At 58.3% G+C, this 230,686-nt stretch carries 187 protein-coding genes, 1 tRNA gene and 4 pseudogenes (2 of these 192 running past the window's edge); 96 read left to right on the forward strand and 96 right to left on the reverse strand.

Annotation, left to right across the window (positions count from 1 at the left end):
* From JFT81_RS01165 to JFT81_RS01180, 4 genes are all read left to right on the forward strand, one after another.
* A protein-coding gene (locus JFT81_RS01165; RefSeq protein WP_201225670.1) for an autotransporter serine protease crosses the window boundary here: on the forward strand, window positions 1-572 show its final stretch. 2,506 nt of this gene lie to the left of the window's left edge; only the last 572 of its 3,078 coding nucleotides appear in the window; its start codon lies off the left edge, out of view; its stop codon occupies window positions 570-572.
* Window positions 573-647: 75 nt separating this feature from the next.
* Window positions 648-2,336: a polyurethanase gene (locus tag JFT81_RS01170; RefSeq protein WP_201225672.1), complete on the forward strand. Its 1,689-nt coding sequence runs from the start codon at window positions 648-650 to the stop codon at window positions 2,334-2,336.
* A gap of 197 nt (window positions 2,337-2,533) precedes the next feature.
* Window positions 2,534-4,387, forward strand: coding sequence for a polyurethanase (locus JFT81_RS01175; RefSeq protein WP_201225674.1), 1,854 nt, complete (start codon window positions 2,534-2,536; stop codon window positions 4,385-4,387).
* Between the two features lie 184 nt (window positions 4,388-4,571).
* Complete coding sequence (locus JFT81_RS01180) at window positions 4,572-4,946, forward strand: hypothetical protein (RefSeq protein WP_201225676.1); 375 nt, start codon at window positions 4,572-4,574, stop codon at window positions 4,944-4,946.
* A gap of 103 nt (window positions 4,947-5,049) precedes the next feature.
* Here the strand turns inward: JFT81_RS01180 and JFT81_RS01185 are convergent, their stop codons facing one another.
* On the reverse strand, window positions 5,050-5,274 hold the full coding sequence (locus JFT81_RS01185) for a YgdI/YgdR family lipoprotein (RefSeq protein WP_008084086.1): 225 nt from the start codon (window positions 5,272-5,274) through the stop codon (window positions 5,050-5,052).
* Between the two features lie 192 nt (window positions 5,275-5,466).
* Between JFT81_RS01185 and JFT81_RS01190 the strand changes: the two genes are divergently transcribed.
* The 5 genes from JFT81_RS01190 to JFT81_RS01210 all read left to right on the forward strand — a co-directional run bounded on the left by JFT81_RS01190 (window position 5,467) and on the right by JFT81_RS01210 (window position 13,064).
* Entirely contained in the window at window positions 5,467-7,119 is a 1,653-nt protein-coding gene (locus JFT81_RS01190) for a VRR-NUC domain-containing protein (protein ID WP_201225678.1), read from the forward strand.
* Window positions 7,116-9,389, forward strand: a complete 2,274-nt coding sequence (locus JFT81_RS01195; RefSeq protein WP_201225680.1) for an ATP-dependent DNA helicase — start codon at window positions 7,116-7,118, stop codon at window positions 9,387-9,389. Before JFT81_RS01190 ends, JFT81_RS01195 begins: the two co-directional genes overlap by 4 nt.
* Window positions 9,390-9,552: 163 nt before the next feature.
* Window positions 9,553-10,467, forward strand: a complete 915-nt coding sequence (locus JFT81_RS01200; RefSeq protein ID WP_201225682.1) for a zeta toxin family protein — start codon at window positions 9,553-9,555, stop codon at window positions 10,465-10,467.
* 65 nt (window positions 10,468-10,532) lie between these two features.
* Window positions 10,533-12,452, forward strand: a complete 1,920-nt coding sequence (locus JFT81_RS01205; protein ID WP_201225684.1) for a PAS domain-containing sensor histidine kinase — start codon at window positions 10,533-10,535, stop codon at window positions 12,450-12,452.
* A gap of 75 nt (window positions 12,453-12,527) precedes the next feature.
* Window positions 12,528-13,064, forward strand: a complete 537-nt coding sequence (locus tag JFT81_RS01210) for a hypothetical protein (protein WP_201225686.1) — start codon at window positions 12,528-12,530, stop codon at window positions 13,062-13,064.
* A gap of 90 nt (window positions 13,065-13,154) precedes the next feature.
* On the opposite strand, the gene JFT81_RS01215 is transcribed toward JFT81_RS01210, so the two are convergent.
* The 4 genes from JFT81_RS01215 to JFT81_RS01230 form a co-directional block, all read right to left on the reverse strand.
* The gene (locus tag JFT81_RS01215; protein WP_201225688.1) at window positions 13,155-13,451 is read right to left on the reverse strand and encodes a hypothetical protein; all 297 of its coding nucleotides are present in this window, start codon (window positions 13,449-13,451) and stop codon (window positions 13,155-13,157) included.
* A 185-nt stretch (window positions 13,452-13,636) separates the two neighbouring features.
* Entirely contained in the window at window positions 13,637-14,971 is a 1,335-nt protein-coding gene (locus JFT81_RS01220; RefSeq protein WP_201225690.1) for a cation:proton antiporter, read from the reverse strand.
* A 158-nt stretch (window positions 14,972-15,129) separates the two neighbouring features.
* Window positions 15,130-15,987, reverse strand: a complete 858-nt coding sequence (locus JFT81_RS01225) for a glucose 1-dehydrogenase (protein ID WP_201225692.1) — start codon at window positions 15,985-15,987, stop codon at window positions 15,130-15,132.
* 146 nt (window positions 15,988-16,133) lie between these two features.
* Entirely contained in the window at window positions 16,134-17,288 is a 1,155-nt protein-coding gene (locus JFT81_RS01230) for a PatB family C-S lyase (RefSeq protein WP_201225701.1), read from the reverse strand.
* A 336-nt stretch (window positions 17,289-17,624) separates the two neighbouring features.
* Here JFT81_RS01230 and fdnG point away from each other — a divergent pair, with 336 nt between their 5' ends.
* The 7 genes from fdnG (at window position 17,625) to JFT81_RS01265 (ending at window position 26,709) form a co-directional block, all read left to right on the forward strand.
* On the forward strand, window positions 17,625-20,690 hold the full coding sequence (gene fdnG, locus JFT81_RS01235) for a formate dehydrogenase-N subunit alpha (protein ID WP_201225703.1): 3,066 nt from the start codon (window positions 17,625-17,627) through the stop codon (window positions 20,688-20,690).
* Between the two features lie 14 nt (window positions 20,691-20,704).
* A complete protein-coding gene (fdxH, locus tag JFT81_RS01240; protein WP_201225705.1) occupies window positions 20,705-21,640 on the forward strand; it encodes a formate dehydrogenase subunit beta in 936 nt (311 codons plus the stop codon).
* Window positions 21,637-22,302, forward strand: coding sequence for a formate dehydrogenase subunit gamma (locus JFT81_RS01245; RefSeq protein ID WP_201225707.1), 666 nt, complete (start codon window positions 21,637-21,639; stop codon window positions 22,300-22,302). Before fdxH ends, JFT81_RS01245 begins: the two co-directional genes overlap by 4 nt.
* A gap of 3 nt (window positions 22,303-22,305) precedes the next feature.
* Complete coding sequence (gene fdhE, locus JFT81_RS01250) at window positions 22,306-23,232, forward strand: formate dehydrogenase accessory protein FdhE (RefSeq protein ID WP_201225709.1); 927 nt, start codon at window positions 22,306-22,308, stop codon at window positions 23,230-23,232.
* 49 nt (window positions 23,233-23,281) lie between these two features.
* Window positions 23,282-24,694, forward strand: a complete 1,413-nt coding sequence (gene selA, locus JFT81_RS01255; protein WP_201225711.1) for an L-seryl-tRNA(Sec) selenium transferase — start codon at window positions 23,282-23,284, stop codon at window positions 24,692-24,694.
* Window positions 24,691-26,607, forward strand: coding sequence for a selenocysteine-specific translation elongation factor (gene selB / locus JFT81_RS01260; protein ID WP_201226646.1), 1,917 nt, complete (start codon window positions 24,691-24,693; stop codon window positions 26,605-26,607). Before selA ends, selB begins: the two co-directional genes overlap by 4 nt.
* Window positions 26,608-26,613: 6 nt before the next feature.
* A tRNA-Sec gene (locus tag JFT81_RS01265) sits at window positions 26,614-26,709 on the forward strand.
* Window positions 26,710-26,809: 100 nt separating this feature from the next.
* On the opposite strand, the gene JFT81_RS01270 is transcribed toward JFT81_RS01265, so the two are convergent.
* From JFT81_RS01270 to JFT81_RS01295, 6 genes are all read right to left on the reverse strand, one after another.
* Complete coding sequence (locus JFT81_RS01270) at window positions 26,810-27,553, reverse strand: glycosyltransferase (protein WP_201225712.1); 744 nt, start codon at window positions 27,551-27,553, stop codon at window positions 26,810-26,812.
* Window positions 27,504-28,670, reverse strand: a complete 1,167-nt coding sequence (locus JFT81_RS01275) for a glycosyltransferase (protein ID WP_201225714.1) — start codon at window positions 28,668-28,670, stop codon at window positions 27,504-27,506. Before JFT81_RS01275 ends, JFT81_RS01270 begins: the two co-directional genes overlap by 50 nt.
* Before the next feature lie 679 nt (window positions 28,671-29,349).
* Window positions 29,350-29,709: a hypothetical protein gene (locus tag JFT81_RS01280; RefSeq protein ID WP_201225716.1), complete on the reverse strand. Its 360-nt coding sequence runs from the start codon at window positions 29,707-29,709 to the stop codon at window positions 29,350-29,352.
* 547 nt (window positions 29,710-30,256) lie between these two features.
* Window positions 30,257-31,552 carry an OprD family porin gene (locus JFT81_RS01285; RefSeq protein WP_201225718.1) on the reverse strand — a complete coding sequence of 432 codons (1,296 nt, stop codon included), beginning with the start codon at window positions 31,550-31,552 and terminating at the stop codon, window positions 30,257-30,259.
* A 201-nt stretch (window positions 31,553-31,753) separates the two neighbouring features.
* Window positions 31,754-33,457, reverse strand: coding sequence for an amidase (locus tag JFT81_RS01290; protein WP_201225721.1), 1,704 nt, complete (start codon window positions 33,455-33,457; stop codon window positions 31,754-31,756).
* Between the two features lie 267 nt (window positions 33,458-33,724).
* Window positions 33,725-35,107 (reverse strand): aspartate aminotransferase family protein, encoded by a 1,383-nt coding sequence (locus tag JFT81_RS01295; RefSeq protein WP_201225723.1) that lies wholly within the window; start codon window positions 35,105-35,107, stop codon window positions 33,725-33,727.
* A 156-nt stretch (window positions 35,108-35,263) separates the two neighbouring features.
* Between JFT81_RS01295 and JFT81_RS01300 the strand changes: the two genes are divergently transcribed.
* On the forward strand, window positions 35,264-35,890 hold the full coding sequence (locus tag JFT81_RS01300; RefSeq protein ID WP_201225725.1) for a TetR/AcrR family transcriptional regulator: 627 nt from the start codon (window positions 35,264-35,266) through the stop codon (window positions 35,888-35,890).
* Window positions 35,891-35,946: 56 nt separating this feature from the next.
* Here JFT81_RS01300 and JFT81_RS01305 read toward each other — a convergent pair whose 3' ends face one another.
* From JFT81_RS01305 to JFT81_RS01330, 6 genes are all read right to left on the reverse strand, one after another.
* A complete protein-coding gene (locus tag JFT81_RS01305) occupies window positions 35,947-36,540 on the reverse strand; it encodes a hypothetical protein (protein WP_201225727.1) in 594 nt (197 codons plus the stop codon).
* 233 nt (window positions 36,541-36,773) lie between these two features.
* Window positions 36,774-38,279 (reverse strand): glycine betaine/L-proline transporter ProP, encoded by a 1,506-nt coding sequence (proP, locus tag JFT81_RS01310; RefSeq protein WP_201225729.1) that lies wholly within the window; start codon window positions 38,277-38,279, stop codon window positions 36,774-36,776.
* 353 nt (window positions 38,280-38,632) lie between these two features.
* Entirely contained in the window at window positions 38,633-38,992 is a 360-nt protein-coding gene (locus tag JFT81_RS01315) for a DUF6124 family protein (protein ID WP_201225731.1), read from the reverse strand.
* Window positions 38,993-39,400: 408 nt separating this feature from the next.
* Entirely contained in the window at window positions 39,401-39,961 is a 561-nt protein-coding gene (locus JFT81_RS01320) for a hypothetical protein (protein WP_201203583.1), read from the reverse strand.
* 63 nt (window positions 39,962-40,024) lie between these two features.
* The gene (locus JFT81_RS01325) at window positions 40,025-40,684 is read right to left on the reverse strand and encodes a DUF3313 domain-containing protein (protein ID WP_201225732.1); all 660 of its coding nucleotides are present in this window, start codon (window positions 40,682-40,684) and stop codon (window positions 40,025-40,027) included.
* Window positions 40,684-40,998, reverse strand: coding sequence for a hypothetical protein (locus tag JFT81_RS01330; protein ID WP_201225734.1), 315 nt, complete (start codon window positions 40,996-40,998; stop codon window positions 40,684-40,686). Before JFT81_RS01330 ends, JFT81_RS01325 begins: the two co-directional genes overlap by 1 nt.
* Before the next feature lie 147 nt (window positions 40,999-41,145).
* On the opposite strand from JFT81_RS01330, the gene JFT81_RS01335 reads away from it, so the two are divergent.
* The 3 genes from JFT81_RS01335 (at window position 41,146) to JFT81_RS01345 (ending at window position 44,474) form a co-directional block, all read left to right on the forward strand.
* Window positions 41,146-41,868, forward strand: coding sequence for a response regulator (locus JFT81_RS01335; RefSeq protein ID WP_201225736.1), 723 nt, complete (start codon window positions 41,146-41,148; stop codon window positions 41,866-41,868).
* Window positions 41,865-43,193 (forward strand): ATP-binding protein, encoded by a 1,329-nt coding sequence (locus JFT81_RS01340; protein ID WP_201225738.1) that lies wholly within the window; start codon window positions 41,865-41,867, stop codon window positions 43,191-43,193. The genes JFT81_RS01335 and JFT81_RS01340 overlap by 4 nt, the downstream gene beginning before the upstream one ends.
* Window positions 43,194-43,289: 96 nt before the next feature.
* Window positions 43,290-44,474: a DUF2252 family protein gene (locus JFT81_RS01345; RefSeq protein ID WP_201225740.1), complete on the forward strand. Its 1,185-nt coding sequence runs from the start codon at window positions 43,290-43,292 to the stop codon at window positions 44,472-44,474.
* On the opposite strand, the gene JFT81_RS01350 is transcribed toward JFT81_RS01345, so the two are convergent.
* Entirely contained in the window at window positions 44,475-45,533 is a 1,059-nt protein-coding gene (locus tag JFT81_RS01350; RefSeq protein WP_242485537.1) for a helix-turn-helix domain-containing protein, read from the reverse strand. It abuts the gene before it with no gap.
* Window positions 45,534-45,616: 83 nt separating this feature from the next.
* On the opposite strand from JFT81_RS01350, the gene JFT81_RS01355 reads away from it, so the two are divergent.
* The 7 genes from JFT81_RS01355 to JFT81_RS01385 all read left to right on the forward strand — a co-directional run bounded on the left by JFT81_RS01355 (window position 45,617) and on the right by JFT81_RS01385 (window position 53,993).
* Window positions 45,617-46,600: an ABC transporter substrate-binding protein gene (locus tag JFT81_RS01355; RefSeq protein WP_201225745.1), complete on the forward strand. Its 984-nt coding sequence runs from the start codon at window positions 45,617-45,619 to the stop codon at window positions 46,598-46,600.
* Between the two features lie 61 nt (window positions 46,601-46,661).
* On the forward strand, window positions 46,662-47,780 hold the full coding sequence (locus JFT81_RS01360; RefSeq protein ID WP_201225747.1) for an aryl-sulfate sulfotransferase: 1,119 nt from the start codon (window positions 46,662-46,664) through the stop codon (window positions 47,778-47,780).
* A 162-nt stretch (window positions 47,781-47,942) separates the two neighbouring features.
* Entirely contained in the window at window positions 47,943-50,183 is a 2,241-nt protein-coding gene (locus JFT81_RS01365; RefSeq protein ID WP_242485563.1) for a TonB-dependent receptor, read from the forward strand.
* 137 nt (window positions 50,184-50,320) lie between these two features.
* Window positions 50,321-51,610 carry an FAD-binding oxidoreductase gene (locus tag JFT81_RS01370; protein WP_201225751.1) on the forward strand — a complete coding sequence of 430 codons (1,290 nt, stop codon included), beginning with the start codon at window positions 50,321-50,323 and terminating at the stop codon, window positions 51,608-51,610.
* A 25-nt stretch (window positions 51,611-51,635) separates the two neighbouring features.
* Window positions 51,636-52,193 carry an XRE family transcriptional regulator gene (locus tag JFT81_RS01375; protein ID WP_201225753.1) on the forward strand — a complete coding sequence of 186 codons (558 nt, stop codon included), beginning with the start codon at window positions 51,636-51,638 and terminating at the stop codon, window positions 52,191-52,193.
* A gap of 21 nt (window positions 52,194-52,214) precedes the next feature.
* On the forward strand, window positions 52,215-53,561 hold the full coding sequence (locus tag JFT81_RS01380; RefSeq protein WP_201225755.1) for a glutamine synthetase family protein: 1,347 nt from the start codon (window positions 52,215-52,217) through the stop codon (window positions 53,559-53,561).
* Between the two features lie 135 nt (window positions 53,562-53,696).
* Complete coding sequence (locus tag JFT81_RS01385; protein ID WP_201203603.1) at window positions 53,697-53,993, forward strand: DUF3144 domain-containing protein; 297 nt, start codon at window positions 53,697-53,699, stop codon at window positions 53,991-53,993.
* A gap of 118 nt (window positions 53,994-54,111) precedes the next feature.
* Here JFT81_RS01385 and JFT81_RS01390 read toward each other — a convergent pair whose 3' ends face one another.
* Entirely contained in the window at window positions 54,112-55,029 is a 918-nt protein-coding gene (locus tag JFT81_RS01390) for a LysR family transcriptional regulator (protein WP_201225757.1), read from the reverse strand.
* A gap of 146 nt (window positions 55,030-55,175) precedes the next feature.
* On the opposite strand from JFT81_RS01390, the gene JFT81_RS01395 reads away from it, so the two are divergent.
* The 6 genes from JFT81_RS01395 to JFT81_RS01420 all read left to right on the forward strand — a co-directional run bounded on the left by JFT81_RS01395 (window position 55,176) and on the right by JFT81_RS01420 (window position 60,162).
* Window positions 55,176-55,427 (forward strand): hypothetical protein, encoded by a 252-nt coding sequence (locus JFT81_RS01395; RefSeq protein ID WP_201225759.1) that lies wholly within the window; start codon window positions 55,176-55,178, stop codon window positions 55,425-55,427.
* A gap of 75 nt (window positions 55,428-55,502) precedes the next feature.
* On the forward strand, window positions 55,503-56,120 hold the full coding sequence (locus JFT81_RS01400; RefSeq protein ID WP_201225761.1) for an NAD(P)H-dependent oxidoreductase: 618 nt from the start codon (window positions 55,503-55,505) through the stop codon (window positions 56,118-56,120).
* Between the two features lie 46 nt (window positions 56,121-56,166).
* A complete protein-coding gene (locus JFT81_RS01405; protein ID WP_201225763.1) occupies window positions 56,167-57,063 on the forward strand; it encodes an NmrA family NAD(P)-binding protein in 897 nt (298 codons plus the stop codon).
* A gap of 477 nt (window positions 57,064-57,540) precedes the next feature.
* Window positions 57,541-57,885: an ASCH domain-containing protein gene (locus JFT81_RS01410; protein ID WP_347340471.1), complete on the forward strand. Its 345-nt coding sequence runs from the start codon at window positions 57,541-57,543 to the stop codon at window positions 57,883-57,885.
* A gap of 126 nt (window positions 57,886-58,011) precedes the next feature.
* A complete protein-coding gene (locus JFT81_RS01415) occupies window positions 58,012-59,871 on the forward strand; it encodes an ABC transporter ATP-binding protein (protein ID WP_201225764.1) in 1,860 nt (619 codons plus the stop codon).
* A 99-nt stretch (window positions 59,872-59,970) separates the two neighbouring features.
* On the forward strand, window positions 59,971-60,162 hold the full coding sequence (locus tag JFT81_RS01420; RefSeq protein WP_201225766.1) for a hypothetical protein: 192 nt from the start codon (window positions 59,971-59,973) through the stop codon (window positions 60,160-60,162).
* 132 nt (window positions 60,163-60,294) lie between these two features.
* On the opposite strand, the gene JFT81_RS01425 is transcribed toward JFT81_RS01420, so the two are convergent.
* Together JFT81_RS01425 and JFT81_RS01430 are read right to left on the reverse strand one after the other, a co-directional pair.
* A complete protein-coding gene (locus JFT81_RS01425) occupies window positions 60,295-61,593 on the reverse strand; it encodes a carbohydrate porin (RefSeq protein ID WP_201225768.1) in 1,299 nt (432 codons plus the stop codon).
* A gap of 104 nt (window positions 61,594-61,697) precedes the next feature.
* Window positions 61,698-64,103 carry a glucose/quinate/shikimate family membrane-bound PQQ-dependent dehydrogenase gene (locus tag JFT81_RS01430; RefSeq protein WP_201225770.1) on the reverse strand — a complete coding sequence of 802 codons (2,406 nt, stop codon included), beginning with the start codon at window positions 64,101-64,103 and terminating at the stop codon, window positions 61,698-61,700.
* Window positions 64,104-64,475: 372 nt separating this feature from the next.
* Between JFT81_RS01430 and solA the strand changes: the two genes are divergently transcribed.
* Together solA and JFT81_RS01440 are read left to right on the forward strand one after the other, a co-directional pair.
* Window positions 64,476-65,654 (forward strand): N-methyl-L-tryptophan oxidase, encoded by a 1,179-nt coding sequence (gene solA / locus JFT81_RS01435; RefSeq protein WP_201225772.1) that lies wholly within the window; start codon window positions 64,476-64,478, stop codon window positions 65,652-65,654.
* Window positions 65,655-65,692: 38 nt separating this feature from the next.
* Window positions 65,693-66,430 (forward strand): MetQ/NlpA family ABC transporter substrate-binding protein, encoded by a 738-nt coding sequence (locus tag JFT81_RS01440; RefSeq protein ID WP_207199798.1) that lies wholly within the window; start codon window positions 65,693-65,695, stop codon window positions 66,428-66,430.
* A 35-nt stretch (window positions 66,431-66,465) separates the two neighbouring features.
* Here JFT81_RS01440 and JFT81_RS01445 read toward each other — a convergent pair whose 3' ends face one another.
* Window positions 66,466-67,368: a bestrophin family ion channel gene (locus JFT81_RS01445; RefSeq protein WP_201225776.1), complete on the reverse strand. Its 903-nt coding sequence runs from the start codon at window positions 67,366-67,368 to the stop codon at window positions 66,466-66,468.
* 119 nt (window positions 67,369-67,487) lie between these two features.
* Window positions 67,488-68,621, reverse strand: coding sequence for an aminotransferase class V-fold PLP-dependent enzyme (locus JFT81_RS01450; RefSeq protein ID WP_201225778.1), 1,134 nt, complete (start codon window positions 68,619-68,621; stop codon window positions 67,488-67,490).
* Between the two features lie 221 nt (window positions 68,622-68,842).
* On the opposite strand from JFT81_RS01450, the gene JFT81_RS01455 reads away from it, so the two are divergent.
* Window positions 68,843-69,454, forward strand: coding sequence for a dTMP kinase (locus JFT81_RS01455; protein ID WP_201225780.1), 612 nt, complete (start codon window positions 68,843-68,845; stop codon window positions 69,452-69,454).
* Window positions 69,455-69,577: 123 nt separating this feature from the next.
* Window positions 69,578-70,204, forward strand: a complete 627-nt coding sequence (locus JFT81_RS01460; protein ID WP_201225782.1) for a glutathione S-transferase family protein — start codon at window positions 69,578-69,580, stop codon at window positions 70,202-70,204.
* Between the two features lie 48 nt (window positions 70,205-70,252).
* On the opposite strand, the gene JFT81_RS01465 is transcribed toward JFT81_RS01460, so the two are convergent.
* The gene (locus JFT81_RS01465; protein ID WP_201225784.1) at window positions 70,253-71,176 is read right to left on the reverse strand and encodes a LysR substrate-binding domain-containing protein; all 924 of its coding nucleotides are present in this window, start codon (window positions 71,174-71,176) and stop codon (window positions 70,253-70,255) included.
* 135 nt (window positions 71,177-71,311) lie between these two features.
* Here JFT81_RS01465 and JFT81_RS01470 point away from each other — a divergent pair, with 135 nt between their 5' ends.
* From JFT81_RS01470 to JFT81_RS01490, 5 genes are all read left to right on the forward strand, one after another.
* Window positions 71,312-72,076: an SDR family oxidoreductase gene (locus tag JFT81_RS01470; RefSeq protein ID WP_201225786.1), complete on the forward strand. Its 765-nt coding sequence runs from the start codon at window positions 71,312-71,314 to the stop codon at window positions 72,074-72,076.
* A gap of 20 nt (window positions 72,077-72,096) precedes the next feature.
* The gene (gene aroE / locus JFT81_RS01475) at window positions 72,097-72,912 is read left to right on the forward strand and encodes a shikimate dehydrogenase (RefSeq protein WP_201225788.1); all 816 of its coding nucleotides are present in this window, start codon (window positions 72,097-72,099) and stop codon (window positions 72,910-72,912) included.
* Window positions 72,913-72,967: 55 nt separating this feature from the next.
* Window positions 72,968-74,419, forward strand: coding sequence for an MFS transporter (locus JFT81_RS01480; protein ID WP_201225790.1), 1,452 nt, complete (start codon window positions 72,968-72,970; stop codon window positions 74,417-74,419).
* A gap of 628 nt (window positions 74,420-75,047) precedes the next feature.
* Window positions 75,048-77,246, forward strand: a complete 2,199-nt coding sequence (locus tag JFT81_RS01485; protein WP_201225792.1) for a hypothetical protein — start codon at window positions 75,048-75,050, stop codon at window positions 77,244-77,246.
* A gap of 3 nt (window positions 77,247-77,249) precedes the next feature.
* Window positions 77,250-78,854 (forward strand): DUF2357 domain-containing protein, encoded by a 1,605-nt coding sequence (locus JFT81_RS01490; RefSeq protein ID WP_201225794.1) that lies wholly within the window; start codon window positions 77,250-77,252, stop codon window positions 78,852-78,854.
* Window positions 78,855-79,971: 1,117 nt separating this feature from the next.
* On the opposite strand, the gene JFT81_RS01495 is transcribed toward JFT81_RS01490, so the two are convergent.
* The gene (locus JFT81_RS01495) at window positions 79,972-80,391 is read right to left on the reverse strand and encodes a hypothetical protein (RefSeq protein WP_201225796.1); all 420 of its coding nucleotides are present in this window, start codon (window positions 80,389-80,391) and stop codon (window positions 79,972-79,974) included.
* 304 nt (window positions 80,392-80,695) lie between these two features.
* On the opposite strand from JFT81_RS01495, the gene JFT81_RS01500 reads away from it, so the two are divergent.
* Together JFT81_RS01500 and JFT81_RS01505 are read left to right on the forward strand one after the other, a co-directional pair.
* The gene (locus JFT81_RS01500; RefSeq protein ID WP_201225798.1) at window positions 80,696-81,325 is read left to right on the forward strand and encodes a hypothetical protein; all 630 of its coding nucleotides are present in this window, start codon (window positions 80,696-80,698) and stop codon (window positions 81,323-81,325) included.
* Window positions 81,316-82,284: a hypothetical protein gene (locus tag JFT81_RS01505; RefSeq protein WP_201225800.1), complete on the forward strand. Its 969-nt coding sequence runs from the start codon at window positions 81,316-81,318 to the stop codon at window positions 82,282-82,284. The genes JFT81_RS01500 and JFT81_RS01505 overlap by 10 nt, the downstream gene beginning before the upstream one ends.
* 216 nt (window positions 82,285-82,500) lie before the next feature.
* Here JFT81_RS01505 and JFT81_RS01510 read toward each other — a convergent pair whose 3' ends face one another.
* The 5 genes from JFT81_RS01510 to JFT81_RS01530 all read right to left on the reverse strand — a co-directional run bounded on the left by JFT81_RS01510 (window position 82,501) and on the right by JFT81_RS01530 (window position 93,708).
* Window positions 82,501-83,781, reverse strand: a complete 1,281-nt coding sequence (locus tag JFT81_RS01510) for a hypothetical protein (RefSeq protein WP_201225802.1) — start codon at window positions 83,779-83,781, stop codon at window positions 82,501-82,503.
* A gap of 1,288 nt (window positions 83,782-85,069) precedes the next feature.
* Entirely contained in the window at window positions 85,070-85,930 is an 861-nt protein-coding gene (locus tag JFT81_RS01515; RefSeq protein ID WP_201225804.1) for a hypothetical protein, read from the reverse strand.
* A 487-nt stretch (window positions 85,931-86,417) separates the two neighbouring features.
* Entirely contained in the window at window positions 86,418-90,740 is a 4,323-nt protein-coding gene (locus JFT81_RS01520) for an ATP-binding protein (protein ID WP_201225806.1), read from the reverse strand.
* Window positions 90,664-92,448: an ATP-binding protein gene (locus tag JFT81_RS01525; RefSeq protein WP_201225817.1), complete on the reverse strand. Its 1,785-nt coding sequence runs from the start codon at window positions 92,446-92,448 to the stop codon at window positions 90,664-90,666. The genes JFT81_RS01520 and JFT81_RS01525 overlap by 77 nt, the downstream gene beginning before the upstream one ends.
* A gap of 81 nt (window positions 92,449-92,529) precedes the next feature.
* Window positions 92,530-93,708, reverse strand: coding sequence for a DUF5710 domain-containing protein (locus tag JFT81_RS01530; RefSeq protein WP_201225819.1), 1,179 nt, complete (start codon window positions 93,706-93,708; stop codon window positions 92,530-92,532).
* 723 nt (window positions 93,709-94,431) lie between these two features.
* Here JFT81_RS01530 and JFT81_RS29345 point away from each other — a divergent pair.
* Window positions 94,432-94,551: pseudogene (locus JFT81_RS29345) on the forward strand (glutathione-dependent disulfide-bond oxidoreductase); the annotation flags it as partial.
* A gap of 260 nt (window positions 94,552-94,811) precedes the next feature.
* Here JFT81_RS29345 and JFT81_RS01535 read toward each other — a convergent pair.
* The 9 genes and pseudogenes from JFT81_RS01535 to JFT81_RS01575 form a co-directional block, all read right to left on the reverse strand.
* Window positions 94,812-95,154: pseudogene (locus JFT81_RS01535) on the reverse strand (transposase); the annotation flags it as partial.
* Between the two features lie 48 nt (window positions 95,155-95,202).
* Window positions 95,203-95,346: pseudogene (gene tnpB, locus JFT81_RS01540) on the reverse strand (IS66 family insertion sequence element accessory protein TnpB); the annotation flags it as partial.
* 176 nt (window positions 95,347-95,522) lie between these two features.
* On the reverse strand, window positions 95,523-97,703 hold the full coding sequence (locus JFT81_RS01545; protein ID WP_201225821.1) for a CHAT domain-containing protein: 2,181 nt from the start codon (window positions 97,701-97,703) through the stop codon (window positions 95,523-95,525).
* Between the two features lie 15 nt (window positions 97,704-97,718).
* A complete protein-coding gene (locus JFT81_RS01550; protein ID WP_201225823.1) occupies window positions 97,719-98,753 on the reverse strand; it encodes an MBL fold metallo-hydrolase in 1,035 nt (344 codons plus the stop codon).
* Window positions 98,753-100,231, reverse strand: coding sequence for a hypothetical protein (locus JFT81_RS01555; RefSeq protein ID WP_201225825.1), 1,479 nt, complete (start codon window positions 100,229-100,231; stop codon window positions 98,753-98,755). Before JFT81_RS01555 ends, JFT81_RS01550 begins: the two co-directional genes overlap by 1 nt.
* Window positions 100,228-101,436 carry a caspase family protein gene (locus JFT81_RS01560; protein WP_201225826.1) on the reverse strand — a complete coding sequence of 403 codons (1,209 nt, stop codon included), beginning with the start codon at window positions 101,434-101,436 and terminating at the stop codon, window positions 100,228-100,230. The genes JFT81_RS01555 and JFT81_RS01560 overlap by 4 nt, the downstream gene beginning before the upstream one ends.
* Window positions 101,437-101,917: 481 nt before the next feature.
* Window positions 101,918-103,669 (reverse strand): hypothetical protein, encoded by a 1,752-nt coding sequence (locus JFT81_RS01565; RefSeq protein WP_201225827.1) that lies wholly within the window; start codon window positions 103,667-103,669, stop codon window positions 101,918-101,920.
* Window positions 103,670-104,050: 381 nt separating this feature from the next.
* A complete protein-coding gene (locus tag JFT81_RS01570; RefSeq protein ID WP_201225828.1) occupies window positions 104,051-106,324 on the reverse strand; it encodes a P-loop NTPase fold protein in 2,274 nt (757 codons plus the stop codon).
* Between the two features lie 67 nt (window positions 106,325-106,391).
* Window positions 106,392-107,354: a DNA-binding protein gene (locus tag JFT81_RS01575; RefSeq protein WP_201225829.1), complete on the reverse strand. Its 963-nt coding sequence runs from the start codon at window positions 107,352-107,354 to the stop codon at window positions 106,392-106,394.
* 78 nt (window positions 107,355-107,432) lie between these two features.
* Here JFT81_RS01575 and JFT81_RS01580 point away from each other — a divergent pair, with 78 nt between their 5' ends.
* On the forward strand, window positions 107,433-108,560 hold the full coding sequence (locus JFT81_RS01580; RefSeq protein WP_201225830.1) for a site-specific integrase: 1,128 nt from the start codon (window positions 107,433-107,435) through the stop codon (window positions 108,558-108,560).
* 134 nt (window positions 108,561-108,694) lie between these two features.
* Here JFT81_RS01580 and JFT81_RS01585 read toward each other — a convergent pair whose 3' ends face one another.
* From JFT81_RS01585 to JFT81_RS01605, 5 genes are all read right to left on the reverse strand, one after another.
* A complete protein-coding gene (locus JFT81_RS01585; protein WP_122545103.1) occupies window positions 108,695-109,249 on the reverse strand; it encodes an AAA family ATPase in 555 nt (184 codons plus the stop codon).
* 5 nt (window positions 109,250-109,254) lie between these two features.
* On the reverse strand, window positions 109,255-109,908 hold the full coding sequence (locus tag JFT81_RS01590) for a hypothetical protein (RefSeq protein ID WP_150742153.1): 654 nt from the start codon (window positions 109,906-109,908) through the stop codon (window positions 109,255-109,257).
* A gap of 12 nt (window positions 109,909-109,920) precedes the next feature.
* Window positions 109,921-111,531 carry an adenylosuccinate synthetase gene (locus JFT81_RS01595; protein ID WP_201225831.1) on the reverse strand — a complete coding sequence of 537 codons (1,611 nt, stop codon included), beginning with the start codon at window positions 111,529-111,531 and terminating at the stop codon, window positions 109,921-109,923.
* 35 nt (window positions 111,532-111,566) lie between these two features.
* Entirely contained in the window at window positions 111,567-112,877 is a 1,311-nt protein-coding gene (locus tag JFT81_RS01600; RefSeq protein WP_163023015.1) for an ImmA/IrrE family metallo-endopeptidase, read from the reverse strand.
* Between the two features lie 664 nt (window positions 112,878-113,541).
* A complete protein-coding gene (locus JFT81_RS01605; RefSeq protein WP_241088120.1) occupies window positions 113,542-113,769 on the reverse strand; it encodes a helix-turn-helix transcriptional regulator in 228 nt (75 codons plus the stop codon).
* 1,072 nt (window positions 113,770-114,841) lie between these two features.
* On the opposite strand from JFT81_RS01605, the gene JFT81_RS01610 reads away from it, so the two are divergent.
* Window positions 114,842-115,519, forward strand: a complete 678-nt coding sequence (locus tag JFT81_RS01610) for a DUF5710 domain-containing protein (protein ID WP_201226675.1) — start codon at window positions 114,842-114,844, stop codon at window positions 115,517-115,519.
* Between the two features lie 91 nt (window positions 115,520-115,610).
* Window positions 115,611-118,223, forward strand: coding sequence for an NERD domain-containing protein/DEAD/DEAH box helicase (locus tag JFT81_RS01615; protein WP_201225832.1), 2,613 nt, complete (start codon window positions 115,611-115,613; stop codon window positions 118,221-118,223).
* A gap of 209 nt (window positions 118,224-118,432) precedes the next feature.
* On the opposite strand, the gene JFT81_RS01620 is transcribed toward JFT81_RS01615, so the two are convergent.
* The 21 genes from JFT81_RS01620 to JFT81_RS01720 form a co-directional block, all read right to left on the reverse strand.
* Complete coding sequence (locus tag JFT81_RS01620; protein WP_201225833.1) at window positions 118,433-118,624, reverse strand: hypothetical protein; 192 nt, start codon at window positions 118,622-118,624, stop codon at window positions 118,433-118,435.
* A gap of 90 nt (window positions 118,625-118,714) precedes the next feature.
* On the reverse strand, window positions 118,715-119,767 hold the full coding sequence (locus tag JFT81_RS01625) for a TniQ family protein (protein WP_201225834.1): 1,053 nt from the start codon (window positions 119,765-119,767) through the stop codon (window positions 118,715-118,717).
* Window positions 119,742-120,635 (reverse strand): TniB family NTP-binding protein, encoded by an 894-nt coding sequence (locus JFT81_RS01630; protein WP_201225835.1) that lies wholly within the window; start codon window positions 120,633-120,635, stop codon window positions 119,742-119,744. Before JFT81_RS01630 ends, JFT81_RS01625 begins: the two co-directional genes overlap by 26 nt.
* Window positions 120,636-120,664: 29 nt before the next feature.
* Window positions 120,665-122,509: a Mu transposase C-terminal domain-containing protein gene (locus JFT81_RS01635; protein ID WP_201225836.1), complete on the reverse strand. Its 1,845-nt coding sequence runs from the start codon at window positions 122,507-122,509 to the stop codon at window positions 120,665-120,667.
* 215 nt (window positions 122,510-122,724) lie between these two features.
* Window positions 122,725-123,240 (reverse strand): cupin domain-containing protein, encoded by a 516-nt coding sequence (locus tag JFT81_RS01640; RefSeq protein WP_201225837.1) that lies wholly within the window; start codon window positions 123,238-123,240, stop codon window positions 122,725-122,727.
* Between the two features lie 432 nt (window positions 123,241-123,672).
* Window positions 123,673-125,025, reverse strand: a complete 1,353-nt coding sequence (locus JFT81_RS01645) for an LLM class flavin-dependent oxidoreductase (RefSeq protein ID WP_201225838.1) — start codon at window positions 125,023-125,025, stop codon at window positions 123,673-123,675.
* Window positions 125,018-126,445, reverse strand: coding sequence for an MFS transporter (locus tag JFT81_RS01650; RefSeq protein WP_201225839.1), 1,428 nt, complete (start codon window positions 126,443-126,445; stop codon window positions 125,018-125,020). Before JFT81_RS01650 ends, JFT81_RS01645 begins: the two co-directional genes overlap by 8 nt.
* Window positions 126,446-126,523: 78 nt before the next feature.
* The gene (locus JFT81_RS01655; protein ID WP_201225840.1) at window positions 126,524-127,273 is read right to left on the reverse strand and encodes a tRNA-dependent cyclodipeptide synthase; all 750 of its coding nucleotides are present in this window, start codon (window positions 127,271-127,273) and stop codon (window positions 126,524-126,526) included.
* A 3-nt stretch (window positions 127,274-127,276) separates the two neighbouring features.
* On the reverse strand, window positions 127,277-128,053 hold the full coding sequence (locus JFT81_RS01660; protein WP_201203648.1) for a 2OG-Fe(II) oxygenase: 777 nt from the start codon (window positions 128,051-128,053) through the stop codon (window positions 127,277-127,279).
* A gap of 271 nt (window positions 128,054-128,324) precedes the next feature.
* Window positions 128,325-129,371 carry an aliphatic sulfonate ABC transporter substrate-binding protein gene (locus tag JFT81_RS01665; RefSeq protein ID WP_201225841.1) on the reverse strand — a complete coding sequence of 349 codons (1,047 nt, stop codon included), beginning with the start codon at window positions 129,369-129,371 and terminating at the stop codon, window positions 128,325-128,327.
* Between the two features lie 3 nt (window positions 129,372-129,374).
* Window positions 129,375-131,843 carry a TonB-dependent receptor gene (locus JFT81_RS01670; RefSeq protein WP_201225842.1) on the reverse strand — a complete coding sequence of 823 codons (2,469 nt, stop codon included), beginning with the start codon at window positions 131,841-131,843 and terminating at the stop codon, window positions 129,375-129,377.
* Window positions 131,844-131,868: 25 nt separating this feature from the next.
* Window positions 131,869-132,366 carry a RidA family protein gene (locus JFT81_RS01675; protein ID WP_201225843.1) on the reverse strand — a complete coding sequence of 166 codons (498 nt, stop codon included), beginning with the start codon at window positions 132,364-132,366 and terminating at the stop codon, window positions 131,869-131,871.
* 91 nt (window positions 132,367-132,457) lie between these two features.
* Window positions 132,458-134,035, reverse strand: coding sequence for an FAD-dependent oxidoreductase (locus tag JFT81_RS01680; protein WP_201225844.1), 1,578 nt, complete (start codon window positions 134,033-134,035; stop codon window positions 132,458-132,460).
* A 211-nt stretch (window positions 134,036-134,246) separates the two neighbouring features.
* Entirely contained in the window at window positions 134,247-135,446 is a 1,200-nt protein-coding gene (locus JFT81_RS01685; protein WP_201225845.1) for a dipeptidase, read from the reverse strand.
* A 41-nt stretch (window positions 135,447-135,487) separates the two neighbouring features.
* The gene (locus tag JFT81_RS01690; protein WP_201203652.1) at window positions 135,488-136,456 is read right to left on the reverse strand and encodes an ABC transporter substrate-binding protein; all 969 of its coding nucleotides are present in this window, start codon (window positions 136,454-136,456) and stop codon (window positions 135,488-135,490) included.
* Between the two features lie 11 nt (window positions 136,457-136,467).
* Window positions 136,468-137,286, reverse strand: coding sequence for a class II aldolase/adducin family protein (locus tag JFT81_RS01695; RefSeq protein WP_201225846.1), 819 nt, complete (start codon window positions 137,284-137,286; stop codon window positions 136,468-136,470).
* A gap of 12 nt (window positions 137,287-137,298) precedes the next feature.
* Entirely contained in the window at window positions 137,299-138,237 is a 939-nt protein-coding gene (locus tag JFT81_RS01700) for a D-isomer specific 2-hydroxyacid dehydrogenase family protein (protein ID WP_201225847.1), read from the reverse strand.
* A complete protein-coding gene (locus JFT81_RS01705; RefSeq protein ID WP_201225848.1) occupies window positions 138,234-139,439 on the reverse strand; it encodes an acyl-CoA dehydrogenase family protein in 1,206 nt (401 codons plus the stop codon). Before JFT81_RS01705 ends, JFT81_RS01700 begins: the two co-directional genes overlap by 4 nt.
* Window positions 139,436-140,215, reverse strand: coding sequence for an ABC transporter ATP-binding protein (locus JFT81_RS01710; RefSeq protein WP_201225849.1), 780 nt, complete (start codon window positions 140,213-140,215; stop codon window positions 139,436-139,438). The genes JFT81_RS01705 and JFT81_RS01710 overlap by 4 nt, the downstream gene beginning before the upstream one ends.
* Before the next feature lie 2 nt (window positions 140,216-140,217).
* Window positions 140,218-141,039 (reverse strand): ABC transporter permease subunit, encoded by an 822-nt coding sequence (locus JFT81_RS01715; RefSeq protein ID WP_242485539.1) that lies wholly within the window; start codon window positions 141,037-141,039, stop codon window positions 140,218-140,220.
* A 138-nt stretch (window positions 141,040-141,177) separates the two neighbouring features.
* Complete coding sequence (locus tag JFT81_RS01720; RefSeq protein WP_201203660.1) at window positions 141,178-142,071, reverse strand: LysR family transcriptional regulator; 894 nt, start codon at window positions 142,069-142,071, stop codon at window positions 141,178-141,180.
* A 104-nt stretch (window positions 142,072-142,175) separates the two neighbouring features.
* On the opposite strand from JFT81_RS01720, the gene JFT81_RS01725 reads away from it, so the two are divergent.
* Together JFT81_RS01725 and JFT81_RS01730 are read left to right on the forward strand one after the other, a co-directional pair.
* On the forward strand, window positions 142,176-142,805 hold the full coding sequence (locus JFT81_RS01725; protein WP_201225850.1) for a cysteine dioxygenase: 630 nt from the start codon (window positions 142,176-142,178) through the stop codon (window positions 142,803-142,805).
* Window positions 142,802-144,383 (forward strand): annotated as a pseudogene (locus JFT81_RS01730) (rhodanese-related sulfurtransferase). The gene JFT81_RS01725 and the pseudogene JFT81_RS01730 overlap by 4 nt, the downstream one beginning before the upstream one ends.
* 76 nt (window positions 144,384-144,459) lie before the next feature.
* On the opposite strand, the gene JFT81_RS01735 reads toward JFT81_RS01730, so the two are convergent.
* Window positions 144,460-145,983, reverse strand: a complete 1,524-nt coding sequence (locus JFT81_RS01735; protein WP_201225851.1) for a diguanylate cyclase — start codon at window positions 145,981-145,983, stop codon at window positions 144,460-144,462.
* Between the two features lie 302 nt (window positions 145,984-146,285).
* Here JFT81_RS01735 and JFT81_RS01740 point away from each other — a divergent pair, with 302 nt between their 5' ends.
* Window positions 146,286-147,407 carry an SMP-30/gluconolactonase/LRE family protein gene (locus JFT81_RS01740; protein ID WP_201225852.1) on the forward strand — a complete coding sequence of 374 codons (1,122 nt, stop codon included), beginning with the start codon at window positions 146,286-146,288 and terminating at the stop codon, window positions 147,405-147,407.
* 224 nt (window positions 147,408-147,631) lie between these two features.
* Here JFT81_RS01740 and JFT81_RS01745 read toward each other — a convergent pair whose 3' ends face one another.
* Entirely contained in the window at window positions 147,632-148,804 is a 1,173-nt protein-coding gene (locus JFT81_RS01745) for an MFS transporter (protein ID WP_201225853.1), read from the reverse strand.
* Between the two features lie 94 nt (window positions 148,805-148,898).
* Between JFT81_RS01745 and JFT81_RS01750 the strand changes: the two genes are divergently transcribed.
* Both JFT81_RS01750 and JFT81_RS01755 read left to right on the forward strand, forming a co-directional pair.
* On the forward strand, window positions 148,899-149,792 hold the full coding sequence (locus JFT81_RS01750) for a LysR family transcriptional regulator (protein WP_201225854.1): 894 nt from the start codon (window positions 148,899-148,901) through the stop codon (window positions 149,790-149,792).
* A gap of 295 nt (window positions 149,793-150,087) precedes the next feature.
* On the forward strand, window positions 150,088-150,759 hold the full coding sequence (locus JFT81_RS01755; RefSeq protein ID WP_201225855.1) for a lipopolysaccharide kinase InaA family protein: 672 nt from the start codon (window positions 150,088-150,090) through the stop codon (window positions 150,757-150,759).
* Window positions 150,760-150,874: 115 nt separating this feature from the next.
* Here JFT81_RS01755 and JFT81_RS01760 read toward each other — a convergent pair whose 3' ends face one another.
* Window positions 150,875-151,123, reverse strand: a complete 249-nt coding sequence (locus JFT81_RS01760; protein WP_201203668.1) for a CsbD family protein — start codon at window positions 151,121-151,123, stop codon at window positions 150,875-150,877.
* A gap of 190 nt (window positions 151,124-151,313) precedes the next feature.
* Here JFT81_RS01760 and JFT81_RS01765 point away from each other — a divergent pair, with 190 nt between their 5' ends.
* A complete protein-coding gene (locus JFT81_RS01765; RefSeq protein WP_201225856.1) occupies window positions 151,314-152,126 on the forward strand; it encodes a DUF1206 domain-containing protein in 813 nt (270 codons plus the stop codon).
* 386 nt (window positions 152,127-152,512) lie between these two features.
* Window positions 152,513-153,856 carry an MFS transporter gene (locus JFT81_RS01770; RefSeq protein ID WP_347340472.1) on the forward strand — a complete coding sequence of 448 codons (1,344 nt, stop codon included), beginning with the start codon at window positions 152,513-152,515 and terminating at the stop codon, window positions 153,854-153,856.
* Between the two features lie 150 nt (window positions 153,857-154,006).
* On the opposite strand, the gene panB is transcribed toward JFT81_RS01770, so the two are convergent.
* Genes panB through JFT81_RS01805 form a run of 7 tightly spaced genes read right to left on the reverse strand, consistent with a single transcriptional unit; the run spans window position 154,007 to window position 161,046 of the window.
* A complete protein-coding gene (gene panB / locus JFT81_RS01775; RefSeq protein WP_201203671.1) occupies window positions 154,007-154,831 on the reverse strand; it encodes a 3-methyl-2-oxobutanoate hydroxymethyltransferase in 825 nt (274 codons plus the stop codon).
* A 40-nt stretch (window positions 154,832-154,871) separates the two neighbouring features.
* Window positions 154,872-155,669, reverse strand: coding sequence for an alpha/beta hydrolase (locus JFT81_RS01780; protein WP_201225858.1), 798 nt, complete (start codon window positions 155,667-155,669; stop codon window positions 154,872-154,874).
* Window positions 155,666-156,874: an MFS transporter gene (locus JFT81_RS01785; RefSeq protein WP_201225859.1), complete on the reverse strand. Its 1,209-nt coding sequence runs from the start codon at window positions 156,872-156,874 to the stop codon at window positions 155,666-155,668. The genes JFT81_RS01780 and JFT81_RS01785 overlap by 4 nt, the downstream gene beginning before the upstream one ends.
* A 6-nt stretch (window positions 156,875-156,880) precedes the next feature.
* Window positions 156,881-158,062 carry an acyl-CoA dehydrogenase family protein gene (locus JFT81_RS01790; RefSeq protein ID WP_201225860.1) on the reverse strand — a complete coding sequence of 394 codons (1,182 nt, stop codon included), beginning with the start codon at window positions 158,060-158,062 and terminating at the stop codon, window positions 156,881-156,883.
* 38 nt (window positions 158,063-158,100) lie between these two features.
* Window positions 158,101-159,228, reverse strand: a complete 1,128-nt coding sequence (locus JFT81_RS01795) for an acyl-CoA dehydrogenase (protein WP_201225861.1) — start codon at window positions 159,226-159,228, stop codon at window positions 158,101-158,103.
* Window positions 159,229-159,257: 29 nt separating this feature from the next.
* Window positions 159,258-159,518, reverse strand: a complete 261-nt coding sequence (locus JFT81_RS01800; protein ID WP_158831430.1) for an acyl carrier protein — start codon at window positions 159,516-159,518, stop codon at window positions 159,258-159,260.
* Entirely contained in the window at window positions 159,511-161,046 is a 1,536-nt protein-coding gene (locus JFT81_RS01805; RefSeq protein WP_201225862.1) for an AMP-binding protein, read from the reverse strand. The genes JFT81_RS01800 and JFT81_RS01805 overlap by 8 nt, the downstream gene beginning before the upstream one ends.
* A gap of 133 nt (window positions 161,047-161,179) precedes the next feature.
* Here JFT81_RS01805 and JFT81_RS01810 point away from each other — a divergent pair, with 133 nt between their 5' ends.
* Window positions 161,180-162,076: a LysR family transcriptional regulator gene (locus JFT81_RS01810; RefSeq protein WP_201225863.1), complete on the forward strand. Its 897-nt coding sequence runs from the start codon at window positions 161,180-161,182 to the stop codon at window positions 162,074-162,076.
* Window positions 162,077-162,229: 153 nt separating this feature from the next.
* On the opposite strand, the gene JFT81_RS01815 is transcribed toward JFT81_RS01810, so the two are convergent.
* The 3 genes from JFT81_RS01815 to JFT81_RS01825 all read right to left on the reverse strand — a co-directional run bounded on the left by JFT81_RS01815 (window position 162,230) and on the right by JFT81_RS01825 (window position 166,156).
* Window positions 162,230-164,632: a TonB-dependent receptor gene (locus tag JFT81_RS01815; RefSeq protein ID WP_201225864.1), complete on the reverse strand. Its 2,403-nt coding sequence runs from the start codon at window positions 164,630-164,632 to the stop codon at window positions 162,230-162,232.
* Window positions 164,633-164,699: 67 nt separating this feature from the next.
* Entirely contained in the window at window positions 164,700-165,647 is a 948-nt protein-coding gene (locus tag JFT81_RS01820; protein WP_201225865.1) for a FecR domain-containing protein, read from the reverse strand.
* On the reverse strand, window positions 165,647-166,156 hold the full coding sequence (locus JFT81_RS01825; RefSeq protein WP_201225866.1) for a sigma-70 family RNA polymerase sigma factor: 510 nt from the start codon (window positions 166,154-166,156) through the stop codon (window positions 165,647-165,649). Before JFT81_RS01825 ends, JFT81_RS01820 begins: the two co-directional genes overlap by 1 nt.
* Before the next feature lie 216 nt (window positions 166,157-166,372).
* On the opposite strand from JFT81_RS01825, the gene JFT81_RS01830 reads away from it, so the two are divergent.
* Window positions 166,373-166,855: a DUF417 family protein gene (locus JFT81_RS01830; RefSeq protein ID WP_201225867.1), complete on the forward strand. Its 483-nt coding sequence runs from the start codon at window positions 166,373-166,375 to the stop codon at window positions 166,853-166,855.
* Between the two features lie 39 nt (window positions 166,856-166,894).
* Here the strand turns inward: JFT81_RS01830 and JFT81_RS01835 are convergent, their stop codons facing one another.
* Window positions 166,895-167,803 (reverse strand): helix-turn-helix domain-containing protein, encoded by a 909-nt coding sequence (locus JFT81_RS01835; RefSeq protein WP_201225868.1) that lies wholly within the window; start codon window positions 167,801-167,803, stop codon window positions 166,895-166,897.
* Window positions 167,804-167,965: 162 nt separating this feature from the next.
* On the opposite strand from JFT81_RS01835, the gene JFT81_RS01840 reads away from it, so the two are divergent.
* From JFT81_RS01840 to JFT81_RS01860, 5 genes are all read left to right on the forward strand, one after another.
* Window positions 167,966-169,324: a glutamine synthetase family protein gene (locus JFT81_RS01840; protein WP_201225869.1), complete on the forward strand. Its 1,359-nt coding sequence runs from the start codon at window positions 167,966-167,968 to the stop codon at window positions 169,322-169,324.
* Window positions 169,325-169,482: 158 nt separating this feature from the next.
* Entirely contained in the window at window positions 169,483-170,571 is a 1,089-nt protein-coding gene (locus tag JFT81_RS01845; RefSeq protein WP_201225870.1) for a polyamine ABC transporter substrate-binding protein, read from the forward strand.
* Window positions 170,568-171,869, forward strand: coding sequence for an FAD-binding oxidoreductase (locus JFT81_RS01850; protein WP_201225871.1), 1,302 nt, complete (start codon window positions 170,568-170,570; stop codon window positions 171,867-171,869). The genes JFT81_RS01845 and JFT81_RS01850 overlap by 4 nt, the downstream gene beginning before the upstream one ends.
* A gap of 172 nt (window positions 171,870-172,041) precedes the next feature.
* Entirely contained in the window at window positions 172,042-173,697 is a 1,656-nt protein-coding gene (locus JFT81_RS01855; RefSeq protein ID WP_201225872.1) for an MlaD family protein, read from the forward strand.
* A 16-nt stretch (window positions 173,698-173,713) separates the two neighbouring features.
* Window positions 173,714-174,265 (forward strand): PqiC family protein, encoded by a 552-nt coding sequence (locus tag JFT81_RS01860; protein WP_201225873.1) that lies wholly within the window; start codon window positions 173,714-173,716, stop codon window positions 174,263-174,265.
* Here JFT81_RS01860 and JFT81_RS01865 read toward each other — a convergent pair.
* Window positions 174,223-175,527 (reverse strand): HAMP domain-containing sensor histidine kinase, encoded by a 1,305-nt coding sequence (locus JFT81_RS01865; RefSeq protein WP_201225874.1) that lies wholly within the window; start codon window positions 175,525-175,527, stop codon window positions 174,223-174,225. The genes JFT81_RS01860 and JFT81_RS01865 overlap by 43 nt on opposite strands.
* 383 nt (window positions 175,528-175,910) lie before the next feature.
* Between JFT81_RS01865 and JFT81_RS01870 the strand changes: the two genes are divergently transcribed.
* From JFT81_RS01870 to JFT81_RS01895, 6 genes are all read left to right on the forward strand, one after another.
* Complete coding sequence (locus JFT81_RS01870; RefSeq protein ID WP_201225875.1) at window positions 175,911-176,522, forward strand: histidine phosphatase family protein; 612 nt, start codon at window positions 175,911-175,913, stop codon at window positions 176,520-176,522.
* Between the two features lie 55 nt (window positions 176,523-176,577).
* On the forward strand, window positions 176,578-178,293 hold the full coding sequence (gene arnT, locus JFT81_RS01875) for a lipid IV(A) 4-amino-4-deoxy-L-arabinosyltransferase (protein WP_201225876.1): 1,716 nt from the start codon (window positions 176,578-176,580) through the stop codon (window positions 178,291-178,293).
* On the forward strand, window positions 178,290-179,807 hold the full coding sequence (locus tag JFT81_RS01880; protein ID WP_201225877.1) for a glycosyltransferase family 39 protein: 1,518 nt from the start codon (window positions 178,290-178,292) through the stop codon (window positions 179,805-179,807). Before arnT (JFT81_RS01875) ends, JFT81_RS01880 begins: the two co-directional genes overlap by 4 nt.
* Window positions 179,808-180,017: 210 nt before the next feature.
* Entirely contained in the window at window positions 180,018-181,031 is a 1,014-nt protein-coding gene (locus tag JFT81_RS01885) for an iron ABC transporter substrate-binding protein (RefSeq protein WP_201225878.1), read from the forward strand.
* Window positions 181,032-182,630 (forward strand): iron ABC transporter permease, encoded by a 1,599-nt coding sequence (locus JFT81_RS01890; protein ID WP_201225879.1) that lies wholly within the window; start codon window positions 181,032-181,034, stop codon window positions 182,628-182,630.
* Window positions 182,627-183,685 (forward strand): ABC transporter ATP-binding protein, encoded by a 1,059-nt coding sequence (locus JFT81_RS01895; RefSeq protein ID WP_201225880.1) that lies wholly within the window; start codon window positions 182,627-182,629, stop codon window positions 183,683-183,685. The genes JFT81_RS01890 and JFT81_RS01895 overlap by 4 nt, the downstream gene beginning before the upstream one ends.
* Here JFT81_RS01895 and JFT81_RS01900 read toward each other — a convergent pair whose 3' ends face one another.
* Window positions 183,686-184,576: a tyrosine-type recombinase/integrase gene (locus JFT81_RS01900; RefSeq protein WP_201226648.1), complete on the reverse strand. Its 891-nt coding sequence runs from the start codon at window positions 184,574-184,576 to the stop codon at window positions 183,686-183,688.
* Window positions 184,577-185,009: 433 nt separating this feature from the next.
* On the opposite strand from JFT81_RS01900, the gene arnB reads away from it, so the two are divergent.
* The 12 genes from arnB (at window position 185,010) to JFT81_RS01960 (ending at window position 198,253) form a co-directional block, all read left to right on the forward strand.
* The gene (arnB, locus tag JFT81_RS01905) at window positions 185,010-186,158 is read left to right on the forward strand and encodes a UDP-4-amino-4-deoxy-L-arabinose aminotransferase (RefSeq protein WP_201225881.1); all 1,149 of its coding nucleotides are present in this window, start codon (window positions 185,010-185,012) and stop codon (window positions 186,156-186,158) included.
* Window positions 186,155-187,177, forward strand: a complete 1,023-nt coding sequence (arnC, locus tag JFT81_RS01910) for an undecaprenyl-phosphate 4-deoxy-4-formamido-L-arabinose transferase (RefSeq protein WP_201225882.1) — start codon at window positions 186,155-186,157, stop codon at window positions 187,175-187,177. The genes arnB and arnC overlap by 4 nt, the downstream gene beginning before the upstream one ends.
* The gene (gene arnA / locus JFT81_RS01915) at window positions 187,174-189,165 is read left to right on the forward strand and encodes a bifunctional UDP-4-amino-4-deoxy-L-arabinose formyltransferase/UDP-glucuronic acid oxidase ArnA (RefSeq protein ID WP_201225883.1); all 1,992 of its coding nucleotides are present in this window, start codon (window positions 187,174-187,176) and stop codon (window positions 189,163-189,165) included. Before arnC ends, arnA begins: the two co-directional genes overlap by 4 nt.
* The gene (arnD, locus tag JFT81_RS01920; RefSeq protein ID WP_201225884.1) at window positions 189,165-190,049 is read left to right on the forward strand and encodes a 4-deoxy-4-formamido-L-arabinose-phosphoundecaprenol deformylase; all 885 of its coding nucleotides are present in this window, start codon (window positions 189,165-189,167) and stop codon (window positions 190,047-190,049) included. Before arnA ends, arnD begins: the two co-directional genes overlap by 1 nt.
* On the forward strand, window positions 190,046-191,698 hold the full coding sequence (gene arnT / locus JFT81_RS01925; protein WP_201225885.1) for a lipid IV(A) 4-amino-4-deoxy-L-arabinosyltransferase: 1,653 nt from the start codon (window positions 190,046-190,048) through the stop codon (window positions 191,696-191,698). The genes arnD and arnT (JFT81_RS01925) overlap by 4 nt, the downstream gene beginning before the upstream one ends.
* A complete protein-coding gene (arnE, locus tag JFT81_RS01930; protein WP_201225886.1) occupies window positions 191,695-192,039 on the forward strand; it encodes a 4-amino-4-deoxy-L-arabinose-phosphoundecaprenol flippase subunit ArnE in 345 nt (114 codons plus the stop codon). Before arnT (JFT81_RS01925) ends, arnE begins: the two co-directional genes overlap by 4 nt.
* Window positions 192,036-192,440, forward strand: coding sequence for a 4-amino-4-deoxy-L-arabinose-phosphoundecaprenol flippase subunit ArnF (arnF, locus tag JFT81_RS01935; protein WP_201225887.1), 405 nt, complete (start codon window positions 192,036-192,038; stop codon window positions 192,438-192,440). The genes arnE and arnF overlap by 4 nt, the downstream gene beginning before the upstream one ends.
* Window positions 192,437-193,816, forward strand: a complete 1,380-nt coding sequence (locus tag JFT81_RS01940; protein ID WP_201225888.1) for a UDP-glucose/GDP-mannose dehydrogenase family protein — start codon at window positions 192,437-192,439, stop codon at window positions 193,814-193,816. Before arnF ends, JFT81_RS01940 begins: the two co-directional genes overlap by 4 nt.
* On the forward strand, window positions 193,789-195,411 hold the full coding sequence (locus JFT81_RS01945) for a glycosyltransferase (protein ID WP_201225889.1): 1,623 nt from the start codon (window positions 193,789-193,791) through the stop codon (window positions 195,409-195,411). The genes JFT81_RS01940 and JFT81_RS01945 overlap by 28 nt, the downstream gene beginning before the upstream one ends.
* A gap of 117 nt (window positions 195,412-195,528) precedes the next feature.
* On the forward strand, window positions 195,529-196,056 hold the full coding sequence (locus JFT81_RS01950; protein WP_201225890.1) for a GNAT family N-acetyltransferase: 528 nt from the start codon (window positions 195,529-195,531) through the stop codon (window positions 196,054-196,056).
* Between the two features lie 175 nt (window positions 196,057-196,231).
* Window positions 196,232-197,410, forward strand: a complete 1,179-nt coding sequence (locus tag JFT81_RS01955) for an MFS transporter (protein ID WP_201225891.1) — start codon at window positions 196,232-196,234, stop codon at window positions 197,408-197,410.
* A 156-nt stretch (window positions 197,411-197,566) separates the two neighbouring features.
* Window positions 197,567-198,253 carry an HPP family protein gene (locus JFT81_RS01960; protein ID WP_201225892.1) on the forward strand — a complete coding sequence of 229 codons (687 nt, stop codon included), beginning with the start codon at window positions 197,567-197,569 and terminating at the stop codon, window positions 198,251-198,253.
* 89 nt (window positions 198,254-198,342) lie between these two features.
* Here JFT81_RS01960 and JFT81_RS01965 read toward each other — a convergent pair whose 3' ends face one another.
* Together JFT81_RS01965 and JFT81_RS01970 are read right to left on the reverse strand one after the other, a co-directional pair.
* On the reverse strand, window positions 198,343-198,702 hold the full coding sequence (locus JFT81_RS01965) for a hypothetical protein (RefSeq protein ID WP_008082559.1): 360 nt from the start codon (window positions 198,700-198,702) through the stop codon (window positions 198,343-198,345).
* Window positions 198,703-198,790: 88 nt separating this feature from the next.
* The gene (locus tag JFT81_RS01970; RefSeq protein WP_201225894.1) at window positions 198,791-199,261 is read right to left on the reverse strand and encodes a hypothetical protein; all 471 of its coding nucleotides are present in this window, start codon (window positions 199,259-199,261) and stop codon (window positions 198,791-198,793) included.
* 740 nt (window positions 199,262-200,001) lie between these two features.
* Here JFT81_RS01970 and JFT81_RS01980 point away from each other — a divergent pair.
* Both JFT81_RS01980 and JFT81_RS01985 read left to right on the forward strand, forming a co-directional pair.
* The gene (locus JFT81_RS01980) at window positions 200,002-201,108 is read left to right on the forward strand and encodes an enoyl-CoA hydratase/isomerase family protein (RefSeq protein WP_201225896.1); all 1,107 of its coding nucleotides are present in this window, start codon (window positions 200,002-200,004) and stop codon (window positions 201,106-201,108) included.
* 3 nt (window positions 201,109-201,111) lie between these two features.
* Window positions 201,112-202,263 carry an acyl-CoA dehydrogenase family protein gene (locus JFT81_RS01985; RefSeq protein WP_201225897.1) on the forward strand — a complete coding sequence of 384 codons (1,152 nt, stop codon included), beginning with the start codon at window positions 201,112-201,114 and terminating at the stop codon, window positions 202,261-202,263.
* Between the two features lie 187 nt (window positions 202,264-202,450).
* Here the strand turns inward: JFT81_RS01985 and JFT81_RS01990 are convergent, their stop codons facing one another.
* The 6 genes from JFT81_RS01990 to JFT81_RS02015 all read right to left on the reverse strand — a co-directional run bounded on the left by JFT81_RS01990 (window position 202,451) and on the right by JFT81_RS02015 (window position 209,516).
* Window positions 202,451-203,224 (reverse strand): enoyl-CoA hydratase, encoded by a 774-nt coding sequence (locus JFT81_RS01990; RefSeq protein WP_201225898.1) that lies wholly within the window; start codon window positions 203,222-203,224, stop codon window positions 202,451-202,453.
* A gap of 119 nt (window positions 203,225-203,343) precedes the next feature.
* Window positions 203,344-204,471, reverse strand: coding sequence for an acyl-CoA dehydrogenase (locus JFT81_RS01995; protein ID WP_201225899.1), 1,128 nt, complete (start codon window positions 204,469-204,471; stop codon window positions 203,344-203,346).
* A gap of 133 nt (window positions 204,472-204,604) precedes the next feature.
* Entirely contained in the window at window positions 204,605-205,798 is a 1,194-nt protein-coding gene (locus JFT81_RS02000; protein ID WP_201225900.1) for an acetyl-CoA C-acyltransferase, read from the reverse strand.
* A 12-nt stretch (window positions 205,799-205,810) separates the two neighbouring features.
* Window positions 205,811-206,572 (reverse strand): SDR family NAD(P)-dependent oxidoreductase, encoded by a 762-nt coding sequence (locus JFT81_RS02005; protein WP_201225901.1) that lies wholly within the window; start codon window positions 206,570-206,572, stop codon window positions 205,811-205,813.
* Window positions 206,573-206,588: 16 nt separating this feature from the next.
* Window positions 206,589-208,253, reverse strand: a complete 1,665-nt coding sequence (locus tag JFT81_RS02010; RefSeq protein WP_201225902.1) for an AMP-binding protein — start codon at window positions 208,251-208,253, stop codon at window positions 206,589-206,591.
* 246 nt (window positions 208,254-208,499) lie between these two features.
* Window positions 208,500-209,516, reverse strand: a complete 1,017-nt coding sequence (locus tag JFT81_RS02015; protein WP_201225903.1) for an AraC family transcriptional regulator — start codon at window positions 209,514-209,516, stop codon at window positions 208,500-208,502.
* A 304-nt stretch (window positions 209,517-209,820) separates the two neighbouring features.
* Between JFT81_RS02015 and efeU the strand changes: the two genes are divergently transcribed.
* The 4 genes from efeU to efeO (JFT81_RS02035) are packed head-to-tail and all read left to right on the forward strand — an operon-like array spanning window position 209,821 to window position 214,051.
* Window positions 209,821-210,675, forward strand: a complete 855-nt coding sequence (gene efeU, locus JFT81_RS02020; protein ID WP_201225904.1) for an iron uptake transporter permease EfeU — start codon at window positions 209,821-209,823, stop codon at window positions 210,673-210,675.
* 8 nt (window positions 210,676-210,683) lie between these two features.
* Complete coding sequence (gene efeO, locus JFT81_RS02025) at window positions 210,684-211,883, forward strand: iron uptake system protein EfeO (RefSeq protein WP_201225905.1); 1,200 nt, start codon at window positions 210,684-210,686, stop codon at window positions 211,881-211,883.
* Between the two features lie 17 nt (window positions 211,884-211,900).
* Entirely contained in the window at window positions 211,901-213,199 is a 1,299-nt protein-coding gene (efeB, locus tag JFT81_RS02030) for an iron uptake transporter deferrochelatase/peroxidase subunit (RefSeq protein WP_201225906.1), read from the forward strand.
* Window positions 213,200-213,226: 27 nt separating this feature from the next.
* Entirely contained in the window at window positions 213,227-214,051 is an 825-nt protein-coding gene (efeO, locus tag JFT81_RS02035) for an iron uptake system protein EfeO (protein WP_016986782.1), read from the forward strand.
* A gap of 122 nt (window positions 214,052-214,173) precedes the next feature.
* On the opposite strand, the gene pssA is transcribed toward efeO (JFT81_RS02035), so the two are convergent.
* Window positions 214,174-215,517: a CDP-diacylglycerol--serine O-phosphatidyltransferase gene (pssA, locus tag JFT81_RS02040; RefSeq protein WP_201225907.1), complete on the reverse strand. Its 1,344-nt coding sequence runs from the start codon at window positions 215,515-215,517 to the stop codon at window positions 214,174-214,176.
* A 205-nt stretch (window positions 215,518-215,722) separates the two neighbouring features.
* On the opposite strand from pssA, the gene JFT81_RS02045 reads away from it, so the two are divergent.
* Complete coding sequence (locus tag JFT81_RS02045) at window positions 215,723-216,286, forward strand: TetR family transcriptional regulator (protein ID WP_201226649.1); 564 nt, start codon at window positions 215,723-215,725, stop codon at window positions 216,284-216,286.
* Between the two features lie 55 nt (window positions 216,287-216,341).
* Window positions 216,342-216,821, forward strand: a complete 480-nt coding sequence (locus JFT81_RS02050) for a nuclear transport factor 2 family protein (RefSeq protein WP_201225908.1) — start codon at window positions 216,342-216,344, stop codon at window positions 216,819-216,821.
* 110 nt (window positions 216,822-216,931) lie between these two features.
* Here JFT81_RS02050 and sfnG read toward each other — a convergent pair whose 3' ends face one another.
* Window positions 216,932-218,014 carry a dimethylsulfone monooxygenase SfnG gene (sfnG, locus tag JFT81_RS02055; RefSeq protein ID WP_201225909.1) on the reverse strand — a complete coding sequence of 361 codons (1,083 nt, stop codon included), beginning with the start codon at window positions 218,012-218,014 and terminating at the stop codon, window positions 216,932-216,934.
* 357 nt (window positions 218,015-218,371) lie between these two features.
* Between sfnG and JFT81_RS02060 the strand changes: the two genes are divergently transcribed.
* Window positions 218,372-219,151 (forward strand): TSUP family transporter, encoded by a 780-nt coding sequence (locus JFT81_RS02060; RefSeq protein WP_201225910.1) that lies wholly within the window; start codon window positions 218,372-218,374, stop codon window positions 219,149-219,151.
* On the opposite strand, the gene nudC is transcribed toward JFT81_RS02060, so the two are convergent.
* From nudC to JFT81_RS02075, 3 genes are all read right to left on the reverse strand, one after another.
* Window positions 219,119-219,949 (reverse strand): NAD(+) diphosphatase, encoded by an 831-nt coding sequence (nudC, locus tag JFT81_RS02065; protein WP_201225911.1) that lies wholly within the window; start codon window positions 219,947-219,949, stop codon window positions 219,119-219,121. The two genes, JFT81_RS02060 and nudC, sit on opposite strands and share 33 nt — an antisense overlap.
* A gap of 6 nt (window positions 219,950-219,955) precedes the next feature.
* Window positions 219,956-220,768 (reverse strand): crotonase/enoyl-CoA hydratase family protein, encoded by an 813-nt coding sequence (locus tag JFT81_RS02070; protein ID WP_201225912.1) that lies wholly within the window; start codon window positions 220,766-220,768, stop codon window positions 219,956-219,958.
* A gap of 175 nt (window positions 220,769-220,943) precedes the next feature.
* Window positions 220,944-221,714, reverse strand: a complete 771-nt coding sequence (locus JFT81_RS02075; protein WP_201225913.1) for a class I SAM-dependent methyltransferase — start codon at window positions 221,712-221,714, stop codon at window positions 220,944-220,946.
* A 153-nt stretch (window positions 221,715-221,867) separates the two neighbouring features.
* Between JFT81_RS02075 and JFT81_RS02080 the strand changes: the two genes are divergently transcribed.
* The 5 genes from JFT81_RS02080 (at window position 221,868) to pncA (ending at window position 224,971) form a co-directional block, all read left to right on the forward strand.
* A complete protein-coding gene (locus JFT81_RS02080; protein ID WP_201225914.1) occupies window positions 221,868-222,428 on the forward strand; it encodes a cytochrome b in 561 nt (186 codons plus the stop codon).
* A 29-nt stretch (window positions 222,429-222,457) separates the two neighbouring features.
* Complete coding sequence (locus JFT81_RS02085; protein ID WP_201225915.1) at window positions 222,458-222,991, forward strand: tetratricopeptide repeat protein; 534 nt, start codon at window positions 222,458-222,460, stop codon at window positions 222,989-222,991.
* A 72-nt stretch (window positions 222,992-223,063) separates the two neighbouring features.
* A complete protein-coding gene (locus JFT81_RS02090; RefSeq protein ID WP_242485541.1) occupies window positions 223,064-223,540 on the forward strand; it encodes a sigma-70 family RNA polymerase sigma factor in 477 nt (158 codons plus the stop codon).
* Window positions 223,537-224,295 (forward strand): transcriptional regulator, encoded by a 759-nt coding sequence (locus tag JFT81_RS02095; protein ID WP_201225916.1) that lies wholly within the window; start codon window positions 223,537-223,539, stop codon window positions 224,293-224,295. The genes JFT81_RS02090 and JFT81_RS02095 overlap by 4 nt, the downstream gene beginning before the upstream one ends.
* 49 nt (window positions 224,296-224,344) lie before the next feature.
* Window positions 224,345-224,971 carry a bifunctional nicotinamidase/pyrazinamidase gene (gene pncA, locus JFT81_RS02100; RefSeq protein WP_201225917.1) on the forward strand — a complete coding sequence of 209 codons (627 nt, stop codon included), beginning with the start codon at window positions 224,345-224,347 and terminating at the stop codon, window positions 224,969-224,971.
* A 90-nt stretch (window positions 224,972-225,061) separates the two neighbouring features.
* Here pncA and JFT81_RS02105 read toward each other — a convergent pair whose 3' ends face one another.
* Complete coding sequence (locus JFT81_RS02105) at window positions 225,062-226,363, reverse strand: ATP-binding protein (RefSeq protein WP_201225918.1); 1,302 nt, start codon at window positions 226,361-226,363, stop codon at window positions 225,062-225,064.
* Between the two features lie 4 nt (window positions 226,364-226,367).
* Window positions 226,368-227,069, reverse strand: coding sequence for a response regulator transcription factor (locus JFT81_RS02110; RefSeq protein WP_187678934.1), 702 nt, complete (start codon window positions 227,067-227,069; stop codon window positions 226,368-226,370).
* A gap of 291 nt (window positions 227,070-227,360) precedes the next feature.
* Between JFT81_RS02110 and JFT81_RS02115 the strand changes: the two genes are divergently transcribed.
* On the forward strand, window positions 227,361-228,518 hold the full coding sequence (locus JFT81_RS02115; RefSeq protein ID WP_201225919.1) for an efflux RND transporter periplasmic adaptor subunit: 1,158 nt from the start codon (window positions 227,361-227,363) through the stop codon (window positions 228,516-228,518).
* A gap of 15 nt (window positions 228,519-228,533) precedes the next feature.
* On the forward strand, window positions 228,534-230,686 hold the 5' portion of the coding sequence (locus JFT81_RS02120; RefSeq protein ID WP_201225920.1) for an efflux RND transporter permease subunit. The gene runs 946 nt beyond the window's last position; the window shows 2,153 of its 3,099 coding nt (coding positions 1-2,153); its start codon is at window positions 228,534-228,536; its stop codon lies off the right edge, out of view.

Below are 230,686 nucleotides of genomic sequence, written 5' to 3' on the forward strand. Positions count from 1 at the left end.
CCGTGGGTGGCGCTTACAGCTGGCACCGCATTGATGCAAAACGTGACCTGCAATTCGGCGACGTCAGCGGCAAACAGAAAACCAAACGCGATGCGACCACAGCGCAATTGTTCACCGAAGCGGCTTATGATCTGGGCTTGCAACCGATGAACCTGGAACCGTTCGCCAATCTGTCTTACGTTCACCTCAACACCGACAGTTTCACCGAGAAGGGTGATGCTGCTGCATTGAAGGGCGGTGAGGACAATCGTGACGTGGTGCTGTCGACGCTTGGTGTGCGTGCCAAGCGCACGTTTGCCCTGTCGGACAAGCATCAGCTGGAACTCGGCGCAAGCCTGGGCTGGCAGCACAACCTGAGCAGCGTCGATGCTGACAGTCATCTGGCCTTTGCCAATGGCAACAGCGCGTTCAATGTGCAGAGTGTGTCGATGGATCGCGATGCCGCTGTGGTCGGTGTACGCGCAGGTCTGGCGCTCAACCGCGATGTGCGGGTGAACCTGGATTACAACGGCCTGATCGGCTCGAACGAGAAGGACCACGGTGTGGGTCTGACCCTCGATTGGCAGTTCTAAACAGCACTGGCAGTGCTAAAGCGTACCGGCAGTTCTGCAGAGAACTGCCGGTTTTGAAGGAAGAGAGAGCACAACATGGGACTGTTCGATTATAAAAATGCCGATGGCAAAGCGTTGTACAGCGACGCCATCGCACTGACGCTGTATGCCTACACGCCGACCGGCCAGGCATTGCCGGCCACCGGCTGGAAACCCGTCGCGGCAACAGCGCTGGGCTATCAGGGCAAAGTCGGCGCGCAGGGCACGTTCTTCGGCGAGAAAGACGGCTTCACCAGCGCCGAAGCCGAAGTGCTCGGCAAATATGATGCTGCCGGCAAGTTGATCGGTATCGGGGTTGCCTTTCGCGGCACCGGCGGGTTGGGTTTCAGCGACACCTTCGGCGACTTGAAAAACAACCTGCTGGCCGCCATCGGGCCGTCGGATTACGCGAGCAACTACGCCAAAAACGCTTTCGACAACCTGCTCAAGTCTGTCGCGGCATTTGCCATCGCCAACGGTATCGCCGCCAAAGACGTGCTGATCAGCGGCCACAGCCTCGGCGGGCTAGGGGTCAACAGCGTCGCCGAGTTGAGTGGCAGCAACTGGGGCGGGTTCTTCAAGGACGCCAACTACATCGCCTTCGCATCGCCGACCCAGAGCAGCACCGGCAGCAACGTGTTGAACATCGGCTACGAGAACGATCCGGTTTTCCGTGTGCTTGACGGCACCACGTTCAGCACGGCATCGATGGGCAAACACGATAAGCCGCATGAGTCGACCACCGACAACATCGTCAACTTCAACGACCATTACGCGTCCACCGCGCAGAACCTGGTGCCGTTCAGCATCATCAATCCGCTGAGCTGGTCGGCGCATGGATCGCTCGGGTATGCCGATGGCTTGAATCGGGTCATCGACTCGAAGTTCTACAACTTCACCAGCAAGGACTCGACGATCATCGTCTCCAACCTGGAAGAGGCATCGCGGGGTAAAACCTGGGTCGAAGACCTCGGCCGCAGCGGCGAACCGCACACCGGCAGCACCTTCATTATCGGCACCGACAGCAACGACTGGCTCAAGGGCGGGGCGGGTAACGACTTCCTTGAAGGGCGCGGCGGCGATGACCGTTTCCGTGATGACGGTGGTTTCAACATTCTGCTCGGCGGCCAGGGCCATAACACTTTCGAACTGCAGAAACCGTTGCAAAACTTCAGCTTCGCCAACGACGGTGACGGCACCTTGTATGTGCGTGACGCCTACGGCGGCATCAGCATGACCCGCGACATTGGCGCGCTGGTGAGCAAGGAATCAGGTTCGTGGTGGAGCAGCAAGGAGATCACCTGGAACGTCACCGCCAAAGGCCTGGCCAATGGCGACGAACTGACCCAGTACAGCCACTCACTCAGTGGTGACGCCTACGGCAACGCGCTGCACGCGACGGCCGACGGTGACTGGCTGTTTGGTCTGGGGGGCGATGACCAACTGATCAGCGACAAGGGCCATGTGACCTTCGTCGGTGGCGCCGGCAACGACGTGATGACGGCAGTGGGTGGCAACAACACCTTCCTGTTCAGCGGCGCGTTCGGCTTCGATGCCATCAACGGCTATCAGGGCAGCGACAAACTGGTGTTCATGGGCGTCGAAGGCGCGGGGCAGGGCTACGACTACAAGCAACATGCGTCGCAGGCCGGCAACGACACCGTGCTGAAGATTGGCGAGTATGCCGTGACCCTGGTCGGGGTTGGCGTGACTAACCTGTCGGATTCAAGTTTCGTCTTCGCCTAGATCCAATGTGGGAGCGAGCCTGCTCGCGAAGAGGGCATGTCAGTCAGCATTTTAGTAGCTGACACACCGCTTTCGCGAGCAGGCTTGCTCCCACAGTTAAAAGCAGCAAGTAGTTTTGAAATGCTCCGGGGCGTCCCCGTGGGGCGCCCTGGCTGTGAGCTATCTCTGACAATTCCAACAAAAGAGAGGCAATAGCAATGGGTGTGTATGACTACAAAAACTTCACTACAGCTGATTCCAAGGCACTGTTCAGTGATGCCATGGCAATCACGCTGTACTCCTACCACAACCTCGATAACGGCTTTGCCGCCGGTTATCAGCACAATGGTTTCGGCATTGGCCTGCCCGCGACACTGGTCACGGCCTTGCTGGGCGGCACCGACTCCCAGGGCGTCATCCCCGGCATTCCGTGGAACCCCGATTCGGAAAAACTCGCGCTCGACGCTGTAAAAAAGGCCGGTTGGACACCCATCACCGCCTCGCAACTGGGCTATGACGGCAAGACTGACGCGCGCGGAACCTTCTTTGGCGAGAAGGCCGGTTACACCACGGCTCAGGTCGAGATTCTCGGCAAGTACGACGCCCAGGGCCACCTCACGGAAATCGGCATTGCCTTTCGCGGCACCAGCGGCCCGCGTGAGAACCTGATCCTCGATTCCATCGGCGACGTGATCAATGACTTGCTCGCCGCGTTCGGCCCCAAGGATTACGCGAAGAACTACGTCGGCGAAGCGTTCGGCAATCTGCTCAATGACGTGGTCGCGTTCGCCAAGGCCAACGGCCTGACCGGCAAGGACGTCCTCGTCAGCGGCCACAGCCTCGGCGGCCTTGCAGTCAATAGCATGGCGGATTTGAGCGGCGGCAAATGGGGCGGTTTCTTTGCCGATTCCAACTACATTGCCTACGCCTCACCGACCCAGAGCAGCACCGACAAAGTGCTCAACGTCGGCTATGAGAACGATCCGGTGTTCCGCGCCCTCGACGGCTCGACCTTCACTGGCGCGTCGGTTGGCGTGCACGACGCGCCGCATGCGTCGACCACCGACAACATCGTCAGTTTCAACGATCACTACGCATCGACCGCGTGGAATCTGCTGCCATATTCGATCCTCAATATCCCGACATGGATTTCGCATTTGCCGACCGCTTACGGTGACGGCATGAATCGGGTCATCGAATCGAAGTTCTACGACCTCACCAGCCGCGATTCGACAATCATCGTGGCCAACCTGTCCGACCCGGCGCGTGCCAACACCTGGGTGCAGGACCTCAACCGCAACGCTGAACCCCACAAGGGCAGCACGTTCATCATTGGCAGCGACGGCAACGATCTGATCCAGGGCGGCAGCGGCAACGACTATCTGGAAGGCCGCGCGGGTAACGACACCTTTCGCGACAGTGGCGGCTACAACGTCATTCTTGGCGGGCAGGGCAGCAACACCCTCGACTTGCAGCAGTCGGTGAACACGTTCGACTTCGCCAACGACGGTGCCGGCAATCTGTACGTCCGCGATGGCAAAGGCGGAATCAGCATCACCCGTGACATCGGCAGTATTGTCACCAAGGAGCCGGGCTTCCTCTGGGGCCTGTTCAAGGACGAGGTCACCCACAGCGTCACGGCCAGCGGCTTGAAGGTGGGCAACAACGTCACCGCCTATGAATCGAGCGTCAAAGGCAGCAGTGGCGCCGACACGCTCAAGGCCCACGCCAGCGGCGACTGGCTGTTCGGCCTCGATGGCAACGATCATTTGATTGGCGGCACGGGCAACGACGTGTTTGTCGGCGGCGCCGGCAATGACCTGATGGAATCCGGCGGGGGAGCCGATACGTTCCTGTTCAACGGCGCGTTCGGGCAGGATCGGGTGGTCGGATTCACCTCCAACGACAAACTGGTGTTCCTTGGCGTGCAGGGTGTTTTGCCCAACGACGACTTCCGCTCCCACGCCTCGACGGTGGGGCAGGACACGGTGCTGACGTTTGGTCATGACTCGGTGACGTTGGTTGGCGTTTCGCTCGGTAGCCTGAACGCTGACGGCATCGTCATCGCCTGATAACAAGGTCGTTACACACAACCCTGTGGCGAGGGCGCTTGCTCCCTCGCCACAATCAGTGTCAAAAGTGACTTAACAGCCACTCCCTGACTCAAAGCCCTGCAAAAACAGGAAATGCGGCCTAAAGCGAGCACGTGCCCACACGTTCTACCGCTAGCCACCATTGATTACAGGAGATTCAAACGTGAAAGGTTTCAAGGGGTATGTCGGGTTTATGGGTTTGGTGCTGTGTTCGGCCAATGCCTGGGCCGACCTGCCTCAAAGCTCGATTCTGAGCCGCTACGGTATTAGCACCGATCAGTTGCCGGCGCCGGCAAAAACCGACGTGAGCGAACCTGCCGAAGAGAAAAGCCGCTTTCAGATCCAGCCCGAACAGCCGTTCGTGACCCTGCGCCTGGGTGACGGCAAGCAGCCACAAACCACCGGCAATCTGAGCATCGACCGCATGGCCCAGCAGGATCTGGAGCGTTGCCAGCGTTTGCAGGGGGAAGTGGTCCGGCGCGGCGGAACCTACATGCCGTGCGACAACAGCCTGCCCGGCATGCCGAACTTCGAGTAATGATGCCAATGTAGGAGCTGCCGCAGGCTGCGATCTTTTGATCTGGTTTTTACAGATCAAAATATAAAGATCGCAGCCTGCGGCAGCTCCTACAGGGGGCTTGTCAGTCTTCTTTGCGTACGGTGGCGACTTCGTCGGCGCGGACTTTCACCTTGGCCCCAGAAATATCTTCGAACTCGTAAAAGCCGTCCTTGGTTTTGGTCTTTGGCATGTCCTTGGTCAAATACTGTGTGCCGTTCTGCAGGGTCACCACGGTCTGGGTCGAGCAACCGCCCAATACCAGCAGGGCCGCTACTGCCAAGGGAATGCCCAGCGTCTTGATTTTCATACCCACCTCTGACTCCTCATGATTTGATACCGCACAATGTCGGTGTTCTAACGCGGTTGGTGCCATTGCGCCGGAAAAAGTTCGATGTGCCGGTTAAAAAATGCCATTGATCTTTTTCCGTTTGCACCGGGCAGTGCAGAACTGTTATCTGTACGCATAACCAGTACTCGCTTGCCATGGCCCTGAATTCCCGTGACTGCCAATCCCCTCGACGATCCGTTTTATTACCTCAACAACTTCCGGCAAGTGCTTGATTGGCTTGAGCTTCGTTATGCCGATGTGATGAGCGAAACGGAGCAACGGTTCATCCGCGACTTCAATGCCTTGCCCCGTGCCTCGCAGGCTTTGCTGGTGCGCATGGTAATGCGCAAGGGCGTGCATTTTCGCGCCAGCAAACTCGGTTATGCCGAGATCGGCGATATCGCCCAAGCCGCGCAACCGTTGTTGCAACACACCTGGCTCGATGAGCACGCGGCGCTGAGCATGGCAGAAGTGTTCGATGTGCTGCTCAAGGGCGAAATCCTCCAGGCTTTCGGTGCTTTCATCGAACAGCCCAAGGGCCGCAAGGATGGCTGGTTGCCGCTGTTGGCCGAGCAGTTCAACGAACCGCGCAGCCTGCGTGACTGGGCGCCGTTGCTTGCCGAGCGTCTGTTCAGCCTGACCATCATGGACCTGTGCGACCGCTTGCGTCTGATGTTCTTTGGCAACCTGTACCAGGACTGGTCCGAGTTCGTCCTCGCTGATCTCGGCATCTTCACTTACGAAAAAGTCGAGTTCTGCGCCGATTCCCGGGGGTTGCGCAGCCGGGAGGACGTTGATGCCTGCCTGTTCCTGCACAACTGCCAATTACGCTTCGAGGCCGGCGAACCGCTGGAAATCATTGCCGATCAGGTCAGCGCACTGCACTTCGACAATCCATGGCTGCAACGTCGGCGCGGCAAGGTGTTGTTCCAGATCGGGCAATATTGCGAGCGCATCGGCGAGTTTGCCCTGGCCCTGAGGATTTACCGCGACTGCGCCTACCCCGGCGCCCGCCTGCGCATGATTCGGGTGCTGGAGCGCAGCGGCGAATATGCGCTGGCGCTGGAACTGGGAACATCGGCCGAGCAGGCCGTGGAAAGCGCCGCCGAACAGCAGGGCCTGCAACGCATTCTGCCGCGATTGCGCCGCAAACTCGGTGGCCCGCCGCGCAAACGCCTCACCGCGAAACCTGTGGAGCGCCTGGATTTGCACTTGCCGCGCAGCGATCCGTCGCTGTCCGTGGAGTTTCACGTGCAGGCGCATCTGCACGACGACGAAGGCCCGGTGCATTACGTCGAAAACAGCCTGATCAACTCGTTGTTCGGTCTGTTGTGCTGGCCGGCCATCTTCGCGCCGCTGCCGGGTGCGTTCTTTCACCCGTTCCAGCGTGGCCCGGTCGACTTGCTCAATGAAGACTTCCAGCAGCGCCGCGCCGAACTGTTTCAGGCTTGCCTCAACGAACTCGATGACGGCCGCTATGCCGACACCATCCGTGAACGTTTCGTCGCCAAGTGGGGCCTGCAATCGCCGTTCGTGTTCTGGGGCGCACTCAACGAGCAACTGCTGGAGCAGGCGCTGGCCTGTCTGCCTGCCGAGCATCTCAAACACTGGTTCAATCGCCTGCTGCTCGACATCAAGGCCAACCGCGCCGGCATGCCTGACCTGATCCAGTTCTGGCCGCAGCACAAAACCTATCGAATGATCGAAGTCAAAGGCCCCGGCGATCGCTTGCAGGACAACCAACTGCGCTGGCTCGAGTTCTGCCATGAGCACCAGATGCCAGTGGCCGTGTGTTACGTGCAATGGGCGGAGCAGAGCGCTTGAGCTACAGCATTGCCGTGCGGGCACTGTGCGAGTTCACCGCCAAGACCGGCGACCTCGACCTGCGCTTCACTCCATCACCGACGGCGCTCGAAGGCATCATCGGGCACCGCACGGTGGCCTCACGGCGCAGCGACCACTATCAAAGCGAAGTGGCCCTCGAAGGCGCGTTTCGGCAGTTGCAAGTCAAGGGCAGGGCGGATGGCTACGACCCGGCGCAGAACTGCCTTGAGGAAGTCAAAACCTACCGCGGCGATCTGAGCAAGCAACCGGCCAATCACCGGCAACTGCACTGGGCGCAGGCGAAAATCTACGGTTGGCTGATGTGCCGCAAACTCGATCTTCAGCAGATCAATCTGGCGCTGGTGTATTTCGACATCGTCAGCGAAAAGGAGACCTGCCTGGTCGAAGCGTTCAGTGCGGTGGCCTTGCAGCAGTTTTTCGAACAGCAATGTGCGCTGTTCCTGTACTGGGCCGAGCAGGAAATGGCCCATCGCGAGGCGCGCAATCTGGCCGCGCAGCAACTGACGTTTCCCCATGCAGACTTTCGTCCCGGTCAGCGGCATCTGGCGGAATCGGTGTTCAAGGCAATCAGCACCGGACGTTGCCTGATGGCTCAGGCGCCGACCGGGATCGGCAAAACCCTTGGCACGCTGTTCCCGATGCTCAAGGCGCTGGCGCCGCAGCAACTGGACAAGGTGTTCTTCCTCACCGCCAAGACGCCGGGGCGCAAACTTGCGCTCGATGCCAGCCAGGTGCTGTTCGAGCAATCCGCAACTTTACCCTTGCGGGTGTTGGAGATGGTTGCCCGCGACAAGGCCTGCGAGCACCCGGACAAAGCCTGTCACGGCGAATCCTGCCCGTTGGCCCAGGGTTTTTACGACCGTTTGCCCGCCGCCCGTGAAGCGGCCAGCCGAATCAATCTGCTTGATCAGGCGGCCATGCGTGAAGTCGCGGCCCAACACACGGTATGTCCGTATTACCTGAGTCAGGAAATGGCCCGCTGGGCGGACGTGGTGGTCGCCGACTACAACTATTACTTCGATTTCAGCGCGATGCTGTTCGGTCTGGCCCAGCTCAACCAATGGAAATTCGCGGTGTTGGCGGATGAAGCGCATAACCTGGTCGAGCGCGGACGGCAGATGTACAGCGCCAGCCTTGATCAATTCACGCTCGGCAATGTGCGTAAAACCGCACCCGAAGCACTGAAAAAGTCTCTGCAACGGCTTAATCGGGAGTGGAACGCGCTGCATGCGCCACAACTGGCGGCGTATCAGGCATACGACAAGGCCCCGGAAAAACTGCTGCAAGCGATATCCCTGTGTTGCGCCGCCATCGGCGATTACCTCAACGACCACCCGCAGGGCCTTGATAGCGGGTTGCAGAACTTCTATTTCGACTTGTTGCAGTTTGGCCGAGTCGCCGAGTTGTTCGACGAGCATTACCTGTTCGACATCAGCAAGCGTGACCTCGACCGCAAACGTCCACTGTCGCAGTTGTGCCTGCGCAACGTGGTGCCGGCAGCGTTCATCGGGCCACGCCTGAAAGCGGCGCGCAGCAGCGTGCTGTTTTCTGCGACGTTGAGCCCGCGAAACTACTACGCCGATCTGCTCGGCACGCCGGTCGAGACAGTCTGGATCGATGTCGAATCGCCGTTCCATGCCGAGCAGTTGCAAGTGCAAATCGTCAGCCGCATCTCGACGCGCTTCAACCATCGCCAGGCGTCGCTGCTGCCCATCGTCGAGCTGATCGCCAAACAGTTCAGCGAGCGCCCGGGCAACTATCTGGCGTTCTTCAGCAGCTTCGATTACCTGCAACAAGTCGCGCAATTGCTTGCCGAGCTACATCCGCACATCACCCTGTGGCAACAATCGCGGGGCATGGCCGAACAGCAGCGACAGGCGTTTCTTGACCAGTTCACCGCTGACAGTCAAGGCGTCGGTTTCGCCGTACTCGGTGGCGCATTCGGTGAAGGCATCGACCTGCCGGGTGCACGGTTGATCGGCGCGTTCATCGCCACCCTTGGCCTGGCGCAGCTCAACCCGGTCAACGAGCAGTTGAAGCGGCGCATGGCGGCGATTTTCGGCGCGGGTTACGACTACACCTACCTTTATCCAGGCATACAGAAAGTCGTGCAGGCGGCGGGGCGGGTGATCCGTACCCGCGAAGATCGCGGCATGGTGATGCTCATCGATGACCGGTTTGCCGAAAGTCGGATCAGGCAGCTATTGCCCAAGTGGTGGACCTTGGAGCATTCAGGCGTAGGTCTTTGAGGACTCTATGAAGAGGGCGTTTCCGAGAGTCTTGTAGGAAATATTTCCTTTAAAAGCAGTGACATATCTCGTATCGATAGGCCGTTTGCGAGATCGGCCAAAGCCGACTTTATTGATAAGACCGCACCACGCGGACCTCATTATCGATAAGGACATCGACCGCATGACTATCCCTGCCACCTACAGCCATACCCCAGAGCAACTCACCGCTGCATTTACTGAAATCAGCGCCACGCTATTTGCAGCGGCGACCGCCGAGGCCAGTCCAAAATTGCTGATCACCGCCGGCGTGCAGAGTTCGGGCAAGACCTGGCTGCTCGAAAAGACCTTGTTACCCACCGGTAAATACAGCAACTACGTACGTCTCTACCTGCCTGAGTACCGCAAAAAGCACCCGCAGTATCAAGACATGCTCAAGCTAGGGGTACTTCACGCTTATGAGCACACCGAAACGTTTATTCGCGAGCTGGGCGGCAAAATCTTCGAAAAGGCTTTCACGCAGAAGCTCAACATCATCATGGAGTGCGCTTTCGACTCCATCGATTTTGCGACGCTGGCGGCAACGGCAGTCAACGCTGGGTACCAGTTCGAAGTACACATCGTTGCGTGCAGTCAGCCGTTTGCATTCATGTCCGGGTTCAAGCGCGCCTTCAAGAGTCTGGAAAAACAAGAGCCTGAGCGTTTTGTCCGGCCGTCCGTCATCAAATCAAGCCTGGCAACCGCTCACGCGGTGGTTTTTGCCCTTGAGGCAGCTGCCCGCCAATCTGACGGCTCACAGATCTTTTTGTACGAGCGCGGCATGGGGGCACTGAAGGAGCGAGCGCAGCGGGCGCACAGCCTTTATGCCAAGGATGAAACGGGGAAACTGACCATCACGTCCACTGCAGGGCTGCCCGCTTATAACTACGCCGCGTACGAACTCATCAGCGGCCGCTCGATCACAGGGCCGAGCGAGCACCACGAGCTCATCAAGGAATGCCATTTGATGCTGCTGCAATGCAGTCAGTATGCCGAGCAGCTCCCGGACTACGTCTACGACGCGCTCTATTCGCGTATCTTCAGATACGCGCAACGTTGAGCTTTCCAATTCATTGGTTTGCCGCATACTTCCATTCATACCCAATGTGCCGTGAGTCGTACCCGATGAGCAAAAACAACAAGAGCGCCGCCATAGAAGAGATGCGCTTCAGGCTGTTGATCGATGCGGTGGTCGACTATGCGATCTACATGATCGACCCGGATGGCGTTATCACCAGTTGGAACTCAGGTGCCAAGCGGTTCAAAGGGTATGAAGAGGCCGAAATCCTCGGCGAGCATTTTTCACGTTTCTATACCGCCGATGATCGCGCTGCCGGCCTGCCACAAAAAGCCCTCGATACCGCCATTCGCGAAGGTCGTTTCGAGGGCGAAGGCTGGCGTGTGCGCAAGGATGGCACCAACTTCTGGTCCCATGTGGTGATCGACCCGATCATCGATCCCCACGGCAAACTGCTCGGTTTCGCCAAGATCACCCGTGATCTCACTGATCGCAAGATGGCCGAAGAAACCCTCAAGCAAAGCGAACAGCAGTTTCGCCTGCTGGTGCAGGGCGTTACCGATTACGCGATTTACATGCTCAGCCCGGAAGGCCGCGTCAGCAACTGGAATCAGGGCGCTCAGCGCATCAAGGGCTATCTGCCGGAAGAAATCATCGGCCAGCATTTTTCGATTTTCTATACCCCGGAAGACCGTGAGCTCGGCGAACCTCAGCGAGCATTGGAGACTGCCACTCGCGAGGGCCGGTTCGAAAACAAGAGCTGGCGCATGCGTAAGGACGGCACACGTTTTCTCGCCCATGTGGTGGTGGATGCCATTCGTGGGGAAACCGGGATATTGCTCGGTTTCGCCAAAATCACCCGCGACGTCACCGAAGCTCACCAGGCGCAGCAGGCTCTGGAAAAAACCCGCGAAGCCCTGTTTCAGGCGCAGAAGATGCAGGCGATCGGGCAACTCAGCGGCGGCATCGCCCATGACTTCAACAATTTGCTGACGGTGATCCTCGGTAATCTGGAAATTCTGCAGAAACGCACGGGCGATGATCCGAAAATCACCCGCCTGCTGGAAAACGCCACCCAAGGCGCGCTGCGCGGGGTGTCGCTGACTCAGCGCATGCTGGCGTTTGCCCGGCGACAGGAGCTGAAAACCGAGCCGGTCAATATTGCGCAATTGGTGCAAGGCATTACCGGCTTGCTGCGTAGCTCATTGGGGCCGGGGATCAAAATCGAAACGGACTTTCCCAAAAACCTCGAACCCGTGCTGGCAGACACCAATCAGCTGGAGCTCGCCGTGCTCAACCTGGCGACCAATGCCCGTGACGCCATGCCCGACGGCGGCCGTGTGGTCATCAGCGCGGAGCCGCAAGTCGTGTTCGAACAGGCCCACTCGGTACTGGCGGCAGGTCGTTACATTTGCCTGAGTGTGATCGATACCGGCGAAGGCATGGATGCCGATACGCTGTCGTCGGCCAAAGATCCTTTTTTCACCACCAAAGGCCTGGGCAAAGGCACAGGTCTGGGGTTGTCGATGGTGCACGGGTTCATCGAGCAGCTCGGTGGCCGTTTCATCCTCAAAAGTGAGAAGGGCGCGGGCACTACGGCTGAATTGTGGATTCCGGTGGCCGGCGAAGGTGTGAAAAGCAGGCCGTTGTACCCACCTGTCGAACCGACGGTGGTGCCACGGCTCAGCGTGCTGGTGGTGGACGATGATTCCCTGGTCTTGACCAGCACCAGCCTGTTGCTCGAAGACCTCGGCCATCGAGTCCTCAATGCCACGTCGGGCGCCAAGGCGTTGGCGTTGCTTGATCAGGGCGAGGTCATTGACCTGATGATCACCGACATGGCGATGCCACAGATGAGCGGCGCACAACTGGCTCATACGGTGCGTTTGCTCAAACCGGATCTGCCGATCATCCTTGCCACCGGTTACGCCGAGCGTCTGGAGGGCTTTGCCGCACAGCTGCCACGTCTGCCCAAACCGTTTACTCAACTGAACCTGGTGGAGATCATTGCCCAATCGATGAAATGACACTCAGTGAATCAGGCTGAACTTGTCTGGAAGGGACGACTTCTAAAGGTTTTCCCACTCCGGAGCGTGCGCCTCTTGTCTCGCATACTGACCCAGCCGAACGCTGAAGAAACCCTGACCGAACATGACGCCAAGATGTTCGGCTCACCCAAGGAACGCCTGGATTTCTATCGCCGGGAAATCCAGTACGAAACCAGCATTCTGGCCAATCGTACGGATGCTTATTTGGCCGCGCAGTCGTTCCTGGTGATTGCTTTTGCCTCGTGCATGGCCAATCTCAACCCGGAATGGGGCAAGTTGTTTACGCTGGTGGTGCCACCGTTTCTGGCCTTGCTCGGGCTACTCAGTTCACTCAACGCCTGGCCAGGGATTCGCGCGGCGTATGACATCATCGATCACTGGCACTTCAAACAGAGTCATTTGCTCCACAGCGAGCCTTTGATGGGGCTGGCCTATGACGAGTCGCCGCTGTTTTGCGAAACGGAATCAAGCCACAAGGGTTATCGCAAGTCGCTGCTGTTCTCGGTGCGCACGCCTTGGATCTTCGCGACCTTTTGGGTGCTGTTGGGCAGCTACTCTGTGTTCATCCAGGTCACCAACCCCGGCGGCTGATCCGCAAATAAATGTGGCGAAGGAGCAGGCTCCTTCGCCACATTTACAGTGCCATCCTGACCGGACAGCAAGGGTTGTTGCTCAGATCACTCATGCAACGGTTTCGAGTTCTCGGCGTAACGCCTGCGAATTGTGCGAAGACACCGGGATCGGCGGAAAATCTTCGTTGAGCACGTACAGATGGTCGATGGCGTCCTCAAACATCGAGTCGGCTTTCTTGCGCAGCGCTCGATAACGCTCGAACTGTTCGATATCCAGATTCTGCGCGTCCAGCAACTCGTTGGCCGCTCGATTCAGGGTATGGGCGTTATCAAACAATTGGCGATTGCGCTCCAGAGCCAACGCTCTGCAAGCCTTGATTTGCGCAGGAGTCGAGCATTCTTTCATGACTGTAACCTTAATTTTCAGGGTTCCATTTCATAAGCTTCGCGCCGCAGGGGAACCGAACCTGCCGGGCCCCGCCTGACATGTTCGGCGAGGGGTTATGCTTGTGACCGGCAGTGATCAGGCGAGGATCCATTTTTTTACAGAAAATAATTCGATGATTTCCGCTACGGAGACATCAATACGGATCAGTTTTTTTGTTTTTGCCGTTGTTCGTAGCGGGCCAGGATGGGTTGAGTGCTGATGCCATGCAGCAAAATGCTCAGCGCCACAACAGACAACGTCAGGTTGGTGCAGACCGCGGCCAACGACCCGGACAGGCCCTGGTTCAGGGCGTAGAACAAATAGAACAGGCTGCCGATCCCTCGAATGCCGAACCAGCCAATCAACAGGCGTTGGCGACCCTCCAGCAATCCACCCCACGGCATAAGGGCAACGCAGGCCGGGCGTATCAGGCAGAACAACACGCCGCCCACCCATAGCGCTCGCCAGTCCCAATGTGCCACCAGCACCACACCGAGCAACGTGACCAGAAACACTTCCATGGCCCGTTCGACCAGACTGCCGAACGACAACATGTCGCCCATCATGATGCCGGCGGCGACCTGGCTGGTTTCCAGTTGTCCGGTATCGCCGTGCAGCGCGTGCTGGGGTTCGATGTTCTGGTGGCCGACTAGCGGTTGCACCAGATGTTCGGCGGGTAATTGGCTGACGCCAGTGGATTTCACTTCGACCTGGCGCAAGCCGAGGCCGGCAGCAAATACGGAGAGAAACCCGTAACCGCCAATGGCTTCGGCGACGACATACGCCAAAGCGATCAGCGACAAAGCCAGATAATCGTTGGGGCTCAAGGTACTGTCATCATTGCGGATGCGTAGTGCCAGGGTGACGCGGCCGATGCCCCGACCCATCCAGTAACCCGTCAGCAGCCCGGCGGGCACGGCCCACAGCAGACTGCGCAAGACCCAACCCTGCCAATCGCTGTCATTCTGGATCAGCAACAGCCCGAGGATTACAAACGGAAAGGCGATGCCGTCGTTCAATCCAGCCTCGCCGGAAAGGCCAAAGCGCACACTGTCGACATCCCGCGCATCATTGACCTGTACCAGTGCCGCCAGCACCGGGTCGGTCGGTGCCAGGATTGCGCCGATCAACAGCGACACTCCCCACGGCAACTGCAAACCCCAATGCAACAACAGACAAACGCCGACGATGGTCAGCACCATCACCGGTCCCGCCAAACCGAAAGCAATCCGCCAACGTTTGTCGCGCAACGGCAATCGCAACTTGAGCCCGCAGACGAACAGTGAAAACAGCACCGCCACTTCCGTCAGGTGCTCCATCCACGCCGCGGCGTTTTCCAGTGACAGTTTCAACAGATCTAGGCCACTGGGGCCGATCCCGATTCCCAGCAGCAGACACACCGCCGATGTGGTCACCGGCATCCAGCGCAGGTACGACGAGGTCAGTGCCAGCGTCAGCAACACAGCACCGAGCACTGCGACCCAAACTATAAAACTCATGATTTGCCGCCTCCTGGTATGACAACTGACGGCAATCGCGCTGTCCCTGATACCTGTGCAGGCGCTGCAGGCTGCGATCATTTGATTTAGATGTTTTAAAAACAGATCAAAAGATCGCAGCCTGCGTCAGTTCCTGCATGACTGTATAAACGCGTGCGTTAGAGCATCGGTTTGCCGCCGGTGACGCCGTAGCGCTGACCGGTGATGTAGCTCGCTTCATCCGAAGCGAGGAGGACGTAGATCGGCGCCACTTCGACAGGCTGACCGGGGCGGCCCAACGGCGTGCTGCCGCCAAAGTTCTGCACTTCTTCGTCGGGCATGGTCGAGACGATCAGCGGCGTCCAGATGGGCCCAGGAGCCACGCAGTTCACACGAATCTCCCTGGGCCCGAGCATTTGCGCCAGGCCGCCGGTGAAGTTGGCAATCGCGCCTTTGGTGGTGGCATAGGCGAGCAGGGTGGGTTTGGGCATGTCCGAGTTGATCGAACTGGTATTGATGATCGACGAGCCCGCGCGCATGTGTTTGATCGCCGCCTGGCTCAACCGGAAGATCGCGGTGATGTTGACGTCGAAGGTCATCAGCCATTCGTCATCGGGAATCTCTTCAAACGTTTCGTGGGTCATCTGGAACGCCGCGTTATTCACCAGCACGTCGATCCGGCCAAAGCGTTCCACGGTCTTGTCCACCAGCGCCTGGCAGTGGGCCTTTTGCGCAATATCGCCCGGTAGCAGAAGGCACTGGCGGCCCGCCTGTTCGACCCAGCGCGCGGTCTCTTTGGCGTCGTCATGCTCATTGAGATAGGCCACGGCGACGTCTGCGCCTTCACGGGCGAAGGCAATCGCCACAGCGCGACCGATGCCGCTGTCGGCGCCGGTGATCAGGGCGATTTTGCCGGCAAGGCGCCCGGAACCGACGTAGCTTTGCTCGCCGCAATCGGGGTAAGGCTGCATTTTGCTTTGCGCGCCGGGAACGGATTGCGCCTGTTTGGCGAAGGGCGGTTTAGGGTAATCGGTCATCGCGGGTCTCCGAGTCTCATGGCAGGTATGGGTGGTTGACCCGGTGCGTTTGCCGTGAGTTCGATCGGATTTGCGAGGGTCTTTCAGACTAAATAGAAACCTGGGGGAGCCAGCCTGCCAGCTCCCGCAGGGATTCAGTGCTGATATCAGCTATTGCGGTTGGTCAGGGCGCGCTCCATGCGGGCGATGCCTTCTTCGAGCAGCGAACGCGGGCAGCCGAAGTTCAGGCGCACGAATTGCTGGTGCTGATCGCCGAAATCCAGGCCGGCGCTGAGGCCAACCTTGCCGTGCTCAAGGAAGAACTGTTGCGGATTGTCCAGATCCAGCGCCGAGCAGTCGAGCCACGCCAGATAAGTCCCTTGCGGCACATTGATAGACACGCCCGGCAAGCGACTGCGCACGGCGTCCACCAGCCAGTCGCGGTTGGCTTGCAGGTAGGTTTTCAGCTCGGTCAGCCACGGCGCGCCTTCGCTGTAGGCCACACGGGTGGCTTCCATGCCCAGCGGATTGACGCTGTCGACCATGCCGCAACGGGCGTGGTTGACGCGTTCGCGCAGGGCGGCGTCCTGGATGATCATGAACGATGTTTTCAGGCCGGCAATGTTGTACGCCTTGCTCGCCGACATCAGGGTGATGGTGCGTTGGGCGATTGCCGGGCTCAGGGAGGCGGTCGGAACATGCACGCGGCCGTCGAAGCATAACTCGGCGTGGATTTCGTCGGAGATGATCCACGCATCCTGTGCGACGCAAATGTCCGCCACCGCTTGCAACTCTTCACGATCGAAGACTTTGCCGAGCGGGTTGTGCGGGTTGCTCAGGAGCAGCGCGCCACCACCGTTCAGCGAGTCACGCAACACGTCCAGCGGCGTCAGGTAAGTGCCGTCAGCCTGCGCGACGAATTCCAGCTCGACCTTGTTCAGGCCCCAATGGCCCGGCGCGTGACGTAGCGGCGGGTAATTCGGCACCTGCACCACGACGTTCTGTTGCGGTTGCACCAGCGCTTTCAAAGCCATGTTGAAGCCCGATTCAACGCCTGGCAGGAAGATCAGCTCTTGCGGTTTGACCTTCCAGGCAAACTTGTTCCAGAGGTCGGCGACGATGGCTTCACGCAGGCTGTCCGGCGCCACGCTGTAACCGACCAGCGGGTGCAGCAGACGCTGTTGCAGCGCCTCGATCACCACCGGTGGCGCGGCGAAATCCATATCAGCGACCCACATCGGCAACACTTCGGCCGAGTAGCGGCTCCATTTGGTGCTGCCCGTGTTGTGGCGGTCGAATACCTGATCAAAATCGAAAGTCATGCGCGGTCTCGTGAAGGCGGGATTGGTCCTGCCGGGCATTCTAAGCCCATGACCCTGTGGGAGCACACAAAACCTGTGGGAGCTGGCTTGCCAGCGATAGCAGTAGATCAATCACCATAGTTGTTGGATGTGCCGACGCCATCGCTGGCAAGCCAGCTCCCACAGGGTTTTGTATCAAGCCATGAAATCGGATCGACAAGAGGCCGACGGTCGGTTTTCACACAGATCGTATGGTCTTTGTCTACAGTGAAAAGGTCGGCAGAGGTTTGCCGCAACCGTGATTGTCCCGATAAAACCCGGCACAAGTACCGGGTTTCACCTGATCAGGAGTGCACGATGGATCTTAGCCGTCGTCAGTTCTTCAAGGTCGCCGGTATCGGCCTTGCAGGCTCGAGCCTGGGCGCGTTGGGCATGGCCCCGACGCTGGCCTTCGCCGAGCAGGTGCGCCACTTCAAGCTTGCCCACACCCATGAAACCCGCAACACCTGCCCGTATTGCTCGGTCGGTTGCGGCTTGATCATGTACAGCCAGGGCGATGGAGCGAAGAACGTAGCGCAAAGCATCATTCACATCGAGGGCGACGCCGACCACCCGGTCAATCGCGGCACCCTCTGTCCGAAGGGCGCAGGCCTGCTGGACTTCATTCACAGCCCGGGCCGCTTGCTCTACCCGCAGACGCGCAAGCCCGGCAGCAGCGAATGGACGCGAATCAGTTGGGACGAGGCGCTTGATCGTGTCGCCGACCTGATGAAAGCCGACCGCGACGCCAACTTCATCGAGAAAAATGCCAACGGGCAAACGGTGAACCGCTGGCTGACCACCGGATTCCTCGCAGCGTCGGCAGCGTCCAACGAAGCCGGTTACATCACTCAGAAGGTGATTCGCAGCCTCGGCATGCTGGGGTTCGATAACCAGGCGCGTGTCTGACACGGCCCGACGGTGGCAAGTCTTGCCCCGACGTACGGCCGTGGTGCCATGACCAATACCTGGACCGATATCGCTAACGCGAATCTGATCCTGGTGATGGGTGGTAACGCTGCAGAAGCGCATCCGTGCGGCTTCAAATGGGTGACCGAAGCCAAAGCGCACAACGCTGCACGGCTGATCGTGGTTGATCCGCGTTTTACTCGGACCGCATCCGTGGCCGACTATTACGCGCCGATCCGCACCGGCACCGACATCGCCTTTATGGGCGGCTTGATCAATTACCTGCTGACCGAGGACAAGATCCAGCACGAATACGTGCGCAATTACACCGACGTGTCGTTCATCGTCAAAGAAGGTTATGGCTTCGAAGACGGCATCTTCAGCGGCTACGACGTGGCCAAGCGCAGCTACACCGACAAGTCCGGTTGGGGATACGAGCTGGGCGAGGACGGCTTCGCCAAAGTCGATCCGACGCTGCAACACCCGCGCTGCGTCTATCAATTGATGAAGCAGCATTACAGCCGCTACAACATCGACCTCGCCAGCCAGATTTGCGGGATGCCGGTCGACGCCATGCAGAAAATCTGGGACGAAATCGCCACCTGCTCGATACCGGGCAAGACCATGACGATTCTCTATGCCCTCGGCTGGACCCAGCATTCCATTGGCGCGCAGATCATTCGCAGCGCGGCGATGGTGCAATTGCTGCTGGGCAACGTCGGCATGCCGGGCGGCGGCGTCAATGCCTTGCGCGGGCACTCGAACATTCAAGGCCTGACTGACCTGGGTTTGCTCTCCAACTCATTGCCGGGTTACCTGACGCTGGCGGGCGATGCCGAGCAGGACTACAACGCCTTCATCAAAAAACGCACGCAAATGCCGCTGCGGCCGGGGCAGTTGTCCTACTGGCAGAACTACAGCAAATTCCACGTCAGCCTGATGAAGTCCTGGTACGGCGCGAACGCCACCGTCGAGAACAATTGGGTCTACGACTACCTGCCGAAACTCGACATCCCCAACTACGACGTCCTGAAGATGTTCGACCTGATGAGCCAGGGCAAGGTCAACGGTTACATGTGCCAAGGCTTCAACCCGATTGCCGCGTTGCCGGACAAAAATCGCGTGATGGGCGCGCTGGCCAAATTGAAATGGCTGGTGGTGATGGATCCGCTGGCCACCGAAACTTCGGAGTTCTGGCACAACGTCGGGCCTTACAACGATGTGAAGAGCGAAGAGATCCAGACCGAAGTCATTCGTCTGCCCACCACTTGTTTTGCCGAAGAGGACGGCTCGCTGGTCAACAGCAGCCGCTGGCTGCAATGGCACTGGAAAGGCGCCGATGGCCCCGGTGAAGCGCAGACTGACATTCGCATCATGAGCGAACTGTTCCTGCGCCTGCGCAAGCGTTACCAGGCTGAGGGTGGCAAATTCCCCGATCCGCTGCTGAAGCTGTCGTGGCCGTACAAAATCACCGACGAGCCTTCGCCGGAGGAACTGGCCAAAGAGATCAACGGCAGCGCCTTGGCAGACTTTACCGACGCTACGGGCGCAGCGATCAAGGCCGGATCGCAACTGGCCGGGTTCGGCTTGCTCAAGGACGACGGCAGCACGGCGTCCGGTTGCTGGATTTTCGCCGGCAGCTGGACCGAGGCTGGCAACCAGATGGCGCGGCGCGACAATGCCGATCCATACGGCATGCATCAACATCTGGGCTGGGCGTGGGCCTGGCCGGCCAACCGGCGGATTCTCTACAACCGCGCTTCGGCAGATGTCTCCGGCAAACCGTGGGACCCGAAAAAACGCCTGGTGTGGTGGAACGGCAAGGCCTGGGGCGGCACCGATGTGCCGGACTTCAAGGCCGACGTGCCACCAGAGGCCGGGATGAATCCGTTCATCATGAACCCCGAAGGCGTGGCGCGGTTCTTCGCCGTCGACAAGATGAACGAAGGGCCATTCCCCGAGCACTACGAGCCGTTCGAAACGCCGATCGGCATCAACCCGCTGCACCCGCAAAACAAGAAAGCCACCAGCAACCCGGCGGCGCGGATCTTCGATTCGGTCTGGGAGACCCTCGGTGAGGCCAAGGACTTCCCGTACGCCGGCACCAGTTACCGGTTGACCGAGCATTTCCACTTCTGGAGCAAGCACTGCAAGTTGAATGCGATTGCCCAACCGGAGCAGTTCGTCGAAATCGGTGAGGTGCTGGCGAAAGAGAAGGGCATTGCCGCTGGTGATCGTGTGCGCGTCAGTTGCAAGCGCGGCTTCATCGAAGCGGTGGCCGTGGTGACAAAAAGAATCCGGCCATTGCAGGTCAACGGCCAGGTCGTGCATCAGATCGGCATTCCGCTGCACTGGGGATTCACCGGCCTGACGCGTCACGGTTACCTGACCAACACCCTGGTGCCGTTCCTCGGCGATGGCAACACTCAGACCCCGGAATCCAAGTCATTCCTGGTCAACGTGGAGAAGCTCTAATGGAGAATCTTTAGATGGCCAGCCAAGACATCATTGCCCGCTCGGCCACTACAACTGTGCCGCCGTCGGTGAGGAATCAGGACGAAGTCGCCAAGCTGATCGACACCACCAAATGCATCGGCTGCAAGGCTTGCCAGGTCGCGTGTTCGGAATGGAACGAGCTGCGCGACGAGGTCGGCCACAACCACGGCACCTACGATAACCCGCAAGACTTGAGCGCAGAAACCTGGACGCTCATGCGCTTTACCGAGCATGAAACCGATGCCGGCAACCTCGAATGGCTGATCCGCAAGGACGGCTGCATGCATTGCGCCGAGCCCGGTTGCCTGGCCGCGTGCCCGAGCCCCGGCGCGATCATCAAGCACGCCAATGGCATCGTCGATTTCGATCAGGATCACTGCATCGGCTGCGGTTACTGCATCACCGGTTGCCCATTCAATATTCCACGGATCTCGCAAAAGGATCACAAGGCTTACAAGTGCACCTTGTGTTCAGATCGGGTGGCGGTAGGGCTGGAACCGGCCTGCGTGAAAACCTGCCCGACCGGCGCCATCGTCTTCGGCACCAAGGAAGACATGAAGGAACACGCCGCCGAACGCATCGTCGACCTGAAAAGTCGTGGTTTTGAAAACGCCGGTCTGTACGACCCGGCAGGGGTTGGTGGCACGCACGTGATGTACGTGTTGCACCACGCCGACACCCCAACCATCTACGCCAACCTGCCGCAGGATCCAGCCATCAGCCCATTGGTGGGCCTGTGGAAAGGCATCAGCAAACCCCTGGGCCTGCTGGCCATGGGCGCGGCGGTGCTCGCCGGGTTCTTCCATTACGTGCGCATTGGCCCGAATCGCGTCGAAGAGGACGAACATCCAACGCCACCCGACACCTCGGTGCATGTCGTCGATCCGGCGGTGCATACCTTCGATCCACGCGGGGAGGACCGGCCATGAGCAACAAGACGATCCTGCGTTATACCGCCAACCAGCGCACCAATCACTGGCTGGTGGCGATCCTGTTTTTCATGGCCGGGTTGTCCGGGCTGGCGTTGTTTCATCCGTCGCTGTTCTGGCTGAGCAACCTGTTCGGCGGCGGGCCGTGGACGCGGATTCTGCATCCGTTCATGGGCGTGGCGATGTTTGTGTTGTTCCTCGGCCTGGTGTTCCGTTTCTGGCGTGCGAACTTCTTTATCGACAACGACTGGAAATGGATGCGCCGCATCGATCGGGTGCTGGTCAACGATGAAGAAAGCGTGCCACCCGTAGGCAAGTACAACGCCGGGCAAAAGCTGCTGTTCTGGACTTTACTGCTGTGCATGCTCGGCTTGCTGTTCACCGGCCTGGTGATCTGGCGCGCCTATTTCAGCGCGTTTTTCGGCATCACCGTGATTCGCTGGGCGATGCTGTTGCACGCATTGGCCGGGTTCATTCTGGTGCTGAGCATCATCATTCACATCTACGCCGGTCTGTGGATCAAGGGCTCGGTCGACGCGATGATGCATGGCTGGGTCAGTCGCGCCTGGGCAAGAAAACACCATGAGCTGTGGTATCGCGACATCACCCGCGATGAACGTCACCCGGATGCGCCGGAACGACCGATCACTAAAAAGGGCTGACCTTTGGCAACCATTCTGGAACCCGGAGAAATCGAAGCGGCGGCGAGTTCGCCGCCGTTTCTGCACTTGCCACCGCACAACCTGTTCACCCTGCGCGCTCAGCGTCTGGAGCAATTGGCCGAAGGGCATCCGTTGGCCGACTATTTGCGTTTGATCGCCGGTTTATGCCGGGCGCAGCAACAAGTGCTGGACGATCCACCCTCGACAGAAACCGTCGATCAGCAACGGCTTGAGCTGTGCCAGCAGCACGGCATGCCGCCGTTCGCTGCCGATACCCTGGTCCGCGAAGATGATTGGCAAGTCTGGCTGGACGCCTTGCTGCAACGCTACACGCCGCCTGCGCAACCCGCCGTGATGGATGCGCTCACCACTCTGCGCAGCGCCAGTCACGGGCAACTGCGCGCCTGGGCTGTGGCGCTGGTCAGCGGCCAATATTCAATGGTGCCGGCGGCATTGGTGCCGTTCCTCGGCGCGGCGCTGCAAGCGGCATGGAGCCATTGGCTGCTCAGCGTGGCCAACCTGCAACTGACACCCGGCAACAGCCTCAGCCAATGCCCGGCCTGTGGTTCACCGGCGATGGCCGGGGTCATTCGCCATCGCGGCAAACACAACGGTTTGCGGTATCTGGTGTGCTCGCTGTGCGCCTGCGAATGGCACGTGGTGAGGGTCAAGTGCGTGTACTGCGAGTCGAGCAAAGGCCTCGATTATTTCAGCCTTGAGGACGACCGCCACGCCGCCAATCAGGCACCGCTGCGCGCGGAAGTCTGTCCGAGTTGCAACAATTATCTGAAATTGCTTTACCTGGAGAACGATGCCGAAGCCGAGGCATTGTCGGCGGATCTCGGCAGTTTGCTGCTGGACATGCGTCTGGCCCAGGACGGCTATCAGCGTCTGGCACCGAATCTGTTGCTCGCACCGGGAGACGAATGACCGCAGCGTCTACACTCGCCGGACAGTCTTTTGTTTTTGGGAGTGGCTGATGTCTGCGAGCGGTGCCCTGCGTTTACCTTCCATTGATGGTTTATTGCGTCATCCCGCCTGTTTGCCGTTGGCCGAGCGTTACGGACGTGAGGCGTTGTTGGCGTGCCTGCGGCAACTGCTTGATGAACTGCGCCCTGGCGTGTTGAACGGGCAGTTGTGCGCAGTGGAAGTCAGCGCCGAAGTGCTCGCCGGCCGCGTCGGTGAGCGCCTTGCCCAGCAACAGCGCAGCCATGTGCGGCGGGTGTTCAACCTGACTGGCACGGTGCTGCACACCAACCTTGGTCGGGCCTTGCTGCCCGAAGAAGCCATCGAAGCGGTGCAAATGGCCGCACGTTATCCGCTCAATCTGGAATTCGATCTGGCCAGCGGCAAGCGCGGTGACCGTGACGACTTGATCGAAGGCCTGATTCGCGAATTGACCGGCGCCGAAGCCGTCACCGTGGTCAACAACAATGCCGCTGCCGTGCTGCTGACCCTCAACAGCCTCGGCGCGCGCAAGGAAGGCATCATTTCGCGCGGTGAGCTGATCGAGATCGGCGGCGCGTTCCGCATCCCCGACATCATGGCCCGTGCCGGCGTGCGTCTGCATGAAGTCGGCACGACCAATCGTACGCATGCTCGCGATTACGAAGCGGCGATCAGCCCACGCAGCGGCTTGATCATGCGTGTGCACGCGAGCAATTACAGCATTGAAGGATTTACCGCGCGGGTGCCGACTGCGGAACTGGCCGAGTTGGCGCATCGGCATGGCTTGCCGTTGCTGGAGGATCTGGGCAGCGGCAGTCTGTTGGATCTGACGCGTTGGGGGCTGCCGGCGGAACCGACGGTGCGCCAGGCACTGCTTGATGGCGCAGACATCGTCACGTTCAGCGGCGACAAGTTGCTCGGCGGGCCGCAGGCAGGATTGATTGTCGGGCGCAAAGAACTCATCGCGAAAATCAAGAAGAACCCGTTGAAACGTGCGCTGCGAGTGGACAAGTTGACCTTGGCGGCGCTGGAGGCGGTGCTGGGTTTGTATCGCGATCCGGATCGACTGGCTGAACGTTTGCCGAGTTTGCGTCTGTTGACTCGCCCGCAGGCTGACATCTTCGCCCAGGCTTTGCGCTTGCAGCCCTTGATGACTGAGTTGTTGGGTGAGCGCTGGCAGGTCAGTGCAGTGGAGGCCTTGGGCATGATCGGCAGCGGCAGCCAACCGGTGGCGCGCCTGCCGAGTGCGGCGCTGTGTTGTCGTCCGCAAGTGTCGAAACGTTTGCGCGGGCGTTGCCTGTTGCATCTGGAAGCGGCGTTGCGCGCCTTGCCGATTCCGGTGCTCGGGCGTATTGATGACGATGCGCTGTGGCTGGATCTGCGCCAACTCGACGACGAGCCGGCATGGCTGGGGCAATTGCCGCAATTGCAGGTCGAGCCGTGATTGTCGGCACGGCGGGGCACATCGACCACGGCAAGACGTCTCTGCTGCAAGCGTTGACCGGTCAAACCGGCGATCGCCGCCCACAGGAGCGCGAGCGCGGAATGACCATCGACCTCGGTTATCTCTATGCCGAACTTGAATCGGGCGCAGGGTTGACCGGGTTTATCGATGTGCCGGGCCACGAGAAATTCACCCACAACATGCTTGCCGGCGCGCAGGGCATCGATCTGGCGTTGCTGGTGATCGCTGCGGATGACGGCGTGATGCCGCAAACCCGTGAGCACCTGGCAATCGTCGAATTACTTGGCATTCCACGTGCGCTGGTGGCGATTACCAAGTGTGATCGGGTTGAGGCGGGCAGGGTGGCGGAAGTTCAGCGCCAGACCCTGGATTTGCTGGCGAGCGGGCCGTTTGCCGAAGCGCCGATTCTAACCGTGTCGAGCGTCACGGCGCAGGGCATCGATGAGCTGCGCAAGGCGTTGTTGCACGCGCAAAGCAACGTGCAGGCGCGCAGCCGCGAAGGCGGTTTTCGGCTGGCCATCGACCGCGCATTCAGCGTTGCCGGCGCCGGGATCGTGGTCACGGGCACCGCGTTGTCGGGCACGGTATCAGTGGGCGACAAACTGGCGCTTGGGCCTTTCGGCAAATCGGTCAGGGTGCGCGGCTTGCATGCGCAGAACCAACCTGCCGAACAGGCCTTCGCCGGACAGAGGGTTGCCCTGAACCTGAGCGGCGAACGCCTCGAACTGACGCAAATCCATCGCGGCCAATGGCTGCTGGCGGAGTGGTTGCTGGCACCCACCCAGCGAATCGACATCGAGTTTCAACTGCTGCCGGGTGAACGCACTTTCGAGCACTTTCACCCAGTACACCTGCACCTTGGCACGCAAGACGTCATCGCTCGAGTTGCATTGCTTGAAGGATCGCGCCTGAGTCCCGGCGAGCGCATGTTCGCGCAACTACTGATCAACGCGCCGGTTCACGCGGTGAAGGGCGATCGGCTGATCCTGCGCGACTCCAGCGCTCAACGCACACTCGGTGGCGGCCGTGTGCTCGACCCGTTTGCCCCGGCCCGACAGCGCCGCAGCCCCGAACGGCTGGCACAACTCAAGGCTTTGGCCCGCAGCGAAAGCTTCGAGCAGGTCTTGCCGGCAATGCTTGATCACAGCGCGGGCGGTCTTGATCCGCAACGGCTGGAACGGCAATTCAATCGCCTGCGCTCAACGTGGTCGCTGCCGGAAAACGTGCGCCTGATCGACACCCGCCAAGGCCCTGTGCTGTTCAACGTGCAGCGTTGGGGGCAGTTGAAATTCACACTGCTGGAACGACTGGCGAGCTTTCATAAGCTGGAACCCGATCAAATGGGGCCGGACCGTGATCGTCTAAGGCGCTTCAGCGCTTTGCCGCTGGAACGTTCGACCTTCGTCAGCTTGCTCGATGAATTGCGCGACGCCGGCGCGATCACCGCCAGTGGCCCGTGGCTGCACCTGCCGGATCATCAAGTGCGCCTGAATGCCGAGGACGAAATCCTCTGGGAACAGCTGCAACCGTTGTTTGAAAACGCTGGTTTCGATCCGCCGTGGGTCCGTGACGCGGCCCAAGTGCTCGGCCAGGACGACGCCGTGGTGCGCCTGCTGCTGCGAAAACGGGCGCGGCTGGGCTTGATGCATCAAGTGGTGCGCGACCTGTTTTTGAGTGACGTGCAGTTGCGCCGAATGGCCGAGGTGCTGCTCAAACTCGCCAGGGAAAATCCGCAGATCGAGGTGACAACCTTCCGCGATGCGCTAGGCTTGGGACGCAAACGCTGTATTCAGTTCCTCGAATACTTTGATCGCCTGGGCCTCACCCGGCGTATGGGCGAGTCACGGCAAATCCGCTACGACAATGCGTTGGCCAGCGCCGACGCGCACTGAGTTAAAGGAAGGCAATCGCGCCCGGTGGCGCGGCCGGGCTTCAAACCCGGTTGGGGACGGCATCCGTTCCCGGGCAGGTTCGACTCCGGCTGCCTTCCGCCAGTTTTTACATGAGTGAAAATTTGGAACTTGGAAAAGTTACTTGCTGAATATTAGTGTTGCATTTCAGAAAAGTGCTTCCTGATTAATCTATAGTAATTTATCAGCACCCTTCTTCAAGTAGTCGTTCTACTTGAGATTTATACCTGTCTTGAATTTCAGCCGCGTGCAACGCGTGTGTGTGTTTGTCGATCCCTGCGGAAAGATTGCTTTCGTGAAAGCGATGTAAATGAGATATAGAATTCAAATAGACGGGCATGGCGCCACTTAGAATAAATCTTACAAATAGATCAAGGTCCTCAGCCATTTTAAGGTGCTCTAGGTAGCCGCCGACCTTTTGAAATAGTTCCTTCTTAAATAGTACGCTGTGTTGGATGTAATGACTTCCCCTGAAGATGGCAGCAAGCAAGTCTAGTTTTGACTTAAATTGCCAGGCGTAATAGTCGTAATTCGACTTGTATCTGAGGTTGCTATCAACGCAAATAAAGCCGGAAACAAACCACTTTGTATCTTTGTGTTCTAATGCAGTCTGCGCGAAATTGTAGATGGTTCTTTGCAAAATTAAATCGTCACCATCTAGCACAAAAATAAAATCCCCGGAAGATCTTTGAATTGCGATATTTCTACCAGCTGAAGGACCTACATTGTATATTCCACCAATGAATGTAATGTCGGGGCGCATTTTGGATTCTATGACTTCCCGAGTACCATCTGTCGATGCGTCATCATAAATGACATGTTCAACTTTAATGGCAAGCGGCTCTAGTCTAAGCATTTGAACGCTATTTATGCAGTCTTCAATATAGTCTTTGCAATTGTATGTCGTTGTGATGATTGAGATTTTCATTTTTTTGAATGATCTCCTTGAAAAGCCTCTCGTATTTTTCAATCATTATCTCTTTGGTGAAGTTGCGTTCAAATCGCTGCCGGCAAGCTAATCTCATTTTCAAGTAATCTTTCTCTGGCATTGCGTTGATCCTCTGAACGGCCTCCTCAAGCCCTTCGACACCCTTTTTTTTGATTGTCCAATTACCTTCTACATTTCCATCTTCGGGACTGACCAGAAAACCGGTGACCCCATCGTCAATGATTTCGGGTAGAGAACCGATTGCGTAGCCTATGATCGGCGTGCCGCATGCTAGCGACTCTGCAAGAACCAGCCCGAATGGTTCGTTCCATCGACACGGGAAGATAAAAAGCTTCGAATCGGCGACCGCTCGCGCAATTGTTTTTTGTGGTACATGGCCGTGCAAACGAATTGTATCGCCTTGGTCCAATATAAAATTCAACAGCGATTGCTCGTCGGTAGTTCCGAAGATATCCAGTTTCATATTAAGTTTTCTGCTGACAATTGCGGCTGTATCAGTTCCTTTTTCGCTGTTGACTCTCCCAACAAATACCATGTTTGGATATTTATTTTTTTCTTGAAAAGGGAATGCTTTTGCGTTAATCCCGTTATAAATCACCTGATCAAATCTGATGAAATCACAGTTTTTCTCTTGGGATTGAGAAATGGCCACATAATGGTTGGGTTTAATTATTTTTTGGGGCCATATCCTCTCAAATTTCCAAGCGCCCGCGCCGTGATAAGCACTTACAATTGGTGTATCTATTAGGTTTGCAAAAAAACCCGAATCAAAGGTATGAAATGAAAAGATGATTTCATATTTCTCAGTTTTGTTTTTTTCAAAGCAGAACGAGGTCAGGATCTCATCATAAGCTTTGTAGTCAAACTGATTGGGCAATAACTCATATTTCATTGAGCATTGATCCCAAATGCTTTCTAATTTGGCGCTAGTTGTTGAGTCGCCACTTGCATACAGCGTCACATTGTGACCTTTTTCAACTAGTCCTTCAGAAATATTACTGATGAGTTCATGTATTGATGTGCTCCAGCCTCGAGGTATTCCTGTGTTTAGTGGTGGCGTGGGCATCGTATTTGAACTAATTATTGCGACCTTCATTGTTGTTTAATTCCATGAAATCTCAGAATTAGCAAGCGTGAGTGTTACATTGCAACCGTTCTATGGTGTGTTGCAGAGCGATATCGCTGTGGCTTTTCACGGAGCTAAAGCGAATATGTTTCATGCTTGTCACCTAGATAAAGTCAAGGCCCGCAATGGACATCAGATAACAAGCGGAAGCGTTTGGCCACTGTCAGATCTGACAGGTGAGGACGTTTGTTCGACGAACGGTAATGTTGAAGAGGGAAGATCTGGCTACTGGCGTCTTACCGAAGACTACGCCTAGGTCAGCAGTTGGCTCAAAGAAGATAATCGCCCTCATTGGAGACGGTATCCGTTCCAGGCAGGCTCGACTCCGGCTGCCTTCCGCCAGTTTGCCAAAAGCAAACGATCGCGGCCTTCCGCGGCTCCTACACCGATTCATGTAGGAGCCGCGGAAGGCTGCGATCGTTTGATGCGCAATGCTGGAAAAACCTAGTCTGGCTCCGTTTAGTCATTTGGAGACACGTGTTGGCTGTGAGGCCGCCTTCGTCCGATCGCCGCTCGGAGCAAGCTCGGCTCCACAGGTTCGGAGTGTAAACACAGGTTTGTGATAGACCCCGATCCCTGTGGGAGCGGGCTTGCCCGCGAAGACGTCAGTAGCCACGGCGACTCATTCGGAATGCGTTATCGAGGCGCGCTACCGCGGCAACTCCAGATTATCCATCACCCGGTTTACCGCCAGTTCGCCCAGCATTATCAGCTGTGCAATCCCCAACAAAGTACGACGCTGCGACGCGGGTATGAGATGGGCGAAGTCATGGGCGATGGTTCTGGCTGAAGCGAGCGTTTCGCTGGCATCGGCCAGCAATTCCTCGTTTTTGAAGTCCGCGTTAACGGCGTACATCCGGCGGGTTTTGGGTGGCGGTGGGGTGGAGCCGGGTGGGCAGAGATAGTGGTCGAGGGCGCGGTCGGCGGCTTCGTGGAGTTTTTTTGAATCGAGGGATTCGTAGGGCGAGGTGAGGTCGGTTTCGGGTGGGTTGGGCGTTGGTTTGATCATGGTGAAGCTCCCAGAGTCTATGAAGCTGCCACATTTCGCTGCGATACGAAAAGGAGGTGGCAGCTATACGCGGGTCGCAGACCGGGACTCTAGAACCGGCAGACCCGAAGGTCTCCCACGTACAGCCGCCATAAACAAGCGGGTGTTGTGCGTCCAGAGATCGACGGGCTGCGAGACCCGATCGCTGATTTGTCAGCGACCGATCCACGATAGAGACCCGGCCCAAGGCGCACAAGCCGGCGGATTCTGGCGTAGCTGTAGGCAAAGGCGCAAGGATGTGTAGCCTTGTAGGTGTATCTAGAGGTGTCTTTTAAACACCGAAGTTTAAAAAGCAAAAAATCGGGCGACTGGCTGGGTGCAAACGTGGTCTGTCCCTGTTACGAACCCGTCAAACGACACGAAACCAGCGAATTTTCCTCATCCCCTGTGGAATGAGCCTGCTCGCGATAACGCTGTGTCAGTCAGCATGAATGTTGCTGAAAAGACGCTATCGCGAGCAGGCTCACGCCTACACGGGATAGCGTTTCAAATCGGGATGGGCGGTGGGTTAGAAACCAACTGGGTACTGGATCACCACGTAAATCCGGTCAATGTCATCGCCGGCCTGCGCTTCATTGGCTCGGTGCGATACTTGCGAGACCTGCACCGACAGATCCTTGGCCGCGCCCGACTGCACGACGTATTTCAAATCGATATCCCGTTCCCAGTGCTTGCCGCCGTCACCTTGCTGCGGCTGGTAACTGCCGCTGTCCGGATCAAACGGGTTGTAGGCGCCGCCCTTGGGCGCGTGGGTGCCGTCGATATGGCTGCCGCTGACGTAGCGGGTCATGAAGCTCAGGCCGGGGATGCCCAAGGCGCCAAGGTCGAGGTCGTAGCGCGCCTGCCAGGAGCGTTCGTTGGCGCCGTTGAAGTCGGCGTATTTGATCGAGTTGGCGAGGTAGATCGAGTCGCCGCCGACGAAATCGAACGGCGTGTCGCCATTGATCTTTTGCCAGCCGAGCATTACCGCATGGGGGCCGAAGGCGTATTTGCCGGACAGGCTGAACGCGGTGTTGTCGATGGAACCTGCCAGCGCCCGGCCGGTGTCGCGGGTGTGATAAAGGTTGGCGTCGAGAAGCACGCCGGACTGCTTGAAGTGCAGGTTGCCGTAGTACTGGTGCCAGGTGTCGCTGAGGTCTGAGGCGTACAGCGCGCCGCCAACGGGGCTGTCGGTGAACAGATCGGCGCCAAGAAAACTGATCCCGCCGGCCTCGGTATTGGCGCCATAGCCATAGAAATCGCCTTTTCCGGATGAGCTGTCCTGATTCTTGAACGCGGTGAAATGCCCGGCCACCAGATTGATGTGGTCTAACTCGGCGCTGTTGAGCAGAAAGCCGGTGGCGTACTCGGGCTGCAGGCGTTTGTCGGAGGTGTCGAATACCGGTGTTTCCACGGTCATTTCACCGAAGACGAGGGTGGTGTGCGAGGCCTTCAACTTAAGCGCAGCGCCCGCGCTGGAGTAGTCGTTTTCGCTGCGGCCATCGCTGTCGACCGGCAGCAAACCCGTCCCCGAATGCCCCTTGCCACCGTCCAGTTTGAGCCCGGCGAAGGCATGCGCATCAATACCGAACCCGACTATGCCGGGTGTGAAACCGGATGAGAAAGTGCCGATAAAGCCTTGAGCCCATTCCTGTTTGTAATTTTTGCCGGACGCCGAGGGCGAGCGGTAATCGTTGCTCAGATAGAAGTTGCGGCTGAGCACTTCGCTTTTTGCATCGTCGAAAAAACCGCTGGCGAGGGCGGTGGTGGTCAGACCGCAGAGCAGCGAGAGGAGGGTGAAGCGCGAGGGGGCGCGGTCGATCATGGTCAGTGGCCAGCGGCAATTAAGATGGCTGGGATGATCAAGCGATTGCAGGAAGTAGGATTGAGCGGATGTGCTCAATGAACGGCATTACACAACCCCCTGTAGGAGTGAGCCTGCTCGCGATAGCGGTGTGTCAGTCTCGATAAATTTAACTGACACACCGCCATCGCGAGCAGGCTCACTCCTACAGTTTTAAAAGCGTTACGCCAGTGGCGGGGTGCGGGGCGGGATTTGGCGTTTGTTGCCGGTTGACTCGAACGCCGCGGCCAGACGCAGCAGGCTCGAATCGTCGTAGGCGCGACCGGCGAAGGTCAGGCCGACCGGCATGCCGATGTCGGCCATGATGCCCATCGGCACGGTGACGGTGGGTACGCCGAGGTGACGGATCGCCAGGTTGCCGTTGGCCACCCAGATACCGTTGCTCCAGGCAATGTCTGCCGAGGCCGGGTTGACGTCCGCATCTGCCGGGCCGACGTCGGCGACGGTCGGGAACAGCACGGCGTCGAGGCCCAGCGAGTCCATCCAGTCCTCGAGGTCGATGCGCCGGGTCTGTTCGAGGCCGCGCAGGCCGTCGGGCACTGTGGAAATTTCATTCCACGGCGTGATGCCGCGCTCGGCCATGCGCACGTATTCATCCATGCCCGCCACCAGATCACCCTCACGGTTAGGCAGCGTACCCGGTTCGTGGGGGAAGATTTTCGCCCCGTCGACGTCGACCAGACGATTGAGTTTCGGGTCGCCGTTGGCTTGCAGGAAATCGTCGAACGCCCATGCGGTCAGGTCCCATAACTCATGGTGAAGGAACTCTTTCGAGACCAGACCACGGGTGAATACAGTCGGCGCGCCGGGACGATCGCCTTCGCAGTTGGAGACCAACGGGAAGTCGGTTTCGATGACTTCGGCACCGGCCGCTTCCAGGGCCTGGCGTGCCTGTTTCCACAAATCAATCACCGAAGCGCGAGTGTTGATACGCTGGCCGGTCGGGCCACCGATGCCCGGGGCTTCGCTGGTGCCGGCTTCAGGGTCGGCATTGATGAACATGCGCGGGACGGCGAAACGCTTGCCGGCCAGCGCTTTGGCGTCAGCGGCCAGATCAGCGTAAGCGGCAGGGCGCACCTCGTTGACGCTCGGGATCGGCACCCACGGTTGCAGGCGCCAGAGGTCGCCACGGGTGTCCGGGTCTTCGGCAACGACGATGTCGAGGACTTCGAGCAGGTCGGCCATGGTGCGTGCGTAAGGCACGACGACGTCCATGGTCGGCGTCAACGGCCAGTTGCCACGTACCGAAATCACGCCGCGCGACGGCGTGTAGGCGCACAAACCATTGTTCGACGCCGGGCCACGCCCGCTTGACCAGGTTTCTTCAGCCAGACCGAACGCGGCGAAACTGGCGGCAGTGGCGGTACCGGCACCGTTCGACGAGCCGGAGGCAAACGGCGCGGTGAGGTAATCGGCGTTGTAAGGGCTTTCGGCGCGACCGTAGACGCCGCGCTGCATACCGCCATTGGCCATCGGCGGCATGTTGGTCTTGCCCAGGCAAATCGCCCCGGCGCCGCGCAGGCGTTCGATGGTGAAGGCATCGCGATAGGCGACCAGATCAACGAAGGCCGGGCTGCCGGATGCAGCGGTCAAGCCCTTGACCAGATAACTGTCCTTGGCGGTGTAGGGAATGCCATCGAGCGCGCTCAGGGTTTCGCCTTTGGCGCGGCGAGCGTCGGCGGCCCGCGCTTCGTTCAGCGCTTCGGGGTTGCGCACGACCACGGCGTTCAGCGCCGTCGGGGTGTCGGCGCCGTCGTAGGCATCGATGCGGGCGAGATACGCCTGCACCAGTTCAACCGACGTGGTCTGACCAGACTCCAGCGCTGCGCGCAGGTCGGCAATGGATACTTCGGTAACTTCGATCATGCGGTCACCGCCGTTGGACGTACGGTGTTTTTCCTGGAATGGGAGTTCATAGCGGTTCTCGTTGCACGGCTTCAAGCGACAAGGTTAAGACTGGCGCCTATTTAACACCAAGCCGAGTGCGGAGTAATCGGCGAGATTGATCTTTGTCCGCCCTGACGCCGCGTGCAGCCCTTTCGCGAGCAGGCTCGCTCCCACAGAGGAACGCATTTCAATTGTGGGAGCGAGCCTGCTCGCGAAGGCGTCCGATCGGACAAACCATCACTCCAGCTAGAGAACGCCGTACTCACGGGCCGTGCGATCCACCGCAATGCGCGTCTTGTCGATCAGCTCATCAAGCTCCGCACGGCTGGCAATCAGGGCAGGGGCCATGATCATCCGGCCCAACGTCGAGCGAATGATCAACCCCTCCTCAAAGCCGATCGTGCGGCAGCGCCAAGCAATATCGTTTTCATTGGCAAAGCGCTTGCGGCTGGCCTTGTCTTCAGCAAACTGCAACGCAGCCACCAAACCAACGCCCTGAATCTCACCCACCAACGGGTGATTGCCAAACACTTCGCGCAAGCAATTCTGCAGATACGGCCCGGTGTCGGTTTTCACCTGAGTGACCACGCCCTCATCACGCAAGGCCTTTAGGTTGGCAATCGCCACGGCAGCCGCCACCGGGTGCCCGGAATAGGTCAGGCCGTGGGCAAACACGCCACCTTTCTCGACCAATGCTTCAGCCATGCGCCGTGACAGAATCAAACCGCCCATGGGGATGTATCCCGAGGTCAGGCCCTTGGCGATCGACAGCGTGTCGGGTTCAAAACCGAATGCCTGATGGGCGAACCATTCACCGGTGCGGCCGAAACCGCCAATCACTTCGTCCGCACACAGCAGCACGTCATATTTGCGGCAGATGCGCTGAATTTCCGGCCAATAAGTCGCCGGCGGAATGATCATCCCTCCCGCACCCTGAAAAGGTTCGGCGACGAACGCGGCGACCTTGTCGGCGCCCAGTTCGAGAATCTTCTCTTCCAGTTGCCGCGCGGCTTGCAGGCCAAATTCTTCCGGGCTGAGATTGCCTTCGTGGGCGAACCAGTACGGCTCATCAATGTGCGCCACATCAGGAATGATGCCGCCCATTTCGTGCATGAATTTCATCCCGCCCAGCGCCGTCGCGGCCAGGGTCGAGCCGTGGTAGCCGTTCCAGCGGCCGATCATGATCTTCTTCTCGGGCTTGCCCATCACTTGCCAGAACTTGCGCACGGTGCGGATCAGCACTTCGTTGGCCTCGGACCCCGAGTTGGTGTAGATCGCGTGGCTGTAGTGCTTCGGCAGCAGGCTGAAGAGCAACTCGGACAGCTCGATCACCTTCGGGTGAGTGGTGTGAAAGAACATGTTGTAGTAGGGCAGTTGCTCCAGCTGCGCCGTCGCGGCGGCGGCCAGGTCCTTGCGCCCGTAGCCGAGGTTGGTGCACCACAGGCCGGACATGCCGTCCAGATACCGATTGCCGTCGTTGTCCCACAACGCGAGGCGATCGCCGCTGACCATCACTCGCGGGCCTTCTTCGTTGAGGGCCTTCTGATCGACGAACGCATGAATGTGGTGGGCGGCGTCGGCGGCCTGGTAATCGTGGGTGCTGCGGGTCTGATCGAATTCGGCGGACATGCTGATCTCCAGATAAACAGGGCGAGTGAGTGCGTTCGTTGCAGCGGTGCACGGCTAATGTTTGTCACTTTAAAATATTTTTGTAAAGAAAATATTTGTCGGTAGAAAAACAAATCCGTAGGCTGATGCGCATTGGCAAGGCACGGCAGGCAAGGTATGAGCGGACTCAGAGAACGGCAGAAGGAACAGCGCAGGGAAGTCATCGCGCAGGCAGCACTGGAGCTGTTTATCAGCAACGGGTTCGGCGCGACCACGCTTGAACAAATTGCCAATGCAGCGGCGGTTTCCGCGCCGACGGTGACCAACTATTTCGGCGGCAAGCAGGAGATTCTGCTGGCACTGCTCAAGCAACCGGACGAGCAGGCCATGCGCGAGGCGCGGGCCAATCTCGATGACGATAGCGATCCGCTGGAGGCGTTGTGCGAGTTCGAAGGCCTGATGACCGATTACCAACTGCAAGCCATGCCGGCCTCACTATGGCGTGAACTGGCGCCGTTTCTGCTTACCGGTGAGCTGGCTCAGGCGTTGAGCCCGTGGAATGCGGCGGTGATCGAAGAAACCAAGGCGTTGCTGGTGCATTTCCAGGCACTGGGCAAAGTCCGCGAGTCCGTCGATATCGATGTGGCTGCGATTTTGTTCAACCAGTACGCGAACATGGCGTTTATTCGACTGGCGACCGAAGCGGCGCCGGATCGAGAAGCGCATGCCGGGCATATGCGCAGTGTGCTGGGGCTGATCTGTCACGGCATTCTGAGCCTGGCGCCGGAGCCGAAGGACAGGTGATCAACCGTGGCGAGGGCGCTTGCTCCCTCGCCACGGGGGTCTTCAACATCGAGAGGTCAGGCTTTCGGCAACCACGGTTGCATCTGCTCCAGCAAACCACGTCCGCCCCGGCGCAATCCTGCCGCCAGGCTCAGCCATGACAGGTCGGTCATGATCACCTCGCAGGCGCGCAGCAGGCGAACTTCCCCAGCCGTGCCGCCGGCAGTCCCGCCATCAGGCATGTACACCGTCATCCAGTCGCCGACACTCTCCACCACCAGACACAGGCGCCAGCCTTGCTCTTCGGCGATCATGCCGACCTTCGTCCCCTCGGCGTGCTCCATGCCGGCAAACCGCGCCGTGGTGTCCTTGAGCAACTGATAACCCGGCAAATTGCTCAGCACTTTGTCTTCGGTGGCTTCAATCGCCCGGGCCGCCGCCGAGGTCTTGGCCAGAAGGCCGGCAAGAAAACACAGCACGATCAGGCCCACCAGCGTGGCTAGCGTCACCACTGTCACACCCGCCACATCATGACCTTCGAACATCGGCAGCAACTTTTGCACCGGCCCGCGCAGCAGATGAATGGCTTTCTCGATCAGGATGAAGATCAGCACCAACGGCAGAATAAACAGCAGTCCGCCGATCACGGTGGTTTTGATGAACTTGAACATGACGGCTCCTTGATGACGATCAGCAATCAAGGCTAGCTGATAAAAATCCCGGGGCAGGGGTGATATTGAACTTGCGTGGGACCATGGCGGCCGGATGTTTGCGAAGACCGACAATGGCTGGCTTGACGTCTGTTTCTACTGTACCCGGCCCCTGAATGGACGCGCAGGCTTGAAGAAACCGAATGATTTTGTGGCGAGGGAGCAAGCTCCCTCGCCACAAGGTGGTGGATTGTTTACTCGTTGATTCGCGGGTGTTGCTGCACCAGATTTTTGCGCTTGGCTTCCAGCTCAGCAATTTCAGCGTCGATGTCTTCGATCTTCTGCTCGATGTTGTCGTGATGCTCTTGCAGCAGCTCTTTGGCTTCCTCGAGGTCAGAAGCCGCTGGCGCCGCGCCTCGCAGTGGTTTGTTCGCGGTTTCTTTCATGGTTACGCCAGTGACCAGCCCGACCACGGCAATGACCATCAGGTAATACGCCGGCATGTACAGGTCGTTGGTGCTTTCCACCAGCCAGGCGACGACAGTCGGGGTCAAACCGGCAATCAGCACCGAAATGTTGAAGGCCGCGGCCAAGGCGCTGTAGCGGATGTGCGTGGGGAACATTGCCGGCAAGGTCGAGGCCATCACGCCGATGAAGAAGTTCAGCAACACGGCCAACATCAGCAAGCCTGCGAAGATCAGGCCGATCTTGCCACTGTTGATCAGCATGAACGCCGGAATGGCCAGGATGAACAGGCCAATACTGCCGACGACGATGAAGGGTTTGCGGCCAATCTTGTCGCTGATAAAGCCAATCGCCGGTTGCACGAACAGCATGCCGACCATGATCGCGATGATGATCAGCACGCCACGGTTTTCGCTGTAATGCAGGTTATGCGAAAGGTAGCTCGGCATGTAAGTGAGCAGCATGTAATAGGTGACGTTGGTCACGGCCACCACGCCGACGCAAGTCATCAGGCTGCGCCAGTGCTTGGTCGCGACTTCCTTGAACGACACTTTCGGGCCGCCGGCGAGGCCTTCGCGATCACCTTGTTCGAGTTTTTCGACGTGTTGCTGGAACGCCGGGGTTTCTTCCAGCGCGTGGCGGAGGTAGAGGCCGATCATGCCCAGCGGCAGGGCGAGGAAAAACGGCAGACGCCAGCCCCATTCTTCGAATTTCGCTTCACCCAGCGTCGTAGAAATCAACACCACCACGCCAGCACCGAGAACGAAACCGGCAATCGAACCGAAGTCCAGCCAACTGCCGAGGAACCCACGCTTGCGGTCCGGCGCGTATTCAGCGACGAAGATCGAAGCACCGGTGTACTCGCCGCCGACCGAGAAACCCTGGGCCATTTTCGCCAGTAACAGCAGGATCGGCGCCCAGATGCCGATCGAGGCATACGACGGAATCAGGCCGATGGCAAACGTGCTGAGCGACATGATCACGATGGTCGCGGCGAGGACTTTCTGCCGCCCGTACTTGTCGCCCAGTGCGCCGAAAAACAGACCGCCCAAAGGTCGAATCAGGAACGGCACCGAGAACGTCGCCAGTGCAGCGATCATTTGCGTGCCCGGATCGGCGCCCGGGAAAAACACCTTGCCGAGCACATAGGCCACAAAGCCATAGACCCCGAAGTCGAACCATTCCATGGCATTGCCGAGCGCCGCCGCCGTAATGGCTTTGCGCATCTTGGCGTCGTCGACGATGGTGATGTCTTTCAGGCCGATCGGTTTGACGCTGTTTTTACGTGATTTCATCCGGGTTTTCTCTTTACTGATCCATCTTGCCGCGTTGATGCCATCTAATTGATGGCGCGTGCTCTTTGGGTCAGATACATGAGGACACGAAATAATTCACCGCTGACTGCTTTTTTTCCGTGTAGGCGCTGCCGAAGGCTGCGATCTTTTGATCTTGCCTCGCGAAAACGACAAAACCCGCCATCCCGATCGAACAGGATGGCGGGGTTCTTCTGCCTGATGGAATTGCGTTACTTACTCGGCAGTCTTCGCGAGCAGGCTCGCTCCCACAGTTGATCGCGTTCCAATGTGGGAGCGAGCCTGCTCGCGAAGGGGCCAGAGGAATAACTCAGCAAGCGTTCACAGTCGCGGCCTCAACCCGGCACCTGCAGATTATCCAGCACCCGATTCACCGCCAGTTCCCCCAGCATAATCAGTTGCGCAATCCCCAGCAGCGTCCGGCGTTGTGAGGCGGGTATGAGATTAGCGAAATCATTGACGATGGTTCTAGCTGAAGCGAGAGTTTCGCAGGCATCGACCAGCAGCTCTTCGTTTTTGAAGTCTGCTGTTACGGCATACATCCTGCGGGTTTTACGGGGCGCTGGCACAGACCCGGGCGGGCAGAGGTAGTGATCTAGGGCGCGGTCGGCGGCTTCGTTGAGCCTTTTCGACTCGATGGATTCGTAAGGGGAGGTGAGGTCTGTTTCGGGCGGATTCGGCGTTGGTTTTATCATGGCAAAAGCCTCTAGAGTAATGAAGCTGCCACCGTTCGCTGCTAACGAAGGAGGTGGCGGCTGTACGCGGGTTAGCAGACCAGGACTCTAGAACCCGGCGCACCGAAGTGCCCCACGCAAAGCCGCCATAACGACAACGGACCTTGTGCGTCTAGAAGATAACCCGGGCTGCTAAACCCGATCACTGACATCTCAGCGACCGCACCACAATAGAACCCGCCCCCTAGGCGCACAAGCCGGCGGATTCTGGCGTAGCTGTAGGCAATTACGCAAGGATGTGTAGCCTTGGGCGCGTGTCTGGAAGTGTCTTTTAAACGTGTCCGTGTAGATCAAAAGATCGCAGCCTTCGGCAGCTCCTACATAGGCCGGTGTAGGCGCTGCCGAAGGCTGCGATTTCTAACGCAACGCCTAATTCGTCAGCGAAACGACGATATCCAGCGCATTGATCGGCAGGTATATCAGGGTGACAGTCGTGTAGGCCTTGCGTGATTTCGCCGCGAAAGCACACAGCGGAAGAATGATCATCAACACATCCAGCACACCCCACAGCGCAATCGGCGAGGCTTGAAACAGGAACACGTTAACGATCAGCCCGAGAAACAGATACGTCGACAACGAGAGCAGGGCGTAGCGGCCGTCCTGTTCGAAATAGACCCGCAAGCCGTTCTGTTCATCTTCGCTTCGACTCGGCAGCAACAGCGCCGAAGAGACGAACAGCGACAGCGCCAACAGCACCAGCAACAAAAACTCCGCGAAGGAAAAGGTCGACTTGATCTGCGGCAGCGAATTGACCGCCCACCAAAAATCCAGCTGCGTGGCGAACAGCGTAACGGCCCAGACCAACGCCACCCAATCCGGCGCCGCCACCCGGCGGATGCGGAACACCGTCAACGCACCGAGCAGCAGCCGAGTGACCGACAGCCCCAGAATCATCGAGAGAATTGTCGCTACGATGGGGAAATTGCTCATCACTGGCCGTGTTCCGTGTGCTGCCAATACATGCATTTCACGTTAGACGAGAAAACGGCCGCACTACCGACGAATCGCTCCATATGATTGCCCCAGATCACTGGCCCAGCCATCCAGCACCCCTTTGACGTCATCCGCCGTCAGCACCTGTTTGTCGTTTTCCAGCGCCACACCGGTGCCTTTGCGCACGACTTCGGCAACCACTTCGCCGGTCGAGCCATCCTCGAACGAGACTTCGGTGGCTATTTCACTGTCCTGATCGCGAATGCCGGCAGCGGTGCTGACCCCGGCAGCCACCAAAGTGACCGGCAACCATTCATAAAAGCGCAACCCCTGAGTGCTCGCGGCGACCCGGGTAATCGCGGGCCTGACGATCAGCGTATCTGGGCCGGGCATGGACACCAGTTGCAGGACTTTGCCCAGTTCGTTTCTCAGGGCCGCGTCGTAATACTCGGTGACGCCAGACAGCGTGCTCAACGGAATACGCCCGGTCGGCTCGAAGCCGGGGTAAAACTGGCTCGGCGCCAGATACACTTTGGTGTAGCGGCCCCTGGCCAAGGCCGGGCTGACCCAACTCAGGGCGTTGTGCCCCGACGGTGATTGGTGCTCCTTCAGAACGCTGTAATCATGCAGAAACCCCGTCTGTTCAACGTTATTGCTGCTGCACCCGGAGAGGCTCAGGGACGCGGTGCACAGCAACGACATCAGGCAATGGCCTCTCATCAACGCGCTTCCTGTTGCTTGGGCGTGGAGTGGTCCGAGCACTCGATGTGCAACTGGCCGTGACGCATGATCCATTCGATAAGGTCGGCGGCGGCGATACTGTGGACATACTCGACCCAGTGCGCACTGGTCGGGCTGAATTGCTCGAAGTAGCGGCGCAGGACGATCCGGCTCTGATCGCTGGACACGCCCAGGCATGATTCCTGAAACACAACCGGCGTGTCGGGGCCGAGCGCGGCGGTACGCTGGCTGAGGATCAAGGGACGATTGCTGTGATGTCCCTCGGTGCTATGGCTGTTGTTCAATACCTTCATGCGAACCCCCTGGATTGGAATGGCTGCAGAGTGCCCGAGGGGTTTTGCCGGACGATGTCCGCTTGATGTCTGTCATGCAGGAATGTTGCTCGATTGAAATAAATGACCCGGGCGGCGAAATGGCTTTAGATAAGCTCTTTTTGGTCCATGGATCCTGTAACCGTGAGCAGACTGCTGATCGTCGACGACGACGTGGAAATCCTCTCGCTGCTGAAGAAGTTTTTCATCCAGCACGCCTATGAAGTCGACGTGGCGCCACACGGCGAAGCCATGTGGGCGGCGATTGCGCAGCAGCGCCCGGACACGATCATTCTTGACCTGATGATGCCCGGCGAAGGCGGCCTGAGCCTGTGCCAGAAGGTGCGGGCGCAGATGGCGATTCCGATTATCATGCTCACCGCCATGGCCGAGCTGAGTGACCGCATTGTCGGTCTGGAACTGGGTGCGGACGACTACCTGACCAAGCCGTTCGCCCCACAGGAATTACTGGCCCGCGTGCGCGCCCTGCAACGCCGCGCCGGCGAACAGCGGAGCCCGGTTGAACCGTCGCGGCCGGTGATCGGCTTTGCCGGTTGGCATCTGGATATCACCTGTCGCGAGCTGCGCTCACCGGACAACGTGATGATTCCGCTGTCCGGTGGCGAATTCGATTTGCTGGTGGTGTTTCTTGATCATCCGCAGCGCATTCTTACCCGCGAGCAGTTGATCGATCTCACCCATGGCCAGGGCCACGACGCTTTCGACCGCAGCATCGATGTGCAGGTCAGCCGCTTGCGGCGCAAGATCGAACCGGACTGCAAACGCCCGGATCTGATCCGCACCGTGCGCAATGGCGGTTATATGTTCACCGCCAAGGTCAGCCGCTCATGATCCGCTCCATCCTGCGTCGCGACACCCTGAGCCGACGGATTGCCCTGACGATCGTGGCGGCGATGCTCACTTCGCTCGCGCTCAATGCACTGTTTGTGCAGGTCGCTGGCATTTGGGCCAAACCGCCAATTGAACGCACTGGCTTGCTGGAGCAGATAGCCGCGACCACCAAAGTAATCGAAGCGGCACCGGCCGGTTTGCGCCCACAACTCGCCGCCGCGGCGACCAGTCTCTTGCTGGAGGTCACGTGGAGTGCACAACGCGCCGGGGTGGGGTTGCCCATCGGCGGCGAGCCGGTCAAAGCGGGCAGGGTGCCGGTGCTGCATCAATTGCTGGGTGATGATCGAAACATTCAGGTATTCAATCCGGCCGACTGGCCCAGTGACAACCCGCGCGCACGCTATGCCGCGCTGGTGCAGTTGAAGGACGGCAGCTGGTTGTCGTTTTCGCCGCCGGAGCGTTCCTGGGGAGTGGACATCGGTACACGGATCGCGGTCATCATCGCCCTGGGTTTGATCGCCACCTTGCTGGTTGCCTGGATTGCCACCCGCCAACTGGCCAAGCCCCTGCAACGTTTCGCCAACGCCGCCAGACGCTTTGGCGGCGATCTGCGCGCGCCGCCCATCAAGATTGAGGGCCCGGACGAGATCCGTCAGGTCATCGTTGCCTTCAACACCATGCAGGCACAGATTCAGCATTTCATTGGCGAGCGCACGCACATGCTCGCGTCGATTTCCCACGACTTGCGCGCGCCGCTGACCCGCATGCGCCTGCGCAGCGAATTCATGGAAGACCTCGATCACCAGGGCAAACTGATTCGCGACATCGAAGAGATGCAATCGATGATCAACGCCGCGCTGGCGTTCTTCCGCGAAGACACCCGGCCGGAGCAACGCACTGCGTTCGACCTGTCGGAGTTGCTGCACACCATCGTCGATGACTATCGCGATCAGCACATCGCCATCGACTACGACGGCCCGGCGCGCCTGGTGTACGAAGGCCGGCCACTCGGCATCAAACGGGTGATCGTCAACTTATTGGAAAACGCCGAGAAATACGCCCAGCACCCGCGTATCGAGTTGAGCGCTGATGAGCGCTTGATCCGCATTGACGTCAGCGACGAGGGCCCGGGCATTCCCGAAGAGTCGTTGCAGCGCGTATTTGATCCGTTCTTTCGCCTCGAAGCCTCACGCAACCGTCATACCGGTGGCGTCGGCCTCGGGCTCTCGGCAGCGCGGGCGATCGTGCGCGAGCAGGGCGGAGAGCTGACTTTGAGTAATCGCAGCGGTGGCGGGCTGTTGGCGCGGGTCGAGTTGCCGCAGTAAAGGGCGGGCGACGATTGTGCGGATAACTCTGTAACACTTTGAAACATTCATGGGGCGCGGGCGGTCAACAGGTCACATTCCTGATAAGAAGCGTCCATGAAAATCCCACGGCCATCCGCACGCCTTGAACCGCTGTCGCAACTGCGCAATCTGAAAATGGCCCGCTCGGCGCACGCTTATGTAAGGGGCAGCACCGTGCAGTTTTACGAGTGGCTGCACAGCCAGCCGGGGCGCAGCCTGCCCAAAGGCCCGGCGGTGTGGATCTGTGGCGATTGCCATGCCGGCAACCTAGGGCCGACCGGGGATTTGAAAGGCAAAATCGACATTCATATCCGCGACCTCGATCAGACCGTCATCGGCAACCCGGCGCATGATCTGGTGCGTTTGGCGCTGTCGCTCGCCACTGCCGCCCGAGGCTCGGATTTGCCCGGTGTGGCCACCGCACGCATGCTTGAAGAAATGATGCGCGGCTACGAGCAAGCCTTTGAAGGTGATCTGGATGAAGAGCCGCCGCGCCCGGCTCAGGTCAAAGCCGGGATGCGCAGCGCGGTGCAGCGCACCTGGAAGCATCTGGCTCAAGAACGCATCGAGAACACCAAGCCGACGATTCCGCTAGGCAAGCAATTCTGGACGCTGTCCCGGCCTGAACGGGCGGCGCTGAAAGCGCTGTGTGCCACACCAGAAATCCACAAACTGGTGACTTCGCTGAAGGGCCGGTCAAAGGACGATCGGGTAAAAATGCTCGACTCGGCGTATTGGGTCAAAGGCTGCAGTTCGCTGGGGTTGCAGCGCTATGCGGTGTTGCTGGGTGTGGGCGAGGAGGACGATCAGGAATATTGCCTGCTGGATGTCAAAGAGGCCGTCGGCGCCGCCGCACCACGGGCAGCACGCGCCTCGATGCCTCGCGACAACGGCAAACGTGTGGTCGAAGGGGCGCGTTTTCTGTCACCGGGGCTGGGCAATCGGATGATTGCGACACGTATGCTTGATCACGGATTCTTCATCCGAGAGTTGCTGCCGCAGGACATGAAGCTTGAACTGGATCAGTTGAGCCAACGCGATGCGATGCTCGCGGCCGGTTATCTGGCGCGGGTCGTGGGGCTGGCCCATGCGCGTCAGATGGATCTGTCGACGAGAGCCTCATGGATAGGCGAGCTGCAAGCCTGCCGTTCGAAAACCCTGGACGCGCCGTCGTGGCTGTGGACGAGTGTGGTGCAGTTGGTCGGTAATCATGAGCGCGGGTATCTGGAGCATTGTCGTCGGTACGCGCTGCAGCACTGATTACTGGGCCAGCCTCTCTAAGGTGATACCTGGGGCAGACGCAGCGGTGGATTTGACCTGATTGCGGTAACTCTGCGCACTGATGCCGAAATGCTTTTGAAAGGCGCGGCGCATGCGTTCTTCGCGACCAAAGCCTACGGTTTCGGCAATCCTTTTGATCGGTTCATCGGTGGTTTTCAGCAGCCGACAGGCCGTTTCCATGCGCAAGTTCTCTACCGCTTGCGCAGGTGTTTCCCCGGTGGCGGCGACATAAGCGCGAGCAAAGTGGCGTGGGCTCATGCCAAATTGCTCGGCAAGCCGCTCGACCCGCAGATCACCGTTCAAATTCCCGGCAATCCAGCCGTGCAGCCGGGCCAGGCGCACGTCCTGATCGGTGCGCAAGGCCTTCGATTGCGCATTGAGCGAGGCGCTGAGCTGCGGCTGCTCGGCGCTGCGCCACAGGAACACGGTGAAATAGCGCGCCAGCGCCAATGCGGCGTGGGCGCCGAGATCCTGTTCGACCAGCCCGAGCGCCAGATCAATACCCGCCGTGGCACCGCCACACGTCCAGAGATTGCCGTCATGCAGGTACAGCGCTTCGGTCTGACAGTGCAGCGCCGGGTAGCGCGCCTGTAATTCATCGGCGAACTTCCAGTGCGTCACCACGTTGCGGCCATCGAGCAGGCCCGCTGCGGCGAGGGCGAAAGTGCCGGTGCCAATCGAGCAGAGGCGGCGGATTTGTGGGGCGCGGCTGCGCAGCCAATCGCAGGCGTGTTCGTCGGCTTCGAGGGCGGCCATGCCTGGCCCACCGGCGACGATCAGCGTATCGATCACGGGCGCCATTTGATCGATCTGCTCCAGCGAGCAGGTGGTGACGGTGATACCGGAGACCGACATCACCTGACCACCCTGCGGCGAGGCCACGAGTAACCGATACGGCGGGTTCGTTGCAAAGTCACCGGCCAACACGCGCGGTATCGCGGCGAACACCTCTAGCGGCCCGGCCGCATTCAGCAGCAACAGATCATCGAACGCCAACACCACCACCGTGCGCGCAGGCAGCGGCGGTATGTCAGGCATGGCAGCAAAGGAGGGGTGTTTGGCATGGAGCGGCACGGCGGGCCTCGACATACTGAAATCAATGCATAAATGAGGGCATGACAATGCCGCTAAAATTTCCTGCTGCCAAGCACCCGCTGCTGACGCGGTTCAAAGCGCTGCTGTGCTGCGCCGCGTTGGTGCTGGCGCATCCGGTGTCTGCTGCCAGCGAGCCATTGAAGATGGGCGACCAAAGCGGTCTGATTCAGGCGCTGCTGCACGCAGCGGGAGAAGACAAGGATCTGCCGTATGCGCTGTCGTGGCATCCCTTTCTGGCCGGAACGACGATGCTTGAGGCGCTGAGTGCCGGAGCGATCGACGCCGGTGTGGTCGGCAATGCGCCGCCGGTGTTTGCTCAGGCGGGCGGTTTCGATGTGCGCATTATCGGCGTGGCCAGCGGCGCGCAAAATAACAATGCGCTGCTGGTTCCCGAGGATTCTCAAGTCCATAACGTGGCGGATCTCAAAGGCCAGCGCATCGCCGTGGCCAAAGGCAGCAGCGGTCATTATTTATTGCTGGCGGCGCTGCAACAGGCAGGCCTGACACCGCGTGATGTGAAGATCGCCTACGTCAGCCCGGTGGATGCACAGAATGCTTTTGCCAGCGGCAAACTCGACGCCTGGGCGGTGTGGTATCCCTTCGTCGGCCAGGCCACTTCCCGTGGCGCGCGGATTCTGCTCGATGGCAGTGGCTGGCCGGAAACCGGTCTGAACTTCACCGTCGCCAGCAAGCGCGCACTGGCAGATGCCGAGCGAGCAGGGCAGGTCGGTGATCTGTTGGCCAGACTGGCCCGCGCCCAAGCCTGGGCCACCGCGCATCCCCAGGACTGGGCCGAAGTGTTCGCCCAGACCACCCGACTGCCTGTCGAACTGGTGCAGGAAATGCTCGCGCATCAAGACCTTCGCTATGTGCCGATCCAGCCGCCAGTGATCACCTCGCAACAACGACTGGCAGACATGTTTGCTGCCGAGCGACTGATTCCCAAACCCCTGCAAGTCGAGCAGATCTTCGACGATCGCTTCAACGCCTTGCTGCCAACACCCCAATAACCCCACGACTTCACCTTGCCGCTTGACTGTCGGCCGGGTTCCACACGCCTGGAGAAAAGCCATGCCCAACCTCGAACGCACCACCCTCAAACGCCGGAAAACCGGGCTGATCGCTGTCGATCATGCCCGCAGTGCCGGCGGCTATACGCTGTTCGCCCCGCAAACGGCCGACGGCAACGTGTTCTTGATCGACCTTGACGGCGAGATCGTCCATCGCTGGAAGCTGCCACAACGCCCCGGCCGCGACGCGGTGATCCTGCGCAACGGCAACCTCGGCTACAACGGCAACCATCCTGATTCACCGGACCTGTTTCCGGGCTGGTCGGTATGGCATGGCGGGGCGTTCAGCGAAGTCACCCCGGAAGGCGAGGTGGTCTGGGAACACACTGATCTGCTCCATCACCACGACGCGCAATGGCTGGACAACGGCAATCTGTTGTACACCACCGCCGAGCCTCTGAGCCCAGAGTTGGCCCGTCGTGTGGTCGGTGGCATTCCCGGCAGCGAGGCGCCGGGCGGTGTGATTTATGCCGACGTGGTCAAGGAAGTCGATCGCCAAGGCAATACGGTCTGGGAATGGCGCAGTTGGGAGCATCTGCGTCCTGAAGAGTATCCGTTGCACGAGTGCTTCGAACGCCATCACTGGCCGATGACCAATGCGGTAACGCCGGGCCGTGACGGCAAGGTGATCCTCAGCCTGCGCAGCGTTTCGTCGGTGATCGCCGTGCAACGCGGCAGCGGCGAAGTGTTGTGGCGTCTGGGCCACGATCTGGTTGCCCAACAGCACTGCCCGAGTGAACTGGATAACGGCAACGTGCTGGTATTCGATAACGGCATCTTCCGCCCACACATCAGCATGCCGCACTCGCGCATCATCGAAATCAACCCGGCAACGCAACGCATCGAATGGCAATACGCCGACACGCCGGGCTATGCCTTTTTCACCCCGTTCATGGGCGGCGCGCAGCGGTTGCACAACGGCAACACACTGGTCACCGAAGCCAACTTCGGCCGTTTATTTGAAGTGACACAAGAAGGCGAGGTGGTCTGGGAATACGTCAATCCGCACTTCGCCAGCTATCCCGATGCGCCGTCGCGACGCTATTTGCCGGGCGACAACAACGCGATCTTCCGCGCGCATCGCTACCAGCGCGAAGACCTGCCATGGCTGCGTGCCTGATCACGCGCCGACCTCCAACCGCAACGATCGCGCTCACGCAAGCCACGCGCAGCGAAGTATCGACTCCTCTCGAAGAGCGGCGTGAAGCCGCTCCAGGAACCACCGATGAATCTTCTTTATTCGCGCAACTTTTCCGCGGGCGCACTGGGCCTTTGTTCACTCATGCCGTTGCTGCCGGCAACGGCCAGTGATCTGCCCGCCGCTACGGATGTTCTGCAAACGGTTACTGTCGAGGCTCGCCGCCGCAGCGAAGATGCCCAACAAGTGCCCACTGCGATGAGCGTGCTGGGCGCGCAAACCCTTGAGGAACAGCGTCTGTATCGCCTGCAGGATTTGCAACAGGCGATGCCCAGTGTGAACGTCGCGTTCATGCACGCGAGGCAATCGAGCCTGTCGATTCGCGGTTTGGGCAACAACCCGGCCAGTGACGGGCTTGAGGGCAGCGCCGGGATCTATCTGGACAATGTCTACCTCGGGCGCCCCGGCATGGCCGTGTTCGACTTGCTCGACGTTGAGCAGATCGAGCTGTTACGCGGCCCGCAGGGCACCTTGTTCGGCAAAAACACAACGGCAGGCGTGTTGAACATCACCACGCGGCGACCTTCTTTTACGCCGCAGGGCAGTTTTTCGACTTCGGTGGGCGAAGATGGCTACACGCAAAATCAGGCGAGTTTTTCCGGCCCACTCAACGACACGCTGGCGGGGCGCATCGCGGTTTATCGAACCCATGAAAATGGCTACGTTAAAAACGACTACGACGGCCACACGCTGGGCGGTGGCGTGCGTCAAGGCGCTCGCGGGCAACTGTTATTCCAGCCCAACGAGGATTTCAATCTGCGCTGGCTGGCCGATTATCACGAAGAAGACTCCAGCGCCGGCACCCGCTCATTGTTCAGTACCGGGCCGACCATCAATGGCGTCAACCGATATGAACAACGCGCAGCGGCGGTGGGCGCGACCTTGGTCAACGGGCGCCACGTCAATCTGGACGCCGATCAAAGCGTAAAGGTGTTCCAGGGCGGCACGTCGCTTGAGGCCAACTGGAATCTGGCCGGCGACTACACGCTGACCTCGATCAGCGCCTACCGCTGGTGGGATTTCACCCCGCGTAACGACGATGAACTGAACGTCGACGTAATGCACAACGTCGGCCAATCGGCACGCGACAAACAGTACTCGCAAGAGCTGCGTCTGGCTTCGCCGGTCGGGGAACACTTCGACTACGTGCTGGGCGCGTATTACTTTCGCCAGGAAATGAGCAACAAGGTCTTCACCGATTACGGACCCTTGGCGGACACCTGGAATGGCACCCCGCAGGGCGCGCTGAACAACGTCACCAGTGTTGGCCAGGGCGATGTCGACACCGACAGCTTTGCCACGTTTGCCCAGGGCACCTGGCACCTGACGCCGCAGCTGGATTTCAGCCTCGGCGTGCGTGGCACTTATGAGCGCAAACTGGCCCAAGTTACGCGCAACGCACCCGTGGGAGGTGTCGGCGTCAGCGGCGCAGCCGCCGCAGCAAGGGCGGGGAGGGTTGGTGCTTACGACTCCGGTGACTTGAGCCTCTACAGTTTCAGCCCTTCGGCGCTGGCCAGCCTGGCCTGGCATGTGAACGATCGGGTGCTGGCGTATGCCTCGCTGTCCCACGGCGAAAAGTCGGGCGGGGTCAACCTCAGCGTGGCCAGTGCGCCGGTCGCGGGTGCCGATTCCTTGTTGATTGGCAGTGAACGGGCCAACGATGCGGAACTGGGGATCAAGACCACGCTGCTCGACCAGCGCCTGTTGCTCAATGCCAACCTGTTCTGGACCGAAGTGCATGGCTACCAGACCAACGCCTACGATGACGTCAACCTCTCCAGCTATTTGACCAACGCCGGTTCGGTACGCAGTCGTGGGCTCGAAGTTGATAGCAGTTGGCGTCCGCTGCGAGGGTTGACCCTCAACCTCAACGGTTCGTGGAATGACGTGCGTTATCTGTCTTACGAAGATGCACCTTGTCCTGCCGAGGTGGCGTTGCGTGCGGGCGCGCCGGCAGCCTGCGACCTCAGTGGGCATGCGGTGGTGGGTGCGTCGAAATGGATCTTCAACAGCAGCGCCAGTTATCAGTGGAATCTGGACGATGGCCTGCAACCGTACGTCAATGGCAACTACGCGTGGCGCTCCCCCGCGGTCGGCACCGTCGATGATTCACGGGACGCGCAGTTGCCGGGTTATGGCTTGGTCAATCTTTCCACCGGTGTGCGCGGCGACTGGGGCAAGGGACAGTGGGATATGTCGCTGTGGCTGAAAAACGCCTTCGACAAAACCTACTACACCACGCTGTGGAATTCGCCGAACGGCGCCTATACAGGGGTGTTGGGCACGCCGCGAACGTTGGGCATGACGGCGCGATATGATTTTTGATCGCCTGGCGCGCGGCGACCTGCAGGTTGCCGACGCAGCCGAGTGCTGGGGTGATTTGAATGTTTCGGGTTGCCGGCGTGAAATTTGTTCTGTAGATTTTCATGAAATTACAAGAACAGAATTTCATGAGGCCGCGAATGTTTCAGCAATCCCGTCAGCATGTCGCCAGTTATTACGCCCACAGTTGCGCCGATATCCTGAGTACCCGACCAGCGCTGGAGGGCGAACATGACACGGAAGTGGTGATCATCGGCGCCGGTTTCAGCGGCCTGCACACGGCGCTGCGCCTGGCGTTGGCCGGCAAACGAGTGACGCTGCTGGAGGCCAGTCGAGTGGCGTGGGCCGCTTCCGGGCGCAACGGCGGGCAAGCGATTCTGGGCTGGTCGTGTGACATGCCGCCGCTGGAAGCTGCGCTGGGCCATGAACGGGCGAAACGGTTGTGGGACGGCATGCGCTGGGCGGCGGAGGAACTGCGTGAACTGCCGGGGCTGCATGGTTTCGACTGCGACTATCGGCCCGGGCATCTGTGGACGTCGGTGATGCCGCGCCGGGTCAGCCTGCTCACCGAATGGCAACACGAGGCCAGCCACAAGTGGGGCCACGATGCCTTGCAGTTCATCCCACGTGAACATCTGCCTGAATGGGTCGCCAGCGAACGTTATCAGGCCGGCCTCTATGACCCGCAAGGCGCGCACCTCAATCCGCTGAAACTCGCGCTGGGGCTGGCCGCCGCCATCGAGCGCGCTGGCGGCCGAATCCATGAGCAAAGCAAGGCGCTGAGTTATCAGGAGGAGGGCACAGGGTTTCGGGTAAATACCGAGCGTGGAACGGTTCGCGCCGATGTGCTGGTGCTGGCGTGCAATGCCTACCTTGATGAACTCGATCCACAACTTGCCCGTTGCATCCTGCCGGTGGGCACTTATCAAGTCGCCACCGCGCCGCTCACGCCGGAGCAAGCCAGCGCACTGTTGCCAAGCAACGTCTGCGTCACCGACAACCAGTTCGTCCTCGATTACTTCCGCCGCACCCCGGATAACCGTTTGCTGTTTGGCGGCGGCTGCACTTACTTGGGCGGCATGCCCAAGGACATCGCGGCGGCAACCCGGCCGTTTCTTGAACGGGTGTTCCCGCAGCTCAAAGGCGTCGATCTGGAGTTTGCCTGGGGCGGGCACATCGATCTGACCCTCAATCGCACGCCGGACGTTGGCGGCGGGGGCAATCGTTACTGGCTGCAAGGCTACTCCGGCCACGGCGTGCTGCCGACGCTGGCCGCCGCCCGTGCTGTGTCTGCTGCAATTCTCGGCGATGCCGACGAATTGGCGTTGTATCAAGGCCTGAGCAATGGCCGTTTCCCCGGCGGCAAATACCTCGCCGCGCCGCTGGAAGCCATCGGCAAAGCCTGGTACCGACTGCGTGACAGCGTCTGATGAAACACTTTTCGGAATCCCGGCCATGAACAAGCAAGAAGAAATCGCCGCGCTGGCGATCCTCATCCACGACCTGCGCAAGCACAAGAAATGGACCCTGAAAGAACTGGCCGACAAGATCGGTCGTTCGGTGGGTTTTCTCTCGCAAGTCGAGCGCGGTTTGTCGCGGCCCACGGTCGCGGATCTCACCGCGATCAGTGAAACCTTCGGCGTGCCGACCACCTATTTCTACAGTTTGCCCAAGCCCAAAGAGCTGCCATGGGTGACCCGCCCGGACGAACGCCGCACGCTGTATTACGCCAATGGCATCACCGATATTCTGGTGTCGCCGCAGATACGCGCGTCGTTCTCGATGCTCGAAAGTCATCTCGAGCCCGGCGCCAGCAGCGGCGACCGCCACTTGACCGACAGCTCGGAGCAGGGCGGCTACGTGCTGGAAGGCGAACTGACGTTATGGCTGGGCGATGACGAAGATCCGGTCACATTGAAGGCCGGCGACAGCTTTCAATTCGACAGCCACACCCGCTGCCGCTACGGCAACCTCACCGAGCAGCTCACCCGCGTGCTCTGGGTCTACACCTGATAACAAAAAAGGATGAACACGATGGACGTTGTCTGCGCTGATCTGTTGGCTGAAGTGCGTGCTTTTCGTCAACGCTACCCTGAGGTGCGTTATGTCGACCTGATTTCCCTGGACATTCCGGGGCACTTCTACGGCAAGCGTTATCCCGTGGACATGCTCGAAAAAGTCGCCGCTGGCAGCGCCCTCAAACTGCCGCAAAACTGCGTGTTGCTGGGTGTGCAGGGCGGTTTGTTCGAGATTGGCGATTACTGCTTCAACGATGGCGACCCGGACGCCGTGCGCCGCTTGGTGCCCGGCACCTTGAAGCCGGTGACCTGGGAAGCGCAGCCGCTGGGGCAGATGCTGATCACCTCGGACGGCACCGAAAAACCGATCGAATTCGAACCGCGTGAAGTCCTCGCGCAGGTACTCAATCGTCTTGCGGGCAAAGGCATTCACCCGGTCGTAGCGTTCGAACTGGAGTTCTACCTGTTCGATAAAAAGCTGCGTGACGGCCTGCCGCAATTCCCTCGTGATGACTTGACCGATGACGCCGACGATCAACCGAACATGCACATCGAACGCCTGTCGCGCTTTGCGCCGGTGCTCGATGAAATGGTCGAGGCCACGCGCGCTCAAGGCATCGACGCCACCGTGATCACCGCAGAACTCGGCCCCGGCCAGTTCGAAATCAACTTCGGCCACTTCGACGACGGGTTGCGCGCCGCCGACTGGGCGGCGCTGTTCTGCCGCAGCACCCGAGGCGTCGCGCTCAAGCATGGTTATCGCGCCAGTTTCATGGCCAAACCGTACTTGCAGCATCCGGGGAGCGGCATGCATGTGCACGTCAGTCTTTACGATTCGGCGGGCAACAATCTGTTGGCCGCGAACGCCCAGCAACCGCTGCGCCACGCCGTCGCCGGGTGCCTGGAATTGCTGCCGCACAGCATGCCAATCTTCGCACCGAACCAGAATGCGATGCGACGTTTGGGCGGCACGGTGAACACCGCGACCAAAGCCAGTTGGGGCTTTGAGGACCGTGATGCGTGCCTGCGCATTCCGGAATCGGACGCGAAAAACCTGCGCGTGGAATATCGCCTCGCGGGCGCGGATGCCAATCCGTATCTGGTGCTGGCGGCGATTCTGGTGGGCCTTGAGCATGGGCTGGCATCGGGCAAAGAACCGATTGCGCCGCTGAATGAAGATCGCAGTAGCGGTATTGAATTTCCCAAGGAGATATTCGAGGCCGTGAGGGCGATGCAGCATCAACCACAGTTGCGTGAGGGGTTGGGCGCTGAGTTTGTCGATGTGTATTGCGAGAACAAACGCCAGGATCATCTGGCGTTCATGCAGGAGATCAGTGCGCGGGAGTATCGCTGGTATTTGTGATGCAGGCGTCGATGCGCGCGGGACCTTGGAAGGCTGTTTTCAGCCAACAGCCTTTTTCCTTTCGTTGCGTAGCGAGCCAATGCGGGAAGTGTTCCAATGGCGCCATTCCCCGACATTGATTGAAGGTAATCCGCAATGAACGATACAACCGATGACGCTTTCTACGATCGCGCAGACGCGCACATAAGCCTGTCGAACGAGCAGCTCAAAGCGTTCGAAAACCTCGGCAAGGTCAGCGCATCGATGATGTTTGGTACCACTCGATTCAACGCCTGGGTAAGCGCGCGCAGCTTCAAGTCGGGCGAAGAAATGGCGCAGGCGCGCGAAGCGATGTTGAAATACTTTTGTGAACAGTACCGGATGATGCTCGAGGACAACCTTGACGACCATATCAACAATTTCAGCCAGTACATGACCGCCAAAGACGCCTGATCGCCAAGGGGCTTGAGCGTTTGAGTTAACTCAATGAAGAAATGTTGCGTGCGTAAACAAACCGATCGGTCGCAACATTGATGCGTTTCGGGAGGCGGTCACCGTTCTCCGTGAGCACTCATTCAGGCTTCCACAATTCATTCCTTTGCATCAAATCACTCACCCAGTCAGTGACTGCCCTGACGCGAGCGGACAAGTGCCGGGTATATGGATAGACCAGTGAAAGGGTAATCGACTCTAGCCTCCAATCCGGGAGAACCTCGGTCAATAACCCCTGCTCAATAAGTGGCTGCGCTTCCGCCCTCGGTACAAAAGCGATTCCCAGTCCGGCAACCGTAGCGGCGGTATGCGCGCTACCGTTGTTGAAGTACATCGATACCGGCACATCCAGGCTGAATGATTTGTCACCACGAAACATAGTGGGCAGGTACCGCCGGTTGTTAGCCGAAAATCTGTAGCCCAAATTACGATGTTGGAATAAATCTTCCGGCACCGAAAGGCTCGGGGCTTCTCGCAAATAGTCAGGAGAGGCACAGAGTGCCAGTTGAACTTGCCCAATGATCTTGCAGACCAGGTTTGGGTCCGTTACGACGCCGCCCCTGATCGCGCAATCAATGCCTTCTTGTACCAAGTCCACTACTCGATCGCTACAGCCTATATCCAGATGGATATTGGGGTACTGCACGGTGAATTCACGCAGTGCCGGGACGACTAGCAGCAAGCCAACCCCCGCTGGCATTTCAATGTGTACCCGGCCACGCGCAGCGCTGCGGCTCAAAGAAACGGAGGCTTCCAGATCGTCGACATCTTCTAGAACGGCTCTGGCACGCAGGTAGTACGCGGCCCCTTCAGTAGTGGGGGAAACCTTTCGGGTGGTGCGGTGCAACAGCTTGATCCCCAGTAGTAACTCCAAGGCCTGGATTTGTCCCGAAACGGTCGTTTTCGCAAGCCCCAATGACTCGGCGGCACCGCCGAAGCTTCCTATCTCGACGATCCTGCAAAAGGCCCGCATTGCTTCCAGTCGATCCAGCGCCATTATCCGAGTTCTCGTATTATAAAACCGATTTTGGCTAGATTATCTCGTGTTTTCGTTCAAGTAAACTTCCCAGCCTTGATAGGTGGTCCTTACATGGCAGGCCTATACATCAACTAGCTATGTTCAATGTTGTCTGGAAAAAGTTTATGAACAGTGTTTTGAAAGTGTTTGCTATTGCGTCTTTGATCGTGGTCCCTGTCGCGAGTTTTGCTGCTGATGGTGCGGAGGCGCTTCAACGGCATCATGAACGTAACAAACAACGGTTTAATGAAGCTGAAAGGCGGGTAGAGAGTAAACAGGCTATTGAAACAGATAAGCCTGATGTTTCTCGGAAGGAGAATAAATCTTCAGCCGACGTGGAAGAAGCTAATACACGCGCGGCTAAAGAGGCAGGCTGATACCGGCTTGGTTAGTCGGCAACTTCTGGCGAAATTACCAATATTGAATTGAATGTATTAGTACATAGGACACTTATGAGTAATCAGGTTCGAAAAGCACTTATCGTTGTCACTCACCCCGTTCCAGGTTCCCTCAGTCATGTTATTGCCGTTCGTATCAGCGAAGACCTTGTCGGGCGGGACATCGAAGTAGAGATCGCGGACCTTCATGCGGAAGGCTTTTCGCCGGCAATGACTGCAGGGGATGTAATGCTCTACCGCGGGGTCGGTGAAGTTGCCCCTGAGACCGCACGTGAACAGGCGAGGGTAGATCAGGCTGACATGCTCGTGTTCGTTTTTCCTGTTTATTGGTGGTCTGTCCCCTCGATGCTCAAGGGATGGTTCGAGCGCGTATTTAACGGAGGATGGGCTTATAGCGTCGATGAGAAGGGGCGGGTTGTTGGCACCATGCGCGACATTCCCGTGCTGCTTGTCGCAACGGCAGCCGGCAATGAAAGTGGCTATGAACGCCATGGCTATGCGAAGGCGATTCAGAATCAGATCGTGGAAGGTATCTTCGGATATGTCGGCATGAAAAATACGCAGGTCGCCTATTTCTATGACGCGGACAACGCCACGAACGAGCGGATTGAACAGTTCGTTGAAGCCGCAACCCCGCAGTTGGAAAAAGCGCAGCTTCTGTCCACGGTGTGACGGTCAAAACCGTCACAAGGCATCGGCTCATCGTAAAGGAGATAGCATGGAAAAAGTACTGATCCTGGGCGCGACCGGCAATATCGGCGCCCTTGCAGCAGACCGGCTCGTTCGTGAAAACGTAAGTCTGCGCCTCGTGTCCAGCCGCGAAAGCGGCGTCAAGTCGCTCCGTGAACGTTTTCCCACTGCTGAGGTTCAGCAGGCGGATTGGTATGACCCCGCGAGCCTGAAAGCGGCGATGCGAGGCGTGGATCGGCTGTTCATCGTCACGCCAGACTTCGTGACGGACGAAACGGTGGTGACACCTAACATCATCGATGCTGTCCGGGAGGCGGGCAGCGTTTCGCAGATCGTGCGCCTGACCGCGATACCACCCGGTTTGAAGGCGACGGATATTTCCAGGGAAGTGCTGGCAACCCGCTGCGGTGCAGCCCAGCATATGGTTGCCAAGCCGCTCCTGGACGCAAGCGGATTGCCGATCACCTATCTTAATGTCGCTTGCTGGATCATGTTCAACTTGTCCTGGTACCTGGCGGAACCGGTCAAGACCCAACAGCAGCTTCTTATGCCGGCTGTGACCGATGCACGCCGCCGTTGGGTGTCCGAGGAAGATATCGCTGATGTTATCGCCAGAATACTCACGGACACACCGGAGGAGCATATTGGGCAGGACTACCTGATGACCGGTGCGGAGCAATTCGATTACCAGGATGTTGCGCAATTACTCAGCGATGTGACCGGCAAGACAATCACTTATGTTGACGATGATTCAATGTTAAAGACTTCGATGGGTGACTATTTCGACGCATTGATGACTTACTACACCCACGAGTCGCGCGATTATCTGTCGGTACCGGCCAGCGATGCGAAGTTGAAGATTTTGGGAGTACGTCAGACGACGCTGGCGGAATACCTGGCTCAGAATATTGCTATGTTTATCTGAAGCGTCTGCGCGCGTATTTGATTGAAGCGGCATAACTTGATTCTGGATTAGTAGCTTTCGGCCGTAAATGGTCCCGAGGTGAATGTCAGCTAATGGCCGATAGCCGCCAGTCAACTATCCCACGACATCGGCTTGTCGCCCCCAGGAGGCAAGCCAAACACCCTCCGTATCCCATTAAGAGACGCCCGATAAGGTCACCCCAAAAACAACATCATCAAAGCCGCGCTCAGCGTGCCACGCACCAGCCCGATTCCGACGCACCGCTGAAGGCAATGATCGCTGCATAGATCGGCACCTGGAAACTGACGACCTGTCATGAGCGTGCAGAAACGTGGTTGTCCCGTGCTGACCTATTGATTCAACATACCCGTAGGTTGCAGCGCTGAACAAATGGCGGCGAATGTCGTTCATGTTTTATCGCAAACAACGCAATAGCGCGGATGACTTCAGGAGCGAACCATCAAGACCTTATCGATTGTGCGGCCCAGTGGAGGGCGAATCGCTTCGGGGGAGAAGACCCTCGAAATTCGCCGTTGGCATCCTGACCTGGATCCTGGTGAAGACCTTTTGATCGTTGAAAACGGGCGCTTTCTGCACACCGAGGGTGACGAAGACGCCGACGGCGTGGCTGTCGCCATCGTGCGGGTAAAAGCTGTTCGCCCGTTTGTCCTCGCTGACATGCAAGCGGCCTGTGCGAATTACTTCGAGGAGGGTTGGCTCGCTTGGGAGTTGAGTCATGTAAGGCCGATCACACACCCTGTGAACGTCCGCGCCGCCCGCGGTATCTACGAGGTGGACTTCGTGCTTGCCGATAAAGCTTGATCATCAAGCGAAACGTGTGGGCTATTGGCCGATAGCCGCCCGGATAAAAACACACTTTTTCACAAAGCCCTCCTCGCCACCATTCAATGGCAGAATCCCCGCAACTTGAAAGTTTTGGAGATCACCATGCTTCGTGTGTTCGAACGAAGACTCGACCCTTTTCCCCCTGACGAGGTCCCGCCACCGCCCAATGGCCTGGCGCGTTTTCTTTGGGCCTGTACGCGGGGCGCTCGCGGTTACATCCTGGTGCTCGCGCTGCTGAGTGCCGCTGTGTCGATCTATGAGGCCTGGCTGTTTTCCTTCCTCGGGAAGGTCGTGGATCTGCTCTCGACCTGGCAGGCCGGTGGTGAAGCCTCGGCGCAGGAAAGTCGGGTGTTGTGGGGCATGGGCATTGTCATGGTGACCAGTGTCGGGCTGGTGGCGTTGCGCACGATGGTGCAGCACCAGATATTGGCGATCAATTTGCCGCTGCGGCTGCGTTGGGACTTCCACCGGCTGATGTTGCGGCAAAGCCTTTCTTTTTTTTCCGATGAGTTTTCCGGTCGCGTCACGACCAAGGTGATGCAGACGGCGCTCGCGGTGCGCGACGTGCTCTTCACCCTTATCGAGATCCTCCCCGGGATTGGCGTGTATTTCATCGCGATCATCGCGCTGGCTGGCGGCTTCGCCTTGAAGCTGATGCTGCCGTTCATTGGCTGGGCGGTGTTGTTCGCGCTGGCCATGTGGTACTTCGTGCCGCGTTTGGGCAAAGTCGGGCAGGAGCAGGCGAATGCGCGGTCGATGATGACCGGGCGTATCTCCGACGCTTACACCAACATCACGACGGTGAAGCTGTTCTCCCATTCCAATCGTGAAGCGCACTTCGCGCGTGCGGCGATGGAAGATTTCAAACTCACCGGTTTTCGCCAGATGCGTCTGGTCAGCCTGTTCGAAATCGTCAATCAGGCATTGGTGGTGGGCTTGATCATGTCGGCGGGTGGTTATGCCCTGTGGCTGTGGCATCAGGGCGACGTTGGCGCCGGTGCCGTGGCGGCGATCACCGCCATGGCGTTGCGCATCAATGGCATGTCGAACTGGATCATGTGGCAGATGACTTCGCTGTTCGAAAGCATCGGCACCGTGCAGGACGGCATGGCGACGCTGACTCAGGGCGCCAAGGTGCAAGACGCACCGGATGCTGGCGTGCTGGTGACCTCCGGCGGTGCGGTGACCTTCGACAAGGTGCGTTTCAATTACAACGGCGAGCGCCAGGTGCTCGATGGCCTGAGCCTGAGCATTCGCCCGGGCGAAAAAATCGGTCTGGTCGGCCGCTCTGGCGCCGGCAAATCCACGCTGATCAACTTGCTGCTGCGCTTCTATGACATCGACAGCGGGGAGATTCGCATTGACGGCCAGAATATCGCGCACGTGACGCAAGACAGTCTGCGCAGTGCTATCGGCATGGTCACGCAGGACACTTCTCTGTTGCACCGTTCCATTCGCGACAACATTGCCTACGGCCGTCCCGACGCGACCGATGCACAGATCCGCAGCGCGGCGGCCAGTGCCCAGGCCGATGAGTTCATCAGCCAGCTCAGCGACCGCCAAGGCCATAGCGGCTATGACACGCTAGTGGGCGAGCGCGGCATCAAACTGTCGGGCGGCCAGCGTCAACGCGTCGCGATCGCCCGGGTCATGCTGAAGAACGCGCCGATCCTGCTGCTGGACGAGGCCACCAGTGCACTCGACTCGGAAGTCGAAGTGGCGATTCAGGAAAGCCTCGACGAAATGATGCAGGGCAAGACCGTGATCGCGATCGCCCATCGGTTGTCGACCATTGCGGCCATGGATCGGCTGATTGTCATGGACGACGGACGCATCGTCGAGCAGGGCACTCACACCGAATTGCTGGAGAAAAACGGCATCTATGCGCGGCTTTGGCAGCATCAGAGCGGTGGGTTTCTGGGTGAGGACAAGGGCGTGGTCGAGGCGATGGATCAGGTGTAAACGGACAGTTGCCATTCGTCCATTGGCAGGCACTTACGGTGACGGATCGTCCTCTCACGATGAAGCGCGGAATTTCCGTGCTTCAGCAGGAGAGCCAGCATGCAAATTGATGAAAAAGCGCCAGGCAACATCTCTCAGCAGGAAGTCACTCGCACAACGGACAATGAAACCGGTCACGACCCATGCCGCGACGAGCCTGAAGGCACACTGCCGGCGGATGACGAAGCGTCCGTTGAAGAAGACATGAGCGACGTCGATGCCAACAATTCGGTATCAAGCGAGCATCCGTAGTCGAGAAAATCGCGTGATTGAAAACCAGGCCTGGCGCTTATCCAGGATGACTCTGTCACTGTGGCGAGGGAGCGCGCTCGCTCGCCACAAATGACTTTTGGTTTTCACTGTTCCTGGCTCAACGGCCCAAGATCAGAGTGCCGCTTTCACCTGCAAACCAAACACCAGCGCATTGTCGATGTCTTGCCCGGAGAACGCGCCCGGCTCGATGATGTATTGCACATTCGGGCGCAACGTCAGCCAAGGCGTGGCTTGATAACCGTAGCCCAGTTCAATCAATTGCTCAGCGCTGTCCAGGTTCGGGAACGCGGTGCCATTGTTCAGCGCAGCGTCTTGCTGCACGTCGCGACTGCGCGGGTTCGGTACTGCACGGCCGTAGCCCAAGGCAACGGTGTCACGCGGGCGTCCTTCGAACGGTTTGTACAGAACCACGCCAGTGCCATACCACTTGCTGAACGGCGAGGCCGCTTCGCTGGCCGCCGAGTATTGGCCGAAGGCGTGCAGGCTGCGACCCTCGGAAGTAGGCGAACTCCACACAGCCTGATCGATCAACAGGTAATGACCGCCGCGACCGGACACTTGCTTATCGCTGCCGATGCGTTTCACGTCGGAGCTGTCGTAGTAGTAGCCGACCTTGTATTCGCCGGGCAGATCACCCGCGTGCTTGTACACCAGCTCGATCGGCACCACGGTGCCTGTCGTGTGTTTCGGGCCAAGATGCCAGGCACGGCTGGAGTTGCCGTTGCTTTCCGGGTCGACGTTGAACGCCGCCACGCGCAGTTGCCAGGACGGCGACAGGTCGTATTTCACCCGCACGCCCAAATGGGCATTGGGGTAGTTGGTCCAGCCACTGCCGCCGGACATGTTCAGCGGATGCCCGCAGAAACCGGCGTTCATGAAGTTGCAGAGGATGCCGCTGTCGAGGCCGCCGAGGTCGTTGCCCATGGCCATGTAACCAAGCTTTACATTCAGCGACGGGGTAAACAGGCTGCGCTCGTAACTCAGTTCGGTCAGGCGCGTGTACAGCCCGCCGTAGTTTTCCTGGATCGGCAGACGGTTGCCGACGAGGTCTTCCGAGGCACTGTTGCCGCGTCGGTCATTGATAGTCAACTGGACCTTGCCGGCATTGTCGAAGCCGTACAATTTGCTCAGATCGAACTGCACCCCGAGCTTGATGTTCTGCGAATAACGCGCCGAGCGATGCAGGCCACCGTCAGCGTTGTAGGCGGTTTCGCCGCTGTAGTCGCCAGTGAACTTGACGCCTTCTTCGTCCATCTGGTGACGCAAGCCACCCCAGTCACCGGTGAGGGTGCTGCGGGTCAACAAATCAGTATCGTTGTCGGCCAGCGCGGGGAGGGTGGTGGTGCAAGCGAAGCCCATCAACAGGCCTTTGAACAGGTCAGAACGCGAAAAACGAACAGCCGATAGCATGTAAATCTTCCTGCAGAAAACTTGAGCAATAGGGGAAAAGCAGCGCGGCACCCGAAGGTGCCGCGCTCAAAGCAAGCGTCCGCGCTTAACGTGGACGCAGTGGCTTACGGCAGGGCATACGCCATCACGTAATCGCCGCGATCCGTCGACTGGCGAGCGCCGCCGGCGGTGATGACGATGTACTGTTTGCCGGTCTTCGGCGAAACGTAGGTCATCGGGCCGCCCTGGCTGCCGACTGGCAGACGCGCCTTCCAGATCTCTTCACCGTTGCCGCTGTTGAACGCGCGCAGGTAGAAGTCCTGGGTGCCGGCGATGAAGATCAAGCCGCCCTGGGTCGACAGGGTGCCGCCGAGGGTTGGCAGGCCGATTTTGATCGGCAAGTGCATACGAATGCCCAGCGGGCCGGTGTCCTCAACAGTCCCCACCGGAACCTGCCAGGCGACTTTCTGAGTCTTCATGTCGATGGCGGTCAGCGTGCCGAACGGTGGTGCCTGGCAAGGAATGCCAGCAACCGACAGGAAGCGGTTTTTGTTCACCGCATAAGGTGTGCCTTTGAGCGGTACAGCGCCCATGCCGGTATTCAGCGCTTCGCCACCAGAAGAGGCTTGAGCTTTGTTTTGCGACGGGATCATCTGAATCCACAGACCCAGGCGCATGTCGTTGACGAAGATGAAACCGTGCACCGGATCAGTCGAGATACTGCCCCAGTTCATGCCACCCAACGAACCCGGGAAACTCAGGGATTTGTCGGTGCCCGGCGCGGTGTACAAGCCGTCGTAGCGCATGCCCTTGAAGTCGATGCGGCAGAGCAATTGATCGTAAGGGGTTGCGCCCCACATGTCGGATTCGGTCAGGTGCTGAGCACCGATTTCGGGCATGCCCACCGATTTCGGCTGAGTAGGGGAGTACGGTTCGTTCGGGATGTTCGCCGCTTTGACCGGGACTTCTTTAACGTCGGTCAGTGGTTTGCCGGTGGCGCGGTCAAGCACGTAGATCTGCCCGGCCTTGGTGCCGATGACCAGCGCAGGGATGCTTTTGCCGTCCTTGGTGAAGTCGATCAGGCTCGGCTGCATCGGCAGGTCGAAGTCCCAGAGGTCGTTGTGCACGGTCTGGAACACCCAGCGCTCTTCACCGCTGGTAGCGTCGAGCGCGAGGATCGAGGCGCCGTAGGTGTGATCGAGCTTGCTGCGTTCGACACCATAGATGTCGGTGGACGAACTGCCCATCGGCAGGAAGACCGTGTTGGTCGCCGGGTCATAAGACATCGGTGCCCAGCTGTTCGGCGTGCTGCGCACATAGGTGCTGCCGTCGGCCGGTGCCTTTTTATCCTGCGGATTGCCCGGGTCGAACGCCCAGCGCATGGCGCCAGTCATCACGTCGAAACCACGGATCACGCCACCTGGCATGTCGGTCTGCACGTTGTCGGCCACGCGACCGCCAACCACCACGGTGGTGCCGGCCATCAGCGGCGCGGAAGACAACTGATAGTAGCTGTCCGGCACATCACCCAGACCGGCCTTCAGATCAACCTGGCCGTTGTTGCCAAAGCCCTGGCAGAACTCGCCGGTGTCGGCATCGACCGCAATCAGGCGAGCGTCGATGGTGTTGGTCAGCAAACGACGCTGGCAATTGGCGGCCGGCGCCGGTTTGGCTTCGATGATGGTCGAGTTGGACGGCTGAGCGATCTCTTTCGTGGCGTCGAAATAGGCCATGCCACGGCAACGCTGCCAGACTTTCGACTGCGCGTTGATCGGGTTCTTCCACAGCTCTTTACCGCTGTCGGCATCGAGGGCGATCAGGTTGTTGTGCGGGGTGCAGATGAACACTTTGTTGCCGATCTGCAGCGGGGTGAGCTGGTCTTCGGCGCCGTTGCCATCGCTTTCTGCGACGTCACCGGTGTGATACGTCCACGCAACTTTCAGCTTGTCGACGTTGCTGCGATTGATCTGGTCCAGCGCGGCGAAGCGGCTGCCACCTTCGGTATTACCATAGTGTGCCCAGTCTTTTTGCGCCGTGGCCGGCTCAACCGGGGTCAAGCCCGGGCCTGTGCCGGTCGCCGCCACGGTAGGGTGGGCGACGAACATATTGCCGGCTGCCACAACCACGCCGACCGCCAGCACCGCAGCCACGGCGTAGGCGCCGCGACCGGCAACGCCACCGTTGGCACGCTTGAGCAGCGGATAGACCAGCGCCACGACCAGGCCAATGACACTGAACATGAACAGGCGCGAGAACACCGGCCAGAACACCAGCCCGGCATCGCTCACCGCCCAGATCGCCGTGCCTACCAGGAAAGCCGCGAACAACCAGGCACCGGCCAGTTTGAAGCGCGCGATCAGCAGACCGGAAGCAGCCATCACCAGACCACCGACCAGGAAGTACCAGGAACCTCCCAGGCTGACCAATTTCACGCCGCCAGCGGCCAGCGCAAGGCCGAGCAGGGCGATGACGACGCCCAGACCGACCAGAATGAATTTTGATATGCCCGAGAGGCGTTGACTCTGCTTCACGTTGAATGTCCCGTTGAAATGAGGCGCGCATTATATAGTTAGGTAACTACCTAGTTAAATCACAAATTTCAACGTGAAGCGTAGTTCGCGCTTTTGACTCGTGCCTGAGAGGGCTCAGATGGTGAAAAGTCTGTCGAAATGGGTTCAAAAATGGCTGTTCTGTAGGGTTTATTGCGATTTTTGACAGATTCAGGATGCCGCGCTCTCAGGCGTAAATCATTTGGGCCAGGTTGTAAATGCGACGAATAACCGCCTGGCATGCCGATCCAGAGCGGTCAGCGGACGCATCGAGCTATATGGATATGCTTTTTTAATCTTTGAATTCGCCCTGGTTTACCGCTCAACTGGCGCTTTTTTGATAGGTGGCTATTTATGTCCGAGCGATGCGAAGTGGTGGTTCTGGGCTTGGGCGCGATGGGCGCCGCCACGGTTTATCAGTTGGCGAAAGCAGGTGTGAAGGTTGTCGGTATTGATCGGCATCACCCGCCGCACAACCTTGGCTCAAGCCACGGCGACACGCGCATCACTCGGCTTTCAGTCGGCGAGGGCGCGCAATATGTGCCCATCGTGCGCAATTCTCATCGCATCTGGCGTGAACTTGAGGCGTTGAGTGGAGAATCGCTGTTCGAGCAGTCGGGGCTGCTGGTTCTGACATCGAGCGCCGATTTCGATCCTCAAGACCAGACCGACTTCACCTTGCGCACCATCAATCTGGCGCAGACCTACGGCATCGAGCACGAAATCTTGTCCGCCGAACAGATTCGCCAACGCTTCCCGCAATTTGCCAACGTGCACGACAGCGCAATCGGTTACTTCGAGCCCGGCGGAGGCTTTGTACGCCCCGAACGCTGCATCGATGTGCAACTCAAACTGGCCGAGCAACACGGCGCGACGCTTTATAAAGGCGAGACCGTCACCGCGATCACTTCCAGCGAGGAGGGTGTCACGGTCACCACCGACCGCCGCACGCTGTTTGCCAACAAACTGGTGATCAGCGCGGGCAACTGGAGTGGTGAATTGCTCGGTGAGCCCTATGAAAATCTGCTCAGTGTCTACCGGCAGAAGCTGTTCTGGTTCGAACTGGAGGAGGGTGCCGGGCTGGTCGGCCACTCCCCGACATTCATCCTCACCCATGGCCGGGGCGACGATAAAGTCAATTACGGCTTTCCTGCGTTACCCGGCGAAGGCAGCCTGAAAATTGCCACCGCGCAGTACCACACCTCATCGTCGCCGCAAACAATCGAGCGAACGGTTTCGGCCGCCGAAGCGCAGGACATGTATGAACATCAGGTGCGCGGCCGCCTCGCCGGCGTGACCTCGAAGGTGCTCAAGTCGGCGGTCTGCGCCTACACCGTCACGCCCGATCGCCACTTCATCATCGACGAGCATCCGTCGCTGCAACACACGCTGTTCGTCTCGGCGTGTTCCGGTCACGGTTTCAAACATTCCGCCGCATTGGGCGAGGCGTTTGCCCAGTGGTGCACGCGCGGCTCGACCGACCTGGATCTCTCGTCTTTCTCCCTGAAACGCTTTGAAGGAAAACTATCGTGAAACGCGTTGCGCTCTCCGTAGCACTGCTGGTGGCCGCCATGGGTAATGCCTCTGCCGAAACCCTGAAAATCGCCGTGGTGCCGGTGCCCCACGCCGAGATCCTCGAATTCTTGAAACCCGAGCTGGCCAAGGAAGGAGTGACGCTGGATGTCAAAGTCTTCTCTGACTACATACAGCCGGACCGACAGACCGATGAAGGCTTGCTCGACGCCAACTACTTCCAGAGCAAACCCTACTATGAGGCCTACAAAAAGGATCGCCCAAGCAGCGATCAAGTGCCGATTGTTGCCGTGCACATCGAACCTTTCGGTGCCTATTCGAAGAAAATCAAATCGATCAGCGAACTGAAGGACGGCGCCACCATCGCCATCCCCAACGACCCGACCAACTCCGGTCGTGCGCTGTTGTTGATCGCCCGGCAAGGTCTGATCACCCTCAAGGATCCCGACAACATCATGGCCACGCGCCTGGACATCGTCAGCAACCCCAAGCATCTGAAGTTTCAGGAACTTGAAGCGGCCATGCTGCCGCGCGTGTTGAATCAGGTCGACATGGCGTTGATCAACGCCAACTACGCGCTGGAAGCGAAGCTTGAACCGCACAAGGATGCTCTGTTCATCGAAAGCTCCGAGTCGCCTTACGCCAATTACCTCTACGTGCGTCGCGACAAAGCCAACGCGCCGGCGGTGCAGAAACTTGGCGCGTTACTTAACTCACCGCAAGTGAAGCAGTTCATTCTTGAGCGTTATCACGGTGATGTGGTGCCAGCGTTCTGATGCACTCGGGAGCCGGCGGAAACCCTGACGGCTGCTTAGGCAATATCTTCAATCCTGCGCACGTCCCCCAATGAATCACGCTGCATCGACTGCAGGTTTTTCTCAATGGTTTCGCACAGCGCCTCCATCTGAATCTGATGCTCGCTGTGGCGAAACGGGCTTTGCAGATCGGTGCCGATGCGTTCGATGGCCAGCAACATGAAACCGACCACGGTGGAGGCCAGCGGGGTGAACCAGCCCAGCGACTCCACCAGCCCCACCGGTACGATCAGGCAGAACAGCGAAATAAACAGTCGCGGGAAATACACATAAGGGTAGGGCAGCGGCGTATTGGCGATCCGCTCCATACCGCCCTGGCTGTTGGACAGATCCACCAGGGTCGACTCCAGCCGTGCCAGGCGGATGCTGTCCAGACGCCCGGCCTTGTATTCGCGCGCGAGCAGCGCAGCGGAACCGGTCAGGATGTCGTTGGCAAAGTTATTGGTGGTGCCACTGCGGGCGAATTCGTCAGCAGGAATGAATGCACGGATCTCATCAGGGCAAGGCTGGCCTTGCAGATGCGCCGCCAGGCAATTGACATACGCAACGTGGCGTCGCAGCAGGGTCGACTTGACCGGGTTCACCTCACTGCCGGGATCATCAAGCAGCGTCAGCACTTGCCGGGCGAAGCTGCGCGAGTTGTTGATCATCGAACCCCACAGCGTCCGCGCTTCCCACCAACGGTTGTACGCGCTGCTGTTTCGAAAACTGATCAGCACGATCAATGCCGAACCCAATAAAGTCAGGGGCATCAGCGGCAAATTCAGCTTGGCGTTGAGAAACAGCATGAAGTCCACAGTGACCGCAATGTCCCAGAGCAACAGCCAGAACAAGGCCCAGCCCACGTAGCCCATGGTCTTGATGATCAAACGGTATTTTTTGACGATGGCAGCTTTCAAACGGAAACCTCGTGGCGAGCGGGAAGCATTGATGCCTTAGCTCGGACGGTGTTTCCGTGGGAAAGGTTCGCTGATCGCTTTACACAATGTGTCCGGGACGCTGAGCGATCTGCGTGAAATCACTCAACCATCACCTCATCCAGCGCCTTCTCAAGCGTACTGACCGTGCGTTCGATATTGTGCAGTTTTTCCAGCCCGAACAGCCCGATACGGAAGGTCTGGAAGTCGGCCGGCTCGTCGCATTGCAACGGCACGCCGGCGGCGATCTGCAGACCGTGATTGGCAAATTTCTTGCCGTTTTTGATATCGGCATCGTCGGTGTAGCTGACCACGACGCCCGGGGCCTGAAAGCCGGCGGCGGCTACGCTTTTAATACCTTTGCCAGTCAACAGGGCGCGCACCCGATCGCCGAGAGCCTGTTGTTCATCGCGAACTTTGTCGAAACCGTAGGCTTGCGTCTCTTTCATCACCTCGTTGAATCGAGCGAGGGAATCGCTGGGCATGGTCGCATGGTAGGCGTGTCCGCCCTGTTCGTAGGCTTGCATGATCTGCAGCCACTTTTTCAGGTCACAGGCGAAGCTGCTGCTTTGCGTTTGCTCGATACGTTCCAGTGCCAAATCACTGAACATCACCAATGCGCAGCAAGGGGAGGCGCTCCAGCCTTTCTGTGGCGCGCTGATCAGCAGGTCGACGGCGCATTTGTGCATATCAACCCAAAGCGTGCCCGAGGCGATGCAGTCCAGCACGAACAGACCACCCACCGCATGCACGGCGTCGCCGACGGCCCGCAGGTAGTCGTCGGGCAGGATGATCCCGGATGAAGTTTCAACGTGGGGCGCGAAGACAATCTTTGGCTTTTGCGCAGCAATGGCTGCCAGCACTTCGTCCAGCGGCGGTGGGGCGTACGCAGCCTGGTGAGCGCTTTCCACCGGCCGGGCTTTCAACACCGTGGTGGCCGCCGGGATGTTGCCCATCTCCAGGATCTGGCTCCAGCGATAACTGAACCAGCCGTTGCGTATCACCAGGCATTGCTGACCGCCGGCAAACTGTCGCGCCACCGCTTCCATGCCAAATGTGCCGCTGCCCGGAACCACCGCAACCGCCTCGGCGTTGTAGACCTGCTTCAGCGTCTTGGAGATATTCTTCATCACCGCTTGAAAGGACTGCGACATGTGGTTCAGCGAGCGGTCGGTGTATACCACGGAGTACTCGACCAACCCCTCGGGATCGATACTGGGATAGAGCTTCGACATGGCGTAATTCCTTTGGCAGAGATGTCAGTGGGTTCGACCCTGCCTCAAGCCATGGCAAATGACAAGTTGGCCGGATTGAATGGCGACTTCAGTCAAGCGGCATTCAAAAGGTCGGGTGAACATCATTGGGACGCAAGTGTAGGCAAAGGGCAGGGAGGTGCTGATGCAATTGCGCAAATGCGGTTAGAGTGCTCGCCAAAGTCCTGATCGTTGTGTGAAGAATGAATCCCTCGCTGTTTATTTCTCTGGATGGGCCCAAAGGCACCGGCAAAACCACACTGCTGGAAGCCGTGACGGCAGCCCTGAGAGCGGACAACCAGAAAGTCATCCGGCTCTGCGAGAGAAAAAGCGATCCCTTCAGGGCTGAAACCATGGCCCTCGTTAACCAGCTCGCCAGAAATCCTTCCCCGGAACTCGAATGGGCTGTGTGTCAGCGTTTTGCCGATAGCCGAAGCTGGATCTCCCAACACGTGCTGCCTAAACAACCGCCGAACAGCATCATCCTGATTGATCGTTGGTATCCGTCGGATGCCGCATTTCGCCACACCGTGCCGTTTGCAGAGATTCTGCAATTGAACATGGAGCGCGACGTGCGAGTACCGGATCTGCATGTCGGCGTTATCACTGCACCGGATATTTCATGGGCGAGGGCGACGGCACGATCGCGAGGACTGGGCGGCACCGTGATCCAGAAACACGCCGAGCATGTTGCGTGTACCGAGATGTTCGAACAGGCGGTTGCGGATCACGGCTGGATGTTGTGCCGTAATGAAGGAACCATCGAAGAGGCGACGATGCAGGTGGTTTCCGAGATCTATAAAGTACTTCGGTGATTATCGACATCAGGGGCGAGGGCGCTATAACGCTTCGTTGCTCAACTCAAGTTGCCGTTGAACCTGCCTTTGTCCTGCGCAGGTCGACTTGGCCGAAACATCCACTGACTACAGAGACCCGAAATGATCACACTTCATCACCTCAACGCTTCTCGCTCCCTGCGCATACTCTGGCTGCTGGAAGAGATCGGTCAGCCCTACACACTGATTCGTTATCAGCGCGACCCTGCCACGCATCTTGCGCCACCCTCGCTCAAAGACATCCACCCACTCGGGAAGTCGCCAGTGATTGAGTTCGAGGGGCATGTGCTGGTTGAATCGGGCGCTATCGTCGAGTACCTGATCCGCCGGTTCGCACCGCAGTTGGAGCCGGCGTTCACTTCGCCGGATTACCTTCAATACCTGCAATGGATTCACTTTGCGGAAAGCTCGGCCATGGTGCCGGTGCTGCTGAAGATATTCACCCAGATCGAGGCGAGTGCCGGTACTGAGCTGAAATTTCTCAACGGTTACACCCAGACCGAGTTCGACAAGGTCTTGGGCTTTCTCGACAACGTACTCGCGGACAAGTCCTTTATCGTCGGTGAGAAATTGTCCGGGGCAGATTTCATGCTGGCTTTCGTCGCTATCACCGTTGTCGAGCAGTTGGGGGCAGGGGCGCAGTATCCGCATCTGGCGGCCTACCTGCAGCGCCTCACCGCGCTGGACAGCTGGAAGCGCGCGCTGAAACTGGAACAAGAGGTCGGCTGAGCAATCAACTTCGGCGTGATGGCTGAATCTGCATTAGCGACGCCAGAGTTATTCGGGATCGCTTTTTGCTGTCGAGTTGGCCTCAGGATTCGACGCTGGATAAAGTTCGTCCAGCACCATCATTAGCGCACGTTTGCGCGGGGTTTCCAGGCCGAGCCAGGCCACGCCGATGCCAGCGCCGCTCATGGGCAACGTGAGTGGTCGAGTCACGACACCGACGGGCAGTGCCGACGCAGCGCCGCTGGGCAAGATGCCGATGCCTAAGCCCGCGGCCACCAACGCCAGTTGGGTCGTGAATTCGCCCATTTCCCGGGCGATTGTCAGGGTCACTTTGCGTCGGTGAAAACCTGCCAGCATCTGGTCATACAAGCCGGGAGCGAACTTGCGCGCCAGCACCAGTACCGGACACCCAAGCAAATCCTGAGGCTTTATACGACGCAAGGTGCACAGCGGATGGTCTTGCGGCAGCGCAACCACCAGTGATTCTTCGAACAGCATGCGCGTGTGCACGCCAGGCACATTCAGTGGAAGACGTACCAGGCCAAAATCCAGGGCATTGTCCATCAAGGCCCGTGCCTGCGGTAACGAGGGCATGTCCTTGAGTTCCAGTTCGATACGCGGGTAGCGCTCTTCCAGCGTACGCACGAGCAATGGCAACAAGTGCGACAACGTTGAAGACACAAATGCCAAGCGCAATATCCCTACCTCTCCGGCCGCCGCTTGCTGCAACACCTCGCGAGCGCGCCCGGCCTGACGCAGGGTCGCCAGGGCCTCGGGCAGAAACAGCATTCCCTCCTCGGTCAACTCGACTCGGTGCCGATCACGCTCGAATAACTGCGCGCCGACATCTTCTTCCAGCGCACGTATCTGCGCACTCAAGGCCGGCTGGACAATGTGCAGGCGCGCCGCCGCACGGCCAAAATGCAGCTCTTCGGCCAAGGTCGAAAAAGCCCGCAGATGCTTGAGTTCCACTATTCACTCCCGATAAGACGCAGGTTTGGTGATCACGATCAGTGATCACGACATCACCATAAACGATTGGCACGCCAGCGCGATAGCGGTCGAAAGTGGGGCCATTGCCAGCTTGCGAAGGGTAGGGAGATGCGCATGATCGACAGTTTTCGTCTGAACGGGCGCAGGGCGCTGATCACCGGCTCGGTGCGCGGTATTGGCCTGGCCCTGGCTCGAGGGTTGGCACAAGCGGGTGCTCAAGTGGTGATTAACGGACGCGATGACAAACGCGCTCAAGGCGCCTGCGCGCTCTTGCGCGATGAAGGCCTGGAGGCGGAGTACTCGGTGTTCGACGTGACCGACCATCAAGCCGTCGCATCGGCGGTTGATGCACTGGAAAACCACTTGGGCCCCATAGACATTCTGATCAACAACGCCGGGTTGCAGCATCGTCAGCCACTCGAGGATGTCAGTGCAGAAGATTGGCACAGGCTGATGGGCACCAACCTTGACGGTGTATTCAATGTGTCCAGGGCTGTGGCCCGTCACATGATCGCGCGCCGGCGCGGCAAGATCATCAACATTGGCTCGGTGCAAAGCGAATTGGCCCGACGCTCCATCGCACCTTACGCCGCCAGCAAGGGCGCCGTGCGCATGCTCACGCGTGGCATGTGTGCTGATTGGGCAGGCCATGGTCTTCAGATCAACGCCCTGGCCCCCGGCTATTTCCAGACCGAACTGAACCAGGCATTGGTCGACGATCCGGCGTTCTCCGAATGGCTGGTACAGCGCACTCCCGCAGGGCGCTGGGGCAGGGTAGAGGAACTGTGCGGCGCGGCCGTTTTCCTCGCCTCATCAGCGTCCGACTTCGTTAACGGTCAGACCCTTTTCGTCGATGGTGGCTTGACCAGCGTCGTCTAACTTTCGCAAAGGACTCCACGATGCCTCAATCCCTGCCAACCCTCTGTGGCTCAATCATGGGCTCGCCGTTTTCACTCTCGGCAAAGATCCACAATGCCGCTTACGCAGCCTTGGGCCTTGACTACACCTTTGTCTGTTTTGGCGTCGAAGATCCGGTTGCCGCTGTGGCGGCCATTCGCGCTTTGGGCGTGCGCGGCATGAACGTTTCCATGCCCTACAAAACTGCAGTAATGCCTTGCCTGGACAAGATCGACGACTCGGCCCAAGTGATTGGTGCGGTCAACACCATCAACAATATTGACGGCGTATTGACCGGCTATAACACCGACTACCTGGGCGCGACACGTGCCTTGGAGGAGGTTACCGAACTACAAGGCAAACGCATTGCTGTGATCGGTGCCGGCGGCGCTGCTCGTGCGGTGGTTTACGGTTGTCTACAGGCGGCGGCCGAGGTCACGGTATTCAATCGCAGTGCCGAACGTGGTGCCATCCTGGCCGAGGATCTGGGTGCCCGCTGGGGCGGCAGCGTCGAGGCGTTCACGGCCGAGACTTTCGATATCGTCATCAATGCCACCTCCGTTGGCTTCAAACAACCAGACAGCAACCCGCTGGACGGCCGACTGGCCCGTCACCTGATCGTCATGGATGTGGCGTTCATGCCGGTGCAGACCGCGTTGCTGTTGCAGGCCAAAACGCTGGGGTGCCGCACCGTGCCCGGCACCCGCATGTTGGTGCACCAGGCCTGTCGGCAAATCGAGTTGTACACCGGCAAAGAAGCGCCCATCGACATCATGGAGCAGGCCATGCTCAAGGAAATACAGCGGTTGAAACTGTAAGTAATCCAACGACCTTTCAATAACAAGATGCCGTAAAGGCACCTGGAGAGACTCCATGACTGACGATCATTCAGTAGCCAACATTGCCTCGCCCGAAGCAGTACAAGTGCATAAGAAAGATCTTCACCGCGCGGCTTGGGCCTGCTCTCTGGGCAGCGCACTTGAATACTACGACTTTGCGCTTTACACCCTGGCGTCGGCGCTGATTTTCGGGCCGCTGTTCTTTCCTGAGCAGACTCGCGCCATGAGCCTGATTGCCAGTTTCGGTACCTACTTTTTGGGTTTCGCGATACGGCCGCTGGGCGGGGTACTGTTCGGCATGATCGGTGATCGCGTCGGGCGCAAGTTCGTGTTGGCGTCGACGGTGCTGTTGATGGGTATTTCCAGCACGCTGATTGGTGCATTGCCAACCTTTCATCAAGTCGGCTACCTGGCACCGGTGCTGCTGGTGATCCTGCGTCTGCTCCAAGGTTTGGGCGCGGGTGCCGAACAGGCCGGTGCCGCCGTGATGATGACCGAATATGCCCCCGAGGGCCGGCGTGGTTTCTATGCGGCGCTGCCATTTCTCGGCATCCAATTGGGCACCATCCTCGCAGCGCTGGTGTATTTCCTGGTGGTCAGCGGCAATGACAACGTGATCGAAAGCGGGCTGTGGCGTGTGCCGTTTTTCAGCAGTGTGGTGATCGTTGCATTGGGCTTGTACATGCGCCTGTCGCTCAAGGAATCACCGACCTTCATCCGCCTCAAGGCGCTCAAGCGCGTCTGCGAAAATCCGCTGAAAAGCGCAATGAAACACTCCAAACCCACCTTGCTGATCGGCATCGGGCTGCGCCTCGGGGAAAACGGTGGTTCATCAATTTACCAGGCACTGGCGGTGAGCTACATCGTTGGCGTGGTGGGTCTGCAAGGGCCGGTGGGTGTGCTGACCCTGATCTGCGCGGCCAGCCTCGGCGCACTGACCGTACCGATTGCGGGCAAGCTCAGCGATCGTTTTGGTCGAGTCGTGGTGTATCGGGCGTTCGCGCTGGTGCAATTGGCGTTGGCGTTCCCGGTGTGGTGGATACTCAGCCTCGGCAATGTCGTGGCGAGCATTATTGCCATCTCGATCGCACTGGGCATCGGCACCTGGGGGATGTTCGGTACCCAGGCGGCGTTGTTGCCTGAGTTGTTCGGCTCACGCCATCGTTACATGGGTGTATCCATCGCTCGGGAAGCGTCGGCAGTGATCGCCGGTGGCATTGCGCCAATGATTGGGGCCGGAATCATTGCTCTGGTGGTGGCGAGCCATGACGGCGACACCAACGCCGGTATCGGCGCCTGGCTGCCGATTGCCTGCTACTTGACGCTACTCACACTGATCACGCTTTACAGCACATTCAAGACTCCAGAAACACTTAATCGCGACCTGGATGAACCGCGTGATGCTTGGGAAATAGACCGTGCCGGAGCGGCGGTACCGGTCGAGCCTGGAAGCAGCATACAGGGCTATAGTCACGAAGCACCGTGAAGGCGTTTCGAAGCTGAGCACGTTCAAGCAACACGCACGCAAGGAGATAACAGCTGGAAGGAGCCAGATATTGGCTGGTTCGGCCAAGCGCTAAAGGTGATGAATCAGCCGCTGGTCCAGCTTCGAACTTGGCAGCAAAAATAAACCTATCTCAATTGAAATCAAAAGGTTGCTGAGAAAAGGGTTCCGGTCAAATTTCAACGCTAACGTTCGCAGATATCAAAGGGCATGTGCACCAATCGCGATTTAAGTGGAAAGCCCCAAAGCCCCGTGTTTCCTAGGCCAAACCGAGCCCTTCGATAAATGAGTGGAATCATTTATGGTTTTTCCGCTGAAGAAACAAAATAAATCGTGATTTTCCACCAATTATTTTCACCAGATTCGTGATTTTCCGCTGATTGATTTAAGCGATTTTTGAACCAATATGTACGTAATTCGCGTGAAGTTTTCAGCTGGACGAGATGGGGTAGAGCGGGTCACTGCCACGCTTTTCCCGGAGCTGGCTTCCATCTCCCAGTGATGACATTATTTCGCCATCTATAAATATCGTTGGTGGAGAATGGACTTGCTGGATCTTAAGGATGACGAACAGCTGAGGACTGGGTGTATTAGCCTCCAAGAGCAGGTAATGTCCTTGGCGGGTAATCAAAGCTGGATCGCCGAATTCCAGAAATGGTTGGTGCGTGTCAGGGATGTGTCTCATGAGGAGTTCCTAAGCAAGGACTTCCAGCTGGCGCTCTGGGACACCGAGGCTGTTTCGGCAACAGGCATGGGGCGCATCAACATTTCTGCGGTCGCCGATAATCCGGCAATCGCAGAGAGCCTCTGGCATTTGAAGCAAAAGTACGCGCAGACAAACGATCCTTCTGAGAATGAGATGCTCATCGCTGACGCCTGGGCTCAAATTGCATCCGCGGTTGCTGGGCTGACCAAAAGAAACCCTCGACTCAAGATGTACCGTGTTTTCGCATTGCTTTGTCCTGGCGCTTTCACGTCGATAGCGCATCATCGAAAACTGCGCGAGCTGGCTCATGCCTTGGGGCTTCCACTGAGCGGTCAGAGGCGTCATCTGCACCGCCTCGTATTGAACCGGTTAGATGACGTGCTGGGGGAGGTGGCTGACGTCTATTCCAGGGAGGGCGTCTCACGTTTGACGCTGCCTTGGCTACTGTTTGTCAACTATGTTCAGAACCCAGAAGGCGAAGCCACCGAAATATCCGACCTGGAGACAGGTGACGAAGTACTCAAGCCCTTGCCTCCTGAGAGAAGGAGGCGCGGTCTGCTGGCGATTGGCGGAGGCACAGCCACCATTCAAAGCATGATCGACTTTGCAACAGATGGATGTACACGTGAAGACTTCATCCAACACTTGCAATCGATCAGCCCTCAATCAAAAACGTCGACTTGCAATACTCAGCTGAACGCTCTGATCGCCGAGTGGGGCGTGTTACGTGCCAACGCAAATAACCTGCAATTAACGCCTCGCGGCGAGGCATTCCTGGAGTCGGGTGATCCAGATGAGATCATTGACTGGATGATCACCCGCATCTTGGGGTTTGACTATTTGCTAGCGGCATTGCGTGACACACCCTTATCTAACCGTGACGCCATCCTCACACTCAGAAAGGCAAACCCAGGATGGACGACTGATTTCGCCCCATCAGCGATTATTGGTTGGTTCAGGTACCTTGATCTGGTCACGATCTCCGAGAAAGTGCTCAGCCTTACCGAAAGGGGTAAGCAGTGGGTTAATCGCATTCACTGGGAGCCTAAGGGGCTTGCGAGCATTCCAGGTCTCAGCCCGTCCTTGGCTCAAGTAGCCCCAGTCCAGCTCGATATCGAAATTGAGAGGCCAAAGCTGGGCGCCGTGATTGCCCGATTTGATCAAGAGTTTCGCTTTCCAGAAGAGCTGATCGGACAGCTTGATGCTGGATTGTGGGGGCACCCGAGGCGTCATTTCGCGGTGCTGACAGGCTTGAGCGGGGCGGGAAAGACGCAACTAGCCCGTAACTATGCGCTGAGTCTGTGGCAGGACGATCACCAGCCAAGTGAAGGGCTGCTGATCGTGCCTGTCCAGCCAGGCTGGCATGACTACACGAGTCTGCTGGGTTACGTTAATCCTCTGGAGTCAGACGCGTATGTGCGTACTGGCGTCCTGGATTTTCTCCTGCAGGCAAGCGCCAACCCGACGAAGCCCTACACACTGGTTCTTGATGAAATGAACCTCTCTCATCCGGAACAATATCTGGCGCCTCTGCTTTCAGCGATGGAAACCGGCGAAACGATCGTCTTTCACGGTCAAGTCGACGAGATCGATGGTGTTCCTCCAGGCATTCCGTATCCGAGCAACCTAGTGATCATCGGCACCGTGAACATGGATGAGACCACTCATGGGTTGAGCGACAAGGTGCTTGATCGAGCGTCTGTGATCGAGTTTTGGGACATTGAGGTCAAAGCATTTCCTGGCTGGCAGAAGAGCTCGCTTGAGGATGAACAGATTTCAATCGTCAGAAATCTCATGTCCTCACTCATGGATGTGCTTCGTCCAGCTCGACTGCATTTCGGGTGGCGCACGCTCAACGACGTGATTGGCTATCTGCAGCAAACACAGGCGGGTGGTGTCATCGAATTCTCACGTGCTCTCGACCATGCCATTTATTCGAAGATACTCCCCAAGTTGCGTGGCGAAGATAGTCCGCGACTTCAGCAGGTGTTCACTTTGCTACATGCCACGCTCAAAGATGCGGGGTTGGGTATGTCGATGCGTAAGGTTAAAGAAATGGCCGACGACCTGGCTCACTCCGGCTCGACCAGATTTTGGCGGTAGACCATGTCGATCATCTTGCAGGTAGAGCAGGGCGATGCTCGATTTGACGTGCACCCAAGTCAGTTGAACCCGGGTTTCATGGAGAAGAAGGCTTATCGTTTTAACGCGCTTGAAGGGTTTTCCTTCTACATCGATGACATCTTGATCGAGACGGTCGACCAAAACGGCGCGTGTGCGTGGTTATGGTCGCCAGGCTTTTATGCAGGAGAGGTCGCGGCAGAGCTTCTGGATGACAAGGGGCGGACTGCCGCCATTTACCGGCTGGACGTTTCAGCAACTGATAATAAGCTCGGCGGCCAGGCATTCGCTGCCATGGTTGACGCTATTCTGGATTTCGACCCGGCTCTCGTTCTGGGCACAGAAGAGGCTCAGTTTGGAGTTGGCCATGATGGAGCACTAACCAACCCGCATCTGCAGTATGCGAGGCTGAGACGCTATGGGGATCGGCTTCACCGCGCACTCAAACAGATATCTCAGCGGCCGTTAACAACCTTGATGAGCGACCGCACCTCGGTGAGTGCGCACACGGTCAAGCGGTTGGACTCCGCATCCGTGCATAAGGCACTCAGAGGGCCGACGGGGCAGGCACTGTTGCATCCTGCTAGTACTCAGCGTCCGGCCTTGAACACTGTACGCTTTGAGGTCAGCAGATCTTACGAGGAAGAGGACAACCCAGCGAATCAGGCCGTTGGACTTGTTCTCTTCGATGTTCTTAGACGTTGCCGGCAGGTGGTGAGGGGACTTCAACATGCCGCTGCAACTGAGGTGGTCAGCGAAACCCGATCAGCGTTAACGCCAAGGCTCGTACGTCGAATTGCGTTCACCGAGTCGCTTGCTCGCAAGCTTGAACGGCTTCAACGCGCGAGACCTTTCTGCATCGTGACTGCCAGACGTCTATCGGCTGCGGGATTGAATGCGATCTCTGCTCACCCTGCATATGCACGAGCTTATCGGTTTGGTTGGTACGCGTTGCGTTCAGGGTGGTTGGGGAAGGATACTGATGAGACTCTGTGGATCAGCCCAACATGGGAGATCTATGAGCGGTGGTGCTTTGTGACGGTTGTCTCACAGCTGCAACGTCAGTTTCCTGAACTCGTATGGAGTCGTGAATATCGATCATTGGGGTTAAAAGAAATCGTATGGCGGGGGAAAGCGGCTGATGTGACCGTTGAGGTGTGTTACCAAGTCCGATGCCCTGCGATTGATCAACCTGCGCATCGCGGTTTCCAAAGCTTATCGCGAGAGCGATATCCGGACATCGTCGTGACGTTGGACTCGCCTTCGGCGAAGCGCTTCGTGGTTTTCGACGCGAAGTATCGCAGCGCCCGCGCCAGCGTCCTGGATGCAATGGAGTCAGCGCACATATATCACGATAGTCTCCGGTGGAAGGGCATCAAGCCTGACGTTTCGTTGCTGCTGATCCCTCGGGCAGACAACGTAACGCTGCTTGCCAGCCCGACCTATCATGCGGACTATGGGGTTGGAGCTTGGCAAATCGGAGCTGAATCAGAAGGGGAGGCGCTGGGGGGCGAGATCAAACGTATTCTGACTGCGGTACCAATCGCGGCCGCTCCGGTGTGTTCGATTGTTACTGGAGCGATGACGTAAGCGATCGCGCGCGCCCAGCCTGAGTGCAAATTCCTACCGGCTCCTGTGAGAGCTCAAAATACGTCTTCGCGCGGACGACACTGGGCAACGGCTTGATGCGGTAGCGGGTGCACCGGATACCGATCTGCTCTGTCCATCGTCTTCTCTGCCATCAAAATCGGGCAGGATGTTCAGTGTAACGGCAGCAGATCAGATCTGCGCCAATGACAGGGATTAGTGCTCTTCATGCACGGGGCTCTTGAGGATCTCGGCGCTTCCAGCCGCCGGGATATCTCATTCTCGTCCAGTGACAGACCAGGCTGAATACGGTTGCGCCTCAGTCGCCCTGCCAAGGAATTGCTGTCGCTGAACCCATTTGATTTCGGAGAGTTGAACGATGGCTGCATCAGTAATCTGCTCCCGGGTAGTTCTTCAGGATTTGAAATGCATGATGGGTTGTCTGTATGTATATACAGTATTTGTTTTGCCAACGTACAGAGCGGCATCCCAGGACGCTTTAGAGGAGGGCGCTCGTATCAGCACAAAATCGTTATAAATGCCTGGAGCGTCCGGAATCATTGGGCTTCAGGGGGTTTAAGGCTTCGTGCGCTCACTGAGTAGAGCCTCAGCTGAAGGAAGGGTGCCGTATTTACGGGGCAGAGCCTTTAACTGTATGCACATACATTGATTCTGGATTTTGGCGTTTCGCTTCGCATTTTCGCTCGATTTGGTGACTAGGCGCTTCGCATCGGGTGGTGTACGTTGACCATCCTGGATCACCTCACGGTACGACTCAGGCTTGATCAACTCGGAGAGCAGCGGATGCGAAGGAAGGGACGCCGGCAGAGGGCTCGGGCAGGGATAGCAAGAATGATCACCAGGATCGAACGCCTGGAATTGAACAGAGTAGGGAAGCAGAGTCTCCGGCTCCGACTGTGGGGACACATGACTGACCTGGTGCGCAGCATGCGGCTGGCGCTGATTGGCGTTAGACCCGTTGGCCAGGCCCAGCGAGGGGGTTGACGCAGGGGCGCGCGTAGGGACGGCGCCGTCAGTTTTAGAACTCGTGTCCCAGGCCGTTGTTTCGTTTGACCCGGGCCAGAGCGCTCAGAAGAGAAGGGTGCTCGTACTGGTCACATCAAGATTTGGAGATCCAACGCTCCATCTCAGCTTCAAACCCCTCACCGCAAAAGTCCAGGTTTGGCCAGTAGTTCTGGTAAACATCGTAATCGAGCTCTACTGCGTTCGCACGGTTCTCGGCATTCAGGACACTCCAGGCCCGGTACATCCGGTGCTGCCAATCTGTCTCGATGACCAACTGGTACGACGTGTCCCATGACCAACCGTCTCTCATGAGCGTCGTCATGAAGAAATCCGCAGCCGCATTCGCACAGCTGGCGTTGTGGGCAATCATCCTGTCCAGGATCGAATAAGAAATGCCAATGGCCTGGAAGATGGATTCCCCTTGACTGTCCAGCTTGTCACCGAGTTGTGGAGAATCCGAGGTTTGAGGCGGCTGTGGGATGAAGACGAAAATTTCAGCGGTCGGGGAGGTCATAGGTCTACCTTTATTGTTGTTGTTTGATTTCATGATGCCCATGGAGCAAGCGTCGCTGCAACGCGTTGCATGGCGTCTGCTCTTCATTCCTCAATCAGTGAGCTCCAGCCTGACTCTCCAGCGGGAAGACACGCGTGTGTCTTGTGGCTAAAATCAGCACGCCAGTACTGGCCATAGGCAATCATTGCTTTGATGATCGGCCACTTTAGGAATGCTTACAGGGGGATACATGGAGTCAGTTGTTCCGAGAGACCGGTCGATATCCGATCTCTTATCGCGTGCCGCATCAGCGGATCTGGAAGTCTTGGCCGACCTGATCACCGACAATGGCAAGGGCAGGATTGCCCTCGACAGCGACGTGAAGGCAACCATCATGACCCGGAAGGTGCAGGGCCGCTTGCAATCTATTTCGAGCCTGCTTGAAAAGGAAATTTGTGCGTTCGGAAGCAACACCATTGTTTCCGCAATCAAATCGGAGAGCATCGACTACCTCGAGGTCGCGACGGATGTCGCCAAAAAGCTGGACGGAAAACCCTCCGCGCAAGATGACATCTTCGCCATTGAGGAAATCATCATCCGCCAGGCCATGGACAAATACATGGGAGACGAAGCGCTCAAGGACTATCTGAGCGGGGGCAATCTCGCTGGCTATATCAATGAAATGGTGAAAACGCTGATGTTGTCTGCCGGTAGCCTGGGCGGTATGGCTGCCACTGGTGGCGGGGCGGGCTTCGCCAGCGCATTAGGAGGCCGGGTGCTCTCAATGGTTGCAGCTCCACTTGCTATCGGAGCCGCAGGACTCGCGATTTACCAGGCTTCGTCGCCTGCGTTCCGGATCACCATTCCTGCCGTGCTGCAGATCGCTAAGCTACGGCGCGCACGTTACGACCAGGACTTCGAGGCCTACACGGAGAAACTGAACGCATGTTTGTAAACATCGACGCGCTTGTACGCTCCTTGCCTGATATCCCAGATGTCCTGGCCAAACTGCATAGCGGAGATTACACGCTTTGGGGTGGCGTAGTCCGACACTCAAAGGGAACCGAGAAGGCTGGCCAGATCGTCGGGCACCTCCTTTTTCCGGGCGACTCAGGGCATGTCCAAGAGAGCCTAAAGAACCTGCAATCCACTCTATCCAGTGGCCTGGGGTCGCTTCAAACTGGCATGGATCAAGTGCAGCAGAGCATGAATGTGCTCCAGGGACTACAGTCGGCCAATCTCGTAATGAGTGGGCTCAACCTCGCGGTGACTACCGTGGGCTTTGTCATTGTGTGCAAAAAACTCGACAAAATTAGCCGGGAAATGGAGAAACAATCAAAAACGATCGCAGAGACCTGGCAGCTGGTGAGCGAGGCTCACGAACGGTACCTACTCGCTGATGAAGCTCGCTTTCGAGGCCTACTACGCACCGCAATACAGTTCTGCGAAGAAGGCGATGCTCAGCAGCTCAGGATATTGATTGGATCTTTCAATGAGCAGTATGAGTTCACCAGGCTTCTCCTGGAACGGCATTCGCGGATGGCTACCAGCAACGTTGCATTCTTTGACCAGGTTTCACTGCTGCAAAACCGATTAGTAAACCTTGGTTTGATGATGTCCCACGTTCAGTTGAAGGCTGGTTCTCACAAGTACGCCCGACAAAGCCTGACGGAGCTTGCTACCGACATCGCCAACCTCAACGCTTCTCGGGTAAAGGCTTTGTCCAACGATCGCAGTGTTGCGTCAACGATCACTCATGAGCAATTCGCTGGTCTGACTCGTTTCCTGCAGGACGGAACCAAGATGACGCCGTCTCTGACCTACCAAGCTGATCTCATTGAGCTTGAAGTGAAACATCCTGGGCTGCTTCAGCATGCGACCGAGGCGCGGGAAATTTTGCTGATAGCCGCGTGAGCTATTAGTCCGGTCGCCGCCAACGAAACGCGATGCCCGAAGCTGCCATTAATGCCGGGGAGGGCAGTTGCAAGCGCAGCGCGTAGGCCTTTGGCCGTAGGCACGAGGATGGAAGCCCGCAGGGCCAAGACCCCGACTCAGTCGGGGCTTGGTTCACGACAGCCGTGCCCAGCCTGGTGTACTGCGTGTGATGCCACCGGTGGCGCATGGTCGCAGTCAGAGCGACGGCCCACCTGCATGCTTGCGCAGCCACTGGGACGCCGGCATATGCTTTCGGATTCCAATGTCCGGCCAAACATCTTCATCATGATGTGGCATAGCGATACTCACAGCCTTGGAGGCCCACCCGGCCTTTTTGGCCGACGCCCTCAACTCAAGGAATGTGATCGAGGCTCCAGCCTTAAGATGACCGCAGTCGCGCCAGTGGGCCTTCTCAGCCAACGGACTTTGCTGCAGTCGCGTCAAAATGGTGGTCGTGAACCTGCTGAATAGATCGATCATGGTATGGCTCGCGTAACCAGCACTACCATCCATCAAAGGCAGCAGCAGGCTTTGCGGGGAAAGATCCGAATTCTGGCTGTGCCTGAACTTGGCATAACGGCGGAAATAGGCAGCGAACTCAGAAGCCAGCGGATAGCGCAGGCGAGGGTAGTGAGGGCTTTCGAACCATGCTGGGGAAGTCTGACTTGAGCCTGCCTCTGGAGAGCTGGCCTCGTCGGCTTTGAAGCTTGAAAACCTCAATTTAAGGGCCGATGTTGACCCCAACGCACGCAGTGGAGCGTCAGAGTAGATGGCCACGACCGCGACGAGGAGCCATGGCTGCCACTGATTATCGTTCTGGGCCAATGACGTGGCTATTGATATCAGATCAGCCAGTTGTACCGGTGTGAAATTCGTCCGGGCTATCCCTTGGCGAACCTCGAAATCTCTAGGCTTTAGGGCACCGAACGGATTAACTGGGGTTGTAGTCCGCAGGGCGCATAGGTAGTCGAAAAAATCCCTCCCACCATGCAGGAAGATATTGCGGTGCTGATCAGTTCCGACTGCGAAAGTCGACGCGGAATTGTCCGCCAGCTGCTTTCTGACTATCGGACGCCAATTCTCATTAATCGGCTTAACAGCGAATTCCGTCTTGGTCTTCAGCAGGTAACGTGACCCGCCAGTCTTCGAGATCCACGACATCGGTAGGCGCATGACGAAGTGCATGAACTCCCTAGCATCCGTTTCTTGCCATTCTTGGATCGGCTTGCGCCGAATAGACCAGCTCCAATGCATCATCGTCTCGAGCACTGGGCACACGATCTTGTAGTGCCTCGGGGTGAACTCCGGCCGTTGGCACTGCTTGGCCAGGAAGTCGATGCCGAGGCGCCAAGTTTGGAATGCTTCCAGTGCGGGATCAAGGGTACCGAGCCGTGCGCGGACGTCATTATTGATTGGGCGCTCCAGGCCTTGGTGGTCGGTTAAGAGCACAATCGGCGGGAACAACGGATACGGCACGAAGGAACCCGTGGGGTTGGCTGGCGCTGGCGATTCGCACGGCGGGGTCGGCGCCGGCTTAGGCCGTGGTTTGCGCGCTGGGTTCTTAATCGATGTCCGCGCTGACTTCATCATGGCGCAAAGCTCCTCAGCCGCCGGTTGAGCGACTGTTGAAGGACAACCCTAATCGTGGCGGTGGCCGTAAAACACACTGAGGCCACTAGGCACGCAGCGTGGTCGGATCACCGGCTGTGGCTGCCTGCAGGCGTTCTAATCTGGCAGCCTGGCCCAAGCTGCATAGACGCCAGAACTCGGCCGTGGAGTGCCAGCGCATGGATGTAAATTGTAGACGCCGAAGCATGTTGACGGATGCGGAATCAGATTTAGGGCGCTTGAGGCGCGGGGATCAATGGTGAATAGGCTTGGGGCTGACTTGAGCGCTGGCTTACGCGATGTCGCCGATCGTCGAGCAAAGCTCCGGTATGAGAGGAGAAGACTAAACTGAGGCAATCGTCGGCTCAGTTCAGTGAAGCTTCAGTTTCAACCGTAGATCGAGAGCGTTGGCTGAACTAGACGATAGAATTTCGGATGGGATCTCTAGCTGCTGGATTATGGTTTTCAAACCGGGCAATCAGGGATGGCGGGGCTGGTGAAGCTGAGGAGGTACTGGAGAGATGGAATGTAACGGGTTGATTCGAGGGGTGTATGGTCAATTCAGGCAAAGTCTGGTTTTCGGGGGCTGGTGACACCTGGATGGCTTCTGACATAACACATGATTTAACATAATATACATTACACGTAACAATATGTTTCTGGATTAGCCCGTTTGCCTAGTGGATTTTGTCGAGATTTTTTAAATATGCGAATAAACAGCTAAATATGAAACGGTAGAAAAATCAGATTTTTAGCGAGCTCTGCGCCTCAGCATTGCTTAGAAAAATATTTTTTAATTATGCGAATCAGGCCTAGATTACTTGGGACTGGAAGACCTCATCACGTCTGCGTGTGAACCAAGCCTTTTGTCTCTTTGGTGGTTTTCTTTCGGATCACTTGCCCGTTAGCCATTTGCATTCTAGAAGCTCTAACGCTGTCCTTGCTGCATTCGTCGCTTGTGATCGTTCCGCATGAACAACGCATCCGGCAACGTCACCAATCACCGCGCTGTGTGAAATCTGCGGCTTTCGGCATGGTATTAGTGCACAGATTTCAAGGGCTGGCACACGGGAAATGGCCAGCGCTTGGGCGACGCTATCTAGAACTCTTAACGATGCGTATACCCAGAATGGCTCTAAAACTATTTAAATATGAATCAGTCGCCAAATTTAAGCGCACTTTCCGGCAAACGGTACTGCTCGCTCTGACTCGTTGAGCATTCCTGGATTGGAAGATCGCCTGGCAGCATGACCTCATTTAATGCTCTGTTACCGGCGACAACGATTTCGTACCAAGCTATCTTCGGTATGGCTCGGGGGTCGAACATTACGCGGTTCTGAGCGGCACCCAGAAAGACACCATCGCCTTTCGTTTGGCTTCCGGGACAATTGACATGCTCATTAAAATCTAAAACGCGAGCCAGTAAGTAAGTTTTTTTATCATACAAATCGGTATCGAATTTATAGCTAATTACCAAGAGCGATGCCCCTCCGATAATCAGTCCCGATACAGCAAACAGAAATGCCTGAAGCTCTCGTTGTGCACCTGGAGCGCCGACTAATATGTAATAGGTAAAGGCAGCTGCACCCCATGTAGTGAATGCGATGAAGAATGGTTTTGCCAATATGAAAATGTTCAACAAGGTGAGCAGCCTAAATGTATTTGGAAATGCCAACTCGCTTAGGCCGAATACGCGGTTAAGAGCGGATGCGGCGTCCACCGAACTGGCAAACAACGCAATAGCGATAAGTGCTGTAAGTGCCGCTCGTGACGCAAGTTCGCCCCCTAAAACTTTCGCAATCTTTGAGTTGGCGACAAAAAGAAATGAATACATCACAAAGGTAACGATGCCTAAGAGTACCGTATAAGGCGCCAAAGCTTTTAAAAACTCAACATCAGTTCTTGCGAAAGCTGATCCCAGAACAAAAAGAAGCAGGAAGCCGGCTACTCCTATTCTGGTTATCCATCGTTGCTTTTCATCAATGGCCTTTTGAGCTTCAGTTTTCTCGTCGCGCATTCGTTTTCCAAGCATGAAAGTTATTAGATTAGCTCCAACTCAACTAAATAGATGTTTAGTTGAGTTATAGTTTGAGCCAGTTGGTTGTACTTGGCAGTGACACTCCTCACTTCTTTACTGCACAACACGGCACGGAGGCAACATAAGAAGCTCAGTGCCATCCAGGATCAATCGTAAATAAGTTGTTTGCTTACCCGCACCACGGATACACACCGACTCGTTAGTGTCAGCACCGGCGTCCGCGCCTTTGAATTGGTGGCGGGCGGATTTTTGGGTGCGCGGTGGACGCCCCTCGCTGGAATGCCTGCGTGCTACTTCAACCTATCTGTAACTATCACGGTTCTTCGGTATTAACTAGCGACCACGCTCTGCTGAAGCTACAGGGCGATTCGCTGCCAACACTGTCTACAAACCAAGGTACGACCTAGGACCGTTACGGTACCCCTACGGCAGACGCTTTACCTTATTGTTTAAACAGATCTGAAAGCTAGTGAAGCGGGTAGATCGCTCGTGCCACCTTCACACTTTTTTCCGCTTCCTTACCGATTTTTCTCACTTCTCGCTGGGCAAATGCCCCGATCTTGATTTCACCCGCTACTGCTTCCAGCTGTGCCAAGCCCGCAGGTGTTAAGTAAACAGTGCAGCCTTCTCCCCACACAGAATCACTACCAATGTCGACGGGACCTGCATCACGCCACCATTGAACCTCAGCTACCAAAGTTGAACTGGCGTCGTGATAGACGCTAGGGTCATTCAAGTTGCTCCACTGCAGTCGGCGCAACCAATTCGGACAAAGTGTAATTCGATAAGCGGGTGCAGATCGGTCGAAGGAGCTAACGTAGCGCCGGACCAAGGTCGGCGACAGCTCGTCATCGAAAGCGACATCCTGGCCCAACCAGCAAATAGCTGGCAGCATACGATACGTGTCCCAGAACGTGTCAGTCTCGGTATCTACCCATGGAGCACGAATACGCTGTTGCCGATACTCGTACTGTCTGGGCTCTACAACGACGAACTGGGAAACTTCCGCCAAAACGAGCTCATCGATGCTCCCTCCCCAAGAAAAAACATCGTTTTCGACTTGGTCCAACCAGCACTGATCCCTTTCATGCCATCCAACATTCTCCGGTGTAAGCGGGCGAAGAATACCCTCCGGACGACATTGGGGCGTCGCTAGCGGCTGCGGCGGCAAAGGTGTGTTCAACTGCTCCAGTATTGATGGAAGGTAACGTTCCGCAAGCAGGCGTGCACGGTACAGCTCCCCGGCCACGTGGCGAATGGCGATAATTCCTACCCATGCATGTGGCTTGAGGTAGGTAATCTGCATGTCGAGCGTACGCAAGTGAGCCTCTAACCTTTTAATGGCAGGTAGACCAAAGGCATCAAGCCCTCCCCACTCGCGTATCAGCATGGCGGCCCGTTGTCTGAGATTAACCCCGTCAATTCCTGTCGCTTGGACCAACTCCTCGATGACAGACTTAAGCATGCTGGTCCATCCCAACGCACTTTCAACGCGCATTGCGCCACTGTCCTCATCGACCAGTGCCCTGCCCTCGCCGAATCCGTCATCCAGTGATAACTGATACACCAAAGGCAAAGGTTCCGAAGTCGCCGAAACTGGAAGCTCCCAGCGTAGCGCAAGGTGCCGGGCAGCTACAGCTACCGAAAGATCACGATGATTTACCAGAGAACCGACCACTGCTCCCAGGCGGGTAGCGTGTCGGGGGGCATCTGCCAGTAACAGCATTTGCATTCCTTGCCACGGCTCATCAAGTTCACCGGCCAAGAGTCGAGCAATCGTCAGGAGAAAGACCTCTCTGCCAAGGCCATGTCGCTTGCCCAATTGCAGCGCGCAGAGCTGCGCGTGGCGCCTGACATCTGTTACGGGCAAGCGGAACGCCTGGTAGAGTAATTCTGCCAGTAGCTCGGTATCGTCAAATGGTGCTTGGGAAGGCTCAAAGGGCCGGCCGATTCGGTATTCGCGGGTGGACTCCATCTGCTCGGCGAGTAAGCTCCAGATCGCTGGCCAATCAGTCTCTGCACAGATGATGGGCAAGATAGACTCAATTTCCGCAAGCAATAACATGCTTGCATCTTCACCTGTCACCAGTGAATCCACGAAGCTTGCAAAAGCAACGGGGTGCACCGCAGGTCCTTCCAGTGCAAGGCGGGCTTTAAAGTAGTAGTACTGCTCCCCGCCCATCCACTGGCTCCAAGAGCTGCGTTGCGTGGCGCACGCGGCATATTCTTCCACTAATCTACGGGCACGACCTTTGTCTCCCGCTTGAGCAAGCCGCTCCACAACCATGAATCTGCAGCGCTCACTTGTTTGTAGCGTCTCCCATTGCTCGTACATCTGTACGACCTGCTCAAGCGGGGCCGTTTCGGCTAAAGCCAAGAAGCGGTATGGCGCATGGAAATCAAGTTTCGTCGCGTCCGCTACAAATGCTTGCTGTAACTCTTCGAGGCTAGAGGCGTCATCGTATTTCTGCGGAGTGCTGTAGTCCCGAGTGGGTGGCGCCTCAGCTTCCCATCGTCGAATGGCAGCATCCAGTTGCTGACTCTGATAGCCATGCCGAGCAGCGGCATTTCGAAGACGTATCAGCAACGGCAGCCGCTCCTGCGCTCGGCTGTCCAGCTCAATGGCACGCTGCAAGGTCAAGACGACATCGTTGATCGACTGCCCTCCTGCCACAGCGGCGGCGACATCAATGAATGCACCGATATGTTTCGGAGATCGATAGTGCGGTTCTGCGTAATAGGGTAAACACAACCCGCACCATGCCGCCACGCATGCATGTAATAAGTCTGGGCGTCGGCGGAGCATTTCGGTCGTGAGCACGTCAATCCGACTCGACCAACCAATGAGTTCCCACTCCCCTAGAGACTGGGCAACCTCATACCCATAGCGTGCGCTGGAGCGCATCGCCTCTTCAATCAAAACCCTCGCGAGACGATAGGCAGCGGATGCACCTTCGGTCTCTTTCATGCCTTCAACCTGCCGCATCAACTGCGCAGTGCGTGGTGCCCGTTGTCCGGGATCCGCTGCGTTAGCGTTCACAAGGACATTGTGCCAAACAGCGTACTGAGGATCCTTTTTCGCGGCGGCCGCATATCCCAGGCAATGCTCAGGTACCGTCGCCAACAGTTGCCGAGCTCGTCCTAAGTCCCCGATCGCGGCAAACGCTACTACAAGGTCGGCGAGCCCATCCAGTTGCTCACTGGGCGTGTCTGCGACAAGTTCAGCCACCATTGGCTCTAACCGACGCGCCGCACTCTCACGATCGCCGTCGATGCGGTAGGTCGCCAGCGCGACCTCACGCCTTAACAGCGATGAGCGCTGAACCGTAGAGCTGGCTATCAGATCATCGATTTCCCGTAGCATGGCTCGGTATTCCCCCTCTTGGCACCGGGAACCAATTTGAATCAGGCTACGAACGAGCAAAGGCGACGCGGTGATGGCGAGATGAGTAAGGTAGAAATCGCTGCCGCCGCTGGGGCTAAGACGCAGTATGTACTTCATCACATTACGGCATAGTCTGTGTACGCTACCTTCCTCGACGGGCGTATCAGCGAGGCTCACACGCCCCAACAGCATCCCCACCTTAGTCGCATGATCCTGCAGGGGGCGCAGGATCGCATGCCTGGAACGCGCGACCACAGGCAGTGGTTTGCCAAGGACGGTGGCTAAATGTGCGTGCTCGAGAACCGCTTGCACCAACCAGGAGGGGCTGGTGTTATGGAGTTCATCGTCCCCCATAGCTATTGCCGGTGGAACGAGGCGGTCGAAGAGTTGGATCGCCAGATCCTGATCACCAGAAATGGCAGCGCGGAGGGCAATCGCACGCCGGCAACTGTTTGGCAGTTCCGCAAACTCCGACATTTGAACGGCTGAACGGAACAGCACGAGCGCCTGGGCATTATCGCCTCGGGAACTCAGCGCAAGTCCGGCCTGCACCGTCAGACTCGCAACGTCAGTGGGCGCGATGTCCAACTGATCACAGATATGGGAGAGGTCAACACCCGGTTGATGACTCAAGATGCCCTGCGCAACTTCCAGCTTGAGTTGGACGCTTAATGAATCGGTCGATTCCTCCATTGACGTTACATAGGACTGTAGTTGACTCTCGGTTTCCAAGTGGTCGATTGCCAGGCGAATTTGCTCAAAGTCGCGAAAATGGAAGACCCTGCGTGCCCATTTTTTAAATTCTTGAACATTGTGCGGCTGTCCATGGTTTTGAAAACGCGACGTGTGAAGCTGTGATAAAGGTTCGAGGTGCTCAAAGAGCTCTTTGGCTCGGTCGTAGTCGCCCCTCTCGAGCAAGGCATCGACTACTTCATAGCCCTTGGCCGGAAAATCACGCACGTAGGCATGCGCGGTGTTGAGCTCTCCCGCGGCCAACATCGCCAATGGCAATTGCTCTGCATACTCTAGGGCGTTCGTTCTTCTGGATACCTCGTCTCGGCACAGTAATAAACGAGTTATTACGGTGCCGTCAGACGTTGTACGGGCTGCTAATAGGGCAAGCCGAATGTCAGATTCGATGTCCGAAATGGCACGTCCCTGCCCAAGTTGATTCCGGAAAAGTTTCGGCGTAGCCAGTTCCAATACCCGCTGATGATCTCCCGCGCGTGCCCGGTAGCGGAGCTCTAACCACTGTTGCGAGGATATCGCCGGGGCCGTGATTGCTAACTGAGCCAGTTCTCGATAGATACTCGACGAGTAGGTTGGGTCAATGGCACCTAAAACGGATGCGCGGCTTAGATAGGACAAACAGGCGGAAGCTGTTATGGAAAATGCTCCAGCCATCTGGTTTCTCACGTAAGAGATGGCGGGCCGTGACGAGCGCCCGCTCAATTGCCCGCTCTTCAACGATAGTCGCGAGCAGCGCTAGGGGCATCGGGGCCTCCGCTCGGGCTATGAATGCTAGTGCATGCATGGCTTCAGGATCGCTGTTGATCTCACGCCAGGCGGAAGCATAAACGGTATCTATATTCTCGCCGTACTCAAGCCCCCCCTCCAACAAGCGAGTTCGCAACGACTCATCGGCCCCCATCAACGCCTGAATCAAGTAGCGGGTAGCCAGTGGATGGCCGTGACTCAGTTCGTATAAACGGAGGCGTGGAATGGCCGGATCCAGGTTCAGCGCATCTGCTATTTTGGCGACAGCGGCCCGTTCTAGCGGACGCATGGTCACAAGCCGCGCGGGCTGTTCAGCCTGTTCCTGTACCGCGGGTTTCATGAAGGCCAGATCTAGGCGTTGAGTACCGAGCACAAAGACGACCCCTTGGGGAACGGCGCTGGGTAGGGGAAGCTCTGCCAGAAGCGAGTGAAGAGGTCTCTCCTCACGCGGTATATGGTCAAGTCCATCTAGAACGATCAGTGTGCGCACGCCGTCGGCACGATAGCGTTCGCCCGCCTGCTTTAGCACCGTTCCGAATTGTTCGCGGCGTTCATGCAAGGAGTTGTCTTTCAGGCGTAGACCCCGTAGACCGGTCTGGCGCAGCTGTATGCTGATATCTTCAAGAAAATCTTCCGCCTCCCCTCGCCCAACGCCTTGAGCAGAACCAGGAACATATGCGAGATACCGGACCAGCCGGACCTTGGGTTCCGTGGCTAGTGCTGTTTGAAGCAAGGTGGACTTGCCTGAGCCTGGCGGCCCGATGAGCGCAACATATCCTTGTCCCGCAGTGCGCAGTGCAGTGAGCAGCGTGAGTTCGGTATCCCGATTACGTTGGACATGAGCTCCGATGGGAAATTGATGAAGGTGCCGCACTCTCGAAGGATCGTTCCATCCGAGTTGCTCCAAAAGCTCGGCGCGTGTCCAGCGGTCTTTGTTGCATCTGTCCGCTACGAGTTTGGGCAGCAGCGCGGCGATTTCGGCCGCCAAACGTGCTTGTTCCACACCCAGCTTGTGGGCTAAAACAAAATCGGCCGCGGAGCTGTGGACTATCCGCAGCGCCCACAAAAACTGCTCGAACTGGTCCTCCCGCAAGCCGGAGGCGCGGTAAAGGCGGTCGATCAAACCGCGCCAACTACTATCCCGCCACTCTTGCAAAGAACGATGAGACTCCCGCTCGAAATCGTCGAGAAACGCCGCGCTGTGTGCTGGGGGGCTGTTACCTGGGCTATCACTGGTGGACGGGTAATCATTGACGACCAGCCGTATCTCAATACGTGCTGCGGGTTGGTTGCTACGTAAGGTTTGCCATGCCTCGACGAGGGGCTTCAGCAGCCCGTTTGCGCCTGTTAACAGGGTTTCCACAGTAAAGGATGCGGGAAATCGGGATGTTTTGAATTGGTGACCTACAACCAACCCATCAAAGCCGAGCACCAGATCATCGGCGATCCCGGCATTTCTATCAGCTACACCGATCCACAACAATTGGCCGCGTTCCAGCTCTGAGTAGATGGCAGCGCCGGCTCTATCGTATTGGCCCAAGTAACCGCGTATTGCCCGCCTCTCGCCCTCGGCCGGAGCTAATGTCTTGCCCTTCACTCCCTTATCTTTGGTCACACCTGAATCCCTGGTCTTTGGCATAAACATCACTCGAGAGGACACACACGACGGTCGCTTTGAAGATAACAAAGAAACTGACTAGCTAGCAGCGGATGATTGCCGTCGCAGGACTGAACGTATGCGACGCTCTCGACTGAAGACTTCCCAAGCCTGAGTTTCGGCCATCTCCCGCAACGCCAAGTCGACGCTCCGGCCACCACGTCCCAGTCGAATCAGATCCTGGTACAGCGGGATGGTCAGCAATTCAGGGGTTTCATTCTCGGCCTCGGTGGCTTTCGCTGCATACTTTTCGACAGTTGCCCGAGTTTTAACTCCCAATGCCTCGGCGATTGACTCCCAGGGGACACCGGTATCCAACAACGTCTTGGCGGTGGACCATTTCACATAGTTGTTGATACGTTTGGCCAGCGGCCAGGAACCTCGATCAATCTCGGTGAAGATCACCCGGTACAGGGTGAGATCAGTCTTATGTTGCTCTATGAAGGCCACGCATGCGGCGCGATTTTCGCGCTGCTCCACTGACAACGGAATGCGCAGTTTTTGCGAAATTTCGTAGGCCAGATCCAACTGCTTGTTCAGCGGCGACTTCACCGAGCTTGGCGTAAAGCGGTCCAAATGCGCGAACACCGCCAGAGACAGAGGGCTGTCTTTTTCCAGCACCGGCGTATCTGCGGATAAGTGGGCGATCAGATTCGCACAACTCAGCGGCAGTTGGACTTCGATCGTGTGCTGACCGATGGTGAGTTGCCCCGTACAGTGCCAAGGCTGGGCTTCATCGAGATCATCCTGACGGTTATCGCCTTGCGACCAATGATCATCTTCGCCGCGCAGAACTCCTTGATAAACACGGTGTTCGCGCATGAAGGTCAGCGTATCGGCGGGAGTCCTCGACACGTAGCAACAGCCTTGCGCGTAGTCACCTTCAACCACTGCGGAAGCCGCACGACTATCAAGATCGGCGCGTAGGAACGCGCCCCATAAACCGCCTGGCAGCATGAGCAACAGCCATTCGGGGTATTCACAGGTTTGCGCCAGAAGTTCCACGTGTTGTCGTTCGGTCTCCGTGGAACTGAACGGTGGCAGCACCGCGAGTACTTCTTCCGGAGTGGGTTGGAATGGTAGCCAGCGCTCCAGACCCTCGCACATGAACTCCTCAGTGGTCCACCAGACTCGCTGTACTTCATCCCACTCGACGAAAAATTGTTTGGCCTCTTCTTTTTCTACGAAGGGCACGGCTAAATCGATACGTTTGGACATTTCCTTGATCCTACCGGTTAGTACGGCCTAGCGCTGGCACGGGCTGAATCCGCGCATTGTACCTTCAGGGTGTCAACGTGCCACCACTCATCCGCGCAGAGCTTCGTTACCCTCCGCAACCGTCTGGCGGTGAAAAAGTCGGGCGAGCATCTCTGCGGCACGCTAGTCGTTTAGATGTTTCAGCGCTGCTTACCTCGCCAATGGCGCTGCTGCGATCAGAATGGGTTTTTTGTACCGCCTGGTAGGTCGGTAGTAGAACCGCCACGGGAATGCTACCTGGAATCGAACAGTGTCGACGCTTCAGATAGATGCTGAACGACGGTGCCCCACTAACGGGGGGGCTGAACCCAGCAGCGATGCCCCGACAATGAGTGGCGACTATGGGTTTCGTTGTATGGTAGCTATGAGTCTTTATCCGCCTGCCAGGAGGAGTAGCAGCCAGAAAGTATTTGATAGAAAATTTTTAATAGTTTTTTGTGCACGGCCTATCGTTCTCCACCGTCGAGCGGAAATGCTTGCACCTAAAGATATATGCAAGCAAATGAACTGGCCCGCTTTCAGTCTCAGGCCATTTTTCATTAGTATCGGGCCATGCGAGAGATAACCCCACTCCCCTATCAGGGCATGCCGCACGATGCGGTCGTGACTACACGCGATTATGCCGACGGAACGCTGTTCCCCAAGCACGATCACCCGTGTGGACAGTTCATGTATGCCGCGTAACGCTGGGCAGAGCCGATTGCCAACCGGCCCACGGTGATTCGCGGCCAGCGTGTCAACAGAGCCTGGGGTGACAAGGCAAGTCAGGTGCCCGAGCGCCACGGGGCGGATGATCTGGCCTGAGCGCCTGGTGCGAGACGTGTCACAGGTGATTCAGGCAGTGACACGGCACACTATCCGTCGTTCAGTTCAGGGAGCGGCAATCATCAAACCACGTTATGCAAAGGCCGGGGTCAGCCACCGATGCATGTGTCCGCGATTCATTCGCCAGAGGGCGATTCGGGGTACATCGTTATGGCCGGAAAATCGCTTGACCAACACCGGGTGCCTTTTGAATCGTAAGCGCTCCATAAACCCCACCGAACTCAATATGGCTGGCGCGCTCAGCTAGCCGATGCGGGTGAGCAGTTCCACGGCAGCAGGGCTTCGTAATCTTCAACCGATGTCGCCGTTGGCAGGCGTTCGAGTGCGTGGCGCAGCCACGCATAAGGCTCTTGGCCGTTGGCTTTGGCAGTTTCGACCAGGCTGTAAAGTTGAGCACTGGCTCTCGCGCCCTTGGGCGTATCGCTAAACAGCCAGTTCTTTTCTTCCGATCACGAAGGGGCGGATCGCGCGTTCAGCGGCGTTATTGTCGACTGGCAGGTAGCCTTCCTCGACGTATCGCTCCAGCTTGCTCCAGTTACTGGCGAGGTAACTGATGGCTTTGCCCAAGGCATTCTGAGCGGTCAGGACAATCGCTTCGTCCGTCACGTCGGGCGACGTTTTGAAGCGCTCTGACTCCAGGCGTTTGAGCCAGAGGCAGAAGCCGTTGCGTTCCCAGTACAAGATCTTCACGCGGTTGCGTGGCTTGTTGAGCCCCGGCCAGTCCGACGACGTTGCCCTACTGACCGCAAGCGACGAACTTTCAGGTCCGTTCATCGAGCTGTCGTGGTCGGCACCGCAGCACTGGATACTGCGTGAGATCGTAGGCCGTGCGCAGGAATGGGCGGCAGAATCCGACACAGGAAAGATTGCCAGTAGCGCATTCGATCTGTGATCGCTGATGATATGCAGGGCAACGGGGCAGCCAAGATTGACGGCCCCTGGATACGGCCTCAGACCTTTCTCTTGGCCAAGGGGATATGATTTTCCGATACTAAAATGATCGATTCAGGGTTGCCAATCTGGATATATTTCAAGCACTCAGGCAAGGCAAATTCTTCTCGCATGATTTGTTTTATCCTGGCCGGCGTCAGCCCGGTGACAGTGCTGGTGTTATGAATAATTTCTTCATGCCAGTTTTCACTTAGGGGATCCAGTCGATTACCTGAGTAAAAATTCAGTCGAGACTTTACCTTGGCGTCAAGATTGAATTTATTCTTGAGCAAGTCAAAAAACTCGCTATAAAAAGTTCTTTTTATCATTCCGGACACAAAACTCGACCAGCGCACACTTATACCGCTATTGTTGTCGAGGCGTTTTGGTAAATATAATTTTATTCTAAGTAGAAGGCGCGCGATAAATGTAGATGCTTCATCGCTGAATATGGGCAGTGCACTCGCCAACACTGTTTTTGCACCACAAAGGAGAAATGCGGCGGCGGTAGAATTATGATTCCTGTCTATGGGGCTGGTATCACAAGAACTAAGAATGACGATAGGAGAAGCGTTAAACTTTCCAACCAGATCGTATATGGATACTAGTTCATCTCGCAGTTGTAATACACCGGAACCATTTTCACTGTGACCTCCATGCAAATCAAAAATCGTGATTGCACAATCATTACTTTTCAACTGCTCCAGCAGATCCTCCGAAGTAGCCACGTTGCACCACTCTATTTTCATGTCCAGAGGATCATAGGGGGGCACATCTGGCGAAACGTTATGAAACTTCAGCTGCTCATACAGCTTCCCAGTGTCAGCTATTGAGTCCAAAAATAATGCCACTTTGTTCTTTAAATGATCTTTGATTTCATCATCATCCTTGAAGGAGCTGATGATTTTTATTTTTGCAACAGAATCGATGGTCAGAGAAATTTGCTCACTATCAAGCAGTGCATGCGTTGCTGCCACACCTGGAGAAACCGGAATTCTACTTACTTCATGCCGAACCATCAGCGGCAGGCCATTCTGATTTGCCCACTCGATGGGCAGATTTGAAATGATTTTAACACTGGATGTGTAGGCATTCTGTATCGTTTTCAGCAAGGGTAGCGTATTTCTTGAAAGCTCATCAGTGAGCGAAAGCACTACCTCGTTAACATCTTGCCGGTTGTTTTTTCTATCCAGTATTCCGACATTTTTTAATGCGTCATGAATGGAGCCATTTACCAAGGGCAATTTGATGCACGGTATCGCGTAGCTGGAGGCGTACACTGAAATCAATGCTTCAATAAGGTTTCTTTCCTGGTGATAGCGTTCTAAATAAACATTTCTATTTGCACCGCAGTTTGTTTGGTTGTGATTGATTAAGCTGATCGCTTCGCAAAGCGCGTCGGCGTCGTTGTACCCCTCTTTCTTTAAATGATTTTCGGTATACAGGTCTGGCCGAACCAAAGTATTGAGGTCGCTGGACAGATCACTGATCACAATATCATTGAAAGGCAACCATACTTTGGGCGTAATTTTTTCTAGAATGTGAGCCCTGATCCGGCTGACGAACTGCCTAGGCTCAAACACTCGCCCTTGATCATAATCACCACTTACTTCTTTAAAATCGTAATCAATTCTTAAGGAACTCAGCACGCTCATGCTTGCCGTATTAAATATGCTTTTTTCAAAAGTATGATTCAGGTTCAGTCTCTTGTCACTGGCATTGAAGTCGCAAGCATCTTTAATCTCAAGAAATATCTTCTTGTCATCGGAATTCAGTCGATCTGCATGAGCGTTGACTTTTTGTAGTAGGCTTGAGGTATTTAAGTCGCTAAAGCTTATTAAGTCATTATCAGCAGCCCCTCTGTGATTACTTAAAACCCCTATCGTATTTGATGGGAGCTCGGCAATTTGATCCGGGTGCTGCATAAATACAACGTTAAATTTGTACGGAGAGCGCCACACATCTTTGCAGGAGGACAGGAGCTGTATTTTGTATCCATTGAAAACACCGCTCAGGCGATTGCTGATCATGTGTTCTTTATCGTAGAAGAACTCAGACAAATCCTTGGGGAGCGTACAGATCTTCTCTAAGATTTGTACATTATCAATAAGGAACTGATCATATTGATTGAAGAATGATTGCGCGCCATCCTTGTTCGTGATGATAATATAGCAAAGGGTGTTGACAGTAAGTATATTCAATGCGCACCTATCCTTTTATGTGATATCTATTGGGATGTAGCCGTCCTGACCATAACAAAGACCAAAAGAATAATCCCCAGTAAAGGGGTTTTGCCAGTATGAGGTGAACTTCGAATTGTAATTGAAATGCAGTGTGGTTTTCTTTGGCGACCCTGCAATTATTCTAGCAATCGCCTCTTTGTCTGGATGCTTGAACTGACTGCCATTTGTCGAAACGGCCCAGTTACTGCATTGCAAGGCTTGAACAAGCTCCAGCGAAGTATTCCCTTGGCTTCCATGGTGAGAGGCTTTGACGAGAGAGAATCCCCCGAGATCAGGGTGCATTTTTCGATAAAGAGCCAACGAATCCAAGAGTCGCTGAACGTGGGCATCACCTGTCAAAAGAACATGTTTACCTTCGAACTCAGCAACGACCGCGATGCTGGTGCCGTTCGGTTTGGCCGAGTCTTTTCTAAATACTTTACCCGCAAGGAAATCTATATCTATTGGAGGGGGGTTTCCGAACGCCTCCCAGCCTTCAGGCGCTTCCTCCAGCGCATAATCCCAGGACTTTATAATCGCCGAAAGCTGTTTGGGTTCAGGAGAAAGGACGGTTAGTATCAGACCGCCGGGAAGGAGTATGACGGGGAGAACTTCATCCAATACAGCCACGGGTTTGCCATTGGTAAACTGATTATTCGGTATCTGATATTGTTTGATTAGTCGGCTTAGTCGCTCGCCATCTCGTGGCCCAAACTCCTCGTATCCCGGCGCAAGTGGTTCTTGTTCGAGATCAAACCTGGAATTAAACCAGACCTCTTTTATTAGCTTTCTCGAATTTGTATTTTTTAGCAGCTCAACCGCACCTTCGATATGATCGCGATCGATGTGCGTAACAATTAGCAATTCGAAAGCACCCTCTTTCAGTTGGTGTTGATCGACATACGCGCTGATACTTTCAGCGGTTGCTGAACGCCCACCGTCGATAAGGATTCTTCGAATAGTTTCATTGCCCCAGCTTAAAATCAGACAGTCACCTTCACAGGCCGGAAGAAGTTCTAGTTTAAACATCAGTCTCTCAGCAGTGGTAGCTTCAGTGAATGTTTTGGAATTTTAACGCTAAACGACTCTTGTTTGTTCAAGCGCTTTGTCTGAACCGGAGCAAGGCTAAGCGACTTATTGATCGCGGGCTTTTTTCGATAGTACGGTGAAGACGAACCATATGGACGATACTGGGAAATAACGAATGAAGTAAATGCTTGCTCTAGATCCACAGATCTTGCAACGCCACGAATCATTTTCAAATATTTATCACAGGTCGAGCAGCCAATAGACGTCTGTTCCAGGCCTTCAATCAACCAGGTAATTCCAATTGTAAAAAAGGGGATGCCGCGCTGAATGGAACCATAAAGTAAATCATGAGCTTTGCTTATGTTTTCTATTCCTCCCTTGCGCAGCAACCATCTGGCACGAAGGATTGCACCGTCGGGAAAGTCTGGAAAACGCTCAGAAAGATTACTTAACCACCATGGCCAATCTTCAGCTTCATCATCCTGTTCAGTGGACATCAGTATGTAGCCACCCACTGCGGCAGCAAGGGGGTTCTCGGCCTTTCCAAACAAGGCGTCTTTTGCCTGCTTGATTATTTTACTTGCCAGATATAGCCGGCCACTGCTCATATACGCCAACAAACTGCCCCAGCGGGCATCGATCAAAAGTGGCGTGCAGTGCAAGCGTTCTCCATTAGTTTGCGCAATGATTTCAAACTTTTTTGAACCAGGTCTTGTGCCAAACTCACCCCATGGCCACGGGAGAGAGACTATGCGCGATTCATGTGCGTTACTTATTTCTATATATACTCTTTTGCCCCCGACATGGGCCGAGTTGAATTGTCGCCTTTCCTGTGAAATTAAACTGATGCGCGCAGACAGTCCGTCGACACCTTCTTCTTGTTGAACAGTCAATCCGGTTTCACTTTCTTGTAGCGAAAAAATATCGGCATTAAGATCCTCTCGATGTTGATATCGATTCATTAGCAATTGAAACCAGTCTCTCCATTTCGACGGATCGAATGTGCTCTGTGTACTTTTGCTGACTAGCATGCTTCCAACAGAAACCTTTAACTCGCGATGCAGCTCATGGCTTGGCTCATCCAGAGATTTTCTAGGGCGCTTTTTCGGAGGTGATCCACGCTCTGCAAAATTTGATCCGTTATTGAAATTGGTGGATGTGTTGCATCCAATTAATACAACCTTGTGTGTTTTACCCGGCTTAACGTTGAGTTCTGCAGAGAGGTGTTCGCCGGAAGGAAGGATGGCTTCAATATCGTACTCACCGACTTCCAGGCTCACCCTCGTATACATGTCAGAATCCATGGAAATAGGGGCGATGGAAGTCATCATTTTACGATTGCTATCACCGCGCCGACCGGCGCTGTCATCCAGAGATTCAGTTACAGGGCGAAACTGGACTGGCACGCCAAAAAGAACCTCTTCCCCGTCATGCAACTGAACACGCAGCTCTACCTTCCCTTCTGTTCTTGCTGTCATGTCAAGCTAGCCCTCTTCCATGTTGGCGCGGAACGTTGCTGTGTTTTGGCAATTTCTGTTTCGCCCTGTTTTAGAGTGAAGCTATATCTGCCAAATGGAAGTTCCAACTCGATTTCATAGTCGTTGGCATTGCACGATCGAATCTGCGGCTTACCTCGGAGTTCGTAATGAATATCACCAGGCCCACAAGCCTCTCCCCCCGTTCGAACAAGGTATACCGGCGAGACCGGATTTTCACGCAGGTAATGGAAATCGAATGCTCTAGCCTCACCACTCTGAGGCTGCTGTGGGGTTTTGAAGTGGGGTGACGTCAATCGAATTGATTCATGCGCCATCGCCTCTAAAAGCGAATAGTTGTTCACTCTCCAATCCGTTTCTCCATTGTCATCACGTGCAGCCATACCGCGCATCGACTTCAAAAAAGCGGCAGTAAAAACACTGACACCATGCTCTCGAGCAAGTGCGGGCAGTTCGTCTCCGGTCGAGAAGATCAGCGGTGCATTGACCCGGGTTGTAAATCCTTCTCGTGGGTCTGCCTTTGCATGGACCGGGGTGCGCCCGATAGCCGCATCCGGTGCGAGCAGCGCACCGTGAGGTCGTCGACAGGTATCGATGAAATAAATCTGTTCTGCGGCCGCACAAGTGGCCATCCCGGATACGAATGCACCGAGATCTAGTGCGCTATCCCATCGGGCGCGACTTTTAAAATTGAAGTCGGACATCAATAGGGATGAGATTCTCCCTTGACCATATCCATGTCCGCAGAAGACGAAAACCAGTCGGTTACTTTCGTCAGTATTCCCTCGCTCATACCATGCATCAGCAGCTTTAGCGAAATTGTCATAATCAGGTTTTGGTAGCGCCCAGTTTCCAGAGGCTGTCTCGAAAGGCACATCGGCATCGTCACTGATGAGCAACGCGACGGAACCGAGCGGTGCCGGTGGATAGTGATATTCGTCAATGAACCAACGTGCCAAGGCTCTGGCCGAAGCAGGAGGGGATGAGAGTTGTCCAAGTTCGGCTTCTTCAAAAGAATCAGGACCACCATCGATGAAATAGGGATAGTGCCCTACCCCGACTATTAATACATGAGTGCTCGGCCAAACACTTTTGGTGTCATGTACAACGCAGTCTGATGCAGTGCTGATCGGGAGGATTCGTTGCTCGTCTTGTGGCCCATGCTCTTGCATTTGGTCAGCGTCCATTACTAGCCTCTTCACATAAATCTTTCTTTGCCTGCATCCACCGTGCTCCAAAGGCCCTTTAGATGCTAGCACATTGAGATTGCGGCATTGAAGAGCATCACTCCTCCCAGACAATTACGACTAATTCACTCTTCTAACTGTTGAATAAACAATCTGCCCGGGATTTGGTAGGTCGAGCCGGCCCTACGCCTGATCGACCTGCAACCCTCACCTCGGTGACCCTTACGGAACCGTGCTCGCCACTACGATGCGACCGCCCTGCAGGCGCGGCATGACGACTTCCGTGTGGCTGGTCTATAGCGTCAGCTGGTGCGTCTAAAGTTGCCGTGGTAACGCTCCTCGATCATCCGCGGCGGTGACTGAGCTTGCCTCCTTCGAACCGACTGAGGGAGTGATGATCCCGTCGCCGCCTGCGGCCCATCATGTGCAGAGGCCCTAGAGGGGGTTCAGCCTAATCCCAGCGATGCGGACGCCTACCGCTTCAGTTCCGCGCCAGGATCCGGCACAGCGGGGTATTGATCGCTGCGAATGACGTGATGACACCGTCCAGCACAAAATCAAGTGCAAGACCGTATCCCTGGTGTAGGGACGCACTGTCGAACCCTTGGTCCTGGAGTTTTTGCAGGGACTCGCCCACAGAATCGTGTGCATCGGCAATACGCAGGTCGTTGGCCACGAACAGCATCGCCAAATCAGCATTGCGATCATCCCAGCCTTCGGGCGGCTCAGCGCGCTTGAAGGCGTCAACCGCCTCTTCGTCACCCTCCAAACGCTGCACGATATTGAGCAGCGTTTGCAGCAATTTCAAGCTGGCCCTATTGGCGATTTGGGCGCGAGGTATACCTGCCGAGTGTAGGAGCTGTTTAAGGAAGCCGTTGGGTAGCCGCTGCCAGAGCTCATGGATAGACTTACATCGCGCCAAAAACGCCTGCTGTGTCATCGCTAACGGGGCAACTTGGGCGAGCTTTTCCAGCTGAGGGTAATGTAACCAGCCATTGTCTTTGATTTCGTTGCGCTGAAAGCCGATCAAGTCTTCAGCGGCCTTCGCGATGCCTAGGTGACTCGCAAGTGCGGACAGGTTGTCGGCCAAGGTCAGCAGTTGATCCAATAACCGGCCCACCTTGGTGACGATGTGTTCAACGCCTAGGTCAAGGGCGTCAATCTGGTTGGGCGTCAGCGCATGGACATGCGCATGCAGAATTTCCCGGTCAGGCACACCTTTGTACAGGTCGCGCAGTTGTACCCTGATCAGATTACGGCCGACGCGCTCGCAACCGGTGAACGCCCACTGCCCCAGATAGGACGGACTGCAGTGCCAGAAACCGTGGAGGTTGACCGGTGTTGTGTCGTAGAAGTGGTTCTGCTCATATCGCTCCAAGAATCGGTCATCCAGATAGATCGTGGCGGCATTGAAGATGTCGTTGGCCCGAGCGTGCGTGACCGCGCCTTGGACGCCCGGCCAATGCAGACCTTCGGCGGTCTGTTGCGGTGACAGCTGACAGGATACTGCCTCAACTGTAGCCCACACCTGCAGGAGCAGACCGCTACCGTTCGCACGGACATCCCCTTCCAGCCAGCTTCCAGGTCCACCCAGTTCAACGAATGGGCGTCTGTTCATCCAGGCTCGCAGTTCCGCTCCATCCTCAAGCTGGGCTTTGTAATAAAACTGCCGAACGCCACGTCCCCCACGCAGCCACAAGTAGCGGCGCAAGTAGTCATTGGACATACGCCATTGCACATGCCGGGAAGCCTTGAAGTAGTATTGTGCGGAGATCTCACCTTCGGCGACGTTAAACTCGGGCAGTCCCAGATCGTCGTAGGCTAGACGCTGTTTTTCATTGCCGAAACAACGCGGAGTCAGCCCTAACGCCATCCAGACCTTTTCCGCCAGGTGATAGCTGTAGAACGATCCATCGCTCCAGGACGCGACGATGTAGTCGTGGCCGCTCACGCTTGGCGAAAACCCTTTTTCGCTTCCCTTGTCGCGCAGGATCGGGGTCGAAAAAGCCACCTGACCTTGATCAGTGTGCAGGTTCGGCATGGGTTGCCCATCGTCAGGAACGACAGCCATGAGCATGTACACCGCTTCCTGCGCGCCGTGTTGGTAATTGTCTGTGAAACAACTGACTTCGACCCGCAGCTCGGGATCGGTCCCGACGGGCAGCAGCAGCTCGCGCAAACGCGCCGGCAACAGGTGCTCTGGAAGCGGAAAGGCAGCAAGATAATCCATCATGGGAGGGTCCTTAATCGCCAAGCACGGTGCTCGGCCTGTATCTCGGTTGAAGTTGGTCGCTTGGCTTTCGGCCATCTCAAGGGCTTGCCATCACTCGGCGCGACTAAAACGTCTTGCTCGGTCGCAACCGACCACTGTAGCAGGGGGGCGTTCGCGGTAGCGATCAGTTGTTTGCTCAAGATGCGGAATCGGGATGGACCGATGCCGCTTGCTCGCACATATAGTTCAGTTCACCCTGATCATCGCTTGACAGCGCGCCTCACGCGTAGGCGACGCGCTGCAACCGCCTATTCAGGCGGCCAAAAACGTCAGACCCGGCACGGCCGCATCGGTAGTCGGATGGGCTCGCGATACGGGGCAGTTGCCAGGGTTCAAGCTGCGCTAATCATTCCACTCTGCAGTCTCGCTTCGCGCGGGGTGGGCCAAGGCTTCTTTGACCAATCCTAATATCTGCGATGCGTCGGCACTCAACTCACCTGTGTCGAGCCGCGCGACCCAATCCGCACAGCACTCCTTTCCCAGCAACTCGTCCAGTGAGTGCAGCGATATTTCGTCGATATGGGTCACGCCATCGCCACTATACCGACTGCGAGTGTTGACCAACGTTTGTGCGAACTGGAGAAATCGTGTGGTCGAGGTGATGTGCCTCTCGCTCCAGCGACGCCCTTCGTCCCCACCCTCACCATAGCGATTCAGGTCGTACAGGTAGGACTCGAAATCCGGATTCGCCAAGAAGGCCTCAGGGTCGCGTTCGGCTAACTCGCGTAAGTTGCAGAGATAGGCACTTTTCAACTGCTCTAGCCCAGCATCATCCAGACAGCCGAAATCAGCCTTGCGCCGAAGCGCATATTCAGATGCTAAAAGCTGCTCCACGACGACGAGCCCTGGGCCAACCGCAAAAGCCTCGATGACTAGTTGGCTGCGTGCGGCCTCGTCGTCATGTCGCAGCAGAAACAGCCGCAGCAGACGAACGACCTGTTGGCGAGGCGACCAGTTGGTGAAGGACATACGGCGACCCACTACGTCTCCTGCCTGCAACAACGTCTGCACCACCGCCAATGACAGTTCGAGGGGGAACTCATCCACCAAACCGAACAACCGCTGAAGAATCTCCGCTTGGCGATCCTCCTCATGACTTGCCAGAAGTGTGGTGAAGGGCCCTGAATCGACGATACGTCGAGCCAACTCGTGCAATAGCGAATTAGGCACATCTTGCTCGGGCACTGACAGTTCGAAATAGCGATCAAACACGTCATCGCAGCAGACCCGCGAATTGATAAGCCAGCGAAGCTGTGTCTGCCGGTCGTATTCAGTGTTTTTGAACACCCAGTCCAGAGTCGGAAACATTTCCTGCAGCAATTGTCGGGTGGCAGGCTTATGAGTGGACGGGGCCAAAAAGACCAAGTGGTTGATCACCTGATTGATACGGGCCCGCTGCGGCTCGTCCTGTCGCGCAAATGGCTCATTGTTGGTCAGCAATGCTTTGTGCCGAGGCATATCCGCATAGGTCTCCGGGGCAAAAACGCGCAAGCACTCCAGAGCGAACAAATCTACCGCGTTGACCTCGGCCACCTCCGTGCCGCGCAAGAGACGGCAGTGGAACGCCAAGGTCGACGCGTAGCGGTAGACGTGGCGTAAGTTGCCGAAAAACGGTCGCATTCCGCGCTGGAACATCTGATCCCAATAAGCTTTATCGAAGCGCTGCTGCAATTGCTGCTCATTGGCCAAAATCGCATCCAGTTTGCCAGACAGGACCGCCTCCAACTGCCCGGAAGAAATGGCCGGCACACTGAACGGAACCTGAATGATCTTTTCCAGGTAGTCCGCGCCGTCAAAGCCCGCTCGCTGTAGCCCTTGCTCGACGGTGTCGCGCTGGAACAACAGGAGAAACACCACATTGGCAAAATCCATGTGCGCCTTGACCAACTGGAACATAGCTTTCAACTGTTCAGCCGACAACCGATCCAGATCGTCGAGCACGATCAAAAGCGGCTTCTGCCGCGCGCTGAGCAACTTCTGCAGCTCCGCGCGGATCTGGCTGAGTGTCAGCTCGCTGTCTTTGGCCTCCTGATCGAGGTTTTTCGACCGCTTCGTGCACCATTCAGCAGCCTGTTTCAACCAAGGAGCAAGGCTGCCGAGCCAGCTGACGGCGCTAACCGTCCAGATAGTCACCTGCGCAGCAGTCCCCTCTGCCACACTGCCCAACGCGGTTGTCACCAAGGCTGAGCCGAGCAGTATCGGCGCCCATTTGGCGGTACCGCTGAGCACGGCAGCGCCGGCATTCAGGCGATGCTCATAACGACGCAACACCTTGGCCAGTTGCTTGTCAGCCTCGGTAGGATTCTTGCGCTGAACGACTCGAGAGATTTCCTCGAAGAAGGCGCTGCTCAATTTATCTTGACCGGCCCACTGCCAAGGGTTGAATTCGATCACCTGGGAACCTTGGATTGCAGCCAACTGTTCAAGGGCCATATTTTTGATGGAGCTCTTGCCGCTCCCCCAACTGCCCGTCAGGCTAATGACCAGGCTCTCCTGATTCTTCCAAGAGCTGATTGCCAGCGCCAGGCGCTGGGCAAAGCCTGCGCGGTCGAGCAGGTCGTGTTGTTGCATCGCGATCGGCCGGTCATGGGCAAACTGCAGGTCATCATTGGTCATCAGCGGCTCCTAGGCAAACCTTGGTTTCATGTCGTTCGGTGCGGCGACACTGAGGTGGTGCCGCCGATCAAGGTCGATTGCGCTGATCCTTGCTCTGCAATGTGTCTCGCAATTGAGCTAACTGAGTTTCGAGGGTGTCAGCGCGCGCCTGTTGCGCAATGGCGTTGCGCTGAGCCTCGGCTAGCCCCTGCTGCGCCGCCTCGGCGCGTGCTTGCAAGGCGGCTCGTTCCTGGCCGCCCTGTTCCGCCGCGAGTTCAGCGCGCGCTTGCTGGGCTGCGGCCTCGCGCTGACACTCGGTCAGTGCCGTGCGGCAGACTTCCAGCGTTTGCTGAATATCCTTCAACTGGCGCTTCAGTTCGCGCATCTCTACCTGGCGCGACTTGCCTTCTTCCCGCGCTCGGTCGACTTCGCGATACGCTCGCTCCTCAATGCCGCGCACATACAACTCCTGCGCCGCCCGCTTCTGGTCGGCCTGCTGCTGCAGCATTTGCAGCTGCAGTTGCGAAGCTTGCACCTGACCTTGTGCTTCGGCGCAGGACTGCTGCAGGCCACTGCGCTGCTCCTGCAGATCTTCAATCTGCGCCGTACGCTGTTCCAGCAACAATTCCAAGTCCGCCAACCGAGTCTCGCTCACTTGCTGTGCCGTCTGTGCGGCGACCGCATGTTGCCGAGCGAGTGCGGCGTCCTGACGAGCCTGGTCCTCCACGACGGCAACTCGCTCGCGCTCGGCGACCAAGACCTGACGTTGTTCGGACAACGCCTGCTCAGCAACGCCCTGTGCCAGATGGATCGCCTGTTGCCACACGGCGACAAAGGCCTGCGAGACCTCCGCCGGCAACGTCGGCAGGCGAGTCTCGCCGCTCAGCCTTTCGGACAGCCTCGCCCACCATTGATCGAGCAAACCACCGACGCGAGCCGGACTGCCGCGCCCCAGCTCCAGGCGGACACGTTCAACCGTTGGCCGTTCTCCACGGGCCAACACCGCATCCGCGGCGGCAAACACGTCGTTTTCCGGTACCCCTACCGCCATGGCTCACCTCTGGCTATATTAGGTCTGATAATTAAAGATTATCCGACGTTATTTATTAATTTATGGATTTATCATACGTTGAACGTATTAAATATTACAGACCAGTTGCCCTTGGTCGACGAATCGCCGCTGGACCTGCATGTTCTTGCCGAAAACGCCCGGTACGCCGCAGCCGCCTTTATCGCCGCCGGCACTGCGACCAACACCGTGCGCAGCTACCGCAGCGCCCTGACCTACTGGTCGGCGTGGCTGCAACTGCGCTACGGTCACGTGCTGGGCGATGCGCCACTCCCCGCGACCGTGGCTGTGCAGTTCGTCCTGGATCATCTGGCCCGGCCGCTGGCCGACGGTACCTGGGCGCACATGCTGCCGCCGGCGGTCGACGCGGCGCTAGTGACCGCGCGAGTCAAGGGCGGACTGGGGGCGCTGGCCTTCAACACCGTCAGTCACCGCCTTTCGGTGCTCGGCAAATGGCATCAGCTCAACGGCTGGGACAATCCGTGCGAAGAACCGGAGCTGAAGACCTTGCTGCGCGACGCACGCAAGGCCCAATCACGCCAGGGAGTCAGCGTACGTAAGAAAACCGCGATTGTGCTTGAGCCGCTGCAGGCACTGCTGGCCACCTGCACCGATGGCGTGCGCGGGAAGCGTGACCGCGCCCTGCTCCTATTAGCCTGGAGTGGTGGTGGCCGACGACGTTCCGAGGTAGTTGGCTTGCAGATCGGCGATGTGCGTCGCCTGGATGCTGACACCTGGCTGTATGCCTTAGGCACTACCAAGACCGACACCGGCGGCACCCGGCGTGAAAAACCGCTGCGCGGCCCCGCCGCTCAAGCGCTGACCGAGTGGCTGAAGGCTGCGCCTGCAGAGTCGGGGCCGCTGTTTCGACGCCTGTATAAGGGTGACAACGTGGGAACGGCAGGCTTATCAGCTGACCAAGTGGCGCGCATCGTTCAGCGTCGTGCAAAACTGGCTGACTTGGACGGCGACTGGGCAGCGCACAGTTTGCGCTCAGGGTTCGTGACCGAGGCCGGTCGCCAGGGGGTACCACTGGGTGAAGTGATGGCGATGACCGAGCACCGCAGCGTGAGTACGGTAATGGGCTACTTTCAAGCCGGTGCACTGCTCGAAAGTCGAGCCACGACCCTACTCAAGTCATCCACCGCTGATGACGAAGAACCTCCGGAAGGTAATCACCCAAGGTGAGTGGGCGGAACACTTACTATCCCAATACCGACTAATCAGTTGATCGTATCGGTGGTGCGCAGTTGCAACAGTCAACAATCGGCCAGAAGCGCCCCTAAGGCAGCAATACCCTCGGCCATTAAGGCAGGTACCAGTCAACTGCCCGGATTGGACCATTTTGCAACTATGTCAGCGGCCTTTTCGCTGGTTAGCGCTTCAAGTTCCACGACCCGGTCAGCAATCTGTGAAAGGCCGCGCGCCGAAATTTCGTTGGGATGATTTATGGCGTCCTCATAAGAAATGCCATCCTCCTGGCGACTTCTCGTGTCGTAACGTTTTTTCAGGACGGACTCAGGACAAGTGAAATGAACATGCGTGACTACTGATCCAAAGTAGTCGCGAAACAGTCTGACCTGTTCCGCTTTTCGCACCGAGTCCACGACCCAAAGGTGTTGCTCAGGCGTCGCCGCTATCTGAGGGAGGGCGACATTTTTCACGATCCAACTGTATTGAGTCTCTAGGTCCAGGGCATCGCCTAGGCTCTGAAGGTTAGCTCGTTCGATGGTAATTCCCCGGCGTTCCGCGAGTTGTCTAAGGTAGGGACTTGACTGCACGGCAGCATACCCATGCCGGGCGATCAGGGCCTTGCGGATTGAAGTTTTCCCCACCGCCAGTGGCCCGCTGATGAGAAGGACGCAGAGATTGTTCATCGCGGCTATACGCCTATGTGGCCCAAAACGGTTTGCCCCTGTATCGAACGAACCTCGATCACATAGTCCTTGATGTTCGGGATAGAGTAGTCCGTGACCACTTCCACCACCTTCTTGACCGGTGCCCCAGACCTGGGTTTTACCGGGTAGTCACTGATGCTCATGAAATCCTCAAGGCCTCGCGCGTGAGGCATGGGAAACGTGTTACCCGAGTTCATGCGGCACACCATGATTTTCTCCGCGTAATCTCTGACCAGCGACGCCGTATCGATAGTCAGCACGTCATGGGTGAGCCTTTTGTAGCTGCGCGCATTGAGCAGTTTGAACAGCCGGTGTTCCTCTGCCCACATAAAAACTTTGCTGTTGATCAGCTTGTACCATTGGCTTGGCGTGGTTCCATCGATCAGCGCGTCTTCAAGGCGCTTGGGCGGCATAGGGATCTGATCCCTGAGCACGATAGCGTTGCCTAGTGGCCCTACCGTAACCTTGCTAGGCCGGTGCTGGGCCTCCAAAACCAGGCGTTGAGGCCCAGCAATACCATACCGATCCAGCACTGCGAGGGTGCTCAGCAAGCCGTGCTGTTTAATAGAGGGCCAGGTGCCGGCTTCGGCCATGTGGTACAAGCGAGGGTAATGGGCGATAAAGGTCTCTAGCTGCATGATGATCCTTGGTTACCACATTCTTCTATCAATGATGTTTCTTTCATTAAACGCGGTTGAAATCATGGAAACAGGAATTCCACTGACCTTCTCGATCTCTTCAATAAAGCGCAGGGTTTGGTCAGAAAGCTGCTCATAGCGAAAGGCAGTTCGGTTCTTGATATCGATGTAGTCCGCAAAGGTTAAGGCGATATCCGTCGGACCATTGAGGATCAACGACCTTCTCAGTTGGGCCCAGTCAAACTCCGCGACTCGGCGTGGCCGATGCGACACCGAGCCAACTTCCGTTTGCGCGAACTCTGCTACCGGAATGCCTGAACGTTCGGCGATGTCGCTGAATTCGATGGGTTGGCTCATGAAACCGGAAGACATTCCCGTCACCGAATCACCGACACGGATGGGATAGGTTCGGCAGACCATCATCACCTTTCTCACGTGCCTGGGTGACAAGCCGGCTTCGGATAAGCACGCGGCGGCCGTCGTGGCCCTGGAGGTCACGTGCGGGTAAAAGCCGTGGTGAAGGCTGAGCGAGGTCCCTTGAGTCCCTTCAAGCATCACCCTTTTTCCGCCCGACAGGCAGGTTGCAAAAAACTCCACGGAGTCTCGTATGTAATGCTTAAGGCGGGGAATATCTTTAGCCAGGCGAACTTTCGAATCGGGGACCCTCTCGAGGATTTTCCTGGCCGTGGCACTCCCAATCCCTTGAGCCGTCGAGCCAATCGCCGTCTTAAGAACCTGCTCCTCCCACACAATGTCCGCCTGGTCAATAATCATCGCTTGTGGATCAATGATCACCTTGTCAAAGGTGAGTGCCAGCTCGGTTATTTCTCGCAGCAGCACGTCCAAGCTGATCACGGCGCCGGCGCCGATGACTAGGGTGGCGTCTTTATTGCCCAGCGCGCCGGAGGGCAGCTGCCGAAAGGTGTAGGGCTGGTCGTCAATCCGATAAACCTTGTGCCCAGCATTGGGACCACCGACGCGGACGAGCACGTCGTACTCAGGGGCCAGATAGTGGGCAATGTTGCCTTTGCCCTCGCTCCCGTATTGCCCGCCCACCAACACATCGACCATGGGCTGCGCAATGATGGGACGGTTTTCCAGTCGAGCAATCACTCGCGCGTAGACGTCGTCACGATTACAGCGATCACTGTCAATCACCACGTCTGCGATTTTCGCCAAGCCGTTAGAGTGACGCTCGGTCGAAAAACCCGCCACTTCGTCATAGCCAGCCGTCTCTGCGGCGCTGCCACGTTGCTCATAGCGATTGGCAAGTACGTGCTCACTGGCCTGCAGATGAACGTGGATCACCAACCAGCCGCTATGCCGTAGAAACTTAATTTGCTCAGCCGACCTGACCGCATCGACAACCACCAGGGTCAGGTCTTTGTCGTTGATCAAACGTGAGCTGAGCGTATTGGCGAGCCAGCCACCGTTGGTCAATCGGTCAAGCCTTAGGCCCGCATTATGGCGAGCTCTGCGAGAGGTGCCCGTGCTCGGGATAGCGTCCTTAATCAAGTCTTTCGTCTTGATCAGTTTTGCCCCCGCCTTCGCTACCAAGAGCTGAGCTAACGTAGTTTTCCCGGCGCCGACACGGCCAGATAACACGATGGCTTTGGGTTTCATCCGACTTCCTTGACGGTAGGCTCAAGCGCTTAGGCTTAGGCAGGCAGTTGATAAACAGTTGTTCGAACGCCCTTGTCAACCAACTCTTCCGTGATGAGCTCTTTAATCACCTCCCAGTTTGCCCCCCCGTGCCCTGTCCCGACTCGGGGCATATGGACAGAGGCACCAATCTCAAGGGCTTTTTCTCGCACTTGGGACAGACAGGAGGCGAAGGCGGCATAGCTCAGACGCTGGCCTTTTATCGTGCCGTACCCTTTCTGCGCCACCATGTGCGCAAAGCTGATCCCATTACGATGTGCCCCAATGTAAACCTGGCCAAGTGCAGGAATGCGGTCTGCGGCCACGGTTTCTGACTTGTATTGGTTCCAGACGTTAGGGAACTGTTTTTTTACCTGGTGCGCAAACCCACGTCCGCCCCATTGTGCTGGAGTGTTAGGCACCACATGGGCGATAAGCCTCGGGCCGCTGCCGTGGGGTGACAGGACATCCCCCACCACTTCACTTAACGACGGATGATTGAACTCGGTGTCTTGATTGGGACGAAGAATACCGACGACTCGTGGGACCAGGCTTCCAGGGTAGGGAGCGAGGCCCATGCATTCGATTCGGTAACTATTGCCCTGCAGCTCTTCGTCGCCAATCGACGTGAACCCAATTGCACTGGCTTCAGAGACGACGCCTTCGTTGGCAAAGGATTGCCCGGGTCTGATCGGGCAACTCCAGCCTGGGGCCGGAATGACGTAATCGACTCGATAGGCATTATCCTCCGGATGGAAAGAGGCGCAAAACGCCGCACTGGGCGATGTGGCGAGCTTAATGCTTCGTATAAGGCACGCCTCGACCGATACATCGAAGGTTTTTCTGATCTCTGCCACTTGGCGAATGGTCGGGACACTGTCCGCCAACTGGGGAAAACTTCCCAATGGCATCAGCAGCTCTGCGGCGCCGATATTGCACAGCACTTCAAGCTGCCAGTTGTCTCGCCGACTCGCCGTGTCGCCGTTACGGTGGCGGACTTCTTCACTGCAGTCGGCAAACAACGAGTGAGCGACTTCGTGGGCGATGGAGAATCTCAGCCGGCCGCGAGGACGCATGGGATTGTACTCCAGCACCAGGTGACCACTGTCGAGTGGGCGCAGACGGGCGTCGGGAATATCTCCGCGAGCTTCCGTGCGGATATTGAGCAAAGTGGCAAGCGCGAGAGGGTCAAAGGGGGGGCCGCCCCAACCATCGTCCATTGCCTGAAGGACCAGTTGGCGGGCGCGACTTTCCATCGCTATGACAGGATCTTCACCCTCGGCAAAGCTGAGCACCGAAGGGTTGGTCCAGGTAAATTGGGCAGTCATAGAGAAACGCTTCCTGAGGGCTGCAGCTGAGTCGACACATCCATTGTCGCTTGTCTCCATAACTGGGTGAAGTGCTCATATGTCCGTATCAATCGCCCGCTTCGGCGAAAAGCCTTGCCACTGAATTGCCCAGCCGCACTGTTCGGGGGCTGTGAGCGAAAAAGGTCAGCGCGTCGACAATGCCAGATCGGACTGGGTTCCGACAAGCGGTTCTCGCTAGCCAAGGATCCGGCGCGGGGTGACCACGCGAGGGCTTGCCAGCGCGCCGGCGGCGATCAGCCAACGCCCCGCCTGCTATTCGCCCCGCGCCTTGTTAAGCCACGTCCGCTTCACCCCTCAAGCCCCTTGCTAGCAACGTCGATTCATCCTGGGAGCGAAGCGCCGGCATTGTTAACACTCCATTTTAGCCCGCCGCTACGCCGGCGAGTTGTCCAAACGCCGCAAGATGTTGTTCAAAAGCTCCAGCAGCGCTTTGCGCCTGTGTTCGTTCTCTCGAAGACGGCGAACGTGGCGATTATAGGTTCAGTGACGATCGGTCAGTCGTTTGGCCTCCCAGAACACTTGGACCAACTCACATGGAAGAACCAGATAGCCCAACCTGAGCTGCGGTGAGAGAGCTTTGGAGAAGGTACCGACATAAATGACGCGAGCATCCGCACCTTGCTTAAGTCAACTGCCCTCGAATCGTCTCAAAAAGCTCTTCCAGCGTATCGCCTGACTGAACCCTAAAACATTCTACAAGCAGGCTTAGGGGGTGAACCTCCATCCTGTCTGCGAGCTGGGTCACCTTTTCCAAGGTGACGCCCTTCATACCTCGCTCCAAACTACTGATGTAGGTTCGGCTGCTGACCAGGCCAAAGTCTTCTTGCGTGAGCCCTTTGCGTAATCTCATATTCCGTAGGGCCTCTGCGAATGCTTCCTTCAATTCCATTTTGCTCACCATGCAAAAGGAACGATGAAGCCTTTTTGAATCCTATAGCACTACAATCTATAGGGCTCATTGAGGATTGATTATGGTTAAGCCAGCAAATACGAAAAGCGCTTTGCACGAGACGGCTCGTGTCTACGTGGCAGTGCTAGATGAGTTAGATCGCGACGCCCGCGTCCAGATAAAGGGTTTTGATTGCAGCACTGGATTGGTGAGATTCTTAGATGATTGCAACCGCGATGGCTCTCAATCTTGCATTGTGGATGTTCAGATGGCGTTACCGCCTTGGCTCAATGCTACAGGCCGTTGGATCGTCCAACCTCTCATAGCCATAGCCCACGGGCGGTTCCAGGCACCGGGTGGACGCGTGCGAACGAAATACATTTTCCAGGTCACCTCCGGATTCATGTATACCGACGACGCGCTGGTTTTCCCTTTAAATATCCAAGAGTGCACAATCTTATACAAGATGGGTGATCCCCCAGGCTTCGGTCAGCAACCGCACCTAGAGCCACACCAGCATCAAATATCCGCACTCATCGAAAGATCATTAAACGCAGCTAATGGCGTTCAATAGATACTCATTGCAGTCGCCACCCCCACCCTTGCGCGGGGTGAGCCGCTATGCACCTTAGCAAGTGCCGGCAAGCACGGTGATTGAGCAACGACTGCGGGGGGCCTCTCAATGGCATCGCCAATTTGTACTTACAGATCGATCAAGCGACTCCGTACCCTGGCGTCATCTGGAGCAATGAAGCCCCTGGTATTCGGCGAAGTTGCGGAGACTGAGGAATCCCAGAGTCGCTTAGTGATTAATGCCCGGCCGGATGCCGTCTACCCCAGAGCTTCTGAGGTCCTCATCTTCAGAATCCGGCCACCATTTCCAGCATTTTCCCGGGATCGATGAACTGTAGTTGCTGCAAAAGAGCAATACTGATATCACGTGTTTTTTTGAGATACTGGGTCCATGAATCTAGCCGGAGCGCTCTGGCGCTGGGCCTAGTGGCTCATGGTGCGAAGGAAGTAAGGAACAGGAATGGCAAGGATTGATCTAAAAGTCCCCTTTGCAGAAAAAGACGAAGCGAAATCGCTCGGGGCCAAATGGGACGCAAGTCAAAAGACCTGGTACATCCCCGAAGGCGTCGATATTGGTCCACTGGCTCAATGGCTGCCGGTCACACAGCACGAAGATCTAGAGCACGGACCTGAATACAGCGTCAGAGCACCCTATTACTATGTCATGGAGTCGATATCGGACTGCTGGGGATGCTCCAATGTAACCCGCGTATATTCGTTCCAGCTGCCGGAGCAGCACGAGGAGTTCGACTACTACATCAATGAGGACTCAGATTTCGCACTGACCAGCAACCTTGGCGAATGGAAGTCCCACGGGTATCGCGGCACAGTTTCCAACGTCGACAGCATTTCCCCCTTGGTCACGAAGCAAATCCATCGCTTCACCAACCACTTCAAGCTGGCGTACAGCAAAGCCGTGGGCAGCCGCTACTGGATGAATCACTGTGAAAACTGCGGCGTGAAGCTCGGCGATTTCTTCATGCACAGCGAGCCTGGTGGGGCCTTCTTCCCTACTGCGCCTCATGAGGCTGAGCGGATAGCCCTCACCAGAATCAACGAACGGTTCGACGCACACTGTAGCGTTGGCTATGCATCAGAAGATTTTTTCGACTGGATGCAAATTCGCGAGCAACCCTGATCCCCCTACCCAGCTCCGCATTTTCCGAGGACCTGGCGAGATTCAGGTCCGCCTGCGGTATTGGAACCAGTAAGTAGAAGGCGCTGTATCGATGGCAAGGATGATTCCGGATAACGGACCACGCGGCACTGAGAGCAAAGGCGAGCGAGATCTCTACACCATCCTCAAAGCGGAGCTACCAAATGACTACGTTGTCATCCATAGCCTTCCCTGGCTCAGCTCCGCCGTAACAAAAGTTGACCCGCAGGCCAAGCCGACCGGTGAAATCGATTTTCTGATCATTCACCCTGACAAAGGGCTGCTCGTGCTCGAAGTTAAGAGCGGTGAATACGGCGTCAAGAACAACCGGTTTGTTCACCTTCACAAACAGTTTTCGATTGATCCCATCGGCCAGACGCGCAATAACGTCCACGGAATTGCCAAGTGGTTAGGGGCCGACCCGTTACTCCGATTACGTATTGGCTACGGATTTGTCTTCCCAGACTCCGATTTCGCAGGTAAGCCAGCGACGCCTGGAATGTTCGACATGACGTCCAATCCCCCGCATCCGCTCTATATTGACCATCGAGGGATGCTTAACGTGACGAAGCGCATCGTGGACCTAATGGACTATTGGAAAGTCACCCTGCGCAATTCTGACCTGGGCGAATATCGCGCTGCTCGCGTCATCGAATATCTCACACCAGAAATCGACGGCAAGCGCGGGTGGGCTAGTCGAATTTTCTACGACAACAAGGACTGGCTCCAACTAACCGAGGAGCAAAGTACGGTAGTCACCAGGGTGCTGAGGAACGAGACCTCGCTCGTGACCGGTTGGCCGGGCACCGGCAAAACGCTGATCGTCATCGAAACCGCTCGGCGATTGGTCTCCCAGAGGAAGAAGGTGCTGGTGGTTTCGTTCAACAACAAGCTCACGGACTACGTCCGCACCCAACTGGTTGATGCAAAGGGCTGTGATGTAGTGACCTGGCACGGTCTATGTGGGCAGGCGCGCAACGCTTTGGGCCGGACCAGTGAGCCTGGGCAAGAAGATGATTGGTACAGGCAGCAATGCGTGCTCGATCTGAAAGATGCCATTGAGCAAGGCCGCATGGCAGGTTATGGCGCATTGCTTGTCGATGAGTCTCAAGCCCTACTCCCCTCATGGTGCGAAACCCTCACCGATTGGTTCCATGACAAGCCTAAGGCGTTCTTCTGCGACGAGACGCAGGTCTTCCCGTACGAGCGTGAGAATATCCCCCTGCAAGGCTTGAGTAAGCTGCTCGGCGTAGATCCGTTTCCACTCACCATCATCCTACGGATGCCCAAGGCGGTGACAAGCATCCTGGAAGAGGTCGTGCCACCGAAACTTCAGCATTCGACTCCAAGGACGTTGGAGCACGACACCGCAGTCGAAATAATTAGCGCAGATCCATGCAAAGAAGCTTCCGACATTAGAAGAAAACTCATTGACAGCGGAGTTTCACCTGAAGACATTATTATTTTGCTGCCGAAATTCATTACCAGACAATATATCGAGTATTTGAAAAAAGAGCGTCCACGTTGTGAATACGTGACGAAATTCCGAGGCTTGGAGGCGCCGGTCATCTTGATCCTCGGTGCGGAAATGCTCGACACCACTGAGCTTTTCAGTGCCTATTCCCGTGCAACGTCAAAATGTATCGCCATTTACAATGCCTCCAGTGAAAGCTGGTCTAAAGCCGAAGCTTTCAGAGCCAGATTGAAAAGCATTCCTGCAAACCAAATACTTTTGCAAGAAGAAAAAAGTAAGCTGCGTATCGATAGCAGGGTGGCCCGCACCACGGAAAAGACGTCGCTGAATCTCGTCAGCCTTAACATTTCATGGGCCGAATCTTGGCGAGCCTGGCTAGTAGAATCCGACGACGATCAGTCTCTGGTGAAAATGTGGATCGCTTACCTGACGCACAAACTGCGTCAACCCATCTTTTTCTGGCCGAAAGGCTCGACGACTAATTTCTATTTAGCTAAGGCTAATACGTCATCGCCAGACTTTTCTGACTCCCCCGACTCTTATTCACCACAGAGCTTGACCTTTTATTCGTGCGAAGATTGCGGCGACTTAACCCCACACACGGACATCGTCAACCCGATCTGTAAGCTGTGTGAAACCAAGGAAGATAGGACGCCCTATCCAGATCAATCTGTCATGGATGCAATCCGTATGATGGATGGGTTGGTGTCTGGTGAGTTGGCTAAAAATCGTATCCGTGAACTGCAACCCGACTTGCCATTGAACATCGCCGCAGCAGCTTCGCTATTTCGTGCCGAACGAAAAATGATGCGTTCGAATGTACTCAAGGTCCAATTACCCGAAGGGCGTAGATTCTATTTGATCGCCTATATTTTCGTTCAGGTGCGAATTGCTACCGCAAAACCCAGAGCAGTAATGGACGTAAATGCCCTCGCAGACGAAATCTATGGCCGATTCAACAAGCTTCAATCCATTTCATCAGCTGAGTGGAGAAAGTTTTTCGCTAGCGCTATGGGCACGTTCTACTCAAAAGGCTACATGATAAAGATCAGCAAGGGCTTCTATTCCCCGGTTGAAGACGACCAAGCACCTGTACCCCAGAGGAACCGATTCGGCGGAAACAAGGCCACGGGAGACGATGGTATCGATGAGGATGGTGTGAGTGTGGTTAGCCACCACGAACTAGCCCCAGAGAGAATTGTAGAAGAATAACCCCGCTAAGGCGTATTACATGACCTATGTGAGGGCCCGCCCCCCACTTGGAAACTTCGACCTGGCCCAAGGCAGAGGCGCTCGGGCGTCACTGAGCAACAGCATCATCAAGAAAAAAGGGGAAGGCTCTTGATCAAATCTGAGCCTTCCGGCACTGAACTACCGATGCAAGCTCTAGCCCAAAGACCGCGAGGCAATCTGGCACGAGCTCACTCTTTTATAGCGGCCTGATCCCGAATCGCGGACGCTAGTTCCCTGAGGACATACACTATCCTTGAGCGCTCGCGCGGATCCTGCTCAGCTACGCTCTCGGCCAACCGTTCGGGTTGCTCCAGCAAGCGCTCCAGCGCGTCCCAGTCGTTAGCATTAAGCTCCAGCTCAATCAATAATTTGCGCGTCATAACACCCCCTAATAAAAAGTCACAAGTTCCTGCTCCGCGGCGTCCCGGCCAGCGACACCCAGTATGCGGGATACGCTCGGTTTACGTAGCCTAACGATCGAGCAGGTAGTGGAAGTGAGCACGCAGAGGAGCGCACCAGCACCCTGAGCGTTGTTGAAACCAAGCCAGATAACTGGGGACTCGCACCGCATCGCATAACATCCCCCTCCAAAGATGCTCAATCTGCCAATTATTGGGTTCACGCTGGCCGAGATACCAGATATGTGCGCACTTCGGCAACTTCAAAAACAAGCCGAGCAAGGCAAACATGGCCATACGGATGTCAGCGTTATGTTCGCGTATGTCTAGGCACAAAAAAGGCTCACAACCTGCTTCTGGCGACAGATCCGAGCGAAGAGAACACCACGATTTAATACCCAGGAGCTGGGCAATGTAGGAGCGTTGATCAACCGGATAGCTGCGCTTTTTGCCGATAATCGCTAGGACATCTGCCATGACCAGCTCGACCTCTGCGACACTCGCTGCAAGATCCACGTCACCAATGATGAAAGTTCTGCGCTGAACTGACGCCAGATACCACTCCTGAAAAGCCGAAGCCATCAGCAGCAGCCGTTTAAACATATCCCGACCCAGGTTCGACCGACGCTCAATCCGCCCTGAGAGCCTCCACCCTGCGAACGATAAATTTCGTAGGAACGATACCAACGCTGTTGGAGCCGAGGTACTGTCTTCTTCGTACAAAAGCAAACCGTGCACCGGGCACACGGTAAACCACCAGTAGAACCAAATGATTCGCGAGGTCGGCTGACGATCGCAGCAGAAATCATTGATGAGGCAAGCCATGCAAAACTGCCGGCGTTCCTCTGCTGGTGCTTTAAGCCAATCACTAGGCAAGGAAAATGTCCGTAGCAAGGACTCGCTTGTCAAACCCAAAGCCTCGGAAAAATCCTTCAACGCCTCCTCGGAACAAGGAATGTTTGCGTCCTGTATACCCCAGCGCTCAAGACAATCTGCGGCGCGCCTAAAGGGTGCAGGACTTTTGGCGCGCAGCCCCCTCCCCAGCCATGCCGAAAAAGCTTCACCAGGCACCGGTTTGAGTAGTCCGCCAAAGTGCGCATTACTCCTCATCGTCGAAGCGTTCAAGATAAGGCGGGATTTCCGCGGCCTTCTCCAGGCACGCTACGTCGATTTTTTCCTTGCAATCCAGAATGGCCCACACTGCCCCCCGGGTAATTCGCTTGACGATGGCATCGGTTATGCCGTCCGTGGCGTTGATGAGGAACTTAACCTTATCTTGCTGCCACAGCTCCGACGACTGCCTTAATGGCAGAGTGCCTTCGTAACCGGTTAGGAACGCTCTAAAGCTGTCGTTTTCTCTCCAACGTGGCAAGTCATACATCTGGAAGCGACGTTCAAGCTGAGCATCGCTACTGATGGCGTGCACGGCATCATCCACCCCGAAGGCAATGATCGACAGTGACATCGGTGGGCTACTCAGAGCCCGAAGGAAGGCCAAGTTCTTTCGTTGATCAATCCGTCCGGCGTTAAGCAGATTGTGCACTTCATCAATCAACACCAGGCGCAGCTTCCTCAAATGAGCCAGCATACAAAACGACTCAGGTACCAAACCGTTACGGATCTTACCAATTGGGACACCGAGCGCTTCACTGATGCTGTTCTCAAAGCAGTTCAGTGTAGGGTCAGAGGCCAAACTGAAGGAAATGCAGCTATAGGAGTCTGCATGTCTTTTTCTGAGAGTCGTCATGTCCGACTCTATTCTTTTGAAGAGGCTGGTTTTGCCCATACCAGGACGCCCGGAAATCATCATGCACTGCGCTTGGATTTTCGGTGGCATCTCATAGACTGCTCTGACCGCAGCTCTTATGGAAGCCACTTGAGGGTAGTTCACCCAGCAATCCTCATAAATATTTCTGATCCGCTCACTATCTCCGAGTAGCGCCAGCTGGCGACGGCTTGCTAACAGGTGTTCAAGGTTGAACTTGTCTTTCATCGATGCCTACCTCGTCAGCGGCCAATATCTCACTCTTCGACTGTATACGGCTCAGGCTTAACGCTGTAATTCACTGACTCAGGACTAGAAGGAAGCGCGACTTTTTCATTAAGGGGGTGGCCCGCATCGGTCGAGCGATTTCTTTTCCGCTCTCTCGTTTTTCGAACCTGCTTGTTCTTTGCAATGGAGGCATTAACTAATGCTTCATTTTTTGCGACCAAGTTAAATACTTCCGTCGCTGGGACCCTGCGCTCGCTCTCATCTTTGAGTTTTGCCCTCAGCCGCTTGAATTCCGAAAGCGTGGTGTTCGGCAATCGCAAGTCGGCATAACCCAGCTCTATGTAAGTTTGCTCCCCAGCGGGAAGCACCCACACTTTGCTTAATGACTCGGGGTCGTATCGAACAGTGCACTTTGTCCCGATGTCAAAGCGCTTCAGGGTCGAGGAGTAATAATCTATGGTATTAAGCCTGATGCCCGCCCTGCCGATTACTCGTTTCTTGACTGGCATAAAGTCAACCAGTAGGCGCATTCGATCTTCGACAATCGGCGGATACCAGTAGCTTCCATCTTTCTTTTGGAAATGCTTCTCCCACCTAAGCAGTGGCGAACAGCCGAGCGCAGAATGCGTCGTCTTGTGATAGATCTCGACCTCTCGGATGAACCACTCGCGAAACTCTGTAAACGACAAAGTCGCATGTCGCTCACTCTTGTAGTGGCCTTTTTCTTTGGCGGAGGACATGGTTGTGCCTGGCAACATATGAACTTTTCCCATCAGCGTGCCGATCAGGCGTTCGATGTGGGCCCCATTGTGGGGAGTGCCCCTAGGCCTGAACGTCAACTCTATCCCGTACTTCCGGCAACTGTCGGATAAATTCTTTGACCTGAACTCTTTTGCGTTATCAACGTGGATTCTTTTCGGCATGCCGTAGAACGGATACTCCTCACCCGTAAACCCATATGCCTTTAACCAGCGTTCCTTAGGGAGTATCGAATGGGAGATGCACAGCGCTACCGACATTGCCGACGGGTACGACAAGGACAAATAGAAGCCGAGTATCACCCGTGTATACACATCGATGGCGATGGTCACCCAAGGGCGCACCAAAGGGAGGCGTTGCTCGCTGTCTACGATGATGCAATCTACAAGGGCGTGATCTATCTGGATCAGATCCAATGGTGCCTCAGGCTGTACTTTTCCTCCCCGAATTTCGTAAGCCTGCCGTGCAGCTTTTGTTCCAGACTTCTTCGCCAGCAACGTACGTGGTCGGTGTGCTTTAATTCTGTTCGCAATGGTGGTTGGGCTTGGGGCCTGGATTGACATAGCCAGGCATCGCTCCGTGACTATGTCGATGATGCGCCGAGAGGTCACCCCAGGACCTCTGTAGTCCTCATCGATGGCTTCCTGAATGATGGCCTCGGCGTTCGCGTCGATTAATTTAGTTCCCTTAGATCTGCCGCGCTGCCGCGGTATCAAACTCAACGGCCCCAGATTAGTGTCTATCCTTGCTAAAAGCCGGTATACCTGTGCTGCGCTAAGTTTTAGTGCAGCCGTACACCGCGCCATCTCATCCTTAGGAATGAGCCTTTTGCCGGCTAGAGGTAATAGGACGGCAAACCGATCTGATGCCAACTTCAGATGGGTTTCATCTACATCCTTGATGCACGGTGCACTCCGTGCGGGATCATTCTCTTGGCACAGAGAAGTTGGAGGTCTTTTTAGCTCGAACTCGATTTCGCCAGGCGACACCGAGACCACTTCCCCTGAATTAATGTCGACGGCCTTTATCTTGGTTGATGATACCGCGGCGACAATTTCCAGCTTTTTATTGCCAACCAGTATTAGAGCGCCTTTGGTTATGCTTATTTGTTGCATGGGCTTACCCCACAGCAAAATATGCAAAAGTTGGAATGAATGTAGTTAAATCTGCAAAAACATCAAGAAGTCAGGCATAGCTGGCATTTGGGCTGTGTAAAACTCATGTTTTCCAATAGGATAAAGCTTTCGCGACATTAATAAATCTCGACAGATTTCAACCTACAGAATCGACCTGAATCCGAGCTACGGCGTTTCCTTGATTTCGACGCCGCTCAACCCTCACCACGCGTCAGCTTTTCAATCAGCGTTCGATGCTGTGGGAATTGCCGCGTGAGTTTCTGCCGATCAGCCATTTCCATATCGGCAAAATCAAATCCTGGCGAAACGGCTTCGCTGATCAGCCCAAATCCGTTCTCGCCGTCGAGCAACCGTGAAGCTTTCCAGATTCCACCCGGTACATGTAATTGCAAAAGCTGTCCTGCCAAAATGTCGCTGCCCATCACTAATGTCTGTAACGAACCATCCGCATGGATCAGGCTGTACTCAATGGCGTCGCCTATGTGGAAATAATGCAGGATGTCGGATCGATTGAAATGAAACTGGCCCACCGGTGATTGCCGATCCAGAAGATAGTAAATCGAGGTCATCAGATACCGTGGGCCGCTGGGGGTTTCGAGTGGGTCGCGATGATCTGCCTGATAGGTTCTACGGAAAAAACCACCTTCAAGGTGAGGTTCAAGATTCAACGTTTCAATGACGGCCTCAGCCTTGGCGCTAAACTCAATCATGGTGCCTTCTCCGTCGAATATGCTTCTAATTTCGTGTTAACTCGACTAAACGGCTATTTAGTAGAGTTATAGAAAAGCACGTCTGTGCCGGCCTTTTCGGATGTTTCCGGTGCATATTCGATAATCGCTGATCGCCAGAGTAAACAGCAATACTACAAGCTGTTACTCGACCATGGATTCAAGCGTTCTGGCCCATTATCAACGCTTTTCCGCCAATTCGGCCTTCAACACTGAGCGAGCCCTGAATAGCCTTCTGGTAGTGGCAACTTCAAGGGAAGTGTTGACTCTTGGCGACATCGAGATTGGCCTGACTACGTCACCCAGTTGAAAATCGGCACGTTGGTTGAGGGGATGAAGCCCCCTGCCCCCTGCCCCTCTACGAATAACTGACCGAGGTCGCGCGGCAGACTATTGCTCAATGGCATTACCGGTTTAGCCATTCTTCTTGCTCCCGAAGAAGCGATTTCCCACCCGTTGCAGCCCGAGATTTTCCCGCAGGCTGCGGCCTTCGTACTGCGTGCGAAATAGCCCGCGCCGTTGCAGTTCAGGCACCACCAGATCAACAAAATCATCGATGGCGCCCGGCAGATGAGTGAACAGCACATTGAAGCCATCCGCTGCATATTCTTCATACCAGGTGGCCAGTTCGTCGACGATCTGCGCCGGCGTGCCAACCTGAACCTTATGCCCACTGGCCGACAGGCTGCGCAGCATTTGCGCGACTGTCGGACGCTCGCGACGGATCAGTTCGACCACCAGTTGCTGCCGGCTCTGGTGCCGTTGCGTCGGTGCGAGATGTTCCGGCAACGGCACCACGGCGTGCAATGGCAAGGCCGACAGATCAATGCCAAGGTCTAGCAGCCAGGACAAGCCCTTGAGCATCACTTCGGGGTCGAGTAGTTCTTGCAACTGTTGGTACTTTTCTTCGGCCTCGTTGAGGGTTCGGCCGACGGTCGGCGCAATGCCCGGAAAGATCTTCAGTTGCTCGATGCCTCGCCCGTAGTGCGGCAAACGCTCCTTGAGGCCGGCGTAAAATGCTTTGCCCTCCTCCAGGGTTTGCTGGGCGGTGAACACCAGTTCAGCGCTGCGCGCCGCCAACTCTCGACCCGGGCCAGACGAGCCGGCCTGAGCGATCAGCGGCCAACCTTGCAGGGGGCGCGGCGCGTTCAACGGACCGCGAACCTGGAAGTGTTGGCCGTGATGTTCAAGCACGTGCATCTTCTCGGTATCGAGCCAGGTGCCTGTGACCTTGTCACGCACAAACGCATCATCGGCCCAGCTGTCCCAGAGCCCAGTTACCACGTCGAAAAACTCTTCGGCCCGGACGTAACGATCAGCATGCGCCAAGGGCTGGGCATGATTGAAATTTTCGCCGCCAATCAAACCGGTTACCAGGTTCCACCCGGCTCGACCACCGCTCAGGTGATCGAGTGAAGCGAACTTGCGCGCAACGTTGTAAGGCTCGTTGTACGACGTATTGACGGTGGCGATCAGGCCGATGTGTTCCGTCAACACCGCTAGTGCCGGCAGGAGCGTCAACGGGTCCCAGCGCAGGCTGTAAGACGTGCGGCTGAGCACCCGTGGATCGAGGTTGCCCACCGCAACATTGTCATTGAGAAACAATGCATCGAAGCAGCCTCGTTCCAGCGTTTGCGCGTAGTGCCGATAGCGCTGAAAATTCAGCGAAGCATCGGCATCCGCCTGTGGGTGACGCCAACTGCCACCGTGCGCGCCGGAGCCGGACAGAAAGGCCCCAAGGCGTATTTGCCCCGGACGTTCAGCCATGCCCCGACCCTTCTTCGGCGAGTGCCTGCGCCGTTTTTGCCCTGCGCAGCAACCACGCCACCGAGGCCCAGACACTGAGGCTGGCCACCGCTAGAAACACCATCACCGCACGATAGCCATTGAGGAATGCGCCCTGCACATCATCCAGCGGCAGTGCGGAAAAGTGATGATAGATCCCCACGCCGAGCGCCAACCCGAGACCGCCACCCACGTTGTGCAACGTCATCAGCGACCCCATGGCTACCGAACCGACCTGTTGCGGCACCGACGAAATCCCCAACACCGTCGATGGCCCGAGAATGCTCGCCCAGCCCAGGCCCATGACCACGAACGCGGCCAGGACATAGGCCAGGGACGTCTGGCGATCAAAGCCTGCCTGCAACAACGCCGACACCACAAACAGCAGTAACCCGGTCTTGATCAGCAACGCCGGCCCCTTGCGATCCACCAACCGCCCCACAAGCGGTGACAATACCGCGACCCCAAGTGTGGTCGGCAACAGCAACAGACCGCTGGCCTGAACGTTTTCCCCGCGAATCAACGCCAGGTAAAGCGGCATGACAAAAAACGCCACGCAGTAAAACAGCGCCAAACCGAAACTGGCGGTCACCGCGGCCACGAAGCGCCGGTTGGCGAATAACCGCAAGTCGATGATCGGCGCCGCGACACGTTTTTCCACCTCGATGAACGCCCAGAGCGCCAGCACCGCCAGACTGATCAAGCCCAGCGTAAACGGCGAACGCCAACCCCACGCTGCGCCTTGCACGATCACCAGCACCAGGCTTGGCAGCCCGACCAGCAGCAAAATCGCTCCCAGCCAATCAAGCCGGGCGCCTGTCTGCTCAGCCCGGGACTCATCGACGCTGACGCTGCAAATCGCCAGGCTGAGCAGCACCAACGGCACGTTGATCAGGAAGATCCATTGCCAGCCGAACACACTGGTAATCACTCCGCCCAACACCGGCCCGATGGCCAGCCCGACGCCATTGACGCCGAACAGCACACCAAATGCCTTGCCTTGCTCGGCGCTGTCGAACGTGCTGGACACAATGGCGCCGGACGCGGTGTAGAGCACCGCGCACGCCAGACCTTGCACGATGCGCGCGGCGATCAACTGGTCGATGTTGCCGACCAGGCCGGCCGCCAACGAAGCCAGGCCAAACACGCTCAGGCCGATGAACAGCACGCGTTTGCGCCCATGCACATCCGCCAGCCGCCCGACCAGCACCATAAAACTCGACAGCGCCAGAATGAAACCGTTGATGACCCACTGCAAACTGTCGACGTCCGCCCCCAGATCCTGCTGCAACGCCGGCAGTGCGGTGTTGACGATGGTGAAATCGACGCAGCCCAGAAAACTGGCAATGCTCACTCCGAGCAATGCCCACCATTTGCGTTGCTGTTGCGCAAAAACGCTCATGGAAACTCCTTGTTCAATTGAATAAAAACAGCGGTACGGTGATGCACTACGGCAGGAGCGCTCGCTCCGCCGTTGTCTTCAAATCGCGATCGCCCCACTCGACCAGTTCGGGTGAATTACCCCAGGCAGCGTGAAGGGAATCGGGATCCCGCGTTTCTTGAATTTCAACGGCAACCAGCGCACCCGGTCCGGGCTGTGAGGCTCGATCAGCAGATCGCGGCTGGTGGCCATCGCGGCGGTCATCTGCTGCGGATACAGCACGTAGTCGTAACCCTCGGCAGCCCATAGCGGCAAAATGATCGGGATTTCTTCGAGGATGTATTCGCGGCACTGGTTAGCGGCGCGCGTGATGTCGGCGTGTTCGTCACGCAATCGCAAACGGTCGGTAAACACCGCGATGGTGCTTTCGATCGCTTCGCGCAACTCATGACGCTCGTGGTAGATCACATTGAGTTGCTGGCGCAGTTCGGCGTATTGGTCGCTTGCCAGTTCCTGGTTCCAGCGGGTGATGTGATAGGGCACGCGCAAACCGTCGAGAATCTGCTGATTGCGTGCCAGCCAGGCGTCGCCGTCGCGGATGGATGCCGACAACGCTTCGCCGGGGGATTTGCCGTGCTTGTTATGGCGCTGCAAGGTGTCGGCGACCACGACTTTGACGTGGCTGAAGCCCGACTGATTGATCAGGTGGATGGTCGAGCGCAGCTTTTGGTCCTCGTGATACTCCTGGCCAACGCTGACCGCCAACACCACCCGCTTACCTTCAAATTCGTGCTCTTCGCCACCCTTGTTGAAATAGGCCTTGAGGTTGATTTCCTGTGCGTTGCTCATGAGTTAGCTCCAGTAGGCCAAAGGCTGGTGTTCGCCGTAAAAACCGATAAAGACGCCGAGTGTCACGCGAGTGCTGCTCGCTGAAGGGCGCACCGCATGGATCAGCCGCGGGTTGAGCAGGATCAGGTCGCCAGGCTCGGGCTTGATCACAAAGTCCGGTGGCGGTAGCAAATGCCGCTCGATGCCGTAGGCGCGGTCGCCACGCAGGCGCTGGTATTCCTCCTCGTCCGGCTCGATGCCCCAGATCTCGAGTTCGCCACCGTCCTCGGGGATTTCCAGATAGATGTTGGTCGACAACTGCGTGAGCAATTTCGGGTGGTGCCCTTGAGGGGCATTGCGTTCCAGATTGTCAGTGTGGGGCGTCAGGTCGACGCCGCTGCCCTGGAAGCGCGCGATGCCGACGAAGCATTTTTGCCCATCCACTTGCAGCAGGTGCGCTCCGTGGGGCCAGACTTCATCGAGCAGCAAACGCAGTTCGTCGATCGGTGATGCCAATGGCCGGAACAAGTTGCGAATCCGGCGGATATTGGCGTGGGCCTGAGCGTGATAGTCGGCACGGCTCTGCTCATCCTGGATTTCGATGTAGGCCTTGCCGATCCGGACAAATTCCTGCTGCTCGGTAAAAGCGCTGCGTAATTCGGGGCGGAATAAATGATCGCGTGCGACCTGCAAGGTGTCCGGTGGACAAAAGCCTTTTAGTTGCACGCCGTAAGAGCGTTTTTCCACGACATCAAGAATATGCCGTGCTTCAAGTTGGTCGGCAGTAATCACTGTAAACATTCAAGCTTCCTCATTCCCTGGAAGTAACGACGGGACAGACCGGGCAAATCTTTCAAATTGTTTCAAGGCAACCTTAGGTAATTGCCTGAGGCTTGTGAAATATCGTTTATCTCTAACTACCCAACTAAAAAATGTATCAAAAATCAGGCAAATAGAACCCTGCACAGACCATTGACGGATCGTGTCAAAGATTATTAAAAATACTGATAATTAAACTAAGTAACGCACATTATTCGAACTCTCTAATTGATCACCTTCCTTCAAACAGTCATCAATTTGGCACGTCGTTAAATTGCTCATCAAAGTAAGTCGGCGCATTAAATGAATTCTGGATAATGCCCTCCTCTCGATAAAGATCGGCGGTGTGTTGCACGTCTTCAACGACCGCTGGCGCAACCGGAATACGGTGCGGTACGGCGAAGCGATTGGAGCGTTCGTGGATTTCCACCGGCAAACCGCTGTAGCCCGCCTGGATTTTCGAGAACGCCTCCTGATGCTGGTTAGCCCAGGCATAGGCGCGATCAAGCCGTTTGAGCAGATCACGAATTTGCAGGGATTTGTCACGGATCGCGTTGTCATTGGCGACCAACAACATGTGCCCGGCAAACAGCCCTTCGCCACTGACCAGCACCCGCGTGCCGCCCTCCATTTGCACCATGCTGGTGTAAGGATCCCAGGTCGACCAGGCGTCTGCCTGACCGTTGGCCAGCAAGCTGCGGGACTCGCCGGGTTGCAAAAAAATGAACTGCGCATCACGGCCGTGCAGCCCCGCCGAACGTAGCGCCGCCAGTGCCATGAAATGCCCGATGGAGCCACGGGTGGTGGTAATGCGCTGGCCCTTCAGGCTCGCGGCGTCCGTCAGCGGCGAATTCTGATTGACCACAATCGCCACCGCGGTTTGCGTCACGTTGACCTTGATCACCCCGACCGTTTTGATCGGCGCTCCGGTCGCCGCCGCAAACACGAACGGCGCGTCCCCGAGGCTGCCGAGGTCCACCGCGCCGGCCGCCAAGGCTTCGGCGGTGGGCGCGGCGGCGGCGAACGAGGCGAACTCGATCGGGTAAGGCAGATTCTCCAGCTCACCGGCCGCTTGCAGCAAGATTTTCAGCGACTGCTTTTGGCTGGACACACGCAAGGTGTCGTCGGCCACGACCGGGGTGCTCAAGCCCGAAATAATGAGCAGCAGCGTCAACAGCCCGCCGAATTTTGCAACCGCGTTACGGGCCTTATCTCCTGCAAGCCGGCGCCCACGGATTGGGCTGGCGCCGCCAACATCGTCGGTGAAACGTTCGTTGCCAGCAGATGTGCGTTGGCTCATCGGTCAGAACGCCAGGCTGACGCGGCTGTAGTAATACCCGCCGCCCAGACCGTACGGCGAGAACATCCCGTATTCGTAGGTGCCGGCCCAGGCCTTGAGGCCGATCTTGTCCGGGTATTCATCGAACAGGTTGTTGGCGCCCAACGCCACGGTGAGGTTCTTCGTGACGTCGTAGGCCACGTCGATATCGGTGATCCACTTGGCGCTGTAAGTGCGATCGTTGGCCGGGATGTTCGAGCCTTCGGTGTACTCGCCGAACCGCGTCAGTTGCAGGTTGGTGGTCCAGTCGCCAACCTTGTAGTTGGTCGACAGAATCCACTTGTCTTTGGGCGTCGACTTGGTCAGGTCGATCTGTTGCTGGCGGTCGAACAACAGGTAGCTGGAACCCAGCCGCGACAGGGCTGCCGGGGTGTCGGCCAGGTCACGGATCGTGGTTTTGTTGTGGTTGTAGGCGATGCTCCATTTCGCCGTGCCGTACTCACCAAACGACTGGCTGTAATCGGCCACCAGGTCCACGCCTTTGGTGCGGGTGTCGGCGGCGTTGGTGTAATACTGCCCGGCGAGGTTCGGTGCCAGTCCGTTTTCGACGAGGATCTGCGAGACGGCGGTTCCTTGCAGCAAACCGGTCTGCAGAATGCGTTTGTCGATATCGATCAGGTAAAAGTCAGCGGTAAAACGCAGGCGTTCGGCAGGCTCCGCCGTAAAGCCCAGGCTGTAGTTACGCGAGGTTTCCGGTTCCAGGTCTTTGGCGCCCAGGGCAATCGCTTCGGCCGAATCCGGACGCATTTGCTTGGTGCGCACTGAACTGGTGGTGCCGTTGGCGCCGAACTGGGTCACGGTGCTGGTGGTGGAGAACACACTTTGCGCCAGCGACGGTGCGCGGAAGCCATTGCTGACCGCGGCCCGCACTGCGTAACCCGGCAGGAACTCGTAACGCGTGGTCAGCTTGCCGCTGGTGGTGTCGCCCACGCCCAAGTTGTACTTTTCATAGCGCCCGGCCGCACCCACGTACCAGTTGGGCGTGATGTTCAGACCGAAGTCCAGATAGGCCGCTTCGCTGTGACGCTGCAAGTCATAGGCGTCATCCGGTGTTGTGCCGTTTACCGAAAACAGGCCCGGGTCCGGACGCACGCCGGCGAATCGCCCGACTGCCGGCACATAACTGCCGTAGTTGTAGGAGTTCGGTTCGCCCTCCTCCAGCGCATACTTCTCCCATCGATATTCGACGCCGAACGAGGTCTCCAGCGGGCTGCTCCAGCCGATATCCAGCGCTTGGGTGAAGTCGAGGTTGTTGGTCCACTGATCGAAAATCAGATTGCCCAGGTGAAAGTCGTGCTGGCCGTAAGGGCCGTTGGAAATGTTCAGGTTGTTGTCGGTGTCGAGCACCGCGCGATCCTTGCCGTAGGTACTCGACAGATCCCAATCCCAGTTACCGAGCGCGCCCTTGGCGCCACCGGCCACCTGAAAGTCCACCTCGTGGATCTCCCGTCGCGCCTGCCCGCCATTGGGGTACGGCGCATCCGGCACACCGTTGAGGCTGGTGATGTCGGTGGGTTTGCGGTGCCCCAGGTCCTTGTTGCTGTTGCGGTAGCTCAGGGTCGAAAACGAATACAGCTTCAGATCGTCCTGCAACGGCAACTCGGCGTTATAGGCGACGCTGGTGGTGCGATCGCGGCCAAGCCCGTACTCGGTGCCCCAGCCTTGGCGATTGCTTTCACGTGGGTCGGGTGTGCCGTTCGGCTGATTGAAATACAACTGGCCGGTGGCAGCACTGGAGCGCTCGTAAGGCTCTTGCAGTTTGCCGTCCCACGACAGGTTGAAAAAGCCGCCGTTGTCGCCCAGCGCCGAGCCCCAGTTGAACGCTTCATGTCCGGTGGTGCCATCGCCGTCGTAGTACTGGCCGACACTGGTGTCGGACGTCAGGCCTTCGGCATTGCGCTTGAGGATGATGTTGATCACCCCGGCAATGGCATCGGAGCCGTACTGCGCCGCTGCGCCGTCACGCAGCACTTCAATGCGCTCGATGGACGCCGTCGGAATCAGGTCCAAATCAACTGGCACCGAGGCGTTGCCGACGCGGGCGCCGTTGTTGATCAGCGCCGAGTTGTGGCGACGCTTGCCGTTGATCAGCACCAGCACCTGATCACCGCTGAGGCCACGCATGCTCACCCCGCGCACCAGGAACGCAGTACCGCCGCCGTTGATGGTCGGGACGTTGAACGAGGGCAGCAGGCGCCCGAGCATTTCTTTCAGGCCATTCTGGCCGATAGTGCGCAGTTGCTCGCTGTCGATCACATCGATCGGCGCCGGGCTGTTGGTGACAGTGCGCTGCTGACTGCCGCGGACCCCGGTGACCACCACGGTGCCCAGGGTTTCATCGGCGGCGAACAGTTCGGGGGGCACCACCATGCCGAACAGGCCGAAGCTCAAAGGCGCCGCACCGAACAGGGTTTTATGCAAAATTGAACGCATGACAAAGATCCTTTTCTGACGGCGCTCAGTGCGACCTGGCGGCAACGGTTTCGACTTCGATCAGGGCACCGGGCAACACCAGCCCGGCCACTTGCACGGTGGTTCGCGCGGGTTTCAACGGTTGTTGTTCGGTACCGAAAAACTCGCGGAAGGCCACTTGCAACCCGTCGAAATCCAGCTTGCCGCCCAACGCCGGGTCGCCCACCAGATAGATCCGCAGTTGCACCACGTCGGCCAGTTTCAAACCCTGGCTCGCCAGAATGCTCTCGACCTTGCGCAGTACCACGCGGGTCTGCGCTTCGGTATTGCCGACGGCACGCACCTGATCTTTCGGGGCTTTGGGATCGACCGGATCGGGCAGCAGGCCCGAGAGATACGTGACCTCGGTATTCGCGGCGAGGGTTACCGATTGCAGAATCGGCGAATTGGGGTACGTCGACGGCACCCGCGAAATCGAAGCGGCCTGGGTGTTGCTGGCCGCAAAGAGGATCCCCATCCCCAACAAGGTTTTTTTCAAAGACATGCAAAGACACTCCAAGGTTATTTAATGCCAGCCTCGGAGGTCCGCTACCTGGCAAATCGTGTGTGGCTGTTTGAATGAAAGCGCGGCTTTTTCAGGCCGTTTGCTTGATAGGCGAGCTTTGCGCCCGCTCGAAAAGATTGCGCACTACACGCCGCGCCGCGCCGGCCGCCGCTTCCTGCCAGATCCCCACGCCGCTGTGCGCCAGGCCGTCACTGGTCAGGTACACCCGACCCTGCGGCTGGTTGAGCAAGCTGTAATCGGGTTCGGCCACTTCGTGATTGATCCACGGACCGAGGTTGTACGGAATTTTCGCCCAGGCAATAGCCAGGGGTTTGCGCAGTTCATGGCCGTGGCCGGGGTGCAGCAATTCAACGGCCTGACGGGAAATCGCTATTTGCTGATCAAGGCTTTTCTCGCCGAACTTGCGCGCCGTTTCGCCATTGTTATAAGCCGCCACCAACACCCCTTGCGTTTGGTTGAAACCCCCGCTGGGATACCACAGGCCCGAGGCTTCCTGATTGATAAACGATAGACCGCCGTAAATCTGATAGTCGCTTTCCCAGAAGCGCCGCGACTGCCAGGCGACTTTGTTGGCGTAGCCGAATTGCACGGTGGCGATGGCTTGGCGGACCGGTGCTGCGAGGTTGCTGTCGATCTTCGCCAGCAGTGGCAACGGCAACGCGCTGATCAGGTAATCAGCGCGAATTTTTTGTTCGTGGCCACTGCGTCGGTCCAGATAAGCGACCTCGACGAAATCCGCGTGATTAGTGATCGAGCGCACTTCGGCGTTCAGGCGCAGCGCTGCTTTCAGGTGCCGCGCGAATGCCTTGGGAATGCGGTCCATACCACCCACCGGCTGAAACATGGTCGGCGAAAATTCCGGGTACTCATCAATCATCAACGCGGTGGTCAACGCCGGGTTGAGCAACGTCTGCAGCGGCAGCGGGTCTTTTTTCTGTGCGAGTTGATCACCGGCACCCGGCCATACCTTGTACCCGGAGCGAGCAGAACCGACGTACTCGAGTTTGTCCGAGAGATCGCCCCAGGTCTTGAGGAAACTCAGCAGGTTGCTGCGGTCTTCGAGGCTGAGTTCCTGATCCAGCGCGTGGCGATTGACCGCTTTTGCCAGCAGCTCGGAGAAGTGCCCACGGCTGTCGTTCACGGCCTGGCGAATCTGGATCGCCGGTTGATTCAGGTCGGGCCGCACCAGTGCGTTGCGGCTGGTGTTGACCAACACTTCCAGTTCCACCCCGAGCTCGCGGCAATAGCCGAGCATCAACTGATGATGGCTAGGCAGACGGCCGGGGCCGGCGTTGAGGTAGAAGCCGTTGTCGAAGTCCGCGACCTGCACGCTGCCGTCGGTGTACTCGACACGATCACCCCCACGAACCGTCCAGTTGCGCCCGCCGACCCGATCACGGGCCTCCAGCAGCGTGACGTTGAAACCGGCCTTTCGCAGTTCATAGGCGCTGACCAGACCACCGATGCCGGCACCGATCACCACCACGCTGGCACCTTGCCCCACACGGGCGGTGGGCAACGCGGCATAGTTCTCCGCAGCGGCCTGCGCCGTGTCGGTCACACCGAGCATGCCCATCACCGCGGAGGCCGCTTGAAGACCGCCGACGGCGGCCACGCGGGCGATCAATTGTCTTCTGGTCAACGGCATTCAAGCGCTCCCTGCCTGGCGGATAGATAGTGCATTCGGTTATAGCCCAGCGACTTGTTCAGTCACTTGGGTCTATGCGAAGCCATCCTAGGGGGCGCTCTTTAATAAGAGAAATACATTTTAAGCATATGCAAATATTAATTTGTATCATATTCGCCAGAGGTGATTCTGCGGCGATTGCATAGTCACATCGTCAGTCGATCCAAGCCGATCAATGTGCGCGCTGCGCCTCGCTCAGCACCCGCAGCAAATTTCCGCCCCAGATCTTCGCCACATCACTTTCGGTGTAACCCGCCGCCAGCAAACGCTCGGTAATCCGCGGCAACTGCGACACATCACTCAAGCCTTGCACCCCGCCGCCACCGTCCCAGTCAGCACCGATCCCGACGTGATCCGCGCCGACGACTTGCAGGATGTGCAGCAGATGCCTGATGAAATCATCCAGGTTCGCTTGCGGCTGCGGATAGCGATTTTCCACCTCGCGGATACGCGCTGCCAGGTCCGCCACCTCGGCCGTGCTGAGACTCGCCGCCAGGCGAAACTCGCGGTACAGCGGGCCCAGCGCCTTGTCGCGCTCGGGGTTGGGCTCGCGGTTGATCAAATCACTGGGAAAGCTGTTGACCTGCACCACGCCGCCCTTCGCCGCCAACCGGCGCAAGCGCTGGTCGTCGAGGTTGCGCGGGTGCGCCGTGATCGCCCGACTGCTGCTGTGCGAAGCAATGATCGGGGCACTGGACAGCTCCAGCACTTGATCGAACACCTGATCCGAGGCGTGCGACACGTCGAGCAAAATCCCCCGCCGGTTGGCCTCCGCCACCAGCGCTCGACCGGCCGGGCTCAAGCCGTGCCATTGCGGCAACGCGGTGGCTGAATCGGCGAAATCGTTGTTGGCCGCATGAACCAGCCCGAGCATGCGCAACCCCAGTCGGTAATAGGTCTGTAATCGTTGCGGATCAGCCGCCAGCGGCTCGGCATTTTCCATGCTGATAAACACCACCCGCTGCTGGCGCGCGACGATGGCCGGTACGTCTTCGGCGCGCAACGCCAAGGCAAAATCCTTGGGGTGCGCCGCAACCATGTCGCGAATGCGCGTGATCACCGCCAGGCCATGTTCGCTGGCCAGTGTCCGGCCTTCCGCGGTAAGCGGGCCCTGCGGGGTGAATATCGCCCAGAAGCCACCGTCCAGCCCGCCCTCCTTCATGCGCGGCAAGTCCACTTGGGACAGGTCGGTGTCGAAGCTGTGCCGCTGGGTGATGTCCCAATCCGGACGCGCCAGTTGCATCGGAGTGTCGAGGTGGCCGTCGAGGACGGTGAGGCGCTGGTGAAGTTGCGTGACGGTTTCCCCGGCGTCGGTGAAAGCGCTGATCAGGCACAACAGCACTGCACAGCAGCGCGCAAAAGAAGTGAGCATGCATGCCCTCCCTGGCAAGTGTCGGATGTGGAAATGCGGGTTCAGCTCCAGTGAAAACTGCGGTCCCACAAACCGGACACGTCGAGCTGCTGCGGCAACACCCCAGCCTCGAAAAACAGATCGGCGACATCCTGCTGGGATTTCACCGCGGCATCGTCCACCGGTTGCAGCAAGCGCGGGCCACTCTGGGCACGATACTGGGCCAGGAACACTTCCCGTGGCATGCCAAGGATCTTCGCACTCTTGGTTGCCCACTCTTCGGGATGCGCCGCAATCCATTGCCAGGCACGGTACTCGCGCAGGATGTAATCGGTAATCGCCTGATGTTTGAGCGGGTCGGCAATGCTGTTCTGATTGGCGGCGATCACGTAATTGCCGGACAGATAGCCCTGACCGGTTTTCAAGACACGGGCCCCGGTGCGTTGCTCGGCGAGCTGGATGAAGTAGCCAAAACTGACCCAGGCATCCAGCGCGCCGTTCTGAAACGCGGCAAAACCGTCCTGCGGCGTCAGCGCCATGGGCACGATGTCATTGAACGTCAGGCCCTGCTCCTTCAGCGCTTTAAGCAAAAAATAGTGTGAACTGGTCGAGCGGATGTAGCCGATTCGCTTGCCCTTGAGTTGCGCGATCGACTGCACGTCAGAGCCTTTGGGCACGATAAACGCCTGGTTGTTGACGTCACCGGTCAACACCGCAATGAGCTTCACTGGCGCGTGATTCTTGATCCCGAATATCGGCGGTATCTCACTCATTGGCGAGATGTCCAGGGTGCCGCTGACCAAGGCCTCAAAACTCAGGTTGCCGCCCGTGAACTCGGCGTATTTGACGGTGTAAGGCGCAGGCTCGATTCCTGCTTCGGCGAAGAATGTCGGAGCCGCGCCTTTGTAGGTCGCCACGTTCAGCGTGACCCCACGCAAGTCGTTGGCGGCCAGGCCGAAGCGTGGCAGGCCGACGCTGAATGCGCCGAGGCCGGCCAGCGCCGAAAGTTCGAGAAAACGTCGACGGTGCATGGTGCAACTCCTTAAGTCAGAACATCCGGTTCTGCGCGCAAAATCCGTTCGCGAAACGGCTGGAAGCTGAACCAACCGCCAAATTCAGTACCGACCTGTCTGGCCGTGTGTCGCGCAACGTCATGCGGGATAAGCCGTGGTGAACCCGCCGCTTCGGCGAGCAGTTGCGTGCGTGCCGCGTTGTCCATCGCGATAAAACGCCAGACGGCCGCTTCGACGGTTTGGCCAACGGTTAGCAGGCCATGATTTTGCAGGATCAACGCGTTGTGTTCGCCAAGGGTCTGGGCAATGCGCGCGCCCTCTCTGGTGTCCAGCACCACCCCGGAAAAATTGTCGAACAGTGCGTGCTTTTCATAAAAGGCACAGGCGTCCTGGGTCAGCGGGTCCAGCAAACGTCCCAGACTCGACCAGGCCTTGCCGTACAGCGAATGTGCATGCGCCGCGGCGATCACCTGCGGGCGGGCTTCATGCAGCGCGGCATGGATAGCGAACGCGGCCAGGTTCAACGCGCCCTCGCCTTCGAGGATTTCGCCGTCAGGATTGACCAGCAACAGATCCGACACCCGCAAATGACCGAAATACACGCCCACCGGGTTGACCCAAAAGTGATCCGGCCGTCCTGGGTCGCGCACCGTGATGTGCCCGGCGCCGCCCATATCGAACCCTTGCAGGGCAAACACCCGGAACGCGATTGCGAGGCTCTGTTTGCGCTGCAAGCGTTCCTGCGCAACGCTCTCGTGCTGCGGCGGATGCTCCCAGCGAAACACGGTGTGGCCGTCGCGCGGCAAGTCGTACACCCCCGGCCGGTGAATTGCGTTGGCTGTGCTCATGGCTGACTCCTTTCAATATCCACGGCTGATCTCCACCGGGTTTTCCAATGGCAGCCCTTTGCGCTGGCGTTCAATGTTGCGCGCCAGCAAACGGGCAATGTTGAGGTACACCTGCGGCGAATTGGCCGAGGTGTGCGGTGATAAATGAATGCGTCGATGACGGTAAAACGGGTGCCCCGCCGGCAGCGGCTCCGGGTCGCTGACATCCAGACTCGCCAAGCCGACTTGCCCGGCATCGAGGGCGCGCAACAACGCGTGCTGATCGATCAGCGCCCCGCGTGCTAGGTTGATCAGATGCAGCCCCGGCCGGGCTGACGCCAGCACCGCTTCGCTGACGATGTGCTGTGTCGCGGGCGTGACCGGTGCCGCCAGCAGCACATGATCGGCACGGCCAAACAACTCATGAATGTCCGCCACTGCGCGCACGCCGGGCACTTCAAAGGGCTGCTCGGAGTGACGCAGCGCGAGGACGTGCATCCCCAATGCCTGCGCTTTCGGCGCCAGGGCCTGGGCAATACTGCCGAAACCGAACAGCCCCAGGGTGCTGCCGGACACCGAAGCCAGCGGCCGCTGCTGCCAGTGCGCCGCGTCGTTGATCCAGACGTCCGGCAGTTGCTTGGCGGCCGTGAAAATCGCGGCCAGGGCAAACTCGGCCATCGTCTCTGCGGTAGTGCCTCGCGCACTCGCCACCGGCAAACTGTCGAACAGCCAGCGAGGGAAATAATCGAGACCGCTGGTCACCAGTTGAACCAGCCGCAAACCAAACGGCCAACCGGGCGGCGGCGCCGACGCATCCCGAAAGTCGGCATGTGGGGCGGCGAGCAACACCTGAACATCCGCCGGCAGATTCGCTGGCAAACCCCGCGATAACTCAAGCACTTCAACATCAGGCAATTGCGCTCGCAGGTGTTGATTGAACGCCGCGTCCAACTGACTGGCGATGCGCGTCATGCCTGGGCGCCCCGGCTCGGCAAAGCGAATGCGGCGCGGCCGACGGCACCGAGGATCGCGTCGTTCTGCGGGGTGTGAATCCGGCTGCACAACACGTCGCGGTAATGCCGCTCGATCGGATTTCCACGGGCCAGGCCCGGGTTGCCGATGGCTTCGATCCCCAATTCGACGGCGCTGATGGCGTTGCTGGTGACCAGGTATTTGACCTGTGTGGCTTCGCTCGGATCGACCCGTCCTTGTGCCGCAGCATCCAGCAGCACGCGGTTGGCAAACAGCAGCGCGTCGATGCGCCCGATCAGTTCATGAAACCGCGGCAGGCTCGACAGCGGCGCCCCCAGATTGGCCGGCGTGCGCTCGGCAAGCCAGCCCACTAACCAGTCGCGGGCGGCGCGGGCTACGCCGTCGTAGATCGACGAAAGCAGCACTGCCAGCCACAACACGCCGGTACTGTCCAGTTCAGAGGGACGCGGGACGCTGGCCGGCAGAATGTCCACGGCGTATTCGCTGGCGACGAACACGTCTTCGAAAATCACATCGTGGCTGCCGGTAGCGCGCATGCCCAAGTGATCCCAGGTTTCCTCGATGCGAATCCCCGGCGTATCCCGATGCACCAGCCAAGTGCCCACGTGCGGCTCGCTGTCGTCACTGCGCGCCCAGACTGCCAGCCAGGTCAGGCCGGGAATGCCGGTGGAGTAAATCTTCCGGCCGCTAAGCAACCAGCCACCGTCCACGCGTCGCGCAATGGTGTTGGGCAAGCCGCCACGGGCCGGTGTGCCGAGATCCGGCTCGACCCGCAACGCGTTGATCAATGCGCCCTCTTCCACTGCTTCGCGTGCCAGCCGTTCGCGCAAGTGCAGCGGCCAGGCCTGATTGCCTTGCAGGCGCGTGTGCTGCAGGTATTGCATCACCAGCACCAACGCGGTGGACGGTTCGCCGCGAGCCACTGCGCTGACGACCCGGCGCGCCTGGGCCAGTGTCGCCTCGCTGCCACCCAGACGGCGCGGCACCGTCAACGCCAGCAAACCGTGCTCATGCAATCGCCGCAGATTGGCGTGGGGGAACTCGCTGTGTTTGTCGTAATAAGCCGCCGTCGCGGCGAATTCGTCGCTGAGCGCTTCCAGCCGTTCGGCGAATGCCGGAGCGTCGAGATCGGGTTGCCGAGCCTGATGCTCGGCGCGGGGTTGCGCGGTGGATAAGCTCATCGGTTGCCGGTCCTGCTCAAGGGTTGGGAATCGTCAGCGGCACTGGCAACGTCGGGATCGCTGTCGATCCCGAGCAATTCCAGCAGGCGCGCACGCAAATCATGGAACGCCGGCGTCGCGATCTGACGCGGGCGCGGCAAGCGAATCTGGATCTGTTCGGCGATGCGCCCGTGGGCCAACACCACCACCCGATCTGCCAGCAGGACTGCTTCGTCAACGTCGTGCGTGACCAGCAACACCGCCGGGGTGTGCACTCGCCACAACGCAATAATCAGTTGATGCATGCGGATGCGCGTCAAGGCATCGAGGGCGGCGAACGGTTCGTCCAGCAGCAACAGTTTCGGCTCACGGACCAGTGCCCTCGCCAGCGCGACGCGCTGCGCTTCGCCTCCGGACAAAGTGCCTGGCCAGGCATTGAGCCGATGCTCCAGGCCGACCTCAGTCATCGCCGCCAATGCGCGCTCTTTCGCCCCTTCGCCACGCACCCCGAGGGAGACGTTGCGCCAGGCGCGTTTCCACGGCATCAAGCGCGGCTCCTGAAACACCGCCGCCAGCGCTTCGGGTACCTTCAACCGGCCTTCGTCGATCCGGTCGAGCCCGGCCAGCGCTCGCAACAAAGTGGTTTTACCCGAACCGCTACTGCCCAGCAGGGCAACAAATTCGCCAGGCGCAATCTCCAGGTCCAAGTGATCGAGCACCGCCTGGCCGGCAAACCGGCGCGTGACCTGTCGGCACTCGACGGCTGGCAGTGGGGGTTTGGCAAACAGCACAGTCATGGTCAGCTCCTGATAAAGGTCGGGCGCCAGGCCAGCGCAAACCGTTCAAGCAAACGCACCAGGCCGTCGATACCCAGCCCCAGTACGCTGTAAATGATCAGGCAGATGACGATGACGTCTGTACGCATGAAGTCCCGCGCATCGTTGACCAGGTAACCAATGCCGGCGCTGGCGTTGATTTGCTCAACCACCACCAGCCCCAGCCAACTGATGCCGAAGGCGTAGCGCAAACCGACAAAGAATGCCGGCAAGGCACCGGGCAAGATCACGTGGACGATCAGTTCCCAGCGTTTGAGCCCGAGCATCGTTGCGGCTTCGACAAGCTTGGGGTCGAGGCCGCGGATACCGGAAAACAGCGTGAGATAAATCGGGAAGGTAGTGCCGAGGGCAATCAAGGCGATCTTCGGCGTTTCGCCTACGCCAAACCACAGAATGAACAGCGGCACGATGGCCAGGAACGGCAAGGTTCGGAGCATTTGCATCGGCGAGTCGATGGCGATCTCGCCGCGTCGCGACAACCCCGCCACCAGCGCCAGGACGGTGCCGACGCTAACCCCGATCGCCAGGCCGCTGAGGGCGCGTTGCAGGGAAATCCACAAGTGGCCGGCCAACTCGCCGCTGCCGAGCATCTGCCACAGCGTGGCGCCAATCGCACTGGGCGCAGCGATGATGCGCGGTGGCAACAGTCCCGTGCGCGAGGCCAGCTCCCACAGCAGCAACAGCAACAACGGGCTGAGCAAGCGCGCAAGCAGATCGCGCCCGGCGGGCCATTGGGCGATGGACTTGAGGCGATCCAGCGGTGTAACGGGGGGTTGCGCAGACATTTCAACTTCCCTGATAAAGCGCGTCGAACCCCATGCTAACTACATAAAAACTGTCCGTGAAATTCGTTTTAGTTCTAATCTAATATACAAATAATGCATCTATTCAAATCCACGATATGCAATAAACAACCAATCCGGTCAGTGCTTGCCCACCCGAGCCGCGACCATTTCGCCAAATACGCTGACCGGTTCTTGCAGGTTGCCGAGGAAACGCGGATGGATCAGCCACAAATCAATCACCGGTTTGAAGTCCGAGACCGGGACAATTTCCAGTTTGTCGCGATGGCTGCTGTTTTCCAGCAACGGCAACGGCACCAGACCATAGCCCAGGCCATTGGCGATCAACCCCAACTGCAATTCGGTGCCGAACGTTTCCAGGTTGATTTGCAACGACAACCCCTGCGCGCTCAAGGCCCTTTGCAGGCCGGCGCGGAAACCACAGCCGTCAGGGTTGAGCACCCAGCCGCGCTGATAGCAATCGGCGAGTTTGCAGTTGCGTTTGCGTACCTCGCCTTTGGCGGCGACCACCACCAGGCTCATGCTGGCCAGCGAACGCCCGACCACCCCCTCCGGAAACACCTTACCGGCGGGAAACAGCGCCGCGACCACGTCCAGTTCGCCGTTCTCGACCTTGCCCAGCAAATGGCTGCCCCAGCCTGTGGCCACCGACGTCTGTAATTGCGGGTAGAGGGCTTTCAATTGGCTCAGGGCATCCAGCAACACCACATCGCCGATGGTCTGCGGGACGCCGATGCGTAACGCACCACTGGGCGGGCCGTCGCTGGCCACCAATTCGCTGAGGGCATCAATGGTGCGCAGCACTTCCAGGCACTGCCCGTAAACCCGAAGGCCCATGCTGGTCGGTTTCAGCGGTTTGGTGTTGCGGTCGAGCAACTCGACGCCCAAGGCTTCCTCGAAGTTCTGCACCCGCCGGGTGATCGCCGGCTGGGTCAACTGCAAGGAATCAGCAGCCTGGCTGATGGTTTGGCAGCGGATCACTGCCACGAACGCGTTCAGATCATCTATCTTCATTCTTTTTTCGCATAATAAATGACTGGAAAAATGTGCATAAAGAATAATACCTTTTAGCTCGCCCGTGTAGTTCGCGTTTATTTCAGTTTCCACGGAGGGAGCTCATGCCCCAGAACCTTGTGTCCAAACCACTCGCGCCACCTAACCTGGCGCGCTTGCGCCAGTTCATCGAACAACTGGCCACGCTGCTCGATGAACAGCCCGGTGAAACAGCGATCCTTGAACAGGGCGGCCGCTTGCTGCAGCAACTGGTCAGCGTCGATGACTGGCTGCCGGAGGCATTCGCCCGGCCTGACCCCGAACGTTACCAGCAGTTTTTGCTGCACGCTGATTCCCGGCAACGCTTTTCCATCGTCAGTTTTGTCTGGGGGCCGGGGCAACGCACGCCGATCCATGATCATCGGGTCTGGGGGCTGATCGGCATGTTGCGTGGCGCGGAGTATTCGCAAGGATTTGCCCGGCAACCCGATGGCGCATTGGCAGCGGCCGGAGCAGCGCTGCGCTTGGATCCGGGCCAGGTCGAAGCGGTGTCGCCAACAGTGGGTGACATTCACCAGGTGGCCAATGCCTACAGCGATCAGGTGTCGATCAGTGTGCACGTGTATGGCGCCAACATCGGCGCGGTGAAGCGCGCGGTGTATGGCCTGGACGGCACTGAAAAACCTTTCATCTCCGGCTATTCCAACAGCCTGTTACCAAACCTCTGGGATTTGTCGAAGGAGCTCCCGCAATGACCGATTTCGCTATCCGCCGTTACGCCGATATCCGTAAAGCTCTGCTGGCACGCGAGGAACTTGCATTGCTGGACGTGCGTGAAGAGGCGCCGTTTGCCGAAGCTCATCCGCTGTTTGCGGCCAACATCTCGCTGTCCAAACTCGAACTGGAAGTGTTGGCACGGGTCCCACGCAAAGACACCCGGGTAACCGTGTATGACGATGGCGAAGGCTTGGCCGCCATCGCCGTTGAACGCTTGCAAACGCTGGGTTACACCGATGTGGCGCTGCTTGAGGGCGGCCTGCAAGGCTGGCGTGATGCCGGTGGCGAGCTGTTCAAGGACGTCAATGTACCCAGTAAATCCTTCGGTGAACTGGTGGATGCCGAACGCCACACCCCGTCCCTGGCAGCGGAAGAAGTGCAGGCGCTGCTCGATGCCAAGGCTGACGTGGTGGTGCTGGACGCCCGACGTTTTGACGAATACCAGACCATGAGTATCCCCGGTGGCATCAGCGTACCTGGCGCCGAACTGGTGTTGCGGGTGCGCGAGTTGGCTCCGGACCCGCAAACGCGGGTCATCGTCAATTGCGCCGGACGCACCCGCAGCATCATCGGCACCCAGTCACTGGTCAACGCCGGGATTCCCAACCCCGTGTCCGCCCTGCGCAATGGCACCATCGGCTGGACCCTCGCCGGCCAGACCCTGGAGCATGGCCAGGACCGGCGCTTCAAACCCGTCAGCGCTCACAACAAAAACCTCGCCATCGAAGCCGCCCGCGCGGTCGCCAAACGCGCCAACGTGAGCCGCATCGGCCTGGCCGAGTGGCGACGCTGGCAAGCCGACCCGGCCCGCACTACGTATTTGTTCGATGTGCGCACGCCGGAAGAATTTGCTGCCGGCCACTTGCCGGGCTCGCGCTCCACACCCGGCGGACAACTGGTCCAGGAAACCGATCATTTCGCCAGCGTTCGTGGTGCGCGCCTGGTGCTGGTGGATGACGATAATGTGCGGGCGAACATGAGTGCGTCCTGGCTGGCACAGATGGGTTGGCAAGTGTCCGTACTGGATGACTTGAACCCGAGCGACTTCAGTGAACAAGGCCCATGGCAGCCCCCTGCCGACCGCCCCCGCAGCCGAAGAAATCAGCCCGCAGACGCTGGCGGACTGGCTGAAAGAGCCGGGCACGGAGGTGCTGGATTTAACCGCCAGTGCCCTTTACGTACAACGGCACATCCCCGGCGCGTGGTGGGTATTGCGCAGTCAGTTGCAGTCAGCGTTGGCGAACATTCCGCCGGCCCAGCGTTATGTCTTGACCTGCGGCAGCAGCTTGCTCGCCCGTTGGGCTGTGCCGCAGTTGCAGGCACTGACCCAGCGCCCGGTGGTGGTGTTGCGCGGCGGTACAAGCGCCTGGATCGAAGCTGGACTCCCGGTGCAAGCAAGCCCGCAGCATTTGGCGTCACCGCGTATCGACCGCTATCGCCGACCGTATGAAGGCACCGACAATCCGCGCGAAGCCATGCAGGGCTATCTGGATTGGGAATATGGGCTGGTGGCACAGTTGGGCCGTGACGGAACGCACGGTTTTTTCGTGATCTGACCGTTCGGGACAGGGTCGACCCGCTCGGCCCTGTTTCAGCCCTTTGCGCACCCTCCGACAATTGCGCGATTGGTCGTCATACCGTCAACGTCGGCGATTGGCCGCTACGCGCAAACTGGTTACGCCCCAGTGCCTTGGCGCTGTACAGCGCCTGATCCGCCGCTTCGATCAATCCCTGCAAACCTTCCAGTTGCGCGCCTGTCGCCGTGGCGATGCCAATGCTCACGCTCAGGCGCCCGAACGGGCTGGCGCTGTGCGGGATGTTCTGTTGCGTCAGGCGATCGAGGATGAGCTGAGCCACCACCGCGGCGCCGTCAGCATCGGTATTCGGCATGATGACGCCCATCTCCTCGCCACCATAGCGCGCCAGCAGGTCTGACGGGCGTCGCACACAGTCCTGCAGCACGCGGCCAACGGTCTGCAGGCAGGCATCGCCGGCGACATGCCCAAAGGCGTCATTGAACAGCTTGAAGTAGTCGATATCGATCATCAGCAATGCCAGCGTGCTGCCGTCACGTTGTGCCCGCCGAGCTTCCATGGCGAGGCTCTCGTCAAAGCAGCGCCGATTGGCCAGACCTGTCAGGGCGTCCTTCATTGCCAGCAATTCAAGCTGGCGATTGGATGAGAGCAACTGCTGCTGCGTTCCGCGTAACTGGTCCTCGGCCTCGGTACGCCGGCGGATATCCACAATCAGAAACCAGCCGATCAGACTGGTCAGCCCGAGCAGCCCGGCCACCACCACTGCCGACAGCCACGCTTCCATACGCCACGCCGCCAGTGCCTCGCGTTTGCCGAGGGCGACGGTGGTGATCAAGGGCAGCCGATCACTCTTGCGAAAGGCGTACAGCCGCTCAACGCCGTCCAGGCTGGAGGTGAACGACGCTGTGCCGACTGAGCGATCGACCAGATACTTCGCATAGATGGGCGACTTGGAAAAGTTGCGCCCCATGTCCTGCTCGCGAAAGGGATAGCGAACCAGCAACGTGCCATCGGTATAGGACAAGCCGATGGCGCCCTCCTGCCCGACGTCGATCTTGCCAAACAGGCGCAGGAAGTTTTCGACCCCCAGTGTCACCGCCACCACGCCCGCAAACTCGCCGCGAGCGTCGTTGAAACGGCGGCTGACCGTTATCACCCACTCTTGATTGGAACGGCTTTGAATCGGTGGCCCGATGAAGGTTTCGCGGGAGGGATCATCACGATGATGGATGAAATAGGCGCGATCACTGCTGTTCGCCCCGGCGGGAATCGGCCGGTTCGAAGACATCAGCCAGCGTCCCTGAGTATCGTAAATGGTGATGCCACTGAGCTGCGGCATCAACGGTTCCTGGCGCATGACCAGGGCACTCAGCCGCTGAATCTGCGCGGGGCCACTGCCTTCGGTCTCCAGACGTTCGACGAGGCCGAGCAGCAGCAATGAACTCTGGCGCACGATACCTTCGGAGTACGTCGCCAACGCCTGAGTCAGGTTCAAGCCATGGACGTTGACTTCTTCCAGTGCGCGCTCTCGAGAAGCCAACACTTTCCACACCGTCAATGACGCGAGGGAACAACCGATCACCGACAACAAAAGCACAACCAGATGAATATCACGCTTCACATTGCTACCTTTTGGAAAGTCCGGTTTTCCTTGCCAGCGACCCATGACCGACGCAATGGTTGCAGACTCCTGCGCTTGCCGCGCGCAAGGATACAAGCAGTGATGAAACGTTGCAGCAACAGATTATGCAGCGCGAAAAAGTACCTGACCTCGCCTCACATATCAGATCAACCAGAAGATGTTCAGCGGCCTTCACTTCTATAGGCGAACCAAGACTCGTGCGCAACGAATGACTTGTACGATGTCCTACCACAAGGTATTACTACGTCTCCAAAAAATAATAAAACCACGGAGATCGTTACATGGACTCATTCCTGTCCGCCAAGCCTGAAAGCCTTGACCGAGCGCAAGGCAATACCCGCCGCAGCTTCCTGAAAAAGTCCCTCGCTGTTTCTGCCACGCTCGCCACCGTCGGCAGCGCCGCACTGAGCCGCATCTCCGAGGCCGCCGAACCCTTGAGTCAGCGTTACCCTGATCCACTGATTCAGATCCTCGACGACAGCTTCCTCGAACTGCGTATTTTCAACGCCAGTGTTGAAAAACTTGCCACCGGCATGCGCTGGGCCGAAGGGCCGGTTTGGGTCGGTGATGGCCGCTATTTGTTGGTCAGCGACATCCCCAATAATCGCATCATGCGCTGGGACGAGATCACCGACACCTTCAGCGTGTACCGCGAACACTCCAACTTTTCCAACGGCATGTGCCGGGATCGCCAAGGTCGCCTGATCGTCTGCGAAGGCTCGACCACCACCAGCGAAGGCCGGCGCATCACGCGCACCGAAGCCAATGGCACGATCACCGTGCTGGCCGACAGCTATGACGGCAAACCCTTCAACTCGCCCAATGACATCGTCTGCAAAAGTGACGGATCGATCTGGTTCACCGACCCGCCCTTCCAGACCGGCAATAATTATGAAGGCCACAAAATCACCCCGACCCAACCCCACGCCGTGTACCGCATCGACGGGCAGAGCAAAAAAGTCACCCGGGTCATCGACGACCTCAACGGTCCCAATGGCCTGTGCTTTTCTCCCGATGAAAAAACCCTGTACGTGGTTGAAGGTCGCGCCAAACCCAATCGCCTGATCTGGGCGATTGCCGTGAAGGACGACGGCACGTTGGGTGAACGCCGCAAGCACATCGAAGGGCTGGAGTATGCCGCGATCGACGGCATCAAATGCGACGAAGCGGGCAACCTGTGGTGCGGCTGGGGCGGCAACGGTGATCCCAAGGCCGACCTGGAAAAACTCGACGGCGTGCGCGTTTTCAATCCTCAGGGCAAGGCCATCGGGCACATTTCGCTGCCAGAGCGTTGCCCGAACCTGTGCTTTGGGGGACGCGAAGGGAATCGGCTGTTCATGGCCAGCAGTCACTCGATCTATTCGCTGTTTGTGAACACTCGTGGGACTACGTTTGCGTTGTAAAAGCGAGGTTCGTCTGGCGATGGATTCGTGAGAATCGGAACAGTAGCCTGCCGCGCATCCGAGGATGCGCGGCATTCAAGCATGTGTTGATCAGCAATGGCCTTGGCTGCGCGGGCCTTGATCAAAGGCTCTTGCAGCTACGCCAGCCTGGCTGTTTCAGCCTGAGTCCTGTTGTCAGAGAGGACAACGGAATCGATAGCTTGAAACTGTACACCGGGAGTTTGTTACACCACTGCCGCTTCAATCGTTCTGGTTCTGGAGCGCCAGGCAAACACCAGCACCATCAGCAATCCCAGGCCCGCCATCGCCGCACCGGCCAGGGAAATTGCCGGATAACCCAGCCCGCTATTGATCACCGCACCGCCCAGCGCCGCGCCAATCGCATTGCCGAAGTTGAAGGCGCCGATGTTCACTGCCGAGGCTAGATTGGGCGCGTCCTTGGCCGCTTCCATGACGCGCATTTGTAGCGGTGGCACCAGGGCAAAGCTGGCAATACCCCAGATCAGGATGGCGACGGCAGCCGGCAGCGGCCAACGCATCAGTAGGGTGAACGCCAGCAAGACGAGAATCAGCACGCTCAGCGAAATGATCAGGGTGCGATCTATCGAGTGGTCTGCGGCTTTGCCGCCCCACAGGTTGCCCAGCGTCAACCCGACACCGTAGAGCACCAGCATCGCGGTGATGTAGGCGGTTGACGCATGGGTCTCGTTGCTGAGAATCGGCGCGATGTAAGTGAAGACGGTAAACATCGCACTCGAACCGACGACGGTGAGCGCCAACGCGCCCAGCACCGGGCCGCGCGCCAATACCCGAATCTCCGCCATCACCCCGACGCTTTGCGGCGCCCGCACATTGGGCAGGGCGAACCACAGCGCGGCCATGGTCATCACGCCCAGGCCGGTAATGCCCCAGAAAGCGGTGCGCCAGCCGTACAATTCGCCAAACCAGGCGGCCAACGGCACACCGCCGATGGTCGCCAACGTCAGGCCCATGAACATTGCAGCAACCGCCCCGGCACGTTTCTGCGGGGCGACCACGCTGGCGGCGACAATCGAGCCAACGCCAAAAAATGCGCCATGGTTCAGTGAGGTCACCACCCTGGCGACCATGAGGCTGTAGTAATCGGTGGCCAAGGCTGACATCAGATTACCCAGGGTGAAAATCGCCATAAGCCCGATCAGCAGATAGCGCCGGGGAATTCTCCCGGTGGTCAAGGTCATCAGCGGCGCGCCAAGCAATACGCCCAGCGCATAAGCACTGACCAGCAAACCGGCGGCGGGAATTGAAACGCCCAGATCGGCGGCGATATTCGGCAACATGCCCATGGGGGCAAATTCTGTTACGCCGATGCCAAAAGCACCGATGGCGAGTGCGACAAGTGGTGGATTGATACGCATGGAAGGCTCCTCATCTATGCCGCTGATGCTACGATCCAATCCTTCAGGGCGGTAGACAGCATTTTTGGCAATCACCTTTGCTTGGGAGGCACAAGTGGATTTCAACGGCAGGTCAGGTGAAATGAGCGTGTTCATCACCGTGGCGCAGGAAGGCAGCCTGTCGGCCGCCGCGCGGGCATTGAGCCTGACTCCCTCGGCAGTCAGTCGGATCATCGCGCGTACCGAACAACGTCTTGGCACCCGCCTGCTGTTGCGCACCACCCGTGCGATCACCTTCACGGCCGAGGGCGAAGCGTTCCTGCGCGGCGCCCGACGTATCCTCGCCGACATGGATGAAGTCGAAGACGCCATCGCCGATCAAGGCGTACCCAAGGGGCGATTACGGATCAGTGCCGCCCTCGGTCATGGGCGGCTCGCCATCGTGCCCTTGGTCGCAGCGTTCAGCGCCCGTTACCCGAACATCGTCGTCGACCTCACCCTCGGCGACGAAGTGGTCGACATTCTCGGCGGGCAGGCCGACGTCGCGGTGCGCTTTGGCCATCTGCCCGACAGCCCGCTGACCGCGCGCCGGATCGGCTACACCGGCCAGGTCGTGGTGGCGTCGCCCGAGTATCTCCAGCGCCATGGCATCCCTCAGGAACCGCAAGACCTGCTTAAGCACAACTGCCTGCGCTTCAACTTTCGGCGTGCCGAGTCCAACTGGCCGTTCATCGGCGATGGAAAAGAGTTTTCCCTGAAGGTCAGCGGCAACATCGAATGCAGCAGTGGCGAGGCGCTGGCACAACTCGCGCGAGTAGGCGCGGGCATTGCCCGTATCGGTGAATTCAGCGTGCGCGAGGATCTGCAGCGCGGCGAGTTGATTGCGCTGCTGGAGGCCTGGAATCCCGGGGATCAGGAACCGATTCATGCGGTGTTCGTTGGCGGCGCGGCAATGCCGGCGCGGGTGCGCCTGTTCGTGGACTTTTTGCTGGAACATCACCGGATGTAATCGTTGCCAGTCAGAGCAATGAATGGTGCCCGATAACACCAGCGTTCCGGCGGCCGCAACTCCGTTAAGGATGATCCTGCGCGTACGACCTTTTTTGTGACGGGAGCAATACCTGCCACTCCCACTGATTTTTAGCGGCGCAACTGTTTAAACAAACGAAGCGTAAAAGTTGCGACTTGGTGCCAAAGTTCGCGAAATTCAGGGAACTAATAACTTCCGCCCATGGACAGAGCTGCGATCGCGACGATAATGCAAAAGTCGCAACTAAAAATTTCTACAATAAATGGAGCGGATAATGGGCCGTGCACGCAGTGAGTTTGAATTCTGGTGGGATACGTCCGGAGAGTGGGTCGAACCGCCGAATGTGCGCCGCAGCGGCACCAGTGGTGTCCAGCTGATTGTGAAAGATGACAGGACGTTCTTCGTGAAGCGTCAAACCGGCCATCTGTTTCGCAGTCTCCGTTACCCCACTGGCCGCCCCACCGCTCTGCGTGAAGGCATCGCACTGTCCAGGCTCGAGAAGCTGGGGGTGAAGGCGCCAAGACCCGTGTTTTATGGCGCGAGAAAAGTCCAAGGTGTTTGGCAAGGTGTCCTGGTGACCGAAGATCTCGGCGGTTTTATTGATCTGGATACCTGGTATGGCCAGGGTGCCGCGAGCCTGTTGACGACAGAGCAGCACCAGCAACTTTTAGAGCGTCTGGCGCAAATGCTGGCGCGGATGCATTCGGGCAAATGGCAGCACGGTTGCATGCGTTCCAAACACATATTTATCAAGGCGTCGATGACTGGCGAGCAGTTTGATTTCGAACTGGCGCTGCTAGACCTGGAGAAGTCTCGCGGTCGTGTTACTGCAATAGGGGCGGCGCGTCACGACATCCCTCAACTCAGACGGCATTCTTACTGGGATCAATCGCAGTGGCAGCATTTCCTTGCTGCCTATGAGCAAGCCATTGGCCGGACCCTGTAAGCCGTTGCGCCTAAAGCGGTCAGCTTCCCTCACGACTTCCCGGTATTAAACTCCGGGGAGTGTGAGGGACGGTAACGATACGGTGGGCCTGGCTGGGTACGCCCTACTTCCTGGCTCAGCGACGCAGCAGACGATTGACCAACAGCAGCAAACCCGCGCCAATCGCGAGTGCGGCGACAGGTTTCTCTTTAACGAATGTCGAGACGCTGTCGAGTGTATCGCCGTAGGTTTTGGTCAGTTGGCCAGCAGCCTGGCGTCCAGCGCCCTCTGCTTCCAGTGTCGAATCACCGATCAGTCTACCGACTGCGCTCTGCGCCTTGCCGGCCAGCTTCTCTGCTACACCTTCTACTTGTTCGCTCTTCATGATTCATCAAACCTGCGTGTGTGAGTGGGGAAATCCGACAGCCCTAACCGCGTGGCTGGCAGCACGACATTAGGGGCGCGCGCCGGATGATTAGTTCAAAGGGATGTGCCCCGACAGTTTTCCCCTTTGGCAGTAGAACCCCTCCCAGTGAGAGGGGTCTGCTCTTGAATCACTCTCGGGAATCGATCCAATGTCCGCGCAACGCAGCCTTGTCATACTCGCTCGGGGAGGCTATGCCGCTCGAGGGATGCTTTATCTGATCATCGGTATCTTCGCACTGCTGGCAGCGCATGACTCGACAAAACCCAAGGACAGCCACAGGAGCCTCGAAGCGTTGCTGGCGCAGCCATTCGGTTATTTTCTGGTGGAGCTTGTGGTGGCAGGTCTGCTGGCTTTTGCCGCGTGGCGTTTCCTGCAAGCGACCCGCGATGTCGACCATCACGGCAAAAATCTCAAAGGCTTGGTGATTCGCGCAGGCCTGTTCGCAGGCGGTTTGGTCAACGGTGCTCTGGCATTCTTTGCATTGGGCCTGCTGATCAGCGGCATTAAAAGCTCGGGCAATTCCGGTGGCCAAACCAAGGACTGGCTGGCGCATCTTTTATCCTGGGAATACTCGAATTTACTGGTGTACCTGATCGCGCTTATTCCGCTGGGCGTGGGAATTGCGCACATCATCAAAGGCTGGAAGGCGTCATTCGAGCAATACTTCGAGGCCGACGAAGACGTCATGCAGTACGTCCGCCCAGTGTCTCGGTTCGGTCTGATCGCCCGTGGCGTGGTGTTTATCGAAATTGCCTTGCTGCTGGCCGTCAGCGGCTCCGCGTATAAAGCGATGGATCCGCCGGGTATGAAGGAAGCCCTCGACGCCCTGCAGAACCTGCCAGCGGGATGGCTGATGTTGATGGTGATGGCCGCGGGGCTGATTGCCTTCTCGGTTTACAGTTTCTCTGAAGCGTTCTGGCGCAAGATCAATATGGATGTGCCGGGCATATCGAGGCCGTAGGGAATCGCAAGAATGACCAGTCATTGGCAGCTCGCATTCAGTGGGACGGGTAATCCGACGCCTTGTCTTTTGCAGCGCCAACGATGAGTTGCTGTCTTACCCTGAACTCTGAACTCTGAACTCTGAACTCTGAACTCTGAACTCTGAACTCTGAACTCTGGCCTGCCTGCGTCCCGACGTCGCAGCAGACAGCTATTGGCAAATCCCTCACAAGCCTTAGAATTCCGCCCGCTCTTGCAGCGGTAGAAGCCTGAGGCTGAAGGCACCACTGACACAAAAGCGCGTACTTGAATGGCTGGCCACGCCTCCCCACGTGTGTCCGACACAGCCGCCCTGCCCGATCGGCAGGCACTTGCACAATACAAACACTTCGGCCTGGCAATCGCATGCGCAGAGGCGCACGTTCCGCTGTTCGATCTCTAGAGGTTTTTATGTCTCCGCGTTTGCTGGCCATGGCGCTGGCGCCCCTGCTCGGGCTGTTCATTGTTGCGCTGGGCAACGGTTTTCTTTCTTCGCTGACCACCCTTCGCCTCGACGCCGCCGGTGCATCAACCACGATGATCGGCATCGTGTCATCGGCCTATTTCATTGGTCTGACGCTGGGTGCGGTGTTCAACGACCGTTTGATTCTGCGCATCGGGCATATCCGCGCCTACGGCAGCTTTGCCTCGCTGATCGCGGTGACCATCCTGTTGCAGGGATTGTTCTATGACACCTGGGGCTGGTTTGCCCTGCGCCTCGTCAACGGCTGGGCCACGGTGGGGGTCTTTCTGGTGATCGAAAGCTGGTTGCTGCTGGCAGGCGACGCGAAGATTCGCGGACGCTTGCTCGCGCTGTACATGATCGTCCTGTACGGCGCCGGTGTATTGGGTCAGGCCACGCTGGGGAAAATCACCGGGTTGAGCGACAGCGCGCCGTTCATGGTTGCCGGCATGCTCGCTTCGTTGTCGGTGCTGCCGATTGTGATCCTGCCGCGCGTGTCGCCACTGCTTGATCAGGTTGAGCCGCTCAAGCCACGGCAACTGTTGGGCGTCACGCCGACCGGGCTGGTTGGCTGTTTCGGCTCGGGTGTCACCATCGCGGCGATTTACACTTTGCTGCCGCTGTACCTGCAGCGCAGCGGTCTGAATGTCGGTGAAGTCGGCAGCATGATGGCCTGGACGATCCTCGGCGCGATGCTCCTGCAATATCCGGTCGGGCGCTGGTCCGACCGCAAGGATCGCTTGCAGGTGCTGACCCTTCTGACAGTGGCGTGCACTGTTTTATCGCTGGTGATCGTCCTGCTGCCGTTGACGTCGACGATGCTCGCCGCGATGTTGTTTCTGCTCGGCGGCGGCGTCTTCGCGCTGTACCCGGTTGCCGTCAGCCATGCCGCCGACCGCGCCCCGGCGGAAGCGTTGGTGCCGATGATTCAGGGCTTGTTGCTGATCAACTCGCTGGGCTCGGCGATCAGCCCGATGATGATCTCACCGGTCATGAATTCGTTCGGCGCCAACGGTCTGTTCTGGGTATTTGCGCTGGTCAATCTGTGCATGGTCACGTTCTTTCTGTGGCGACGCGGCAAGCGCCCTGTCCCGGCCAACCCCGCACCTTTTGCAGCAGCGGCAACCTTCTCGCCGACCGGCGCGGAACTGCGGGTGACCGAAGACTTGCGTCAGGCGGTGCAGGATCACCCGCCCATGGTTGATGCGTTGAGCGGCGAGTCTGCGCCGCACTGTGAAACGCGCTGAGCGCTGCGTGTCTTTTGGCCGGCAGGGCAAAAGGCGCGCCGTGAACAAGTAAAAAAGCCAGTGCGGCGCTTGTCACACCCCACTGGCAACGTGTTAACGCGGTGGCCCGCCATCAGCTATTGATGCAGCGAGCTGCCAGCGTTATCGATCTCAGCGTTTAACGCCAAAACAGTGCGAGAGTTCAGGGAAGCTGCCATCGCGAACCTCCGCTGAAAACTGGCCAACCGCATCGCGGATGACCGCATGGACGTCGGCATAACGTTTAGCGAAGCGCGGCACAAAATCACCGCCAAGCCCCAGAATGTCCTCGATCACCAGAACCTGGCCATCGCACGCCGGCGATGCGCCGATGCCAATCGTCGGCACACTCAGCGTTTCGGTCAGTTCGCGTGCGAGCGGCTCTGCCAGCCCTTCCAGCACAAAGCAAAAGGCCCCGGCTTGCTCCATCGCCGTGGCGGCTTCACGGATAGCGTTCGCCGATGACTCGTCCATGCCCTGAGCGCGGAATCCGCCCATGGTGTTGACGAATTGAGGCATCAAGCCGATATGCGCCATCACCGGGATACCGCGCTCCACCAGAAACTGCACAGTGGGAGCCATGGCCGCGCTACCTTCCAGTTTGACGGCGGCGACATTGGCCTCCTGCATCAACCGTGCGGCACTGCGGAAGGCTTGGACCGGTGATTCCTGGTAGGAGGCGAACGGCAGATCGGCCACGACGCAGGCTCGGCGTGTCGCCTGAACGACAGCACGACTGTGTTGAATCGTCTGATCCAGGCTGAAGTGCAGTGTGTTGGGCTGCCCGTAGGCAACCATCGCAGTCGAATCCCCCATCAGGATAACGTCGACGAATTCGTCAACGATCTCAGCGAGCGAGCGATTGTGCGCGGTCAACGAAACGATCTTGCGTTTGCCCTTGCACGCTCTGATGTCCGGCACTGATAGCCGACGGGTTTCACTTGCTGCAGTACTCATGGCGTGAGCTCCTTGCCAATGGCGATGAAGGAAATACCTTTTAAAGCGACGCTGACGCGAGTTCGGCCCTGGGCGAGGTGCCCGTCATCTGGCCAACGAATTCGACGATCAGGTCAAGTGTGTGCTCCGTCTGATCGAGATGCGGAGAGTGTCCGCAATCCATCAGGCAATGCCGGGTGACCACTGCGGGTATCTTTTGCTCAATGGAATCGAGTTGTGCCAGCGTTCCGTATTCGTCCCGATCGCCCTGCAACACCAAGACAGGGCAATCGATATCGGCCAGGCAATGCTCAATATTCCACTCAAGAAAATCATCGGAAGCCCAGACACTGCTCCATCCCTCGAATACGGCTTTGGGGTCGGGATGAAACAGCGCCAGTTGTCGTTCCAGGCTCCCGTCCAGGAACGAATTTCGTGCGGCGGCAATGCCGCTCAATGTGATCGACTCGACGAACACATGCGGCGCAAACAGCACCAGCCCGGCAACAGGAAATCTGCTCGCGTGGAGTAACGCGATGGAGGCGCCATCGCTGTGCCCCACCAGCAGTGGGTTGCGTAACTGCAGCTTCTCCAACAGCTCCGGCAATACCTGCTGCGCCTCCACATGCATATAGTCTGATCGGCGTGGCAACGCTGCGCGAGATGAATGGCCATAGCCGAAACGGCTGTAAGCGAGCACTCGACGCCCGGTCATGGCTGCCAGTCGATACGGCACACGTCGCCACATCGCAATGCATCCGAGGCCCTCATGCAGCAGCACTAGCGGAGGACGATCGGCATCACCGTCGATCAGCAAATAATCAATGTCACCACCACTTAGCGAGATCGTCGCCATCATTCACGCTCTACTGCAATTGCCAAATCCGGCTCCGGCGCTGAACCCAGCGCCAGCACCGCACGGCTACTGAAAATGGCCATCAGCGTCACTAACCCGCCGAACAAACCGATGGTTGAAGACATCTCCCATACGGACAACAGCAGGCCCACCCCGACCACGGGCACAATCAACCCCAGATAGGCCGCGACGAAAAACGCCGAACTGACTTCCGCCATGCGATCGGCAGGCGACAACATCGTCACCAGCCCCAACCCGCCACGCAGCACCATGCCCGCGCCCATCCCGCCCAGTACCGCGCCACCGAGAAATAACGTCAGGGAGGTAAATTCAAAGGCCAGCCAGACACTGGCCAACGCCACGGGCAGCAACAATACCCCCACTGGGACAACCCGCCGGGGCGCCATGCGCAACACCAACAACTGGCCGATGGCAGCACTGCAAAACGCCAGGAATACAATGCTGCCGCTCAACAGAATGCCGCTTTGATGCAACCCGACCGCCAGGAAACGACCAGCCAGCGCGGCGAACAGACCGAGAAAACTGAAGCCGCACAGCACCGACATCGCCACGGCCATAAAGGCCTGCCGCATCTCGCTCGGTATCCGCAGGCGCTGCAACCGCAGCGGCGGACGAGTACCGCCATGGATTACCGTTTCCGGCATCCAAGGCAACAGCACCGCGGGCAACAGCATCAACAGCAATACGGCATAACTGGCGTGGAGCGGTTGCGCCGCCTGCTCTGCCACCCAGCCAGACAATAATGCGCCCAAGCCGAGCCCGCCCATGTTGCTCAAGCTGGCGATCAGCGCCGCGAGTGACCGATTCCCCAGCAATTCGGCCAGATAGGCAGTGGTGGCGCCCACCATCAACCCGACGGCCATCCCCGATAACAGGCGACCAACGAACAAGCCGACTAACGTGGGCCAGAGCAAAAAGCTCAGCAGGCTCGCCAGCGTCAATCCGATCCCGATCCCGAGCACCACGCGTCGGCCAAGCAGATCGGACAGTCGGCCAGATATCAGCAGCTTGAACAGTATCGCCAGTGCGTAGGACGCAAAGACCAACGTCACCCAGAACGGCGACAAGTCCAATTGCCTGGCGTAGAGCGGATACAGAGGCGTCGGCAACGTGCCCACCATCATCACCACTAACAACAGATAAGTGCTGAGCCAGACGGCGCGGTTGAATCGGTGCGAAATCCCCATGAACCGTTACCAGTCAATCTGTCGTGTATCGAACAGATTGACCCCCAACTGGGCTTTGCCCAAGTACTCGAGACAATCCATCGGTTTGGCTGGCATGACGCTGCAAAAAAACGATTCGCGCAGCAATCGTTCCAGTGGCCGACTGCGATTCAAGGTGCTCGCACCACAGATCTTCACCGCCGCCATGGCCATCTTCGGCGCCAGTTCACCAATGAAGTATTTGGCCGCATGCACAGCGGCATTCGCCTCGATCGTTCCACGCCGTTCCACAATCAGTGTGCCTGCATGATTGAGCAGCGCGCGTCCGGCGAGCAGCTCAGCTGACAGCCTGCCGACCTCCTGATGGATTGCGCTGGATTCGCGCTGGGAAGGCGTGGCGCGCACGCCTTCGGTGATGTGTTGCAGCAACGCAGTGGCGATCCCAAGATAGACGCCGGTATAGCCGGCAATCATCCAGTGGGGCTCACGTACCAGTTTGAATAAAGACATCCCTTCGACGGCCAGAAACAAACGCTGGCGGCTGAGCAGCACATTCTCGAACGTCATGCTGGCGGTCTGGGTGCCGTTCATGGCAAACCCGTCCCACACCTGACCGCACTGCACACCTTCGTCGTGGCGTCCGACCACGAAGTGGCTGATCTCGCTGTCGCTGTCGTTGCCTTCAGGTTTTGCCGTGACGACGATGTAGTCCGCAGCGCCCGCCAACGACACGAACGACTTGCTGCCGTTGAGCAGAAAGCCGCCGGCATGCGCCCGATAATGGGTCTGGATACCTCGCAAGCGCGCGCCACTGCCCAGCTCCGACGTCGCCGAGGCGAACATCTTGTTGTGCGCGATCACCTCGTCGAACACCCAGGCGCGGAAGGCATCCGCTGCCACTGACAGCGTTTTCCCCGCCGACTCGCACAACGAGCCAAGCGCCACGTTGTGCATGTTGAAGCCCAGCGCCGTCGCCGCGTCATACTGGGCAAGTCGCGCCAGAACCTGGCTGTATTGCAGATAATTCAGACCTGCGCCCCCAGCCTCGCGAGGGATCAGCAAGCCTAAAAGACCCGAGTCCTTGATCAGTTGATAGCTTTCGCGACTGTCCGATTGCTGGTTATCCACCAACGGCGCCAAGTCGACCAACTGCATACCGATGCAATCTACCAACGCGAAAATTTCATCGATTTGATCTGGCAAAGCCATAGACGTTGACCTTCTATTTTTTCAGAAGCGCAAAGCGCTCAGTTTTCGACGGGCAAACCAGCCTGGCGCGCAACGCTGATTCGGAGCAGATCGTTAACCCCCGCATAGGTCATTGAAGCCAGTGGGCTGATGAGATCGATCGCGCGACCGGAATCGCCAATGTAAGAGCGCACGCCACCCAACTGAGCAGCCAACTGCGACAGCCGCGTAAAGTCTTCGGAAACCGATATCTTGACCATCGCCGCCTCACCGCTCAGTTGGCGCACCGTCACCCCGGCGTCGAGGCGTCGCGCAATGCCGTAGAGCAGTTTTCGCGAGCGATAGAGGTACAGGCTCATGTCGGCCACGTGCCCCGCCACCAGGTGACTGGCGCTCATCGATCGACCGAAGTGCGTGCGCTCCCGGCTCCACGCGACTGTCTGATCGAGCATCCGGCGCATCGGCCCCAGCGCATACCCCATCAACAACGCGCGTTCCCACGTGGTGGTCGCGGTCATCACAGAGAAACCCGCGCCCTCGCCGCCCAGCAGGCTGTGCTCCTCCAGCCGCACGCCGTCAAAGGTCAACACACCCATGGGCACGCCGGGCAACGCGGTCTTGTCCAGCGGAGCACTGCGCACCACGCCTGGCGCCGAGAGGTCAACCAGTGCAACGGACAAGTCGAAGGGAGATCGGCCCTTGCCGGTACGGACGAACACCAACGCGTGATCCGCCACCGGGGCGGCGGTGATGAAGCGCTTCTCGCCCGTCAATCGATAGCTACCATCCGCCTGACGTTGTGCCACGGTTTCCATCGACATCGGATCACTGCCGCCATGTGCCTCGGTCAGCGCGTGACACAACACGGTCTCGCCGTCTTCCAGGCCTGCCAGTTGCCTGCGCTGCTCGGCGTTCAGCCAGGCCTGCATCGGCAATTGCATACCGAACAACTGTGACGCCAGCGCATAGCAAAGGGCTGGACTGATGCCGCTCAAGCCCAATCCTTCCACCATCGCCAGCTTGTTGGTCACCGTGCCAGCCGAGGCGCGTAGCAACCCGGTCCCGGCGGCCAGCAACCATTGCTCGCGGAAGGTTTTGCCTGCCAGTTCAGGCAGCAACGCCTGCCCTTGCAGGCAACTCTCCTGCACGGTTTGCTCAACTGTTTTGTCTTCGTTTACGAACAGCATGACTCGCCCTCTCTGTTATCTGCACAGACTCAAGCGAGTTCGACACGGTTGGCTTCAATCACGGCCCACAACGTGGCCGGCGTGCGAAACGAAGCGGCGATGACTTTTTCTTCCGGAAACGCGATGCCGAACTTTCTCTCGACGTCGGTGACGATGGAGATGATTGTCAGAGAGTCCAGCCAGCCCTCCTCCAGCAGCGCCGTGTCGGGCAACACGGTAAGGTTTTCACCTTGGTATTGGGTCAGCAGATTTGCCTGGATCAGCAAGCACAGCGCTTCAATGTTATTCATTGCCTATCTCTTCCATGTTTACGCTCAACATGCCCAAAGCACGTCGATCTATTTTTCCGTTGGCCGTCGCGGGCAGCTTTCGCGCCATACGAATGCCATCCGGTTGCATCCTTTTGGGTAATGCACTGTTCAAGCCGCGAAGAATGTCTGCGCGACTGGCACCGGCACTCACCGCATGTACCCAGATTTCGGCCTCCGGCGTTGTGCCTTGGCGAACCACGACCGCCGCCGTTTCAATGCCGGGCAACGCCAGTACCGCACTTTCGATGTCGAGCAGATCGATACGGTGACCGCGGCGCTTGACCTGATGATCACGGCGGCCCTGCAAATGAAAACGACCATCGGCCGCCTGATAGCCGATGTCCCCCGTGCCGTAGGCCAGCCTTTGCACGCCATCGCGGAAATACACACTCCTGCGGGCATCGCGGCAGATGCCGTCGACCAGATAACCGGCGAACACCGTTGGGCCGGCGACGAAAATCTCACCCTGCGCAGCCGCGTGACCGTCCTCGCCGATAATCTCGACGTCCACCCCCTCGATTGCCCAGCCGATTGACGGTAAAAGCGTGTCGACACCCGCCAGGCTCACCTGTTCTGCGGTGCACACATTGGTCTCGGTGGGGCCATACAGGTTGTAAAACGTCAAGTCGGGGAATGCTTTCAGATAGCGTGCCAGCAACTGTGGCGGGAACGGTTCACCGGCGTACAACGCAGCGCGCAGAGCCGAGGGCCGCGCCTGCTCGATTGCCCCCTGCTGCAACAGCATCTGGTACAAGGTGGGGACGGCGTAGAACACCGAGATACGCTGCTCATCCAGCCAACGCGTCACATCGCGAGGAAACATCTTCAAGAAATCTGGCATCAGGCAAAGACAGGCTCCCGCCAGTGCGGTCGAGAACAGGTCGAAGGTCGTCAGATCGAAGGTGAGTGCCGCTTGTGAGCCCACCCGATCCTCGCAACTCAGAACCACCGTGCGGGCTGCCCAGGCAGAAAAATGCAAGACGTTGGCGTGGGTCAGGCACACGCCCTTGGGCGAACCCGTACTGCCCGAGGTAAACAAGACATAACCGCCCTCGTCCCCGGCATGTCGTTGCGGTTGCCCTGGCAAGGGAAACAGCAATAGCCCGTCCACTGTGCGAACATCGCCAGCCTGACCATGCATGGCAACCACCCTGGCCGCTGCGGCCTGACTTGCCGCCGTTGCCAGCAAAAAATCCAGGTCGGCGTTGGCCAACATGCGTGCGCCCCGTTCCGCGGGGTCCTTGATATCCATCGGAGCAACTAATGCGCCCAGCCTCAATGCGGCATAAATGGCCACAACAGCACTTGCACTTTTGGCGATATAAATGCCTATTCGATCGCCCGGCTGAACGCCTTGCGCCCGCAGCAACTCACATAACTTATTAACTGTTTCGTTAAGTTGTTCGTAGCTGAATGTGCCATCTTGCGCTTCCAGTGCCGAGCTCTGCGGATAACGCTGTGCAGCCGCAACCAGTGCCTGATCAAGCCGAATACAATCATTGAACACGGTTGGCCTCTACTTCCAAATTGATATGTCCTGTCGTGGCACCAGGGCAATTGGGGTGGCGATAGTAGAAGGATTCTTCCAACCAGAGTGAATGAACAATTTTTATAAACACTATGCGGAAATGGCATACAAGATGGATCTGAAAAACTTACGCTACTTCGTCGAAGTGACGGAGCATGGAAGCTTCTCGAAGGCCTCCCACAATATTCATGTCACGCAACCGGCGCTGAGCAAAGCGGTGCAACAGCTTGAAGAAGAACTGGGCTCGACGCTGCTGGTGCGCAGCCGTCCAGGCGTGCCATCCCGTTTGACGCCATCGGGTGAAGTGGTTTTCCACCACGCCAAACGCATACTCAGTCGCAGCAAGCAAATGCTCACCGACGTCAACCTGCTCAATAGCCTCGTCACCGGCGTGCTTAAGCTGGGCCTGCCGCCGTTAGGCAGTACCGATCACATTGCTTTTGTATTGACCGAGTTTCGGCAGCGCTTCCCGCAAGTGGAACTGCAGTTGCGCGAACAAGGTGGGCAAGCGCTGGAAGACGCTGTGCGCAAGGGCGAAATAGAACTGGCAATCAGCCTGCGCCCGGATGACGAGGAGCTCGCGTGGCTGCCGATTTGCGAGGAACCGCTGGTTGTCGTCCTGCCGCCGCGCCACCCACTTGCCAGCCGCCATCGGCTGAGTCTGCCCGATCTGGCGCATCACCCATGGGTCCAGTTACAAGGCGCGTCCATCCTCAATCACCGCATCAAGCTCTGTTGCCCTGACCTGGACGTCAGCCGTCTGCAGGTAGCCAAGAGTGACAACCTGGCTTTTTGCCTGTCATTGGTGGCTGCGAATGCGGGCCTGATGGTACTGCCCAGACTATTGGCGCAACACCATATTCCGCCCGGTGTGGAAATTGTGCCGCTTGAATGCGCCGAACTTCAGTGGCAACTGGTCGCCATCTGGCGCAAGAACTCGCAACTGTCGGTAGCGGCACAACAATGGCTTGAATTGCTGGCCAATCAAGGGAGCAATAACCTGGAATAAAGTCGTGATCCAACGATCTGCAGGCATTCAGCAAAGTTCGGATTCGATACTTGAATCACCCATGTTTACTCGTTGTTTTCCAAGAATATAAAAGGACAATAACGATTTCCTGTTTGAAAGCCCGTCCCTGGGCTTTCGCTCAATTACAGCCACTCAGAAATCCACAGTCGCCGACAACAGATAAGTTCTCGGTGTCGACAGGGTCAACCCCGGTTCACTGTCATCCGAAGCCCCCGCCGAACTCCAATAACGTTTATCCATTACGTTCTCGACATTGGCGCGCAAGGTGATGGTTTTCTGATCGACTTTGAACGCGTAACGCGTACCCACATCGAAGCGCTCCCACGAGTCGATCTCCTTCTCGTTGGACTGATCCAGATACTGCGAGCTGGAATAAATCCCGCGCCCGGTCAGCGTCAGTCCCTGCACAGTCGGCACGTCCCATTCGGCGCCCAGATTGACGTTGTATTTCGGCGTTGCCGGCGCGCGATTGCCGTCGAACGTGCCGTTGGTGGTTTTGGTCAGTTCGCTGTCGATGAACATCACACCGCCCAACAGCCTGAAGCCATTCAGCGGCTCGCCGAACACGCTCAGTTCTACACCATCGTTCTGGCGCTTGCCGTTGGGGCCGAAGACGCGTGTTGTGGCATTGGTTTCGTAGGCGGGTTGTTTGATCCGGAATACTGCTGCGGTCAACGCGTAAGAACCGGCGTCGTACTTGGCGCCGACTTCAACCTGGCGACTGATGAACGGCGGGAAAATTTCGTCCTCGTTGATCGAGGTCGAAGGGGCGATCTTGCCTTGGCTGAGGCCTTCCATATAGTTGGCGTACAGCGACAGTTTGTCGGTCGCCTTGAACAGAATACCGCCCGAGGGCGAGACTTTTTCCTCGTCGTAGGCCGTGTCGCCTTTGACGTCATCGCTCCAGTCATCGACTTTCACCCGCTGCCAGCGGGCGCCCAGCGTCAGTAGCAGTCGATCATCGAAGAATCCCAGCGTGTCGGATAACGCCACCCCACTGAAGCGATTCTCGGTGTAGACCTTGGCGTCATTGCGCGTTGGCGTACCGGGTTTTGCCGTTTCTACCGGCTCATACAGATTGCTGCGACCCGCCGCATAACGCGCGCCACCGTTCTCGAAATCCATATAGAAATAGTTGGCCGCCAGATTAACTTCATGGCTCACCGGCCCGGTGTGGAACCAGTTGCGCACACCCGCCGTGGCCGTGCGCACATTCTCGTCGCGGGTGAAATCGCGCGGCAGAACGCTGAAATCACCGGCGTCGTTGGTCACGGAAACGGCGTGGCGCAAGAAGTCATGATTACTTTTGCGCGCACCGACGCCGCCGTACAGCATCACCGATTCATTGACGTCAAACTCAGCGTTGAGCGTGCCGAAGGTGTCCTCGGTTTTCGCCTGGCTCCACGGTTGCGCGTAGTTGCGATGCACATTGTTCGCGCTTGGAACCTTGGCATTGGCCGCAACCTGCACGCGTTCCTGCGGCGCATCGGTGTCGCGTTCGGTGTGGCCGATATCGGTCGAAAGGCGCAAGCGTTCACCGCGAAAGTCCAGGCCGAGCACGGCCATGTCGCGGTCGACGCTCTGATGGTCCCACTCCGTGTCACCGGACTGTTTAACCCCATTGAAGCGCAATCCAAACTGGTTGTCTTCGCCAAAACGGCGACCGACATCCACGGCGCCACCGACCTGATTGTTGGAGGCGTAATTGGCGGTCAATGAGGTGATCGGCTGGTCGCTGGCGCGCTTGGGCACCACGTTGATCCCGCCCCCTACACTGCCCCGCGGGGAAATGCCGTTGATCAGTTGGCTCGGGCCTTTGAGGATGTCGACCCGATCGGCCATTTCCATGTCGATCGTGTAGGTCGGCAACACGCCGTAGAGCCCGTTATAAGACACATCACTGTTGAACAGACTGAAACCACGGATGGTGAACTGCTCATAGCGGCCGCCCGCCGGGTTGGTCGCGCGCACTGACGGGTCGCTGCCGATCAGATCACCCAGGGTGCGCGCCTGCTGGTTCTTCACCGCTTCGCTGGTGTAAGTGGTCATGCTGAACGGGGTTTCCATGAAGTCCCTGGCGCCCAGCAAACCCTGTGAGCCACGGCGCGCCACCTGACCACCGGCAAATACATCCGCCTCCGTTGTGCCGGTCGCACCTAGAATCGAAGTCGGCGCCAATTGCAGGCTGCTGCCCTCGGCGGCAGGAATCAGCGTGTAAGCATGATCGCCCAGCGCTTGCAGTTGTAGACCGGAGCCCAGCAACAAGCGGCTGAACCCCTCCTCCACGGCAAACTCACCGGACAATCCGTTGCTGTTGCGGCCACTCACCAGCGCCGGATCCACCGACAGATTGACCCCGGCCAACCCGGCAAAACGCGTCAGCGCCGCACTCAAACTGCCGGCGGGCACCTGATAACTGCGCCGGGCGGCGTCATCGGCCCAACTGGATTGAATCAACAAAGGGCTGGCACTCAGGCTCAGCACGAAGCTCAACTGCAACAACGGACGCAAACGACCTGGAAATACTGCGGGCATTGGAAGAAGCTCTCGATTTTGTTCACTTGCCTGGAATGACCAGCGAGGCGAAAAAAAGGGACAGGCTTCAGACGATATTTTTTCGCGGCGTCAGCGTGACCCAGAAACGCGTGCGCGAATGCACCTCCAGCGGCAGGCTCGCGGCGAGCAGCGCCAGCACTTTATCGGTGTTGTCGAGACGGAAACTGCCGGTGATACGCAGACTTTCCAGGGCCGGCTCCCAACGCAAAAGCCCTGAGCGATAACGGCTCAACTCGCGCAAGAAGTCGCCCAGTGGCTGGTTTTGCGCCATCAATACGCCTTCGCGCCAGCCGGGCATTTTTGCGTCGAACGCCGAGACCGGGCCGGCACCGGACGCTTGCAGATTGATCTGCTGCCCGGCCTGCAACAGCAACGCCGGCCCGTGCAACGGTTGCAACTGCACCGAACCACTGACCACCGCAACATTGCACTCACGCTCATTGAGGCGCACACAGACTTCGCTGCGACTGAGCATGATCCGGCCGTAAGGCGCATTGATCGTCAATGCTGCGCCGCCGAGCACATTGAGCGCCATTTCACCGCGCACCAGCGTCAATTGGCGGCTGGCCAGATCGACGTTCACCGCGCTCGCGGTATTGAGTTGCAGGATGCTGCCGTCGGCCAACAGTGTCTGTTTGTGTTCGCCGGTGTCGGTCTGCAAATCGGCGCGCCAAACATCGAGCGGCAACTGGCGACTGATCAACCACGCCGTTGGCACCAGCGCCGCCAGACCCAGCGCTCGCTTCAGTGCCGCACGCCGCGCCAGATCCGGGCGATCCAGCGTGGCCATGGCCAATTCTGCCGGCAGGCTGGAAAAGCGCTGGCGCAGCGATTGGATCTTCTGCCAAGCGTTTTCATGGCGGCTATCGCTGTCTCGCCAGATCTTCAGCTGCACGTGATCGGCTTCACTGGCCTCGCCGGATTCGAGCAACGCTAACCACTGCGCGGCGGCACGCGCCACTTCGCGGGCTTCGGTGCCGGGCGCCACGCGCATCATAGATCCAACATCAAGCAATGCTCGTAAGCCATTGCCATATATCGTTTTATTGTTCGCTCCGAGACCTGCAGACGCTCGCCGATTTCACGGTAACCGAGGCCTTCGAGCTGACTCCAGAGAAAGGCGCGACGCACCGCTCGGGGCAAACCGTCGAGCAATTCGTCCAGCGCTTGCAGGGTTTCCAGCAGCACCCAACGTTGCTCGGGCGAAGGCACGCATTCTTCGGGCAATTGCGCGAGGGCTTCGAGATAGGCTTTTTCCAGGCTGCGGCGGGTATAGAAATTGCTCAGCAGACGTTTGCCGACGGTGAGCAAATACGCGCGTGGCTCGCGCATGTCGGCGATCGGTTGCGCACTGCACAGTACGCGCAGAAAGGTGTCCTGACTGAGATCAGCTGCATCCCACGCATTGCCCATGCGCCGCCGCAGCCAGGTTTCCAGCCAGCCACGATGATCGCGATACAGTTCGTGCAGGTGCTGCGGCGATGGCGTCGCTGCGTCAATCATCTAAAGAGGCCCTGGGCGAAGTCAGTTTCAAATGAGACTGATTCTAATTAACTTAAACCTCGACACAAAGGTCTTTTTACTCGTCGGACCCTGCCCGGTGAAAAATGCCCGTCTGCAGCAGACTTTTTCTGTCACGTTTTAACCATGGCCTGGCTGTAATTTCCGCAGCGCTTCCTTCTCTAGCGGGTTTCATCACCTCAAAGAAAAGGTAAAACCATGAACACTTGCACGCTGTCCCGCTGGCTTTCGAATGATCTCGAGATCAGATTGATGCGCTGGACGCTGGTCCTGATTTTCGCGATTTTTGGCTACAGCAAATGGTTTGCGTACGAAGCCGAAGGCCTGATTCCGCTGCTCGCCAATAGCCCGCTGCTGAGCTGGATGCACAGCGCGTTTGGCATTCAGGGCGCCAGCTATGCCTTGGGTGTAGCGGAATGGACGATTGCGCTCGGTTTGATGGTGGGGGCGTGGTTTCCACGGATTTCGCTGTGGGCCTCAGCCGCATCAGTGATCACCTACCTGACCACCCTTACCCTGATTTTCACCACGCCGGATGCATGGGAAGCGTCTGCGGGCGGCTTCCCGGCAATGGGTGGCGCCACCAGTTTTCTGCTCAAGGATGCCGTTTTGCTGGTGGGGTCCATGATGTTGCTCAAACACAGCCTGCTGACGATGCGCCGGACTTCGGCAACCGCCTGACAGAGAAGCTGCGCGCCCGCAGAGCCGGGCGCTGCCAGTTCAACTCACTCGCGGGCGCTTTAGCGTCTCGCTCGGCAACTCCTTGAACAACGCCCGATAACTGCTTGAAAAACGCCCCAAATGCCAGAACGACCACTGCATCGCCACTTCCGCCACCGTGGTTTCCGTGGGCCGGCACTTGAGCAATTCGCGGTGCGCGCTGTTCAGGCGGCGCAGGCGCAACCAATGGCTGGGTGTCATCCCGGTGTAGGCCTTGAACGCTTGTTGCAGTTGGCGCAACGACACGCCGGCGACGTTGGAAAGCTCCAGGAGATTGACCGTGTCTTCCGGCGAATCAGCGGCCCATTCACCGACGCGTTTCATGATGGTTCGCTCTTCAGTGCGCCGCTGCAATCCTCCACCGTCCAGACACACCCGCGCATTGTCGAGGATGAACAGACAGTCCTCCAACAATTGATTTGCAAGAGCATCTTTATCAAGCGGATCAATAGCTTGCGACAACTTCGTGAGAGTCGAGCTTAACCAGCGACTGAACAAGGCGTTCTGCCCGCAGTTGAGCTGGGTCATGAACAAGCCTTCGAGTTTCGCCACATCCAGACCGTGTTGGCGGACAAATTCCGGGCCGAAGACCACGGCGATTTCCTGGTAGTTCTCCGGGGTGATCCAGATGTTGCGGCTCTCTTCATTGAGCAGGTACAGCGCGTTATCGCTGCGATCAAAACAGAACGCCAGCGCACCGGACGGCGCACTGAAATTCTGCTCGACCCGAGTGTTCATCTGCTCTTCATAGACCTCGACACCCTGCAAATCCAGATAGCGGATCTGCCCGGCGAAATGGCCTGGCGACATCTGTTGGTAATGCTGGACCCAGCCCGGTGTGGCACGGACCTGCTCGGCCACATCAGCGGTGTTGAATGCTTGAACCTGGAGCGGATTGCACGTTGTCATGGGGTGACCTTGCGCACTCTTTTGGTGCGCTTTGGTGCTGCTTAAAGTGGATAGATGGAACTGCAAGGCTCGCCCAAGATAGTCGTCAACGCGCCACAGGGGAAGGGGCGGAAGATGAAACCCGCCCTCCCCGGCGTCTATAAAACCAATAACGAGGTCTTTATGAATGCCCCTTTCGATCAGCTGTTCACGTGGCTGAAAGATCACAAGATTACCGAAGTTGAATGTGTGGTCAGCGACCTGACCGGCATTGCCCGCGGCAAGATCGCACCGACCAACAAGTTCCTGCATGAGCGAGGCATGCGCCTGCCGGAAAGTGTGCTGCTGCAAACGGTAACCGGGGATTTTGTCGACGACGACATCTACTACGACCTGCTCGACCCGGCCGACATCGACATGGTCTGCAAGCCAGTGGCTGACGCGGTCTACGTGATTCCATGGGCCATCGAGCCGACCGCCATCGTCATCCACGACACCTTCGACAAGTTCGGCAACCCGATCGAACTGTCGCCGCGCAACGTGCTGAAGAAAGTCTTGCAGCTGTACACCGACAAAGGCTGGAAGCCCATTGTTGCGCCGGAAATGGAGTTCTACCTGACTCAACGCTGCGAAGACCCGGACTTGCCGCTCAAGGCACCACTGGGCCGTTCGGGCCGCGCCGAAAGTGGCCGACAGTCGTTCTCCATCGACGCCGCCAACGAATTCGATCCGCTGTTCGAAGACGTCTATGACTGGTGCGAACTGCAAGGTCTGGATCTCGACACCTTGATCCACGAAGACGGCCCGGCGCAGATGGAAATCAACTTCCGGCACGGCGATGCGCTGGATCTGGCCGACCAGATCACCGTGTTCAAACGCACCATGCGCGAGGCCGCGCTCAAGCACAACGTCGCCGCGACGTTCATGGCCAAGCCGATTGGCGACGAGCCGGGCAGCGCCATGCACATCCACCAGAGTGTGGTGGAAATCGCCACCGGCAAACCGATCTTTGCCAACGCCGACGGGCAGATGAGCGAGCTGTTCCTGCACTACATTGGCGGCCTGCAGAAGTACATCCCGAAAGTGCTGCCGATGTTCGCACCCAACGTCAACTCGTTCCGCCGCTTCCTGCCGGACACCTCGGCGCCGGTCAACGTCGAATGGGGCGAAGAGAACCGCACCGTCGGCCTGCGTGTGCCGACCTCGAGCCCGGAAGCCATGCGTGTCGAGAACCGCTTGCCGGGCGCCGATGCCAACCCGTACCTGGCCATCGCTGCGAGCCTGCTCTGCGGCTACATCGGCATGGTCGAAAAGATCGAGCCGAGTGCCGGGGTCGAGGGCCGTGCCTACGAACGCCGCAACCTGCGCTTGCCAATCACCATCGAAGAAGCACTGACGCAAATGGAAGAGTGCGAAACCGTCGCGCAATACCTGGGCGACAAGTTTGTGCGTGGCTACGTCGCGGTGAAACGCGCCGAGCATGAAAACTTCAAGCGCGTGATCAGCTCGTGGGAGCGCGAGTTCCTGATGCTGAGCGTCTGACCCAAATCTGTACAAATCCCTGTGGGAGCGAGCCTGCTCGCGAAGGCGTCAGCACAGTCACCATTGATGTTGCCTGACCCACCGCTTTCGCGAGCAGGCTCGCTCCTACAAGGGAATAGCGAACCACCTGAAAAATCCAAAAAATTAGAGGTGTCGAAATGCGTCTGTTGAAATCCGTACTCCCGGTCGCCCTGAGCGTTCTGTTCAGCGCCGTAGCCCACGCCCAGCCACAGGTCAGCGTCTACAACTGGACCGACTACATCGGCGAAACCACCCTCGCTGACTTCCAGGCCAAAACCGGGATCAAGGTGATCTACGACGTTTTCGACTCCAACGAAACCCTGGAAGGCAAACTCCTCGCCGGCCGCACCGGTTATGACGTGGTCGTGCCGTCCAACCACTTTCTCGCCCGTCAGGTGAAAGCCGGCGCGTTCCTTAAACTGGATCGCGAGCAACTGCCGAACTTCAAGAACCTCGATCCGAAGCTGCTCGAACTTCTGGAGAAAAACGATCCGGGCAACGCGCACTCGGTACCGTACCTGTGGGGCACTAACGGCATCGGCTACAACGTCGACAAGGTCAAGCAAGTGCTGGGCATTGATCACATCGATTCCTGGGCCGTGTTGTTCGAGCCTGAGAATCTGAAAAAGCTCACCCAGTGCGGCGTGTCGATGATGGACTCCGCCGACGAAGTGTTTCCCGCCGTGCTCAACTACATGGGCATGGACCCGCGCAGCGAAAACCCGGAAGACTATAAAAAGGCTGAAGCCAAACTGCTGAGCATTCGCCCGTACATCACCTATTTCCATTCCTCGAAATACGTGTCGGACCTCGCCAACGGCGACATCTGCGTGGCCTTCGGGTATTCCGGTGACGTGTTCCAGGCCGCCAACCGCGCCAAGGAAGCCAAGAACGGCGTGAACATCGCCTACGCCATTCCGAAAGAAGGCGCCAACCTGTGGTTTGACCTGTTGGCCATCCCGGCCGACGCCAGCAACACCAAAGAAGCCCACGCCTTCATCAATTACCTGCTCGATCCACAAGTGATCGCCAAGGTCAGCGCGTCGGTCGGTTACGCCAACCCTAACCCGGCCGCCAAGCAGTACATGGATCAGGCGCTGGTCAACAACCCTGAGGTGTACCCACCTCAAGAAGTCCTCGACAAGCTCTACATTTCCACCACCCCGCCCCAAGCGATCATGCGTCTGATGACCCGGTCCTGGAGCAAAGTGAAGTCGAACAAATGAATCAGCACACCCAAGAACACGCCCGCTCCTACTACGCTGCTTCGGCGCGGGCGACCACTCCCTATCCAGTGCTGGACGGTGACCTCAGCGCCGATGTCTGCGTGATCGGCGGCGGGTTCACCGGGGTCAACACCGCCATCGAACTGGCACAACGCGGGCTCTCGGTGATCCTCATCGAGGCGCGCCGGATCGGCTGGGGAGCCAGCGGTCGCAATGGCGGGCAATTGATTCGTGGCATTGGCCATGATGTCGACGGCTTCGCCAAGTATGTCGGGCAGGAAGGCGTGCGCTATTTACAGCGCGCTGGCATCGACTCCGTGGAACTGGTGCGCCAGCGCATCGGCGACAACGGCATCGAGTGCGACCTGCGTTGGGGGTTCTGCGACCTGGCCAACACCACAGCGCAGTTCGATGCGTTCAAGGATGAATTGGTCGATCTCGCCGCACTCGGTTATGCCCACGAAACCCGACTGATCGGCCCGCAGCAAATCCGCCAGCAAGTGGTCAACTCCGAGATCTATGCCGGCGGGCTGGTGGACATGGGCTCGGGTCATCTGCATCCGCTGGATCTGGTACAAGGCGAGGCGCGACTGGCGGCATCCCTCGGCGTACGGATTTTCGAACAGAGCCAAGTGCTGGAGATCATCCACGGCGCGACGGTGCAGGTGCGTTGCGCCCGTGGCACGGTGCGCGCCGGCAGCCTGGTACTCGGCTGCAATGCGCATCTGGATGAACTCGAACAACAACTCAGCGGCAAAGTGCTGCCCGCCGGCAGTTACATCATCGCCACCGAGCCGTTGTCCGAGGAGCGTGCCGCGCAACTGATCCCCAACAATCTGGCGGTGTGCGACCAGAAAGTCGGCCTCGATTACTACCGGCTCTCGGCCGATCGGCGTTTGTTGTTCGGCGGTGCCTGCCATTATTCCGGGCGCGATCCTGCGGATATCGCTGCTTATATGCGCCCGAAGATGCTCAAGGTGTTCCCGCAACTGGCCGACGTGCGCATCGATTATCAGTGGGGCGGCAAGATCGGCATCACCGCCAACCGTTTTCCGCAGGTCGGCCGGCTCAAGCAACACCCGAACGTGTTCTATGCCCAGGGCTATTCCGGGCACGGCCTGAACGTCACCCATTGGTGCGCGAAACTGCTCGGCGAGGCGCTTCATGCCGGCCACAGCCAAGGCCTGGACGTGTTCAGTGGTGTGCCGCACATGACCTTTCCCGGCGGCCCTGCCCTGCGTTCGCCACTGCTGGCACTGGGCATGTTCTGGTATCGCCTGCGCGAACTCCTCGGCTAGCAGAACAAACCGCGCTGCCGCGATCTGATCGTTCCCACGCTCTGCGTGGGAACGATCAACAGGGTTTCGCTTATCGCTGATACACATTTGCTCTATCGCCAAGCACTTCTATATTGATGAAGTGCTTTTGCGTTCCTGACGCTCAGTGCCCCATCAATCGAGGAGGACATGGATGAAGTCGTCAGCCGCCGACGAGCCACGAGCACCGGGCCAGGCCCCGATCAAAACCCGCCGCTTTGGTATTTCACTCGTTTGGATCGTGCCGATTGTCGCCGTGCTGGTGGGCATCTCGCTGGTGGTGCACAACCTCCTGCAGGAAGGCCCGACCATCGTGCTCACGTTCAAGACTGGCAGCGGTCTGACGGCGAACAAGACCGAGGTCAAGTACCGCAACGTGGTGATCGGCCAAGTCACGGATGTTGAACTGAGCGACGACCAGAAAAGCGTCAACGCCACGATCAAACTGGCCAAACAGGCCGAAACCTTCACCCGCGAAGATTCGCAATTCTGGGTCGTACGCCCACGGATCGGAGCCGGTGGCGTTTCCGGGATCGACACATTGCTTTCCGGCGATTACATCGGCGCCGACATCGGCCAGTCCAATGGCCGCGCCAAATACTTCAAAGGTCTGGAAAACCCGCCACCGATTACCTACGGTGAACCCGGCAAGCGTTTCATGCTGCACGCCCCGGACCTGGGCTCACTGGACATCGGCTCGCCGGTTTACTACCGCAAGATCCCGGTCGGCCAGGTCGTTACTTACGCCCTCGACCCGGATGGCAAGGGCGTCAATATCGAAGTGTTCATCCACGCGCCAAACGATGCCTTTGTCACCGAAAACACCCGTTTCTGGAACGCCAGCGGCATTGATATCAATGTCGGCGCCAACGGTTTTGCCGTGAAAACCGAGTCGTTATCGACCTTGCTGGTCGGCGGTATTGCCTTCCGCGCCCCCGATTACAGCCCCAACGACGTTGCCGCCGCCGACGACAAGGATTTCGATTTGTTCGCCGACCAGCAAACCGCCCTCGCCCCGCCCAACGGCAAGGCGCAATACCTGAGTTTGCGCTTCGATCAAGCCATGCGTGGGCTGAAGGTCGATGCCCCGGTCGAGTTCCTCGGCATGGAAATTGGTCGAGTGGTCGCAATCAATCTTGATTTCGACCCGCAAAAACGCAGTTTCCCGGTCAACGTCGGCATCGTCATCTATCCGCAGCGCCTCGGTCTGGCCTATAAAAAGATGCTCACCACCTTCAAGCACGATCCCAACGACGAAGCCGCCGGCATACGCCTGATGGGCACTTTCATCGACAATGGCCTGCGGGCCCAGGCCCGCAGCGGCAACCTGCTTACCGGGCAGCTGTACATCGCCCTGGACTTCTTCCCGAAAGCCGAAAAAGTGGCGTTTGATCCGACCCTGCGTCCGGTGGTGATCCCGACCGTTCCGGGCAGCCTCGAACAGTTGCAGGAAAAACTCGAAGCGGTGGTCGACAAGATCAACAAACTGCCGGTGGACCGCATCGCCAACAACCTCGACAGCAATCTGGTCGAACTGCGCAAAGGCCTGACCCAGTTCAACGCCAGAACCTTGCCCGGTGTGCAGAACACCCTTGCCGATGTCAGCAAGACATTGCAGTCCGCCAGCTCGACCCTGGCCGAAGACTCGCCGCAACGCGAGAAGCTCAACGAAACCCTCGACGAACTCGGACGCATGTCGCGCTCCCTGCGTGAACTCTCGGATTACCTCGGTCGCCACCCGGAATCGCTGATTCGCGGTCGCCCCGACAACGCGGCGCCACTGGATCTGAAAGGCCCGCCACGCAATTGAGCACAGGAGCTGAACCATGGCTTTACCGCTAAAGATCACCGTGCTCGCTGCGTGCATGCTGCTGGGCGCCTGCCGTAGCGACCCGATCAGCTTTCACACACTGACGCCGGTGCAACTGGGCAGCACCCGCGCTGGTGCGCAGATCCCGATTGAAGGCATCAGCGTGCCGCCGCAGGTCGACCGCCCGCAAATTGTCATCCGCCAAGGCAACAGCGGCCTGGCCATCCTGGAAACCCAATGGTGGGGCGCGAGTCTCGCCGATGAGTTGCGCAGTGCGCTGACCGATCAGCTGAGTAATACCAGCGGTCGCGGCAACGTCTCGGTGCGTATTGATGTGCAGCGCTTCGACTCGATCCCCGGCCAATACGCGCTGATCGATGCGAAATGGCGCTTGCGACCGCTGGGCGATGGCGACAACGGCCTGTTGACCTGCCGATCCACTCTGCAAACGCCATCAGGCCCGAGCATTGATGAGTTGGTCAGCGCCCAGCAGAACAACGTCAAGCGTCTGGCCGCGCTGATCAGTCAGGGCGCAGGAAACCCGCGTGTTTGCCCACCCTCCTCCTGAGCCAGCATCACGGTAAAACGACAGCCATTGGGCTCGCGGGTGGTGAGTTGCACCTGCCAGTGTTGCTGGCTGCAGATCCGCTGCACCAGCGACAGCCCCAGCCCAAGCCCCTCGCCGCGCTGTTGCTCGCCGCGCACGAAGGGCTGGAACATCGCGTGACGTTGCTCCTCCGGGATGCCGATGCCGCTGTCTTCGACCACAAAACTGTTGTCGCCCAGCGTCAGGCGTACGTAGCCGTGGTCGGTGTAATGCCAGGCGTTGCGCAACAGGTTGCCCATCACCGATTGCAATAACGTCAGGTTGTACTGCTCCGCAGCGGCGTGTTGCGCGTCATAGACAAACGTCAGACCTTTCTCGCGGATCAGCTTCCCCCAGACTTCAACCTGGGCATCGGCGACTTCTTTGAGTGTGCACGCTGACTCAATGCCCATCTCTTCAGGCTTGCGCGCCAGCATCAGAAAGGTTTCCACCAATTGGCGCATTTCATCGCTGGCACGGGCGATGCGGTTGACCTGCGCGGTCGAACGAGCCTCCAGCGAGGGATTGGCCAGGAGCAACTCGCAGGAGCTGGCCAGCACCATCAGCGGTGTGCGCAGTTCGTGGCTGACGTCGCTGGTGAAGAGTTTTTCCCGGCTCAGGGTTTGTCGCAGGCGTCCAAGTGTCTGATCGAACGACAACGCCAGTTCGCCCACTTCATCGGCGGCGTAGTCCGGGTGCAAGGGTGGCGCCAGGTCGATGAGCTGGTCGCGATGACGAACCTGTTGTGCCAGGCGAATCACTGGCGCCATCACCCGCCGCGCCAGCAGTCGGCCCAGCACCAGGGCGAGCATGATGCTCAGGATGAAACCGATGATCACCACAATGAACAGCAGGCGTTCGCGCTGCTCAAGACTTTCCTGGTCACGCAACAGCACATACTTGCGCCCCGCGATCGATTCGACCATCGCGTAGAAATCATCACCGTGAAATTTGATCTCCTGAAACCCTGTGGGCAGCGCAGCCAGTTGCGTGGTCATTGCCAACGGCCCCTGACCGCCCTCAACAAAGAACAGCTCGCTTTTTTCCGGCTGGTGGCTCCATTGGCTGACATCGTCCATCGCCAGCAATCGATGCAGGCCGCCACTGAGCGTGGTGGTGGTCAACTTGCGTTCCACAAGGTGCACGGTGGCGACAATGCCCAGTGCAAACACACCGGCGACAAAAGCGCTCATCAAGGCGAATACGATCACAATCCGTTTTGTCAGGCTGTGTTTGAGATCCATCCGGCTGGGCGACTCCACTGCTGTTGTCAGGCACACAGGCAACCATAGACCAGCGCGACGCTGGCGCAAAGGCTGCAGCTTCACCTCGACCACTGCGCGATGTTAAGTCCCGCTGGCAAACAAAAACGCCATTTGCGTTTAATTATCAAATAGCCGTTTTAGTTCGAGCATTCAAACGCTCGCATTTTTTTCACATGTTCTTCACTGCGCCCCGACGAAGCGACACGTAGTGTTCAGCCTGCATTCAAGTAGACCGTCGTAAAGTTGCTCGCTGCCTGAGCGTTACGTTGCTTTGAATGACAAGTCGAAAGTTGAAAGGGGCAACATTTGTGGCGCAATTATTTCAATTAAAAAGTTTATCCAAGTCACAACGATCGCCTCGTTTGCGCCTGCTCATTGCGCTGGCTTGCGTCGCCTTGGTGGCCATACTGGTCAGTGGTTTTGTCTGGTGGCCACGCTCGCCGACGGACCTTGATCACGCTGACCGGCGCATCACTGCCGAGTGGATGGGCGCGTGGCAGGCAGGCGAAGTGGTCGCGCTGGTACGTCATACCGAACGTTGTGATCGCTCAAGCAACACGTGCCTGGGGCCGGCTGACGGCATCACTCGGGCCGGCAGCCTGGCTGCCGCCGACGTCGGTCAGGGTTTTGTTCGGCTCGGCATGCAACAGGCGCAAATCGTCAGCAGCCCACTGACGCGTACGGCGCAAACCGCGCATTACATGTTCGGCTTTGAGGCCAGCACTCAAGACTGGCTTGCCACCTGTGGCCCGACCCTGCGCGACGAAATCATCGCGCACAAAACAGCGCAGCAGAATCTCGTGCTGGTCACTCACAGTGGTTGTATCAGCGACCTGGAAAAACAGAGCGGTTTTCCCCATGCAATTGCCGCCCAATACGGCAGCGTATTGCTGGTGCGTATTAACAGTCAGCAGCAACTTACAGTCCTGGGAATCATCAACCCCGCGTTTTGGCAAACTACACTGAATAAATAACGCTAAACAAACCCGAAGTTCGCACCAGACACTTCTTTCGCGCCAAGGTCCAGTCATGACGTCTGATAACAAACCGCTGCGCCACGCTGCCCGGCTTTTATCGCCAGCCCCGTCGATAATCGAGCGCTGGGCCATCCCGGGGCTGATTTTCGCCTTCGTGCTGTTTTATCTGTTGCCACTGATGAGCCACGGTTTGTGGATCCCCGATGAAACCCGCTATGGCCAGATCAGCCAGGAAATGCTTCTGAGCGGCAACTGGGTTGCGCCGCACTTCATGGGCATTCGCTACTTCGAAAAACCGATTGCCGGTTACTGGATGATCGCCATCGGTCAGGCGATTTTCGGCGACAACCTGTTTGGCGTGCGCATCGCTTCGGCCCTGAGTACCGGCGCCAGCGTCTGGCTGACTTACCTGATGGCGCGGCGTTTGTGGAACAGCCCGCGCATCAGTGCCGCCTGCGCCTTGCTGTACATGAGTTTCGGCCTGATCGCCGGCCAGGCGGGTTATGCCAACCTCGATCCGCAGTTCACCTTGTGGGTCAACCTCAGTCTGGTCGCGGTGTGGTTTGCCATCGACAGTCGTACACCGCGCGCACGGCTGGGCAGTTGGGCCATGTTGGGCGCGGCGTGTGGCATGGGCCTGATGACCAAAGGGTTTCTCGCGCTGTTGCTGCCGGTACTGATCGCCGTGCCCTACATGATCTGGCAGCGGCGCTTCGGCGAATTGCTGCGTTACGGCCCCGTCGCCGTACTGGTCGCGGCGCTGGTGAGCGTACCGTGGGCGCTGGCCGTGCATTATCGCGAGCCGGACTTCTGGCGGTTTTTCTTCTGGCATGAACACATTCGCCGGTTTGCCGCGGGCGACGATGCCCAGCATGCACGACCATGGTGGTTCTATCTGCCGTTGTTGTTCGCCTCGACGTTGCCGTGGGCGGTGTTGCTGCCCGCGACGCTGGTCCGCACCTGGCGCGAAAAACGTCAGCCGAAAATCGCCTTTCTGGCGCTGTGGTTTCTGCTGCCGCTGGCGTTTTTCAGCCTGAGCAGCGGCAAGTTGCCGACCTACATCATGCCGTGCCTGCTGCCGCTGGCCCTATTGATGGGGCACACCGTGGTCAGTTGGCTGGAGCAACGCAACACCCGGGTTTTACGCCTCAACGGCATCATCAACACGGTGCTGGCGAGTGTCGCGCTGGTTGCCCTTATCTATCTGCAAGCCAGCAAAGAGATCTACGAAAACACCGAGATGTTCAGCCTGTCGCTGGTGTTTATCGTGCTGATCGGCTGGATCATCGCCAACGCTCTGCAAGTCATGCGGCCACTGACGTTGTGGGCGATGCCGGCGCTCGGCATCGGTTTGTTGATCGCGTTGCTGCCGGCAGCGATGCCAGCGCAGATCGTCAACAGCAAAATGCCTGACCAGTTTATTGCCGAACATCAGCAGGCGTTGAGCGAAACCTCCTCGCTGCTGAGCAATGACCTGGGCGCTGCCTCGGCACTGGCGTGGCGCTTGAAGCGGCCACAAGTGGACTTGTACAACACCGTGGGCGAACTGAAGTACGGCCTCGACGATCCGGCGATGGCTGCACGCAAAGTCGGCATGGAGGATGTCGGGCAATGGATGACCGAAGCCCGCAAAAAAGGCTCGGTCGGTGTGCTGATGCGCGTCAACAGTACCCAGGAGGCGCAAGAGCTTGAGTTGCTGCCGGTGGACGGCAAGCACTACCAGCGTGGCAACCTGCAAATCTACATTTTTGCCAAGAGCCAGCCATGACCGCGAAGGCAAATGAGCGCAAGGCGTTATTGCTTCTGCTGGCCTCCACTGCCCTCATGCTGTTGTTCGGACTGGGCAGTCGCGAACTCTGGGGCGCAGAAACCCGCTGGGCCAACATCGCATTGCAGATGCTGCAAAGCGGCGACTATTTCGATCCTTATCTCAAGGGCGGGCCTTATTACGACAAACCCTTGCTGTCGTATTGGCTGATTACCGCCAGCGCTTGGCTGACGGGCGGTCTGGGGCCGTGGTCGCTGCGTTTGTCTTCGGTCATCGCCGCGTGGTTGAGCGTGTGGCTGGTGTATTTGCTCGGCGAGCAGCTGTTTCGCAAAGGCACCGGACTGATTGCCGGCTGGATGCTGGCGACGACCTTCTATTTCGTCTTCTGGGCACGGGTTGCGACGGCGGACGTCCTGACCGTGTGCGGCGTGCTCGCGGCCGTCTGGTGGTATTGGCGCGGGCCGGACGACACCCGGCTAGGACGCTATGTGGTGTTCTTCGGATTGTTGTCGCTGACCTCACTGTTCAAAGGCCTCATCGGTTTTATCTTGCCGGGGCTGGTGTTGCTGCCCCACCTGCTCCATGACGGCCGCTGGAAACGCCACCTCAATCTGCGCCTGTGCATGGCGCTGCTGATTGCCGGGGCGTTTTACATGCTGCCGTTCCTGCTGTCCCACCTGTATGGCGCGCCGAACTACGGGGAGAGCGGCCTGGGACTGGTGCTACGGGAAAACGTCGTGCGGTTTTTCCAGCCATTCGACAACATCGGGCCGATTTACACCTACTTGCTGTACTTGCCGATTTACACCTTGCCTTGGGCCCCGTGCTGGTTGATTGCATTGTGGGTCGCGATAAAAAACTGGCGGCAGATCGAACCGAATACCCGCTGGCTGATTCAGGGACTTGCCCTGCTGTTGATCTTCTTCACCGCCAGCGGCAGCCGTCGCAGCTATTACGTGCTGCCATTGGTGCCGTTCGCGCAATTGCTCGGCGCCTGGTGGATCACGCGACGCATGGCCCTGCGCAACGTCGAAGGGCGCGGACTGACAATCGGCTTCGCTATCGCCACCGCTGTATTGGTTGGCGTACTCGGCGTGCTGTATCCCTGGACCAACAGCGGTGGCGGCGTGATCCGCTTTGGCGAAACCGTGCGCGAACAAGCCGGCCGACAGGCACCGCTGGATCAGTGGCGCATGGTCATGGTCGAGGTCGACAACAAAGTGCCGATGTACCTGCAAACCGGCGGTGCGCCTTTCTATTACGTGGCAGAAACCGAGGACTTCCCGCGCACCGGCAACAGCGCGGCGATGATCGCCTGGCTCGAACGCACCAGCGGCCAGCCGTGGAATCCGCAGCGCACCATCATCGTCGCTCAATACCGCAAGGGTGACCCGCTGCCGCTCGACTACCTCAGCGCCGACCACCAGGTCATCACCACCACCGCCACTCGCGGCGAACAAGTCTTCCATGGCCGCGAAGACCAGAGCGTCGCCTACCTCCCCAATCCCTCCTGAAAGCATGACGCTGGATGACGCACGGCAATCGTGCGTCACCGAGTCGCTGCTAATCTGAATGGCAATGACATGTATTAACGGTTTGTTTGACGTTTTTTTCTCATTTGCTTCTCTACATTGCCGGCGGCCCAACATATGCAAATCATTCGCATTGAGGTCCGCGCGCGAATGCCTGCACATAACGTCTGAAAAATCAGGAGCGTTCTCGACATGAATCCACTGTTTCCGTCCTTTCTGAAGCGCGCGTTGCTGGCCACTGCCCTGCTCGCTGCCGGTCAGGCCTTTGCGGCCGACAGCGTTGGCCTGGTGGTCTACAACGCCCAGCACGAAAGCCTGACCAAGGCCTGGGTGGCCGGGTTTACCGAAGAAACCGGCATCCCGGTGACGATCCGCAATGGCGATGACACCGAGATGGGCAACCAACTGGTGCAGGAAGGCGCGGCATCACCGGCGGACGTGTTTCTCACCGAAAACTCACCGGCCATGGTCTTGGTCGACAACGCCAAGCTGTTTGCCCCGATCGCCCCGGCGACCCTGGAACAAGTCGATTCGGCCTACCGCCCGGCCCACGGCCAATGGGTCGGCATCGCCGCCCGCTCCACCGTGTTCGTCTACAACCCGGCCAAACTGGCTGAAAAAGACCTGCCAAAATCCTTGCTCGACCTTGCCAGACCCGAATGGAAAGGTCGCTGGGCCGCCTCCCCGGCAGGTGCTGATTTCCAGGCCATCGTCGCTGCCGTGCTGGAGCAGAAAGGCGAAGCCGCCACCCTCGACTGGCTCAAAGCAATGAAGACCAACGCCACCGTGTATCGCGGCAACAGCGCGGTGCTCAAAGCGGTGAGCGCCGGGCAGATCGACAGCGGCGTGATCTACCACTATTACAGCTTCGTCGATCAGTCCAAGACCGGCGAAAACAGTAACAACACCAAACTGCACTACTTCAAGCATCAGGACCCGGGCGCGTTTGTCAGCACCTCGGGCGCCGGCGTGCTGGCCTCCAGCAAACACCCGCAGGAAGCGCAGGCACTCGTCAAATACATCACCGGTAAAGAAGGCCAGGAGATACTCCACAGCGGCACGTCCTTTGAGTACGCCGTCGGCAAGGACGCGCAGTCCAATCCGCAACTGGTGCCCCTCAAAGACCTCGATGCGCCGAAAGTCGATGCGTCAAAACTCGACAGCAAAAAAGCCGTCGAGCTGATGACCCAGGCCGGAATCCTGTAAGTGCTCCCGGAAAACTTGCCGGCGCAAGTTGCTGCGGCCTCATCCGCCCACCTGCCCCGCAGCGCCCGCACCCTCACAGGGCGCGGGCGCTCGTGGGTGGTGGCGTTGGCGATCAGCGTTTCACTGTTGTCGCTGCTGCCGATCGCGTTTGTGATCGGTGTGTCGTGGGCCACCGGCTGGGCAACCATCGAAGCCTTGGTATTTCGCCCGCGGGTCGCGGAGTTACTGATCAACACCGTGCTGTTGGTGCTGTTCACCCTGCCCCTGTGCATCGTACTCGGCACTACACTGGCCTGGTTGACCGAACGCACCAACCTGCCCGGCCGGCGCTGGTGGTCATTACTGGCCGTGGCGCCGCTGGCGGTGCCGGCGTTCGTCCACAGTTATGCATGGGTCAGTCTGATTCCCTCGATTCACGGTTTGCCGGCCGGTGTGCTGGTGTCGGTGATCGCCTATTTTCCGTTTCTCTATCTGCCGATTGCGGCGACCTTGCGGCGTCTCGATCCGGCCATCGAGGATGTCGCCGAATCCCTTGGCCTGAAGCCCTGGGCGGTGTTTTTCCGGGTGGTGTTGCCACAGTTGCGCCTGGCCATCTGTGGCGGTGCGCTGCTGGTGGGGTTACATCTGTTGGCCGAATACGGCCTCTACGCGATGATTCGCTTCGACACCTTCACCACGGCGATTTTCGATCAGTTCAAATCGACCTTCAACGGCCCGGCCGCGAACATGCTCGCCGGCGTATTAGCGTTATGTTGTCTGGCGATGCTCACCGTCGAGTCCGCCGCCCGTGGCAAGGCACGGTATGCCCGCGTCGGCTCTGGCAGCGCTCGCGAACAACGCACCGTGCTGTTAGGCAAAGGCACCGTCGCCCTCGGCCTGAGCCTGCAAACCCTGACCTGTCTACTGGCCCTCGGCGTGCCGTTGCTGACGCTCGGCCGCTGGCTGATCGCTGGTGGCCTCGACGTCTGGGAAGGTGGCGAGCTCCTGCCTGCGTTGCTGCAAACCCTGTCGTTCGGCGTGGCTGGCGCGGTGTTGACCAGCCTGGCGGCAATTCCGATTGCGTGGCTGTCGATTCGTGCGCCGGGTAAATTGCAGCGCCTGCTGGAAGGCTGCAACTACATCACCAGTTCATTGCCGGGGATTGTCGTGGCGCTGGCATTGGTGACCGTGACCATCCACTACGCCCGGCCGATCTACCAGACGACCATCACCGTGCTGTTGGCTTATTTGCTGATGTTCCTGCCGCGCGCGCTGGTCAGCCTGCGCGCCGGTTTCGCCCAGGCACCGGTCGAACTGGAGAACATCGCGCAAAGCCTCGGCCGCTCGCCGCTGCGCGCGTTGTGGCTGATCACTTTGCGTTTGGCCGCACCGGGGGCTGCTGCGGGTGCAGCGCTGGTGTTTCTGGCGATCACCAATGAATTGACCGCGACCTTGCTGCTCGCCCCCAACGGTACGCGCACCCTCGCTACCGGCTTCTGGGCCATGACCAGCGAAATCGACTACGCCGCCGCCGCGCCTTATGCGCTGCTGATGGTTCTGCTGTCGCTGCCGCTGACGGCCATCCTCTATCACCAATCCAGGCGCACCGCTGGCCGATGAACGCACTCGAACTGATTTCTCTGAGCAAATCCTTTGGCGCACAGAAAGCGCTGGATAACATCTGCCTGACCGTCCCGACCGGCAGCCGCACGGTCATCGTCGGCCCCTCTGGCTCCGGCAAAACCACGCTGTTGCGGATGATCGCCGGTTTCGAATTCCCCGATGCCGGCAGCCTGACCCTCAACGGTCAGGTGCTAGTCGACAACAGTCACGCGGTGCCCGCCTATCAGCGGCAAATCGGCTACGTGCCGCAGGACGGCGCACTGTTTCCGCACATGACCGTTGCCGCCAATATCGGCTTCGGGCTGGCACTGACGGGCGCAGCGCGGAACGAGCGCATTGCGCAGTTGATGGACAGCGTTGCGCTGGACGCCAACATGGCGGGTCGCTGGCCGCATGAACTTTCCGGCGGCCAGCAGCAGCGGGTTGCGCTCGCCCGGGCATTGGCTCAGCAGCCACGATTGATGCTGCTCGATGAACCGTTTTCCGCGCTCGACACCGGCCTGCGCAGCGCCATGCGCAAAATGGTCGCACGGCTGCTCGAAGGCGCTGGCGTGACCACCATTCTGGTGACCCACGATCAGGGCGAGGCGTTGTCGTTTGCCGACCAACTGGCGGTCATGCGTGCCGGGCGGCTGGTGCAATCGGGGCATCCGATGGACCTCTATCGCTACCCGGACGACGAACAGACCGCGCACTTCCTCGGTGAAGCCGTGGTGATGCCTGCCCGCATCGAATCCGGCGTGGCTCACTGTGACCTCGGCCCGGTGCCGGTGAACAGCAACGGTTTTATCGGCGATGCGCAGATCATGCTGCGCCCCGAGCAACTGCAAGTGTCCGACGCAGTGATCGGCACCCAAGGCTGTCACGCCGTGGTCACTGAGCGCGACTTCGCCGGCAACACCTGCACACTGACGGTCGAACTGTGCTCAGCCACCCAGCAGCGCTCAGGCCGTTCGCTGCTGGTGCGCAGCTCCGGCATGCACGCGCCATCGGCCGGCAGCGCGGTGCAGCTATCGGTGCTCGGCGCCGCCCATGTATTGGATATGCCCTGATCAGAGATCGAAACGATCCACCGCACGCCGCCGCTCGTTGTCGTCACGCACATCGTAGTTGGCAGTGGTCTGGATATTGCTGTGGTGTGCCAGCTTCTGCGCGATCGACAGATCGTGCTCTTCGATGACCCGCGTGATGAACGAACGACGGAAGTCGTGGGGCATGATCTTCACCCCGACCTGTGTACCGCGCTGGCGAGCGATGTAGTAGATCGCGTGCTTGGTGATGCGCTCACGGGTGATATGGCTGCCGCGACGAATGCGGTTGAACAGAAACCCATCGTCACTCTCGCCTTCCTTGAGCTGCGAACGACGCAGTTCCAGCCAGGCATCGAGTTTGGCGAAGGCCCAGGCGGGCGCGTACTTGATCAGTTGCTTGTTGCCCTTGCCAGTGACGGTCAGGCTGCGTTCGCGGAAGTCGACCTGATCCAGATCCAGGTCCACTGACTCCGACTTGCGCATCCCGGTGCCATACAGCAGCGCAATCACCGCAGCGTCGCGCAGCCCTTGCGGTCGCGGGTCAGCGGCGCAGACTTCCATCAGCTCGTGAATCAGCGTGCGCTTCAGATTGCGTCCTTGCGACAGGCGTGTCCCGGCAATGCCTTTCACCGAGCGCATCTTCAACAGGTGATCCTGACTGATCAGGCTCATGCGCCAGGCTTCGTTCATGACCCCGCGTACCGCATTGACATACAGCGAAGACGTATTCGGCGCGTAATTGTCTTCGCGTAAAGCGGCGACCAAGGCGACAACATCTTCAGGTTGTAATGCATGCCAGGGAATGTCCTCGACATTCATGTCTTCAAAACCGAGGCGGTCGGCAGCGTCTTGCAAGACATAACGCATGGTCAACTGACTGGAAGGCGCCAGGCGCGCCAGATACAGCGTCATCGGATTGGTTTTGCGGGTTTCCTGCGGGACAGCGGACAAGTCAATCAAACGTAAAGGCCTTGAGTAAAAACAATTCAATACACTAACTAACAACTGCAACATTCCCCGTCTACAGGGAATACTTCTGTAGGACTTTTCTACTAAGAATGACGATAAGCGGTAGAAGTCTGAACAGCGGCTGTATGAGTTTCAGATAAACGATTCGCCGACCGGTTTTTCATGTTCCTTTCACAAAAACGGGCATAACCTTAATTCCAACAGATTCCGTGTCGGCCCTGCCCAAACTGCCGCGCGAAGCCACAAAAGTCAACCAACCTCCGACGGTAAGTCTTCTCAGCAACTTATTGATGCACGGCTGTTTTTTGCGTCTACGCTGAAACTGGATCCTGTTTAAAGAGTTGGTTTTCTTCTGATTGTTTGTGATGAGGTGTCCATGAGTCAGGCGTTTCTCCCCTTCTCTCGCCCCAGTATCGGCGATGAAGAAATTGCAGCCGTAGAACAAGTACTGCGTTCCGGCTGGATCACCACCGGGCCAAAAAACCAGGCACTCGAAGAACAATTCGCGCAGTACGTTGGCTGCCGGCATGCCGTGGCACTTTCTTCGGCCACCGGTGGCATGCACATCGCCCTGTTGGCATTGGGCATTGGTCCGGGCGATGAAGTCATTACTCCTTCGCAAACCTGGGTTTCGACCGCCAACATGATCTCGCTGCTCGGCGCCAAACCGGTGTTTGTCGACGTCGACCGCGACACCCTGATGACCGACGCCGGGCGCATCGAAGCCGCGATCACCCCGCGCACAAAAGCGATCATCCCGGTGCATTACGCCGGTGCCGCGTTTGATCTCGACCCGCTGTATGCGCTGGCCGACAAGCACGGCATCGCGGTGATCGAAGACGCCGCCCACGCCGCCGGCACCCGTTACAAGGGTCGCCACGTCGGATCGCAGGGCACGGCAATCTTTTCCTTTCACGCGATCAAGAACATGACCTGTGCCGAAGGCGCGATGTTCGTCACCGACGACGAAGCCCTGGCCAGTCGCGTGCGCATGCTCAAGTTCCATGGCCTGGGCGTTGACGCCTACGATCGCCTGACCGGTGGCCGCAAGCCGCAGGCACAGGTAATGGAGCCCGGTTTCAAATACAACCTCGCCGACATCAACGCCGCGATCGCACTGGTGCAACTGGAACGTCTGGAGGCGATCAACGCCCGCCGCACTGAACTGGCCAGCGCCTACCGGCAAAAACTCGAAGGCCTGCCGGTACAACCGCTGGCTGTGCCGGACTACGCGCAACAGCACGCCTGGCACCTGTTCATCCTGCGCATCGACAGCGAGCGCTGCGGCATGGACCGCGAAGCCTTCATGAAAGGCTTGCAGGACCAAGGCATCGGCACCGGTATCCATTTCATCGCCACCCACCTGCACACCTGGTACCGCCAGCGTGATCCCGACCTGTATCTGCCCAACACCGAATGGAACTCGGCGCGGCTGTGCTCGATTCCGTTGTTCCCCGACATGACCGATCAAGACCTTGATCGCGTGGTCGGGGCCATCGCCAACCTTATGGACAAACGCCCGTGAAACCTTACCCAATCCGCTGCGTGTCGATCGTCATCCCGGTCTACAACGAACAGGACAGTCTGCCGGAACTGCTGCGCCGCACCGAAGCGGCGTGCCGGATGCTGCGTCACGACTTCGAGATCGTCCTGGTCGATGACGGCAGCCGTGATGAGTCCGCCAACCTGCTGGAGGAAGCCGCCAGCCGTGAAGACAGCCCGTTCGTGGCGGTCATCCTCAACCGCAACTACGGTCAGCACGCGGCAATCATGGCCGGTTTCGAGCAGTGCAAGGGCGACGTGGTGATCACCCTCGACGCCGACCTGCAAAACCCGCCGGAAGAAATCCCGCGGCTGGTCGCTGAAGCCGAAAAGGGCTACGACGTCGTCGGCACCGTGCGCGGCAACCGTCAGGATTCAGCGCTGCGTCGCTATCCGTCGAAACTGATCAACCTCGCGGTGCAGCGCTCTACCGGCGTCGCCATGAGCGACTACGGCTGCATGCTCCGCGCCTATCGCCGCACCATCATCGACGCGATGCTTGCTTGCCGCGAACGCAGCACATTCATCCCGATTCTGGCCAACAGCTTCGCCCGCCATACCACCGAAATCGTCGTGACCCACGCCGAGCGTGAACACGGTGATTCGAAATACAGCCCGATGCGTTTGATCAACCTGATGTTCGACTTGATCACCTGCATGACCACCACGCCGCTGCGTCTGTTGAGCATCGTCGGTTTCACCATGGCCGGGCTCGGTCTGTTGTTTGCCTTTGCGCTGATCGTCATGCGCCTGGCCTTTGGTTCCGGCTGGGCCGGTGATGGCATGTTCGTGCTGTTCGCCGTGCTGTTCGTGTTCACCGGCGGCCAGTTCATCGGCATGGGCCTGCTCGGCGAATACCTGGGACGCATGTACAGCGATGTGCGCGCCCGCCCGCGTTTCTTCATTGAAAAAGTGCTGCGCAGCCACGCCGTTACCCCGGCGCCTGCCGTCACTGTTGATGGTCTCTCCTCTTCCTCTACTTCCGGTCAGGTTCACTCATGAGTGCAAAAACTGTTGTCTTCGCTTACCACGATATTGGCTGCGCCGGCATTGAAGCCCTGCTCGACAGCGGCTATGACATTGCAGCCGTGTTCACTCACGCGGATGACCCGAAAGAAAACGCTTTCTACGCCTCTGTGGCACAACTGTGTGCCAACAAGGGCATCCCCGTGCACGCGCCGGAAGACGCCAACCACCCACTGTGGATCGAGCGCATCGCCAAACTCGACCCTGATTACATTTTCTCGTTCTACTACCGCAACCTGCTGAGCGAGCCACTGCTGGCACTGGCCAAAAAAGGCGCGTTCAACCTGCACGGCTCGCTGCTGCCACGCTACCGTGGCCGCGCCCCGGCCAATTGGGTGCTGGTCAACGGTGAAACCGAAACGGGTGTCACCCTGCACCGCATGGTCAAGCGCGCCGACGCTGGCGGCATCGTTGCCCAGCAACGTGTTGCCATCGAGCGCAGCGACACCGGTTTGACCCTGCACGCCAAGCTGCGCACCGCCGCCGCCGACCTGCTGCGCGACACGTTGCCCGCCATGCTCCAGGGCAAGATCAGCGAAACCGCACAGGACGAATCGAAAGCCACGGTCTTTGGCCGTCGCTCAGCGGCAGACGGCAAGTTGGTCTGGGCCAAACCGGCCGAAGAACTGTTCAACCTGGTGCGCGCCGTGACGCGTCCTTACCCTGGCGCCTTCTGCGCCGTGGGCGAGCACAAGTTGATCGTCTGGAGCGCCGAAGTCGTTAAAGGCAACGACGGTCAGGCGCCGGGCCGCGTGATCAGTGTCGATCCGCTGCGCATCGCCTGCGGGCAAGACTCGCTGGTGATCAACGCCGGTCAGCGCAACGATAACGGTCTGTACCTCAGTGGCCCGCAACTGGCCAGCGAACTGGGCCTGGTTGACGGCTCGCTGCTGCGCGGCGCCGAGTCCGGTCGTGCGCCACGTCGCACTCGCGTGCTGATCCTCGGCGTCAACGGCTTCATCGGCAACCACCTGTCCGAGCGCCTGCTGCGTGACGACCGCTACGAAGTCTACGGTCTGGACATTGGTTGCGATGCGATCGAGCGTCTGCGCAGCCACCCGAACTTCCACTTCGTCGAAGGCGACATCAGCATTCACTCGGAGTGGATCGAGTACCACATCAAGAAGTGCGACGTGGTGCTGCCGCTGGTGGCCATCGCCACGCCAATCGAATACACCCGCAACCCGCTGCGCGTATTCGAACTCGACTTCGAGGAAAACCTCAAGCTGGTGCGCTACTGCGTCAAATACAACAAGCGCGTGATCTTCCCGTCGACCTCGGAAGTCTATGGCATGTGCCAGGACAAAAACTTCGACGAAGACAGCTCGAACCTGATCGTTGGCCCGATCAACAAACAGCGCTGGATCTACTCGGTGTCCAAGCAACTGCTCGACCGCGTGATCTGGGCGTACGGCGCCAAGGGCCTGAACTTCACCCTGTTCCGTCCCTTCAACTGGATGGGCCCGCGTCTGGACCGTCTGGACTCGGCGCGTATCGGCAGCTCCCGCGCGATCACACAGTTGATCCTCAACCTGGTGGAAGGCACGCCGATTCGTCTGTTCGACGGTGGCGAGCAGAAGCGTTGCTTCACTGACATCGCTGACGGCGTTGAAGCACTGGCGCGCATCATCGACAACGACAACGACGTCTGCAACGGCCAGATCATCAACATCGGCAACCCGGACAACGAAGCCAGCATCCGTCAGCTGGGCGAAGAGCTGCTGCGTCAGTTCGAAGCTCACCCGTTGCGCAGCAACTTCCCGCCGTTCGCCGGTTTCCGCGACGTCGAGAGCAAGGCGTTCTACGGTGCCGGCTATCAGGATGTCGAGCATCGCAAACCAAGCATTGCCAACGCCAAGCGCCTGCTCGACTGGACGCCGACCGTGGAAATGCGCGAGACCATCGGCAACACGCTCGACTTCTTCCTGCGTGAAGCCATGCTCGAAATCGCGGACAAGCGTTGATGCAGGCCGGTCTACGCATTGACGTCGACACCTTTCGCGGCACCCGTGAAGGTGTGCCGCGTTTGCTGGAAATGCTCGACGAGGCGCAGATCAAGGCAACGTTTTTCTTCAGTGTCGGCCCGGACAACATGGGCCGGCATCTGTGGCGCCTGATCCGCCCGCAGTTTCTCTGGAAAATGCTCCGCTCCAATGCTGCCGGCCTGTATGGCTGGGATATTTTGCTGGCCGGCACGGCGTGGCCGGGCAAACCGATTGGCCGCGAACTCGGGCACCTGATGCGTCAGGCCCGCGACGCCGGTCATGAGGTTGGCCTGCACGCCTGGGATCACCACGGCTGGCAGGCCAATGCCGGGCGCTGGAGCGAAGCGCAACTGGTCGAGCAGATCCGTCAGGGCGTCGACACCTTGAGCGACATTCTTGGCGAGAAAATCACCTGTTCGGCCGCTGCTGGCTGGCGTGCCGACGAGCGCGTGATCGAGGCTAAACAAGCGTTCGGCTTTCGCTACAACAGCGATTGCCGAGGCTCGCGCCTCTTCCGCCCGTTGTTGGCTGACGGTACGCCGGGCACGCCGCAGATTCCCGTCGACCTGCCGACCTTCGACGAAGTCGTCGGCCCCACCGTCGCGGCGCCGGATTTCAACGCCTTTATCCTCGACCGGTTTCGCCCGGAAAAACTCAACGTCTACACCATCCACGCCGAAGTAGAAGGGATTCTGATGGCTCAGGATTTTCGCCAATTACTGGCCGATGCACGCCAGCGCAACATTGAGTTCACCCCGCTGGGTGAATTGCTGCCCGAGTTCTTCAACACCTTGCCCGTAGGTCGCGTACAACGCGGCGCTCTCGATGGCCGCGAAGGCTGGCTGGGAGTGCAAGGCGCATGACTAAGCGCTGGACATTGCCGCTGCTGTTGTTGGGCATCTGTCTGCTGGCTTACTGGCTGCCGCTGGGTAGCCATGGCCTGTGGATTCCCGACGAAACCCGTTACGCACAGATCAGCCAGGACATGCTGCTGAGCGGCAACTGGGTGTCGCCGCATTTCATGAGCCTGCGTTATTTCGAGAAGCCGATTGCCGGCTACTGGATGATCGCGCTGGGCCAGCAATTGTTTGGGCAGAACCTGTTCGGCGTGCGTTTCGCTTCGGCACTGAGCACGGGGCTGAGCGTGTTGCTGTGCTACCTGATCGCCCGGCGCTTGTGGCAAGACCCACGCAAAAGCTTCGTCTGCGCCCTGCTCTACATGAGTTTCACGATTGTTGCCGGTCAGGCCGGCTACGCCAACCTCGATCCGCAATTCACCTTCTGGGTCAATCTCAGTCTGGTGGCGCTGTGGTTTGCCGTCGACAGCCAGACCAGCGGCAAACGCATGGCTGGCTGGGCGGTGCTCGGGCTGGCGTGCGGCATGGGTTTCATGACCAAGGGGTTTCTCGCCTGGCTGCTGCCGGTGCTGATCGCCTTGCCGTGGATGCTCTGGCAAAAACGCTGGCGTGAGCTGCTGATGTACGGCCCGGTCGCTATTGCCGTGGCGATCGTCATCAGCCTGCCGTGGGTGTTGTCAGTGCACGCGCAGGAACCTGACTATTGGCGGTTCTTCTTCTGGCATGAGCACATTCGCCGCTTTGCCGGTGATGATGCCCAGCACGATGCGCCGTGGTGGTTCTACTTGCCGCTGCTGGTGGCTTTCAGCCTGCCGTGGGTCGGTTTGATGCCGACCGCGTTCAAACAGGCGTGGCAGACCCGCGCCCAGCCCAAAGTGGTATTTGTGTTGCTGTGGCTGCTGATGCCGCTGCTGTTTTTCAGCCTGAGCAACGGCAAGCTGCCGACCTACATCCTGCCCTGCCTGCTGCCGATGTCGCTGTTGCTGGGCAGTGCCCTCGCCGACCGTTTGCGTCTGGAGCAAGGTCGTGCGCTGAGCGTCAATGGCCTGCTCAATCTGTTGCTGGGCGTGGTCACGCTGATTGCGCTGGTGTACCTGCAATTGACCAAACCGGTATACGACCACGAACTGCACAGCATGGTGCTGGTGTTCATTGCCCTGATCGGGTGGATCATCGCCAACCTGCTGCAAGCCTTCCTGCCGCTGCAATGCTGGGCGGCACCGGCCTTCGGCAGTCTGTTGCTGATTGCCGTGCTGCCGGCGGCACTGCCCAAATCGGTGGTCGCCAACAAGATGCCGGATCAGTTCATCAAGCATCACGTCAGCGAACTGGCGCAAACCACGCACCTGCTGAGCAACGATCTGGGCGCGGCGGCGGCGTTGTCCTGGCGCCTGCATCGCCCGCAAGTCGCGTTATACAACACGATAGGCGAATTGAAATATGGCCTTGCCTATCCTGACGGCATTCAACAGCGGGTCGATCCCGATCAAGTGCAACAGTGGATGCGCGAGGCGCGCCGCAGCGGTTCGGTCGGCGTGGTGATGCGCGTCAAGGGGCAAGACGAACTGGACGAAATCGACAGACTGCCAAAGGACGGCATCCGTTACGAACAGGGCAACCTGGTGATCATGATTTTGCCCAAGGTGGCGTCATGAGCCTGTTGCTGCTGTTGGCCGCGTGCCTGCTGACGTGCCTGGGTCAGGTCGCTCAAAAATACGCCGTGGAGAGTTGGCGCGGTGTTGACTCTTCATGGGCCGACAAACTGCGTTCGCCATGGTTGTGGGTGGCGCTGGTCGCCCTCGGCTGCGGCTTGCTGGTGTGGTTGCTGGTCCTGCAGCGCCTGGAAGTCGGCATCGCCTACCCGATGCTCAGCCTCAACTTTGTGCTGATCACCCTGATTGCGCGTTTCGTCTTCCGTGAACCCGTCGACCGCCAGCATTGGCTGGGTGTCGCGTTGGTGATCGGCGGTGTGGTTCTGCTGGGGCAACAGTCATGAACCCGCGTCGCGGCATCACGTTCGCCCTGGGCAGCGTTTTCCTCGTCAGCGCGGCGCAACTGGGCATGCGCTGGAGCATGACGCGCCTGCCCGTGCCGGACCAATGGCTGCTCGTCGACAGCATCGACTGGCGTGCGCTGGCCGTTGTCGTCGCGGCCATTATTGCCTACGCCCTGTCGATGCTCTGCTGGCTCGCGGCCCTGCGCGATCTGCCGCTGGGCCGCGCATATTCGCTGCTGAGCATCAGCTATGCGCTGGTGTACCTGCTGGCGGCCAGTCTGCCGCTGTTCAACGAATCCTTCAGTTTCACTAAATCACTCGGCGTGGCGCTGGTCATGCTCGGGGTCATCACCATCAACACTCGTCCGGCTCGTGCGCCCGAATTCAGGAGTGCTCCATGAAAATCACAGTATTTGGCAGCGGTTACGTCGGTCTGGTGCAAGCGGCTGTGTTGGCCGAGGTCGGCCATGATGTCGTCTGCATGGACGTCGACCAGAAGAAGGTCGATCTGTTGCGTCAGGGTCACGTCAGCATCTTCGAACCGGGGCTGTCCAGCCTGGTGCGCGAAGGGCTGGATTCGAAACGCCTGCACTTCACCACTGATGAGAAACTCGCCGTGCAGCACGGTCGGGTGGCGTTCATTGCAGTCGGCACACCGTCGCGTGAAGACGGTTCGGCCGATCTGCGTTACGTGCTCTCGGTCGGCGACGCCATCGCTCGTCATCGCGAACAGCCGCTGATTCTGGTGGAAAAATCCACGGTACCGGTGGGCACCGGTGACTCCCTGCGTGCGCACATCGAAAAAGCCCTGATCAAGGTCGGCCGGTTGCTGCAATTCGATATCGTCTCCAACCCGGAGTTTCTCAAGGAAGGCTCGGCGGTTGCCGATTGCCGCCGTCCGGATCGCATCGTCATTGGCTGCGAGGGCGATGAAGTGCGCGACGTCATGCGCGACCTGTACTCGCCGTTCAACCGCAACCACGACCGCATCATGTTCATGGACCTGCGCAGCGCCGAGCTGACCAAATACGCCGCCAACTGCATGCTGGCGACCAAAATCAGCTTCATCAACCAGATCGCCGAGCTCGCCGAGCACCTCGGCGCCGACATCGAATCGGTGCGCCAGGGCATCGGCGCCGACACGCGCATCGGTTACCACTTCATCTATCCAGGCTGCGGTTATGGCGGTTCGTGCTTCCCCAAAGACATGCGCGCGCTGATCCACAGCGCTGAAGAGGTGCATTGCTCCAGCGATTTGCTGCAAGCGGTCGAGGCGATCAACCAGCGGCAGAAACACAAGCTGTTCGAGCGTATCAACGCGTTCTACAAAGGCGATTTGCGCGGCAAGACCTTTGCCTTGTGGGGCCTGGCGTTCAAGCCCAACACCGATGACATGCGCGACGCGCCGAGCCGGGTGCTGCTGGAGGAATTGTGGGCGGCCGGCGCCAGCGTGCGTGCGTTCGACCCGGAAGCCATGCAGGAAACCCAGAATCTCTACCCGGACGAATCGAAACTGATGCTGATGGGCACCCCCGAATCGGTGTTGCCCGGTGCTGACGCCTTGATCATTTGCACTGAATGGCAACAGTTCAAAGCGCCTGATTTCGACTTGATCAAACAGCGCCTCAACACCCCGGTGATCTTCGACGGGCGTAACCTCTATGACGCCGAGCGCCTGGAACGCAACGGTTTCCATTACTTCCCTATGGGCCGTGGCGAATCGCGCAAACTGCCGATTACGCTGCAACAATGGCCGCACGCGTCCGACGTCGCTTGATCACGTTATCGCCTGACATTCGCCGGCAGTCCCTGATCGCAGGGCTGCTGGCGTTTTTATTGTTCATGGCCGGGGTCTACGGGCAGGCCCCTATCGGTTTCGATTCACGCTTTGTGCTGTTCGCGCAGGAAATGCTGCGCCACGGGCCAACGGTGTTTCCGAGCACTTATGGACAGCCGTATGCCGATTACTCGGCGTTGTCGACGTTGTTTATCTGGCTGCTGTCATTGCCGTTCGGGGCCGTCAATGCGTTCACTGCATGGGCACCGAGCGCCATCGCCGGCGCGCTGATCGTGACGTTGATGTATCGGCTGTTGGCACCGTATTCGCGGCGCTGGGCGCTGATCAGCATCGCGCTGTTGCTGCTCACCAGCACATTCCTCACCGAAGTTCGCGCGGTGTCGCAGGACTTGATGCTCGCAGCGGTCGCATTCGCGGTGTTCTATCTGGGCTATGCCCACGATCACTTTGCGGGCGGACGCCGTGGGTGGTTGATCTTCGTGCTGCTGTTACTCGGTTTCGGCATTCGCGGCCCCATTGGTCTGGTGGTGCCGACCGGCATGCTGTGCAGTTATTACTTGCTCAATCGACAGTGGCCGCGATTGCTGGTGTTTGGCGTGCTGGCGTCGGTGTTACTCGCGGCATGCGTCGGGCTGTTGTTGTGGCTGGCGCAACTGAGCGGTGGCCCGGCATTCATGCAGGACGTGATTCGCATGCAGTTCATGGGGCGCATGGATGGCAGCGAAGGCGTCAGCGGCTCGCTGTATTACTTCACCAGTTCGCTGGGCAACTATGCGCTGGCGTATCCATTGGCTTTGCTGGCATTGGCAGCCGCGTGGTTGAGCAAACCGCATCAGCGGGAGCCGGCGTTGCGGCTTGTGCAGTATTGCGCGGCGGCGGGACTGATCGTGATGGTTGGCCTGTCGATTCCGCAGGCGAAGAAAGCGCGGTATTTGCTGCCGATGTTGCCCATGGCGGCGATCATTGCGGCGTATCCCTTTCAGGTTCTCCACGGTTGGGTGTTCCGTTGGCTGCGCGGTTTGATGTTGGCGGTGTGGCTGCTGACACCGGGGTTACTGCTGGTGGCTCTGCTGGTCGCGCGGCGTCGGTTCCCCGAGCAATTGACCGACATCACGCTGATTTTGCTGGTGCTCGGCGTGCTGCAACTGGCGGCGCTCTCGCGGTTGTTGATCCCGCGTTGGCGTGCCGAAGTGCTGGCGCTGTGTTCGGTGCTGACGTTATGGACGGTGTATGCGGCGGTGTTCGAACCTGTGGAACGGCGCCTCTATGACACGCAGACTTTCAGCCGCGCCGCCTTCGCGCAGGTTAGGCAAAACCCTGCGCCGCTGGTGCTGCACGGTATGGGCAAGGACGCGAAGGCGATCAAGTTCATGGTCAACATCGAGCAGGATCTGCAACCGCAGTTCACCGACTCGGTGCAGCAACTGGAAGCCCTCAAGGGCCCGACGTGGCTGATGATGGATCGCAACGACTTCCAGGCCTTGAAAGGTACGCCACTGGAAACCCTGCAACCGCTGGTGAGCGGCCGTTTCGATAAAAACGACTACGTATTGCTGTACGTGAAACCCTTGTAGCAGCTGTCGCAGGCTGCGATCCTTTGGCTTTTGATCGTTCCCACGCTCTGCATGGGAATGCAGCCGGGGACGCTCCACGTCCCGAAATCAAGAGATCGCAGCCTGCGGCACTCCTAAATGAAAATGCTCATTCGTCTTGCACGTTCCGCTGACGCGGCCGCCCTTCCCGCTATCGAGCGCTCGGCCGCCGAGTTGTTTCGTATCGATCCCACCCTTGCCTGGCTTGCCGATACCGACGTGGCGGACGCCGCGCAACATCGACACGCCATCGAGCATGCTCACGTATGGGTTGCCGAAAGCGCCACCGTGCAACTCGCCGGGTTTGTTCGCGCGCTGACCATCGGCAAGCAATTGCACATTGAAGAACTCTCCGTCAGCCGTTCCTTTCAGGGCCAGGGGGCGGGCCGTCAATTGATCTCGGCAACGATTGCCTATGCACGCCGGCAACGCCTGCGAGCAGTGACGCTGACCACGTTTCGCGATGTGCCGTGGAATGCACCTTTCTATGAGCGGATGGGCTTCGTGGTGGTCGAGCCGGATGCCAGCGAAGCGTATTTGATCGATGCCTTGCAAAAGGAAGTCGAGCACGGCTTCCCCGCCGAACGCCGCTGCGCGATGCGCCTGCCCCTGAGCCATCCCCGGTAGGAGTTGCCGAAGGCTGCGATCTTTTGATTTTGCTTTTAAAGACAAGATCAAAAGATCGCAGCCTGCGGCAGCCCCTACAGGATAGGGGGGAATTATTGGGTTTGACCGGCGGCGTGTGCGCGGCGAGGATGGCGTACGCCCGCACAGCATTTGAAATAAGGACATTGACCTCTTCGTGGCCACTTACTCCCGCCTGATCCGCCGACTGATGGTCACCTCGCTGACCGTCGTCGTCAGCCGTGCCCTGATCAGTCCGCTGCTGACCCTGTTCCTCAGCAACAAACTCGGCCTCAACCCACAGGATGTCGGCTTGCTGCTGGGCATCGCGGTGTTCAGTGCCACGCTGCTGTCGCTATATGGTGGCTACATCATTGATCGGCTCGACAAGCGTCAGTTGCTGATCGTTACCATGCTGTCGAGCGGTGTTGGCCTGACGCTGCTGACCTTTGCGCAGAACCTGTATCTGGTCACGCTGGTGTTGATCATCAGCGAAACCGCGTCGGCGCTGTTCCTGATCTGCTCCAAGGCAATGCTCAGTGAAAACCTCCCGGTGGGCCAACGGGTCAAGGCGTTTTCCCTGAACTACACGCTCACTAACATCGGTTACGCGATTGGCCCGATGATCGGCGTGGTGATTGCCGGCATCGAGCCTTCCGCGCCCTTCATCGTCGCTGGAGCCATCGCCATTGGCAGTATTTTCCTGCTGCTCGGCGCCGGCAAAGACGCCAATTCGAACGCACCGGTTGGCCAGCCACAAAGCTTTCTGAAAACGCTGATCATCCTGAAGAACGACCGCACGATGATCCTGTTCACCCTCGGCTGCCTGCTCAGCACCCTGGTTCACGGGCGTTTCACCCTGTACTTGTCGCAATACCTGTTGGTCACCCACAGCCAGCAGCAAACGCTGGACACCATGGCCGCGCTGCTCGCCTGCAACGCGATCACGGTGATTTTGCTGCAATACCAGGTCGGCCGGTTGCTCAAGCGTGAACACTTGCGCCACTGGATTGCCGGTGGCACGGCACTGTTCATTGTCGGGCTGATCGGTTTCAGCCTTGCCGACAGCCTTGTGGGCTGGTGCGTGGCGATGTTCATCTTCACCTTGGGCGAGATGATCATTTACCCGGCAGACTTTCTGTTTGTCGACACGCTCGCCCCGGAAGAACTGCGCGGCAGCTACTACGGCGCGCAGAACCTGGCGGCACTCGGCGGCGCGGCGAGCCCGGTGATGTGCGGTTTTCTGTTGATGCACACGCCGGCCCCCAGCATGTTTTATGCGCTGAGCGTTTTGGCCGCATTAGGCGGTTATTTGTGTGTGGTCAGCGGACGTCGGGGCGCTTTAATTCAAAAGTAATGCACTAAAACTGCATTTATATGAATTTGTCAGCATCGAAATAGATCGGCAAACTGTGCGCGTTCCTCCCCCAATGTTGGAACACTTCGAGGGCTTTCCGGATTGCCGGACAAGTCCTTTTTTTTGCCCTGAATTTGCTGCAAGGATCGGATTCACATGCTCGCTCGCTGGTTGCCCGCCGCCATCAATACCCGCCCCTCCGAATGGAGCCGCGCCGCCATCGGCATGGCTTTGGGGACGCTGTTTAGCGTGTGGTTATGCGCTCAGGTGTTTGGCCATGAAGTGGCTTACCACCTGATCGGCCCGTTGGGTGCTTCGGCGGTGTTGCTGTTCGCCGTGTCGTCCGGCGCACTTGCCCAACCGTGGTCGATCATTGGCGGTTATCTGTGTGCTGGCGTCGTCGCGCTGCTGGTTGCACACGTGCTGGGACGAACCCTTGGCAGTGCCTGTCTGGCGGCGGGCATGGCGCTGGTTCTGATGTGCTGGTTGCGCTGCCTGCATCCTCCCGCTGGCGCGTTGGCGTTGACCTTGGTACTGGCAGATCCGGCAACCATCGCCATGGACTGGAAAGCCATGGAACCGGTGATGCTCGGTGCCGCGTGCCTGTTGCTCAGTGCTTTGGCCTACAACAATCTGACGCGCATTCGTTACCCGAAACGCCCTGCCGAACCGGCGCCATTGGTTGCTCCAGTGGACATCCAGGCAATCACCGCTGAAGACCTCAAGCTCGCGCTGGCCGACATGGAAGCCTTCATCGACATCACCCCCGAAGACCTCGAGCAACTGATTCACGCCAGCGAACTGCACGCCAAACGCCGCAGCATCACCACAGCCTTCACCTAACCCCTTATGTAGGAGCTGCCGCAGGCTGCGATCTTTTGATCTTCTTAAAGATGCACAATCGCATTCTTTGGCAGCGCCGATATAATCGCTTAGTCCGGCATAGACCGGATGATATCGGCCAAATCATCCTTAGTGATTTCATTTGCCTTTATTGCTTCAGCGACATCTTTCTTTGAGAGCGGGAAACGTTTAAAAATCTCCTTCAATGTATCTGCATCAACATTTGTCAGCCAGAGAGGATCAATTAAAGTGCCGCCATACTCAGGCTTCATAGGCACCTCATCACCCGCAATAACGCCCTGATGATTAAAATAAACCATATAACGACTGAATCCCTCGGGATAGCTTTGATCATAATAAAGCGTGGTACCTCGAGGCAGCACGTAATAATTTTCATCATCGCCGCGCCCGGCAATCATCAAAGGTTCTCTTGTCTTAACCATATCCATGCTTCGACTCCTTATCAAACCAGTAGAAATAACAAAAAATAGTGCACCAATATTGATCAATGTCACTGAGATCAAAAAAAGTGACAACCTACCTTTTGTAAATATTTTTCTTATCATTGCGTGCCTCAGTGTTGCCTTCGAGCATGGCCTGAAAATCTGCCGGCATGAATATTCCATCCCGAGGAGAGCTTTGAGTGTGCGTCGCTTGTCTTTCCACCCAAGAAAGCCCCCTCAGCTCTGCATACTGCTCGGGGTTTTGTATGATTGCCTTTCCTGAAACCTTAGCCCCGCTAATGGTCATGGTTGTACAGTTGTTCGTCGTTGGCTGATAACTCTCGGGCAAAAGATATCGAGTCGAAGTGGGAAACTTATTTCTCAATTCTTTTTTTCTCGCAATGACGCCATCGAAGTACGCATTCACCGCCTCGGCTTCTTTATTACCCAGATGATAAACAAAACCCGTTGTAGTCCTCCCGTAGCGGTTTTCGTTCGCTATGTACGCATTGAAAGATGTCCATACATTGAAGATACCCTCTCCTTCACTTTTGAAAGGCCCCATACCAGCCCATACCGCCCGAAGTCGTAGGTGATGTCTTTATTACCCACAACAACGCGCAAAGCAGCGTGACCGTAAGTATGGTCCTCTCCTTTTAACGTATAGGGGCCTCCGATTAGAATCTTTCCCTAACCCAAAGACATGCGGGGCGCCTGTTGTTATGGGATTGCTGCCGTGAATCGGACAGGAGTAGATATCTCCTACCAAAGCCACGGGCATTGAGTTAACAAAAATCGGGCTTGATCCAGTAGTGATATTCTCATCGTGACTGCCCGGATCTCCTAGTCGTGCGACTGGCTTTCCTGCCATCGTTTAGTCTCCTTCCAACATCACGAACTGTCGTGATGTTAGCTGATCTTCGATGGTTCCTGAACAAATCAAAACTATACGGGAACTGGCTTACACCATAAGAAGCCTTCTCCCACGCACCGCCGGTTGACTGACCTTTGCTCACTGCCTATCGATGTGATGGATGTGCGCGGCCGACAGATTCTGAAGCGGATTTGACGCAAGAGCTGTTAAATACGGCGAAGTTGCGACTTTTTTATCTTCAAAAAACACGATCAAAAGATTGCAGGCTGCGACAGCGCCTACATGAGCCCGCCTACATGTTCGACCAAGGTAAAAATGCAGACAGGCGCTGCACATATCCCCGTTGTACACGACAAATTTGCACTGTTACGATCCGGTAACGCTCGCGCGCGAGCTTCTCGAATAAAGACAATAAAAGCAGGGAGTTACTGATGACAGCTCAGGCTTCATCCCCGCGGACACAGTCCATGGATGCCACGCAAGACGACGTGCTGGCCGAGGTTCGCAACCACATCGGTCACCTCACTCTCAACCGCCCCGCCGGCCTCAATGCCATTACCCTCGACATGGTGCGCCTGCTGCAACAACAGCTCGACGCCTGGGCGACTGACGCCAATGTCCATGCAGTAGTGCTGCGCGGTGCTGGCGAAAAAGCCTTCTGCGCCGGCGGCGATATTCGATCGCTGTACGACAGTTTCAAAAGCGGCGACACGTTGCACGAAGATTTCTTTGTCGAGGAATACGCCCTCGACCTGACGATCCATCACTACCGCAAACCGGTGCTGGCGCTGATGGACGGTTTTGTCCTCGGCGGCGGCATGGGCCTGGTGCAAGGTGCCGATCTGCGCGTGGTCACCGAGAAGAGCCGACTGGCGATGCCGGAAGTGGCCATCGGTTATTTCCCGGACGTCGGCGGCAGTTATTTCCTCTCGCGCATTCCCGGTGAACTGGGGATTTATCTGGGCGTCAGCGGCGTACAGATTCGCGCGGCCGATGCGCTCTATTGCGGCCTCGCCGACTGGTATCTGGACAGCAGCAAACTGGCGACCCTCGACGAAAAACTGGATCAACTGGAATGGCAGGACATGCCGCTCAAGACTCTGCAAAACCTGCTGGCCAAACACGCCGTGCAAACCCTGCCCGATGCGCCACTCGAAGCCTTGCGCCCAGCCATTGATCATTTCTTCGCGCTGCCGGACGTGCCGAGCATGGTCGAGCAACTGCATGCAGTGAACGTTGCCGACAGCCACGAGTGGGCGACCAGCACGGCGGATCTGCTGCAAACCCGCTCGCCGCTGGCCATGGCCGTGACGCTGGAAATGCTCCGTCGCGGTCGGCATCTGAGCCTGGAAAACTGCTTCGCCCTCGAGCTGCATCTGGATCGTCAGTGGTTTGCACGCGGCGACCTCATCGAAGGCGTGCGCGCGCTGCTGATCGACAAAGACAAATCACCACGCTGGAACCCGCCGACCCTCGCTGCGCTGGACGCTGCGCATGTCGCGAGTTTCTTCCACGGTTTTGCTGAGAGCGGGAGCTGAGCCATGCACGATCTCGAACTGACTGAAGAACAAGTGATGATCCGCGACATGGCCCGGGATTTTGCCCGCGGCGAAATCGCGCCCCACGCGCAAGCCTGGGAAAAGGCTGGCTGGATCGACGACGCCCTGGTGGCGAAAATGGGCGAGTTGGGCCTGCTCGGCATGGTCGTGCCGGAAGAGTGGGGTGGCACTTACGTCGACTACGTGGCGTACGCCTTGGCGGTCGAAGAGATTTCTGCCGGCGACGGCGCGACCGGTGCGTTCATGAGCATTCACAACTCGGTCGGCTGCGGCCCGGTGCTCAACTATGGCAGCGAAGAGCAGAAACAAACCTGGCTGGCGGATCTGGCCAGCGGTAAAACCATCGGCTGCTTCTGCCTTACCGAGCCGCAGGCCGGTTCCGAAGCGCACAACCTGCGCACCCGCGCCGAGTTGCGTGACGGCCAGTGGGTCATCAACGGCGCCAAGCAATTTGTCAGCAACGGCAAACGAGCGAAACTGGCCATCGTGTTTGCGGTGACCGATCCAGATCTGGGCAAGAAAGGCATTTCGGCGTTTCTGGTACCGACCGACACGTCGGGGTTCATCGTCGACCGTACCGAACACAAGATGGGCATCCGCGCCTCCGATACCTGCGCGGTGACGCTGAACAACTGCAGCATTCCCGAGGCCAACCTGCTTGGTGAACGCGGTAAAGGCCTGGCGATTGCCCTGTCCAACCTTGAAGGCGGACGCATCGGCATCGCCGCTCAGGCTCTGGGCATTGCTCGGGCAGCGTTTGAAGCGGCGTTGGCGTATTCCAAGGATCGGGTGCAGTTCGACAAGCCGATCATCGAGCACCAGAGCATCGCTAATCTGCTTGCTGACATGCACATGCAACTGAACGCGGCGCGGCTGTTGATCCTGCATGCGGCACGGCTGCGCTCAGCGGGCAAACCGTGTTTGTCAGAGGCGTCGCAGGCCAAGTTGTTTGCGTCGGAAATGGCCGAGAAGGTCTGCTCGTCGGCGATTCAGATTCATGGCGGGTATGGGTATCTGGAAGATTACCCCGTCGAGAAGTACTACCGCGATGCGCGGATCACGCAGATTTATGAAGGCTCGAGCGAGATTCAGCGGATGGTGATTGCACGGGATTTGAAGAACTATCAGCTCTAAAAGCAAAAGATCGCAGCCTGCGGCAGCTCCTACACCAGAGTCTCTGTAGGAGCTGCCGCAGGCTGCGATCTTTTGATCTGGCCTCAAAAGCTTCGCGAGCAGGCTCGCTCCCACAGGGGATTTGCGTACAACGCAGAACCAATGTGGGAGCGAGCCTGCTCGCGAAGGCGTCAGCCGGGGCGACGCATTACTTACCCTTGAACGCCGGCGCACGCTTGGCCACAAACGCCGCCATCCCTTCCTTCTGATCCTGGGTGGCAAACGCCGCATGGAACACCCGGCGCTCGAAGCGCACGCCTTCAGTCAGATTGACTTCGAAGGCACGGTTGACGCTCTCCTTGATCATCATCGCAATCGGCAGCGATTTGCTGGCGATCACCGCCGCGACTTTCAGCGCTTCATCGAGCAATTCGTCACTCGGCACAATGCGCGCGACGATGCCGCAACGCTCGGCTTCCACCGCATCGATCATGCGTCCGCTCAGGCACATTTCCATGGCTTTGGCCTTGCCCACCGCACGGGTCAGGCGCTGCGTGCCGCCCATGCCCGGCAGCACGCCAAGGTTGATTTCCGGTTGGCCGAATTTGGCGTTGTCACCCGCCAGAATGAAGTCGCACATCAGCGCCAGTTCACAGCCACCGCCGAGGGCAAAACCGTTCACGGCGGCGATGATCGGCTTACGACGGTTGGCCACGCGGTCACTGTCGCTGAACAGGTCATCCATGTAGATCTGCGGGTAGCTCAGCTCGGCCATTTCCTTGATGTCGGCACCGGCGGCAAAAGCCTTTTTCGAACCGGTGAGGACGATGCAGCCGATGTTGGCGTCAGCTTCCAGTGCATCGAGCGCCTGGTTCACTTCGCTGACCAATTGCGCGTTCAGGGCGTTCAGCGCCTGCGGGCGGTTGAGGGTGATCAAGCCAACGCGGTCGTGGATTTCCAGCAGAATCGTTTCGTAGTTCATGCATAACTCCTCAATTCGCCCCCTGTAGGCGCTGCCGCAGGCTGCGATCTGTTGATCTTGTTTTAAAAAATCAAAGTCAAAAGATCGCAGCCTGCGGCAGCTCCTACAGGGGGTTGGGTTTATAGGTTGCGCGAGATGACCATGCGCTGAATGTCGCTGGTGCCTTCGTAGATCTGGCAGACGCGCACGTCGCGGTAGATGCGCTCCAGCGGGAAGTCGTTGAGGTAACCGTAACCACCGAGGGTTTGCAACGCCATTGAACAGACCTTCTCGGCCATCTCGGAAGCAAACAATTTTGCCATCGATGCTTCAACCAGCGCCGGTTGCCCACTGTCTCGCAGGGCCGCCGCGTAATGCACCATCTGCCGGGCAACGGCGATCTGGGTGGCCATGTCGGCGAGGCGGAACGCGACAGCCTGATGCTCAATGATCGGCTTGCCGAAGGTGTCACGCTCACGCGCGTAATCACGCGCCGCTTCGAACGCCGCGCGGGCCATGCCCACCGATTGCGAGGCGATGCCAACACGCCCGCCCTCAAGGTTGGCCAGAGCGATTTTGTAGCCTTCGCCCTCCTCCCCCAATCGATTGGCCACCGGGACTTTGACGTCCTCGAAAAGAATCTGGCAGGTGTCGGAAGCGTGCTGGCCGAGCTTGTCTTCGACACGTGCAACTTTGTAACCCGGCGAATCGGTCGGCACGATAAACGCGGAGATGCCGCGCTTGCCCGCACTCGGATCGGTGACGGCAAAGACGATGACGATCCCGGCGTTCTGCCCGGAAGTGATGAACTGTTTGCAGCCGTTCAGCACGTAGTGATCACCTTCGAGGCGCGCGCGGGTTTTCAGACTGCTGGCGTCGGAACCGGCCTGCGGTTCGGTGAGGGCGAAGGCACCGAGCATCGCACCGCTGGCCAGCGGTTTGAGGAAGCGTTCGCGCTGATCGTCGTTGCCGAATTTGAGGATTGGTACGCAGCCCACCGAGTTGTGCACGCTCATGATCGTCGAGCAGGCGCCATCGCCGGCAGCGATTTCTTCCAGGGCCATGGCGTAGGCCAGATAACCGGTGTCGCAACCGCCCCACTGCTCCGGCACGAGCATGCCGAAGAAGCCCAGTTCGGCCATTTCAGCGATGGCTTCCTTGGGGAAACGGTGCTCGCGATCCCACTCGGCGGCGAACGGCTTCAGCCGTTCCTCGGCGAACTGCCGGGCCATGTCGCGGATCTGGGTTTGATCTTCGTTGGGAATCATGGTGAATCCTTGGTTATCAAAGCCCTTGCAGGAGCAAGGCTTGCCCGCGAAATCGGTGGTTCAGCCGATGAACATGCTGAATGTTACGACGCCTTCGCGGGCAAGCCTTGCTCCTACAGGGGCGATTTGTGAATCAGTAGAGGCATTCCACGGCCATGGCCGTTGCTTCGCCGCCGCCGATGCAGATGGCCGCGATCCCGCGCTTGAGATTGCGCTGGCGCAACGCCGAGAGCAACGTCACCAGAATCCGCGCACCGGATGCGCCGATCGGATGGCCCAGCGCACAGGCACCGCCATGCACGTTGAGCTTGTCGTGCGAAATCTCAAGATGAGTCATCGCCGCCATGGCCACGACGGCAAATGCTTCATTGACCTCGAACAGATCCACCTGATCCAGCGACCAACCGGTCTTCTTGATCAGCTTGTTGATCGCCCCAATCGGCGCCACCGGAAACAGGCCCGGCGTGTCAGCAAACGCCGCATGGCCATGAATCACCGCCAGCGCTTTCAAACCAAGTTTCTGTGCCTGCGATTGACGCATCAGCACCAATGCTGCCGCACCGTCGGAGATCGAACTGGAGTTGGCCGCCGTCACCGTGCCGCCCTCGCGGAACGCCGGTTTCAGCGAGGCGATCTTGTCCAGTTTGGCTTTTGGCGGCTGCTCGTCATGGCTGATCAGCACCTGCTCTTTGCCAACGGTCACGGTCAGCGGGACGATTTCGTCCTTGAAGCTGCCGTCCTTGATTGCCTGCTGCGCGCGGGTCGTCGAGGCGATGGCAAAAGCGTCTTGCGCTTCGCGGCTGAAGTCATTGGTTTCAGCACAATCCTCGGCGAAGGTGCCCATCAAACGGCCCTTGTCGTAGGCGTCTTCGAGGCCATCGAGGAACATCGAATCGAGCACGCGGCCGTGGCCCATGCGATAGCCGGCGCGGGCACGGTCGAGCAGATACGGCGAGTTGGACATGCTTTCCATGCCCCCGGCGATCACCACGTCAGCGCTGCCGGCAATCAGCATGTCGTGCGCGAGAATCGTGGTTTCCATGCCCGAGCCGCACATCTTGTTGACGGTGGTGCAACGGGTCGACTTGTCCAGCCCGGCGCCCAGCGCAGCTTGACGCGCAGGTGCCTGGCCGAGGCCGGCAGGCAGTACGCAACCGAACAGCACTTCATCAACCGAGTCGCTGGCAACGCCGGCACGTTCAACCGCAGCCTTGATCGCCGCGGCGCCAAGTTGTGGCGCGGTGAGGCTTTTCAGTTCGCCCTGAAAGCCGCCCATCGGGGTGCGCACGGCGCTGGCGATAACAATTGGATCGTTGGAAATAGTCATGACAAATCCTCCTTACTTGGCGGCCATGCGCAAGGCGCCGTCGAGACGGATCACCTCGCCATTGAGCATGCTGTTTTCGATGATATGCCGAACCAGTGCAGCGTACTCGGCAGGCTTGCCCAGGCGCGGCGGGAACGGTACGCCGGCGGCCAGCGAGTCACGCACTTCCGGGGTCATGCCGGCCATCATCGGCGTTTCGAAAATGCCTGGGGCGATGGTCATCACGCGAATGCCAAAACGCGCCAGTTCGCGCGCGGCCGGCAGGGTCAGGCTGGCGATCGCACCTTTGGACGCCGCGTACGCGGCTTGACCGATCTGGCCGTCAAACGCCGCGACTGAAGCGGTATTGATGATCACGCCACGCTCACCGTCAGCATCTGCCGCAGATTCCGCCATCGCCGCAGCGGCCAGACGCAGCATGTTGAAACTGCCGATCAGGTTGACGTTGATCACCTGGGCGAAGCTGCTCAACGCATGCGGGCCGTTCTTGCCGAGGATCTTCTCGCCACGCACGATACCGGCGCAATTGATCAGGCCGTTGAGGCTGCCAAACGCGGCGACCGTCGCTTGTACGGCAGCTTCGGCGGCGGCTTCGTTGCTGATGTCGGCGACCACGCTTTGTGCGCCCAGCCGCTCGGCTTGTGCGGCGACGGCTTCAGCGTTCATGTCCACCAACATCACCTTGGCGCCGGCACTGACAAGCAATTCAGCGGTGGCGGCACCCAGGCCAGACGCGCCGCCGGTGACGATAAAAACCTTGTTTTCGATCTGCATGACAGTTTCCTTCAATTCAAGCTGAAACGTTGTGCGCCGCGGCCTCTTGAGCCTTGGCGATTTCCTGGTTGCGCAAGATAAAGCGCTGCAATTTGCCACTCGGGGTCTTGGGCAATTCGCTGACAAATTCGATTTCACGCGGGTATGAATGCGCGGCGAGACGCTTGCGCACGTGCTGGCGCAACTCTTCGGCCAACTCTGGCGCCGCGCGGTATTGCGCGCTGAGCACGACGAAGGCTTTCACCAGTTCGGTACGCTCCGGATCCGGTTTGCCGACCACGGCCGCTTCGACCACCGCGGGGTGTTCGATCAGCGCGCTTTCGACGTCGAACGGGCCGACGCGATAGCCGGAGGTAGTGATCACGTCATCGCTGCGGCCAACGAAGCTGATGCTGCCGTCCGGGTTCCATTCCACGGTGTCGCCGCTGAGGTAGTAATCGCCGACGAAGGCTTTGGTCGGCGCGCCTTCATAGCCGCCAAACCAGCACATCGGCGATTGAGGTCGATCGATGGCAAGGATCCCGGGCTGGCCGACCCCCAGTTCGTTGTATTGGTCGTCGAGCACGACGATGCGATGGCCCGGCGAGGCAAAACCGGCGGCGCCGACGTGTACCGGATGGTCGAAACCGTGGTGATTGCACAGCACCATGCCCAATTCGGTCTGGCCGTAATGATCATGAATGACCACGTCGAGATTGTCGGCGAACCAGCGAATCACTTCGGGGTTCAGTGGCTCACCGGCGCTGCTGACGATGCGCAACTTGCCCTTGATCGACCTGGCGAACTCGTCGCCGCCGGCAATCAGTAGGCGATAGGCCGTCGGCGAACCCGTGAGGTTGGTGATGCCGTACTTGTTGATCACCCGGCAGGTGCTTTCGAGGGTGAACGGACCATCGTAAAACGTGATCGGATGGCCCATCGACAACGGCCCGGTGACGCCGAAATAAATGCCATAGGCCCAGCCCGGATCAGCGACATTCCAGAAGGCATCCTGCGGGCGCAGATCAACGGCATCCCGGGTGTAGCTCTGGAATGCGACGATGGCTTTGAGCGGTACGGAAAGCGCTTTCGACGGGCCAGTGGTGCCCGAAGTGAACATCAGCAGGAACGGATCTTCGCCGGTGAGCAGAACCGGCTCACAGACGTTGGAGTGATTGGCCAGTTCGGCCCAGAAACTGAAATCGCCACGGACGATGCCCTGGCCTTTGGCGCCACCGACGGTGACCAGGGTCGGGCAGTCGACGACTTCTGCGAGTTTCGGCCGATTGACCGCGTCGGTCACCACGACTTTGGCGCCTGAACTGTTCAGGCGATGTTCGAGTGCTTTGGGGCCAAAAGCGGTGAACAGCGGCTGATAGACCGCGCCGATTCGCCAGGTGGCGAACACGGTGATGAGCAATTCGACGTTGCGCGGCAGCAGGCCGGCGACCTTGTCGCCCTTCTGTACGCCCTGGGCGAGGAGAAAATTGGCGAAACGCGCGGCTTTGTCCTGCAAGTCGCTGAAAGTGTACGTCGCACTGGCGCCGTCGCGGCCTTCCCAGAACAGCGCAATGCGTCCCGGCAATGCATGGCGGTCGCAGCATTCGACGCAGGCGTTGAGCGCCGCCAGCGTACCGCTGAGCGCGGCATCCACGGTGTGCTGATAGTTGAACTGTTCAGTGGCAGACAAGTAATCGCGCATTGCCAGAATCCCTCTGTGTTTTTATTAGGCTGGGAAGCGTAAACAACAGGGGGATAGTCGCGCTGTGGGGCTGTGGCGGCAATGGTCAAAGCCATCAAAGTGGCTGACTGGTTTGGCCAGGGTTCAGATCATTTGGCGCCTATCAGGACGCCATCGCTGGCAAGCCAGCTCCCACAGGGTCAGCACAAATCCTGTGGGAGCTGGCTTGCCAGCGATGGGGCCGGGCCCGGCGACAACTAATCCGGATCAGACTGCTTCGTTGAGGATCAACGTGCGGTAGTGCCCGGGATTCGACCCCGACCACTTGCGAAACGCCTTGTAGAACGAACTCGCATCGGCGAACCCCAACCGCGCCGCGATCTCGACAAAACTGATCGAAGGTTCCGCCAGCCAGACAATCGCCAACTCTTTGCGCACGCTGTCCTTGAGCCCTTGATACGTCTGCCCTTCCTCGGCAAGACGCCGGCGCAAGGTCGAGGCCGACATGCACAATTGCTGCGCCAGGGCGTCGGTTTCCGGCCATTGCTCGGCGGGTAATTGCCGCAAATCCTGCTTGATCCGACTGGCCAGGCTTTCCGGGTCGCGGTACTTCACCAGAATGTTCGCCGGCGCCTGGGCCAGAAAGCGCTTCAGCTCGTCGGCTGTGCGCTTGATTGGCAGGTCGAGGCAATCGGCCGAAAAGATCATCCGCGTGCGCGGCCGGTCGAAGCGCAGGTTTTCCGAGAACATCACCCGATAGTCGTCAGTGAAGTCCGGCGCCGGACAGCGCAGTTCGATGGCCAGAATCGGAATCCTGCGCCCCGCCAGCCAGCAGGCGACGCCGTGGACGATCATCCAATAGGTGAAATAGGTGAAAGCGCGACGCGGCTCGGGGTCGTCCTCCAACAGGACGATTTCCGCCAGGCTCTGCTGGTGCACCAGTTGCGCGGGCAGGCGCTCGAGCATCAGTGACAGAAAACTCAAGCCACTGCCCAAGCCGGCCGCGAGCGTCGGTTGCGCCATCGCGCTGCGGCAGAGAAACTCCAGACTGCCGGACTTGAGCTTGCGCAAGTCCATGCCGAAAAACTCGTCATCGCCGCGCCGGGCCAGCAAGCGCCAGAGTCTGGCGTACTGCGAGGCCGGTACCCGACCGTTTTCGGTTTGCAGCAGCGCCGGATCGATGCCGACCTTGCTCAAGACTTCTTCCGTGGCCACGCCCGGGGCACAACTTTGCAACAGTGCTTCACGCACCAGTTGAACGGCGATGGTGTCTTTTTCCGACATGGAACCCAGCAAATCCTGTTGTTTTTCGAATGACCCGCATCTTACCCCAACCCACACAAATCCCCATGTAGGAGCTGCCGCAGGCTGCAATCTTTTGATGGCGATTTTAAAAAAACCAGATCAAAAGATCGCAGCCTCGTTGCACTCGACAGCGGCTACAGGGTTTCGAGCAACGCGTGGATGAGAATCATTGTTCTTCAAGTTGTTCAGCTACCGTTCAGCTTCATGTCAATGAATGTCATGTGAGAATGAGTGTCATTATGTTACAACTTGTAACCTCTTCGAATGACTTAGTGGATGTCGAATGCTCGTTCCCTTTCTGATCATGCTGCGCGAAGGCATTGAAGCCGCGCTGATCGTTGGCATCATCGCCAGCTACCTCCAGCAAACCGGCCGTGGCCAATGGATGCCGGCCGTGTGGATCGGCGTATTTCTGGCCGCCGCCCTCGCCCTGCTGGTCGGTGGCGGTCTGGAACTGGTCAGTGCCGAGTTCCCGCAAAAGCAGCAAGAGCTGTTCGAAGGCGTGGTCGGACTGGTGGCCGTGGGCATTCTCAGCTCCATGGTGTTCTGGATGCGCAAAGTAGCGCGCTCGATCAAACATTCCCTGCAAGCCTCGCTGGATCACGCCCTGACCTCTTCGAAACACCAGGTCATCGCGCTGATTGCCATGGTCTTTTTCGCCGTGGCGCGTGAAGGGCTGGAGACGGTGTTCTTCCTGCTCGCGGTGTTCCAGCAAAGCGAAGGCCCGGGCGCGCCTATCGGCGCCCTGCTCGGTCTGATCCTGGCGATCATCGTCGGTTTCCTGATCTACAGCGGCAGCATGCGCCTCAACCTCTCGGCATTTTTCAAGTGGACCGGGTTGTTCATTCTGGTAGTCGCCGCCGGGATTCTCGCCAACTCGGTGCAGGCGCTGCATGAGGCCGGGCTGTGGAATCACCTGCAAACCGTACTCTTCGACTTCAGTGCGACGCTACCGATGGATGGTCCGTTGGGCTCGGTGCTGGCCGGCATGTTCGGTTATCAGGACACGCCGACCGTGAGCACCCTCGGCGCCTATCTGATTTATCTGCTGGTGGCGCTGGTGATGTTCTTTTATCCCGCCGGGGCCGCGCCCGCTTCAGCAAAAGCCGCCAAATCGTCTTCAGCTTCCAGCCAATAAGGGCATTCATGTCAAAGCCTAACTCTCCTCAGGCCACCCCTCCCCGTGCCTTGCGCTGGGCGCTGGCCGGCTCGGTGGTCGTGATGATCGCTGCCGGTGGCCTGTTCTGGTACGCCTCGAAAATGGCCGCGGCCAAGCGGCAGCACAACCACGATGAAGTGGTGGTCAACATTCACCCCGGCAGTTGCGAGCCGAATGAACTGAGCGTGCCCGCTGGCCGCGTCAGTTTCCGCATCGTCAACCGCTCCGAGCGCGCAGTGGAATGGGAAATCCTCGATGGCGTGCTCGTGGTTGAAGAGCGCGAGAATATCGCCCCCGGTTTAAGCCAGGTGATCAACGCCAACCTGCAACCTGGTGATTACGCGATCACTTGCGGTTTGCTGAGCAATCCGCGCGGCACCCTGCACGTAACGCCGACCGCCGCGTCCGACGCCGCCGCCAAAGCCAAACCGTCGATGGTCGCATTCGTCGGGCCGTTGTCAGAGTTCCGCGTGTATCTGGCCAGCCAGAGCAGCGCGCTGATCAAAGCGGTGAGCGCACTCGATCAAGCAATCGCTAGCGGCGATTTGAGCCAGGCGCAAGCACTGTACCTGCCGGCCCGCGCCGCTTATCAACGTCTGGCCCCAGCCGCGCAGCGCTTGGCCGAACTGGATAACAACATCAATGCCCGCGCCGACTATTTCGAAAAACGCGAACAGGACCCGACCTTCGTCGGTTTCCACCGCCTCGAATTCGCACTGTTCCAGCAGCGCACACTCGACGAACTGGCGCCGGTTTCGCAGCGGCTGCTGAGCGACGTCACCACACTCAAAACGCAACTGCTCGCCCAGACCCTGCCGCCGGAACAACTGGTCAACATCGTCGTGCGCAACCTCAATACCTTGGCCGACGTGCGTGCGGCCAGCGGTGAAGAGGAGCGCTACAGCCACAGCGACCTCAACGGTTTTGCCGCCAATCTGCAAACCGCGCACAAGGTCGTCGATCTGCTGCGGCCAATGCTGACCAAGTCTGCCGCCGACCTGTTACCGAAGATCGACCAGACGCTCGCGGACTTCGACACCGAGCTCGACCACTACAAGATCAAGGACGGCTACGCCAGCTACGACTCCGTCAGCGGCGAACAACGCAAGCAGATCGCCGACAAGGCCCAGGCTCTGGCCGACGCACTTGATGGCATCGATCCCGCCCTAGGCCTCTCCGGCCTGTAAGCAGAAGACGAGTACCGATGAAAGATTCAGAACAACTCAACCTGCAACGTCGCCGTGTCCTGATGGGCATGGGCGCCGCCGGTGTTGCCCTGGCAGGTTCAGCACTGAGCTGCCCGGCCATGGCTGCGGCACCTGCGCAAGTTACCGAAGCGCCCAGCAGCGACAAGACCGAAGACCGCCACGACTTCCACGGCGTGCATCAGACCGGCATCGTCACCCCGCGCCCGGCCTCGGGCATGTTCGTATCGTTCGATGTGCTGGCCAGCGATCGCGAAGACCTTGAGCGGCTGTTCCGCACCCTCAACGAGCGCATCGCGTTCCTGATGAAGGGCGGTCCGGTGGCGCAGATCGATCCGAAACTGCCGCCACCGGATTCCGGCATCCTCGGCCCCAATGTGACCCCGGACAACCTGACCATCACCGTGTCTGTCGGCGAATCGCTGTTCGACGAGCGCTTCGGCCTCGCCGATGCCAAGCCCAAACGCCTGATCCGCATGGTCGGTTTTCCCAACGATGCGCTGGAAGCCGATTGCTGCCACGGCGACTTGAGTTTGCAGTTCTGCTCGAACACCACCGACACCAACATTCACGCCCTGCGCGACATCGTCAAAAACCTCCCGGACCTGCTGCTGGTGCGCTGGAAGCAGGTAGGCAGCGTGCCGCCGCAAGCCCCGGCGAAACCCGGCGTACCGGCGCAGTCGGCGCGTAACTTCCTGGGTTTTCGCGACGGCTCGGCCAACCCCGATTCCAACGACAACAAAACCATGGACAGCATTGTCTGGGTGCAACCGGGCAGCGATGAACCCGCCTGGGCGACCCACGGCAGTTATCAGGCAGTGCGGATCATCCGCAACTTCGTCGAGCGCTGGGATCGTACGCCGTTGCAGGAACAGGAAAGCATCATCGGTCGGGTCAAAACCAGTGGCGCGCCGATGGGCGCCCAGCACGAAACCGAGGTCCCGGATTACCACAAGGATCCAGAAGGCAAGCTGACCAAACTCGATGCGCACATTCGCCTGGCTAACCCGCGCACCGCCGCGAGTCAGGCCAACCTGATCCTGCGCCGGCCGTTCAACTATTCCAACGGCGTCAACAAGAACGGCCAGCTCGACATGGGCCTGCTGTTCATCTGTTACCAGGCCGACCTGGAGAAAGGCTTCATTACCGTGCAGACCCGCCTCAACGGCGAACCGCTTGAGGAATACCTCAAACCGGTCGGCGGCGGTTACTTCTTCACCCTTCCGGGTGTTTCGGGCGACAAGGATTTCATCGGTCGCTCGTTGCTCAACGCCACACAACCTAAAACAGCTGCATAAAATAATCTCAACACTGGAGCCGCCCTCATGAAAAAGACGCCACTCGCGTTATTGCTGACCCTCGGTTTGCTCAACACCCCGCTGTCGGCGTTCGCCGCAACAGCACCGCTGGACCTGGTGGGGCCGGTGTCGGACTACAAGATTTACGTCACCGAGCAACTCGATGAACTGGGCAGTCATACCCAACAGTTCACCGACGCCGTGAAAAAGGGCGACCTGGCCACCGCACAAAAGCTCTACGCCCCGACCCGCGTCTACTACGAGTCGATCGAGCCGATTGCCGAGCTGTTCAGTGACCTCGACGCGTCCATCGACTCCCGCGTCGACGACCATGAGAAAGGCGTGAAAGCTGAAGACTTCACCGGCTTCCACCGCATCGAGTACACGCTGTTTTCGGAGAAAAGCACTCAGGGCCTGAACGAGCTGGCGGACAAGCTCAACAGCGACGTCAAAGACCTGCAAACCCGTGTGGCCGGCCTGACCTTCCCGCCTGAAAAAGTCGTCGGTGGCGCTGCGGCGTTGCTCGAAGAAGTGGCCGCGACCAAGATCTCCGGCGAAGAAGATCGCTACAGCCACACCGACCTGTATGACTTCCAGGGCAACATCGACGGCGCGAAGAAAATCGTTGATCTGTTCCGTCCGCAGATTGAAAAACAGGACAAGGCTTTTGTAGCGAAGGTCGACAAGAACTTTGCCACCGTCGACAAGATCCTGGCCAAGTACAAGACCAAAGACGGTGGTTTCGAGACATATGACAAGGTGAAGGATAACGACCGCAAGGCGTTGGTAGGCCCGGTGAATACACTGGCGGAAGACCTGTCCACATTGCGTGGCAAGTTGGGTCTGAACTGAGTTTTTTAGCGTCTGGTCTGGCCCTATCGCGAGCAGGCTCACTCCTACAGTTGGAATGCGTTCCCTTGTAGGAGTGAGCCTGCTCGCGATAGCGGTTGTATGACCGCTACAAATTTAAAACCTTACAAAATCCGGTAGAGCAACCGCTCGATCCGCACCCGACTCACACGCTTGAGAAACTTCGCCACACCGCTCGGGTATTCCGGCAACGTTTCCAGGCTCTGAAAGCTGTCGATCCGCGTGGTATGGCGGAAAATCTCTTCCAGCTCCTGCGCCCGCGGCGCCAGCCAATCCCCCTTCGGATCATCGATCAGCAGCGCGTTTTCCAGATCCAGACGGAACGCCCGTGGATTGAGATTGTTGCCGGTCAGCAGCGTATAGCGCTGATCGATCCACATGCCCTTGAGGTGATAGGTGTTGTCGCCATCACGCCACAGGTGCAGGTTCAACTGGCCGCTGTCGATGTTTCGCTGATGCCGCTTGGCGAAGCGCCGCAGGCTGATTTCGTACAGATACGGCAACGCCGCGATCACCTTGAACGGCTCGCTCGGCGGAATGTAGAAGTCGTTGGCGGTCTTGTCGCCGACCACAATGTCGATCTTCACACCACGGGCCAGGGCACGGTTGACCTCGCGGATCACGCCGAGCGGCAGGTTGAAGTACGGCGTGCAAATGGTCAGTTGCTGTTGCGCGCTGGCGATCAGTTCGAGAATCGCCCGGTTCAGCGGGTTGTTCTTGCCCACGCCGAGCAATGGACTGACCGACAGACCCGTGTGCGCCGTGCTGCCGGCGCTGGTGTCGTAGGTTGCGTATTTGAGCCGACTGCGCAGGTCGCCGATGTCGTTGCGCAGGCTGCGCGTAGTCGGCAGGTTGGGCAGGTCGAGACGATGCACCGCTTTCGATTCGATCAGACCGTGCTTGACCAAGTGGTGCATCGAGTCGGCCAGTTCGTGGCTTTGCAGCACGTGGTAACGGTCGAACCGGTACTTGTCGAACTTGTGCAGGTAGACGTTGTTAAGACTCGCACCGCTGTAGACCACGCAATCATCGATCACAAAGCCCTTCAGGTGCAGCACGCCGAACAGCTCGCGGGTCTGCACCGGCACGCCGTAGACCGGCACCTCGCTCTGATGCGTGCGAGTCATTTCCTGATACCACGCCGCGTTGCCCGGCTGCTTGCCGGCACCGATCAAACCACGCTGAGCGCGCAGCCAGTCGACGACCACGGCAATTTCAAGCTCTGGGCGCTTGAGTTTGGCGGCGTGCAAGGCATCGAGGATTTCCTGACCGGCTTCGTCTTGCTGTAAATAGAGCGCGACGATGTAGATGCGCTGGGTCGCCGCAGCGATTTTCTCCAGCAGGCAACGACGGAATTCGGCGGCACCGGACAGAATGGTCACGGCCTCGGCGGTCAGCGGAAAGCTGCGCAATTTGGGCAGCAAGGAACGTTTGAAAAGCAACGGCATAGGGCTCGCAATGGGTCGAATCCGAAGAACCCGAGAGCTTACACCATCGTATCCCTCGGGTCTTGTTAGTGTCCGTAATGACCTCTTCGCGGGCAGGCTCGCTCGCACATTTGAAATGCGTTTTCCTGTGGCAGCGAGCCTGCTCGCGAAAGCCACTTCGAAATCAACGCTTGACCAAGGAGAACAATCGTTCTACTTTTCACCCATGAACGAAATCACTAGCAACGACACACGCGACATCATTCTGGATGTCACCGAAAAGCTGATCTATAAAAGTGGCATCGCTGCCACCAGCATGGATCTCCTGGTGAAAACCGCCGGCGTTTCGAGAAAAAGTATTTACCGCTATTTCGCCGACAAGGACGCACTGACTGTCGCCGCCCTGCAACGCCGTGACGTGCGTTGGATGCACTGGTTTAAAAGTGCCGTCGATCAGGCCGAAACACCGGCCGATCGCCTGCTCAACCTGTTTACCGTGCTCAAGGCGTGGTTTGCTTCCGAAGGTTTCCGCGGCTGCGCGTTCATCAACACCAGCGGCGAAACTGGTGACCCGCAGGATCCGGTGCGTCTGGTCGCCAAAGAGCATAAACAGAAGCTGCTCGACTACGTGTGCGAGCTGTGTACTGAACACGGCGCCGAAGATCCGCAACTGCTGGCCAAACAGCTGCTGATCCTGATTGATGGCGCCATTACCGTAGCGCTTGTGATGGGTGATCACAGTGCCGCCGATAATGCGCAATGCATGGCGCGAAAGTTATTGGACCTGTAACGCCTTAATAAGCCTGACACGTTGTTTAAACGTTAACTTTTTCGGGAGACTGAATATGTCTACTGCAGCCCAGGTGCGTCCACCCTTGCCACCCTTCAACCGTGAATCAGCCATCGAGAAAGTTCGTCTGGCCGAGGACGGCTGGAATTCCCGCGATCCGGAAAGGGTCTCGCTGGCCTACACACTCGACACGCAATGGCGTAATCGCGCCGAATTCGCTCATGACCGCGAAGAAGCCAAGGCTTTCCTGACCCGCAAATGGGCGAAGGAACTGGATTACCGCTTGATCAAGGAGCTCTGGGCTTACTCCGATACGCGCATCGCCGTGCGGTATGCCTATGAATGGCACGACGATTCGGGAAACTGGTTCCGCTCGTACGGTAATGAAAACTGGGAGTTCGATGAAAACGGGCTGATGTTCCAGCGTTATGCCTGCATCAACGACATGCCGATCAAGGAAAGTGAACGCAAGTTCCACTGGCCGCTGGGCCGTCGCCCGGATGATCACCCCGGCCTGTCCGACCTCGGTCTGTAACAATCGACCCTGTAGGAGCTGCCGAAGGCTGCGATCTTTTGATCTTGATCCTAAAAAAACAAAATCAAAAGAGCGCAGCCTTCGGCAGCTCTACAGGGGATGTGTGGTGTTCAGGCAACAGCGGCGGTTTTTTCGGATTCGAGTTCGCGCACCAGCGGCAACACGCGCTTGCCGAAATACTCGACTTCTTCCTGAAAGTGCAGAAATCCCGCCAGCACCAGATCCACGCCCACCGCTTTCAACGCGACGATTCGTTCGGCAATCTGCAACGGTGTGCCGATCAGGTTGGTCTTGAAGCCGTCGTTGTACTGAACCAGATCCTCGAACGTCGACTTCGCCCAATTACCTTCGCCCTCCGGTGAAGCCCGGCCCGCCTGTTTCGCGGCATCGCCAAACGCGTTCACCGCTTCCGGATCGGCCTGCTCGATGATCTGCGCCAACACCGCCCGCGCCTCTTCTTCGGTGTCCCGAGCGATGACAAACGCGTTGACGCCAATCTTCACCGAATGATTGTTCGCTGCAGCCTTCTGCCGAATGTCATCAACCTGCGCCTTGATTCCTTCGACGCTGTTGCCGTTGGTGAAATACCAATCCGACACTCGCGCCGCCATGTCCCGCGCCGCGCGGGAACTGCCGCCCTGAAAGATCTCCGGGCGCCCCAGCGGTTTCGGTTTCAAGCTGTAATTGTCGAAGCGGTAGAAGTCGCCGCGAAAGCTGAAGTTGTCCTGACTCCAGACACCGCGCAGCGAGCGAATGAACTCTTCGGAGCGGCGATAACGCTCATCGTGTTCCAGCCAGTGTTCGCCAATCGCCTGAAACTCGCCTTTGAACCAACCGCTGACGATATTCACCGCGATGCGCCCGTTGGTGAGCTGATCGATCGTAGCCAGTTGCTTGGCGGCCAGCGCTGGTTGCCAGGGGCCGGGCAAAATCGCCGCGATGACTTTGAGTGTGTCGGTGGCAGCCAGCAAGGCATGGCTGAACGCGACCGACTCATGCTGGAACTCGGCCCCATAACCGGCAGTGAAGCGGATCTGCGTCAGCGCGTATTCAAACCCGGCAGCTTCGGCGAGTTGCGCCAGTTTACGGTTGTAGTCGATACCCCAATCGGTGCGTTGTTCGATCTTGCTGACCACCAGTCCTCCGCTGACGTTTGGCACCCAGTAGGCAAATTTCACGGCTTGCTGACTCATTGGCGTGTCCTCGGGACATTTGGGAGATGGGAGTGGTAGAGCAGCAAGCGTGCCAGCCTTGAAATGCCCGGTTTTGTTGGGCTTTTGCCTGGGAATGATGTTTTCAGGAAGGGTATTTGTTGATCGGGTGTTGGATCGGCAACAGTGGATGCTCCTGTAGGAGCAAAGCTTGCTCGCGAAGGCGTCACCCGACTCGCTGCAACCGCTGGATGTCAGGAAAACGGGAGGGCCTCTTCGCGGGCAAGCCTTGCGCCTACAGGCGATGGCGTCCGATGGGTCGCCGCAACAGCAGGAAATGAGTAACATGACCGCCCTCCCCGCAGCGATCACCTGCGCCTTGCCGAATAAGCCGATTCCATGCCTTTCGAACTCAGCGTTGACCTCACCACTCTGGCCATTCTGGCTGTTGTCGCTTTCATTGCCGGTTTCATCGATGCCATCGCTGGCGGTGGCGGTCTGTTGACCACGCCTGCATTGCTGACGGCCGGCCTGCCGCCACATCTGGTGCTGGGCACCAACAAACTCAGTTCGACCTTCGGCTCGGCCACCGCCAGTTTCACCTTCTACCGGCGCAAGCTGTTCCATCCACGGCAGTGGGTGCACGCGATTGTCGGGACCCTGGTCGGTGCACTGACGGGCGCCATCGTCGCCCATTACCTGCCCGCCGAATGGCTGAACAAGATGCTCCCGGTGATCGTCTTCGCCTGCGGTCTGTACCTGTTGTTCGGCGGTACGCCAAAAGCGCCGCTGGACAGCGACGCTCCGATCAAAAAGAAATGGCAATCGACCCAGGGCTTCAGCCTCGGTTTCTACGATGGCGTGGCCGGGCCTGGCACCGGCGCGTTCTGGACGGTGAGCAGCTTGCTGCTCTACCCGATCGATCTGGTCAAGGCCAGCGGCGTCGCGCGCAGCATGAACTTCGTCAGCAACATTGCGGCGCTGTCGGTGTTCGTGTTTTCCGGGCAAGTGGACTGGATCATCGGCCTGAGCATGGGCCTGTCGGTGATGGTCGGCGCTTTCTTTGGCGCGCGCACCGCGATCAGCGGTGGCGCCAAGTTCATTCGCCCGGTGTTCATCACCGTGGTGCTGGGTTTGACCGTGCGCCTAGCCTGGCAGCACTGGTTCAGCGTGGCCTAAGCGCCGCGCAACGTAGACGTCGATCAGGTAACGGGCAATCGACTTTGACGCCGGCAACGGCGGCAGGTCGTGCACGTTGAACCACTGGGCGTCTTCGATCTCGTCTTCCTGACAGATGATTTCGCCGCCAGCATATTCGGCATGGAAGCCGAGCATCATCGAATGCGGGAACGGCCAGCACTGGCTGCCCAGGTACTGAATATTCTTCACCTCGATGCTGACTTCCTCGCGCACCTCGCGAATCAGGCAATCCTCCGCCGACTCGCCCGGCTCGGCAAAACCGGCCAGCGTACTGTAGACCCCGGTGACGAAACGCGGTGAGCGCGCCAACAGGATCTCGTCGCCACGGGTGATGAGCACGATCATGCTCGGCGAAATCCGCGGATAGCTGCGCATATCACACGGCTGACAATACATCGCGCGCTCACGCGGCACCTGCGTCATCGCCTGCCCGCAATTACCGCAGAAACGGTGTTCGCGGGCCCAGGTGCCGATCTGTGCGGCGTACCCCAAGACTTTGTAAAGGGTGTGATCGCCGTCGAGCATGAACGCCCGCAGACCTTTCCAGTTACAACCCGACACCTCACTGACGCTGCGCAATTCCAGCAGGTACACCGGCTCGCCATCGAGATGGCCGATGCCGTGCTCGGCGAGGATCGACAAGTCCTGACGTTTAAGCCATTCCCGTGGGAACAGCGCGCCGTTGTCATCGAACAGAAAGCCTTCGGGGCTACGCGCCACGGCCCAGCCGCCGGGTTGATCAGTGTCCAGTACTGCAGTGGTCCAGCGAGATGTCATGGTTTCTCAATCCAGAAATTCAGGTTTCTGTTTGCTCATATGGGCGGCCATGGCCACGCGCAAATCGGTGGATTGCAACATGGCGGCGTTCCAGGTGGCAACGTATTCGAGACCGTCGTCGATGCGATGGTCGCGCATGTAGCTGATCATTTCCTTGGTACCGGTGACCGCGATCGGCGATTTCGAGGCGATGTCGCGGGCAATGTCGATCACGCCTTCTAGCAGCGCTTCTTTATCGCTGTAAACGCGATTGACCAAGCCGATGCTGCGAGCCTCTTCGGCACCGAAGGTGCGACCGGTGTAAGCCAGTTCACGCAGCATGCCGTCTCCGATGATTCGCGGCAACCGTTGCAAAGTGCCAACATCGGCGGCCATGCCGATATCGATTTCCTTGATCGAGAATTGTGCGTCTTCGGCCGCGTAACGCATGTCGCAGGCGGCGATCAGATCGATTGCACCACCGAGGCAATAGCCCTGAATGGCCGCAAGCACCGGTTTACGGCAGTTGTCGACGGCATTGAAAGACGCTTGCAAGGTGAGGATCTTGCGGCGCAGCAGTCGCGCATTGCGGCCGACATCCTTGCCCAGTTCATTGGCGACGCCAGCGAGCATCATCAGATCGATGCCCGAGGAAAAATGTTTACCGTTGCCGCTGAGCACCACTACGCGAACTTCATCGGTGTCGTCGATCCACTGGAAAATCTCGACGATCTCGCTCCAGAACGCCGCGTTCATCGAATTGATTTTTTCCGGGCGATTGATCTGCACATGGGCGATGTTATCGGCCAGTTCGACGCTGAACGCGGAGTATTGAGTCATGGCAGTGATCCTTTACCGGGCTGAAAATGAGGCCCGAACTATACCAAGGCACCACGATGGCGGTTCGGCCAAATGCGGGACTATCACACTCCCCCCGTAGGAGCTGCCGCAGGCTGCGTCCTTTGATTGTCATTTTTAAAAGACCCGATCAAAAGATCGCCGCCTGCGGCAGCTCCTACGGGGATTTTTGCGTGACGAAGGCTGCAGTTTCGTAAGGGACCGTGAGCACATCCTTGCCGCGCAATTCAGGCTCGGACGCAATCAACGCACGAATCTGCTCATCAATCTTCGCCCGCTGTGCCTCCGGCAGTGCCGCAATAAAACTGGTCGAGCGCACCCGATTGAAAATCACATCCTCGGGCGAGCCGGTATGGCCGTTGTGAAACTGCTGCAATTGCAATGGGCCGAATCGCGGATGGGGGAACGCCTTGCGCCATTCGCCGGTGTAGTAACGCGGCGTGTCCCCCTCCAGCGCATTGACGATGGCATCGAGCTTAGGCACCCAGCTCACCTGGGTATCACGCAGGTTCCAGATCAGTCCAAGCTTGCCACCAGGCTTGAGCACCCGGGCAATTTCGGTCAACGCCGCTTCACTGGCAAACCAGTGAAACGCCTGGGCGCAGACCACCACATCGACCGACGCGTCCGGTAACGGCAGATCCGTTGCGGTACCGCTGACGGCCAGCACCTCAGGCCAGGCCTCGGACAGTTTCTCCAGCATTTGCGGCACCGGTTCGACAGCAATCACCTGCGCGCCCGTTGCCAGCAATCGTCCGGTGAACTTGCCGGTGCCCGCGCCAAGATCAATCACGGTTTTGTGACTGTCCAGCCCCAACGTAGCGGTCAGCCAGCCACTGACTTGCGGCGGATAGTCCGGTCGTCCTTTGACATAGGTGTCGGCGACGGTCTTGTAGCCGGCAGCTGAATGGTGAAGCTGTTCGTTCATGGCAGTTTCCCCTTATGGCAAAGCATCGGATCGACGGCGGACGCTCACGAGCATAGCGCTTGAATTTACCGAGACGTTGAACAGTCACTGACAATGCAATGAATAAAATTTCACCCTCGGGTGTTAACCGTACATTGCCCAAGAGGATGACCCATGAGCGTTACGACCACTGATTTGCCCGTCCGTTACGACCGACTGACCATGGCCCTGCACTGGCTGACTGCCGCGCTGGTCATCGGCCTGTTTGCCTGTGCCCAGATCTGGGAGCAATTGCCCAAGGGCACGCCACTGCGCAAGGAGCTGCAGGCATTGCACATCTCCTGCGGCATCTTGTTGGCCGTCATTGTTGTCACCCGGGTGCTCTGGCGTTTGTTCAAGGGGCGGCGGTTACCGCCGGCCAATCAGGGCGCATTGAACATTCTGGCGAAAACCGCACACCTGGCGCTGTACGCGCTGCTGTTGAGCCAGATCGTGCTGGGTTTTTTCCTGCGCTGGGCCCAGGCCGAACCTTTCAACTTCTTCGGGCTGTTTGAGGTCCCAACGTTGATTGCCTTCGATAAAAGCATGAAGTCGGTATTTGGCGGCCTGCATGAACAAGTGGCGTGGGCCATCATCATCCTTGCGTCTTTGCACGCCATCGTGGCGCTGGTGCATCACTACGGCCTGCGCGACAACACCTTGCGCCGCATGTTGCCGGGACGTGTTTCCAACTGACGCGACACTTTCTCACTGGAGCCTTGCCCATGACTATCCGTTCCGTTATGTTCGCCGCCCCGTTGCTGCTGGCGGCTGCCATGTCCAGTCATCTGGCCTTCGCCAATGGTGACGAAGACGAGCCGGTGCAGAAGCCTGAATGCCCGAAAGGCCAGGTCTGGGACAGCAAAACGCAAAAATGCGTATTGCAGACCAGCAGCCTGTTGCCCGATGCCGATCGCACCGATTACGCCTATCGTCTGGCCAAGGCCGGCCGCTACGAGGAAGCATTGGCGTTGCTCGACACGCTGCAACAGCCGAACACCGCCAAGGCGCTGAATTATCGCGGGTACGCCACGCGCAAACTCGGGCGTACCGACGAAGGCATCAGCTATTACCTGCAATCGGTGAAACTCGACCCGCAGTACGCACAAGTGCGCGAATACCTCGGCGAAGCCTATGTGATCAAAGGCCGCGTCGACCTGGCGCAAGAACAGTTGCAGCAGATCCAGTCGATTTGCGGCACGGCGTGCGAGGAATACCAGGACCTGGCGCAAGCCATTAACGACTCATCGAAAACCTGACCATCAAGAGTAGAGGCCATCATCGTCAGCGATCAGGCATTCAGAACGGAACTCGGACAGCATCTGGCGCGATTGTGGCGCTACGGTCTGCTGCTGTCGCGCAATCGGCATGTCGCCGAGGATCTGGTGCAGGCGACGTGTGTGCGGGCGCTGGAGCGTTCTGCCCAGTACATCGCCGGCACACGCATGGACCGCTGGCTGCTGAGCATCCTGCATTCGATCTGGCTCAATGAAGTGCGCGCGCGGCGCGTGCGTCAGGGCGCAGGTCAGGTCGATGCCGACGGCCAACTGGCATTCGATGGCGAATACGCCGCGCAGACCCATGTGTTGGCCGCGCAAGTGATTCGCCGCGTCGATGCCCTGCCCGAGACCCAGCGTGAAACGGTGTACCTGGCCTATGTCGAAGGCCTGTCATACCGCGAAGTCGCCGAGATCCTGCAAGTGCCGATCGGCACGGTGATGAGCCGTCTGGCCACCGCCCGCCTGAAACTCGCCGAATACCCGCCGCTGCAAGCGGTGCCGAAAACCACCGAAGGAGACCGGTCATGAACACACCTTCGGATGAACAACTGGTCGCCTACCTGGACGATGAACTAGACCGCGAACAGCGTAGCCAACTGGACAGCGACATCGCCGACGATCCGCTGCTCAGCCTGCGCGTGCAGTGGTTGAGCCGCAGCAATCTGCCGTACAAAGCCGCCTACGATGAATTGGCGCAGCAGGCGCCGCTGGAACGCTTGCAGGCTCGCCTCGACGGTATTCCGGCGCCGGAGACTCCGGGGCTGAGCCGGCGCTGGTTTATCGGCGCGGCGGCCGCGACTCTGGTGGCTGGCGGCGTCCTGGCTGATCGGTTGTTCCTCGGCTGGCAAGCGCAGCAAGACCACAGCTGGCGCGAGCTGGTCGGCGATTACATGGCACTTTACGTCCCACAGACGCTTGATCATCTGCCGGCTGACGAGGCGAACCAGCGCGCGCAGTTGCGTACGGTCGACGCGCGGCTCGGCCTGAGTTTGTCGCCGGCAACGCTGAAACTGCCCGGCGCCGAGCTCAAGCGCGCGCAAATGCTCGAATACGACGGCGTGCCGATCGCGCAAATAACCTATCTCGATGCCAAACATGGCCCCATGGCCCTGTGCGTCACCCGTTCCAACAGCGGCAGTCAGCCGTTGGCTCACGAACGGCGGCATGCCATGAATGTGGTGTATTGGACCGAGCGCGAGCACGCGTGGATGCTGATCGGGCACAACCCGGCGTCGGAGCTTGAGGGCCTGGCCAAGCATTTGATCGAACGATTTAGCGCATGACGGCCGCTGCCACTATCCTGTGCGGGTGATTATCCAAGGAGGAACACCGATGCAGATTTCACCACGCAGCGCTCTGTTGGTCATCGACGTGCAGAACGACTTCACTCCTGGCGGACAGTTGGCCGTACCTGAAGGCGATCAGATCGTCGCGCTGATTAACCGTCTCGCCGGCCACTTCAAGCAGGTCATCATTGCCCAGGACTGGCACCCTGCCGGTCATGCTTCGTTCGCCTCCAGCCATCCCGGGCGCAAGCCTTACGATGTGATTGAGTTGCCCTACGGCCAACAGACGCTGTGGCCGGATCATTGCGTGCGCGCCACGCCCGGCGCCGAGTTCCATCCAGAGCTGGATCTGCCCCACGCGCAACTGGTGATCCGCAAAGGCTGCAACCCGGACATCGACAGTTATTCGGCGTTTCTCGAAGCTGACCGCACGACGACGACGGGGCTCGCCGGTTATCTCAAGGAGCGTGGCATCGACACGGTTTATATGGTCGGACTGGCGCTGGATTTCTGCGTGATGTTTTCTGCGCTGGATGCACGCACGGCGGGGTTCAACGCATTTGTCGTGCTGGACGCCTGCCGGGCGATTGATCTGCAGGGATCGCTGGCAGCTGCAATCGAGCGGATGCAACTCGCCGGGGTCGGCCTGATCCAGTCAAACGACCTCGTCTAACCCCTGTAGGAGCTGCCGCAGGCTGCGATCTTTTGATGTTGTTTTTTTAACATCAAGAGATCGCAGCCTGCGGCAGCTCCTACATTGGTTTCAGGTGGCGGTGGGTAGCCATAGCCGGAAGCGGGCGCCGCCCAATGGAGAGGACTCCACGGTGAGCGTGCCGCCCTGCGCTTCCAGTGCCCGGCGGCTGATGGCCAGTCCCAGACCAAACCCACCCGTGGCCCGATCGCGGCTGCGGTCCAGACGGTAAAACGGCTCGAAAATCCGTTCTCGCTCATCATCCGGGATACCGATTCCGTCGTCGTCGACCCAGATCTCACACCCTTCGCCATTCACCTGCACGCCAATCTGAATGCGTTTTTCGCAATAGCGCATCGCATTGCGCAGCAGGTTCTGGATGGCGCGGGCGGTCAGGCGCGGATCCAGCGAGAAGCGTTCGAGCTGGCCATGCAACAACACGTCGATGACGATTTCCGGCGACTCCAGTTCCTCGTCGACGCTGCCCAGAATGCTGTCGATGAATTCGTCCAGCGAGACTTCAATCTGTTCCGGCAATTGCGCCGGGTTCTGCAAGCGGCTATAGGACAGCAGCTCAAGCACCAGCTCGTCGAGCTCACGAATGTGCGCGACCAGGCCCTGCAAGCGCTCACGGCTGGCGGCCGGCAAATCGTCGGACAGCGCCAGCGCGAGGCCGAAATCGAGGCGCGTCAGCGGTGTACGCAGCTCATGGGAGACCGCGTTAAGCAGGTCGCGTTGCTGATTCAGGAGGTTTTCGATGTCGCCGGCCATGGTGTCGAACACGTTGGCCAGACTGCCGATGTTCGAACTCTGGGCGATTTTCGTGCGTTCGCTCAAATGGCCTTTACCGAAGCGTTCGGCAGTGCCCTTGAGGCGTTCGAGATCGCGCCAGTGCGGGCGCAACCACAGCAGCAGGCACGCCAACAGGCTCGCGCCGATCAACACGTTGATGCTCCAGTACAACAGATTGACGTCCATCGGGTCCGGCGGTACGACCATTTGCACCGCCATGTCGTCATTCAGCGGCGTCACCGCCAACGTGCGCCAGCCCCAGTCGCCGATGCGCACCACGTTCTCGCCACGGCGTAACCGTTGCTGCTCGATCGCCGTGAAGTCGGCGTTATCGATGCGCGCGAGGGCGATGTGCAAGGGCTGGAAATCCTTGTCCATCGACGCCGCAATCGCCGGCCATTGATCGTGCGGCGCAGCATGAAACTGCTTGGTGATCAGCGATTGCAGGCCGCGCGAATAATCCAGGTTATAGGTGACGAATCGATCGCGGAACGCCATGACCACCAGATCCGGCACCAGATAGATCGCCGCGCTGTACGAGACAATCGTCACCAGGTACAGACGAAAGAGGATGCGAAACATCAGCTCAGCATTCCCACTCGGAACGGCTGAACAGATAACCCTTGCCCCACACGGTCTTGATCTTGCGTGCTTCGCCGGCGTGGTCGTCGAACTTGCGCCGCAGCTTGGAGATCGCGACGTCCACCGAGCGGTCGGTGCCGTTGAACTCGATGCCGCGCAAACGTTGCAGAATCTGGTCTCGGCTCAGCACTTCGCCGGCATGCCGGGCCAGCACCACCAGCAAGTTGTACTCACCGCTGGACAGTTCCACCGGTTGATCGCGCCAGCTCACGGTACGCTCGGACAGATCAATGCACAGATTGCCCATGACGATGCGATCGTTGACCGTCAACGGCTCGCCGAGGCTGCTGCGGCGCAGCAAGGTACGCACCCGCGCCAGCAAGACGCGCGGCTCGCACGGCTTGGTCACGTAATCGTCGGCGCCCATTTCCAGGCCCAGCACCTGGTCGTGGCTGTCATCGCGGGCGGTGAGCATCAGGATCGGCAGCGTTGCCGAGTCGGCACGCAGCAAGCGGCACACCTGCAGACCATCGAGGCCCGGCAGCATCAGGTCGAGAATCACCAGATCCGGCGGATTGACCCGCGCCCGCTCACGTACGTGATCGCCACGGCCAATGACGCTGACGGAATAGCCGTTGCGCTCCAGGTAGCTGGAAATCAGTTCGGCGAGGGCGGTGTCGTCTTCGACCAGGAGGATGTTGGGCATGGGTGATCCAGAAAGTGCAGTGGCAACATTGAAGGCCTCATCGCGGGCAAGCCCGCTCCCACAGTGTTCTCGGGTGTTCACATGATTCGTGTCCACAACCGATCCCCGTGGGAGCGGGCTTGCCCGCGATGGCGATGCAACTGTCGCAATAAATTTCAAGGCGTAAAGGATATACGCCCTCACCCGTCCCTGAGTAAAACCCTTACACAATTTCACACAGCGCCTACAAAGCTTCACCGCTACTCTGCGCGACTGGCCGTAGGATGCGCGCATCAATATTGGGGGTGGTAAATGTCGAACAAACTGTTGGCCGGGCTCGGCCTGATCGCAATGGCGCTGACGCTGAGTGCCTGTGACTCGTCCTCGAAAGCCGAGGAACAGGCGCCGCCAGCCACTGTGCGCATCGAAACCATCGAGGCCCATCCCCTGTCGATCAGCAGCGAACTGAGCGGGCGCATCGCCGCCCCGCGGATCGCCGAAGTACGCGCCCGGGTGGCAGGCGTGGTTCTGCAACGCACCTTTCGCGAAGGCAGTGACGTGAAAAAGGGCGATGTGCTGTTCCGCATCGACCCGGCACCGTTCAAGGCCGATCTCGACAGCGCCGACGCCGCTTTACGCAAGGCTGAAGCCAATGCGTTTCAGGCAAAACTGCAAGAGCAGCGTTATGCGCAATTGATCGACGACAAAGCCATCAGCGCGCAGGACTACGACAATGCCCGCGCCAACGCCCGACAGACCGCCGCCGACGTCGCAGCCAACAAAGCCGCCGTCGAGCGGGCCCGACTCAATCTGGGTTACGCCACCGTCACCGCGCCAATCTCCGGGCGTGTCGGGCGTGCGCTGGTCACCGAAGGCGCGCTGGTCGGGCAAAACGAAACCACACCATTGGCGCTGATTCAGCAGCTCAATCCGATCCACGCCGACGTCACCCAGTCGACCCGTGAGCTGAACGAACTGCGCCGCGCGTTCCGCTCCGGTCAGTTGCAGCAGGTTGGCCAGGATCAAGTCAAAGCCACACTGATTCAGGACGACGGCAGTCTTTACCCGCTGCCGGGCAAGTTGCTCTTCGCGGATATCACGGTTGATCCGGGCACCGGGCAGATCATTCTGCGCAGCGAGTTCCCCAACCCGGACCTCGATCTGCTTCCGGGCAGTTTCGTGCGCGTGCGACTTGAGCAGGCAACCATCAAAGATGGCATTACCGTGCCGCAACGCGCGGTACAGCGTGACAGCGCCGGTATTGCGCAGGTGCTGACGGTCGATGAGCAAATGCGCATTGCCCAGCAACCGGTGCAACTGGGCGCGGTGCAAAACGATCGCTGGATCGTCACTGGCGGCCTCAAGCCCGGCGACCGCATTGTCATCGAAGGCCTGCAACACGCCCGTCCCGGCGAGAAAGTGCAGATCGACGACACCCCTCTTCCACTTGCCCAGACTTCTGGTCAGTAAGCAGGACGCTTTTCTATGCCGCAGTTCTTTATCGACCGCCCGGTATTTGCCTGGGTCGTTGCGTTGTTCATCCTGTTGGCCGGTGCGCTCGCCATCCCGCAATTGCCGGTGGCGCAATACCCCGATGTCGCGCCGCCGCAGATCGAAATCTATGCCGTGTACCCTGGCGCGTCGGCGCAAACCGTCGATGAAAGCGTGGTCAGCCTGATCGAAGAAGAGCTCAACGGTGCCGATCACCTGCTGTACTTCGAATCGCAGAGCAGCCTTGGCAGCGCCACGATCAAAGCGACCTTCCAGCCCGGCACCAATCCGGAACTGGCGCAGGTCGACGTGCAAAACCGTCTGAAAGTGGTCGAGTCACGCCTGCCGCAAGCGGTCAATCAGCAAGGCTTGCAGGTGGAGAAAGTCTCTTCCGGTTTCCTTTTGTTGATCACCCTGACGTCCAGTGACGGCAAGCTTGATGATGTGGCGCTCAGCGATTATCTGGCGCGCAACGTGATGAACGAGATCAAGCGCCTCGACGGCGTCGGCAAGGCGCAGTTGTATGGCGCCGAACGGGCCATGCGCGTGTGGATCGATCCGCAGAAACTCATCGGCTTCAACCTGACGCCGGCTGACGTCAACGCCGCCATCGTCGCGCAGAACGCCCAGGTTTCCGCCGGCAGCATTGGCGATTTGCCCAACCCGTCCAGCCAGGAAATCACCGCGACGATTCTGGTCAAGGGCCAGTTGTCGACGCCGGAGGAATTTGCCGACATCGTGCTCAAGGCCAATCCGGACGGTTCGACCGTGCGCATCGGTGACGTCGCACGGGTCGAGGTTGGCAGTCAGGAATATCAGTTCGGTACACGTCTCAACGGCAAACCGTCGACCGCCGTCGGCGTGCAGCTGTCGCCAGGCGCCAACGCGCTGAACACCGCAACACTGGTGCGGACGAAAATGGACGAATTGTCGCGCTACTTCCCGGCTGGCGTGGAATACAAGATCCCGTACGACACCTCGCCCTTCGTCAAAGTCTCGATCACCAAAGTGGTTTACACCCTCGGCGAGGCAATGTTGCTGGTGTTTGCGGTGATGTTCCTGTTCCTGCAGAACGTGCGCTACACGCTCATTCCTACGCTGGTGGTGCCAGTGGCGCTGATGGGCACTTTCGCGACCATGCTGGCGCTGGGCTTTTCGATCAACGTGCTGACCATGTTCGGCATGGTTCTGGCCATTGGCATTCTGGTGGACGACGCGATTGTCGTGGTCGAGAACGTCGAGCGGATCATGGCCACCGAGGGTTTGTCGCCCAAGGAAGCCACACGCAAGGCGATGACGCAGATCACTGGCGCCATCATCGGCATCACCCTGGTGCTGGTGGCAGTGTTCATTCCGATGGCGTTCATGCAAGGCTCGGTCGGGGTAATCTACCAGCAGTTCTCGCTGTCGATGGCCACCTCGATTCTGTTCTCGGCGTTTCTCGCCCTGACCTTGACCCCGGCGTTGTGCGCAACGCTGCTCAAACCGATCGCCAAAGGCGAACACCACGAAAAACGCGGTTTTTTCGGTTGGTTCAACCGCCGCTTCGAACAGTTGACCGAGCGCTATCAGGGCTGGGTCGGTTATGCGCTGAAACGCACCGGTCGCTATCTGCTGATCTACGGGGTGTTGCTGGTCGGCCTGGGCCTGCTTTTTGCGCGCCTGCCCTCCTCGTTCCTGCCGGTCGAAGACCAGGGTTACACCATCACCGATATTCAACTGCCACCCGGCGCGACCAAGAACCGTACGGTGCAGGTGGCCGAACAGTTCGAGGCGCATAACGCTGGCGAACCGGGGATCAGCGACAGCGTGGTGATTCTCGGCTTCAGCTTCTCCGGCAGTGGGCAGAACGCCGCGTTAGCGTTCAGCACACTGAAAGACTGGTCGCAACGCGGCAGCGACGACTCGGCAAGCTCGATTGCCGACCGCGCCAATATCGCCCTCAGCCAGATCAAGGACGCCATGGCCTTCGCCGTGCTGCCACCGCCGGTTGACGGCTTGGGCACATCGAGTGGTTTCGAGTTCCGCTTGCAGGATCGCGGCGGCCTCGGCCACGCAACATTGATGCAGGCGCGCTCGGAACTGCTAGCCGCCGCCGAGAAAAGCCCGGTGCTGATGAACGTGCGTGAAAGCGCACTGGCCGAAGC

It is taken from the genome of Pseudomonas sp. TH43, assembly GCF_016650635.1.
Classification (GTDB): domain Bacteria; phylum Pseudomonadota; class Gammaproteobacteria; order Pseudomonadales; family Pseudomonadaceae; genus Aquipseudomonas.

Excerpts from the sequence above, each read along its gene's own strand:
- JFT81_RS01170 (WP_201225672.1), top strand. The coding sequence starts at position 648 with ATGGGACTGTTCGATTATAAAAATGCCGATGGCAAAGCGTTGTACAGC.
- JFT81_RS01175 (WP_201225674.1), top strand. The coding sequence starts at position 2,534 with ATGGGTGTGTATGACTACAAAAACTTCACTACAGCTGATTCCAAGGCA.
- JFT81_RS01185 (WP_008084086.1), bottom strand. The coding sequence starts at position 5,274 with ATGAAAATCAAGACGCTGGGCATTCCCTTGGCAGTAGCGGCCCTGCTG.
- JFT81_RS01200 (WP_201225682.1), top strand. The coding sequence starts at position 9,553 with ATGACTATCCCTGCCACCTACAGCCATACCCCAGAGCAACTCACCGCT.
- JFT81_RS01205 (WP_201225684.1), top strand. The coding sequence starts at position 10,533 with ATGAGCAAAAACAACAAGAGCGCCGCCATAGAAGAGATGCGCTTCAGG.
- JFT81_RS01215 (WP_201225688.1), bottom strand. The coding sequence starts at position 13,451 with ATGAAAGAATGCTCGACTCCTGCGCAAATCAAGGCTTGCAGAGCGTTG.
- JFT81_RS01220 (WP_201225690.1), bottom strand. The coding sequence starts at position 14,971 with ATGAGTTTTATAGTTTGGGTCGCAGTGCTCGGTGCTGTGTTGCTGACG.
- JFT81_RS01225 (WP_201225692.1), bottom strand. The coding sequence starts at position 15,987 with ATGACCGATTACCCTAAACCGCCCTTCGCCAAACAGGCGCAATCCGTT.
- JFT81_RS01230 (WP_201225701.1), bottom strand. The coding sequence starts at position 17,288 with ATGACTTTCGATTTTGATCAGGTATTCGACCGCCACAACACGGGCAGC.
- fdxH (WP_201225705.1), top strand. The coding sequence starts at position 20,705 with ATGGCCAGCCAAGACATCATTGCCCGCTCGGCCACTACAACTGTGCCG.
- JFT81_RS01245 (WP_201225707.1), top strand. The coding sequence starts at position 21,637 with ATGAGCAACAAGACGATCCTGCGTTATACCGCCAACCAGCGCACCAAT.
- selA (WP_201225711.1), top strand. The coding sequence starts at position 23,282 with ATGTCTGCGAGCGGTGCCCTGCGTTTACCTTCCATTGATGGTTTATTG.
- JFT81_RS01270 (WP_201225712.1), bottom strand. The coding sequence starts at position 27,553 with ATGAAAATCTCAATCATCACAACGACATACAATTGCAAAGACTATATT.
- JFT81_RS01275 (WP_201225714.1), bottom strand. The coding sequence starts at position 28,670 with ATGAAGGTCGCAATAATTAGTTCAAATACGATGCCCACGCCACCACTA.
- JFT81_RS01280 (WP_201225716.1), bottom strand. The coding sequence starts at position 29,709 with ATGATCAAACCAACGCCCAACCCACCCGAAACCGACCTCACCTCGCCC.
- JFT81_RS01285 (WP_201225718.1), bottom strand. The coding sequence starts at position 31,552 with ATGATCGACCGCGCCCCCTCGCGCTTCACCCTCCTCTCGCTGCTCTGC.
- JFT81_RS01290 (WP_201225721.1), bottom strand. The coding sequence starts at position 33,457 with ATGATCGAAGTTACCGAAGTATCCATTGCCGACCTGCGCGCAGCGCTG.
- JFT81_RS01295 (WP_201225723.1), bottom strand. The coding sequence starts at position 35,107 with ATGTCCGCCGAATTCGATCAGACCCGCAGCACCCACGATTACCAGGCC.
- JFT81_RS01300 (WP_201225725.1), top strand. The coding sequence starts at position 35,264 with ATGAGCGGACTCAGAGAACGGCAGAAGGAACAGCGCAGGGAAGTCATC.
- JFT81_RS01305 (WP_201225727.1), bottom strand. The coding sequence starts at position 36,540 with ATGTTCAAGTTCATCAAAACCACCGTGATCGGCGGACTGCTGTTTATT.
- proP (WP_201225729.1), bottom strand. The coding sequence starts at position 38,279 with ATGAAATCACGTAAAAACAGCGTCAAACCGATCGGCCTGAAAGACATC.
- JFT81_RS01315 (WP_201225731.1), bottom strand. The coding sequence starts at position 38,992 with ATGATAAAACCAACGCCGAATCCGCCCGAAACAGACCTCACCTCCCCT.
- JFT81_RS01320 (WP_201203583.1), bottom strand. The coding sequence starts at position 39,961 with ATGAGCAATTTCCCCATCGTAGCGACAATTCTCTCGATGATTCTGGGG.
- JFT81_RS01325 (WP_201225732.1), bottom strand. The coding sequence starts at position 40,684 with ATGAGAGGCCATTGCCTGATGTCGTTGCTGTGCACCGCGTCCCTGAGC.
- JFT81_RS01330 (WP_201225734.1), bottom strand. The coding sequence starts at position 40,998 with ATGAAGGTATTGAACAACAGCCATAGCACCGAGGGACATCACAGCAAT.
- JFT81_RS01335 (WP_201225736.1), top strand. The coding sequence starts at position 41,146 with ATGGATCCTGTAACCGTGAGCAGACTGCTGATCGTCGACGACGACGTG.
- JFT81_RS01340 (WP_201225738.1), top strand. The coding sequence starts at position 41,865 with ATGATCCGCTCCATCCTGCGTCGCGACACCCTGAGCCGACGGATTGCC.
- JFT81_RS01345 (WP_201225740.1), top strand. The coding sequence starts at position 43,290 with ATGAAAATCCCACGGCCATCCGCACGCCTTGAACCGCTGTCGCAACTG.
- JFT81_RS01350 (WP_242485537.1), bottom strand. The coding sequence starts at position 45,533 with ATGCCTGACATACCGCCGCTGCCTGCGCGCACGGTGGTGGTGTTGGCG.
- JFT81_RS01355 (WP_201225745.1), top strand. The coding sequence starts at position 45,617 with ATGCCGCTAAAATTTCCTGCTGCCAAGCACCCGCTGCTGACGCGGTTC.
- JFT81_RS01360 (WP_201225747.1), top strand. The coding sequence starts at position 46,662 with ATGCCCAACCTCGAACGCACCACCCTCAAACGCCGGAAAACCGGGCTG.
- JFT81_RS01365 (WP_242485563.1), top strand. The coding sequence starts at position 47,943 with ATGCCGTTGCTGCCGGCAACGGCCAGTGATCTGCCCGCCGCTACGGAT.
- JFT81_RS01370 (WP_201225751.1), top strand. The coding sequence starts at position 50,321 with ATGTTTCAGCAATCCCGTCAGCATGTCGCCAGTTATTACGCCCACAGT.
- JFT81_RS01375 (WP_201225753.1), top strand. The coding sequence starts at position 51,636 with ATGAACAAGCAAGAAGAAATCGCCGCGCTGGCGATCCTCATCCACGAC.
- JFT81_RS01380 (WP_201225755.1), top strand. The coding sequence starts at position 52,215 with ATGGACGTTGTCTGCGCTGATCTGTTGGCTGAAGTGCGTGCTTTTCGT.
- JFT81_RS01385 (WP_201203603.1), top strand. The coding sequence starts at position 53,697 with ATGAACGATACAACCGATGACGCTTTCTACGATCGCGCAGACGCGCAC.
- JFT81_RS01390 (WP_201225757.1), bottom strand. The coding sequence starts at position 55,029 with ATGGCGCTGGATCGACTGGAAGCAATGCGGGCCTTTTGCAGGATCGTC.
- JFT81_RS01395 (WP_201225759.1), top strand. The coding sequence starts at position 55,176 with ATGAACAGTGTTTTGAAAGTGTTTGCTATTGCGTCTTTGATCGTGGTC.
- JFT81_RS01400 (WP_201225761.1), top strand. The coding sequence starts at position 55,503 with ATGAGTAATCAGGTTCGAAAAGCACTTATCGTTGTCACTCACCCCGTT.
- JFT81_RS01405 (WP_201225763.1), top strand. The coding sequence starts at position 56,167 with ATGGAAAAAGTACTGATCCTGGGCGCGACCGGCAATATCGGCGCCCTT.
- JFT81_RS01415 (WP_201225764.1), top strand. The coding sequence starts at position 58,012 with ATGCTTCGTGTGTTCGAACGAAGACTCGACCCTTTTCCCCCTGACGAG.
- JFT81_RS01420 (WP_201225766.1), top strand. The coding sequence starts at position 59,971 with ATGCAAATTGATGAAAAAGCGCCAGGCAACATCTCTCAGCAGGAAGTC.
- JFT81_RS01425 (WP_201225768.1), bottom strand. The coding sequence starts at position 61,593 with ATGCTATCGGCTGTTCGTTTTTCGCGTTCTGACCTGTTCAAAGGCCTG.
- solA (WP_201225772.1), top strand. The coding sequence starts at position 64,476 with ATGTCCGAGCGATGCGAAGTGGTGGTTCTGGGCTTGGGCGCGATGGGC.
- JFT81_RS01440 (WP_207199798.1), top strand. The coding sequence starts at position 65,693 with ATGGGTAATGCCTCTGCCGAAACCCTGAAAATCGCCGTGGTGCCGGTG.
- JFT81_RS01450 (WP_201225778.1), bottom strand. The coding sequence starts at position 68,621 with ATGTCGAAGCTCTATCCCAGTATCGATCCCGAGGGGTTGGTCGAGTAC.
- JFT81_RS01455 (WP_201225780.1), top strand. The coding sequence starts at position 68,843 with ATGAATCCCTCGCTGTTTATTTCTCTGGATGGGCCCAAAGGCACCGGC.
- JFT81_RS01460 (WP_201225782.1), top strand. The coding sequence starts at position 69,578 with ATGATCACACTTCATCACCTCAACGCTTCTCGCTCCCTGCGCATACTC.
- JFT81_RS01470 (WP_201225786.1), top strand. The coding sequence starts at position 71,312 with ATGATCGACAGTTTTCGTCTGAACGGGCGCAGGGCGCTGATCACCGGC.
- aroE (WP_201225788.1), top strand. The coding sequence starts at position 72,097 with ATGCCTCAATCCCTGCCAACCCTCTGTGGCTCAATCATGGGCTCGCCG.
- JFT81_RS01480 (WP_201225790.1), top strand. The coding sequence starts at position 72,968 with ATGACTGACGATCATTCAGTAGCCAACATTGCCTCGCCCGAAGCAGTA.
- JFT81_RS01485 (WP_201225792.1), top strand. The coding sequence starts at position 75,048 with ATGTCCTTGGCGGGTAATCAAAGCTGGATCGCCGAATTCCAGAAATGG.
- JFT81_RS01490 (WP_201225794.1), top strand. The coding sequence starts at position 77,250 with ATGTCGATCATCTTGCAGGTAGAGCAGGGCGATGCTCGATTTGACGTG.
- JFT81_RS01495 (WP_201225796.1), bottom strand. The coding sequence starts at position 80,391 with ATGACCTCCCCGACCGCTGAAATTTTCGTCTTCATCCCACAGCCGCCT.
- JFT81_RS01505 (WP_201225800.1), top strand. The coding sequence starts at position 81,316 with ATGTTTGTAAACATCGACGCGCTTGTACGCTCCTTGCCTGATATCCCA.
- JFT81_RS01515 (WP_201225804.1), bottom strand. The coding sequence starts at position 85,930 with ATGCGCGACGAGAAAACTGAAGCTCAAAAGGCCATTGATGAAAAGCAA.
- JFT81_RS01520 (WP_201225806.1), bottom strand. The coding sequence starts at position 90,740 with ATGGCTGGAGCATTTTCCATAACAGCTTCCGCCTGTTTGTCCTATCTA.
- JFT81_RS01530 (WP_201225819.1), bottom strand. The coding sequence starts at position 93,708 with ATGTCCAAACGTATCGATTTAGCCGTGCCCTTCGTAGAAAAAGAAGAG.
- JFT81_RS01550 (WP_201225823.1), bottom strand. The coding sequence starts at position 98,753 with ATGTTTAAACTAGAACTTCTTCCGGCCTGTGAAGGTGACTGTCTGATT.
- JFT81_RS01555 (WP_201225825.1), bottom strand. The coding sequence starts at position 100,231 with ATGACAGCAAGAACAGAAGGGAAGGTAGAGCTGCGTGTTCAGTTGCAT.
- JFT81_RS01560 (WP_201225826.1), bottom strand. The coding sequence starts at position 101,436 with ATGGACGCTGACCAAATGCAAGAGCATGGGCCACAAGACGAGCAACGA.
- JFT81_RS01565 (WP_201225827.1), bottom strand. The coding sequence starts at position 103,669 with ATGATGGATTATCTTGCTGCCTTTCCGCTTCCAGAGCACCTGTTGCCG.
- JFT81_RS01570 (WP_201225828.1), bottom strand. The coding sequence starts at position 106,324 with ATGACCAATGATGACCTGCAGTTTGCCCATGACCGGCCGATCGCGATG.
- JFT81_RS01575 (WP_201225829.1), bottom strand. The coding sequence starts at position 107,354 with ATGGCGGTAGGGGTACCGGAAAACGACGTGTTTGCCGCCGCGGATGCG.
- JFT81_RS01585 (WP_122545103.1), bottom strand. The coding sequence starts at position 109,249 with ATGAACAATCTCTGCGTCCTTCTCATCAGCGGGCCACTGGCGGTGGGG.
- JFT81_RS01590 (WP_150742153.1), bottom strand. The coding sequence starts at position 109,908 with ATGCAGCTAGAGACCTTTATCGCCCATTACCCTCGCTTGTACCACATG.
- JFT81_RS01595 (WP_201225831.1), bottom strand. The coding sequence starts at position 111,531 with ATGAAACCCAAAGCCATCGTGTTATCTGGCCGTGTCGGCGCCGGGAAA.
- JFT81_RS01600 (WP_163023015.1), bottom strand. The coding sequence starts at position 112,877 with ATGACTGCCCAATTTACCTGGACCAACCCTTCGGTGCTCAGCTTTGCC.
- JFT81_RS01605 (WP_241088120.1), bottom strand. The coding sequence starts at position 113,769 with ATGAGATTACGCAAAGGGCTCACGCAAGAAGACTTTGGCCTGGTCAGC.
- JFT81_RS01610 (WP_201226675.1), top strand. The coding sequence starts at position 114,842 with ATGGCAAGGATTGATCTAAAAGTCCCCTTTGCAGAAAAAGACGAAGCG.
- JFT81_RS01615 (WP_201225832.1), top strand. The coding sequence starts at position 115,611 with ATGGCAAGGATGATTCCGGATAACGGACCACGCGGCACTGAGAGCAAA.
- JFT81_RS01620 (WP_201225833.1), bottom strand. The coding sequence starts at position 118,624 with ATGACGCGCAAATTATTGATTGAGCTGGAGCTTAATGCTAACGACTGG.
- JFT81_RS01630 (WP_201225835.1), bottom strand. The coding sequence starts at position 120,635 with ATGAAAGACAAGTTCAACCTTGAACACCTGTTAGCAAGCCGTCGCCAG.
- JFT81_RS01635 (WP_201225836.1), bottom strand. The coding sequence starts at position 122,509 with ATGCAACAAATAAGCATAACCAAAGGCGCTCTAATACTGGTTGGCAAT.
- JFT81_RS01640 (WP_201225837.1), bottom strand. The coding sequence starts at position 123,240 with ATGATTGAGTTTAGCGCCAAGGCTGAGGCCGTCATTGAAACGTTGAAT.
- JFT81_RS01645 (WP_201225838.1), bottom strand. The coding sequence starts at position 125,025 with ATGGCTGAACGTCCGGGGCAAATACGCCTTGGGGCCTTTCTGTCCGGC.
- JFT81_RS01650 (WP_201225839.1), bottom strand. The coding sequence starts at position 126,445 with ATGAGCGTTTTTGCGCAACAGCAACGCAAATGGTGGGCATTGCTCGGA.
- JFT81_RS01655 (WP_201225840.1), bottom strand. The coding sequence starts at position 127,273 with ATGAGCAACGCACAGGAAATCAACCTCAAGGCCTATTTCAACAAGGGT.
- JFT81_RS01660 (WP_201203648.1), bottom strand. The coding sequence starts at position 128,053 with ATGTTTACAGTGATTACTGCCGACCAACTTGAAGCACGGCATATTCTT.
- JFT81_RS01665 (WP_201225841.1), bottom strand. The coding sequence starts at position 129,371 with ATGAGCCAACGCACATCTGCTGGCAACGAACGTTTCACCGACGATGTT.
- JFT81_RS01670 (WP_201225842.1), bottom strand. The coding sequence starts at position 131,843 with ATGCGTTCAATTTTGCATAAAACCCTGTTCGGTGCGGCGCCTTTGAGC.
- JFT81_RS01675 (WP_201225843.1), bottom strand. The coding sequence starts at position 132,366 with ATGTCTTTGAAAAAAACCTTGTTGGGGATGGGGATCCTCTTTGCGGCC.
- JFT81_RS01680 (WP_201225844.1), bottom strand. The coding sequence starts at position 134,035 with ATGCCGTTGACCAGAAGACAATTGATCGCCCGCGTGGCCGCCGTCGGC.
- JFT81_RS01685 (WP_201225845.1), bottom strand. The coding sequence starts at position 135,446 with ATGCTCACTTCTTTTGCGCGCTGCTGTGCAGTGCTGTTGTGCCTGATC.
- JFT81_RS01690 (WP_201203652.1), bottom strand. The coding sequence starts at position 136,456 with ATGCACCGTCGACGTTTTCTCGAACTTTCGGCGCTGGCCGGCCTCGGC.
- JFT81_RS01695 (WP_201225846.1), bottom strand. The coding sequence starts at position 137,286 with ATGAGCACAGCCAACGCAATTCACCGGCCGGGGGTGTACGACTTGCCG.
- JFT81_RS01700 (WP_201225847.1), bottom strand. The coding sequence starts at position 138,237 with ATGACGCGCATCGCCAGTCAGTTGGACGCGGCGTTCAATCAACACCTG.
- JFT81_RS01705 (WP_201225848.1), bottom strand. The coding sequence starts at position 139,439 with ATGAGCTTATCCACCGCGCAACCCCGCGCCGAGCATCAGGCTCGGCAA.
- JFT81_RS01710 (WP_201225849.1), bottom strand. The coding sequence starts at position 140,215 with ATGACTGTGCTGTTTGCCAAACCCCCACTGCCAGCCGTCGAGTGCCGA.
- JFT81_RS01715 (WP_242485539.1), bottom strand. The coding sequence starts at position 141,039 with ATGTCTGCGCAACCCCCCGTTACACCGCTGGATCGCCTCAAGTCCATC.
- JFT81_RS01720 (WP_201203660.1), bottom strand. The coding sequence starts at position 142,071 with ATGAAGATAGATGATCTGAACGCGTTCGTGGCAGTGATCCGCTGCCAA.
- JFT81_RS01725 (WP_201225850.1), top strand. The coding sequence starts at position 142,176 with ATGCCCCAGAACCTTGTGTCCAAACCACTCGCGCCACCTAACCTGGCG.
- JFT81_RS01740 (WP_201225852.1), top strand. The coding sequence starts at position 146,286 with ATGGACTCATTCCTGTCCGCCAAGCCTGAAAGCCTTGACCGAGCGCAA.
- JFT81_RS01745 (WP_201225853.1), bottom strand. The coding sequence starts at position 148,804 with ATGCGTATCAATCCACCACTTGTCGCACTCGCCATCGGTGCTTTTGGC.
- JFT81_RS01755 (WP_201225855.1), top strand. The coding sequence starts at position 150,088 with ATGGGCCGTGCACGCAGTGAGTTTGAATTCTGGTGGGATACGTCCGGA.
- JFT81_RS01760 (WP_201203668.1), bottom strand. The coding sequence starts at position 151,123 with ATGAAGAGCGAACAAGTAGAAGGTGTAGCAGAGAAGCTGGCCGGCAAG.
- JFT81_RS01765 (WP_201225856.1), top strand. The coding sequence starts at position 151,314 with ATGTCCGCGCAACGCAGCCTTGTCATACTCGCTCGGGGAGGCTATGCC.
- JFT81_RS01770 (WP_347340472.1), top strand. The coding sequence starts at position 152,513 with ATGCGCAGAGGCGCACGTTCCGCTGTTCGATCTCTAGAGGTTTTTATG.
- panB (WP_201203671.1), bottom strand. The coding sequence starts at position 154,831 with ATGAGTACTGCAGCAAGTGAAACCCGTCGGCTATCAGTGCCGGACATC.
- JFT81_RS01780 (WP_201225858.1), bottom strand. The coding sequence starts at position 155,669 with ATGATGGCGACGATCTCGCTAAGTGGTGGTGACATTGATTATTTGCTG.
- JFT81_RS01785 (WP_201225859.1), bottom strand. The coding sequence starts at position 156,874 with ATGGGGATTTCGCACCGATTCAACCGCGCCGTCTGGCTCAGCACTTAT.
- JFT81_RS01790 (WP_201225860.1), bottom strand. The coding sequence starts at position 158,062 with ATGGCTTTGCCAGATCAAATCGATGAAATTTTCGCGTTGGTAGATTGC.
- JFT81_RS01795 (WP_201225861.1), bottom strand. The coding sequence starts at position 159,228 with ATGCTGTTCGTAAACGAAGACAAAACAGTTGAGCAAACCGTGCAGGAG.
- JFT81_RS01800 (WP_158831430.1), bottom strand. The coding sequence starts at position 159,518 with ATGAATAACATTGAAGCGCTGTGCTTGCTGATCCAGGCAAATCTGCTG.
- JFT81_RS01810 (WP_201225863.1), top strand. The coding sequence starts at position 161,180 with ATGGATCTGAAAAACTTACGCTACTTCGTCGAAGTGACGGAGCATGGA.
- JFT81_RS01815 (WP_201225864.1), bottom strand. The coding sequence starts at position 164,632 with ATGCCCGCAGTATTTCCAGGTCGTTTGCGTCCGTTGTTGCAGTTGAGC.
- JFT81_RS01820 (WP_201225865.1), bottom strand. The coding sequence starts at position 165,647 with ATGCGCGTGGCGCCCGGCACCGAAGCCCGCGAAGTGGCGCGTGCCGCC.
- JFT81_RS01825 (WP_201225866.1), bottom strand. The coding sequence starts at position 166,156 with ATGATTGACGCAGCGACGCCATCGCCGCAGCACCTGCACGAACTGTAT.
- JFT81_RS01830 (WP_201225867.1), top strand. The coding sequence starts at position 166,373 with ATGAACACTTGCACGCTGTCCCGCTGGCTTTCGAATGATCTCGAGATC.
- JFT81_RS01835 (WP_201225868.1), bottom strand. The coding sequence starts at position 167,803 with ATGACAACGTGCAATCCGCTCCAGGTTCAAGCATTCAACACCGCTGAT.
- JFT81_RS01840 (WP_201225869.1), top strand. The coding sequence starts at position 167,966 with ATGAATGCCCCTTTCGATCAGCTGTTCACGTGGCTGAAAGATCACAAG.
- JFT81_RS01845 (WP_201225870.1), top strand. The coding sequence starts at position 169,483 with ATGCGTCTGTTGAAATCCGTACTCCCGGTCGCCCTGAGCGTTCTGTTC.
- JFT81_RS01850 (WP_201225871.1), top strand. The coding sequence starts at position 170,568 with ATGAATCAGCACACCCAAGAACACGCCCGCTCCTACTACGCTGCTTCG.
- JFT81_RS01855 (WP_201225872.1), top strand. The coding sequence starts at position 172,042 with ATGAAGTCGTCAGCCGCCGACGAGCCACGAGCACCGGGCCAGGCCCCG.
- JFT81_RS01860 (WP_201225873.1), top strand. The coding sequence starts at position 173,714 with ATGGCTTTACCGCTAAAGATCACCGTGCTCGCTGCGTGCATGCTGCTG.
- JFT81_RS01865 (WP_201225874.1), bottom strand. The coding sequence starts at position 175,527 with ATGGATCTCAAACACAGCCTGACAAAACGGATTGTGATCGTATTCGCC.
- arnT (WP_201225876.1), top strand. The coding sequence starts at position 176,578 with ATGACGTCTGATAACAAACCGCTGCGCCACGCTGCCCGGCTTTTATCG.
- JFT81_RS01880 (WP_201225877.1), top strand. The coding sequence starts at position 178,290 with ATGACCGCGAAGGCAAATGAGCGCAAGGCGTTATTGCTTCTGCTGGCC.
- JFT81_RS01885 (WP_201225878.1), top strand. The coding sequence starts at position 180,018 with ATGAATCCACTGTTTCCGTCCTTTCTGAAGCGCGCGTTGCTGGCCACT.
- JFT81_RS01895 (WP_201225880.1), top strand. The coding sequence starts at position 182,627 with ATGAACGCACTCGAACTGATTTCTCTGAGCAAATCCTTTGGCGCACAG.
- JFT81_RS01900 (WP_201226648.1), bottom strand. The coding sequence starts at position 184,576 with ATGACGCTGTATCTGGCGCGCCTGGCGCCTTCCAGTCAGTTGACCATG.
- arnB (WP_201225881.1), top strand. The coding sequence starts at position 185,010 with ATGAGTCAGGCGTTTCTCCCCTTCTCTCGCCCCAGTATCGGCGATGAA.
- arnA (WP_201225883.1), top strand. The coding sequence starts at position 187,174 with ATGAGTGCAAAAACTGTTGTCTTCGCTTACCACGATATTGGCTGCGCC.
- arnD (WP_201225884.1), top strand. The coding sequence starts at position 189,165 with ATGCAGGCCGGTCTACGCATTGACGTCGACACCTTTCGCGGCACCCGT.
- arnT (WP_201225885.1), top strand. The coding sequence starts at position 190,046 with ATGACTAAGCGCTGGACATTGCCGCTGCTGTTGTTGGGCATCTGTCTG.
- arnE (WP_201225886.1), top strand. The coding sequence starts at position 191,695 with ATGAGCCTGTTGCTGCTGTTGGCCGCGTGCCTGCTGACGTGCCTGGGT.
- arnF (WP_201225887.1), top strand. The coding sequence starts at position 192,036 with ATGAACCCGCGTCGCGGCATCACGTTCGCCCTGGGCAGCGTTTTCCTC.
- JFT81_RS01940 (WP_201225888.1), top strand. The coding sequence starts at position 192,437 with ATGAAAATCACAGTATTTGGCAGCGGTTACGTCGGTCTGGTGCAAGCG.
- JFT81_RS01945 (WP_201225889.1), top strand. The coding sequence starts at position 193,789 with ATGGCCGCACGCGTCCGACGTCGCTTGATCACGTTATCGCCTGACATT.
- JFT81_RS01950 (WP_201225890.1), top strand. The coding sequence starts at position 195,529 with ATGAAAATGCTCATTCGTCTTGCACGTTCCGCTGACGCGGCCGCCCTT.
- JFT81_RS01960 (WP_201225892.1), top strand. The coding sequence starts at position 197,567 with ATGCTCGCTCGCTGGTTGCCCGCCGCCATCAATACCCGCCCCTCCGAA.
- JFT81_RS01965 (WP_008082559.1), bottom strand. The coding sequence starts at position 198,702 with ATGGATATGGTTAAGACAAGAGAACCTTTGATGATTGCCGGGCGCGGC.
- JFT81_RS01970 (WP_201225894.1), bottom strand. The coding sequence starts at position 199,261 with ATGGGGCCTTTCAAAAGTGAAGGAGAGGGTATCTTCAATGTATGGACA.
- JFT81_RS01980 (WP_201225896.1), top strand. The coding sequence starts at position 200,002 with ATGACAGCTCAGGCTTCATCCCCGCGGACACAGTCCATGGATGCCACG.
- JFT81_RS01985 (WP_201225897.1), top strand. The coding sequence starts at position 201,112 with ATGCACGATCTCGAACTGACTGAAGAACAAGTGATGATCCGCGACATG.
- JFT81_RS01990 (WP_201225898.1), bottom strand. The coding sequence starts at position 203,224 with ATGAACTACGAAACGATTCTGCTGGAAATCCACGACCGCGTTGGCTTG.
- JFT81_RS01995 (WP_201225899.1), bottom strand. The coding sequence starts at position 204,471 with ATGATTCCCAACGAAGATCAAACCCAGATCCGCGACATGGCCCGGCAG.
- JFT81_RS02000 (WP_201225900.1), bottom strand. The coding sequence starts at position 205,798 with ATGACTATTTCCAACGATCCAATTGTTATCGCCAGCGCCGTGCGCACC.
- JFT81_RS02005 (WP_201225901.1), bottom strand. The coding sequence starts at position 206,572 with ATGCAGATCGAAAACAAGGTTTTTATCGTCACCGGCGGCGCGTCTGGC.
- JFT81_RS02010 (WP_201225902.1), bottom strand. The coding sequence starts at position 208,253 with ATGCGCGATTACTTGTCTGCCACTGAACAGTTCAACTATCAGCACACC.
- JFT81_RS02015 (WP_201225903.1), bottom strand. The coding sequence starts at position 209,516 with ATGTCGGAAAAAGACACCATCGCCGTTCAACTGGTGCGTGAAGCACTG.
- efeU (WP_201225904.1), top strand. The coding sequence starts at position 209,821 with ATGCTCGTTCCCTTTCTGATCATGCTGCGCGAAGGCATTGAAGCCGCG.
- efeO (WP_201225905.1), top strand. The coding sequence starts at position 210,684 with ATGTCAAAGCCTAACTCTCCTCAGGCCACCCCTCCCCGTGCCTTGCGC.
- efeB (WP_201225906.1), top strand. The coding sequence starts at position 211,901 with ATGAAAGATTCAGAACAACTCAACCTGCAACGTCGCCGTGTCCTGATG.
- efeO (WP_016986782.1), top strand. The coding sequence starts at position 213,227 with ATGAAAAAGACGCCACTCGCGTTATTGCTGACCCTCGGTTTGCTCAAC.
- pssA (WP_201225907.1), bottom strand. The coding sequence starts at position 215,517 with ATGCCGTTGCTTTTCAAACGTTCCTTGCTGCCCAAATTGCGCAGCTTT.
- JFT81_RS02045 (WP_201226649.1), top strand. The coding sequence starts at position 215,723 with ATGAACGAAATCACTAGCAACGACACACGCGACATCATTCTGGATGTC.
- JFT81_RS02050 (WP_201225908.1), top strand. The coding sequence starts at position 216,342 with ATGTCTACTGCAGCCCAGGTGCGTCCACCCTTGCCACCCTTCAACCGT.
- sfnG (WP_201225909.1), bottom strand. The coding sequence starts at position 218,014 with ATGAGTCAGCAAGCCGTGAAATTTGCCTACTGGGTGCCAAACGTCAGC.
- JFT81_RS02060 (WP_201225910.1), top strand. The coding sequence starts at position 218,372 with ATGCCTTTCGAACTCAGCGTTGACCTCACCACTCTGGCCATTCTGGCT.
- nudC (WP_201225911.1), bottom strand. The coding sequence starts at position 219,949 with ATGACATCTCGCTGGACCACTGCAGTACTGGACACTGATCAACCCGGC.
- JFT81_RS02070 (WP_201225912.1), bottom strand. The coding sequence starts at position 220,768 with ATGACTCAATACTCCGCGTTCAGCGTCGAACTGGCCGATAACATCGCC.
- JFT81_RS02075 (WP_201225913.1), bottom strand. The coding sequence starts at position 221,714 with ATGAACGAACAGCTTCACCATTCAGCTGCCGGCTACAAGACCGTCGCC.
- JFT81_RS02080 (WP_201225914.1), top strand. The coding sequence starts at position 221,868 with ATGAGCGTTACGACCACTGATTTGCCCGTCCGTTACGACCGACTGACC.
- JFT81_RS02085 (WP_201225915.1), top strand. The coding sequence starts at position 222,458 with ATGACTATCCGTTCCGTTATGTTCGCCGCCCCGTTGCTGCTGGCGGCT.
- JFT81_RS02095 (WP_201225916.1), top strand. The coding sequence starts at position 223,537 with ATGAACACACCTTCGGATGAACAACTGGTCGCCTACCTGGACGATGAA.
- pncA (WP_201225917.1), top strand. The coding sequence starts at position 224,345 with ATGCAGATTTCACCACGCAGCGCTCTGTTGGTCATCGACGTGCAGAAC.
- JFT81_RS02105 (WP_201225918.1), bottom strand. The coding sequence starts at position 226,363 with ATGTTTCGCATCCTCTTTCGTCTGTACCTGGTGACGATTGTCTCGTAC.
- JFT81_RS02110 (WP_187678934.1), bottom strand. The coding sequence starts at position 227,069 with ATGCCCAACATCCTCCTGGTCGAAGACGACACCGCCCTCGCCGAACTG.
- JFT81_RS02115 (WP_201225919.1), top strand. The coding sequence starts at position 227,361 with ATGTCGAACAAACTGTTGGCCGGGCTCGGCCTGATCGCAATGGCGCTG.